This window comes from Bacillus sp. A01H (assembly GCF_045277205.1).
Taxonomy (GTDB): Bacteria; Bacillota; Bacilli; order Bacillales; family Bacillaceae_G; genus Bacillus_A; species Bacillus_A paranthracis.
Window position 1 is genome coordinate 4,573,836 of sequence record NZ_CP117702.1, and the last position, 230,686, is coordinate 4,804,521.

At 37.0% G+C, this 230,686-nt stretch carries 240 protein-coding genes, 5 pseudogenes and 7 other annotated features (1 of these 252 running past the window's edge); of the genes and pseudogenes, 65 read left to right on the forward strand and 180 right to left on the reverse strand.

The features are described from left to right. The first annotated feature begins 152 nt into the window (after positions 1-152). On the forward strand, positions 153-980 hold the full coding sequence (locus PSR14_RS24260; RefSeq protein ID WP_000782776.1) for a 5'-nucleotidase, lipoprotein e(P4) family: 828 nt from the start codon (positions 153-155) through the stop codon (positions 978-980). A 26-nt stretch (positions 981-1,006) separates the two neighbouring features. Here the strand turns inward: PSR14_RS24260 and motB are convergent, their stop codons facing one another. Together motB and motA are read right to left on the reverse strand one after the other, a co-directional pair. Beyond that, positions 1,007-1,792 carry a flagellar motor protein MotB gene (motB, locus tag PSR14_RS24265; RefSeq protein ID WP_001256753.1) on the reverse strand — a complete coding sequence of 262 codons (786 nt, stop codon included), beginning with the start codon at positions 1,790-1,792 and terminating at the stop codon, positions 1,007-1,009. Next, positions 1,782-2,576 carry a flagellar motor stator protein MotA gene (gene motA, locus PSR14_RS24270; RefSeq protein WP_000344867.1) on the reverse strand — a complete coding sequence of 265 codons (795 nt, stop codon included), beginning with the start codon at positions 2,574-2,576 and terminating at the stop codon, positions 1,782-1,784. Before motA ends, motB begins: the two co-directional genes overlap by 11 nt. Before the next feature lie 265 nt (positions 2,577-2,841). On the opposite strand from motA, the gene PSR14_RS24275 reads away from it, so the two are divergent. Further along, the gene (locus tag PSR14_RS24275; protein WP_000720579.1) at positions 2,842-3,621 is read left to right on the forward strand and encodes a D-alanyl-D-alanine carboxypeptidase family protein; all 780 of its coding nucleotides are present in this window, start codon (positions 2,842-2,844) and stop codon (positions 3,619-3,621) included. A 36-nt stretch (positions 3,622-3,657) separates the two neighbouring features. Here PSR14_RS24275 and PSR14_RS24280 read toward each other — a convergent pair whose 3' ends face one another. From PSR14_RS24280 to sdhC, 4 genes are all read right to left on the reverse strand, one after another. Beyond that, the gene (locus PSR14_RS24280) at positions 3,658-4,104 is read right to left on the reverse strand and encodes a thioesterase family protein (RefSeq protein WP_000822740.1); all 447 of its coding nucleotides are present in this window, start codon (positions 4,102-4,104) and stop codon (positions 3,658-3,660) included. A 92-nt stretch (positions 4,105-4,196) separates the two neighbouring features. After that, the gene (gene sdhB, locus PSR14_RS24285; RefSeq protein ID WP_001291826.1) at positions 4,197-4,958 is read right to left on the reverse strand and encodes a succinate dehydrogenase iron-sulfur subunit; all 762 of its coding nucleotides are present in this window, start codon (positions 4,956-4,958) and stop codon (positions 4,197-4,199) included. After that, on the reverse strand, positions 4,951-6,744 hold the full coding sequence (gene sdhA, locus PSR14_RS24290; protein ID WP_000676735.1) for a succinate dehydrogenase flavoprotein subunit: 1,794 nt from the start codon (positions 6,742-6,744) through the stop codon (positions 4,951-4,953). The genes sdhB and sdhA overlap by 8 nt, the downstream gene beginning before the upstream one ends. A gap of 13 nt (positions 6,745-6,757) precedes the next feature. Next, positions 6,758-7,384, reverse strand: coding sequence for a succinate dehydrogenase cytochrome B558 (gene sdhC / locus PSR14_RS24295; RefSeq protein WP_000678352.1), 627 nt, complete (start codon positions 7,382-7,384; stop codon positions 6,758-6,760). Between the two features lie 300 nt (positions 7,385-7,684). Between sdhC and PSR14_RS24300 the strand changes: the two genes are divergently transcribed. Next, positions 7,685-8,134 carry a YslB family protein gene (locus tag PSR14_RS24300; RefSeq protein ID WP_000042220.1) on the forward strand — a complete coding sequence of 150 codons (450 nt, stop codon included), beginning with the start codon at positions 7,685-7,687 and terminating at the stop codon, positions 8,132-8,134. Positions 8,135-8,247: 113 nt separating this feature from the next. On the opposite strand, the gene uvrC is transcribed toward PSR14_RS24300, so the two are convergent. From uvrC to PSR14_RS24340, 8 genes are all read right to left on the reverse strand, one after another. Continuing rightward, on the reverse strand, positions 8,248-10,032 hold the full coding sequence (uvrC, locus tag PSR14_RS24305; protein WP_046198128.1) for an excinuclease ABC subunit C: 1,785 nt from the start codon (positions 10,030-10,032) through the stop codon (positions 8,248-8,250). Between the two features lie 148 nt (positions 10,033-10,180). Beyond that, positions 10,181-10,495 carry a thioredoxin gene (gene trxA, locus PSR14_RS24310; RefSeq protein WP_001018943.1) on the reverse strand — a complete coding sequence of 105 codons (315 nt, stop codon included), beginning with the start codon at positions 10,493-10,495 and terminating at the stop codon, positions 10,181-10,183. A 211-nt stretch (positions 10,496-10,706) separates the two neighbouring features. Further along, entirely contained in the window at positions 10,707-11,684 is a 978-nt protein-coding gene (etfA, locus tag PSR14_RS24315) for an electron transfer flavoprotein subunit alpha (RefSeq protein WP_000101965.1), read from the reverse strand. A 36-nt stretch (positions 11,685-11,720) separates the two neighbouring features. Continuing rightward, positions 11,721-12,494, reverse strand: coding sequence for an electron transfer flavoprotein subunit beta (etfB, locus tag PSR14_RS24320; RefSeq protein WP_001029030.1), 774 nt, complete (start codon positions 12,492-12,494; stop codon positions 11,721-11,723). A 78-nt stretch (positions 12,495-12,572) separates the two neighbouring features. Then, positions 12,573-13,349, reverse strand: coding sequence for an enoyl-CoA hydratase (locus tag PSR14_RS24325; protein ID WP_000911295.1), 777 nt, complete (start codon positions 13,347-13,349; stop codon positions 12,573-12,575). Between the two features lie 11 nt (positions 13,350-13,360). Further along, the gene (locus PSR14_RS24330; protein ID WP_001998355.1) at positions 13,361-13,993 is read right to left on the reverse strand and encodes a TetR/AcrR family transcriptional regulator; all 633 of its coding nucleotides are present in this window, start codon (positions 13,991-13,993) and stop codon (positions 13,361-13,363) included. 61 nt (positions 13,994-14,054) lie between these two features. Then, complete coding sequence (locus PSR14_RS24335) at positions 14,055-15,740, reverse strand: long-chain-fatty-acid--CoA ligase (RefSeq protein WP_000414715.1); 1,686 nt, start codon at positions 15,738-15,740, stop codon at positions 14,055-14,057. A 188-nt stretch (positions 15,741-15,928) separates the two neighbouring features. Beyond that, positions 15,929-17,056, reverse strand: a complete 1,128-nt coding sequence (locus PSR14_RS24340; RefSeq protein ID WP_406644072.1) for a BclA C-terminal domain-containing protein — start codon at positions 17,054-17,056, stop codon at positions 15,929-15,931. Positions 17,057-17,269: 213 nt separating this feature from the next. Here PSR14_RS24340 and PSR14_RS24345 point away from each other — a divergent pair. Further along, positions 17,270-17,374, forward strand: a pseudogene (locus tag PSR14_RS24345) (iron ABC transporter permease); the annotation flags it as partial. A gap of 136 nt (positions 17,375-17,510) precedes the next feature. Here PSR14_RS24345 and PSR14_RS24350 read toward each other — a convergent pair. Beyond that, positions 17,511-17,765: pseudogene (locus tag PSR14_RS24350) on the reverse strand (septation ring formation regulator EzrA); the annotation flags it as partial. Positions 17,766-17,933: 168 nt separating this feature from the next. Between PSR14_RS24350 and PSR14_RS24355 the strand changes: the two are divergent. Beyond that, a complete protein-coding gene (locus PSR14_RS24355; RefSeq protein WP_000284962.1) occupies positions 17,934-18,437 on the forward strand; it encodes a DinB family protein in 504 nt (167 codons plus the stop codon). 80 nt (positions 18,438-18,517) lie between these two features. Here PSR14_RS24355 and PSR14_RS24360 read toward each other — a convergent pair whose 3' ends face one another. From PSR14_RS24360 to PSR14_RS24390, 7 genes are all read right to left on the reverse strand, one after another. Further along, positions 18,518-19,213, reverse strand: coding sequence for an ABC transporter permease (locus PSR14_RS24360; RefSeq protein ID WP_000902919.1), 696 nt, complete (start codon positions 19,211-19,213; stop codon positions 18,518-18,520). 24 nt (positions 19,214-19,237) lie between these two features. After that, positions 19,238-20,107, reverse strand: coding sequence for a DUF4097 family beta strand repeat-containing protein (locus tag PSR14_RS24365; RefSeq protein WP_048557705.1), 870 nt, complete (start codon positions 20,105-20,107; stop codon positions 19,238-19,240). A gap of 37 nt (positions 20,108-20,144) precedes the next feature. Then, entirely contained in the window at positions 20,145-20,849 is a 705-nt protein-coding gene (locus tag PSR14_RS24370; RefSeq protein ID WP_000945218.1) for an ABC transporter permease, read from the reverse strand. A gap of 35 nt (positions 20,850-20,884) precedes the next feature. Then, positions 20,885-21,046: a hypothetical protein gene (locus tag PSR14_RS24375; protein ID WP_000931773.1), complete on the reverse strand. Its 162-nt coding sequence runs from the start codon at positions 21,044-21,046 to the stop codon at positions 20,885-20,887. Next, positions 21,039-21,962 carry an ABC transporter ATP-binding protein gene (locus tag PSR14_RS24380; protein ID WP_000221094.1) on the reverse strand — a complete coding sequence of 308 codons (924 nt, stop codon included), beginning with the start codon at positions 21,960-21,962 and terminating at the stop codon, positions 21,039-21,041. Before PSR14_RS24380 ends, PSR14_RS24375 begins: the two co-directional genes overlap by 8 nt. A gap of 125 nt (positions 21,963-22,087) precedes the next feature. After that, the gene (locus PSR14_RS24385; protein ID WP_000247662.1) at positions 22,088-23,023 is read right to left on the reverse strand and encodes a HAMP domain-containing histidine kinase; all 936 of its coding nucleotides are present in this window, start codon (positions 23,021-23,023) and stop codon (positions 22,088-22,090) included. 1 nt (position 23,024) lies between these two features. Then, positions 23,025-23,717, reverse strand: coding sequence for a response regulator transcription factor (locus PSR14_RS24390; protein ID WP_000018056.1), 693 nt, complete (start codon positions 23,715-23,717; stop codon positions 23,025-23,027). Between the two features lie 168 nt (positions 23,718-23,885). Here PSR14_RS24390 and PSR14_RS24395 point away from each other — a divergent pair, with 168 nt between their 5' ends. Continuing rightward, a complete protein-coding gene (locus PSR14_RS24395) occupies positions 23,886-24,059 on the forward strand; it encodes a hypothetical protein (RefSeq protein WP_001293578.1) in 174 nt (57 codons plus the stop codon). Further along, entirely contained in the window at positions 24,060-24,254 is a 195-nt protein-coding gene (locus tag PSR14_RS24400) for a YwbE family protein (protein WP_001014310.1), read from the forward strand. A 39-nt stretch (positions 24,255-24,293) separates the two neighbouring features. Here PSR14_RS24400 and PSR14_RS24405 read toward each other — a convergent pair whose 3' ends face one another. Together PSR14_RS24405 and PSR14_RS24410 are read right to left on the reverse strand one after the other, a co-directional pair. Beyond that, a complete protein-coding gene (locus tag PSR14_RS24405) occupies positions 24,294-25,493 on the reverse strand; it encodes a class I SAM-dependent rRNA methyltransferase (protein WP_001255958.1) in 1,200 nt (399 codons plus the stop codon). Between the two features lie 89 nt (positions 25,494-25,582). After that, positions 25,583-27,373 (reverse strand): sodium:proton antiporter, encoded by a 1,791-nt coding sequence (locus PSR14_RS24410; protein WP_000230340.1) that lies wholly within the window; start codon positions 27,371-27,373, stop codon positions 25,583-25,585. A 343-nt stretch (positions 27,374-27,716) separates the two neighbouring features. Between PSR14_RS24410 and isdG the strand changes: the two genes are divergently transcribed. Continuing rightward, positions 27,717-28,040: a heme oxygenase gene (gene isdG, locus PSR14_RS24415; protein ID WP_000587815.1), complete on the forward strand. Its 324-nt coding sequence runs from the start codon at positions 27,717-27,719 to the stop codon at positions 28,038-28,040. A 66-nt stretch (positions 28,041-28,106) separates the two neighbouring features. Here the strand turns inward: isdG and srtB are convergent, their stop codons facing one another. The 12 genes from srtB to zapA form a co-directional block, all read right to left on the reverse strand. After that, positions 28,107-28,871, reverse strand: coding sequence for a class B sortase (gene srtB / locus PSR14_RS24420; protein WP_001086113.1), 765 nt, complete (start codon positions 28,869-28,871; stop codon positions 28,107-28,109). A gap of 32 nt (positions 28,872-28,903) precedes the next feature. After that, positions 28,904-29,674 (reverse strand): ABC transporter ATP-binding protein, encoded by a 771-nt coding sequence (locus PSR14_RS24425; protein WP_000403755.1) that lies wholly within the window; start codon positions 29,672-29,674, stop codon positions 28,904-28,906. Next, entirely contained in the window at positions 29,664-30,647 is a 984-nt protein-coding gene (locus PSR14_RS24430; RefSeq protein WP_001036821.1) for an iron ABC transporter permease, read from the reverse strand. The genes PSR14_RS24425 and PSR14_RS24430 overlap by 11 nt, the downstream gene beginning before the upstream one ends. Before the next feature lie 27 nt (positions 30,648-30,674). Then, a complete protein-coding gene (gene isdE / locus PSR14_RS24435) occupies positions 30,675-31,556 on the reverse strand; it encodes a heme ABC transporter substrate-binding protein IsdE (RefSeq protein ID WP_002163510.1) in 882 nt (293 codons plus the stop codon). Positions 31,557-31,625: 69 nt separating this feature from the next. Further along, positions 31,626-34,733, reverse strand: a complete 3,108-nt coding sequence (locus PSR14_RS24440; RefSeq protein ID WP_406644241.1) for an NEAT domain-containing protein — start codon at positions 34,731-34,733, stop codon at positions 31,626-31,628. 51 nt (positions 34,734-34,784) lie between these two features. Continuing rightward, on the reverse strand, positions 34,785-35,510 hold the full coding sequence (isdC, locus tag PSR14_RS24445; RefSeq protein ID WP_001226889.1) for a heme uptake protein IsdC: 726 nt from the start codon (positions 35,508-35,510) through the stop codon (positions 34,785-34,787). A gap of 501 nt (positions 35,511-36,011) precedes the next feature. Further along, complete coding sequence (gene brnQ6 / locus PSR14_RS24450; RefSeq protein WP_061132074.1) at positions 36,012-37,337, reverse strand: branched-chain amino acid transport system II carrier protein BrnQ6; 1,326 nt, start codon at positions 37,335-37,337, stop codon at positions 36,012-36,014. A 117-nt stretch (positions 37,338-37,454) separates the two neighbouring features. After that, positions 37,455-37,710 (reverse strand) — a binding site (T-box leader). Positions 37,711-37,818: 108 nt separating this feature from the next. Continuing rightward, on the reverse strand, positions 37,819-38,508 hold the full coding sequence (locus PSR14_RS24455; protein ID WP_098487444.1) for a 23S rRNA pseudouridine(2604) synthase RluF: 690 nt from the start codon (positions 38,506-38,508) through the stop codon (positions 37,819-37,821). 195 nt (positions 38,509-38,703) lie between these two features. Further along, positions 38,704-41,064: an endonuclease MutS2 gene (locus PSR14_RS24460; RefSeq protein WP_098487445.1), complete on the reverse strand. Its 2,361-nt coding sequence runs from the start codon at positions 41,062-41,064 to the stop codon at positions 38,704-38,706. A gap of 19 nt (positions 41,065-41,083) precedes the next feature. Next, complete coding sequence (gene polX, locus PSR14_RS24465; protein ID WP_000867555.1) at positions 41,084-42,802, reverse strand: DNA polymerase/3'-5' exonuclease PolX; 1,719 nt, start codon at positions 42,800-42,802, stop codon at positions 41,084-41,086. A gap of 55 nt (positions 42,803-42,857) precedes the next feature. Then, positions 42,858-43,397, reverse strand: coding sequence for a CvpA family protein (locus PSR14_RS24470; RefSeq protein ID WP_000565413.1), 540 nt, complete (start codon positions 43,395-43,397; stop codon positions 42,858-42,860). A 1-nt stretch (position 43,398) separates the two neighbouring features. After that, positions 43,399-43,668, reverse strand: coding sequence for a cell division protein ZapA (gene zapA / locus PSR14_RS24475; RefSeq protein WP_000082701.1), 270 nt, complete (start codon positions 43,666-43,668; stop codon positions 43,399-43,401). Between the two features lie 124 nt (positions 43,669-43,792). Here zapA and rnhC point away from each other — a divergent pair, with 124 nt between their 5' ends. The 3 genes from rnhC to PSR14_RS24490 all read left to right on the forward strand — a co-directional run bounded on the left by rnhC (position 43,793) and on the right by PSR14_RS24490 (position 45,362). Next, a complete protein-coding gene (gene rnhC / locus PSR14_RS24480) occupies positions 43,793-44,728 on the forward strand; it encodes a ribonuclease HIII (RefSeq protein ID WP_098487446.1) in 936 nt (311 codons plus the stop codon). Between the two features lie 116 nt (positions 44,729-44,844). After that, a complete protein-coding gene (locus tag PSR14_RS24485; protein ID WP_098487447.1) occupies positions 44,845-45,114 on the forward strand; it encodes a hypothetical protein in 270 nt (89 codons plus the stop codon). After that, the gene (locus PSR14_RS24490; protein ID WP_000994756.1) at positions 45,111-45,362 is read left to right on the forward strand and encodes a hypothetical protein; all 252 of its coding nucleotides are present in this window, start codon (positions 45,111-45,113) and stop codon (positions 45,360-45,362) included. Before PSR14_RS24485 ends, PSR14_RS24490 begins: the two co-directional genes overlap by 4 nt. Before the next feature lie 39 nt (positions 45,363-45,401). On the opposite strand, the gene PSR14_RS24495 is transcribed toward PSR14_RS24490, so the two are convergent. From PSR14_RS24495 to PSR14_RS24515, 5 genes are all read right to left on the reverse strand, one after another. After that, positions 45,402-45,536, reverse strand: coding sequence for a YuzL family protein (locus tag PSR14_RS24495; protein ID WP_000039589.1), 135 nt, complete (start codon positions 45,534-45,536; stop codon positions 45,402-45,404). A gap of 92 nt (positions 45,537-45,628) precedes the next feature. Further along, positions 45,629-47,020, reverse strand: a complete 1,392-nt coding sequence (gene asnS / locus PSR14_RS24500; RefSeq protein ID WP_000432166.1) for an asparagine--tRNA ligase — start codon at positions 47,018-47,020, stop codon at positions 45,629-45,631. Between the two features lie 52 nt (positions 47,021-47,072). Then, positions 47,073-47,324: a binding site (T-box leader), on the reverse strand. A 153-nt stretch (positions 47,325-47,477) separates the two neighbouring features. After that, on the reverse strand, positions 47,478-49,898 hold the full coding sequence (gene pheT / locus PSR14_RS24505; protein ID WP_000498166.1) for a phenylalanine--tRNA ligase subunit beta: 2,421 nt from the start codon (positions 49,896-49,898) through the stop codon (positions 47,478-47,480). A gap of 18 nt (positions 49,899-49,916) precedes the next feature. Then, positions 49,917-50,951, reverse strand: a complete 1,035-nt coding sequence (gene pheS / locus PSR14_RS24510) for a phenylalanine--tRNA ligase subunit alpha (protein ID WP_000388219.1) — start codon at positions 50,949-50,951, stop codon at positions 49,917-49,919. A gap of 43 nt (positions 50,952-50,994) precedes the next feature. Then, positions 50,995-51,223: a binding site (T-box leader), on the reverse strand. A 48-nt stretch (positions 51,224-51,271) separates the two neighbouring features. Further along, complete coding sequence (locus PSR14_RS24515) at positions 51,272-52,069, reverse strand: RNA methyltransferase (RefSeq protein ID WP_001993769.1); 798 nt, start codon at positions 52,067-52,069, stop codon at positions 51,272-51,274. 82 nt (positions 52,070-52,151) lie between these two features. Between PSR14_RS24515 and sspI the strand changes: the two genes are divergently transcribed. The 4 genes from sspI to PSR14_RS24535 all read left to right on the forward strand — a co-directional run bounded on the left by sspI (position 52,152) and on the right by PSR14_RS24535 (position 55,026). Next, entirely contained in the window at positions 52,152-52,361 is a 210-nt protein-coding gene (gene sspI / locus PSR14_RS24520) for a small acid-soluble spore protein SspI (RefSeq protein ID WP_000009513.1), read from the forward strand. A 313-nt stretch (positions 52,362-52,674) separates the two neighbouring features. Beyond that, a complete protein-coding gene (locus PSR14_RS24525; protein ID WP_000554792.1) occupies positions 52,675-53,232 on the forward strand; it encodes an HD domain-containing protein in 558 nt (185 codons plus the stop codon). A 139-nt stretch (positions 53,233-53,371) separates the two neighbouring features. Then, positions 53,372-54,085, forward strand: a complete 714-nt coding sequence (locus PSR14_RS24530; RefSeq protein ID WP_001182128.1) for a CPBP family intramembrane glutamic endopeptidase — start codon at positions 53,372-53,374, stop codon at positions 54,083-54,085. Between the two features lie 266 nt (positions 54,086-54,351). After that, entirely contained in the window at positions 54,352-55,026 is a 675-nt protein-coding gene (locus tag PSR14_RS24535; RefSeq protein WP_000059260.1) for a CPBP family intramembrane glutamic endopeptidase, read from the forward strand. Between the two features lie 27 nt (positions 55,027-55,053). Here PSR14_RS24535 and PSR14_RS24540 read toward each other — a convergent pair whose 3' ends face one another. Further along, on the reverse strand, positions 55,054-56,079 hold the full coding sequence (locus tag PSR14_RS24540) for a DUF4179 domain-containing protein (protein WP_000654751.1): 1,026 nt from the start codon (positions 56,077-56,079) through the stop codon (positions 55,054-55,056). 21 nt (positions 56,080-56,100) lie between these two features. After that, complete coding sequence (locus PSR14_RS24545) at positions 56,101-56,643, reverse strand: sigma-70 family RNA polymerase sigma factor (RefSeq protein WP_000704585.1); 543 nt, start codon at positions 56,641-56,643, stop codon at positions 56,101-56,103. 145 nt (positions 56,644-56,788) lie between these two features. Between PSR14_RS24545 and PSR14_RS24550 the strand changes: the two genes are divergently transcribed. Further along, positions 56,789-57,160 (forward strand): hypothetical protein, encoded by a 372-nt coding sequence (locus PSR14_RS24550; protein ID WP_000950045.1) that lies wholly within the window; start codon positions 56,789-56,791, stop codon positions 57,158-57,160. A 37-nt stretch (positions 57,161-57,197) separates the two neighbouring features. Continuing rightward, on the forward strand, positions 57,198-57,554 hold the full coding sequence (locus PSR14_RS24555; protein WP_000467061.1) for a hypothetical protein: 357 nt from the start codon (positions 57,198-57,200) through the stop codon (positions 57,552-57,554). Between the two features lie 22 nt (positions 57,555-57,576). On the opposite strand, the gene PSR14_RS24560 is transcribed toward PSR14_RS24555, so the two are convergent. Both PSR14_RS24560 and PSR14_RS24565 read right to left on the reverse strand, forming a co-directional pair. Beyond that, on the reverse strand, positions 57,577-59,376 hold the full coding sequence (locus PSR14_RS24560; protein ID WP_098487448.1) for a DHA2 family efflux MFS transporter permease subunit: 1,800 nt from the start codon (positions 59,374-59,376) through the stop codon (positions 57,577-57,579). Between the two features lie 12 nt (positions 59,377-59,388). Continuing rightward, entirely contained in the window at positions 59,389-60,042 is a 654-nt protein-coding gene (locus PSR14_RS24565; protein WP_098487449.1) for an HlyD family secretion protein, read from the reverse strand. Positions 60,043-60,338: 296 nt separating this feature from the next. Between PSR14_RS24565 and PSR14_RS24570 the strand changes: the two genes are divergently transcribed. After that, entirely contained in the window at positions 60,339-60,956 is a 618-nt protein-coding gene (locus tag PSR14_RS24570; protein WP_000023670.1) for a TetR/AcrR family transcriptional regulator, read from the forward strand. Positions 60,957-60,996: 40 nt separating this feature from the next. On the opposite strand, the gene PSR14_RS24575 is transcribed toward PSR14_RS24570, so the two are convergent. The 19 genes and pseudogenes from PSR14_RS24575 to PSR14_RS24665 form a co-directional block, all read right to left on the reverse strand. Continuing rightward, positions 60,997-62,082, reverse strand: a complete 1,086-nt coding sequence (locus PSR14_RS24575) for a M42 family metallopeptidase (RefSeq protein WP_000163568.1) — start codon at positions 62,080-62,082, stop codon at positions 60,997-60,999. A gap of 69 nt (positions 62,083-62,151) precedes the next feature. Further along, positions 62,152-62,643, reverse strand: coding sequence for a dUTP diphosphatase (locus tag PSR14_RS24580; protein WP_000365050.1), 492 nt, complete (start codon positions 62,641-62,643; stop codon positions 62,152-62,154). A 472-nt stretch (positions 62,644-63,115) separates the two neighbouring features. Continuing rightward, positions 63,116-63,472, reverse strand: coding sequence for a 50S ribosomal protein L20 (gene rplT / locus PSR14_RS24585; RefSeq protein ID WP_001138362.1), 357 nt, complete (start codon positions 63,470-63,472; stop codon positions 63,116-63,118). A gap of 37 nt (positions 63,473-63,509) precedes the next feature. After that, positions 63,510-63,710 (reverse strand): 50S ribosomal protein L35, encoded by a 201-nt coding sequence (gene rpmI, locus PSR14_RS24590; protein WP_001125945.1) that lies wholly within the window; start codon positions 63,708-63,710, stop codon positions 63,510-63,512. A gap of 21 nt (positions 63,711-63,731) precedes the next feature. Further along, positions 63,732-64,235, reverse strand: coding sequence for a translation initiation factor IF-3 (gene infC, locus PSR14_RS24595; RefSeq protein WP_000973214.1), 504 nt, complete (start codon positions 64,233-64,235; stop codon positions 63,732-63,734). 62 nt (positions 64,236-64,297) lie between these two features. Then, positions 64,298-64,418: a sequence feature (ribosomal protein L20 leader region), on the reverse strand. A 210-nt stretch (positions 64,419-64,628) separates the two neighbouring features. Continuing rightward, the gene (gene thrS / locus PSR14_RS24600) at positions 64,629-66,566 is read right to left on the reverse strand and encodes a threonine--tRNA ligase (protein WP_000786083.1); all 1,938 of its coding nucleotides are present in this window, start codon (positions 66,564-66,566) and stop codon (positions 64,629-64,631) included. A 47-nt stretch (positions 66,567-66,613) separates the two neighbouring features. Then, positions 66,614-66,842: a binding site (T-box leader), on the reverse strand. A gap of 31 nt (positions 66,843-66,873) precedes the next feature. After that, positions 66,874-67,755: a putative sporulation protein YtxC gene (gene ytxC / locus PSR14_RS24605; RefSeq protein WP_000569618.1), complete on the reverse strand. Its 882-nt coding sequence runs from the start codon at positions 67,753-67,755 to the stop codon at positions 66,874-66,876. Positions 67,756-68,034: 279 nt separating this feature from the next. Then, positions 68,035-68,973: a primosomal protein DnaI gene (dnaI, locus tag PSR14_RS24610; RefSeq protein ID WP_000400101.1), complete on the reverse strand. Its 939-nt coding sequence runs from the start codon at positions 68,971-68,973 to the stop codon at positions 68,035-68,037. A 33-nt stretch (positions 68,974-69,006) separates the two neighbouring features. Beyond that, complete coding sequence (locus PSR14_RS24615; protein WP_000415041.1) at positions 69,007-70,413, reverse strand: replication initiation and membrane attachment family protein; 1,407 nt, start codon at positions 70,411-70,413, stop codon at positions 69,007-69,009. Positions 70,414-70,539: 126 nt separating this feature from the next. Then, positions 70,540-71,001, reverse strand: coding sequence for a transcriptional regulator NrdR (gene nrdR / locus PSR14_RS24620; RefSeq protein WP_001203687.1), 462 nt, complete (start codon positions 70,999-71,001; stop codon positions 70,540-70,542). 280 nt (positions 71,002-71,281) lie between these two features. Next, positions 71,282-71,665: an adenosylmethionine decarboxylase gene (gene speD, locus PSR14_RS24625; RefSeq protein WP_002003660.1), complete on the reverse strand. Its 384-nt coding sequence runs from the start codon at positions 71,663-71,665 to the stop codon at positions 71,282-71,284. A 389-nt stretch (positions 71,666-72,054) separates the two neighbouring features. Beyond that, positions 72,055-73,083, reverse strand: a complete 1,029-nt coding sequence (locus PSR14_RS24630) for a glyceraldehyde-3-phosphate dehydrogenase (protein WP_000198972.1) — start codon at positions 73,081-73,083, stop codon at positions 72,055-72,057. 109 nt (positions 73,084-73,192) lie between these two features. Beyond that, positions 73,193-73,795, reverse strand: coding sequence for a dephospho-CoA kinase (coaE, locus tag PSR14_RS24635; protein ID WP_000219295.1), 603 nt, complete (start codon positions 73,793-73,795; stop codon positions 73,193-73,195). Between the two features lie 53 nt (positions 73,796-73,848). Beyond that, a complete protein-coding gene (gene ytaF, locus PSR14_RS24640; RefSeq protein WP_000281751.1) occupies positions 73,849-74,481 on the reverse strand; it encodes a sporulation membrane protein YtaF in 633 nt (210 codons plus the stop codon). A gap of 72 nt (positions 74,482-74,553) precedes the next feature. Continuing rightward, entirely contained in the window at positions 74,554-75,384 is an 831-nt protein-coding gene (mutM, locus tag PSR14_RS24645; protein WP_001114483.1) for a DNA-formamidopyrimidine glycosylase, read from the reverse strand. Positions 75,385-75,396: 12 nt separating this feature from the next. Then, positions 75,397-78,030 carry a DNA polymerase I gene (gene polA, locus PSR14_RS24650; protein WP_048557714.1) on the reverse strand — a complete coding sequence of 878 codons (2,634 nt, stop codon included), beginning with the start codon at positions 78,028-78,030 and terminating at the stop codon, positions 75,397-75,399. A 285-nt stretch (positions 78,031-78,315) separates the two neighbouring features. Beyond that, positions 78,316-80,079 (reverse strand): sensory box histidine kinase PhoR, encoded by a 1,764-nt coding sequence (phoR, locus tag PSR14_RS24655; RefSeq protein WP_001032115.1) that lies wholly within the window; start codon positions 80,077-80,079, stop codon positions 78,316-78,318. After that, on the reverse strand, positions 80,072-80,791 hold the full coding sequence (gene phoP / locus PSR14_RS24660) for a two-component system response regulator PhoP (RefSeq protein WP_001065225.1): 720 nt from the start codon (positions 80,789-80,791) through the stop codon (positions 80,072-80,074). The genes phoR and phoP overlap by 8 nt, the downstream gene beginning before the upstream one ends. A 125-nt stretch (positions 80,792-80,916) precedes the next feature. Next, a pseudogene (locus PSR14_RS24665) lies at positions 80,917-81,152 on the reverse strand (hypothetical protein). 86 nt (positions 81,153-81,238) lie between these two features. Here PSR14_RS24665 and PSR14_RS24670 point away from each other — a divergent pair. Then, positions 81,239-81,370 (forward strand): hypothetical protein, encoded by a 132-nt coding sequence (locus tag PSR14_RS24670; protein ID WP_002022497.1) that lies wholly within the window; start codon positions 81,239-81,241, stop codon positions 81,368-81,370. A 56-nt stretch (positions 81,371-81,426) separates the two neighbouring features. Here PSR14_RS24670 and PSR14_RS24675 read toward each other — a convergent pair whose 3' ends face one another. The 5 genes from PSR14_RS24675 to PSR14_RS24695 all read right to left on the reverse strand — a co-directional run bounded on the left by PSR14_RS24675 (position 81,427) and on the right by PSR14_RS24695 (position 86,525). Then, the gene (locus PSR14_RS24675) at positions 81,427-81,900 is read right to left on the reverse strand and encodes a MaoC/PaaZ C-terminal domain-containing protein (RefSeq protein WP_000914178.1); all 474 of its coding nucleotides are present in this window, start codon (positions 81,898-81,900) and stop codon (positions 81,427-81,429) included. A gap of 216 nt (positions 81,901-82,116) precedes the next feature. Continuing rightward, positions 82,117-83,055, reverse strand: a complete 939-nt coding sequence (gene mdh, locus PSR14_RS24680; RefSeq protein ID WP_000153232.1) for a malate dehydrogenase — start codon at positions 83,053-83,055, stop codon at positions 82,117-82,119. A 19-nt stretch (positions 83,056-83,074) separates the two neighbouring features. After that, on the reverse strand, positions 83,075-84,367 hold the full coding sequence (gene icd / locus PSR14_RS24685; RefSeq protein WP_000206898.1) for an NADP-dependent isocitrate dehydrogenase: 1,293 nt from the start codon (positions 84,365-84,367) through the stop codon (positions 83,075-83,077). A gap of 160 nt (positions 84,368-84,527) precedes the next feature. Beyond that, a complete protein-coding gene (gene citZ / locus PSR14_RS24690) occupies positions 84,528-85,676 on the reverse strand; it encodes a citrate synthase (protein WP_000503660.1) in 1,149 nt (382 codons plus the stop codon). Positions 85,677-86,063: 387 nt separating this feature from the next. Then, entirely contained in the window at positions 86,064-86,525 is a 462-nt protein-coding gene (locus tag PSR14_RS24695; RefSeq protein WP_000625507.1) for a DUF441 domain-containing protein, read from the reverse strand. Positions 86,526-86,944: 419 nt separating this feature from the next. On the opposite strand from PSR14_RS24695, the gene ytvI reads away from it, so the two are divergent. Beyond that, entirely contained in the window at positions 86,945-88,063 is a 1,119-nt protein-coding gene (gene ytvI / locus PSR14_RS24700; RefSeq protein ID WP_001081397.1) for a sporulation integral membrane protein YtvI, read from the forward strand. Between the two features lie 574 nt (positions 88,064-88,637). Here ytvI and PSR14_RS24705 read toward each other — a convergent pair. The 8 genes from PSR14_RS24705 to dnaE form a co-directional block, all read right to left on the reverse strand. Beyond that, positions 88,638-89,027, reverse strand: coding sequence for an FxsA family protein (locus PSR14_RS24705; RefSeq protein ID WP_061535701.1), 390 nt, complete (start codon positions 89,025-89,027; stop codon positions 88,638-88,640). A 199-nt stretch (positions 89,028-89,226) separates the two neighbouring features. Beyond that, on the reverse strand, positions 89,227-90,984 hold the full coding sequence (gene pyk / locus PSR14_RS24710; RefSeq protein ID WP_001232661.1) for a pyruvate kinase: 1,758 nt from the start codon (positions 90,982-90,984) through the stop codon (positions 89,227-89,229). Positions 90,985-91,037: 53 nt separating this feature from the next. Beyond that, positions 91,038-91,997, reverse strand: a complete 960-nt coding sequence (pfkA, locus tag PSR14_RS24715; RefSeq protein ID WP_000821160.1) for a 6-phosphofructokinase — start codon at positions 91,995-91,997, stop codon at positions 91,038-91,040. 128 nt (positions 91,998-92,125) lie between these two features. Then, positions 92,126-93,100: an acetyl-CoA carboxylase carboxyl transferase subunit alpha gene (accA, locus tag PSR14_RS24720; RefSeq protein ID WP_000818794.1), complete on the reverse strand. Its 975-nt coding sequence runs from the start codon at positions 93,098-93,100 to the stop codon at positions 92,126-92,128. Next, a complete protein-coding gene (accD, locus tag PSR14_RS24725; protein WP_000942861.1) occupies positions 93,088-93,957 on the reverse strand; it encodes an acetyl-CoA carboxylase, carboxyltransferase subunit beta in 870 nt (289 codons plus the stop codon). The genes accA and accD overlap by 13 nt, the downstream gene beginning before the upstream one ends. A gap of 185 nt (positions 93,958-94,142) precedes the next feature. Further along, on the reverse strand, positions 94,143-94,787 hold the full coding sequence (locus PSR14_RS24730; RefSeq protein ID WP_000204431.1) for a FadR/GntR family transcriptional regulator: 645 nt from the start codon (positions 94,785-94,787) through the stop codon (positions 94,143-94,145). Positions 94,788-94,801: 14 nt separating this feature from the next. Then, entirely contained in the window at positions 94,802-96,010 is a 1,209-nt protein-coding gene (locus tag PSR14_RS24735; RefSeq protein ID WP_001970845.1) for an NADP-dependent malic enzyme, read from the reverse strand. Positions 96,011-96,143: 133 nt separating this feature from the next. Beyond that, entirely contained in the window at positions 96,144-99,470 is a 3,327-nt protein-coding gene (gene dnaE, locus PSR14_RS24740; protein ID WP_000673750.1) for a DNA polymerase III subunit alpha, read from the reverse strand. A 42-nt stretch (positions 99,471-99,512) separates the two neighbouring features. Here dnaE and PSR14_RS24745 point away from each other — a divergent pair, with 42 nt between their 5' ends. After that, entirely contained in the window at positions 99,513-99,926 is a 414-nt protein-coding gene (locus PSR14_RS24745) for a YtrH family sporulation protein (RefSeq protein WP_001998397.1), read from the forward strand. Continuing rightward, positions 99,923-100,426, forward strand: a complete 504-nt coding sequence (ytrI, locus tag PSR14_RS24750; RefSeq protein ID WP_001265735.1) for a sporulation membrane protein YtrI — start codon at positions 99,923-99,925, stop codon at positions 100,424-100,426. The genes PSR14_RS24745 and ytrI overlap by 4 nt, the downstream gene beginning before the upstream one ends. Positions 100,427-100,477: 51 nt before the next feature. Here the strand turns inward: ytrI and PSR14_RS24755 are convergent, their stop codons facing one another. Next, the gene (locus PSR14_RS24755; protein ID WP_098487450.1) at positions 100,478-101,410 is read right to left on the reverse strand and encodes a bifunctional oligoribonuclease/PAP phosphatase NrnA; all 933 of its coding nucleotides are present in this window, start codon (positions 101,408-101,410) and stop codon (positions 100,478-100,480) included. 236 nt (positions 101,411-101,646) lie between these two features. Here PSR14_RS24755 and PSR14_RS24760 point away from each other — a divergent pair, with 236 nt between their 5' ends. Then, positions 101,647-101,952 carry a YtpI family protein gene (locus PSR14_RS24760; protein ID WP_001144765.1) on the forward strand — a complete coding sequence of 102 codons (306 nt, stop codon included), beginning with the start codon at positions 101,647-101,649 and terminating at the stop codon, positions 101,950-101,952. Between the two features lie 7 nt (positions 101,953-101,959). On the opposite strand, the gene PSR14_RS24765 is transcribed toward PSR14_RS24760, so the two are convergent. The 4 genes from PSR14_RS24765 to PSR14_RS24780 form a co-directional block, all read right to left on the reverse strand. Further along, on the reverse strand, positions 101,960-102,223 hold the full coding sequence (locus tag PSR14_RS24765) for a DUF3949 domain-containing protein (protein WP_000099739.1): 264 nt from the start codon (positions 102,221-102,223) through the stop codon (positions 101,960-101,962). A gap of 89 nt (positions 102,224-102,312) precedes the next feature. Continuing rightward, positions 102,313-103,254 (reverse strand): phosphotransferase enzyme family protein, encoded by a 942-nt coding sequence (locus PSR14_RS24770; protein ID WP_000345500.1) that lies wholly within the window; start codon positions 103,252-103,254, stop codon positions 102,313-102,315. Between the two features lie 129 nt (positions 103,255-103,383). Beyond that, positions 103,384-103,707 carry a hypothetical protein gene (locus PSR14_RS24775; protein WP_000538208.1) on the reverse strand — a complete coding sequence of 108 codons (324 nt, stop codon included), beginning with the start codon at positions 103,705-103,707 and terminating at the stop codon, positions 103,384-103,386. A gap of 198 nt (positions 103,708-103,905) precedes the next feature. Beyond that, positions 103,906-105,219 (reverse strand): CBS domain-containing protein, encoded by a 1,314-nt coding sequence (locus tag PSR14_RS24780; RefSeq protein WP_000201583.1) that lies wholly within the window; start codon positions 105,217-105,219, stop codon positions 103,906-103,908. A 244-nt stretch (positions 105,220-105,463) separates the two neighbouring features. Between PSR14_RS24780 and PSR14_RS24785 the strand changes: the two genes are divergently transcribed. Continuing rightward, entirely contained in the window at positions 105,464-105,625 is a 162-nt protein-coding gene (locus tag PSR14_RS24785) for a hypothetical protein (RefSeq protein ID WP_000976310.1), read from the forward strand. A gap of 40 nt (positions 105,626-105,665) precedes the next feature. Here the strand turns inward: PSR14_RS24785 and PSR14_RS24790 are convergent, their stop codons facing one another. Continuing rightward, positions 105,666-106,349, reverse strand: a complete 684-nt coding sequence (locus tag PSR14_RS24790; RefSeq protein ID WP_000868938.1) for a metal-dependent hydrolase — start codon at positions 106,347-106,349, stop codon at positions 105,666-105,668. A 149-nt stretch (positions 106,350-106,498) separates the two neighbouring features. On the opposite strand from PSR14_RS24790, the gene pepQ reads away from it, so the two are divergent. Next, positions 106,499-107,596, forward strand: a complete 1,098-nt coding sequence (gene pepQ, locus PSR14_RS24795) for a Xaa-Pro dipeptidase (RefSeq protein WP_000994042.1) — start codon at positions 106,499-106,501, stop codon at positions 107,594-107,596. 30 nt (positions 107,597-107,626) lie between these two features. Here the strand turns inward: pepQ and PSR14_RS24800 are convergent, their stop codons facing one another. The 8 genes and pseudogenes from PSR14_RS24800 to PSR14_RS24835 form a co-directional block, all read right to left on the reverse strand. Then, positions 107,627-107,992, reverse strand: coding sequence for a hypothetical protein (locus PSR14_RS24800; protein WP_073536128.1), 366 nt, complete (start codon positions 107,990-107,992; stop codon positions 107,627-107,629). Then, complete coding sequence (locus PSR14_RS24805) at positions 107,993-108,199, reverse strand: hypothetical protein (protein WP_001248905.1); 207 nt, start codon at positions 108,197-108,199, stop codon at positions 107,993-107,995. A 63-nt stretch (positions 108,200-108,262) separates the two neighbouring features. After that, positions 108,263-108,455 (reverse strand): annotated as a pseudogene (locus PSR14_RS24810) (hypothetical protein); the annotation flags it as partial. 138 nt (positions 108,456-108,593) lie between these two features. After that, positions 108,594-109,049 carry a GNAT family N-acetyltransferase gene (locus PSR14_RS24815; RefSeq protein ID WP_001222927.1) on the reverse strand — a complete coding sequence of 152 codons (456 nt, stop codon included), beginning with the start codon at positions 109,047-109,049 and terminating at the stop codon, positions 108,594-108,596. A 71-nt stretch (positions 109,050-109,120) separates the two neighbouring features. After that, positions 109,121-109,465, reverse strand: a complete 345-nt coding sequence (locus tag PSR14_RS24820) for a DUF6176 family protein (protein ID WP_001100205.1) — start codon at positions 109,463-109,465, stop codon at positions 109,121-109,123. A 2-nt stretch (positions 109,466-109,467) separates the two neighbouring features. After that, positions 109,468-110,256: a GNAT family N-acetyltransferase gene (locus PSR14_RS24825; RefSeq protein ID WP_073536127.1), complete on the reverse strand. Its 789-nt coding sequence runs from the start codon at positions 110,254-110,256 to the stop codon at positions 109,468-109,470. Next, on the reverse strand, positions 110,253-110,585 hold the full coding sequence (locus tag PSR14_RS24830) for a cupin domain-containing protein (RefSeq protein ID WP_000450943.1): 333 nt from the start codon (positions 110,583-110,585) through the stop codon (positions 110,253-110,255). The genes PSR14_RS24825 and PSR14_RS24830 overlap by 4 nt, the downstream gene beginning before the upstream one ends. A 44-nt stretch (positions 110,586-110,629) precedes the next feature. Next, the gene (locus tag PSR14_RS24835) at positions 110,630-111,064 is read right to left on the reverse strand and encodes a hypothetical protein (RefSeq protein ID WP_073536126.1); all 435 of its coding nucleotides are present in this window, start codon (positions 111,062-111,064) and stop codon (positions 110,630-110,632) included. Between the two features lie 179 nt (positions 111,065-111,243). Here PSR14_RS24835 and PSR14_RS24840 point away from each other — a divergent pair, with 179 nt between their 5' ends. Further along, entirely contained in the window at positions 111,244-111,459 is a 216-nt protein-coding gene (locus PSR14_RS24840; RefSeq protein WP_000594782.1) for a helix-turn-helix transcriptional regulator, read from the forward strand. After that, positions 111,456-111,881 carry a hypothetical protein gene (locus PSR14_RS24845; RefSeq protein WP_000799452.1) on the forward strand — a complete coding sequence of 142 codons (426 nt, stop codon included), beginning with the start codon at positions 111,456-111,458 and terminating at the stop codon, positions 111,879-111,881. The genes PSR14_RS24840 and PSR14_RS24845 overlap by 4 nt, the downstream gene beginning before the upstream one ends. Before the next feature lie 51 nt (positions 111,882-111,932). On the opposite strand, the gene ald is transcribed toward PSR14_RS24845, so the two are convergent. After that, the gene (ald, locus tag PSR14_RS24850) at positions 111,933-113,066 is read right to left on the reverse strand and encodes an alanine dehydrogenase (RefSeq protein ID WP_001219405.1); all 1,134 of its coding nucleotides are present in this window, start codon (positions 113,064-113,066) and stop codon (positions 111,933-111,935) included. Between the two features lie 213 nt (positions 113,067-113,279). Next, positions 113,280-114,071, reverse strand: coding sequence for an SDR family oxidoreductase (locus PSR14_RS24855; RefSeq protein WP_002163505.1), 792 nt, complete (start codon positions 114,069-114,071; stop codon positions 113,280-113,282). A gap of 147 nt (positions 114,072-114,218) precedes the next feature. Between PSR14_RS24855 and PSR14_RS24860 the strand changes: the two genes are divergently transcribed. Further along, the gene (locus PSR14_RS24860) at positions 114,219-114,677 is read left to right on the forward strand and encodes a universal stress protein (RefSeq protein WP_001066673.1); all 459 of its coding nucleotides are present in this window, start codon (positions 114,219-114,221) and stop codon (positions 114,675-114,677) included. A gap of 55 nt (positions 114,678-114,732) precedes the next feature. Here PSR14_RS24860 and PSR14_RS24865 read toward each other — a convergent pair whose 3' ends face one another. Beyond that, positions 114,733-115,404: a hypothetical protein gene (locus tag PSR14_RS24865; RefSeq protein WP_000052602.1), complete on the reverse strand. Its 672-nt coding sequence runs from the start codon at positions 115,402-115,404 to the stop codon at positions 114,733-114,735. Between the two features lie 77 nt (positions 115,405-115,481). Continuing rightward, positions 115,482-116,177 carry a hypothetical protein gene (locus PSR14_RS24870; protein WP_098487452.1) on the reverse strand — a complete coding sequence of 232 codons (696 nt, stop codon included), beginning with the start codon at positions 116,175-116,177 and terminating at the stop codon, positions 115,482-115,484. A gap of 95 nt (positions 116,178-116,272) precedes the next feature. Here PSR14_RS24870 and PSR14_RS24875 point away from each other — a divergent pair, with 95 nt between their 5' ends. Then, complete coding sequence (locus PSR14_RS24875) at positions 116,273-116,452, forward strand: hypothetical protein (protein WP_000342760.1); 180 nt, start codon at positions 116,273-116,275, stop codon at positions 116,450-116,452. Between the two features lie 44 nt (positions 116,453-116,496). Here the strand turns inward: PSR14_RS24875 and PSR14_RS24880 are convergent, their stop codons facing one another. The 3 genes from PSR14_RS24880 to PSR14_RS24890 all read right to left on the reverse strand — a co-directional run bounded on the left by PSR14_RS24880 (position 116,497) and on the right by PSR14_RS24890 (position 119,539). After that, complete coding sequence (locus PSR14_RS24880) at positions 116,497-116,850, reverse strand: DUF3139 domain-containing protein (protein ID WP_000720046.1); 354 nt, start codon at positions 116,848-116,850, stop codon at positions 116,497-116,499. Between the two features lie 98 nt (positions 116,851-116,948). After that, positions 116,949-118,337 (reverse strand): argininosuccinate lyase, encoded by a 1,389-nt coding sequence (argH, locus tag PSR14_RS24885; RefSeq protein ID WP_061132056.1) that lies wholly within the window; start codon positions 118,335-118,337, stop codon positions 116,949-116,951. Further along, positions 118,334-119,539 (reverse strand): argininosuccinate synthase, encoded by a 1,206-nt coding sequence (locus tag PSR14_RS24890; protein WP_000412314.1) that lies wholly within the window; start codon positions 119,537-119,539, stop codon positions 118,334-118,336. The genes argH and PSR14_RS24890 overlap by 4 nt, the downstream gene beginning before the upstream one ends. A gap of 166 nt (positions 119,540-119,705) precedes the next feature. Here PSR14_RS24890 and PSR14_RS24895 point away from each other — a divergent pair, with 166 nt between their 5' ends. Continuing rightward, the gene (locus PSR14_RS24895; protein ID WP_000417212.1) at positions 119,706-120,023 is read left to right on the forward strand and encodes a hypothetical protein; all 318 of its coding nucleotides are present in this window, start codon (positions 119,706-119,708) and stop codon (positions 120,021-120,023) included. 28 nt (positions 120,024-120,051) lie between these two features. Here PSR14_RS24895 and PSR14_RS24900 read toward each other — a convergent pair whose 3' ends face one another. Continuing rightward, positions 120,052-120,246, reverse strand: coding sequence for a hypothetical protein (locus tag PSR14_RS24900; RefSeq protein WP_000910278.1), 195 nt, complete (start codon positions 120,244-120,246; stop codon positions 120,052-120,054). 843 nt (positions 120,247-121,089) lie between these two features. On the opposite strand from PSR14_RS24900, the gene PSR14_RS24905 reads away from it, so the two are divergent. Beyond that, positions 121,090-121,752, forward strand: coding sequence for a YitT family protein (locus tag PSR14_RS24905; protein WP_001244531.1), 663 nt, complete (start codon positions 121,090-121,092; stop codon positions 121,750-121,752). A 31-nt stretch (positions 121,753-121,783) separates the two neighbouring features. Here the strand turns inward: PSR14_RS24905 and PSR14_RS24910 are convergent, their stop codons facing one another. Then, on the reverse strand, positions 121,784-122,617 hold the full coding sequence (locus PSR14_RS24910; RefSeq protein WP_001256869.1) for an EcsC family protein: 834 nt from the start codon (positions 122,615-122,617) through the stop codon (positions 121,784-121,786). Positions 122,618-122,753: 136 nt separating this feature from the next. Here PSR14_RS24910 and PSR14_RS24915 point away from each other — a divergent pair, with 136 nt between their 5' ends. Beyond that, positions 122,754-123,389, forward strand: coding sequence for a DUF1796 family putative cysteine peptidase (locus PSR14_RS24915; RefSeq protein WP_001053723.1), 636 nt, complete (start codon positions 122,754-122,756; stop codon positions 123,387-123,389). Between the two features lie 190 nt (positions 123,390-123,579). Beyond that, positions 123,580-124,014 carry an NUDIX hydrolase gene (locus tag PSR14_RS24920; protein WP_000283491.1) on the forward strand — a complete coding sequence of 145 codons (435 nt, stop codon included), beginning with the start codon at positions 123,580-123,582 and terminating at the stop codon, positions 124,012-124,014. A 23-nt stretch (positions 124,015-124,037) separates the two neighbouring features. Here the strand turns inward: PSR14_RS24920 and ackA are convergent, their stop codons facing one another. The 5 genes from ackA to PSR14_RS24945 form a co-directional block, all read right to left on the reverse strand. Then, complete coding sequence (gene ackA, locus PSR14_RS24925) at positions 124,038-125,231, reverse strand: acetate kinase (protein WP_000034576.1); 1,194 nt, start codon at positions 125,229-125,231, stop codon at positions 124,038-124,040. A 299-nt stretch (positions 125,232-125,530) separates the two neighbouring features. Beyond that, positions 125,531-126,517 carry a class I SAM-dependent methyltransferase gene (locus tag PSR14_RS24930; RefSeq protein ID WP_000084357.1) on the reverse strand — a complete coding sequence of 329 codons (987 nt, stop codon included), beginning with the start codon at positions 126,515-126,517 and terminating at the stop codon, positions 125,531-125,533. Positions 126,518-126,714: 197 nt separating this feature from the next. Beyond that, the gene (gene tpx / locus PSR14_RS24935) at positions 126,715-127,215 is read right to left on the reverse strand and encodes a thiol peroxidase (protein WP_000024528.1); all 501 of its coding nucleotides are present in this window, start codon (positions 127,213-127,215) and stop codon (positions 126,715-126,717) included. A 134-nt stretch (positions 127,216-127,349) separates the two neighbouring features. Beyond that, a complete protein-coding gene (gene ytfJ / locus PSR14_RS24940; RefSeq protein WP_000350002.1) occupies positions 127,350-127,745 on the reverse strand; it encodes a GerW family sporulation protein in 396 nt (131 codons plus the stop codon). Between the two features lie 12 nt (positions 127,746-127,757). Continuing rightward, positions 127,758-128,396 carry a DUF2953 domain-containing protein gene (locus PSR14_RS24945; protein ID WP_000620650.1) on the reverse strand — a complete coding sequence of 213 codons (639 nt, stop codon included), beginning with the start codon at positions 128,394-128,396 and terminating at the stop codon, positions 127,758-127,760. A 205-nt stretch (positions 128,397-128,601) separates the two neighbouring features. Here PSR14_RS24945 and PSR14_RS24950 point away from each other — a divergent pair, with 205 nt between their 5' ends. Continuing rightward, positions 128,602-129,405 carry an NAD kinase gene (locus PSR14_RS24950; RefSeq protein ID WP_000785168.1) on the forward strand — a complete coding sequence of 268 codons (804 nt, stop codon included), beginning with the start codon at positions 128,602-128,604 and terminating at the stop codon, positions 129,403-129,405. Positions 129,406-129,639: 234 nt separating this feature from the next. Here PSR14_RS24950 and PSR14_RS24955 read toward each other — a convergent pair whose 3' ends face one another. The 8 genes from PSR14_RS24955 to PSR14_RS24990 all read right to left on the reverse strand — a co-directional run bounded on the left by PSR14_RS24955 (position 129,640) and on the right by PSR14_RS24990 (position 139,194). Continuing rightward, positions 129,640-131,208 (reverse strand): amidohydrolase, encoded by a 1,569-nt coding sequence (locus tag PSR14_RS24955; protein WP_098487453.1) that lies wholly within the window; start codon positions 131,206-131,208, stop codon positions 129,640-129,642. A 71-nt stretch (positions 131,209-131,279) separates the two neighbouring features. Further along, positions 131,280-131,711, reverse strand: coding sequence for a VOC family protein (locus PSR14_RS24960; RefSeq protein WP_000600363.1), 432 nt, complete (start codon positions 131,709-131,711; stop codon positions 131,280-131,282). Positions 131,712-131,813: 102 nt separating this feature from the next. Next, positions 131,814-133,400, reverse strand: coding sequence for an acyl-CoA synthetase MbcS (mbcS, locus tag PSR14_RS24965; RefSeq protein WP_000817751.1), 1,587 nt, complete (start codon positions 133,398-133,400; stop codon positions 131,814-131,816). Between the two features lie 222 nt (positions 133,401-133,622). Next, positions 133,623-133,820 (reverse strand): alpha/beta-type small acid-soluble spore protein, encoded by a 198-nt coding sequence (locus tag PSR14_RS24970; RefSeq protein WP_000091640.1) that lies wholly within the window; start codon positions 133,818-133,820, stop codon positions 133,623-133,625. Positions 133,821-133,900: 80 nt separating this feature from the next. Beyond that, positions 133,901-135,115 carry a tRNA uracil 4-sulfurtransferase ThiI gene (gene thiI / locus PSR14_RS24975; RefSeq protein WP_000989282.1) on the reverse strand — a complete coding sequence of 405 codons (1,215 nt, stop codon included), beginning with the start codon at positions 135,113-135,115 and terminating at the stop codon, positions 133,901-133,903. Between the two features lie 6 nt (positions 135,116-135,121). Next, positions 135,122-136,264 carry a cysteine desulfurase family protein gene (locus tag PSR14_RS24980; protein WP_098487454.1) on the reverse strand — a complete coding sequence of 381 codons (1,143 nt, stop codon included), beginning with the start codon at positions 136,262-136,264 and terminating at the stop codon, positions 135,122-135,124. Positions 136,265-136,432: 168 nt separating this feature from the next. Continuing rightward, positions 136,433-138,145: a septation ring formation regulator EzrA gene (gene ezrA / locus PSR14_RS24985; RefSeq protein ID WP_000377297.1), complete on the reverse strand. Its 1,713-nt coding sequence runs from the start codon at positions 138,143-138,145 to the stop codon at positions 136,433-136,435. A gap of 206 nt (positions 138,146-138,351) precedes the next feature. Beyond that, positions 138,352-139,194 (reverse strand): LysR family transcriptional regulator, encoded by an 843-nt coding sequence (locus PSR14_RS24990; protein WP_061185376.1) that lies wholly within the window; start codon positions 139,192-139,194, stop codon positions 138,352-138,354. Between the two features lie 124 nt (positions 139,195-139,318). Between PSR14_RS24990 and PSR14_RS24995 the strand changes: the two genes are divergently transcribed. Further along, positions 139,319-140,263, forward strand: coding sequence for a DMT family transporter (locus PSR14_RS24995; RefSeq protein ID WP_048557722.1), 945 nt, complete (start codon positions 139,319-139,321; stop codon positions 140,261-140,263). A gap of 11 nt (positions 140,264-140,274) precedes the next feature. Here the strand turns inward: PSR14_RS24995 and refZ are convergent, their stop codons facing one another. Beyond that, a complete protein-coding gene (gene refZ, locus PSR14_RS25000) occupies positions 140,275-140,913 on the reverse strand; it encodes a forespore capture DNA-binding protein RefZ (RefSeq protein ID WP_048557723.1) in 639 nt (212 codons plus the stop codon). Positions 140,914-141,060: 147 nt separating this feature from the next. Here refZ and PSR14_RS25005 point away from each other — a divergent pair, with 147 nt between their 5' ends. Further along, entirely contained in the window at positions 141,061-141,540 is a 480-nt protein-coding gene (locus tag PSR14_RS25005; RefSeq protein WP_000494346.1) for a GAF domain-containing protein, read from the forward strand. A gap of 61 nt (positions 141,541-141,601) precedes the next feature. Here the strand turns inward: PSR14_RS25005 and megL are convergent, their stop codons facing one another. Continuing rightward, the gene (gene megL, locus PSR14_RS25010) at positions 141,602-142,780 is read right to left on the reverse strand and encodes a methionine gamma-lyase (RefSeq protein ID WP_000726578.1); all 1,179 of its coding nucleotides are present in this window, start codon (positions 142,778-142,780) and stop codon (positions 141,602-141,604) included. Between the two features lie 397 nt (positions 142,781-143,177). Between megL and rpsD the strand changes: the two genes are divergently transcribed. Then, complete coding sequence (rpsD, locus tag PSR14_RS25015; protein WP_000135319.1) at positions 143,178-143,780, forward strand: 30S ribosomal protein S4; 603 nt, start codon at positions 143,178-143,180, stop codon at positions 143,778-143,780. A 54-nt stretch (positions 143,781-143,834) separates the two neighbouring features. On the opposite strand, the gene PSR14_RS25020 is transcribed toward rpsD, so the two are convergent. Beyond that, a complete protein-coding gene (locus tag PSR14_RS25020) occupies positions 143,835-143,963 on the reverse strand; it encodes a hypothetical protein (protein ID WP_000050944.1) in 129 nt (42 codons plus the stop codon). A gap of 150 nt (positions 143,964-144,113) precedes the next feature. On the opposite strand from PSR14_RS25020, the gene PSR14_RS25025 reads away from it, so the two are divergent. Continuing rightward, positions 144,114-144,416 carry a YjdJ family protein gene (locus PSR14_RS25025; protein ID WP_000154634.1) on the forward strand — a complete coding sequence of 101 codons (303 nt, stop codon included), beginning with the start codon at positions 144,114-144,116 and terminating at the stop codon, positions 144,414-144,416. A 77-nt stretch (positions 144,417-144,493) separates the two neighbouring features. Here the strand turns inward: PSR14_RS25025 and tyrS are convergent, their stop codons facing one another. From tyrS to acsA, 6 genes are all read right to left on the reverse strand, one after another. Further along, positions 144,494-145,750 carry a tyrosine--tRNA ligase gene (tyrS, locus tag PSR14_RS25030; protein WP_000512078.1) on the reverse strand — a complete coding sequence of 419 codons (1,257 nt, stop codon included), beginning with the start codon at positions 145,748-145,750 and terminating at the stop codon, positions 144,494-144,496. Positions 145,751-145,820: 70 nt separating this feature from the next. Beyond that, positions 145,821-146,049 (reverse strand) — a binding site (T-box leader). A gap of 76 nt (positions 146,050-146,125) precedes the next feature. Then, complete coding sequence (locus PSR14_RS25035; RefSeq protein ID WP_001293796.1) at positions 146,126-146,371, reverse strand: hypothetical protein; 246 nt, start codon at positions 146,369-146,371, stop codon at positions 146,126-146,128. Continuing rightward, positions 146,352-146,897, reverse strand: coding sequence for an RNA polymerase sigma factor (locus PSR14_RS25040; protein WP_048557724.1), 546 nt, complete (start codon positions 146,895-146,897; stop codon positions 146,352-146,354). Before PSR14_RS25040 ends, PSR14_RS25035 begins: the two co-directional genes overlap by 20 nt. Then, positions 146,878-147,333: a hypothetical protein gene (locus tag PSR14_RS25045; RefSeq protein WP_000066453.1), complete on the reverse strand. Its 456-nt coding sequence runs from the start codon at positions 147,331-147,333 to the stop codon at positions 146,878-146,880. The genes PSR14_RS25040 and PSR14_RS25045 overlap by 20 nt, the downstream gene beginning before the upstream one ends. A 93-nt stretch (positions 147,334-147,426) precedes the next feature. Next, positions 147,427-147,975 carry a GNAT family N-acetyltransferase gene (locus PSR14_RS25050; RefSeq protein ID WP_000701361.1) on the reverse strand — a complete coding sequence of 183 codons (549 nt, stop codon included), beginning with the start codon at positions 147,973-147,975 and terminating at the stop codon, positions 147,427-147,429. A 67-nt stretch (positions 147,976-148,042) separates the two neighbouring features. After that, positions 148,043-149,761, reverse strand: a complete 1,719-nt coding sequence (acsA, locus tag PSR14_RS25055; RefSeq protein WP_000862042.1) for an acetate--CoA ligase — start codon at positions 149,759-149,761, stop codon at positions 148,043-148,045. 176 nt (positions 149,762-149,937) lie between these two features. Between acsA and acuA the strand changes: the two genes are divergently transcribed. The 4 genes from acuA to PSR14_RS25075 all read left to right on the forward strand — a co-directional run bounded on the left by acuA (position 149,938) and on the right by PSR14_RS25075 (position 153,443). Beyond that, positions 149,938-150,570, forward strand: a complete 633-nt coding sequence (acuA, locus tag PSR14_RS25060; protein WP_000581400.1) for an acetoin utilization protein acetyltransferase AcuA — start codon at positions 149,938-149,940, stop codon at positions 150,568-150,570. A gap of 17 nt (positions 150,571-150,587) precedes the next feature. Further along, positions 150,588-151,232 carry an acetoin utilization AcuB family protein gene (locus PSR14_RS25065; RefSeq protein WP_000634568.1) on the forward strand — a complete coding sequence of 215 codons (645 nt, stop codon included), beginning with the start codon at positions 150,588-150,590 and terminating at the stop codon, positions 151,230-151,232. Next, positions 151,229-152,395: an acetoin utilization protein AcuC gene (gene acuC, locus PSR14_RS25070; protein WP_000092806.1), complete on the forward strand. Its 1,167-nt coding sequence runs from the start codon at positions 151,229-151,231 to the stop codon at positions 152,393-152,395. Before PSR14_RS25065 ends, acuC begins: the two co-directional genes overlap by 4 nt. A gap of 172 nt (positions 152,396-152,567) precedes the next feature. After that, a complete protein-coding gene (locus tag PSR14_RS25075) occupies positions 152,568-153,443 on the forward strand; it encodes an alpha/beta fold hydrolase (protein WP_001998432.1) in 876 nt (291 codons plus the stop codon). A gap of 51 nt (positions 153,444-153,494) precedes the next feature. Here PSR14_RS25075 and PSR14_RS25080 read toward each other — a convergent pair whose 3' ends face one another. From PSR14_RS25080 to PSR14_RS25090, 3 genes are all read right to left on the reverse strand, one after another. Then, positions 153,495-153,767, reverse strand: coding sequence for a hypothetical protein (locus PSR14_RS25080; RefSeq protein WP_000502330.1), 273 nt, complete (start codon positions 153,765-153,767; stop codon positions 153,495-153,497). Positions 153,768-153,885: 118 nt separating this feature from the next. Next, positions 153,886-154,575, reverse strand: coding sequence for a response regulator transcription factor (locus PSR14_RS25085; RefSeq protein WP_001993852.1), 690 nt, complete (start codon positions 154,573-154,575; stop codon positions 153,886-153,888). Position 154,576: 1 nt separating this feature from the next. After that, positions 154,577-156,031 carry a HAMP domain-containing sensor histidine kinase gene (locus PSR14_RS25090; RefSeq protein ID WP_098487455.1) on the reverse strand — a complete coding sequence of 485 codons (1,455 nt, stop codon included), beginning with the start codon at positions 156,029-156,031 and terminating at the stop codon, positions 154,577-154,579. 149 nt (positions 156,032-156,180) lie between these two features. On the opposite strand from PSR14_RS25090, the gene PSR14_RS25095 reads away from it, so the two are divergent. From PSR14_RS25095 to mscL, 4 genes are all read left to right on the forward strand, one after another. Beyond that, positions 156,181-156,861 carry an ankyrin repeat domain-containing protein gene (locus PSR14_RS25095; RefSeq protein WP_048557726.1) on the forward strand — a complete coding sequence of 227 codons (681 nt, stop codon included), beginning with the start codon at positions 156,181-156,183 and terminating at the stop codon, positions 156,859-156,861. Between the two features lie 709 nt (positions 156,862-157,570). After that, positions 157,571-158,701, forward strand: coding sequence for an RNA-guided endonuclease TnpB family protein (locus tag PSR14_RS25100; RefSeq protein WP_061185372.1), 1,131 nt, complete (start codon positions 157,571-157,573; stop codon positions 158,699-158,701). A gap of 154 nt (positions 158,702-158,855) precedes the next feature. Further along, entirely contained in the window at positions 158,856-159,782 is a 927-nt protein-coding gene (locus tag PSR14_RS25105; protein WP_000743066.1) for a Gfo/Idh/MocA family protein, read from the forward strand. 128 nt (positions 159,783-159,910) lie between these two features. Then, positions 159,911-160,315, forward strand: a complete 405-nt coding sequence (gene mscL / locus PSR14_RS25110) for a large-conductance mechanosensitive channel protein MscL (RefSeq protein ID WP_000267019.1) — start codon at positions 159,911-159,913, stop codon at positions 160,313-160,315. 49 nt (positions 160,316-160,364) lie between these two features. On the opposite strand, the gene PSR14_RS25115 is transcribed toward mscL, so the two are convergent. Further along, positions 160,365-160,637: a DUF3917 domain-containing protein gene (locus tag PSR14_RS25115; RefSeq protein WP_000636594.1), complete on the reverse strand. Its 273-nt coding sequence runs from the start codon at positions 160,635-160,637 to the stop codon at positions 160,365-160,367. A gap of 150 nt (positions 160,638-160,787) precedes the next feature. Here PSR14_RS25115 and PSR14_RS25120 point away from each other — a divergent pair, with 150 nt between their 5' ends. The 3 genes from PSR14_RS25120 to PSR14_RS25130 all read left to right on the forward strand — a co-directional run bounded on the left by PSR14_RS25120 (position 160,788) and on the right by PSR14_RS25130 (position 161,766). Beyond that, the gene (locus PSR14_RS25120; RefSeq protein WP_000389135.1) at positions 160,788-161,084 is read left to right on the forward strand and encodes a hypothetical protein; all 297 of its coding nucleotides are present in this window, start codon (positions 160,788-160,790) and stop codon (positions 161,082-161,084) included. Between the two features lie 81 nt (positions 161,085-161,165). Continuing rightward, the gene (locus PSR14_RS25125) at positions 161,166-161,402 is read left to right on the forward strand and encodes a DUF3949 domain-containing protein (RefSeq protein ID WP_000637881.1); all 237 of its coding nucleotides are present in this window, start codon (positions 161,166-161,168) and stop codon (positions 161,400-161,402) included. 1 nt (position 161,403) lies between these two features. Next, positions 161,404-161,766: a DUF4288 domain-containing protein gene (locus PSR14_RS25130; RefSeq protein ID WP_025991609.1), complete on the forward strand. Its 363-nt coding sequence runs from the start codon at positions 161,404-161,406 to the stop codon at positions 161,764-161,766. Between the two features lie 34 nt (positions 161,767-161,800). On the opposite strand, the gene ccpA is transcribed toward PSR14_RS25130, so the two are convergent. The 4 genes from ccpA to PSR14_RS25150 all read right to left on the reverse strand — a co-directional run bounded on the left by ccpA (position 161,801) and on the right by PSR14_RS25150 (position 165,324). Then, positions 161,801-162,799 carry a catabolite control protein A gene (gene ccpA, locus PSR14_RS25135; RefSeq protein WP_001103296.1) on the reverse strand — a complete coding sequence of 333 codons (999 nt, stop codon included), beginning with the start codon at positions 162,797-162,799 and terminating at the stop codon, positions 161,801-161,803. A gap of 552 nt (positions 162,800-163,351) precedes the next feature. Then, positions 163,352-164,368 carry a CamS family sex pheromone protein gene (locus PSR14_RS25140; RefSeq protein WP_000738019.1) on the reverse strand — a complete coding sequence of 339 codons (1,017 nt, stop codon included), beginning with the start codon at positions 164,366-164,368 and terminating at the stop codon, positions 163,352-163,354. A 117-nt stretch (positions 164,369-164,485) separates the two neighbouring features. Beyond that, on the reverse strand, positions 164,486-164,812 hold the full coding sequence (gene ytxJ / locus PSR14_RS25145; protein ID WP_001057466.1) for a bacillithiol system redox-active protein YtxJ: 327 nt from the start codon (positions 164,810-164,812) through the stop codon (positions 164,486-164,488). Continuing rightward, positions 164,812-165,324, reverse strand: a complete 513-nt coding sequence (locus PSR14_RS25150; protein WP_098487456.1) for a DUF948 domain-containing protein — start codon at positions 165,322-165,324, stop codon at positions 164,812-164,814. Before PSR14_RS25150 ends, ytxJ begins: the two co-directional genes overlap by 1 nt. A gap of 187 nt (positions 165,325-165,511) precedes the next feature. Here PSR14_RS25150 and PSR14_RS25155 point away from each other — a divergent pair, with 187 nt between their 5' ends. Continuing rightward, the gene (locus PSR14_RS25155; RefSeq protein ID WP_098487457.1) at positions 165,512-166,627 is read left to right on the forward strand and encodes an aminopeptidase; all 1,116 of its coding nucleotides are present in this window, start codon (positions 165,512-165,514) and stop codon (positions 166,625-166,627) included. A gap of 34 nt (positions 166,628-166,661) precedes the next feature. Here the strand turns inward: PSR14_RS25155 and PSR14_RS25160 are convergent, their stop codons facing one another. The 14 genes from PSR14_RS25160 to PSR14_RS25225 all read right to left on the reverse strand — a co-directional run bounded on the left by PSR14_RS25160 (position 166,662) and on the right by PSR14_RS25225 (position 180,215). Continuing rightward, on the reverse strand, positions 166,662-167,096 hold the full coding sequence (locus tag PSR14_RS25160) for a hypothetical protein (protein WP_098487458.1): 435 nt from the start codon (positions 167,094-167,096) through the stop codon (positions 166,662-166,664). 15 nt (positions 167,097-167,111) lie between these two features. After that, a complete protein-coding gene (locus tag PSR14_RS25165) occupies positions 167,112-167,294 on the reverse strand; it encodes a hypothetical protein (protein WP_098487459.1) in 183 nt (60 codons plus the stop codon). Beyond that, on the reverse strand, positions 167,291-167,695 hold the full coding sequence (locus PSR14_RS25170) for a PH domain-containing protein (RefSeq protein WP_098487460.1): 405 nt from the start codon (positions 167,693-167,695) through the stop codon (positions 167,291-167,293). The genes PSR14_RS25165 and PSR14_RS25170 overlap by 4 nt, the downstream gene beginning before the upstream one ends. 77 nt (positions 167,696-167,772) lie before the next feature. After that, entirely contained in the window at positions 167,773-168,264 is a 492-nt protein-coding gene (locus PSR14_RS25175) for a GNAT family N-acetyltransferase (RefSeq protein WP_001003093.1), read from the reverse strand. Further along, entirely contained in the window at positions 168,261-168,809 is a 549-nt protein-coding gene (locus PSR14_RS25180) for a GNAT family N-acetyltransferase (protein WP_000494675.1), read from the reverse strand. Before PSR14_RS25180 ends, PSR14_RS25175 begins: the two co-directional genes overlap by 4 nt. Before the next feature lie 198 nt (positions 168,810-169,007). Further along, complete coding sequence (gene murC / locus PSR14_RS25185) at positions 169,008-170,318, reverse strand: UDP-N-acetylmuramate--L-alanine ligase (RefSeq protein WP_000219470.1); 1,311 nt, start codon at positions 170,316-170,318, stop codon at positions 169,008-169,010. A 252-nt stretch (positions 170,319-170,570) separates the two neighbouring features. Continuing rightward, entirely contained in the window at positions 170,571-171,689 is a 1,119-nt protein-coding gene (locus PSR14_RS25190; protein ID WP_000658369.1) for a nicotinate phosphoribosyltransferase, read from the reverse strand. Between the two features lie 61 nt (positions 171,690-171,750). Next, the gene (locus PSR14_RS25195) at positions 171,751-175,671 is read right to left on the reverse strand and encodes a DNA translocase FtsK (protein WP_262726818.1); all 3,921 of its coding nucleotides are present in this window, start codon (positions 175,669-175,671) and stop codon (positions 171,751-171,753) included. Positions 175,672-175,892: 221 nt separating this feature from the next. Next, the gene (locus tag PSR14_RS25200; RefSeq protein ID WP_000813335.1) at positions 175,893-176,237 is read right to left on the reverse strand and encodes a hypothetical protein; all 345 of its coding nucleotides are present in this window, start codon (positions 176,235-176,237) and stop codon (positions 175,893-175,895) included. Positions 176,238-176,461: 224 nt separating this feature from the next. Then, entirely contained in the window at positions 176,462-177,076 is a 615-nt protein-coding gene (gene ytpR, locus PSR14_RS25205; protein ID WP_001006759.1) for a YtpR family tRNA-binding protein, read from the reverse strand. Continuing rightward, complete coding sequence (locus PSR14_RS25210) at positions 177,073-177,885, reverse strand: DUF1444 domain-containing protein (RefSeq protein ID WP_000784603.1); 813 nt, start codon at positions 177,883-177,885, stop codon at positions 177,073-177,075. Before PSR14_RS25210 ends, ytpR begins: the two co-directional genes overlap by 4 nt. Before the next feature lie 78 nt (positions 177,886-177,963). Continuing rightward, entirely contained in the window at positions 177,964-178,278 is a 315-nt protein-coding gene (locus PSR14_RS25215) for a thioredoxin family protein (RefSeq protein WP_000838188.1), read from the reverse strand. 83 nt (positions 178,279-178,361) lie between these two features. Continuing rightward, a complete protein-coding gene (locus tag PSR14_RS25220; protein WP_000869929.1) occupies positions 178,362-178,871 on the reverse strand; it encodes a DUF84 family protein in 510 nt (169 codons plus the stop codon). A gap of 270 nt (positions 178,872-179,141) precedes the next feature. Next, positions 179,142-180,215, reverse strand: a complete 1,074-nt coding sequence (locus PSR14_RS25225; protein WP_001031510.1) for a M42 family metallopeptidase — start codon at positions 180,213-180,215, stop codon at positions 179,142-179,144. Between the two features lie 148 nt (positions 180,216-180,363). Here PSR14_RS25225 and PSR14_RS25230 point away from each other — a divergent pair, with 148 nt between their 5' ends. After that, entirely contained in the window at positions 180,364-180,675 is a 312-nt protein-coding gene (locus PSR14_RS25230) for a PepSY domain-containing protein (RefSeq protein ID WP_000118540.1), read from the forward strand. 236 nt (positions 180,676-180,911) lie between these two features. Here PSR14_RS25230 and PSR14_RS25235 read toward each other — a convergent pair whose 3' ends face one another. Then, positions 180,912-181,766 carry an MBL fold metallo-hydrolase gene (locus PSR14_RS25235; protein WP_098487686.1) on the reverse strand — a complete coding sequence of 285 codons (855 nt, stop codon included), beginning with the start codon at positions 181,764-181,766 and terminating at the stop codon, positions 180,912-180,914. Between the two features lie 70 nt (positions 181,767-181,836). Continuing rightward, positions 181,837-182,490: a tRNA (guanosine(46)-N7)-methyltransferase TrmB gene (trmB, locus tag PSR14_RS25240; protein ID WP_001239380.1), complete on the reverse strand. Its 654-nt coding sequence runs from the start codon at positions 182,488-182,490 to the stop codon at positions 181,837-181,839. Positions 182,491-182,723: 233 nt separating this feature from the next. Here trmB and PSR14_RS25245 point away from each other — a divergent pair, with 233 nt between their 5' ends. Next, positions 182,724-183,002, forward strand: a complete 279-nt coding sequence (locus PSR14_RS25245; protein WP_001122234.1) for a YtzH-like family protein — start codon at positions 182,724-182,726, stop codon at positions 183,000-183,002. Between the two features lie 3 nt (positions 183,003-183,005). On the opposite strand, the gene PSR14_RS25250 is transcribed toward PSR14_RS25245, so the two are convergent. The 4 genes from PSR14_RS25250 to pepV form a co-directional block, all read right to left on the reverse strand. Beyond that, positions 183,006-183,803 (reverse strand): phosphotransferase family protein, encoded by a 798-nt coding sequence (locus tag PSR14_RS25250; protein WP_098487687.1) that lies wholly within the window; start codon positions 183,801-183,803, stop codon positions 183,006-183,008. Between the two features lie 229 nt (positions 183,804-184,032). Beyond that, positions 184,033-186,174 (reverse strand): type I pullulanase, encoded by a 2,142-nt coding sequence (pulA, locus tag PSR14_RS25255; protein WP_098487688.1) that lies wholly within the window; start codon positions 186,172-186,174, stop codon positions 184,033-184,035. Between the two features lie 138 nt (positions 186,175-186,312). Next, positions 186,313-186,858 carry an RNA 2',3'-cyclic phosphodiesterase gene (thpR, locus tag PSR14_RS25260; protein WP_000418993.1) on the reverse strand — a complete coding sequence of 182 codons (546 nt, stop codon included), beginning with the start codon at positions 186,856-186,858 and terminating at the stop codon, positions 186,313-186,315. A 219-nt stretch (positions 186,859-187,077) separates the two neighbouring features. After that, positions 187,078-188,484 (reverse strand): dipeptidase PepV, encoded by a 1,407-nt coding sequence (gene pepV, locus PSR14_RS25265; RefSeq protein ID WP_076856609.1) that lies wholly within the window; start codon positions 188,482-188,484, stop codon positions 187,078-187,080. 357 nt (positions 188,485-188,841) lie between these two features. Between pepV and PSR14_RS25270 the strand changes: the two genes are divergently transcribed. After that, positions 188,842-189,063 carry a DeoR family transcriptional regulator gene (locus tag PSR14_RS25270; RefSeq protein ID WP_000805512.1) on the forward strand — a complete coding sequence of 74 codons (222 nt, stop codon included), beginning with the start codon at positions 188,842-188,844 and terminating at the stop codon, positions 189,061-189,063. A gap of 81 nt (positions 189,064-189,144) precedes the next feature. On the opposite strand, the gene PSR14_RS25275 is transcribed toward PSR14_RS25270, so the two are convergent. Continuing rightward, positions 189,145-189,873 (reverse strand): pseudouridine synthase, encoded by a 729-nt coding sequence (locus tag PSR14_RS25275; RefSeq protein ID WP_001234931.1) that lies wholly within the window; start codon positions 189,871-189,873, stop codon positions 189,145-189,147. Between the two features lie 41 nt (positions 189,874-189,914). Continuing rightward, the gene (locus tag PSR14_RS25280) at positions 189,915-191,567 is read right to left on the reverse strand and encodes a polysaccharide biosynthesis protein (protein ID WP_001284047.1); all 1,653 of its coding nucleotides are present in this window, start codon (positions 191,565-191,567) and stop codon (positions 189,915-189,917) included. 254 nt (positions 191,568-191,821) lie between these two features. Between PSR14_RS25280 and PSR14_RS25285 the strand changes: the two genes are divergently transcribed. After that, on the forward strand, positions 191,822-193,093 hold the full coding sequence (locus PSR14_RS25285; RefSeq protein ID WP_000558878.1) for an NAD(P)/FAD-dependent oxidoreductase: 1,272 nt from the start codon (positions 191,822-191,824) through the stop codon (positions 193,091-193,093). A gap of 284 nt (positions 193,094-193,377) precedes the next feature. Then, complete coding sequence (locus tag PSR14_RS25290) at positions 193,378-194,814, forward strand: MDR family MFS transporter (protein WP_095843191.1); 1,437 nt, start codon at positions 193,378-193,380, stop codon at positions 194,812-194,814. A 31-nt stretch (positions 194,815-194,845) separates the two neighbouring features. Here PSR14_RS25290 and PSR14_RS25295 read toward each other — a convergent pair whose 3' ends face one another. Then, entirely contained in the window at positions 194,846-195,169 is a 324-nt protein-coding gene (locus tag PSR14_RS25295; RefSeq protein WP_000098837.1) for a helix-turn-helix transcriptional regulator, read from the reverse strand. After that, positions 195,170-195,601: an SRPBCC domain-containing protein gene (locus PSR14_RS25300; RefSeq protein WP_000437669.1), complete on the reverse strand. Its 432-nt coding sequence runs from the start codon at positions 195,599-195,601 to the stop codon at positions 195,170-195,172. A 424-nt stretch (positions 195,602-196,025) separates the two neighbouring features. Here PSR14_RS25300 and PSR14_RS25305 point away from each other — a divergent pair, with 424 nt between their 5' ends. Beyond that, positions 196,026-196,253, forward strand: a complete 228-nt coding sequence (locus PSR14_RS25305) for a DUF3973 domain-containing protein (protein ID WP_000498984.1) — start codon at positions 196,026-196,028, stop codon at positions 196,251-196,253. Between the two features lie 34 nt (positions 196,254-196,287). Here PSR14_RS25305 and PSR14_RS25310 read toward each other — a convergent pair whose 3' ends face one another. Both PSR14_RS25310 and PSR14_RS25315 read right to left on the reverse strand, forming a co-directional pair. Further along, positions 196,288-196,470 (reverse strand): sporulation protein Cse60, encoded by a 183-nt coding sequence (locus tag PSR14_RS25310; RefSeq protein WP_000621751.1) that lies wholly within the window; start codon positions 196,468-196,470, stop codon positions 196,288-196,290. Position 196,471: 1 nt separating this feature from the next. After that, positions 196,472-196,708 carry a DUF2553 family protein gene (locus PSR14_RS25315; protein ID WP_000533800.1) on the reverse strand — a complete coding sequence of 79 codons (237 nt, stop codon included), beginning with the start codon at positions 196,706-196,708 and terminating at the stop codon, positions 196,472-196,474. A 255-nt stretch (positions 196,709-196,963) separates the two neighbouring features. Between PSR14_RS25315 and PSR14_RS25320 the strand changes: the two genes are divergently transcribed. After that, positions 196,964-197,458: a CarD family transcriptional regulator gene (locus PSR14_RS25320; protein ID WP_001998466.1), complete on the forward strand. Its 495-nt coding sequence runs from the start codon at positions 196,964-196,966 to the stop codon at positions 197,456-197,458. Positions 197,459-197,530: 72 nt separating this feature from the next. Here the strand turns inward: PSR14_RS25320 and PSR14_RS25325 are convergent. From PSR14_RS25325 to moeA, 7 genes and pseudogenes are all read right to left on the reverse strand, one after another. Continuing rightward, positions 197,531-198,312 (reverse strand): annotated as a pseudogene (locus tag PSR14_RS25325) (glucose 1-dehydrogenase). A gap of 13 nt (positions 198,313-198,325) precedes the next feature. Continuing rightward, on the reverse strand, positions 198,326-199,183 hold the full coding sequence (glcU, locus tag PSR14_RS25330; protein ID WP_000350871.1) for a glucose uptake protein GlcU: 858 nt from the start codon (positions 199,181-199,183) through the stop codon (positions 198,326-198,328). Positions 199,184-199,219: 36 nt separating this feature from the next. Then, on the reverse strand, positions 199,220-199,639 hold the full coding sequence (locus PSR14_RS25335) for a DUF3888 domain-containing protein (protein WP_000717661.1): 420 nt from the start codon (positions 199,637-199,639) through the stop codon (positions 199,220-199,222). A 94-nt stretch (positions 199,640-199,733) separates the two neighbouring features. Then, positions 199,734-199,967 (reverse strand): molybdopterin converting factor subunit 1, encoded by a 234-nt coding sequence (gene moaD / locus PSR14_RS25340; RefSeq protein ID WP_000621789.1) that lies wholly within the window; start codon positions 199,965-199,967, stop codon positions 199,734-199,736. Positions 199,968-199,969: 2 nt separating this feature from the next. Further along, positions 199,970-200,434, reverse strand: coding sequence for a molybdopterin synthase catalytic subunit MoaE (moaE, locus tag PSR14_RS25345; RefSeq protein ID WP_048557780.1), 465 nt, complete (start codon positions 200,432-200,434; stop codon positions 199,970-199,972). Then, complete coding sequence (mobB, locus tag PSR14_RS25350) at positions 200,431-200,946, reverse strand: molybdopterin-guanine dinucleotide biosynthesis protein B (RefSeq protein ID WP_048557779.1); 516 nt, start codon at positions 200,944-200,946, stop codon at positions 200,431-200,433. The genes moaE and mobB overlap by 4 nt, the downstream gene beginning before the upstream one ends. Continuing rightward, positions 200,916-202,205, reverse strand: coding sequence for a molybdopterin molybdotransferase MoeA (gene moeA, locus PSR14_RS25355; RefSeq protein ID WP_000229678.1), 1,290 nt, complete (start codon positions 202,203-202,205; stop codon positions 200,916-200,918). The genes mobB and moeA overlap by 31 nt, the downstream gene beginning before the upstream one ends. Positions 202,206-202,288: 83 nt before the next feature. Here moeA and moaC point away from each other — a divergent pair, with 83 nt between their 5' ends. After that, positions 202,289-202,774, forward strand: a complete 486-nt coding sequence (gene moaC, locus PSR14_RS25360) for a cyclic pyranopterin monophosphate synthase MoaC (RefSeq protein ID WP_000094141.1) — start codon at positions 202,289-202,291, stop codon at positions 202,772-202,774. A 38-nt stretch (positions 202,775-202,812) separates the two neighbouring features. Here the strand turns inward: moaC and PSR14_RS25365 are convergent, their stop codons facing one another. The 3 genes from PSR14_RS25365 to PSR14_RS25375 all read right to left on the reverse strand — a co-directional run bounded on the left by PSR14_RS25365 (position 202,813) and on the right by PSR14_RS25375 (position 208,482). After that, positions 202,813-203,826, reverse strand: a complete 1,014-nt coding sequence (locus PSR14_RS25365; protein ID WP_046198214.1) for a molybdopterin-synthase adenylyltransferase MoeB — start codon at positions 203,824-203,826, stop codon at positions 202,813-202,815. Between the two features lie 16 nt (positions 203,827-203,842). Then, a complete protein-coding gene (moaA, locus tag PSR14_RS25370) occupies positions 203,843-204,856 on the reverse strand; it encodes a GTP 3',8-cyclase MoaA (protein ID WP_098487690.1) in 1,014 nt (337 codons plus the stop codon). 173 nt (positions 204,857-205,029) lie between these two features. Beyond that, positions 205,030-208,482, reverse strand: coding sequence for a beta strand repeat-containing protein (locus tag PSR14_RS25375; protein WP_406644079.1), 3,453 nt, complete (start codon positions 208,480-208,482; stop codon positions 205,030-205,032). 370 nt (positions 208,483-208,852) lie between these two features. Between PSR14_RS25375 and PSR14_RS25380 the strand changes: the two genes are divergently transcribed. Continuing rightward, positions 208,853-210,082: an IS110 family transposase gene (locus PSR14_RS25380; protein WP_098487274.1), complete on the forward strand. Its 1,230-nt coding sequence runs from the start codon at positions 208,853-208,855 to the stop codon at positions 210,080-210,082. A gap of 426 nt (positions 210,083-210,508) precedes the next feature. On the opposite strand, the gene PSR14_RS25385 is transcribed toward PSR14_RS25380, so the two are convergent. The 3 genes from PSR14_RS25385 to PSR14_RS25395 form a co-directional block, all read right to left on the reverse strand. Further along, entirely contained in the window at positions 210,509-210,832 is a 324-nt protein-coding gene (locus PSR14_RS25385; RefSeq protein ID WP_001110853.1) for a hypothetical protein, read from the reverse strand. Positions 210,833-210,852: 20 nt separating this feature from the next. Next, positions 210,853-211,077, reverse strand: coding sequence for a spore germination protein (locus tag PSR14_RS25390; RefSeq protein ID WP_000512463.1), 225 nt, complete (start codon positions 211,075-211,077; stop codon positions 210,853-210,855). Between the two features lie 77 nt (positions 211,078-211,154). Then, complete coding sequence (locus tag PSR14_RS25395; RefSeq protein WP_000141219.1) at positions 211,155-211,460, reverse strand: rhodanese-like domain-containing protein; 306 nt, start codon at positions 211,458-211,460, stop codon at positions 211,155-211,157. A gap of 199 nt (positions 211,461-211,659) precedes the next feature. On the opposite strand from PSR14_RS25395, the gene PSR14_RS25400 reads away from it, so the two are divergent. Then, the gene (locus PSR14_RS25400; protein WP_000171883.1) at positions 211,660-211,842 is read left to right on the forward strand and encodes a hypothetical protein; all 183 of its coding nucleotides are present in this window, start codon (positions 211,660-211,662) and stop codon (positions 211,840-211,842) included. A 49-nt stretch (positions 211,843-211,891) separates the two neighbouring features. Here PSR14_RS25400 and PSR14_RS25405 read toward each other — a convergent pair whose 3' ends face one another. After that, positions 211,892-213,016 carry a homoserine O-acetyltransferase gene (locus tag PSR14_RS25405; RefSeq protein ID WP_098487767.1) on the reverse strand — a complete coding sequence of 375 codons (1,125 nt, stop codon included), beginning with the start codon at positions 213,014-213,016 and terminating at the stop codon, positions 211,892-211,894. A 152-nt stretch (positions 213,017-213,168) separates the two neighbouring features. On the opposite strand from PSR14_RS25405, the gene PSR14_RS25410 reads away from it, so the two are divergent. The 5 genes from PSR14_RS25410 (at position 213,169) to PSR14_RS25430 (ending at position 218,289) form a co-directional block, all read left to right on the forward strand. Continuing rightward, on the forward strand, positions 213,169-215,319 hold the full coding sequence (locus tag PSR14_RS25410; RefSeq protein WP_277713210.1) for a spore germination protein: 2,151 nt from the start codon (positions 213,169-213,171) through the stop codon (positions 215,317-215,319). A gap of 17 nt (positions 215,320-215,336) precedes the next feature. After that, positions 215,337-216,437, forward strand: a complete 1,101-nt coding sequence (locus PSR14_RS25415) for a spore germination protein (RefSeq protein ID WP_113732856.1) — start codon at positions 215,337-215,339, stop codon at positions 216,435-216,437. Then, a complete protein-coding gene (locus PSR14_RS25420; RefSeq protein ID WP_000411397.1) occupies positions 216,407-217,492 on the forward strand; it encodes a Ger(x)C family spore germination protein in 1,086 nt (361 codons plus the stop codon). The genes PSR14_RS25415 and PSR14_RS25420 overlap by 31 nt, the downstream gene beginning before the upstream one ends. A 90-nt stretch (positions 217,493-217,582) precedes the next feature. Next, the gene (locus PSR14_RS25425; RefSeq protein WP_000038783.1) at positions 217,583-217,768 is read left to right on the forward strand and encodes a hypothetical protein; all 186 of its coding nucleotides are present in this window, start codon (positions 217,583-217,585) and stop codon (positions 217,766-217,768) included. 98 nt (positions 217,769-217,866) lie between these two features. Further along, positions 217,867-218,289 (forward strand): hypothetical protein, encoded by a 423-nt coding sequence (locus tag PSR14_RS25430; protein WP_000180554.1) that lies wholly within the window; start codon positions 217,867-217,869, stop codon positions 218,287-218,289. Positions 218,290-218,333: 44 nt separating this feature from the next. On the opposite strand, the gene PSR14_RS25435 is transcribed toward PSR14_RS25430, so the two are convergent. From PSR14_RS25435 to PSR14_RS25480, 10 genes are all read right to left on the reverse strand, one after another. Continuing rightward, positions 218,334-219,176, reverse strand: coding sequence for a hypothetical protein (locus tag PSR14_RS25435; protein ID WP_406644080.1), 843 nt, complete (start codon positions 219,174-219,176; stop codon positions 218,334-218,336). Positions 219,177-219,379: 203 nt separating this feature from the next. Continuing rightward, on the reverse strand, positions 219,380-221,788 hold the full coding sequence (gene leuS / locus PSR14_RS25440; protein WP_000009457.1) for a leucine--tRNA ligase: 2,409 nt from the start codon (positions 221,786-221,788) through the stop codon (positions 219,380-219,382). A 65-nt stretch (positions 221,789-221,853) separates the two neighbouring features. Beyond that, positions 221,854-222,073: a binding site (T-box leader), on the reverse strand. Positions 222,074-222,261: 188 nt separating this feature from the next. Continuing rightward, the gene (locus PSR14_RS25445; RefSeq protein WP_001137564.1) at positions 222,262-223,455 is read right to left on the reverse strand and encodes an MFS transporter; all 1,194 of its coding nucleotides are present in this window, start codon (positions 223,453-223,455) and stop codon (positions 222,262-222,264) included. Positions 223,456-223,760: 305 nt separating this feature from the next. Continuing rightward, the gene (locus tag PSR14_RS25450; RefSeq protein ID WP_098487231.1) at positions 223,761-224,984 is read right to left on the reverse strand and encodes a cation:proton antiporter; all 1,224 of its coding nucleotides are present in this window, start codon (positions 224,982-224,984) and stop codon (positions 223,761-223,763) included. A gap of 3 nt (positions 224,985-224,987) precedes the next feature. After that, entirely contained in the window at positions 224,988-225,485 is a 498-nt protein-coding gene (locus tag PSR14_RS25455) for a cation:proton antiporter regulatory subunit (RefSeq protein WP_001026042.1), read from the reverse strand. A 33-nt stretch (positions 225,486-225,518) separates the two neighbouring features. Continuing rightward, entirely contained in the window at positions 225,519-226,085 is a 567-nt protein-coding gene (locus tag PSR14_RS25460) for a tyrosine-type recombinase/integrase (protein WP_000454218.1), read from the reverse strand. A 329-nt stretch (positions 226,086-226,414) separates the two neighbouring features. Then, positions 226,415-228,274: an FtsX-like permease family protein gene (locus PSR14_RS25465; protein ID WP_000897792.1), complete on the reverse strand. Its 1,860-nt coding sequence runs from the start codon at positions 228,272-228,274 to the stop codon at positions 226,415-226,417. 18 nt (positions 228,275-228,292) lie between these two features. After that, positions 228,293-229,054 (reverse strand): ABC transporter ATP-binding protein, encoded by a 762-nt coding sequence (locus tag PSR14_RS25470; protein ID WP_000165846.1) that lies wholly within the window; start codon positions 229,052-229,054, stop codon positions 228,293-228,295. A gap of 337 nt (positions 229,055-229,391) precedes the next feature. Continuing rightward, positions 229,392-230,414: a DUF418 domain-containing protein gene (locus PSR14_RS25475; RefSeq protein ID WP_074531927.1), complete on the reverse strand. Its 1,023-nt coding sequence runs from the start codon at positions 230,412-230,414 to the stop codon at positions 229,392-229,394. A gap of 136 nt (positions 230,415-230,550) precedes the next feature. After that, positions 230,551-230,686: the 3' portion of a hypothetical protein gene (locus tag PSR14_RS25480; protein ID WP_001129345.1), read on the reverse strand. 14 nt of this gene lie beyond the right edge of the window; only the last 136 of its 150 coding nucleotides appear in the window; its start codon lies off the right edge, out of view — the gene reads right to left on this strand; the stop codon is at positions 230,551-230,553.

Sequence of the window (230,686 nt, forward strand, 5' to 3'; positions counted from 1 at the left end):
CTTGTCAAAATAATTCCCATCATTTTTTCTCATCTTTCTAATATAGGACATACTACTATATATACAAAAGACAATATGCAAATGTTCATACAAAAAATATTATTTTTCGATATATAATATTAACTGGTTTTCTAACATCAAGGAGGGTACATATGAAGATGAAAAGGGGCATTACCACTTTATTATCTGTAGCGGTTCTATCTACATCACTTGTAGCATGTTCAGGAACACAAGAGAAAACAGTGGCGAAAGAAGAGAAAGTAAAATTAACAGACCAGCAATTAATGGCTGATTTATGGTATCAAACAGCCGGTGAAACGAAAGCACTGTACTACCAAGGATACAATATCGGTCAATTGAAACTTGATGCAGCTCTTGCAAAAGGAACCGAGAAAAAACCCGCTATCGTACTTGATTTAGATGAAACTGTTTTAGATAACAGTCCTCATCAAGCAATGAGCGTAAAAACAGGAAAAGGCTATCCATATAAATGGGATGACTGGATTAATAAGGCTGAAGCCGAAGCCCTTCCAGGTGCAATTGATTTCTTAAAATATACAGAGTCTAAAGGTGTAGATATTTACTACATCTCAAATCGTAAAACGAACCAACTAGATGCAACAATTAAAAATCTTGAGCGTGTAGGCGCTCCTCAAGCAACGAAAGAACATATATTACTACAAGACCCGAAAGAAAAAGGAAAAGAAAAACGACGTGAACTCGTTTCTCAAACACATGATATCGTCTTATTCTTCGGTGATAACTTATCTGACTTCACTGGTTTTGATGGAAAGTCTGTAAAGGACCGAAACCAAGCAGTAGCAGATTCAAAAGCACAATTTGGTGAGAAATTTATTATTTTCCCTAATCCGATGTATGGTGATTGGGAAGGCGCTTTATATGATTATGATTTCAAAAAATCAGATGCAGAAAAAGATAAAATCCGCCATGACAACTTAAAATCATTTGATGCAAAATAAAAGAGGATGGCATGTGCCCTCCTCTTTTATTGCATATTTCTCGTTAAAGGTAAAATAAACACTTCTACACGTCTATTTTTCGCTTTTCCTTCTTGCGTATCATTTGGAGCAATTGACCGATATTCTCCGTAACCAACTGCACTAAATTTTCCTGGTTGTAATTCTTTATTTTGCAGTAATACTTGCATAAAATTAACTGCCCGCTGCGTACTTAATTCCCAGTTCGATGCAAATTGCGCATTTGCAATAGGAACATTATCTGTATGTCCAGATACTGTGATTTCACGAGGTGATGCTGAAACCAGTAAATTAGACATTTCTTTCGCAATACTTAACGATTCTAATTTTACGTCCGCTTTCCCAGAATCAAATAGTACATTTTCTAATATCGTTACCTTCAATCCCTTTTCTGTTAAATCAGTTTTAAAAGAAGAAGATAATCGATTTTCCTCAATATACTTATCAATACCTTTTTGTACCGCTTTTAATTCGTTCATTTCTTGTTGCTTTACTTCAGCTTCAGCATTCTTTTTAATCTTCTCAGACTCTAAACTACTTGCTGATAATTCCTTTTCATCATTTGGCTTCTGATCACTTAAAAATTCTTTGTTACCTGTTCCACCAGCTAATTCACTTCGAAAAGCAACAGCCATCTGTTTAAACTTAGCAGCATCTATACTGCTCATTGCGAATAAAACGATGAACAATGCAAACAACAACGTTAACATATCAGAATAAGGGATTAGCCAAGTTTCATCGATATGTTCTTCGTGTTTTTTCTTTTTACTTCTTCTATTTTTTTTACTCCGCATTTTTTTCTGCCCCTTTTTCAAGCTTTTTGCGCTCAGTTGCAGAAAGTGCACCTAAAATGCGGTTCTTCATAATAAACGGATATGTACCTTCTTGTAACATTAATAAACAATCAATAATTAAACGTTTTTTCTCTAATTCAGCTGCAGATTTTTGCTTTAATTTATTTGCAAATGGATGCCATAGTATATAACCTGAGAAAATACCAAAAATCGTTGCAATAAATGCACCCGAAATAGCGTGACCTAACTTTTCAATATCAGTTAAATTACCAAGTGCAGCTACAAGACCAATAACAGCACCTAAAACCCCTAATGTTGGTGCATATGTACCAGCTTGAGAAAAAATTGCTGCCCCCTTTGCATGCCTTTCTTCAATTGCTTCTAATTCAGCTTCTAAAATCTGTTCTAAATCTTCTGCAGATACGCCATCAATCACAAACTTCATACCACGCAAAAGAAATTCATCTTGAATTTTGTCTAATTGCTGCTCTAAAGACAAAATACCGTATTTTCTACTTTCAGATGTCCAATGAACAAACAATTCTAGCAACTGTTCATAACTTAAATCTTTTTTATTAGAACCAAAAAGAACTTTAAATAATTTTGGAATCTTTTTTAATTGATCCATCGGAAATGCGATACATACTGCAGCAAATGTACCAACAAAAATAATTAATGCTGCGGCAGGATTAACTAAGGCCATTACGTCAGCGCCCTTGACGACCATCCCTACAACTACCGCCACTACTCCTAAGATGATTCCAATAAGTGTTGCAAAATCCATTCCCATTCACTCCTAGTCTATACAAGAAGTTCTTTATTCTCGATAATCGCTACATCTTCTTATGTATATATATTACATAAAAAATGAATTTCATGAAAGATAAGAAATGAATTATATAAAAAAATACTACAATTCCACACATTTTCTGACATTTTCTTTGCATTTCTATTACGTTACGACTCTTATATTTCTTTTTCAGTAAACTAGACTTATAATAAAAAACGATACATATTTTATTAAGAAAGGATTGTGATTACAAGGCATCATGAAAAAAATAATCCTTATTTCTGCCGCTACTATTGTAATCGGTATCACTTCTTTCGCTTACTTTGATTCTAAATCGCCACTACAAAATGAGGCGAAAGCTGTCGAAAGTCAACAGCATAATAATCACCAAAAAGAAGAGATTCCTGCTTTTCCAAAAGCTGATCATAACGCCAAGAAGCTAGACAATGATTTTTCCGTTGTAACAAATCCAGATTCTAACCTTGTATTAGTTAATAAACATCGAAAACTACCAGACGGATATACACCTGAAGACTTAACAAGACCAAATGTACCATTTACTAGTCCAAAAGATAAAGAAAAAACATTGCTACGCAAAGATGCTGCAGATGCGCTTGAAAATATGTTTGCAGCAGCAAAAAAAGAAGGACTTGAACTTACAGCTGTATCTGGTTATCGTTCATACAAACGCCAAAAATCATTACATGATACATACGTTAGACGTCAAGGAAAAGCTGAGGCAGATTCAGTAAGCGCCATTCCTGGTACGAGTGAACATCAAACTGGTTTAGCAATGGATATTAGTTCAAAATCTGCTAAATTCCAATTAGAGCCTATTTTTGGAGAGACAGCCGAAGGTAAATGGGTTGCAAAACATGCTCATGAATTTGGCTTTGTCATTCGTTATTTAGAAGATAAAACAGAAACAACAGAATACTCATATGAACCATGGCATTTGCGCTACGTTGGAAATCCATACGCTACATACATATATAAACATCATTTAACATTAGAAGAAGCGATGGAAGACAAAAAATAAGAGAGCATGTTGCTCTCTTATTTTTCTTTCACTCTATTATTGTAGTAATTTTTTCTTCCACTCTTCAGGCCACGGTTCGCCTCTTCCTGTTTTTTTCGACGCTTGGACCATCATTCCACGACCAACTAAACAAACCTCTCCTTCTGCATTCTTCACCATATAATGCAAATCTAATGAAGAATTTCCAACTGATCCCGCTTTTACATACACCTTCAACTGTTCATCAAAATATATTTGTTTAATAAAATTACATTGTAAATCCGCAACAACAATCATCGTTTCTGAAGATTCATGCGTCCATTCTTGCATAAATCCAAGTTCTTTAAACAATGCGATACGCGCTTCTTCAAAATAGGTGAAGGCAACGACATTATTTACATGTCCAAACATATCTACTTCACCAAAACGAACCTTTACAGGATTGTAAAACGAAAAACCACTTTCCCATTGCTCAAAGTCTTCAATATAAGAAATCCTCTTCATTGTTCCCTCTCCTTTTCGCTTTAAAATAAACAGAATAAACAGAAAAATATAGTTATAAATATTGCCCCTTCGAAATGAAGAGGCAATATTTTTTAATAGTTATTGTCGCTACCAAAGAAATCTTTGAACGATTGAATTGTTGTATCACGGTTTAACGCCGCAATTGAAGTTGTTAATGGAATACCCTTTGGACATGATTGCACACAGTTTTGAGAGTTACCACAGTTTGCAAGTCCTCCATCACCCATAATTGCACGTAAGCGATCTGCTTTATGCATTTCACCCGTTGGATGTGAGTTAAATAAACGAGCTTGTGATAACGGTGCTGGTCCAATAAAGTCCGATTTACTATTTACGTTTGGACATGATTCTAAGCAAACACCACATGTCATACATTTTGAAAGCTCATAAGCCCATTGACGTTTCTTCTCTGGCATCCTTGGTCCTGGTCCTAAGTCATACGTACCATCAATTGGAATCCAAGCTTTAACACGTTTTAGAGCATTAAACATGCGACTACGGTCAACTTGTAAGTCACGAACAACCGGGAATGTCTTCATCGGTTTTAAGCGAATTGGTTGTTCTAATTGATCGATAAGCGCTGTACATGATTGACGTGGTTTTCCGTTAATCACCATCGAACATGCACCACATACTTCCTCTAAACAGTTCATATCCCATGCAATCGGAGTTGTTTTGTTTCCTTTTGAATCAACAGGATTACGACGAATTTCCATAAGCGCCGAAATAATATTCATATTCGGACGATACGGAATTTCAAACTCTTGGTCAAACGCTTGCGCATCTGGTCCGTCTTGTCTCGTAATGATGAGGCGGATTGTTTTCTCAGACATGTTGTTTATCCCCCTTCTCTTCACTCTTAGCAGCTACATCGTGTTTTGAAGAATAATCACGTTTACGTGGTTTAATTAATGAAATATCCACGTCTTCGTAATGGAATGCCGGTGCATTTCCTTCTCCTTCAAATTTCGCCATCGTAGTTTTTAAGAAGTTTGCATCATCACGATTTGGGAATTCAGGTTTGTAATGCGCCCCACGGCTCTCATTACGGTTATATGCACCAATTGTAATAACACGTGCTAATTCAAACATATTTGCAAGTTGGCGTGTAAATGAAGCACCTTGGTTGCTCCATCTCGCTGTATCGTTAATGTTAATACGTTTGTAGCGAGCCATTAACTCTTCAATTTTTGCATCTGTTTCTAATAATTTTTTATTTTCACGAACTACTGTAACGTTATCTGTCATCCATTCTCCAAGCTCTTTATGAAGAACATACGCATTTTCGTTACCATCGAGCGTTAAAATATTGTTAAATTTCTCTGTTTCGATTAATTCATTTTGTTCATACACAGTAGATGAAACAGCATCTGATGATTTAGAAAGACCTTTCATATATTCAATTGCATTTGGTCCTGCTACCATACCACCGTAAATTGCTGATAATAGTGAGTTCGCTCCAAGACGGTTACCACCGTGCATAGAATAATCACACTCACCTGCTGCAAATAAACCTGGAATGCTTGTCATCTGCTTATAATCAACCCATAGCCCGCCCATTGAATAGTGAACAGCTGGGAAGATTTTCATTGGTAGTTTACGAGGATCATCACCTGTAAATTTCTCATAGATTTCAATAATTCCACCAAGTTTAATATCTAGTTCTTTCGGATCTTTATGAGAAAGATCTAAGTACACCATGTTTTCACCGTTAATACCTAGTTTTTGCTCTACGCAAACATCAAAGATTTCACGCGTTGCGATATCACGAGGTACAAGGTTTCCGTAAGCCGGATATTTTTCTTCTAAGAAATACCATGGTTTACCATCTTTATATGTCCAAACACGTCCACCTTCACCACGTGCAGATTCACTCATCAGACGTAATTTATCGTCTCCAGGAATTGCCGTTGGGTGAATTTGAATGAACTCACCGTTTGCATAATATGCGCCTTGTTGATATACAGCAGAAGCTGCTGTACCTGTATTGATAATGGAGTTTGTTGATTTTCCGAAGATGATACCAGGGCCCCCTGTTGCCATAATCACGGCATCAGCTCGGAAACTTCTAATCTCCATAGTTTGTAAGTCTTGTGCAACGATTCCTCGGCACACACCTTCATCATCAATAACAGCTCGTAAGAAATCCCAACCTTCATATTTCGTTACAAGTCCTGCTACTTCGTGACGACGTACTTGCTCATCTAATGCGTATAGTAATTGCTGTCCAGTTGTTGCACCAGCAAATGCTGTACGGTGATGTTGCGTTCCACCAAAACGACGGAAATCAAGAAGTCCTTCTTCCGTACGGTTGAACATAACACCCATACGGTCCATTAAATGAATGATACCAGGTGCTGCTTCACACATTGCTTTAACTGGTGGTTGGTTCGCTAAGAAGTCCCCACCATAAATTGTATCGTCAAAGTGGATCCATGGAGAATCCCCTTCACCTTTCGTATTTACGGCACCGTTAATTCCACCTTGGGCACATACAGAATGCGAACGTTTTACTGGTACTAAAGAGAACAGTTCAACATTTACTCCTGCTTCCGCCGCTTTAATCGTTGCCATTAAGCCAGCCAAGCCACCGCCGACTACTATAAGTTTCCCTTTCATGCTCTCCCACTCCTTACTGGTTTGCTAGCTGTGGATCGATGAACGCTAATAATGCACTCACACCTACATAAGATAGACCTAAGAAAATAGCTAATGTTACATAAGTAGAGATTCTTTGTGAACGTGGAGATACTGTAATTCCCCAGCTGATGCAGAATGTCCATAGTCCATTTGCAAAGTGGAAAATTGTTGAAACAACACCAACTAAGTAGAATGCAAACATAGCTGGATTGTTTAAAATATCTGCCATCATGTCATAGTTTACCTCTTTACCTAACGCTGCTTGAATACGAGTTTCCCAGACGTGCCAAGAAATGAAAATCAGTGTAACGATACCTGAAATTCTTTGGAAGACGAACATCCAGTTACGGAAATAACCGTAAGAAACCGCATTGTTCTTAGCTGTAAATGCAATATATAAGCCATATATAGCATGGTACAGTATTGGTAAAAAGATAATGAAAATTTCTAGCGCATACCGGAATGGAAGGAGCTCCATAAAGCCTGCAGCTTTGTTAAAAGCCTCTGCTCCTCGTGTTGCAAAGTTGTTTACAATTAAATGTTGCGTCAAAAAGACACCAACCGGGATGACCCCCATTAATGAGTGCCACTTACGAAACGTATACTCGCGGCCTTTCATGTCCCCATTACCCCCCTTGAATGATTGACTGCTGTTTTCAGATTAGTTTATGGCAATAATGTTTTTTCACTATTGGCATAAGAAAAACTGAAAAAATTATTCGAAATATTTCAGCATAATTTGATACCAAGTTCATTTTACTCCTATTTTTGTCGAAGCGTCAAGAAAACGTATACATAATTTGCATATAATTTGCCAATTCTTTTTTTCTTCTTATATATTCAGATTTTCCCAAAGAAAAATCTGTTTTTATAAATGAGAAATGTTATATAATAATCCCTATAGAAAGAGGGGAATATTGTGAGTAAAAATACAATCGATACAACATCTTTAGAAGATGTTTCATTGAACGCCTTCGCTTACGAATTGCTACGTGAAGAATTACTACCTGATTTAATCGGTAACGATCTAGATGGTATTTTATACTGGTCCGGTAGAAACCTTGCAAGAAAATATCCACTAGACACAATTGAAGAAGTCATTCAGTTCTTTGAAAAAGCTGGCTGGGGCACTTTAAGCATTATTGAACATAAGCGTCGTGAAATGCAGTTCCAACTTAAAGGCACACTCATCGCTGAACGTCAAAAACAAAAAAGACATTCTTCTTATCAATTAGAAGCTGGGTTCATCGCTGAACAAATTCAAAAGCAACGAAACGTCGTTGCAGAGTCCTACGAAGAAAAGAAAAAACGTTCAGACTCTATTACATTTCTCGTAAAATGGGATATAAAAGATCTCATTGAAGTGTAGCATTACCCACAGTCAACTAGACATATCAGTTTAGTTGACTTTTTGCATTTTCATTCATTTGAATTTATTTTAAATCTTCAGAAATTATACCAAAAAATAGAAGACGTTGTAAACTACAACGTCTTCTTATCCGCTAAATAACTATAAATCGTCTCTGCGACATTTTTCGGCATACCCGCTTCGACAAATTCTGTTACAGAAGCCTCTTTCATCTTTTTTAACGATCCGAAATGTTTTAACAATATCTTTTTTCGTTTATCTCCAATTCCAGGAATATCATCGAGTGCCGATTGAATGACAGATTTCCCGTGTAATTGACGATGGAATGTAATCGCAAATCGATGCACTTCATCTTGAACACGCTGCAATAAATAAAATTCTTGGCTATTTCTCTCAAGCATCACAGGTTCAGGTGGATCTCCAATAATTAAATGAGATGTTTTATGTTTGTCATCTTTTACAAGACCTGCCATCGGAATATATAAACCGAGCTCATTTTCTAAAACATCACTTGCAGCCGCCAGATGACCTTTTCCGCCATCAATAATGATTAAATCTGGTAAAGGTAACCCCTCTTTCAGCGCCCTTGTATAACGGCGTCTCACAACTTCTCTCATAGACTCATAATCATCTGGTCCTTGAACTGTTTTAATTTTATATTTCCTGTATTCTTTCTTAGCTGGTTTCCCATCAATAAAAGCAATCATTGCCGAAACAGGATTTGTCCCTTGAATATTTGAGTTATCAAACGCTTCAATACGATAAGGCGTTTCAATTCCGAGCTGCTTCCCTAAATTCTCTACCGCTTTAATCGTTCGCTCTTCATCACGTTCAATTAAATAGAATTTCTCTTCCAAGGCAATCTTCGCATTTTTATTTGCCAGTTCTACAAGATCTTTTTTCTTACCGCGTTTCGGCTGTGTCGCTTCCACTTCTAAAAAGCGTTCTACTAATTCTGAGTCTATACTTCCTGGAACGACAATTTCCTTCGGCTTAAAATGACTGCTGTTTTCATAAAATTGACCGATAAACGTTAAGAACCCCTCTTCTGGTTCATCGTAGATTGGAAACATAGAAACATCACGTTCGATTAGCTTTCCTTTTCGAACGAAGAAAACTTGAACACACATCCACCCTTTATCAACTGCATAGCCAAACACATCACGGTCCACTAAATCACTCATAATCATCTTTTGTTTTTCCATAATCGCATCGATATGAGCGATTTGATCACGTAACTCTTTTGCACGTTCAAACTCTAGTTTCTCTGAAGCTTCATACATTTTTGTTTCTAATTCCGAACGAACTTCTTTATGTCCACCATTTAAAAACTTAATAATTTCATCTACAATTTCTTTATTTTGTTCTTCCGTAACTTCTTTCACACAAGGTGCTAAACATTGACCCATATGATAATATAAACAAACTTTATCGGGCATATTTGAGCACTTACGAAGCGGGTACATACGATCTAGCAGTTTTTTCGTTTCATGAGCTGATTGTGCATTCGGATAAGGACCAAAATACTTTCCCTTATCTTTTTTTACATTTCGCGTAATAAGTAATCGCGGTTGTTTCTCAGCTGTAATTTTAATAAAAGGATATGTTTTATCATCTTTTAATTGAATATTATATTTTGGGTCATGTTTTTTTATTAAGTTTAACTCCAAAATGAGCGCCTCTAGATTTGAGGAGGTTACAATATATTCAAAATCTACAATTTCTCCTACTAGCCGAAGTGTTTTTCCATCATGCGAACCAGTAAAGTACGAGCGCACACGATTTTTAAGCACTTTTGCCTTTCCGACATATATAACCGTTCCTTGCTTATCTTTCATTAAATAACAACCAGGTTGATCTGGTAAAATAGCCAACTTCTCTTTTAAATGTTCGTGCACTCGTTACCCTCCATTTCTACATGCTTAGCATTTTTATTTTCACATGAAAACATACTATGCCAAAATACCCAACATACGTTCTTTCATTGTAACGGAAAGGTGTAAAAAAGGAAAATAAAAAAGGCTACCAAATGGTAGCCTTTTTATTTTAGAAGTGTTTAGAAACTAATTCTACTAACGCTTCTTTCGGTTTGTAACCTAACGCTTGATCAACTACTTTACCGTCTTTTAATACGAAAAGAGCTGGAATGCTCATTACTTCGAATTGACGAGCAGTTTCTTGGTTTTCATCCACGTCTACTTTTACTACTTTTACTTTTTCGCCTAGTTCTGCATCAATTTCCTCTAATACAGGAGCGATCATTTTACAAGGTCCACACCAAGGTGCCCAGAAATCTAATAATACAACACCTTCGCTAGTTTCTGCTGCGAAGCTTTGGTCATTTGCGTTTACAATTGCCATTTTATTTCCTCCTTCAAGTATATTCTACCAAGAGTATATCATTAACTTATATACGTGGCGAATAATATGTATCGTTATGTATTGTAACAAAAAAGTGTTCCTTTATACTATATAAAAATACGGATTAAATACTAAAAAGATGAGAGACAGGGGATCTCTCACCTTTTTCTATATATAGGGGTACTTCACTTGGAACTCAAGGGTACTCAAATCATGAATGTACTTTTAACTTTTTAAACTCTTCTGTTAAAAGAGGTACGACTTCAAATAGATCGCCAACAATACCGTAGTCAGCTACTTTGAATATACTTGCTTCTGGGTCTTTATTAATCGCAACGATTATTTTTGAGTTAGACATACCAGCTAAATGCTGAATCGCTCCAGAAATACCGCATGCAATGTATAGGTCTGGCGTAACAACTTTACCAGTTTGACCAATTTGTAATGAGTAATCGCAATACTCAGCGTCACAAGCACCACGAGATGCTCCAACAGCGCCGCCTAATACGTCAGCTAACTCTTTTAATGGTTTGAACCCTTCTTCGCTCTTCACACCGCGTCCGCCAGCGATAATCACTTTTGCTTCAGAAAGATCAACGCCTTCTGCCGTCTTACGGACGACATCTTGAATGATTGTACGTAAGTCTTTCACATCTACTGTAATAGAAGACACGTCACCACTGCGAGACTCATCTTTTTCAAGCGTTGCGATGTTATTTGGACGCACTGTCGCAAATAAGATGCCGTCTGTTACAATCTTCTTCTCAAACGCTTTACCAGAGTAAATTGGACGAGTAAAGATAACATTTCCACCTTCAACTTCTAAAGCAGTTACGTCAGAAACTAGACCAGCTTCAAGCTTCGCTGCTAATTTTGGTGATAAATCTTTCCCAAGTGCTGTATGTCCAAATACAATACCTTCTGGATTTTCTTCAGCATATACAGCTAAAAATGCTTGTGCATAGCCATCAGATGTATATGATTTTAATTTATCATTTTCAACTGTCACAACGCGATCTGCACCGTAATGAATCAATTCATTTGCAAAAGAAGCAACGCTGTCTCCAACTAGAAGACCTACTACTTCACCGCCTTCTGCAATTGTTTTTGCTGCTGCTACCGCTTCAAACGAAACGTTACGTAGCGATCCATCACGAACTTCACCCATTACTAATACTTTACGAGCCATAGATTTTCCCTCCTGCATATATAATTTCGTATTTTATTAGATTACTTTCGCTTCTGTATGGAGCAACGATACAAGTTCTTTTACTTGATCTTGCAGCTCGCCTTGTAACACTTTTCCTGCATCTTTCTTAGGAGGCAAATAGATTTCAATTGTTTTTGTCTTTGCTTCCACATCATCTTCTTCTAAATCTAAATCATCTAATTCTAATTCTTCTAGTGGCTTTTTCTTCGCTTTCATAATACCTGGAAGCGATGGATAACGAGGTTCATTTAAACCTTGCTGTGCTGTTACTAAAACTGGTAATGAAGTTTCAATCACTTCTGTATCACCTTCAACATCGCGCTCAATCTTCACGTTTGTACCGTCAATTTCAAGTTTTGTAATTGTCGTTACGTACGGAATATTTAACGCTTCAGCTACACGCGGACCAACTTGTCCAGATGCACCATCAATTGCAACGTTTCCGCCTAAAATTAAATCTGCATCTTTATCTTTTAAATATTCAGCAAGCACTTTTGCTGTCGTGAACTGGTCACCATTTTCTACATCATCTTCAATATTAATTAATACCGCTTTATCGCAGCCCATCGCTAACGCCGTACGAAGTTCTTTCTCACTATCTTCGCCACCAACTGTTACGACAGTAACTTCTCCACCTTGTGCGTCTCTTACTTGAATTGCTTCTTCAATTGCATATTCATCGTAAGGGTTGATGATGAATTCCGCTTCGCCATCGTAAATTGCACCGTTTTTAATTACGATTTTTTCTTCTGTATCAAATGTTCGTTTCATGAGTACGTAGATGTTCATTCCATTTACCCCCTTGTTTTTCAGAAAGATTCTATCAATTTTAATTTTCTGTTAATTTATATTAAAAAAATAATTGAACTACCTGCCGCTAAATGAAGGCTTACGTTTTTCTAAAAACGCCGCTACACCTTCTCTTCCATCTTCACTCGTAAATACTTCACCAAAGATTTGAGCTTCGCGTTGTACACCTTCATAATAATGAGACGATTTCGTCGTTTGCAATAACTCTAGTACAGCACGAGTCGTCGCTGGGCTTTTTCCAGCAATCTGTTTTGCAACTTTAAGCGTATCATCTAAAAATGTTTCTTCAGCAAAAACTCCGTTAACTAGTCCCCATTTTAATGCTTCTGCACCAGTAATCGGTGTACTTGTTAACATCATTTCACAAGCTTTCGCTTTCCCAACATAACGTGGTAATCGCTGTGTACCTGCAAATCCAGGAATTAATCCAAGTGTTAATTCAGGTAAACCAAGTTTTGCACTTTCAGTTGCAAAGCGCATGTGGCAAGACATAGCAAACTCAAGGCCGCCGCCAAGTGCCGCTCCATGAATTGCCGCGATAACTGGTTTTGAACATTTTTCAACGCGCTCAAACGTAACTTGTCCAAGCTGCGCTAATTCAGTCGCTTGCTTCGCTTCAGTAACAGATGTAAATTCTTTAATATCTGCTCCCGCCGAGAAGAAGCGCCCTTCACCGTGAATAACAACAACACGAATGTTATCATCCTTCTCCACTTGATCAATTAATTCAGTAACGTCATGCATAACTTGTGAAGACATCGCGTTAGCTGGCGCATGATTTAACGTAGCCACCGCGATATGATCTTCAACTCTTACAGATAGGAATTTCAACATGATCCCTCCCATTATTGACGATAACCACAAGCTGCAATAAGTAGCCCATGTACCGTTTTTGAAAGTGCGACCAGATCATACTTATGATCGCTCATTACCCAATTGGTCACAACTTCATCTACTGTTCCAAAGATCATTTGTCTTGCCACGCGAACATTTAAATCCGCTTGGAATTCACCTTGCTTTATACCAGTCTCTAAAATCTCATCAATAACTTGTAAGTAGCCTTTTAATACTTCATTTATTTTCAGGCGTAAGTCTTGATTGGACTGTCTTAGCTCTAATTGCGTAACGATAGCAAGAGGATCATTTTGCGACAACAGCAAGAAGTGCGTTTCTACCAACATGAATAACTTCGATACAGCGCTTTCAATTCCTGCTGTTTTTTGACGAATTGTTTCGACAAATTCTCCCATCTTCTCTTGGAATAAGGATATTAATATATCTTCTTTATTTTTAAAATATAAATAAATCGTGCCATCAGCTACCCCAGCTTGCTTTGCTATTTTAGAAACTTGCGCTTGGTGGTACCCATTCTCCGCAATCACAATGACTGCCGCATCAATAATTTGATTGTATTTCGGTCTATTTTTCTTCACTTTACTGTCCCCTTCAAGAAGATGACTGAATGAATAGTCATTCATATTCTTATAATACTGACTATTTAGAAAAGTGTCAATCCCATTTTTTCAAAAAGAAAGGGCCTTAGCCCGTTTGCTCATCCTCATTCTTTCTTTTCTCTTCCTCAATTAGGACACGGCGCAAAATTTTCCCAACTGTCGTTTTCGGCAGTTCATCTCTAAACTCATATACTTTCGGAACTTTATAGGCCGCTAAATATTTACGAGCAAACTGATTTAATTCTTCCTCAGAACACTCTGTACCTTCTTTTAACACAACAAACGCTTTAACTGTCTCTCCCCTATACGGATCGGGAACTCCAATCGTCACTACTTCTTGCACTTTTTCATGCTCATATAATACTTCTTCTACTTCACGAGGATACACATTAAATCCACTCGCAACAATCATATCTTTCTTACGATCTTTCACATAGAAAAAGCCATCTTCATCCATGTAGCCAACGTCCCCTGTATGGAGCCATCCATCTTGCAGTACAGCTGCTGTTTCTTCTGGCTTATTCCAATATCCTTTCATAATTTGAGGACCTTTTACTACAATTTCACCGATTTCTCCCGGTGGTAATGCCTCACCAGTTTCAAGCGACATAATCATTGCTTCTGTATCTGGCCACGGAACTCCAATGCTACCTGGCACTCGCTTTTCCCATAAAAAATTACTATGTGTAACTGGAGATGATTCTGTTAAACCATATCCCTCTACGAGTTTACCCCCTGTAACTGTTTCGAACTTTTCCTGTACTTCTACTGGTAGTGGTGCTGATCCACTAATACAAGCACGAATAGACGAAATATCGTATTCTTTTAAAAGCGGGCTATTTAAAAGAGCGATATAAATAGTTGGTGCTCCTGGAAACAATGTCACTTTATGCTTCTTAATCGCTTCAAAAACCATTTTCATATCAAATTTTGGAATAAGAACCATTTTGTATCCTTGCATAATACTTAAATTCATGACAGCCGTCATGCCATACACGTGGAAAAATGGAAGAACCCCAAGAACGACTTCTTCTCCTTCTTTGCAATTATATAACCATTGAACTCCCATCAAAGTGTTAGAAACGAGGTTTTTATGCGTTAACATAACGCCTTTCGGAAATCCAGTTGTTCCTCCTGTGTACTGTAAAAGAGCTAAATCATTTTCAGGATCACAAGGCACCTCAACATCCGTATTCACTTCTTTTTCTACTGAGTTCCAAAGGTGAATCGTTTCACTCTCTGATACTTTCACAACTAAATTTGACTGTTTTTTCTGCACAAATGGATACAATAGATTTTTAGGGAAGGGCAAAAAGTCCGCAATACGAGTTACGATAATATGCTCAATTTTTGTAGCAGATTGAACATTCGTTACTCTTGGGAACACTAAATCGAGGCAAAGAATGACTTTTGCTCCCGAGTCATGAAGTTGATATTCTAATTCTCTTTCTGTATATAATGGATTTGTTTGGACTACGATACCTCCCGCAAGTAATGTACCGTAATAACCGATTACAGCTTGCGGACAATTCGGCAACATAATGGCAACTCGATCACCCTTTTCCACACCGAGCTTTTGAAGATAATTTGCAAATCTCTTCACCTTATCATGAAAGTCTGAAAATGTAATATCCTTCCCTAAAAAGTGAAGCGCTTTCTTTTCTGGGTAGCGAGAAGCCATCTGTTCTACATATTTATGAAGCGGCTGAATATCATAAGAAATTGTACTTGGAATTTCCTCTGGATAATTTTTCAACCATGGTTTTTCCACCTTCATTCCCCCTTCAAATACATAAAAATAAATGAATGTTCATTCATGAGGTTGTTTTCATTATATTATAGTCACCATAACGTTACAATCATAATATTCTGACTTTTATATAACTATGCTTCACTCCATTAACTTCTTATTATATGTACAAACTCTCCTAATCTATAAAAAAATAAGAGAGTTATTATTTAGCTTAATCTTATTATCGTTAACACAGCTCCTGGTGTAGTTGTTGATAATGTTGCAACAGCTAACAAACCAAATAGTTGCAAACTAATAGCATCTCCTGCTGCAAGAGTTGTAATAATTGTTGCGCTAAATGATGTAGTTGCTAACGCAGGAGAATTGATCGTCCCAGCAAGTGGTGCTCCATTAATTGTAATCCGTAAACTGACTAATAACGAAGCCGTTATATTAATTGTATATGAAATATAATAATTCCCAGCATTTGCAACCGTAAATACTGTATTTCCACCAGAAACAGTAATTCCTGGACCGATGTTTTGATTATTCGGAAGCGGGACATTCGTTCCACCAAGAAGTACCGATATCGCTGTTCCCGACGTATTATTTGCAAATGCATACGTCGCCGTGATACTTGTACCTGTAGCTCCGGTTGCCCCCGTTGAGCCTGTTGGACCTGTTGCTCCCGTTATTCCTGTCACTCCGGTTGGGCCCGTTGCTCCTGTCGCTCCCGTTATTCCTGTCGCTCCCGTTGCTCCTGTTATTCCTGTTGCTCCCGTTGCTCCCGTTGCTCCCGTTGCTCCCGTTGCTCCCGTTGCTCCCGTTATTCCTGTCGCTCCCGTTGCTCCTGTTATTCCTGTTGCTCCTGTTATTCCTGTCGCTCCCGTTGCTCCCGTTGCTCCTGTTATTCCTGTTGCTCCTGTTATTCCTGTCGCTCCCGTTGCTCCCGTTGCTCCTGTTATTCCTGTTGCTCCTGTTATTCCTGTCGCTCCTGTTGCTCCCGTTGCTCCTGTTATTCCTGTTGCTCCTGTTATTCCTGTTGCTCCTGTTATTCCTGTCGCTCCCGTTGCTCCTGTTATTCCTGTCGCTCCCGTTGCTCCTGTTATTCCTGTCGCTCCCGTTGCTCCTGTTGCTCCTGTTATTCCTGTTGCTCCTGTTATTCCTGTTGCTCCTGTTATTCCTGTCGCTCCCGTTGCTCCCGTTGCTCCCGTTGGACCTGTTGCTCCCGTCGGACCGGTTGGGCCTAGCTTAGGCACTGTCCCATCGCAACTAAAACAACACGAATCAACATGTACACCATTTTGATTATTACAACTACAATATCCATTTATATTATTTCTCCATGAAGACATGTTGATCACTTCCTTTACTTCGATCTTTTAAGTAAAATCATCTAGTTAAAAAACACCTATCTAACTAACAAAGAAATAATTTACTTAATAGGATAAACACAGATACATTCCATAGATTCTAGTAATTATTACATGCAATTTGCTCTCCTTTTGCTTGTACTTTCGCCTCATCTCCACAGATTATTAACTATACACATTTCACTTTGTATTGGGACGATTGCATATCCGAAAGAAATCCCTTCCAGCCTTGTCGTTGCTGTAATTGGAGCACCTTATTTCTCATGTTTGATGAGGAAGAGTGAAAAGAAGGTTAATTAAAAACCAGCTTCATATATGAAGCTGGTTTTTCTATTATGGCATAGAGTGAAACTATAATTAGACTTTTACAGGCAACCTGACTTCCATCTAAATTCTTCAATCTAGCCGAGTTTTGAGACGGGAGTTTTACTGCCCGTTAATGCGGGATAAAATTAATATAAGCTTTGTACATAAAATATATAACAAGTGAATACATGATTATATTGAACACACTTCGTTTTAAAGTTAACTTTCTCTTTAATTCCTTATCTTGTAATTTTAGTTCTATTCCGTTCGCTACTTTCAATCCACCTATTATTTGAAATAGCCCTCTGTAATCATCAGCATTCCCTAACAATACGTATTCCTTATCATTTTTATACTTTATATACAGAAATTCACTTCCATTTCTCTATTCATTACATATACGAATAAAAAGATCGTTTTTCTGACACTTTTATAAATATTTTCTAATTATTTTTATAATGTAGCAATATTTAACGAAAGCTTTTCTATTAAAAGGGAATGCATCACTTCTCTCGAATTTAATGTATGAACATAAATAGGGGGGATAACAATAATGTACCAAACAATTGAAGGCTTCTTGCAATCATGGACATACGAGGCTGCGTCTACTCAGAAAATGCTTGATTCATTAACCGATGCATCTTTATCACAAGAAATTGCACCTGAGCATTGGACGTTAGGCAGAGTTGCTTGGCATATCGTGACGGCAATTCCTGTTATACTATCTGGTACTGGGCTTAAGTTTGAAGGAGAAACGAAAGATTATCCTGTTCCAACTTCAGCAAAAACAATTGCAGATGGATATCGTAAAGTGAATACAGCTTTTGTTGAAGCACTTCAAAGTAAATGGGCTGATAAAGATTTAGCAACTATTAATGACTTCTTTGGTCGTCCTATGCCAAATTCTATATTTTTAATGACACTTATTAATCATCAAAATCACCACCGCGGACAAATGACGGTATTAATGAGGCAAGCTGGCTTAACAGTCCCTGGCGTATATGGCCCTGCAAAAGAAGAATGGGCTGCCGCTGGAATGGAAGCTCCTAAAATGTAACAGCAGAAAAAGACAAGGTGTTTACACATCTTGTCTTTTTCTGTAACTTGTTTCATGTGAAACTATTTTACGTATTCTTATCATACAGTTATATCTTCCTTCTCTATATTTTTAATTCCGTAATATGCAATGGCAACTCCAATTGCTGCCAATGCTAGTTGAAGGGGAAGAAAAGTTGCTGTGGGAAACTCTGGGTTGCTATTCATTGCAATTGAGACAACGATAAGAGATGAAACAATTGTAGTTGGCACTGAACGTTTACGCATTCCGAAATATAGAGGGATTAAACTCATTCCCGCAGTTGCAATGGCTAAAGGAACCAGTTTTATTCCTTCTTGCACCAATTGATCTACTGTGAATGAATTAGGAAGAATTGAAAAATAGCTATCTATCCCAAAGAAAATTCCTACTACTAAAATGTTAGATACAATAACTGTTATAAATGTGACTATCGCTGTAATAGCCAACTTACTAGCCATCATTTTCTTTCGGTTAATAGGATAAGAAAACATAAGTAGTATTGTTTTATTTTTATATTCGCCAATTATTAACCTTGCGATTAAGACACTACCAAAAATAATAAATGTTGCTCTTACTATTGTGCTAGCCATTAACAATATCGTCTCTGGATTCCTTATTTCTGCATCCCCTTCTACTTGAGCGATGATGCTCACAAAGATCATTAATGCCAGTATAACAATATTTGCAATAATTGCCCTCTTCACGTACCAACCAAGCTTAAACTTTTTCAATTCTAGCTTCATTAAATGTAGCATGATAGTCCTCCTTCCTCCTAAGACTTAATCAATATAAATGACTCCTGTTTCACTTAAAATCTTCGCTTCATTTTTCGCATCACCAATCGTTCCTACTTTTATTTTTTCTGTATTTTTATCTTTCTTAAGTCCTTTTAAATCCACTATTACGTCAGCCGAATTACTTTTGGCCATAAGCTTCAATGATGCCGGGACACCTTTATACCGTACGCCAATATCCCCTGATTTTGTTTCTATAAATAATGATTTTCCTTCTGTCATATCTTTCAGTAATACTTCCCCAGATGTTGAAGTGATGTTCATATTTTCGTTTTTTACATTTTTCACATAATTATCGCCAGTAGTGGAAGTTATATTTACATCTTGTAATAAACTATCTTTTAACATTAAATCTCCACTTTCGGATGTGAATTCACCCTTCTCTGCCGATAGTCCTGTAATCATTCCATCTCCAGATTTGCCTTTTGTCACGATGCTTTTTACTACTATATCGTTTATTTTCACATCACCCGATTTATTATTTAATATAATTTTATCTATTTCTTTCTTCGGAATAGCTATAGATATACTATTTTTCTTCCTAAACGTAAAACCATAAAAAAATCTGGTCGCCTTTTGTTTTTGCTTAATCACAATTTTATTTTCATCATTTTCTATTTTGACGGGATCTATCTCTTTATCTGTTTGTTGACCTTGAGCGGAAATTACTATTTTATTAGCGTCTGTACTTTTAAATTCAATATTCCAATTTTCATTGTCTACTTCTATTTCTTTTATATTATTTATATCAAAAGACTTTTCTTTCTTAAAATCTTTCCCCTGAAATACCTTAAAACCAAAAACCACACTAGCAATTGTAATGAATAATATTGCAATTACTATTATTTTTTTCATTATTCATACCCCAGTTCGTTTTTGTTTTAAGCTTACTTCACGCCACATCGATCTTGTCGATTTTACGAAATGATAGATAACTAATGAAAATTCCTAATAAACAGAGCACGATTGGGATAGCTATAAAATCAAACATACTTACTTGACCGTTTCCAGCACCAACGTTACCACTAATCAGCATACCAATTATTACTGCCGAAGTAATCGTTGTCGGTGTCGATTTCTTTCTCATTCCAAAAAATAAAGGAATTAAACTTATACCAGATATCATAAATGCACTTATAATAGTACCTGGAACGATAGCTATTATTTCGCCTATCGTAGCAGGTGTTTCAATCAGTCCCATCATTGGACTCACAAAATATACGAGCAAGCTAATAATGAAAGTCGCGATAATCGTGCTCACAAAACAAAAACAGAAAACAATTGTTAGTTTCGCACTCATTAGCATTTTCCTTTGCAGCGGATACATAAATGATAGTTGTATCGTTTTGTTCTTATACTCATCAATTACTAAACGTGATAAAATGACCGAACTAAAAATAATGAATGTTACCCTAATAAAAATATTTATTAAAGCCATGTTCTGTGTGAAGTCAGAGAAGAGCACGTCTTCCTCGGCTTTCATTCCCACTGCCATAAGGCTTACTACAGCGAAAATTGCTATAATACAAATTGCTACACTTTTAAAGTAACTAGATAATTGATGTTTCTTCCATTCGAGCTTCATTAATCTAAGCATACAAAACCAATCCTCCATTCTTTATATAACTGTCTTTATGCTGCTAACATTCTAATTCCAGCAGTAACTACGCTTAACATTCCTATCATTAGTAGAATTAACAACCATTTCCGCTCTGGTTTCCTATAATATAAAATCCCGCTTATGAACATTACGACCAATCCACTTACTAGATTCACTAACAATCCATTAAGCATGAATGCCCTCTCCATCCATTACATTTAAGAAATATTCCTCTAAGGAACTATGTTTCTTATTAATACTTTCAATTTCCACATCGTTCATAATAAGCGCTTTTGAAATGGCTTGCTGAGACACTTCTGTATCATACACACGAATCATATTTCCACTCATTATTTTATAATTTTTTATGCCAAGTTTATCTTCTAAAATATAAGCTGCACGCTTCACATCAGGAACAGTGATTTCAATGTACTCTGTTTGTTTTCCGTTAATACTCTTCATTGAAACTTCTTTTATTAGTTTTCCATTTTGAATTACACCAATTGTATCCGCCATTAGCTCCATCTCACCTAAAATATGACTAGAGACTAATAATGTAATACCATATTCTTTGCAAAGCATTTTAAATAAGTCTCGTAACTCTTTAATACCAATTGGATCTAAACCGTTAATGGGTTCATCTAAAATGAGTAATTCTGGCTTTGTTACGATTGCCCTTGCAATACCGAGTCGTTGTTTCATTCCTAATGAAAAATCTTTTACTTTTTTATTATCTATACCTTGCAGCTTCACTAAATGTAAAGCATGGTCAATTTCATTTTTATCGTAATAGCCCATATATTCACAATGTAATTCTAAGTTTTCTTTCGCCGTTAATTTATCATAAAAGATTGGATATTCAATAATCGTCCCCATTCTCTTTAATACTTCATAAGATGTATCTGTTAACTTCTCACCGAAAATTTCAATCTCACCGCTCGTCGGTTTTATTAAATTTGTAATCATTTTCATAATCGTTGTTTTACCAGCACCATTCGGTCCTAAGAAACCGTATATCTCTCCTTTTTTCACATGCATGTTAACGCTAGAAATAACTTCTTTTCCTTTAAACACTTTCGTTAACTGATTCGTTTTTAATATATAGGTCATATCACTTTCCCCTTTCGCACTACTTTATATTTCTATAATAGACAACGGAAATCTCTTTTTTCTTACCCGTTTCTTACAAATTCCTTACGCTGCAAAAAAGCTTGTAGAATCTACTTCTCTACAAGCTAAAACTGCATCTTCTTTAATGCAACTGTAAAAATTGTTTTTTCATACGGCTTACTAGAAAGATGAATTTTTCCATCCATCGCTTCCACAAGCCTTTTCGTAATCGTTAACCCTAAACCGCTACCTTGGTACAATCTATTTCTTGAATCTTCAAGTGTGTACATACGCTCAAACACTTTATCAATATGCGATTCATCAATTCCTTTTCCTGTATCCCATACGTCTATATACACATTCGTTTCATCATCTCTTAACGTCATACCAAGTGTCTTTCCATCGTCTCCATATGTAATCGCATTTGATATAAAATTGTTCAATACCCTACCTAATACTTCTACATTTCCAAGTGCATATATATTTCTTTCTGGTATATCAATATGAACATGAAAACCTTTCGACGTCACTAAATCATAAAAAGATAAAATCTTCTCACGACAAACTTCATTCATATTCACTTTTGTCATCTCGATTGCTTTGTCACCAGATTCTAATTTTGCTAAATCAAAAAACTTATGAATTAGTTCCATCACTTCTAGTGTTTTCGTATGCACTTTCTCAAGTAATATTTGTTGTTCTTCTTCATTTATCGTTTTATCCTTATTTAACATTTCTGTATATCCAAGAATAACTGTTAGTGGCGTCTTCAAATCATGTGAAATATTTGAAAGCATTTTTCTCATCGAAATTTCTACTTTCGCATGATCTGCATTTGTTTTCTGTTTTGCATCTAACAATTGATTAATTGCCACTAACAATTTTTGCAATTCTAGATCATCTGTCATAACAAGTAACTTCTCACCTGTTTTTTCATTAACAATACTTTCTAACTTTTCATATGTGTATCGCAAATTTTTGCTACTATTTTTCCTCATTTTATATTGTATATAAATGACACATAACAATATAAAAATAATACCTATTAACAAATTGACCATATTACATCACTTCCAACTTATAACCGATACCCCATAACGTTTTAATGTATTCTGGATTAGATGGATCACTTTCGATTTTCTCACGCAATCTTCTCATATGAACATTAATAACGTTATCGTCACCGTAATACTCTTCGTTCCAAATTAGCGTATATATTTGTGCTTTCGTAAATACACGATTTTGATTCTTTACAAACAGTTTTAAAATCTCAAATTCTTTTAAAGTAAGTTTGAGAGGCTTCCCGTTTTTTTCCACAGTAAAATTAATTGGATCAATCGTTAAATCACCAATTTGAATCATCTTTTCTGTTGTTTCTGTAGCTGAATATTTCGTAGATCTCCGAATTCCTGCTTTTACACGCGCGGCTAATTCAATCATAGAAAATGGCTTACAAATGTAATCATCTGCTCCAAGTCCTAATCCGACAGCTTTATCAACATCTGTATCTTTTGCCGACATCATTAAAATCGGAACGGCACTTTTTTCTCGAATGATGCGTACAACCTCTAAGCCATCTAACTTTGGCATCATAATGTCTAGGATAATCAAATCAAATGAACCTTTTAAATATGTGTTCACGCCCTCTTCTCCATCAGACGCGATTGTAACTTGAAAGCCCTCTTTTATTAAATACTTTTCCACCATCTCTTGAATTGAGAGATCATCTTCAACTAATAATATATGATGTGACATATGTCTATCCCCTTTTTACAAACGTTAACAATTCAATTGTATCGTAACTACTACAGACTTGAAACAAATATATGAATTTTCAAACCAACTTCCCTTCCTTCCTTAACAATGATATGATGAAATTCACTACGATTGTTCATAATTAACTTTATATAAAGGAGACTTATCATGTCAGAAAACAAAAAAGTAAGCTTAGCTGATTTAATGCGCGAACAACTTGCAAAGAAAAAGCAAGGTAACGGTAATGGTCAAAATGCCAAAAACCAAAGCCAAGAAACAAAAAAGTTACAAAACCAACAAACGAAAAAGACAAACAACCAACGTAGACGTACAGGTGTATAAATGAACGGACAAAAACGTTCTAATATCGCACCCGGCCTTGAAGTTGATATTGTATTAAAACAAGATCAACGAACTGGCAAATTAACACGTGGCATTGTAAAAGATATTTTAACGAACTCCCCTTCTCATCCGCATGGCATTAAAGTGCGATTGCAGGACGGGCAAGTCGGTAGAGTACAAAATATCGTTCAATAAGAAAAGGAGCTCAAGTAAACTCGAGCTCCTTTTTCTTTATTATCCTTTAATTTTCTCGATGAAAACTACTTTTAAATAGTCTCCTTCTTTAAATTGATCGATTGTACGGAAATCTTCTGGTAAAGAATGTTCTTCTAATATTTTATATTTACCATTCATTTCTTTAAAGGCTGTATCGATAAAGCCTTTAAACTTTTTCATATCGAATGCGCTACAATTTGTTGAAGCAACGATAATCCCGTTATTTTCTGTAATGGCAATTGTTTCTTTTAATAAGTTTTTATAATCTTTCGCTGCACTAAATGTATATTTTTTTGAACGCGCAAAGCTTGGAGGGTCAAGTACGACCATATCAAATTTCATTTTTTTCTTCGCTGCATATTTGAAGTAAAGAAATACATCTTCTACAATGATATCTTGCGCTTCATAATCAACTTCATTTACACTAAACTGCTCAATCGTTTTACTTAAACTACGATTTGCAAGGTCGACACTCGTCGTTTTGCTTGCTCCGCCAAGCGCTGCAAATACAGAGAAGGCACCTGTATAAGAGAACATATTTAACACTGTTCTTCCCTTCGCATATTTATCACGAATTTGTTTTCGCACGTTACGCTGATCTAAAAATACACCAACCATCGCTCCGTCATTTAAATAAACAGCGAAATTCACACCATTCTCTTTTACGATAAGCGGGAACTCACCGCGCTCTCCTGCTACGAAATCATCGCCTTCAATGTATTTCCCTTTCGTATCAAAACGCTTCTTCTCATAAATGCCTTTAAAGTTTGCTACTTTTTGAAGAGCTGCTATAATCTCATCTCTGAAAGTATAAATCCCTTCGCTATACCAACTTACTACATAATAGCCGTCATAATAATCGATGATTAAGCCTCCAAGCCCATCACCTTCACCGTTTAGAGCGCGGAATGCTGTCGTATCACTTGATTTATAAAATTGCTTTCGTTTATGTAAGGCAGATTTAATTTTACTTTCAAAGAAAGATTGATTAATTTGTTCACTCTCTTTTCTCGTTAAAATCCAGCCGTATCCTTTATTTTGTTTTCCATAATAACCTTTTCCGACAAAATGGTTCTTCTCATCTACCACTTTAATGATTGTTCCTTCTTCCTGAACATCATTTAAATTTTGAATCGCATCTTTTAAAATAAGCGGATATCCACTTTTAATTTCTTTTATAAATTTCGGTTTTATTTTTACAGTTACTTCTGATCGCATATAAAAACTTCCTTTCCATTTGCATGCTTTCTCTATAGGAAGCACTTAAAAAACGAGACTGAAAAACAGCCTCGTTTCACTATACCATATTATTGCTTTGCTAGTACAACTAGCTCATCCCCTGGCATAACAGCTATATATTTATACAATGTTGAAAAAGTAAGACTACCATCTCTATGGCGAATAAATAGTATTAAATCCTCTGAATCGATTTCTTCTTTATTAATCTTTTGTTCTTCTGCAACTTGTATCGTTTTAAACGTATAACCATCTTCAATTTTTCTATTTAATTCTTCATAAATTTCATTTTGACCAAACAGTAAATGAGCTTTTTTCGAAAGGGAAATGCGTTCTTGTTCAATCTTTTCCACATCATGGATTGGAAGTAAAAATGTATTATGATGTCCAAACTGCGGTACGTATGTATTTGCGACTAATACATTATAAGAATCCGTATCTGTAACTGCAATTAAGTATTCGTACTGATTCATATCAACTTCAAATTGTAATTGTTCAGAAAGTACTTGGCCATTATATGTATTAAGCCCTTTCCCCTTTGCACATTGCAAATGCTCTTCTGATACATCTACAATTAAGCTCGGAATACCCATCTCTTTACAGTGCAATGCAAAAGCAGATGAGAATGTACTCGCACCTGAAATTAAAATTCCCGGTGGCTCCGTATTCGCCAATCCCAATCTTTTCGCTAAAAATCCAATTGAAAATCCATGAGCACAAACGGTCGTAATAACGAGTGCAAATGTAAGTGCCGTTAATATAGAAGCATCTTTATAACCTTCTTGTAATAACTCCGTCGCAAAGTAACTTGAAACCGTTAATGCAACAATACCTCGCGGCGCAATCCAGCCAACTAGCGCCCGTTCTGCTTTTGTTAACTCTGTGCCGATTGTCGATATCCAAATCGATAAAGGGCGTACAACAAATAGCATCATAAGTACGAAGCTTATAATAGGCCAGCTGAAAATCTCCATAATCGTTGTTCTTGGAAGGGATGCTGTTAATATGATAAAAACAGTCGACGTTAGTAGCACAGAAATATTTTCGTTAAAATGACGAATATCACCGATAGAAGAAATATATTTTTTCATCCGCGCAAGCGTAATCCCCATTACTGTCACAGCTAGCATACCTGTTTCATGCATCACTTCATCCGCAATGCCAAAACATAACAGTACCGTAACTAGCAAAATTGGGGCTTTTAAATATTCTGGTACTTTTCCCTTTAAAATCATATAGCTCATAAAAATACTAAATACATAACCGAGTACCATTGCAAATAATGAACCTGCAAAGAAGTACAGCAACGTATGTAATTGTACATTTTCTTTCGTTAAGAAATTTACAATTTGAAAGGCGAATACAGCAAGCAAAGCGCCAAATGGATCAACGATAATCCCTTCCCATTTTAAAATTGCAGCTGTTCTTGGTTTTAATCGCGCTTGGCGTAACAACGGAATAATTACCGTTGGACCTGTCACAATAAAAAGTCCTCCAATAATAAATGCAACCGCCCAATCTAATCCAGCGACGTAATGAGCTGCAAGCGAGCCAGCAATCCACGCGATAAACGCACCAAACGTAACGATACGAAATACTGGTTTTGATAGCCCCCTCAGTTCACGTATATCTAAACTTAAACTACCCTCAAACAATATAATCGCAACAGAGAGTGATACGAGTGGACTAAAAACATCTCCAAGCACCTCTTTTGGATTAATAATACCGAAAACCGGACCAATTAATAATCCAGCAACTGCCATAACAACAATCGCAGGAAGCTGAAAGCGCCATGCAGTCCATTGTGAAGCAATACCTAATGTAATAATAATAACGATACTAAGTAAAAGTGATTCAACCATAATGCCCTCCTTGTTCATAGTATTGCGACAGCAAAGTATAAACCATACTTTACTTCTATATATTTTCGATTGATTCTATTTGCATAATATATAACTAAGTTAAATATATAGTCAACAGGAGGATATTATACTACATAAAGTGAAACTTTAATCAGCCCGCCCTCCACCTAACTTCTTCGCTTTCGCTAAATTTTGAGGTGGGGGGCTTACTGCCCAACAAATAGCGGGATTAAAAATATTATCATAATTTAAGATTACCATTGACGATGATAATGATTTTCATTATCATTTAATGTATATGAATTCTCGAAAATAAAGGCTACAACTTATAGGAGGAATAAACATGATTATTGTTACAAATACAGCTAAAATTACAAAGGGAAATGGACATAAATTAATTGATCGTTTTAATAAAGTAGGTCAAGTCGAAACAATGCCAGGATTTTTAGGATTAGAAGTTCTTCTAACGCAAAATACAGTTGATTATGACGAGGTAACAATTAGCACGCGCTGGAATGCAAAAGAAGATTTCCAAGGTTGGACAAAGAGCCCAGCATTTAAAGCTGCTCACTCCCATCAAGGCGGAATGCCAGATTATATTCTTGATAATAAAATCTCTTACTATGATGTAAAAGTTGTACGTATGCCAATGGCTGCAGCACAGTAAAAACTGTTTTTTTAAAGTATAGAATATGAGAAGCGTTACCACTTCTCATATTCTATACTTTTTTATTTACTGTCTTTTTACTAGTTTCGCATGTACGACTAATCTTCCTGCTTCTGGATCAAGTGCATAGTCACATGTAGAAAGTGTTATAATTTCATCATTAGCCGTCAATTTCGTATCCGTTTTGTAAAGGGATTTATCTTGAATTTGCTTTAAGAATGCTGTATACGCTGCATCGCTTTCAAAATCCGTTTCAATGTAATAAAAGTCCGTCGTTGTCGTATATACTGAAAAAACTTCAACGTCGTATCCTTCAAATAATGTATCGTAATACAATTTACGATGGGACATGAAGAAATCTTCATCCAACATCTTTTTTAAACTTCCAAACATAGAACCGTCCTTCATACGATGACCATATAAAATAGTATTTCGGTTTTGAGATTTCACATCATTACGATAATCCATAAAAATACTTCCCGCTCTCATATCCTCGCCTTTATAATTACGAAATAAATAGTAATCATTATCCTTCGCTTGAACGATTGGATAATTGATTTGTGTATCATCCATCGTAATCCATCCCACTATTTCTGGATTAATTTTTTGGAGAGCTTGAAACTGTTTACGTACTTCCCCATCTTCTGATTTTTCTTCCATTGGACTTCTCTTATAAATATGTTGCGCTTCAGCCATTACTTTACGATTTTCATAATAATCCATGAAAATCCCACCCAATTCATACATTGAATAGAAAAAGATTCCTAAAAATACAATTGTAAGTATTCGTTGAAAAAAAGAATTCTTTTTCCGTTCTTTCTTACTATTCAAATTATCACCTCAAAACGGATTATGCCCAGCCTTTAAATTCCCATTGGTACCATGTATAACCCTGTATCTTCGTCTTGTTTTACAACGACATCTACACCATATATTGCTTTAACCATTTCTTCTGTTATTACCTCATTAGGATTACCTTTCGTAACAATTTCCCCATCTTTCATAACGATAATATGATCACTATAACGAATGGCTTGATTAATATCATGTAGTACCATCACAATCGTTAATCCATACACTTCATTTAACTCTTTCACTAACTCTAATATTTCTAGCTGATAATAAATATCTAAATATGTTGTCGGTTCATCTAAGAAAAGCATTGGTGTACTTTGAGCTAATGTCATCGCGATCCAAACTCGCTGTCTCTCTCCGCCCGATAAAGCATGAATTGGCTTTTCACGCTTACTTTGCAAATTTGTACATGTTAGTGCACGCTCAATTGCTTCTCTATCTTCATCAGTTTGCGAAGAAAAAACATTTTTATATGGCATACGCCCAAAGCTTATTAGTTTTTCCACTGTAATATCTGCTGGCGCCTCATTTTGTTGATGGACAACAGCTAACTTTCTAGCAAACTCTTTCGGTTTATACTCACTAATCGTTTTTCCATCAAGTATTACTTCCCCACTATTAGGAGCATGATTTCTAGACATAACACCAAGTAATGTTGATTTTCCGCAACCATTCGGACCAATGATTGTTGTAATTTTCCCAATCTCTATTTCACTACTAACAGACTTTAAACGATTTGTTACATTATCGTATGAAAAGGTTACATTTTTAATTTCCATGAACTTTATCACTCTTTCTAAGCAAGAATATTAAGAACGGGCCACCAATAACTGCCATAATCGTCGCCGCCGGAATTTCGTTAGGTGGTACAATTAACCTTCCAATCGTATCCGCCGTCAAAATTAATAACGCTCCTGCAAGAGCAGAAAATGGAATTAATACTTTATGATCTGAACCGACTAATTGCCTTGAAATGTGCGGAACGAGTAATCCTACAAAAGCAATAACACCTGCAATCGCTGTTGATACTGCAGCTAAGAGTACTGCAATAGCAGAAATAATAAGACGAACTCTCGTCACGTGCAAACCTAAGTTTTTCGCAGTCTTATCTTGTAGCGATAATAAATTACACCAAGCTCCTACAAACAGTGCAAGAACCAAACCAATTGTTCCATACGTAACCATTATTTCTACATCGCCCCACGTCTTCATCGTTATATTAGAAGTCGTCGTTTGCTTAATACTCTTAATGAAATATCCACAAATCGTAATGAAAGATTCATTTAATCCAGTAAACATCGCATTAATAGCTATACCAACTAAAATAATACGAAGTGGACTTAACCCTGACTTCCATGAAAAGGCATAAACGAGATAACACGCAAACGCACCACCTAAAAAGGCGAATACTGGTGTCCAGAAAAAGAATTGCGGGAATAACGTAATAATAACAAGTGTCATAAAACTTGCTCCTGAAGATATACCGATTACCCCAGCATCGGCAAGTGGATTTTTCATTACAGCTTGAAAAAGAACACCAGAAACAGCAAGAGCCGCCCCAGTGAACAGTGCAATAATAATGCGCGGGAAACGTAAATCTTTAATGACCTCAACATCTTCATTTGCCCCTGTAAATATCCCTTGTACAAGGTCAACGATACCAACCTCTAAACTCCCTTTCATCGCTGACAATGACGTCATAACAATAAGCAATACAGTAACAATGAAGAAACTCCAAGTTTTTTTATTCATTTCACTCTTCCTTTATATGAAAATGCATCACGGATACATCATTTTCTTCAATTCATCTAAAGCTTCGATTGCTGCTAAATTTCCTGTCGTTCCAAATAAACGCTCTTCTAAATCGTAAACACGATTATTTTTAACTGCAGCGAAGTGTTTCCAAATATCATTTGTTTTAAATTCTTTATCAAACATTTTTACAACTTCATCAGGCATACCATGAGCTGCTCGTAAAATAATATCCGGATCAGCTTTCTTTAAATACTCTGTATTAGAAGCTAAATATTCTACTTGTTCACCTTGTACAATATTTTTACCACCTAGTTGTTTCACTAAATCACCAATATAGGAATGCTCAGTTGCTACTAAATAGCTCCCCGGTACACCTAATAAAATAAGCACTGTCGGTTCTTTCTTTCCTTTTACTTCTTTTTGAATGCTAGCAACCTTTTTATCTAACTTCGTTACAACTGCTTCAGCCTGCTTTTCGCGTCCATATTGCTTACCTAAATTACTAATGGAATTTTGCATATTTTTTAAACTAGTTAAGTCCACAAAATTTGCTTTCATACCTACACCGTCAAACACTGGCTTTAATTCATATTCAAGTGTTGTCACGGATAATACTTCTGACGGCTTTAACGACTTTACTTTTTCCATATCAGGACTCATCGGATTCCCGACTTCAGGTAAACCTTTATATCGCTTCGGTAAGGTTTTAGAACTAGTTGGAACACCAACTAAATCTACTTCTAACACATCCATAATTTCAGTAACAGCGACTGTCGTTGCAACAATTCGCTCTTTACTTTCACTCTTTACTTGCTTCGCAGTTTCTTTTTTAGGTGATGAGCACCCAGCTATACTCACTAATAAAATGATAGCCATTAGTACACTTGCAATTTTCCTCACTCTCAATCACCACTCCTTTCCAAACAATATGAAACAAGTCTTGATGCACGCGAACATGCATCAAGACTCCAAAAATTACAATCTACCTGCTCTATATTTACGAACTAGTAAAGCAAGTGAACCTAGCAGTAACATCATGTATAAACCAAGTTGTGCTGTATCTGCAGTTTTTGAGTTTTTCTCTTTTTTCGAATCATTATTTGTAGCTTCGTTTTTCTTTTTACCATCTGCATTTCGGTTAAAATCAGGAGTTCCTACTGTTTTTACATTATCTACTTTTGGTGTAGTTACTGGGTTTTTCGGTTCATTCTTTGGCTCTTCTTTTACCGTTCCTACAGCGCCAATCTTCGTCGTATCAAATTGAATTTGTACGTCGTAGAAATGATGGTAATTCATTGAATCGATATCTACTTTTACTTTTGCATTTAATTTTGCAAATAAATCATTAGCTTCAAATTCTACGACTCTTGTATTGGCAGCCTTATCTTCACTTACTATTTTTGCATCTGCAAATCCACCATTATTTTCTGTTTGGAATTTCGTAATCCAGTCACTATTTTTCAGTGTCATTGCAACATACTTCTTGCCATCTTTCACTGTTAATCTTGCTGGACTTACAACATATTGATTCATCATTGAAATTTCTTCTGTCTTATCTTTTAACACTTTAAAAGCAATATCGTACTGACCATCTTTTAAATTTTTCGGATCAACTGTTGGGTTTTCATTTAGATTATTCGTTCCATCTTGGTTGTCGTTTCCACCTTGGTTGTCGCTTCCGATTTGATTACCATTACCATCTTGGTTAGTATCTCCACCTTGGTTACCTAAAGCTTTAATACTTCCTTTATCGAATGCAAATTGAATATCATAGAAATGATGATAATTCATTGCATCGATATCTACCTTCACTTTTGCATTTAACTTTTTCGATAAATCATCTACTTCCACTTCTACTACTCTTGTATCTTTCTCTTTATTTGTACCTAATACTTGCGCATCGACGAACGCACCATTCTTTTCAAACTCAAACTTCGTAATCCATGAGCTATTTGTTAATGTGAAGGATACATATTTCTTTCCATCTTTCACTTTTAATACACCTGGATTCTTCGTATATGTGTTCATCATTGAAATTTCTTCTGTTTTATCTTTTAACACTTTAAAACCGATACTGTATTCACCGTCTTTAAGAGCGTTTGGATCAATTGCTGTGTTATCGTCTTGGTTGTTGTTTCCACCTTGGTTGTTATTTCCGCCTTGGTTGTCATTTTCGCCTTGATTGTTATTTCCACCTTGGTTGTTGTTTCCACCTTGGTTGTCATTTTCGCCTTGGTTGTTGTTTCCACCTTGGTTGTTGTTTCCACCTTGGTTGTCATTTTCGCCTTGGTTATCGTTTCCATCTTGGTCGTTACTTCCGCCTTGATTGTTGTTTCCACCTTGGTTGTCTAACGGTTGAATACTATCGTTATCAAATGCAAATTGAATATCATAGAAATGGTGATAATTCATTGAATCAATATCTACTTTCACTTTTGCATTTAGTTTCTTAGATAAATCAGCTACTTCCACTTCTACTACACGTGTATCAGCTTTCTTATCTTCACTTAATACACTTGCATCAACAAATGAATTATTCTTTTCAAATTCGAACTTTGTAATCCATGAGCTATTCGTTAATGTGAAGGATACATATTTCTTTCCATCTTTCACTTTTAATACCCCTGGACTCTTCGTGTACGTATTCATCATTGAAATTTCTTCTGTTTTATCTTTCAATACTTTAAAACCAATACTGTATTCACCATCTTTAATGGTATCTACGTTTGATTGTTTATCTCCGTCTGGTTGTTTGTCTCCGTCTGGTTGTTTACCTCCGTCTGGTTGTTTGTCTCCGTCTGGTTGTTTACCTCCGTCTGGTTGTTTGTCTCCGTCTGGTTGTTTGTCTCCGTCTGGTTGTTTATCTCCGTCTGGTTGTTTGTCTCCGTCTGGTTGTTTATCTCCGTCTGGTTGTTTGTCTCCGTCTGGTTGTTTATCTCCGTCTGGTTGTTTGTCTCCGTCTGGTTGTTTCTCTCCGTCTGGTTGTTTGTCTCCGTCTGGTTGTTTCTCTCCGTCTGGTTGTTTGTCTCCGTCTAGTTGTTTACCTCCGTCTGGTTGTTTGTCTCCGTCTGGTTGTTTACCTCCGTCTGGTTGTTTGTCTCCGTCTGGTTGTTTCTCTCCGTCTGGTTGTTTGTCTCCGTCTGGTTGTTTATCTTCACTTTTAATAGCTTCCAATTTGTCTTGTTCAAATACAAGTTGTACGTCATGCGTTTGTTTATAATTTCTTGATGCCATCTCAATAAATACTTTTGTATTAAGTTTTTTCGATAAATCAGCTACTTCAAACTCTACTACTCTTGTATCTTTTTCTTTATCTTCACTCACTACTTTTGCATCAACAAATGCACCATCTTTTTCCGTTTGGAAATTTTTAATTAATGAGCTACTTTTTAACGTTACAACCGCTTTTTTCTTACCATTTTCTACTTTCAATACTCCTGGATTTTCCATGTAACTATTCATTTTAGATTCTTCATCTGTTTGATCTTTTAACACTTTGAAAGGAATGCTGTACGCACCATCTTCAATTGTGTTAGAATTTGGTTGTTGATCTGGGTCAGGCTTTTGGTCGGGCTTCTGACCTGGATCCGTAGTTTCATTTGGATCTGGCTTATTAGCTGGGTCCTCTTTTTCATCTGGTTTTTCTACATGAATTGGTGTAATGCTATTTTGATCAAATGCAATACGAACATCATATTCATGATGATAGTTCAGAAAATCAATATCTACTTTTACTTTCGCATTTAATATCTTCTCTACATCTTCCACATCGAATTCTACTACTCTTGTATCTTTTTCTTTATCTTCACTAATTACATTTGTCTCAACAAGTTGACCTGCTTTGTCTGTTTCAAATTTCGTAATCCATGAACTATTTTTTAATGTAAAGGACACTTTCTTTTTCCCATCCTTCACTTTTAAAGTTCCTGGACTTACAGAGTATTCATTCATCATGGATACTTCATCCGATGCGTCTTTAAGAACTTTAAAACCGATTGAGTATTCACCGTCAGCTAATTGAGTAGCTGCTTGAACTGCAAGTGGTTGTAGTGTTGATACGAATGTAAATATCATTAAAAACATAGCAACAACAATCTTAAGATACCTGTTCAATGAAATAACGCTCCTTTTTATTTATTTACTAAACTTCACGTTACGAATTAAGAAAACACCTGAAATAAGAATTAACACCGCAAATAATCCGATACGTGCTTCATCGCCTGTTTTAGGATTATCTGTTTTTTCAGCTTTACCATTTTCATTTTTTGTATCTTTATTTGTTTCTTTGTTCGCTTCTTTTGTTGTTTCTTTATTCTCCACTTTTGTTTTCTCTTCTTTAACTTGTGTACCTGTTTTCGTTTGATCATTGTTTTTTGTTGTAGTAGCCGCGCCGTTATCTCCACCTACAGCTTTTACATTTGCATCAAAAGCAAAACGAATTGTGTAGTGGTGGTCATAGTTTGCACTTGGTACGACAACATGAATTTTTACTCCTAATGGTTTTGATAAATCATCAATTTTAAATTCAACCGTTCTTTTATCAGCAGCCTCGTCCTTGCTAACTACTTTTGCATCAACAAAATTCCCGTTTTCAGGTGCTTTAAATTCTGTAATCCAAGCACTATGATTCATCGGGATTTGCACTCTCATCTCACCATTTTTCACAATTAGCTTAGCTGGTTTTTCAAAATAATCATTTGCCATTGAAGCTGAATCATTTTCCGCTTTTTGAATGACATAGTTAATATCATACGTACCGTCAGCTAGTTGTGCTGAAACTTTCCCATATGGCATGATAAGAAAAGCTAGCATACATACGAACGTTATAATAAAAGCGGGTAATACAGAAATCTTTCTCATTTGGTTTACTTCCTCCTTGTTTATCTTTCATCCATACTTTTTTGAAAATGATAATTATTCTCATTATATTAGAAAAAAATAATAATCTTCTATCCTTATTTAATTGTAATTTGTTTATGTAATACAGATATAATTGATTATCATTCTCAATTCATGTTAAAAATAATATCCCTCTCTATTCTTTATAAAGAGCGATTCTTATTTTAACATAAGTCTCTATTTATTTTGTTGATTATCATTCTCAATGAATCTCAAAAAAAATAAAACTATCCATCTTCCTACTTGATCACCTCTATCTACAAAAATAATATTGTTATAGAAAACCTTATACCTTTCACTCCTCACTTTCCTTCCAATATTTCCACAACTAAGTCAATCTTAGCCTACTCATAATTTTTTTGTCAACTATATTACGTATAAAACTTTAAATATCTGAATTTCCTTATATGTGGCTTTTTCTACAAAAAAAAGAGGCTTTCTTTCATAGAAAGCCTCTTTTCTCTATTTTTCTACAGCAACTTCTTGCTTTTGAAACAATGAAATGACATATCCAATTACAATACCTACTAGAGCAGGAACGAACCAACCAATCCCAACACTATATAATGGAATTTTATTTAAAATTGGTGTTAATGCTGCAATCTCAAGATTTGCATTGTGTAATCCATCAAAGAAGCTAATCATGAATGCTCCTACAATACCACCTACATACATGACTAAAGGAAGACGAATATAGTTTTCAACCAGTGATAATATAATTAGCACGATACCAATTGGGTAAATTGCGATTAAGATTGGTAATGCTAATGCATTTAACTGAGTTAAACCAAGATTCGCTACCATAAATGCTAATACACAGAAAATGAAAACAACTTTTTGATAAGAAAGCTTCGGTAATAAAGAAGAGAAATATTCTCCGCAAGCTGCGACAATCCCTACTGAAGTTGTTAAACATGCTGCTGAAATTGCGATTCCTAATAATAAAGTTCCGTAACTACCGAATAAATGATTTACAACGTTTGTTAAAATAATTCCGCCGTTTGCTCCCATTCCAAGAGAGACACTAGAAGCTCCGAGATAAGCAAGCGCTAAGTAAACGAGTAGTAAACCAAGTGCTGCAATAAATCCTGCAAAAATTGTTACTTTTGCAATGCTATTTTTATTTGTAATACCTTTTTCTTTTAACGCATGAATTACAACATTTCCGAATACAAGTGCTGCAAGTCCATCTAAAGTTAAATATCCGTCAATAAAACCTTTAAATAGCGGAGCACTATATGCTTCTGTCGGTGCACCAAATTCACCCATTGGTGTAATAAGTGCTTTACCTACAATAATTGCAATAACAGCTAATAAAATCGGAGTTAATACTTTACCGATGCGGCCCACTAATTTTGATGGGTTTAAAGCTAAATAGAAAGTGAGAGCAAAGAAAATAAATGTAAAGATAACAAGTGGATACGATTGACCAGCTATTTCACTTGGTAAAAATGGTGCAACACTCATTTCATAAGCAACCGTTCCTGTACGCGGCACACTTACGAATACGCCTAAACATAAATAAATTGCAGTAATAAAAACTAGTGCGAATATAGGGTGTACACGCCCTGCTAGCTCATTAATATCTCCCTTTAAAGCTATAACGATAACTCCTAATAAAGGCAATCCAACGCCTGTTACGACAAAACCAAATAGCGCGATCCATACATCTGTTCCAGCGCCTTGTCCTAATGCTGGTGGAAAAATCATATTACCCGCACCGAAAAATAGTGCAAATAACATTAAACTTATTGCAAACATCTCAGAAAACTTTAAAGATGATTTCATTTCTACTAACCTCCTACATAATTATAAATTAACAAAATATTCTGAATTAAAATCCGTCATATATCCTCTTTCAAGCATACTTCCCCGTAAAAGAACGCAAAAAACACCCGTCCCTAACAAAGGGACGAGTGTTGAAATCGTGGTTCCACCCTTATTCTAATAAAATGAATTTATAGCAAAATAAGCTCATTTTATAGCTCGTGTAAATTGATAACGGTTTTATCCGCCAAGAATTACAATGCATCATGTATGCAGTTCACTCTTGAAGTTTAGAGGTGGTAAGCTTGTCTTTTCGTATTAGGAAGCTCACAGCCTAAGGCTTCCCTCTCTGAGAATCGTAAAAAACAACTCATGTCCTCATCATTACTTTTATAAAATATCTTGTCGAAACTTGTTGTTTTTTATTATATGGGCTATTTTTTAAAAAATCAATAGTTTTATTTTTTCTGACAAAAAAATATAGGGAGAAAATTTCCCCTCCCTATAACTGCCCTATTAAAATTTCTAACTCTTCAGCTGTAACGCTCCGCCACTTTCCAACTTCAAGCTCATTTAGCTCTATATTCATAATGCGTACTCGCTTTAACTTTGTTACAGTAAACCCGAAAGCTCGACTCATTCTACGAATTTGTCTGTTCATTCCTTGCGTTAAAACGATGCGAAATGTAGACTGATCCACTCTCGTCACTTTACATGGCTTCGTCATTCCATCTTTAATCTTTACACCGCTGGACATCTCATCAATAAACCAGTCCGTAAAAGGTTTATCGACTGTGACAACATATTCCTTCTCGTGCTCATGATCACCATGTAAAATTTGATTTGCAATCGCACCGTCATTCGTTAATAAAATAAGGCCTTCTGACGCTTTATCTAATCGTCCAACAGGAAAGATACGCTCAGGGTAATTAATATAATCAATAATATTATCCTCAATATGATCAGCTGCTGTACAAGTAATACCAACTGGCTTATGAAAGGCTATATACACCTTTTCTTTCTCTTCTTTTGCAAGAACCTGTCCATTAATCGTTACTACATCATCATCACTTACAATTGCACCGTGCGTACATATTTCGCCGTTAATCGCCACGCGTCCAGCTTTAATAAGGCAATCTGTTTCACGTCTTGAGCAGGATTTTGCTTCGCTTATGTATTGGTTGATTTTCATAGCTTATTCCTTTTCATATATATTAAAAGCGTCAATCTATGGCAATATCATTATGCCACGATTGACGCTCGTTTACTTCGCAAAAACAACTAAATAAATAACCCCAATCACCAAAAATATTCCGCAACAAGCTAACAATACTTTTGCAAGTTTGTCCATAAACATATAATGGTTTCCCCTTTGTTTCGTTGTTTTCTATTTTAATTCGACAACTGTTACGCCTAGGCCTCCCTCGCCCATGTCACCGTAACGGAATGTTTTCACACCACGATGCTTCTTCAAGTAATCTTGAACACCTTGGCGAAGTGCTCCTGTTCCTTTACCGTGAATGATTGATACGCGAGGATAGCTTGCAAGCTGGGCATCGTCTAAATATTTCTCAACGCGCGCCATTGCATTTTCAAATCGTTCACCACGAAGGTCAAGTTCTAATGAAACGTGATAATCTCTACCTTTTACTGTTGCAACTGCTTTTTTCTCTGTTTGTTTCGGTGTATTAATGTATTCCATATTAGATTCTTTTACTTTCATCTTCAGAATACCAATTTGTACGCTCCACTCTGTATCGCTTACTTTTTCAAGCAATTGACCTTTTTGACCGAACGTTAATACTTTTACTTCATCACCTGCGCGCAACTGTTGTTTCGGCGCAGTATTTTTCACATTTACTTTTTGTTTCTTCACAAGCTCTGGTGCTGCGCCTTCTAGACGGCTCTTCGCTTCAATTAACTCGTGATCTTTCACGTTTGCAAGCTGTGCTTTACGCAACTGACGAAGTTCTTGAATAATGCCTTCTGCCTCTTTCTTTGCAGCTTCAACTTTTTCTTCCCCTTCTTTTTGCGCTTTTAATAATCGTTCATCACGCTCTTCGTTAAATTCAATAATTTGACGTTGTAATTCACGATGCAGTTTTTCAGATTGCTTACGAAATGCTTCTGCTTCGTTCCATTCACGCTCTGCATTCTTTTGACTTTCTTCTAACTTCGCAATCATATTTTCAATTTTGTTTGTATCTGTACTAATGTGATTGCGTGCTTGCTCAATGACACGATCAGATAATCCAAGGCGTTTCGAAATTTCAAAGGCATTACTACGTCCTGGTACACCGATTAATAATTTATACGTTGGACTTAATGTATTTACATCAAACTCAACGCTCGCATTGATAACTTGCTCACGATTATATCCGTATGCTTTTAATTCTGGGTAATGCGTCGTAGCAACAACGCGAGCACCGCGATTACATACTTCATCTAAAATTGAAATGGCAAGTGCAGCCCCTTCTTGCGGGTCTGTTCCAGCACCTAATTCATCGAATAAAACTAAGCTTTCAAAATCAGCTTTTTCTAAAATATCAACAATGTTCACCATATGTGAGGAGAACGTACTTAAACTTTGTTCAATCGATTGCTCATCACCGATATCAGCAAATATATTTTTAAATACACAAATCTCTGACTCATCCATTACTGGAATGTGAAGACCAGATTGCGCCATTAATACACAAATACCAACTGTTTTCAGCGTAACTGTTTTACCACCTGTATTCGGTCCTGTAATAACAATTGTCGTAAAGTCTTTCCCTAACATAATGTTATTTGGCACAATAATTTCTGGATCGATAAGCGGATGACGTGCTTGTTTTAAATCCATGTAACGCTCGTTATTTACGATTGGTTTTGTTGCTTTAATTCGCTTCGCATAAAAAGCTTTCGCAAAAATGAAGTCAAGATTTGCAACTACTTCTACGTTTGATAAAACGATATCGGCTTCTACTGCCACTTCTTCTGTTAACATTAATAAGATGCGTTCGATTTCTTGTTTTTCTTTCACACGTGCTTCTTGGAGCGCGTTATTTAACTCTACAATGACTTGCGGTTCAATAAATAACGTTTGTCCCGAAGCTGATTGATCATGAACAATACCGCCATATACGCCGCGGTATTCTTGTTTTACTGGGATTACGTAACGTTCGTTACGGATCGTTACAATTGAGTCAGACAGCATCTTTTGCGCGTTTGAAGAACGCGTCATATTTTCTAACTTTTCACGAATGCGGCTTTCCGCAGTACGAATTTGAGTACGAATACCACGCAGTTTATCACTTGCGCTATCGACTACTTCACCGCCATCACCGATGCAATTTGTAATTTTCTTTTCTAAATCATATAAAGATACAATTTGAGCGACATGAGTTTCTAAAATCGGAAGCTCGACACCATTATCAACCATATCTTCAATGAAACGTTTCATATTGCGACTACCATACATCGTATTTGCAATATCAAATAATTCATTTGGACTTAACATACTTCCAATTTTTGCACGCTTCACATTGGAGCGAATATCCGTAATACCACCTAATGGTGCACTACCTTTTAAACGAATGACTTTCGCTGCTTCATCCGTTGTATCTTGCATCTCTACAATTTCTTCAAAATCAGTGCTCGGCACTAAGTTCTTCACTTTGTCACGACCAAGTGAAGATGCTGTATGTTCAAGTAATTGTTCTTTTACTTTATTATATTCTAATACACGCAACGTTCTTTCTAACATGTTGCAGGTCCCCCTTGTGTTACTTATTACGTTTAATATAGTCTAATAAACGTTCAATATCCCACGTGTTAATCACGTTATCTTTTTGAATCCAACCTTTACGTGCTGCCGCTACACCTGTTTCCATATCTTCTAACATTTCAAGTGTATGAGCATCCGTGTTAATCGCTACTTTTACACCGGCATCTTGTGCTTGTTTTAATAATTTTGCGCTTAAATCTAGACGGTTTGGATTCGCATTTAATTCTAAAACTGTATTTGTTTCTTTTGCGAGTTCGATTAATAAGTCTGTATCTACATCATAACCTTCACGGCGTCCAAGGAGACGTCCTGTCGGATGAGCAATCATTGTGACATGCTTATTCTCTAGTGCAGCACGAAGACGTTTCATAATCGTTTCACGGTCTTGTGAGAAGCTAGAGTGAATTGCTCCAATGACATAATCTAGTTCTGCTAATACTTCATCATCAAAATCAAGCGAGGCATCCGGTAAAATGTCCATTTCAATTCCGCGTAAAATTGTAATGTCTGGATACTTTTCATTCATACGTTCAATTTCTTTCGCTTGTTCACGAAGGCGCTCTTTCGTTAAACCGTTCGCTACTTTCAAGTATTGTGAGTGATCCGTAATTGCCATAAACTTATATCCACGAGCACGGCACGCTTGTACCATCTCTTCAATAGAAAAAGCACCGTCACTCCATGTTGTATGCATATGTAAATCACCTTGTATGTCAGAGAACTGAATTAAGTTTGGATACTCTTTAATTAATTCAATTTCTTTTCCATCTTCACGAACTTCTGGCGGGATAAATGGAAGACCGAAATGAGCAAAGAATTCTTCTTCCGTCTCAAATGTTTTCACTTCCCCTGTTTCCAAGTTCTCTACACCGTACTCACTAATTTTCTCGCCTTTATCTTTTGCGATTTGACGCATTTTTACGTTATGGTCTTTGGATCCTGTGAAATGGTGAAGAGTTGTAATAAACTCTTCTGGTTTTACTAAGCGAAAATCAATTGAAATATCATATTCATATTGAAGACGAACAGAAACTTTCGTATCCCCGCTCGCGATTACTTCAATCATATTATCAAATTGTAGTAAATGCTCACGTACTGCAGCTGGTTCTGTCGTTGCAATAATAAAGTCTAAATCTTTTACTGTTTCACGAACACGGCGCAAACTACCAGCGCGAGAGAAACGAATTACCTCAGCAATATTCGACAATTTCTCCTCTATTTCCCCGGCAATAGGCAATACCATCGCGATTGGTAAACGCTCTGGACGAGATCCTACTTGATCGATTGCTTCTAATATTTTCTCTTCTGTTTTTTTGCCGAAACCAGCTAAAGCTTGTACTTTATTTTCCTCACAAACCGCTTTTAGCGATTCCATATCAACAACACCAAGTTCTTTATATAACTTAGCTACCTTTTTACCACCTAGGCCTGGCAATTTTAATAACGGTAATAAGCTACTTGGCACTTCTTGTTCAAGCTCTTGTAATACTTCAGATGTTCCCGACTCTATATATTCTTGAATAACTGCTGCTGTTCCTTTTCCAATGCCCGGAATCTTCGTGAAATCTTCAATCTCAGAAAGACTACGATCATCACTTTCTAATGCTGCTGCCGCTTTACGAAATGCAGATATTTTAAATGGATTCGCGCCCTTTAGTTCCATAAAAAGCCCGATTGTCTCTAATAATTTGATAACTTGTTTTTTATTTACTTTCATCATTACCCCGCCTTTCTTTCATAGAAAAAAACTTCTCTTTCCGAAAAAAGAGAAGTTATACTCTGCTACCTGTCTGCCATAGTTCCTTCACCTTTTCAGAGAGAATCGGTGTATCGTCTACAATTATTTTGCTAATTGATGATTGTTGTAATGGTGTTTGTAATTGTTCAATCGGAAGAATGTTTCCAATGATAATTAAGACAAACAAAATAATATATACTTCTAAAAATCCGAGGAGTGCCCCCGCAAACGCATTTACTTGCTTTAAAACCGGTATTTCTGCAAACATATTTAACAAATTACCAAGTAATGAAAGTGCAATTTTTGTGATAATAAACAATATGATAAACGCAAGCGCTTGATAAAATACTGTCTCAATATTATTTGCATCAATCCATTCTGGAACAGATACGTTTTTATCAAATGGATACGGAATAAATTTCGCAAGTGCTGGCGCTAAATCTTTACAGTACCAGTATGCAACAAGGTATGCGATAATAAAGCTTGTTAACTTTACAAGTTGCAGAATAAACCCTCTGCGTAAGCCGAGGAAAAATCCCATAACAAGCAGTAAAATGATAATAATATCAATCATGTTATTCCATTCCTTTTTTTGTCATACTTTCTTTCAATTTCTCATGTTCTTCTTTTAATTTTATGTAATCGTGTATGACGTTTACCGCCGTCAATACCGCTAGTCTACTCGTGTCAAGCGAAGGATTCTTGGCATTGAGTTCGCGCATTTTATCATCCACAATCGCTGCTACCATGCGGATATGACTTGTACTTTCATCGCCAACAACTGAATATTGCTGACCATAGATTTCTACATTAATTCGACTTTTCTTTCCCTTTTGTTGTGACAACTCACCGGCCTCCAATCACGTACAGAATCCTAAAGTTTATCATACCATGAACCTTCATAATATGGAAACAGAAAGAACAATCCGATATGATAAAAATAACAATATAAAAAAAGGGGTGACCATTATGTCAAATTCTATCGTAATTCAAACAAATTCTACAGTAATTGAAGACATGAAACAACAATATAAACATTCGCTTAGCCCGAAAACTCCACAAGGCGGAATCTTCATGGCAAAAGTGCCATCTTGCACAATCACAGCGTATAAATCTGGAAAAGTAATGTTCCAAGGTGGACGTGCTGAAGCAGAAGCTTCTCGTTGGCAAACTGGCTCTCAAACACCGAAAACAGCTGTAAAAAGATCTGTTGATTCACACCGTTATGCACCGCCTGCTTCCATCGGTACAATGTCGATCGTAGGGTCAGATGAAGTGGGGACTGGTGATTTCTTCGGACCGATGACAGTCGTTGCTGTATATGTGGATGCGAAGCAAATTCCACTACTAAAAGAACTTGGTGTAAAAGACTCTAAAAACTTAAATGACGAACAAATTACTGCCATTGCAAAACAACTTCTACACGTTGTTCCTTACAGCTCTCTCGTTCTTCATAACGAAAAATATAACGAGCTATTTGATAAAGGAAACAACCAAGGTAAACTAAAAGCTTTGCTACATAATAAAGCTATTACAAACTTATTAGCTAAAATGGCACCTATAAAACCTGAAGGCGTCTTAATCGACCAATTCACACAGCCTGATACATACTACAAATATTTAGCAAAACAAAAACAGGTACAACGTGAAAATGTTTACTTCGCAACGAAAGGCGAAAGCGTCCATTTAGCAGTAGCCGCCGCCTCCATTTTAGCTCGTTACTCATTCGTAAAACAATTTAACGAACTAAGCAAAAAAGCTGGTATGCCCCTTCCAAAAGGTGCAGGTAAACAAGTTGATATCGCCGCCGCTAAATTAATTCAAAAGCTTGGTAAAGAACGATTACCTGAGTTTGTGAAACTGCATTTTGCTAATACGGAAAAGGCGTTTCGCTTACTAAAATAGTATCGACAAAAACAGGAGCCTACAAACTCCTGTTTTTTGTTTCATCCTACTATTATCCTTATAGTTTTGTTATAATTATAATATACAGATTATTCTAACATAGGAGGGGATCCCTATTGCTACTTCTACAAATGATTCTAAATATTTTACTAGGTAATCCACACGAAAGACAGTTCGAAATTAGGGAAAACATTCATCTACTAAGCGAACAACGAGAGTTCAACGATTTAATAGAGCGCTATGGCCGATCTTTCTTATTAAACTTTCGGATCCGCAGGTTTATCGGGAAACACGATGCTCGCTCGTTAATACATAATCCAGCAAAACTACAACACTTCTGTGAGGAACTTGAATGTATGATTAGAAAAAGGAGGTTTTTCATATGAACGCTGTAAAAGTTAAAAAGGTATTATATGCTTTCGTACACATCGTAGGTCCTCTATCTTACCTCACTATTTCTACCATTTGGGGCGCTTTTTTCACTACTAAATCTACATTTGAAAATATATCTGATAATCTTGGCGTGATGGCCATCTATTACGTGTTCATGAGTTTACTGTGGTTTTTCTATTTCGATCGATTAGACAAAGATGTAGATAACATTACAAAAGAGATTCATGATAAAAAGATGTAACACATAAAAAGGAGAGTCGCCAAGACTCTCCTTTTTATGTTAGCTTTGTTTCTGCTTCTTATTAGATGAAGATACTTTATGAGAACCTGTTTCATGCGTCGTCGTTCCTTGTCCTTCTACTTCTGGAGAACCGAGGCCCGATCTTGAATGATCTTTTTTCACTTTTTTACTCATTTATATTCACCCCTTCGCGTTACTTTTTGCTACGAGGCAGTAAACTATACAAAATAAAAAGCGAGAGGAAATCCTCTCGCTTTTTTCATATTTTAGAATTCAGAAGAACCTGGAGTTCTTGGGAATGGAATTACGTCACGGATGTTAGCCATGCCAGTGATGTACATTAGGAAGCGCTCGAAACCTAGACCGAATCCAGCGTGTTTTGTACCGCCGTATTTTCTAAGTTCTAAGTACCACCAGTAGTCCTCTTCTTTCATGCCTAATTCTTTAATTCTATCTACTAAAACGTCCATTCTTTCTTCACGTTGACTTCCGCCGATTAATTCGCCGATGCCAGGAACTAGAAGGTCAGTAGCAGCTACTGTTTTACCGTCATCATTTAAGCGCATGTAGAATGCTTTAATGTCTTTCGGATAGTCAGTTACGAATACAGGGCGTTTGAAGATTTCTTCTGATAAGTATCTTTCATGCTCTGTTTGTAAGTCAATACCCCATTCTACTGGGTATTTGAAGTCAGCACCTGATTCTTGAAGTACTTTAATTGCTTCTGTATAAGTGATGCGACCGAAGTCAGAGTTAATTACGTTGTTCATACGCTCTAGAACTGTTTTATCAACGAAGCTGTTGAAGAATTCCATTTCTTCTGGTGCATGCTCTAATACGTATTTCATTGCATATTTCAGCATATCTTCTGTAAGGTTCATTACGTCACCTAGTTCAGCGAATGCAATCTCAGGCTCAACCATCCAGAACTCAGCAGCGTGGCGAGTTGTGTTTGAGTTTTCTGCACGGAATGTAGGTCCGAATGTGTATACATCACGGAATGCTAATGCATAAGCTTCAGCGTTCAGCTGTCCACTTACTGTTAAGTTTGTTTCTTTGCCGAAGAAGTCTTTTGATTCATCAACTTGTCCGTCTTCGCCTTTTGGTACGTTGTTTAAATCTTGCGTTGTTACGCGGAACATTTCGCCCGCACCTTCTGTATCACTACCAGTAATGATTGGTGTGTGAACATGTACGAATCCACGCTCTTGGAAGAATTGGTGAATCGCAAATGCTGCGATAGAACGTACGCGGAACGTTGCAGAGAATGCATTTGTTCTTGGACGTAAGTGAGCAATTGTACGTAAGTATTCAAACGTATGACGTTTCTTTTGAAGTGGGTAATCAGAATCTGATAAGCCCTCAATATCAATTTTTTCTGCTTTAATTTCAAATGGTTGTTTCGCTCCAGGCGTTACAATTACTTTACCTTCTACTTTAACTGAAGAGCTAAGTGGAAGCTTTGCAATTTCTTTGAAGTTATCTAATTCTGTATCGAAAACGATTTGAACGCTTTTGAAAAAGCTACCGTCGTTTAATTCGATGAAACCAAATGCTTTTGAATCACGTAAGTTACGAATCCACCCTGATACTTGTACTGTTTGACCTGCGTATTTATCTGTATCTCTATACAGACTTTTTACTAATGTGTTTTCCATAGTGAAATTCTCCTTTGCTGATATATTTAAATACAAAAAAACCTTTCATCCATAAAGGGACGAAAGGTTAAACTTCGCGGTACCACCCAATTTGTCATAAAGACCAACTTTAACTCGTATGTAATACATACTTCCCGGTTTGTAACAGGCCGGATTCCCGTCTAAGTCTACTCTTGAATACAAGATTCAATTTCGGTTAGCAACTCCAAGGTGTTCTTCACATATACCGCCTCATCAGGCTCTCACCGTCCCTGACTCGCTTTGGATTATAGTATATACTACTTTTCCTTATCATCGTCTTTCATTTTGTTAAACTAAAATTAATGTACTACATTCGAGAGAAAGATGCAAGATGTCGGAAAATATATCAGCGATTTTTGTAATATATCGACTTACCGACATTTTCCGACAACCAATCCACTAAAAAAATTGCCGGAATAAATCCGGCAATTTCTTATTACTTACGTAACTCCGCACCAAATTTCTCTTCTACCGCTGTTAACACGCGGTTATGTGCTTCTGTTACTTCTTCGTCTGTTAACGTACGCTCTGCATCGAAGTAGTTCATAGAGAATGCAAGTGATTTCTTGCCTTCTTCCATTTTTTCACCTTCGTATAAGTCAAATAGCGTTACGTCTTTCAGAAGTTCTCCACCAGCTTCAGCAATAACTTGCTTCATTTCGCCAGCTTTTGTTTCTTTCGTTACGACAACAGCCATGTCACGTGTCATAGATGGGAAACGTGGAATTGCTGAGTAGTAAGTTTCTTCAGCGTCTGCACCGAATACTTTTACAAGAGATAGTTCGAATACGAATGTATTTTTCACATCTAATTGTTTTTCTGCTTCTGGGTGCAATTGACCGATGAAACCAATTACTTCGCCTTCTAATACGATGTCAGCTGTACGACCTGGGTGCATACCTTCACGTTTTGCTGGTGCATATGTGATTTGGTTTGAAACGCCAAGTACGTCAAATAGACCTTCTAGTACACCTTTCACAACGAAGAAGTCTACTACTTTTTTCTCACCTTGCCATGCATGGTGAAGAGCAAGCCCTGTCATAACACCTGCAAGATGTTGTTCTTCTTTCGGAAGTTCTCCTTCTTCTGTCGGTAAGAAGATAGAACCTACTTCGTATAAAGCAACGCTATCGTTTTTACGAGCGACATTGTATGAAACTGCTTCTAACAATTGTGGCACTAAGCTTAAACGAAGTTGGCTACGTTCTTCACTCATTGGAAGTGCAAGAGCTACAGGCGCTTTTTCGTTTGGCTCCACCATATATTGTTTCGCTTTGTCAGCGCTTGTTAATGAATACGTAATTGCTTCATATAAACCAGCACCTTCTAAGAAGCGACGTACTTTACGACGTTTCGTTTGCGCTGCTGTTAATTTACCACGAGTCATTGTTCCAGAAGGTAATGTAACTGGAATGTGGTCATAACCGTATAGACGGCCCACTTCTTCTACTAAGTCTTCTGAAATTGTAATATCAGGACGACGTGCTGGTACATTCACGTGGAATGTTCCTTCTACTTCTGTGAATGGGAATTTCAAGTTTGTGAATATTGTACCCATTTCACTCGCAGAAATATTTGTGCCTAATACTCGGTTTACTTTTTCAGCAGTAACAGATACTGTACGCTCCTGTACTTGTAAGTTGTCAGCTTCTACTACTCCTTCAAGTGCTTCACCGCCAGCGTATTTTGCCATTAAAGCAGCTGCATGTTGAATTGCTTCAAATGTACGTGTTGGGTCGATTCCTTTTTCGAAACGTGCACTTGATTCACTGCGAAGACCTAAGTCTTTTGATGTACGGCGCACTGTTTGACCTGCAAAGTATGCAGACTCAATTAGAACGTTTACTGTTTCATTTGTAACTTCTGAATCCGCTCCGCCCATTACACCAGCAACTGCTAACGCTTTTGTGCCGTTTGTAATAACAAGGTGGTGGCTTTGTAACGTACGTTCTTGATCATCTAACGTTTCAATTTTTTCGCCTTCTTTTGCAAGACGAACAACGATTTCTTTTGAACCTAATTTATCGTAATCGAATGCATGTAACGGTTGACCGTATTCCATTAGAATGTAGTTTGTAATATCAACTACGTTGCTAATCGGACGAATGCCAGCTGCCATAAGGCGAGTTTGCATCCACATTGGTGATGGACCAATTTTTACGTTCTTCACCATTTTTGCAATGTATAATGGATTTTCTTCTTTCGCTTCTACACTTACAGAAATGTAATCGGCAGTTTTTTCTGCTGTTTCTTGTAAGTCGATAGCTGGAAGTTTTACTTCACGGCCGTAAATAGCAGCTACTTCATATGCAACACCTAACATGTTTAAGCAATCTGCACGGTTTGGTGTTAAACCAAGCTCAAGTACTTCATCATGTAAGTTTAAAATTTCAAGTGCATCTGCACCAACTTCAGCGTCACTTGGGAAGATGAAGATACCATCTGCGTATTCTTTTGAAACTAACTTTCCATCAATGCCAAGCTCTTGAAGAGCACAAACCATACCGTGAGAAGCTTCACCACGTAGTTTTGCTTTTTTAATTTTGAAATTACCAGGAAGTACAGCGCCAACTTTTGCAACTGGTACTTTTAAACCTTTTGCAATGTTAGCAGCACCACAAATAATTTGAACTGGTTCTTCTTCGCCGATGTCAATTAAGCATTTGCTTAACTTATCAGCTTCTGGGTGTTTTTCACATTCTAATACGTGACCAACTACAACACCTTTTACACCTTTATTTAATACTTCAACACCTTCTACTTCAATACCACTTTTCGTGATTTTGTCTGCTAGTTCTTGTGCCGTTACATCTTTAATATCTACATACTCTTGTAACCAACGATATGATACGAACATACTTATCCTCTCCTTCCCTTACGCTCGTTTGAATTGTTGTAAGAAACGTACATCATTTGTATAGAAATGACGAATGTCATCTACGCCGTATTTCAACATTGCGATACGCTCTGCGCCCATACCGAATGCGAAACCTTGATATTCTTTTGAATCATAACCAGCCATTTCAAGTACGTTCGGGTGAACCATACCTGCGCCTAAAATTTCAATCCAACCAGTTCCTTTACAAGTGCCGCAACCTTTGCCATGACACATCATACAAGAAATGTCCATCTCTACAGATGGCTCTGTGAATGGGAAGAAACTTGGACGAAGACGGATTTCACGATCTTCACCGAACATCTTTTTCACGAATACTTGCAGTGTACCTTTTAAGTCACTCATACGAATATTTTTATCAATTACAAGACCTTCAATTTGCATGAACTGGTGTGAATGCGTCGCATCATCGTCATCACGGCGATACACTTTACCAGGACAAATAATTTTAATTGGGCCTTTTTCTTTATTATTTTCCATCGTACGTGCTTGCACAGAAGATGTATGTGTACGTAGTAACGTTTCTTCTGTAATGTAGAATGTATCTTGCATATCACGCGCTGGGTGATCTTTCGGTAAGTTTAATGCTTCGAAGTTGTAGTAGTCTTTTTCTACTTCTGTTCCTTCCGCTACTTCATAACCCATACCGATGAATACATCTTCAATTTGTTCAACAACAGCTGTTAACGGATGGTGACAACCTGTTTCAACAGGACGACCTGGCAATGTAACATCAATTGTTTCAGTTGCTAATTTCGCTTCAATTACTGCTTTTTCTAAGTTGCTGATTTTGTCGTCTAGACGCGTTTGAATCGCTTCACGTACTTCATTTACTAATGCTCCCATACGTGGACGCTCTTCTGCTGATAATTTTCCCATGCCGCGTAATACTTCTGTAATTGGACCTTTTTTTCCTAAATACGCTACGCGTACGTCGTTTAAGCCTTTTAGCTCTTTCGCTTCTTCAATAAGCTCTAACGCTTTTTGCTTTAGTTCTTTTAAACGTGCTTCCATTTGGAACCCTCCTAATTTTAAAAATAAAAAAACCTCGCTCCCAAAAAGGGACGAGGTAAATTCGCGGTACCACCCTAAATTGACAGAACATGTCTGCCCACTCATTAGTTATAACGATCAATTCTGACCGGAACGCCTTTACATATACATGGTCCTGGCGTCAACTCCAGAGGTGAATTCACTTCCGTCTACCATAAGAATGCTTTCAGTCTACGGCATTCTCTCCCTATATGGCGATTTTGTAAGCTACTCTTCTCTATCAACGTTTTTCGTTATTTAACTTTTAATATAATGTACTTCAACTTATTATAAGAAGTTTTTTATTTGTTCGCAACCGGGCTTTGCAAATAATACGTTAAAATCCCTGCTGCAACTGCAACATTTAATGATTCTGCCCCGCCGTAAATCGGAATATACAAGTTTCGATCCGTTTTTGCAAGAATTTCTTGGCGTACGCCGTTTCCTTCATTTCCTACAATTAATGCAAAGCTACCAGCTGGTGTTACTTCCCCGTACGGAACTCCATTTTCAAGAGCTGTTCCATATACAGGAACGTTATTTTCTTTTAGCTTGTCTACCCATTCTTCTAAGTTCCCTTTTACAATTGGTAAGTGAAAAATAGAACCTTGTGTAGAGCGGAGTACTTTACTATTATAAACATCAACACAACCTTCTCCAAGCACAACGGCATGAATACCAGCTGCATCAGCCGTACGAATAATTGTCCCTAAGTTACCTGGGTCTTGCAGGCCATCTAATAAAAGAAACTTCCCATCAGCAAGAGCTACTTCCTTCTCATGCTTTTCACAAACAGCGAATACACCTTGTGTCGTTTCTGTTTCACGAAGTACTTTTACGATTGCTTCCGGTACGATATACATTTCCACATCATTAACTGTCCAATCTTTCGGAAGGTCTGTCTGATCTGAAACGATAAGTTCTGTTACAACTCCTGCTTTTAAAGCTTCCTCCACTAAATGGAATCCTTCTACAAAAAATAAACCTTTTTTATCGCGCTCTTTCTTCGTTTGCAGCTTTTTCCACTGCTTCACACGCGGATTTTGTACTGAATCAATGTTTTTCATAATATGTATTTCCCTCTCTTCTTGTCTTATCATTATAGCCTATTTTTCATACATATTTACATAAAAAAGAACAAAAACTAACGTCAGTTTCAATTCTGAAGAAGAGGTGAAAACAATGAGTTTTAATTTACGCGGTGCTGTATTAGCAAATGTATCTGGTAATACACAAGATCAATTACAAGAAACAATTGTCGATGCAATTCAAAGCGGTGAAGAGAAAATGCTCCCAGGTCTTGGTGTCTTATTCGAAGTCATTTGGAAAAACGCTGATGAAAATGAAAAGCATGAAATGTTAGAAACACTAGAGCAAGGATTAAAAAAATAAGCAATTTAAAAATCACCTTTGCATAAGCTAAGGTGATTTTTTTCTTCTCCTAAACATTTCTACTTTACTAACGCTACTCGATGGAGTACAATGTTCAAAATACATTTAAACCGATCGATTTTTCTTCATATACACCATAAGATAAAGTGAAACTTTAATTAGTGGGGAGGGGTGTTCATCCCCACTAATTATTAGTTGAACCAATCGGGCTTTTACGGGCAGTTGATTCCTCACCTAACTTCCTCGTATTCGCTGAATTTTGAATTAGGAATCTTACTGCCCGTTAAAGCGGGATAAAAGGAGTGAATGTTTTATGCACCGTATTACGCTTGAACAAATTTTTAAACACCACATTACACAAAAATACGTAAATCGTTCTGGGATGGTCCACGCGATCGCTGTCGCTTACCATGCGTTTCACTTAGCTAAAAAGCATCACGCCTCAGTCGATGCTGCGACAAAAGCCGGTTTCCTTCATGATATCGGACATCATACGTGGTACACAGGCGGCGAATGGGACTATGATTTATATAAAAAGAATGATATACACGCAATTAAAGGAGCAGAAAGAGCTCATAAATTGCTTATTAGATTAGGAGAACACCCTAAACTAGCAAAAGAAATTTCTATCGCAATTCTTCTTCATACAGATTCTTTCTTAGTACAGCAAGAAATCGAAAGAACATCTCTGCAAAACATTATTAAATGGGCAGACGAAGCAGATGAAGAACCAGGCGGAGCGCATCATTATCGAACAATTTCTTATGAAAAAGCACTAAAAGCAATTCAACAGTTAGACCGATTGGTAGAGCGTGAATTACAAATAGAGCAATCGAAATCAAACAACAAAACAGAACATAGTTATCAATGAGAAAGAGGCATCACTATAGGGTGATACCTCTTTTATTATTTTATGGAAAATACACCTTTATATGTAATATTTAAATGTTACCCCCGATAACAAGACAGTTTATAATTAAATATATAAATATAAAGGGGGGGTTTTACAAATGCAACCCGCTACACAACTTTCTAATGAACAGAAATACTCTATGTCATGGTTACAATTTCTTGGAGTTTTATTCATTCTCTTTCCATGTCTCTCATTAATAAATATAATTCTTACATTTTTACCTATTGAGTTATACGGATACATTAACCCAAATACAAATAAATTTTTGCTTGATTCTATAAAAAATGTAAGTTATGAATTAGTTGCCTTACTTTTACTAATCGCATTTATTAAGAAATATAAACCACTGAAAGAACTAGTATTACCTATATTCGATTTTCGAGTTTTAAAATCTTTTCGGATGTACATCTATGTTCTCATTTATTATGTAATCACCTTGTTTGTAGATATGTTTGTACTAGATAAATTATTCCCTTCATCCGTACAAGAACAGTCTGATGCATTACAACTTTCAACACTAGAGCACTATCCACTTCTCTTACTTCTAGCTAGTGGGATTTTTGCCCCTATTTTTGAAGAGCTTGTATGCAGAGGGATTCTTCTTCGTTTTTTCGAAGAGAAGTTTACCTTTTGGATAGCTGTAATCCTCTCAAGTTTAATTTTCGGTATTGCTCATGCCTACTCTGTGGGAGTTATGTTTAGTGCATTTGTTACTGGAATTTTCGCTTGTTTATTGTACAAACAAACTAAATCTATTATTCCAGCTATCCTATTACACATTTTAACCAACATAATCGCTTTTTTACATTAAGAGAGAGGTATCACAATACCTCTCTTTACTCTTTTATCACAATTATAAACTCTTCTGTTAACACTTTTAGACAAACCATTTGTACAGAACATCTATATAAAATTATTAATGTCTGTAAATAGTAGCTTTAACATATCTTTTTTACTACAATGATGACTTTTTTGTATAAATATCCTATAATCTTTATATATAATTATTTAATATAAAAGGATAGGTGATTCACTATTATACAAGCCACGCAACTAACTTACCCACAAAAGCATCCTATGTCACTCTCGCAATTTCTATTTTCGCTCGTTTTCGCGATTTGGGGAACAGGATTTCTAGCTGACCTCTTTATAGGTCTTCCTACCGTTATTTATACAGACGGTTTAACCGATCCAAAACAAATTGCTTTAGCAAAATCACTTACTACTTTTGGAAGGCATTTATTTGTATTGTGCATTTTATTAATTTTAATTTATGCATATAAACCGTTAAGAAATTTAATTGTCCCAACACTAAACTTTACAGCATTAAAAAAAGTAAGCACATACATCTATATAATCCTTTTTTATGGACTACATATCGTTAATGATATATTTATAATTAATAATATTTTTCCTGATGCGGTAAAAGAACAGTCATCCGCTTTAGATCTAGAAATGTTAAAACAATACAAACTGTTATTGCTAATAGGCGGTGCTATACTTGTACCTATTTTTGAAGAACTTATATTCCGCGGTATTATTCTTCACTTCCTACAACAGCGCTTCCCCTTTTGGATTGCAGCACTTGGGTCTAGTTTCCTCTTCGGAATAGGTCATATATACTCAACTGGTGTGATGTTTAGTATGTTCATCATGGGTCTATTTATGGCAATTTTATGTAAAAAAACAAAATCCATTATTCCAGCTATATTACTTCATATTATAAATAATATGTTAGCCTTTTTAGGATAGAGAGAGGTATCATCACGATACCTCTCTTTACTCTTTTATAACAACTTCAAACTCTTCTTCCGTTAACACTTTTCGATAATTCGTTTTCTTTTCTCCCTCTTCACCAGAAGTTAGGACGGGCGTCAGTATAATTTTCGTTACACTATTTTCTAGTTTTTCAAAACGCCAATAACTATTTTTCGATAAGGTAAGACCTGAATGTGGTATTAACTCTTTACCATCTTGATCCTTCCCGATAAATGTTACATCTACCTTTGTTCCATTCAACATCTTATAGTTCAACTTTGTAGATATAGGAGACACTTTTAAATTTTCCAATTCTATTTTTTGACCATTTTCTAATTTAAAATGCTTATGAATTGGAATTGTTTTCGTTTCAGCTTTTAATTTGTCTCCAGATGCTTTAAAGGAAAAACCCCATTCTCCTTTCCATATTGAATTCCCCTCTTTTAAAGAGATATCCCTATACACAACTTGTATATCACATTCTCCACGAATTTCTAGAGGATTCATTTCATCGTCTTTTAAATCTACATTTGAGAAAAATGTATATGTATATTCATTTATTTTTTTGTCTCCGCCACTACCGCTGCCATTTAACAGTTTTCCATTTATATAAATATCAGGGCTAGGATAAGAGTCCTCTAAATTGACCTGACTAGACTTAAACGTACTATTAACAATAATCTGTCCCTCATCTATCATCACTTCGTCTAATCGTACTTCTACACCATTATCATAAACTGTTTGTCCTATTGTCGTTTTATATTCTTTTAAAGGTTCTCCTCTACTGTTCACGTAGTCTTCCATTTTACTTCCGATTAACGGTATATCTGCAATCATCCTTCTCATATCTACAGTCATCATCATAATAAATAATGCCGCGGCCGTTGTTACAATAGCTATATTCCGTTTCGTATGGGCTTTGTTCTTGTTTATTTTTTTGTGAATTCGCTTTTTTATTTTCTTTTTCTCTATGTGCGTTAAGTTAATCTCTTCATATTCATTCTCATCCATTTTTATATCATTTAACATTTCATATGGATCTTTCATTTCCTTCACCTCTTTTCTTATTTATTTCATCCGGTTATGTAAAAATAATGCCCTTAACTTCTTTCGACCTCTTGATAGACGATTGTATATAAAAGAAGTTTTCACCCCCATTTTCTCCGCAATATCTTCTACACTATCCTCTTCCACGTAATGCTTCATAAAAATTTCTTTATCGTTCTTCTTTAAATGATTTAATATATGTTCCATATCATTACTAATCTCTTTTTTAGTAGTATCGGTATGTACCGCTATTTCATCTATTTGATCTATTCCCTTTTCATTTACTGTCTTCGTATATTTTCTCGCATAATCGATAGATTTATATTTTGTAATAGCTGCAATCCAATTTTTTAGCGTATTTTTCTCTTCATCATACTTTTCAATATGATTCCAAATTGCCAATAACACATCATCCATACATTCCTCTTGCACATCTTCAAACGAAGCTAAATGCTTCTGAATAATACTTTTTATTAGTCCGCTGTACTGGTCAATAATAAAATCTAATGCTTTTTCGTTCCTTTTCCTTAGCTGATTCACCACATTTTCTTCTGTAATTTTCATATGTCTCCTCCTCTCTCTCATGCTCTACATCTATTAATTCGTATCGTTATTACTCATTTCTATCAATTTATACATATTTATTAATAATATCCAAAATAAACCTCATGTAGTAAAATATAACTGATTACACAGAAGGAGATTACATATGTTGAGCTTACTTTGGGTTATTTATATGCCACTTCTTGTTTTATGCGGATTTTTTGGTGGTATTTTTTTAATTGTTACTAGCGTGAAACACCGTAAATTATTTGTCGGTTTAATGGGGCTACTTAGCTTTTCCTTTGTCACACTACCTTTTGTTTTTTGGGGCATGGGAATGGAGGGCAATACAATCCTTCCTATTTCAACTACTTTATATTGGATACTGTTTTCTTTAACTGGATTATTAGCTGGAGTAAGTGGATTACAAGCAAAAATTAAAAGTATCCGTAATATGGGATTCATTATTTTTATCGCTGGTATATTAGGGGTTATCTTCTGGTTACTCATGACTGTGGGTGATTCATACTATATATAATATTTTTTGAAACTCACAAATCGGAGGTAGTACAGAAGTGTTCGGAATATTAACTTGGATGATTTTAGCTCTTACTTTGATGTTATGCCAATTCATCGTCGGTATTTTTTTAATTATTGGTGGCATGAAACATCGGAAATCACTTACCACTATAGCTGGTTTCATTAGCATATTCCTTATCGTTGTTCCTATCATTTGTATAGGTTCTGGAATAGATTTAGAGGGGATGGTTCCAATTTCGGGAACTTTATATTGGTGCTTCTTCTCTTTAGCTGGACTATTAGCTATTATAAGCGGAAGACAAATATCGAGTATTCGTTCTATGGGGACGATTTTGTTTATAGCAGGGCTTTGCTCCGTAACCGGTTATCATCTTTTATATGTAACTGCATAAAAAGCACAAAAAAGCAGGGAAATTAATTCCCTGCTTTTCTATTTGGTTTATTGCCTGATGGTAAGAAGAACGATAACACCCAAGCAATCCCTGCAAGTATCGTTGCAATTAAGAAGGCATCGTTAATACCGTTAATTGCAGATAACTTTGAAATTTGTCCGAATAATAGTTGCGTGCTCATCGCATCTCCTGCTTGTGCTGAGCCGGCTAAGGCCGCTAAGCTTTGCCCCATGCCGTGTACTTTATCAACTAAAATTGGGTTTGACGTTGTTAACATATTTCCATAATTTGCTACGTGAGCAGTTGTTTGTTGCGTCATAAGTGTAATTAAAATCGCTGTTCCGATTGAACCCGCTACTTGTCTTGACGTATTTTGCGTTGCTGTACCGTGAGAAATTAATTTCATCGGTAGCGCGTTCATACCAGCTGTCATAATTGGCATCATAATGAATGACATACCAATTGAGCGTATAATATAATCCGTCATAATAACGCTATACGGTGTATCCATCGATAATTTTGTAAATTCATATGTCGCATACGTCGTAATTGCCAATCCAATTATCGCTAATGGACGAATGCCATATTTATCGAATAATTTACCCGCTACTGGTCCCATGATCCCCATAATTAATGATCCTGGAAGAAGTAGTAAACCAGATTCAATTGGCGTAAAGCCACGAATGTTTTGCAGATATACAGGAAGTAATAACATACCTCCGAATAATGCCATCGTAACGATTGCGTTAATTACTAAAGTAAAAGTAAATACCGGGTATTTAAATACTTGTAAATCAAGCATTTTATTATCCGTTGTTAACTCTCTCCAAATAAATAACGCTAAACCAATTACACCGATAATAAGTGAAATAACAACTTCGGCACTAGTCCAACTATTGTTTCCAGCTTCACTAAATCCGTACAATAAGCTTCCTAGTCCAATACTTGAACTAACAACACCAAATATATCTAATTTTGTTTTAGACACTGGCTGCGCTAGTGTAAAGAATTTTAAAGATAGGAACGTAATAATTAAACCGATAATAAACATCGCATAGAACATTAAGTTCCAGCTGTAATTTTCAATTACCCAACCTGTTACAGTTGGTCCGATAGCTGGTGCTAAAATCATTGCTACACCTAGTAATCCCATTGCAGCTCCGCGCTTATGAGGCGGGAATAATGTCATGAAGATATTCATACCAACCGGCATTAAAATACCCGCACCAACCGCTTGAATAACGCGGCCCGTCATCATCATTGTAAAGTTTCCTGAAGTAGCACAAATGATAGATCCTACCGTAAAGAATAACATTGCTGCTACGAATAATTTACGATACGTAAATCGTGAAACTAAAAAGGCACTAATCGGTACTAAAATACCATTTACAAGCATGAAGCCTGTAATTAACCATTGTGCTGTTGAAGTTGATACGTTAAATTCATTCATTAACGGAGGCAATGCAACGTTAATGATTGTTTGGTTTAAAATAGAAACGAACATGCCGAGAATTAATACAGCTACCACTGCTTTTACGTTCACATTCTCTACAGGCATAGACATTTGTTTTTTCGGCACTTCTTTTTCTTGTTTTACTTCTTCTTGCTTTCCTGTTTCCAACTCAACTACATTAGAAATTTCCGGTTCTTGCTTTCGTTCAATGTCTTTCTCTTCTGTTTCAACTTTACTTACTTCTATTTTACTTACGGCTGGGACTTGTTCTTCTCCCATTTTCGTTTTTTTCTTTCGTAAAAGACGATTTACAAGGAAGAAGACGATTATACAAAATAGTGCATATCCTGCAATTACAATTGAGGACATCTCATCTCCCCCTTACTTATGAATACGAACTGTCACATTCATGCCAGGAACAATATTTACTGATTTGCTATGATCTAAAGAAATTTTAACTGGTACTACTTGTGTTACTTTCGTATAGTTCGCTGTTGCGTTGCTTGATGGTAACATAGAGAATGTGTTCGCTGTTGTTAAGCCAACTTGTTCTACTTTTCCTGTTAACGTTGTATCTGGGTATGCATCTACATACACATCTACATCTTGACCTTTTTGAACATCATCAACATCTGTTTCTTCAATATTTGCTGTTACCCATAAATTGTTCATATCAAATGCATAAGCGATTGGGCTACCTGCTCCAACGAAAGCATTTGTTGTTGCGTTTGATTGTACAACTGTTGCATTTTGTGGAATTGTTACATCTACTGTTTGTTCTCCATTCGCTGCCGCTACAGTGACAGCACCTAATTTATCATTCTCGCTGTAGTTCTTACCTACTTCAGCTTTCCAGTCAGTTAATTTCCCTGCTACTGGTGATGCAATCGGAATTACCTTTCCATCAATTTTTGCATTGTCTGTTTTTAAGTAATTTTCCGCTTGATTGTAATAGTAATAACCGCCAATACCGCCACCAACTAGTACAATTAATGTGATAATGTTGATAATCACCATTCTTCGAAACTGATTCATTGCATTCCTCTCCTTATATCGCATATAATTTTTTCTAGACTATTTACGTCCTTATTGTTTAGATTGTTTAATTGTTAATTATATTAACTTTTAAACAAAAAAATCACACCATCTGCGGTGTAAATCGAAATTTATCTACCTGCAAGCGGTGCTGATTTCTGAAGGACTATCGTTTATAATTATAAATAATTATTTCAAATCTACAACCGACAATTTACGTATGAAATGTCGCTTAAACAACAATATAATACCAATATGTTGTTTAAATACAGAAAATTAAACGAGGGGAAATAAAAATGTCTATTAAAAATACAAATGATCCACGTGTAAAACGGACGAGACAACTCATACAGGATGCTTTTGTCGCTTTAGTAGGCGAAAAAGGGTTTGAAAATGTAACTGTTCAACATATTGCAGAACGTGCTCCTGTAAATCGCGCTACGTTTTATAGCCATTACCACGATAAATATGACTTACTAGACAAAAGCATTGAAGAAATGTTAGAGAAGCTAACAGAAGTTATTAAACCGAAAAATAGAAATAAAGAAGATTTTCAACTTACATTTGATTCACCACATCCAAATTTCTTGTCTTTATTTGAACATATCGCAGAAAATGCGAACTTCTATAACGTCATGCTTGGTGATAAAGCTGCCGGAAACTTTACGTATAAAATGATGAAAGCCATTCAAACACATTTAACATTAAGCCTCTCTATTGCACAGCCTAACGATGAAAAACTAATGGTTCCACGTGACATTCTCCTTAGTTATGTTACTGGTGCCCATCTCGGCATGATTATGTCATGGCTAAAAAAAGGGATGATATATACCCCGCATTTTATGGCCATGCAATTAACTCGTTTAATCATTTTAGGGGCTCATACTGCCGCAGGATTAGAACGACCTTTTTAAAACACAAAAAAGCGAAGGAGAGGCTCCTTCGCTTTTTCTATTAATTAAATGTAATGTTATGTACAGCCTCTTTATCAAGACGTTTAATAACTTCTACAATTAACTTCACTGCATTTTCATAATCATCACGGTGTAACATTGCCGCATGAGAATGAATGTAACGGGTTGCAATCGTAATTGCCATAGACGGAATACCATTTACAGCAATATGAATTGCACCTGCATCCGTTCCACCGCCCGCTACTGAATCATATTGGTATGGAATTTGTAATTCATCAGCAACATCAACTACAAAGTCACGTAAACCTGTATGGCCAATAACAGAAGCATCATATAAAATGATCTGTGGTCCATCACCCATTTTACTTTGCGCTTCTTTTGACGTTACACCCGGTGTGTCACCAGCAATACCAACATCTACCGCGAACGCGATATCTGGTTTAATATAGTTTGCAGATGTTTTTGCACCACGAAGACCGACTTCTTCTTGTACAGTCCCTACGCCATATACAACGTTTGGATGCTTTTCATCTTTTAATTGTTTTAATACGTCAATTGCAATTGCACAACCAATTCGGTTATCCCATGCTTTTGCAAGTAACATTTTTTCGTTCTTCATCACTTGGAATTCAAAGTAAGGTACAACTTGATCTCCTGGTCGTACGCCCCACTCCATTGCTTCTTCTTGGCTAGAAGCACCAATATCGATGAACATGTCTTTAATTTCAACTGGCTTTTTACGCGCTTCTGGAGGTAAGATATGCGGTGGTTTTGAACCGATAACACCTGTTACATCTCCTTTACGCGTTACAATTGTTACGCGCTGTGCAAGCATAACTTGTGACCACCAGCCACCAACTGTTTGGAAACGAAGGAAACCTTTGTCATCAATTTGCGTAATCATAAAGCCAACTTCATCTAAATGACCTGCAACCATAATTTTCGGGCCGTTTTCTTCCCCTACTTTTTTCGCAACTAAACTTCCTAAATTATCAGTAGAAAGTTCGTCCGCAAACGGCTCAATATATTTCTTCATTACTTCGCGTGGTTCACGCTCGTTACCCGCAATACCACGTGCATCTGTTAATTCTTTTAGCATTGTCAATGTCTCGTCTAATTTTGTCATTGCCAACACCCTCCTTTTTCTTCAGTCACTTCATTATACAAAAGGAAATTGAAATATTCAAAAATTAACTTAGTATCCTTGTGTTTGACGCTGATGATTTACTTCGTTTTTATCTAAATATGCCTTTTCAATCTCTTCTTGTTCAAACTCAAGTGCTTGTCCAAGTCGAAGGTAGCTTGTAAATAATTCAATATAGTTCGTAATAGATGGTTGATCTGTAAAACGAATCACCTTCGCATACGTGTCTAAGAAAATTTCTACTTGTGTTTTATTCGTCTGTGCACACTTATAGAATAAGAAGTTTTTATCAATACCTAAATCAATTCCGATTGATAAAATAAAATGTAAGCCATCTACGTATTCTTCTAGTATGACTTCACGTTCTGATGCTGGTTTGTTGCTCCAATATTTAAAACAACGTGTTTCATTTGCAAGTTCTCCAATTTCTACAAGAAGAGCTAACATTTTCTCTTTTAACAATTTTTTCGGTTGTAAGTCATGTTCTTTCGCAATACGGTCATCTAATTCTTTTTGTAATTTAAATAGTTGTAGTAAGTCCACTCTATTGTCCTCCTCCAACATCGCATTTTACGCAACAATGTTGTTTCATCTCAAAGTTCATTATTATTTTTCGTTTCTTATTAATAAGTCAGCCATTTACCTCTTTACACAAAATAGCTTGTCCTTAATTTACAAATACGTTTCAATCATCACGATTAGATTGTTCACTCCGATTGGTGATAGTTAATAATTATCCAGGAATTGCCCACTATTAAAAATATTATTTTATCTGATGAAAGTTCCATATCATCTTTCCATTATAGCAGTGTCGTTTCAGGTAGGAAAGATACTCTTCTTTCCAGAGGATGATAATTAAAAGAAGCCAGGAGGATTCTCCTGACTTCATATGCATATTCTTCTATATTGCTATAACTTTTATATTGATTTTGTCATATCGATAACGACACACTTCTCTTTGCATACAAATAAAAAAACCTTAGAAGAAAAATCTTCTAAGGTTTCAACTAATTAATTAGTTAATGTTGTTTTTTGCAACTGTTGCTAATTCAGCGAAAGCTTTTTCGTCATGAACAGCTAAGTCAGCAAGCATCTTGCGGTTAACTTCGATGCCAGCATTTTTAAGACCGTGCATTAAGCGGCTGTAAGAAAGACCATTCATACGAGCTGCTGCGTTGATACGTGTAATCCATAATTTACGGAAGTCACGTTTCTTTTGACGGCGGTCACGGAATGCATACATTAGAGATTTCATAACCTGTTGGTTAGCAACCTTGAATAATGTATTTTTTGAACCGTAGTAACCTTTTGCTAATTTAATTACTTTTTTACGACGTTGACGAGTAACTGTACCACCTTTTACTCTTGGCATAATATTACCTCCTAATTGTTCTATATATCAGCCGAACTTATTTTAAGTTGTCAAGCATTTGACGAATGCGTTTGAAGTCACCAGCGCTTACTACACCAGCTTTACGTAGTTTACGTTTAGCTTTTGTAGATTTGTTAGCGAATAAATGGCTTGTGTAAGCGTGAGAACGTTTCAGTTTACCTGATCCAGTCTTTTTGAAACGCTTTGCAGCGCCGCGATGAGTTTTTTGTTTAGGCATAGGTATTTCCTCCTCTATCTATTACTTATCGTTTTTCGGTGCTAAAACTAAGAACATACTGCGTCCTTCCATTTTAGGCTTAGATTCGATTGTACTAACTTCAGCACAAGCTTCTGAGAAGCGATCTAAAACACGTTGACCGATTTCTTTATGAGTAATGGCACGTCCTTTAAAGCGAATTGACGCTTTAACCTTGTCGCCTTTCTCTAAAAACTTGATAGCATTACGAAGTTTTGTGTTAAAGTCGTGTTCATCAATTGTTGGACTTAAACGAACTTCTTTCATGCTAATTACTTTTTGATTTTTGCGCTGTTCTTTTTCTTTTTTCTGTTGCTCAAAGCGGAATTTACCGTAGTCCATAATGCGGCATACTGGCGGTTTCGCATTTGGAGCAACTAATACTAAATCAAGATTAAGATTTGCAGCTAAGTCTAAAGCGTCATTACGAGACTTGATTCCAAGTTGATCGCCATTTGCACCAACTAAACGTACTTCGCGTGCACGAATTTGCTCGTTAATCATCATATCCTTGCTAATAGTAAGCCACCTCCAAGGTTTTCTCAGAACATAGTTTGTAGTCATAGAACCCGACAAAAAAAGTGCGGGCATACGACACCCACACTTGTAAAATCTTAAGTAAGAAATACATTTACCTGTAAACTGCGAATGCGTCCATCAGGTGAGAAGCGGGTGCTTCTACTTGTTCCACAAAACAATATTCTATTATCCTTGATGAGTTTATCATAGGACATGACGTCTGTCAAGACGACGCAATGTGTTTTACTAACAACAAGAAATATTGTAACAAACAACTAACATACTTGCAATACTTTTTTACGATAAGTGTTACATGGTTTTTTTTTCTAATTTCCCTTACTCATATTACATAGAAAAGCCGCGGTATACCGCGGCTTTTTCTTATCGTTTTCCTTCTACTTTAATCATATCAACAAAAGCATCTAATGCGATTGTTTCTGATTTTTGTTCACCGTATTTACGTACGTTTACGCCGTTTTCAGTTACTTCATTGTCACCTACTACAAGCATGTACGGAATTTTTTGCATTTGTGCTTCACGGATTTTGTAACCAATTTTCTCTTCACGAGTATCTAATTCAACACGGATACCAGCACGGCGTAATTCGTCTTGTACTTTCTTCGCATAGTCTAAATGTACTTGCGGAGAAACTGGAATTACTTGTACTTGAACTGGAGCTAACCAAGTTGGGAATGCACCTTTGTATTCTTCAATTAAGAAGGCTACGAAACGTTCCATAGTAGATACAACACCACGGTGAATTACAACTGGACGGTGTTGTTTACCGTCTTCACCAACGTAAGATAGTTCAAAGCGTTCTGGAAGTAAGAAGTCTAATTGTACAGTTGAAAGTGTTTCGTCTTTTCCAAGAGCAGTACGAACTTGAACGTCAAGTTTTGGACCGTAGAATGCCGCTTCACCTTCAGCTTCATAGTAATCAAGACCCATTTCATCCATAGCTTCTTTTAACATACCTTGTGCTTTTTCCCACATCTCATCATCAGCATAGTACTTTTTAGTATCTGCTGGGTCGCGATAAGATAGACGGAATGAGTAGTTCTCTAAACCGAAATCTTTGTACACTTCTAGAGTTAAGTTTACAACACGTTTTAATTCTTCTTTAATTTGATCTGGGCGTACGAAAATGTGAGCATCGTTTAAAGTCATTCCGCGTACACGTTGTAATCCAGATAACGCACCTGACATTTCGTAGCGGTGCATTGTTCCAAGTTCCGCAATACGGATTGGTAATTCACGGTAGCTGTGAATATCGTTTTTATAAACCATCATGTGGTGAGGGCAGTTCATCGGACGAAGAACTAACTCTTCATTATCCATTTCCATTGATGGGAACATACCATCACGGTAGTGGTTCCAGTGACCCGAAGTTTCATAAAGCTCTCTGCTTCCTAGTACTGGAGTGTATACGTGATCATAGCCTAAGCTTGCTTCTTTATCAACGATGTAACGCTCGATAATGCGGCGGATTGTTGCACCCTTTGGTAACCAAAGTGGTAAACCTTGTCCTACTTTTTGGCTATTAGTAAATAGTTTTAATTCTTTACCTAATTTACGGTGATCGCGCTCTTTCGCTTCTTCAAGCATACGTAAATGCTCATCTAATTCTGCTTTCTTAACGAATGCAGTACCGTAAATACGTTGTAACATTTTATTATTGCTATCGCCGCGCCAGTAAGCACCCGCAACGCTTAATAATTTAAATACTTTAATTTTCCCTGTAGATGGAAGGTGGACACCACGGCAAAGGTCGAAGAATTCGCCTTGCTCATAGATTGAAATAACTGCATCTTCTGGAAGATCGTTAATTAAATCTAATTTTAACTCATCGCCGATTTCTTCAAAACGACGAATTGCTTCTGCACGTGGTACTTCATGACGAACGATTTCTAAGTTCTCGTTCACAATTTTTTGCATTTCTTTTTCGATTTTCTTGAAGTCTTCAACTGTAATTGCTTCTTCCATATCAATATCGTAGTAGAAGCCATTTTCAATTACTGGACCAATGCCAAGCTCAACCTTAACATCTTTATATAAACGTTTTAACGCTTGCGCTAAAAGGTGAGCTGTTGAGTGGCGTAAAATATATAAGCCATCTTCAGAATCTAATGTAATGATAGAAACTGCACCATCTTCTTCGATTGGTGTAACAAGATCAATCATCTCATCATTTAATTTTCCAGCCACAGCTTTTTTCTTTAAGCCTGGGCTAATAGAAGCTGCGATTTCTTCAGTTGTTACGCCTTTTGGAAACTCCTTCACAGCTCCATCAGGGAAAGTAATTTTAACTACATCTGCCATCACTGGTCACTCCTCTTTTTCTCAAAATAAAAAACACTCATCCCGTAAAAAGGGACGAGTGTTGAATTCGTGGTTCCACCCTTGTTCCAATTAACATAATTGTTAATTGCTCAAGTTCAACATAACGGTGTTGTCCGTTAGCAATTACTAGAAAAACCGTTCACTGCTAAAGTTTAGAGGTGGTAAGTAATAATCCCGTACTAGGAAGCTCACACCCTAAGGCTTCCCTCTCTGAAAATCGTAGAAAACTACTCATGTCCTCATCATGACATTTCAATATATTTCATTTATGTAGGTAATTATATGCTCAAAAACTTAGAAAATCAAGGGCGTTACCTTTATTTTTTAAATTTTTCACATTGCGCTCAAACTCATGTAATCCATGTAATTGTACCCGTTCTTGAAATACATTTCGCAAAGTAATAATCATATTATGGTCTTGTTCTTTCGTATACAAATAAATTTTTTTCGGCGAAATAGAAAGAAGTGGTGCAATTACTTTCGTATCAATATATACATCCTTTTGTTTTAATAAGTCTTCATCTATATATTGAACCAATTTCTCTTGTTTTAAACGTCTACCTTTATCATCATAGAAAATAAAACTTTCATCAAAAATAAGATGTACACATGACAAACGTGATTTCCGGCTACGGACTTGTTGCCGGAGCGTCTCAATAAACATTTGATATTCTTGTTCTAACTTATACTCATCAATTGCCACTTCAGCAAGCTTAGCTACCATTTCCCTATATGTACGAAGACGAAAACGAACATATGATGAAAACGAGAATGAAAGCGGATCACAAAGCCAGTTATTTAAAGAGGATTTAATATATGATTCAAATGTGTGACGTGTTAATTCACGAGCAATTCCTTTTCTTCTTCCTTTTAAAATCTCTTGTGCCATATGCAATATTTGATGGCACTCTTCCTCTTCTTCATAAAAAAACTTCTCTTTTAAGATTGTATATATCCACTCATTTTGTTTCACATTCACAATGAAATATACCATTACTGGCAATAAAATCTTTTCAATATAATTTGATTCACATACTGGTATGTGAATCACCACTTTTTGTTCCTGTAAATACACACTCGTTTCCTTATATAACAGTTCCGCTCTTTTCAATAGTTGTCTATATACGTGCATAGCATCATTTTTTTCTTCGAAGCAAATTTCAATCACTTTTGTCCCCCCTTTTATCCCTGCTCTAAAGGACTGTATCTATACGTTACAAATCCTATAAGAGTCCGTCCCGCGTGAAAGTTCACTCTTAGTAGAATTACATTTCTTATCGTTAGAAAATCCACTCGATATGGCTTGCTAATTTTATATATATTAAGGGAGGGAGAAAAAAATGATACAAGCTACTAGGAATTTTCAATAAGAACTTTTCATTTTATCATTCGGCTACTTTAAAAAGCGTTTAACTACAAAAGAAGAGCAAGCTTCTCAGCTTGCTCTTTACTTATGACGACGGTTTTTCCCGCCAATCGGTATTGGTTTCGCCAAATATTTAATTCGCTCCATAATACGAGCTGCTTTCATTTCTTCCGCTTCACCACGCTGCGTATATGTTAAATGATGTTCTAGTTGTTTAAAATCAAAGTTAGACGTAAAGAACGTCGGTAAGTTTTCTAACATACGGAATTGCAAAATTGCACCGAGTACATCATCACGCACAAAGCTTGACATCGCTTCTGCTCCAATATCATCTAACATTAAAACTTGTACGCGTTTCACCGCATCAATCTTTTCCCCAATCGAATTATCTTGAATTGAACTTTTAATTTCACGTAAAAATTCAGGGAAATATACGAGCATTGAACTTATTTTCTTTCGAGCAAGCTCATTCGCAATTGCTCCTAATAAATACGTTTTCCCTACACCAAATTTACCGTACAAATATAAACCTTGTACTTTTTTACCAGGTTCATATGTACTTAAAAATTCATTAGCTGCACCAATTGCATCAATACGCGCATCTAAATCTGAAGGGTCTAAGTTTTCCATCGTTGCTTGTAAAATATCAGTTGGCATATATACACTTTGAACGAGCTTTTCATATTTCTTCCTCTCGTCATATGCTACTTTTCTAACGCAACGATCATATTGAATATCAATCATCTTCCCTTGGATAACGAGCTTTGGCTCATATCCTTGCAGCATGTTTTTACACGAACCTAGATCCGGACAATCCGCGCAACCTACACTTTGTCCAATATATTCGTATAATTTCACAAGACTGCGTTCAATCATAGACGTTGTTACTTCCCCTTTATGTTCGTCTATAAATTCTTTCACACGCGGATGTGCCATTACTTCCGCCTTTAATACTTCATATCTATTTTTAAAATTTTCATTTTCCATTAACTTTGCAAATGAATTTTGAATATGCTCCATTTTCTCACCTCAAAGAGCGTTCATTCTCTTCTATTAATCACGCTTATATTTTTTTAACACTTCTTCTAATCGTTTTCGTTCGTCCTCTAACGTACTTGCACCTTTTTCAGCACTTACATCTTTTTTCACAGTTTCTTTCTCTTGTTCTTTCGGCTCTTCTTTCAGCCAATCTGGTACCATTTCTTTTCGTACCGTTTTCTTCGACGTACGGCCTTTCTTCTTCGTCTCAGCCCATTCTTGATATTGACGGTTTTCTTCTTTCGCTAACGCCATTGCTTCAGCTACTGTGCCGACCTTTTTACGTGCCCAATGTCCAGCAATCTTCTCCACATACGTTTTCGCAAGTTTCATATCTGAGCGTAGCATAACGTAATAAATAAGTACATTCACAACACCTGGCGTTAATTTTTGATTGATCATTACATCTTCAACGATTTGCAAGTCAGCCTTCGTTGCCTCTGCACCGCCAGAGATTTCTTTCAATAGTTGTTTTGGTGAGATTTCCTCTAACTGTTTGATTAACATCTCTTCTTGCGTAGAAGGCTCTTTTTCTTTCATCATACGTGCAGCGTGAGGCTGTACTCTTTCACTTAATACAGGTAACGCTTGTCCGTTTTCGAACTGATACCAATCACGCGCTCCTTTTCTAAGCCTTTCGATATCAATTGTCTGCAGCTCTGTCACCGCACCAAGAACGATATTTTGCATCGATAACACATCTACATCATACACGTAAGCAAGTGTAATGACACATTCTCGCACTTGATCTGTAATCGCCTTTTTAGGAACAAGAGCGGACAAGCCATCTACAAATAAGGAGAAATCAAAGAAATCATTCCAAACTTTTGGAGCGTCTCCCTTTTCATTACTTGGCATAGCTGTCGTTTTTGGAATACGAAGGTCTTCTTGCGCATGCTCAAGCTGCCCTGGATTAAACGAACCAAACACATCATTAAAAGAACGCGTAACATTTTCATAAGATGCAAAATCAAATTCTTCTTCTAAGAAATAATGCTTTACTTGATTATATTTTGTCCGACTCAATCGATTGTATAAAAAGATACTTAAAACAATATCATCAAAAAACTGCTTCGGAGATAAAGGTGGTTGCAGCTCATATATAAACATTCGAATATCTTTTTCTTTCTTAATATATACTTTCAAAAGTCCAATTGCCTCTAACTTTACTCGTTCCTCATATACTTCGGGAAGTTGCATTTGCATGGTCACCATAAGGGAATGATGCGTATTCTCTTTTCCAAATACACGATCTTGTTCTAACTCTCCCCATAGCGTCATGTACAAGCTAAAAGCTCTACTACCTATTAACGGCTGATATAACATCGTTAACACTTTTCGGTCGTAATTATGCAATAATCCTTTCGCACTTACTTTATAACGATCAATCGGCAATAGCTCCATCCATGACTGTTTTTCCATTCTTGCTTTCCTTTCTCTCATCCAATCTTCACTATATAATTTATTAGCGAAAAAGAGCTATTAGCTTTCGCTTCTAGCTCTCTTATCTCATTACTTACGGTATGTAAAGAGAATACGATACAGATTCTACTCTCTTTCTTTTTGCAGTATATCTTTTAATTCTTCAATAAATACATTTAAATCTTTAAATTGGCGATATACAGAAGCAAAACGCACGTAAGCAACATCATCGATATCACGTAGTTCTTCCATAACAATTTCACCAATCATATCACTTTTCACTTCTGATATACCTAAATTACGAAGTTCACGTTCCACACTTTGAGTTACTTCTTCTAATTGTCTTAAAGATACTGGTCTTTTTTCACACGCTTTAATTAAGCCACGTAAAATCTTTTCTTTATTAAACTCTTCTCGTGTTCCTTCTTTTTTTACAACGATAAGAGGTGACTCTTCCACTCTTTCAAATGTCGTAAAGCGGCTTAAACAGCTTTCACACTCTCTCCTTCTTCGAATAGAGCGCCCCTCGTCTACCGGACGCGAATCTAACACTCTTGTACCATTATGAGAACAGGATGGACAACGCAATATATTCACTCCTTTACACTATACTCTTTATTTTTTCTCTACTTACTTCATCTGACAATATATATACATTATTATATAACTCATTTTAACTCTCTTACCACTTTAAGTTTAAGCGCATTATTATCTCGTTTAAAAAAATACGATGATAGATGCGTTGTTAACTTATTCGTAAGAGCTCCATTTATTCAACTAACGAGTACATTATATTTTCCCTTTTTTATAAACTAAAAAAGAGGTGCATTATACACCTCTTTACATTTTAAATCAATTATGTTCTTTTTTAAAGAGCTTTTGTTTCTCTCTGCTTAATTTCGAAGCTACCAGTGCCTCGAGGAAGCTCGATGCTCTCACGCGTTTTCGCGTTTAAACCTTCTGCAATATATTCTGCAGCAACATTTGGATCAATACGATCCCCACAAGTATAAACATCAATACTTGCGTAACCGTGCTCCGGAAAGCTATGAATTGTTAAATGTGATTCCGAGATAATTACTACTCCACTTACACCTTGTGGTGCAAATTTATGGAAAGCAACCTCACGCACTTCAGCACCAGCTCTTAGTGCTGCATCCACAAATAATTGTTCAATATACGGCATGTCATTAAGCTTGTCGAAATCGCAATCCCAAAGTTCAGCGATCACGTGACGACCCATCGTATCCATAGTATCCATTCTACAGTTCCCCCTTGTAAATTTATTCTAACTGTTCGAATTGAAAACTAATTTGCAATTTGGCTTGCTCCACTACCACGGGGGAAAGTTAGTCCAGAGAGGTCCTAACCCTTTAAGTAGTGACTACGTACCTCAGCTCTTAAGTTTACGAGTGTTAGTATACTTTGTTTATTTTCATTTTGCAACAACAGTTTTTTCGATTTTCTGTCATATTTTCCTCTTTACTTTTCCCTAAAAAAAATAAATGATTCACAAATACAGTAACCCCAACGTTTCGTGGTATGTCCACTTTCAAAAATATACTCCTATAATTTTTTTCCTTTTCAGAAAAAAATAAAAAAAAGAGGGCAAATATTCCACTTGCCCTCTCCCTTATTCACTTAAATATGTTGCACATTTTCTTGCTTCGCTAATTCGTCAACAACTAACGTTACAAGATCTACAACACGACGAGAGTAGCCCCACTCGTTATCATACCAAGCCAGTACTTTCACTTTACGATCACCCATTACCATTGTAGATAAACCATCAATGATAGCTGAGTGTGTATTTGTATTAAAGTCAATAGATACTAAAGGCTCTTCGCTGAATTCTACAATGCCTTTTAACGCACCGTTTGCAACAGTTTTGAATGCATCGTTAATAGCTTCCACTGTCACATCACGTTTTACATCTACTACTAAGTCAACAAGAGACACGTTTGGCGTTGGTACACGAAGTGCCATACCATGAAGTTTCCCATTTAAATGTGGAAGAACTTTTGCTAGCGCTTTCGCAGCACCTGTCGTTGTCGGAATAATTGATTGTCCGCAAGCACGTGCTCTTCTTAAATCTTTATGTGGATTATCAATATTTTTTTGGTCATTTGTATAAGCGTGAACTGTCGTCATTAAACCGTTTTCAATTCCAAACTGCTCATCTAACACCTTCACAACAGGCGCTAAACAGTTTGTTGTACAAGATGCATTTGAAATAACAGTATGTTTTGTAATATCTAATTGGTCTTCGTTCACACCTACTACAATTGTTACATCTTCATTTTTACCAGGCGCTGTTAAAATAACTTTTTTCGCTCCAGCTTCAACGTGAAGAATTGCTTTTTCTTTTGAATTAAATTTACCAGTTGCTTCAATTACAACTTCAACACCTAAATCTGTCCAAGGCAATTCCTTTGGATCGCGGTTGTTTAAAAGGCGAATCATTTTCCCATCAACTAATAAGTGATCTTCAAATGCTTCTACTGTTCCGTCAAACTTGCCGTGAACTGTATCATATTTAATTAAATGTGCTAACGTTTCAGATGGATAGCTTGCATTGATTGCTACAATTTCGAATGCGCTTTCTTTTATTGCCTGACGAAATACCATTCTCCCAATACGTCCAAATCCATTAATTGCCACACGAGTCATAATATGTTATCCCCCTTGAATGCGTTATACTATTTATCTCCAATCCCAATAATAGTATAACACAAAAAGGGGATATGTCACTAAGCATTTTCATTAATTTCACAATTTTTTAGTCAATAATGTTCCATTTCTTTAAAATCCCCTGTAATTGTGTTTTCGTTCCCATAATTGTGCCATCATTATTTATCACTTCATCTGCATGTTTCACTTTTTCTTCTAACGGCATTTGAGATTGAATACGAGCTGTTGCTTCTTCTTCTGAAAAATTATTTCGCTTCATTAAACGTTCTAATTGCGTATGTGGCTTAACTGCTACAACTAAAACGCGGTCAACGAGACTTGTTAATTTACTTTCAAATAAGAGAGGAATATCTAACACAACCGCTTGCATACCTTCTTTTATGTACATTTCCTTTTGCCTATTCATTTCCTCACGCACTGCAGGATGAACAATTTTGTTTAACTGCAATCGTTTCTCTTCATTATAGAAAACGACACTTCCTAGTTTTGGACGATCTAGTTCTCCATCTTCTTGTAATACTTCTGTTCCAAATACTTCTACAATTTTGTTATATGCTGGCTTTCCTCGTTCTACAACTTCTCGCGCAATAATATCTGCATCAATAACTGGTATATTTAGCTCGCGAAACATTTGAGATACTGTACTTTTTCCACTTGCAATACCTCCCGTTAATCCAATTACTACTGTCATCATATAATCCTCCTCATAATAAAAGGCGCGAAACTAATGTTCCACGCCCGTACTTACATTTTCCAAATTCCAATAATAATGAGTAATACCCCAGGCAGGAATGTAAATTTTTGCAACCATTTCATATTTGATAAAACCGTTCCAAGTTTCATTCCAATAAATAAAAACAAAGAACTCATCACTGCAACTAATATCGCCATCATAGCAGGTGCATACCCTAATAAAGATGCACCAATTCCAGCACCAAATGAATCTACAGAAAGAGCGATACCAAGAAGTAACGCTTCTCCTGCAGAAATGGTGCCTGATTTATCGAAATCTGCTACAGTCGGTTTCCGTAAAATTTGAATGACTAACCCAAGCGAGGCAATCTCTAATTTCCATACCTTCTCCTCTTGCTTCGGTTCTTCTTTTTTCTCACTTCGAAAAAATTGGTATAATACCCAAATCCCTATTCCAATAAGAACAAGCCCACCGATACGCGTTGCGATAACAGGTGAAAATACTTTCGCGATCATATGTCCAATTCCCATTGAAACAAGCATAACAGCCGCTGAACACATCCCGATAATTACAATTGATCTTAGTGGAATTCTTACGCTTCTTAAACCATATGTTAGCCCTACACTACAGCTATCTAAGCTTAATGTAAAAGCTAATAAAATAAGAGATAAATAAAGGTACATCGGTAAGCTCCTCCCTTATACATAGCTCTGCTGTATGTATATGACAAATGCCTATCCGATGTTATCTCTTTTCTATATTCTCGGCTGACAAATCGGGCAATAATGCGTTCCTCTTCCGCCAACAACTGTTTTTTCTAATATCGTACCGCAAGTCACACACGGTTCTCCTTTTTTTCCATATACATTTAGCAGTTCTTGGAACGAACCAATTTGCCCTTGTGAGTTGATATACGTTCGAATTGTACTTCCGCCACGCTTCACTGCTTCACCTAACGTTGTAACAGTCGCCTCATAAATTCGCTCAATTTCTTCTACTGTTAAAGACGACGCTTCTCGTTCTGGATGAATTTGAGAACGGAATAAAACTTCATCTACATATATATTTCCAAGTCCTACCAAAAGACGCTGGTCTAATAATACAACTTTTATTTTACGATTTGTCTTTTGCAATCTCTCTTGTAAATACTGTGGTGTCAATTCAGCATCAAATGGCTCCGGACCTAAGTCAGCAAGAGGCATTTGATTCATTTCCTCACCTTTTTTAAAGAGATGCATCGTACCAAACTTTCTCACATCTTTATAATGTAATTCAGTTCCATCTGTAAATAAGAAACGGACGTGCGTATGCTTATCAATTGGCTCATCCTCTTGATGCAGTAAAAACTTACCTTCCATACGCAAATGTGAAACAATGACATAATTTGTTACATATAAAAGCAAAAACTTTCCTCTTCGCTTTATATTTTCAATCGTCTCGCCTTTTAGCATTTCTTTAAAGATTTCTGCATCATCCGGTCGTTTTACGATTTTCGGATAAGTAACAATAACATCTTCAATCGTTTTTCCTGTTACAAGATTTTCAAGTGTCCGTCTGACGTTTTCAACCTCTGGTAATTCAGGCATTTCATCACTTCCTTATTTTGCGTCGTACCAAGTTGGACCGTAAGAATAATCAACTTTCAACGGAACTGTAAGTTCAATTGCATGCTCCATTACTTCTGGTACAAGCTTCTCTAATTTTTCAATTTCTTCTTTTGGTGCTTCAAATATTAATTCATCGTGTACTTGCAATAGAAGACGCGCTTGTAATCCTTCTTCTTCTAAACGATCTGCCATAATAATCATCGCTTTTTTAATAATATCTGCTGCAGTACCTTGAATTGGTGTATTCATAGCTGTACGCTCAGCAAAGCTACGCAAGTTAAAATTACGACTCGTAATTTCCGGAATGTAACGGCGGCGATTTAATAATGTAGCTACATATCCTTTTTGTTTCGCATCTTTTACGATGTCATCCATGTATTCTTGTACACCAGGGAAACTTTCTAAATACTTTTCAATAAATTCCGCTGCTGCTTTTCTTGTAATTCCTAAGTTTTGTGAAAGACCATAATCACTAATACCATACACAATTCCGAAGTTAACAGCTTTCGCTTGTCGTCTCATATTTGAAGTTACTTCATCTTTTTCAACGCCAAATACATCCATAGCTGTTTTCGTATGAATATCCATGTCATGTTGGAACGCGTCGACTAGCCCTTTATCATTTGCAATATGAGCTAATACACGAAGTTCAATTTGTGAATAATCCGCTGCGTACATAATCCATCCTTCTTCTGATGGAACGAATGCCTGACGAATCTTTCTTCCTTCTTCTAATCGAATCGGGATATTTTGTAAGTTTGGATCCGTTGAACTTAATCGGCCCGTTTGCGTTAATACTTGATTGAAACGAGTATGGATTTTAGATGAATCTTCATGTACAACTTTTAATAAACCTTCAATATAAGTTGAATTTAGTTTCCCTAATTGACGGTAATGTAAAATGTTTGGAATAATTTCATGGTGATCCATCAGCTTGTCTAGTACATCAGCTGACGTAGAATAACCTGTTTTCGTCTTCTTAATAACCGGTAAGTTTAAATTCTCAAACAGAATAACACCAAGCTGCTTCGGTGAATTAATATTAAATTCTGTTCCTGCCAGCTTATAAATTTCCTGTTCCATTTCCTTTAATCTACCTGCAAGTTCTTCTCCCATATTACGAAGACGTTCTGTATCAACTTTTACACCTTTTACTTCCATATCAGCTAATACACGTGCAAGTGGTAATTCTAACTCTGTAAACAGTTCATATTGCTCATTCTTTTCTAACTCTTCAACGAATGTTTGCTTCACATCATATAATACATGCACTTTACGAGCTACATGCTCCGCTACTATCTCTAGCTCTGGAACAGCACGCTTCGCACCTTTTCCGTAAACTTCTTCATCAGATTTCACAGCATGTGTTTCTTTCATTTTCGCTACAGTACGGAAATCTTTATCTGTATCAGCCGGGTCAAGTAAGTAAGCAGCAATTAATAGATCAAAGTCAATCCCTTGCACATCTATACCGTTCCATTTCAGTGCAACGATCGCACGCTTCGCATCAAATGTATACTTTCTCATTTCTCCATCTGCAAGCCACTCTTTAAAAGCATCTGATTTAAGTGCAATGTCTGTCTGAATAAAGTAACATCCGTTTTCATTTTGAATACCGAAACCTTGAATATCTGCTTTATGATAATTATCTTCTTGTACTTCAACGATAAGCGCACTATCTTGCTGAAGCATTTCTTCTGTAACTTCTTCCACAATATCAAATGTAATATCATCTAATTCAGCTGGAGCCGTTTCTTCTGGAGTAACACCTAATTTATTTAAAAGAGATGTGAATCCTAAATTCTCGAACATTGGAATGACATCACTTGGCTCATATCCTTTATACTCCATATCATCCACATGCACAGTAATCGGTGCGTCTGTAATAATGGTTGCAAGATCTTTACTCATAAGAGCTTGGTCTTTATTTGCTTCCAGCTTTTCTTTTAATTTCTTCCCGCTTACTTGATCTATATTTTCATACACTTCTTCAACCGTTCCAAACTGTGTTAACAATTTAATCGCAGTTTTTTCACCAACTCCTGGTACACCTGGAATATTATCTGATTGGTCTCCCATTAAACCTTTCATATCGATAATTTGCTTCGGTGATAAGCTGTATTTCTCAAATAAAGCTTCTTTCGTATATTCATCTACTTCCGTAATCCCTTTTCGAGGAATACATACAAGCGTGTTATCAGAAACAAGTTGAAGTAAATCTTTATCTCCTGAAATAACTTTTACACTAGCTCCTTGTTCACTCGCTTCTTTCGCTAGCGTTCCCATAATGTCATCCGCTTCATAATTTTCTAATTCATAACGCGGTACATTGAATGCATCAAGCATCTCACGAATAAATGGGAATTGCTCTGATAACTCAGGCGGAGTCTTTTGACGTCCTCCTTTATACTCACTATACGTTTTGTGACGGAACGTTGTTTTACCCGCATCAAATGCAACTAACATATGCGTCGGTTTTTCTTCCTCTAATATTCTCATTAACATCATTGTAAAACCGTAAATTGCGTTCGTATGTATACCTTTGTCGTTATTTAAAAGCGGTAGTGCAAAGAAAGCACGATACGCGATATTATTACCATCTACTAATACGACCTTTTTTTCCAAATCAGAAACCTCCCCATACAAATTTGAAATGATTTTTTTCACAGAAAAAAACCGTTTCTTTCCTCTCTCTATATTAACATGACTAATAGAGAGAAGAAAAATAACGGTTATTTTCTTTCATATATAAAACAGACTTATATTGGCATAAAGGGAAGTGACGAGAATAGCTTAACTATTCTCGTCCAAAATTACTCCTTGGATGAAGGGGTTTTCATGTATTATATTAACAGAGCTTTATTAATATTTAATTAAGCCATTGTTAATATATTGTAAACATCCTTCATCCTATTTTTCAGTTGCTGATTTTGGTAAAACAACTGTAAAGGTTGTCCCTTCTCCTACTTCACTATCCACTGTAATCGTACCGTGATGGGCCTCGACTAAATGCTTTACGATTGATAACCCAAGACCTGTACCACCAGTATTTCTACTCCTCGCTTTATCCACTCGGTAAAAGCGTTCAAAAATACGTGGAATTTCATCTTTACTAATACCAATTCCAGTATCCGACACTTTTATATAAGCATTATATTTATCTTCTGCTAATTCTACAGAAACAACGCCTCCAGCCGGTGTATATACGATTGCGTTATTCATTAAATTAATAAAGATTTGCTGCAAACGACTTGGATCTCCAATGACAGAGACACGTTTTAATGCATTTACTTGTAAAGAGATTTCTTTTTCTCCCGCTTTATTATCAAGCACCATATGAATATCTTCAAGAAGTCCCTTCATATCAACGGTACCCATATTCAATTTAAATCCTTGTTGCTCAATCTTTGATAAATCTAATAAATCTTCAATTAATCCTTGCATACGTTCACTTTCTTTTAAAATAATATGCAAGAAATGCTCGCAGAATTTTTTATTATCCATAGCACCGTCTAAAAGTGTTTCTGAAAAACCTTTAATAGAAGTAATCGGCGTTTTTAGTTCATGAGAAACATTCGCTAAAAAGTCTTTTCTCATTTGTTCTAACTTTTTCAGCTCAGTAATGTCATGGAATACAAGGACAATCCCTTTCCATTCATGGTTCGTCCCGATAATCGGTGCTCCATATACCTCGAAATGCTTTCGCTCAATTCCAAGTGGCAATAACATTTGTTTGCGCACTTTCACTTCTGTCATAAAGATTTCTTCCACAAGCTCTATAATTTCCGGATGATGAAACGACTCATAATATAAACGATCTAAATATTCTTCATCTGTGACGTGGAAAGTTTCCTTATACGAACGGTTTACAAGGTTGATATAACCGCGGCTATCAATTAAAATCATTCCGCTTCCCATATTTTCAATTAACGTATGCAGACGATCTTGTTGCATTTCTTGCTCAAGTGTCATCTCTTGTAAATTACGAGCTAAAATATTAATCGCTTTACTTAACATTCCCGTTTCATCCGAATGACTTTCATAAGCGCGTGCTTTATAATTACCCTTCGCTAATTCGATGGCAACTTTCGTAACGGACTCAATCGGCCTAATATATTGCCCTGTAATTTTCATACCTAAAAATACGACTACAAGACACGCAATAACAAATCCGATAATTAATAATCCCCACGTTTTTTGATGAACGTCTTTCAAAGGCTCAATTGTGCTCTTCACAAAAATGTATCCTTGTTTCCCTGCTACATCTTGCACGAACACCGCATGGTAAAATTCATTATTTTGATCTGTTTCTTTCGTAATGACTTTATTTCTTTGTTTCGTTGTTTCAGAGGAAAGTTCTTTTATTATCCCTTGGCTAAAAGCAGACGGTTCTCCCCCGCTATATTGAACTTTCTTTTTCTCATCTACAAAGGCAATAGAAGCCTGAATTTTTTCTTCTAGCTTTTTAAATATATATGGATTTTTTAAAACATCATCAAAACCTTGTTCTTCTGCTAATACCGCAACATACTCTGTCTCTTTTACCATTCTCTCTTTCGCATGATCTATATAATAGTTTTCAAACACGGTTTCCAGCAATAAACCGAGTCCGACTAAAATAAAAACAATAAGAGAAACAAATGTAAAAAGAAGCCTGGAACGAAATTTATTCATCCCCTTTTGGCTCCTCTAATTTATATCCTAAACCACGTATCGTTTTAATGTACGTCGGTTTTTTCGTATTTTGTTCAATTTTATCGCGCAAATGGCTAATATGAACGTCAACAATTCGTGTATCACCAGCGAAATCATAATTCCATACAGCACTTAATAATTGATCACGCGTTAATACGCGACTTTTATTTTTCGCAAGATAAACAAGTAGTTCAAATTCTTTTGGTGTTAATTCAAGCTTTCTTCCTTGGAAATAAGCCTCATAAAACTCCGGTAAAATTTTAAGTTCAGCAATTGTAATGCTCTCTTCATCTGACGATTCTGTAACTTGCTCTTCTTGTTGTAATTTCGTGCGGCGTAAAATTGCCTTCACACGCGCAACAACTTCCCTTGGGCTAAATGGCTTCGTCATATAATCATCCGCCCCAAGTTCAAGACCTAGCACCTTATCAAACTCATCATCTTTTGCTGTCAACATTAAAATCGGCGTCATAACGCGCTGCAATCGTAATTCTTTACATACTTCCATACCATCCATTTTTGGAAGCATTAAATCTAATATAATTAAATCTGGACGTTCTGTTGTCGCTTTTTGAAGCGCCATTTCTCCATCCATCGCTGTTATCACTTCAAAACCAGCTTGTTGTAAATTAAATTCGATTAAAGTTAAGATAAACTCCTCATCATCAACTACTAAAATACGATTGTTCATTCTTTTCCTCCAAGTTATAGACTTGAAACCTTCTTCATCCTAGTATTTTCCCCGTTATTCTCATCATACTAGAAAACAAGGTCCCTCTCAATATAATTGTCTATTCATGGATTCGGATTGCGCAATTAACTTGTAGTGATCCATACTTTATACACTTCTATATCTTTATTAAATTCAATACTCGTATGGATATGATATTCTCGACTTTGCGCTAAGAAAAAGATACAGCGTACGCTATTTTATAATCTAGCGTTTCATATCCATCAAATAGTCTTCCATACATTTCATTCGCAACCCCGTCCGCCCATACTTCAGCTTCTCTTATCGTTTCAAAGATAACGTCTTCTCTCTTCCACTTCATCTTAAAAAAACCCTTTAATTGACTTTAATTACCAATTGATATATTATTAATTTTAATATATTAATAAATGCAATAAAGGAGCTATTATGCGAATATTACTATCTATTTTAACTTTATTAGTAACATGTTTCCTTACTTTTAACGTACCGAGCTGGGATACGATTAAAACGGGGTGTTCAGATTTTGCTGAAGGGTTCAAAGAGGGATTCTTCAACTAAAAATAGCGCTAGCCCCCTTATGAAAGGCATGCTAGCGCTATTCACATTTTCATGTTTTAAAAATTATCTAATGCTTTTTCCATAATAGAGACTGATTTGTAAGGTGGTGTTACTGTTAATGAGCCTTTCACAACAGTATCCCCTTTTTCATCATGAGCAGATACAAGCATATCAATTGTATGTTCCTCCTCAGAAACAGCCACAACTTCAAAGTGGATTTGTAACGTTTCATAATGGTGAACATGCTTCACGAACGTAAGGTCCTTTCTCGTAATATGACTACCTGGACCTGGTAAATATTTCGTAACTGCCGTTGTAATCATTCCAGTTAGCATAATGCTTGGTACAATCGGCTTTTCATACGGAGTTTGGGATGCGTAATCATGCTGAATATATAATGGATTGGCATCATTCGTTAACCCTAAGTACAATAACAAATCTTTATCCTCAATTTTTTCAGTGATAGATAATTTCTCTCCTACTGTAATTTCATCCATTTTACGACCAATTTGAACTTTTTTCTTTAACATGTTACAACCCCCTCCGATTTTTTCACCTTATTATCCTACTAAAAGCGATACTTGATCCGACATTTACTATGATGAGGGCAATGTATAGTATAAATCTACAGTTTCATTATAGGATATTACAAATGATAGCGTTTTCATGTTATTTCAAAAAAACATTTGTATAAATAGTAGAAAAAGATTCGGGGCCCCGAATCTTTTTCTACTTATATTTAATGATTAAACAAGAACCTTCATAACATTACGTACAGATTCTACAGAGCGATCTAACGCTTCTTTTTCATCTGCAAGAAGTTCTAATTCAATAATTTTTTCAATTCCGTTACCACCTAGAATTACTGGTACCCCTAAGTAAAGGTCACTATAACCGTATTCACCTTCAAGGTACGCAATAGCCGGTAATACACGGCGTTGATCTTTTAAGATTGCTTCTGTCATTTCAACTAAAGAAGCAGCTGGTGCGTAATATGCACTACCGTTTCCTAATAAGCCTACAATCTCGCCGCCACCTTTACGGGTACGTTCTACGATTGCTTCTAAACGCTCTTTCGGAATTAACGTTTCTAACGGAATGCCACCTGCATAAGAATAACGTACAAGAGGTACCATATCGTCACCGTGTCCACCAAGAACAAATCCTGTAATGTCTTTCACAGAAAGATTTAATTCTTGTGCGATGAATGTACGGAAACGAGCTGTATCTAATACGCCCGATTGACCGATAACACGCTCTTTCGGGAATCCAGCTTCTTTAAATACAGAATATGTCATTGCATCAACTGGATTTGTTAACACAACAATAATTGCATTTGGTGAATGTTTTGCAATGTCGCGCGTAATACTTTTCATAATTTTGGAGTTTGTTGCTACTAAATCATCACGGCTCATACCAGGCTTACGCGCAATACCTGCTGTAATCACAACAACGTCAGAATCAGCAGTATCTGCGTAATCAGATGTTCCAATAATGTTAGCATCAAAACCTTGTACTGGGCTCGCTTCTAACATATCTAACGCTTTCCCTTTTGTTGGATTTTCCAGCTGTGGAATGTCCACTAATACAACATCTGCAAGTTCTTTTTGTGCTAATAAGAATGCTGTTGTTGCTCCTGTAAATCCTGCACCGATGACTGAAACTTTCTTGCGTTTGATTGTCATAATTTACCCCCCACTTTAATTATGCGTTTTTGATTATCGCTACATCCATGTTTTTAATAAGTTCATTAGCGAACTCAGAACATTTCACTTCTGTTGCACCTTCCATTAAGCGTGCGAAATCATAAGTTACTACTTTTGAAGCAATTGTTTTCTCAACTGAAGCAGTTACTAATTTCGCAGCTTCGTTCCATCCTAAGTGTTCTAATAATAATACACCAGAAAGAAGAACTGAAGATGGGTTTACTTTATCTAAACCTGCATATTTTGGAGCTGTACCGTGCGTAGCTTCAAAGATAGCATGTCCAGTTACATAGTTAATGTTTGCACCAGGTGCAATACCAATTCCACCTACTTGTGCAGCAAGTGCATCAGAGATGTAGTCACCGTTTAAGTTCATTGTTGCAACAACATCGAACTCACGTGGACGAGTTAAAATTTGTTGTAAGAAGATGTCTGCAATAGAATCTTTTACGATGATTTTTCCAGCCACTTCAGCGTCTGCCATCGCTTTATTCGCTGCATCTTTGCCATCTTTCTCAACGATACGATCATATTCAGCCCAAGTAAATACTTTGTCGCCGAATTCTTGTTCCGCTACTTCGTAACCCCAGTTTTTGAAAGCACCTTCTGTAAATTTCATAATGTTTCCTTTATGAACTAATGTAACAGAAGAGCGTTTTTCGTTAATTGCATATTGAATTGCAGCACGAACAAGACGCTTTGTCCCTTCTTCTGAGATTGGTTTAATACCAATACCAGATGTTTCTGGGAAGCGGATTTTATTAACACCCATTGCTTCTTTTAAGAAAGCAAGAACTTTTTCTGCTTCTGGAGATCCTTGCGCATATTCAATTCCAGCATAAATGTCTTCTGTATTTTCACGGAAAATAACCATATCAGTATCTTCCGGACGTTTTACAGGTGAAGGAACACCTTCAAAATAACGAACTGGACGTAGACATACATATAAATCTAATTCTTGACGAAGTGCTACGTTTAGAGAACGAATACCACCGCCAACTGGAGTTGTAAGTGGACCTTTAATCGCGATTAAATATTCACGAATTAAATTTAAAGTTTCTTCTGGTAACCACTCGCCTGTTTGGTTGAATGCTTTTTCCCCTGCAAGCACTTCTTTCCAAACGATTTTCTTCTCACCATCATAAGCTTTTTCAACTGCTGCTTCTAGTACACGAGATGCAGCTGCCCAAATATCAGGACCAATTCCATCTCCTTCGATAAATGGAATAATCGGATTGTTTGGTACATTCATAACACCATTAGTTACAGTAATTTTTTCACCTGTCGTCAATGTGATAACCCCCATGTTTGAAATTTCATATGTATGAAACTGAGGGAATAACCCCTCAGTTCAAACCGTTAGTCAAATTAAAATATTCTAATCATTACATCTTTCCGAAAAAATCAGACTTTTGAAAGCGTATTTTCACTATCGAAATAGTGTTATTCGCTTATCGTTGTGCAATTGGAACATACACTTGATGTGTTGGTCCATTATAATCAGCACGCGGACGGATTAAACGGTTATTTTCATATTGTTCTAGAATATGAGCTAACCAGCCTGACATACGGCTAATTGCAAAAATAGGTGTAAATAAGTCATGGTCAATTCCTAAACAATGGTATACAGAAGCTGAATAGAAATCAACATTTGGTGGAAGACCTTTTTCTTTTGTTACAATGTCTTCAATTTTGATAGACATATTATACCATTTCTCTTCTCCTAAAAGCACGCATAATCTCTTAGACATTTCGCGTAAATGTTTTGCACGCGGATCACCCTGCTCATATACACGGTGGCCAAAGCCCATGATTTTCACTTTATTTTGAAGAGCATTATGAATATATGATTCTACATTTTCTTCTTCGCCAATTTCAGTTAACATCTTCATTACATTTTCATTTGCCCCACCGTGAAGAGGACCTTTTAACGCACCGATTGCTGCTGTAATGCCAGAATATACATCTGAAAGTGTAGCTACACAAACGCGTGCAGTAAATGTAGAAGCGTTTAACTCATGATCTGCGTGAAGTACAAGCGCCTTATCAAAAGCTTCAATTTCAACTTCATTTGGCTCGCGATCATTTAACATGTACAAGAAGTTTGCAGCTAATGATAAATCATTTCTAGGCTCAACAACATCTAAACCTTTACGGATTCTTGCGTAAGCAGCAACTAAAGTACCCACTTGAGCCTGTAATTTAACCGCTTTCAAATAATTGGACTTTTCATCCATAATTTCAGCGCTCTCATCGTATAATGATAGCATGGAAATTGCAGTTCGTAAAACAGACATCGGATGTGCGATTTTTAAATCTACTTGTTTCAAATATGCTAAAATCTCACCTGGAACTTTATAGTATTCCGATACAATCTCATTAAATTTCGCTAGTTCTTGCTCGTTAGGAAGCTTGCGATGCCATAATAAGTACACTACTTCTTCAAATGTAGCATTCTCAGCTAAATCATCAATATTATACCCAACATAAGTTAATGTATCATCAATAATAGAGCTCACAGATGATGTTGTTGCTACTACCCCTTCTAAACCTCGAATAACAGTCATGACATTCTCTCCTTTTCCTGAAAATTCTCCCAACCTTGCTTCTTATATCTATTTGCTCCCCTTTTGAATTATGAACGCCCGTTCACTCTTTAGGCAAGCAAAATGCACGATCATGCAAATTTGTTGCGATGTTCCCCTCTTATTGTCCATTGTCTACATGGAAAGCATGAGCGTGAATGTCTCCCCGAATCCTCACGCTCAAAACAACAAGTTAGTGAGGAAAATGAATTCCGAAGAGTTTTATGATAAAAACAACATAAAACAATATCATTATAAAATTGTTTTATGTTGTTTTTATTTTATCTGGTGTAAAGTCTCTGCTGTTATGTAACTTTTCAAAGTTTCTAATCCTATTATAAACAATTATCTGACTTTTGTGAACAGAAAGAATTCAAAAATTTTATATTACTATAAAATTCCTTATTTAAACATCTGTATAATACTCATTACTGCATAGGCAATTCCAGCCCCAATTAATGGACCTACAGCGACCCCATTAAATAAAGCAACTGCTATAATTGTCCCGAAAACGAGCGCAGTTGTAATATGAGGATCTGTCGTTAATAATTGTACGCCACCTTTTGCTAACAGAGCAACTGCTACCCCTGAAGCTAAAGCAATCCATGCATAATACGATTTCGCTGCTTCTCCAAGTTGCTTAAATCCTATTTCCCCCGTCGCAATCGGTACGAGTACTGCTATTGTAATAACCGTAACACCGAGGTTAATCCCTTTCGTTTGTAGATAAGGAAAGACTTTATCCCCTAGAAATGTAAATTTTAATAGAAATAACACACCAATAGCTACAGTAAGCGATTGGTTTTTCGCAATAAGTCCTATAATAAGTAGTATGAATAAAAATAACGTTGACTGACTAATCATGTTTGCACTTCCTTTCTGAAAATAATGAACTCATTTCCAAACAAAAATACCTTTAAACCTATCGTTATACATGCTATATCGATGCCTATTCAACATGAATCACTTCATTTTTTTACGCATTTTAAAATGACAAACTGAGACTTTCACCATCCAAATGTAAGCATGTATACATTTTAAAAAACGGGCGTCTCTCCTTTCTTTTCTAATTAGAAACAGGTAAAATAAAAAGAAGAGAAAATGAAGTTTTTACCATATAGTAGAAGCATCAACACCAAGCTTTCACAGTCACTCACATACTGAAAAAGCAGGAAAATCCATCATTCCACTATAACATAAAGTGAAACTTTAATCAGTGGGGCACACTCGTTATAAGTTGAACGAATTAGGATAATCCAAATTGGAATGGGAGGTATACATCTTTGAATCGAAACTTACTATATATGATATTGCGACTCGTATTTGTCATTGTAGCGACGGTAGCCGGGTTCTATGCATTACTATATATGTCAGGACTTATCTATCCTTTTATTATCGCTTTCGCATTTGCTTATTTAATTAATCCTGTCGTCAATTTCCTGAATCAAAAACTACAATTTCCTCGCGCACTCGCAGTACTCGTTAGCTTAATTCTCGTATTTGGAGCTATCGTCGGACTCGTTACATATCTTGTAACAGAAGCAATATCTGCCACAACATACTTACTACAACTTGTTACAGTAAAATTTCCGGATATCGTTGCATTCGCTCAGCAGTTTGCACTTAATCATATTATGCCTCTCTACGATGATTTAATCTCTAAATTTAATCATCTTGGGGAACCGCAGCGCTATACGATTACACAAAACATTCAAAACTTAGGAACCGAAGCAACGACGCAAATGAAAGAACTTTTAACCGCTATTATAAGCGGGTTAACAAATTTCATTAGTGCACTACCAACTACTTTAACTGTACTTGTATTCGTTTTATTAGCCACTTTCTTCATTAGTTACGATTGGCATCGTCTTGCTCAGAAAGTAAGAAAGTTTTTGCCCAACCGTGTTCATGGCTATGGAAAAACTATTTTTGTGGATTTAAGAAAAGCTTTATTCGGTTTTGTTAAAGCGCAACTTACACTCGTATCTATGACAACTGTTATTGTACTAATCGGACTTTTAATATTACGCGTACCATACGCCATTACTATCGCGATTATTACAGGGGTTGTAGATTTACTCCCGTATTTAGGAACAGGAGCTGTCTTCGTTCCTTGGGTTATATACGTATTTTTCACTGGCGACACTGCTTTTGCCATCGGTCTTCTCATTTTATACATCGTCGTGATTGTCCAAAGACAAATTATGGAGCCAAAGGTACTTTCATCTAATATCGGCCTTGATCCATTAGCAACACTGATTGCTCTATTTGTCGGCTTTAAGCTCTTTGGCTTCTTAGGATTAATCATCGGTCCAGTCACCTTAGTACTACTTAATACATTGCACAAAGCTCGTGTATTCCATGATTTGTGGAAATATATTAAAGGCTCACCTTCAAAATAATAGTTTCTAATTCATACACAACAAAAAACTTACATGTAATCAGTGGGAAATTCCCACTGATTATTCCTTGTACTTATTTTTCATACTCATTACATAAAACAAGAGAATTGCACTCAAAAAAGATAATTCTCTTGTTTTTTTGCATAAAAAACGCATATTTTGTGGTGTTTTTACATATTTATTCTATTAATTTTATAATTATTACTTACATTTATTACTTTTTATGTAAATGAATAAATATACAAAATAGCACAGAATAAGACTTAAACTGACCATTTCCCTGCTCTTATTTAACTTTTTTCGTTCCAATTCATTCTTTTACATACAAAAACAATCTTAAGTTCAGATTCCCACTTTAAACACACTGATTAAGAGCTAATAACTCCTCAAATCGAAAAAATACACAACAAATACAACAAAGTAAAACTTTAATCTACAAGGATCCTATCCCCATCGATTATTAACCGTCACATTCGCCGCATATTAAAACACATCTTTCATTAACTGAACTTTAACCACTCTCTCATCCTTTTACAGACAAAAAAATAGTGCTTAGATTGCTATAATCTAAGCACTATTTCTGCACAATAATAGTTGAGTTTTTTCTAAACTTCCATTCCATCCACTTCATAACAAACGGCTTCATTAAAGCCCTCGTCATAGGGATAACAAAGATGAAACCTATTATATCCGTTACATATCCAGGAAGCACTAAAAGAATACCCCCTACAAAGATAAAAATACCATCTAAAACCGCTGCTCCTGGCATTTCTCCTCTATTCAACTTAGATTGAATCTCTCCAAGTACTTTAAACCCTTGTCTTTTCGCCAAATACACACCTACAACGCCTGTAAATACGATCATAGCGAACGTAGACCACAAACCTATTACATGACTCGATCCAATTAAGACTGTAATCTCAATAGCCGGTATTAATATAAACAAGAATAGTAACCACTTCATAGTTCTACACTCCTTTCATATCCTATCACTTTAAACACCCTCACAACGTCCATATACACCATATAAAAGCTAAACGCACTTTCCCATCAAACTTCATAACAAACAGCTTTTAAAAGCAATTTCAGACGTTTAAAGCTAGTTTCACCTCATTTTTGTGTAAAAAAAAAGAGAAGGACTCCGATCCTTCTCTCCGTATTACTTATAGCACTTCCGCATGTCCATTATAAACAATTCCGCGTGCTGCATCAACTGTTACTTCTTGGCCATTTTTTAAAGTTGCTGTTACGCCGTTTACACCAACGATAACAGGAATACCGATTGATACACCTACAACAGCCGCATGGCTTGTTAGGCCGCCTTCTTCTACAACTAGAGCAGCAGCTTTTTCAATTGCAGGAATCATATCTTTATCAGTGCTTGTTGTAACAAGGATATCACCTTCGTTTACGTTTGCTACAGCTTCAGCAGCTGTTTTCGCTACAACTACTTTACCTTTTGCAGCTTTACGACCGATTCCTTGTCCTTTAGCAACTTCTTCACCAACAACGTGGATTTTCATTAAGTTTGTTGTACCAGTTTCAGCAACTGGAACACCAGCAGTGATTACTACAGTGTCTCCAAGTCCGATTAGACCTGCATCCATACCTGTTTGAATCGCTGTATCTAACATTTCGTCAGTAGAAGCTGCACGCTTCTCAGCCATAAATGCTTGTACACCCCAAACAAGTGCAAGACGACGTCCTACTTGCTCGTCAGATGTTACAGCTACGATTGGAGATTTTGGACGGTATTTAGAGATCATTTTCGCAGTATATCCACTTTCTGTTGGAGCTACGATTGCAGCTACATCAAGAGCAAGTGCTGTATGCGCAACAGATTGGCTAATTGCATCTGTAATTGTTGGAGTGAACTCTTTAATACGTTTTTTGAACATATCTTCATATTGTAATGATTTTTCAACACGTACTGCAATGTTAGCCATCATTGTTACTGCTTCTACTGGGTATTGTCCAGCAGCTGTTTCACCTGAAAGCATGATTGCGTCTGTACCATCGAAGATTGCGTTAGCTACGTCACTTGCTTCCGCACGAGTTGGACGTGGGTTACGTTGCATAGAATCTAACATTTGTGTTGCAGTAATAACTGGTTTACCTAACACGTTACATTTTTTGATTAGACGTTTTTGTACTAATGGTACTTCTTCTGGTGGAATTTCTACACCCATATCACCACGAGCTACCATTAAACCGTCAGAAACCTCTAAGATTGAATCGATGTTGTCGATACCCTCTTGGTTTTCGATTTTTGGTACGATTTGGATGTATTGAGCGTTATGCTCTTCTAGTAATTCACGGATTTCTAATACGTCAGCTGCTTTACGTACGAATGAAGCTGCGATGAAATCAACTTTTTGCTCGATACCGAAGATGATATCTTTTACGTCTTTTTCAGTGATACCAGGAAGCTTAATGCTTACGTTTGGTACGTTAACACCTTTTTTATTTTTTACAGTTCCGCTGTTAAGAACTTTTGTACGGATGTTTCCGTCAGCTTTTTCGATTACTTCTAGCTCGATAAGACCGTCATCGATTAGAATACGAGAACCTGGGTTTACATCGTCATAAAGACCAGCATAAGATACAGAGAACTTCTCTGCAGTACCTAATACTTGCTCAGTAGAAATAACTACTTCTGCACCTGTCACAAGCTCAGCTTGTCCGTCTACGAAGTCGTGAGTACGGATTTCTGGACCTTTTGTATCAAGTAAGATACCAACTGTTTTACCAGTTTTCTTTGAAGCTTCACGAATGTTTTTAATACGAGCGCCGTGTTCTTCATGGCTACCATGAGAGAAGTTTAAACGAGCAACGTTCATACCTGCTTCGATTAATTGCTCTAATTTTTCAATACTTTCACTAGCAGGACCTATAGTACATACAATTTTAGTTTTACGCATATTGCACCTCCGAAAATTATGAAACCGTTCCCAAATATCCGACATTACGCCGATTAGATGGATAATTCTTTAGATAATTGACACATATCTTTATCGATTGTATGTTTTTGAGCTAACGCTTCGATAATGTCATGATCAACAAGTTTATTATTTTGAATACCTACACAACGTCCACCTTTACCAGCAATTAACAATTCAACTGCTCTTGCACCAAGACGACTTGCTAATACACGGTCTTGTGCACTTGGTGATCCACCACGTTGTACGTGACCTAATACAGTTACACGAGTATCAAAGTTTGTTGCTTCTTCAATGTGCTTACCGAAGTCAATTGCACTTCCAACACCTTCAGCTACAACGATAATACTGTGTTTTTTACCACGTTCACTACCGCGTTTCAGACGAGCGATAACCTCATCCATGTCATACTCTTCTTCTGGAATTAAGATTGTCTCCGCACCATCAGCTAAACCAGCCCATAATGCGATATCACCAGCGTGACGTCCCATTACTTCGATAACATATGTACGTTCATGAGATGTAGCTGTGTCACGAATTTTATCAATTGCATCAATAACAGTATTTAAAGCTGTATCGAAACCAATTGTAAAGTCTGTTCCAGGGATATCATTGTCGATTGTACCTGGTACACCAACACATGGGAATCCTTGTTCAGTTAATTTTTTAGCGCCTTGGTAAGAACCATCTCCACCAATAACAACAAGTCCTTCGATACCGTGTTTCTTTAATTGCTCGATACCTTTTAGTCGTACTTCTGGGTCTTTAAACTCAGGACATCTTGCTGTATATAATTTCGTACCACCGCGGTGGATAATATCGCCAACAGAACCTAGTTCTAATTTTTCAATGTGACCAGAAATTAATCCAGCGTATCCATGGTAAATACCATATACTTCAATATCATGGAAAATCGCTTTACGAACAACTGCACGAATGGCAGCATTCATACCAGGTGAATCTCCACCACTTGTTAATACACCAATACGTTTCATTTGTACTCACCTCATAAAGATTATTTGCCTTATAATAAAATAACACGAAAAAATATAAAAATACAATGGAGAAGATGTGTCTTTTCATAATAAAAACGTGCATTCGCGAAGTGGAACGCACGCTTTTCTTATTTTATCCAAATGGAAGCGTTTGAAAACGAAACTTGCCCAATTTTCATATATTTTTCATAACGTTTTTCGATTAATTCATCTTTCGAAATTCCGTTTAATTGTTCAAAAGTTTTTCTAAGCATTAAATCTATATTTTCTGACTGTTTCAAAACATTACGGTGTGCTCCACCTTTTGCCTCTGGAATAATTTCGTCAATTACACCTAATTCTTTCAAATCTGCTGCTGTAATTCTCATCGCCTCTGCAGCTTCCTTTGCTTTTCCTGCATCTTTCCAAAGAATTGCCGCTGCACCCTCTGGCGTAATAACAGAATAAGTGGAATTTTCTAGCATATGAATGTAATCTCCTACTCCAAGACCTAGTGCACCACCACTACCACCTTCGCCGATAACGATACAAATAACAGGCACCGTTAAGCCTGCCATTTCAAATAAATTGCGGGCGATCGCTTCACTTTGACCACGTTCTTCAGCAGCTTTACCAGGATAAGCTCCTTTCGTATCAATAAAACAAATAATTGGACGATTGAACTTTTCCGCCTGCTTCATTAAACGCAATGCTTTTCGATATCCTTCTGGGTGAGGCATCCCAAAATTACGGCGAATATTTTCTTTCGTATCTTTTCCGCGTTGATGCCCGATTACAGTTACAGGCATCCCTTTATACTTCGCAATGCCGCCGACAATCGCTGCATCATCGCCAAATAGACGATCTCCATGACATTCAAAAAAATCAGTAAATAAGTGCTCAATATAATCGAGCGTTGTCGGTCGTTCTGCATGACGAGCAATTTGAACACGGTCCCATACTTTCATATTGCCGTATATATCTTCCTCTAAATTTTCTAGCTTGTCTTCCAAAATACGAATCTCCTCACTGAAGTCCATCTGGCTGTTTTTCGTATAGTCTTTCAGTTCACGAATCTTATTTCTTAGCTCAACAACTGGTTTCTCAAATTCTAGCTCTGCCATACAGCCATTTCCCCTCCTTGATGAACTTCTAAAATCTTACGAAGCGATTCTCTCATATCATCACGATGTACCACCGCATCTAATTGACCATGTTCTAGTAAGAATTCTGCCGTTTGGAAATCTTCCGGTAGTTTCTCACGCACCGTTTGTTCAATTACACGTCTACCAGCAAATCCGATCAGCGCCCCTGGTTCTGCAAGATTATAATCACCAAGTGAAGCGAAACTCGCTGAAACCCCGCCCGTCGTTGGGTGAGTCATAACAGAAATAAATAATCCTCCTGCATTACTATGCTTTTTCAAAGCTACGCTTGTTTTTGCCATTTGCATTAAACTTAATATCCCTTCTTGCATACGGGCACCACCCGAAGCAGTAAAGATAATAAATGGAACTTGTAAGTCGTATGCCTTTTCAACCGCACGGGCAATTTTTTCTCCTACAACAGAGCCCATGCTCCCCATTCGAAAACGAGAATCCATTACTGCAACAACAACAAGCATGTCATCAATTGTTCCTTCACCAGTTACAACCGCTTCGTTCAAGTCAGTCTTCTTACGATCGCTCTCTAGTTTCTCTTCATAATCTGGAAACTCGAGTGGATTTAATGAAACCATTTCTTTGTCATACTCACGGAATGACCCTTCGTCCAATATACTATCAAGACGTTCCCATGCATTCATAGGATGATGATATCCACAATTCACACATACTTTTAAATTTTTTAGAAGCTCTTTCGTATACATGATTTTTTTACATTTCGGACATTTTGTCATAACGCCGTCTGGTACATCTTTTCGTACTTGTTCTGAAGGTATTGCAGCGTACTTTTTCTTTTTCACGAATAAATCTCTTAGCACAATTTGACCCCCTTCGTTGAGAGCTAAGGTTAGCGTAAGAAGAAAATTTGGCTAACACCAAAGTTTGATGTTAGCCTTATCTTCTCAATCTGTCTAATAACCTCACTCTTTACGTTTAACTTTAACCGCTACGCGATAGAATGTTTGTCATAACGTGTCATGGTCATTTCGACAAATTTTATACATTACGAGTGAAACTGTATATTCTCTACTAATTCATCGTAAATTTTTAGTGCATCATTTTCTTGTTTTTCTTCCAAAATAGCGTAAAGCTTTCTATACATATCGATAGAATCTCCTGAAACTTTACAAGAAAGCGTTGATACGTAATCATTTACGATCATCCAAATGCGATATAGTAAATAATTATCGACTTGTTCAATAAGTGTTTTAAAGAACGTTTGGTGAAGCATTGGAACTGAGTTTTCATTTCCTTCAAGCACTTGATGTAATTTACTTAGCACTTTAGAAAACATTTCTTTCGGTAAATTACATACAATTCGAATCATATCTTTCTCAAGCAATCGTTTTGTTTGTAATAAATCACGAATTGTTTTCTCATCTTGCAGCAAGAACGGAGCAATCAATTGTACAAGACCGTTATCGTAAAAGTTTCGAATAAACGTCCCTTCACCACGTCTCGTTTCAATTAATCCTACAAGTTCTAAAGCACGCAACGCTTCTCTTACAGAGGAACGTCCTACGTTTAAACGTGAACTTAACTCACGCTCAGACGGCAAACGATCCCCTGCTACCAATCCATCCTCTTCCATAATGGAACGGATTTTTTTTACAATTTCGAGATATACTTTTGTATTTGATGATGTCAATGGAAATTCCTCGCTTATTCTTTACCAATCAGCGCTAATTGTTTTGTTTTCTCAGCAACTTCATTTGGATCTACTTGACGGCGAGCTACTCCTGTCTCCATTGCAGCTTTTGCAACGTAAGCTGCTACTTGAGGCGCTACACGCGCGTCAAACGGTGCTGGAATGATATAGTCTGCATTTAACTCATCTTCTGCTACAAGCTCAGCAATAGCTTGTACAGCTGCCATCTTCATTTCTTCGTTAATTTGTGTCGCATGTACGTCAAGTGCACCGCGGAAAATACCAGGGAACGCTAGTACATTATTTACTTGGTTTGCGAAGTCAGAACGACCCGTTCCAACAACAGCTGCGCCCGCTGCTTTTGCCAATTCTGGCATAATTTCTGGAACTGGATTCGCCATTGCAAAAATAATTGCATCGTCATTCATTGTACGAACCATCTCTTCTGTTAATGCACCTTCTGCAGATACACCAATGAATACGTCCGCACCTTGTACAACATCAGCTAAAGAACCTTCGATACGATTCTTATTTGTATATTTTGCCACTTCATCCTTCACCGGATTCATACCTGTAGGACGACCATCATAGATTGCCCCTTTACGGTCACACATAATAATGTCGCGTACGCCATAGCGATATAAAAGTTTAATAATTGCAATACCTGCTGCACCTGCGCCATTTGCGACAACTTTAATGTCAGACATTTTCTTTCCAACTAGTTTTAGCGCGTTCACAAGACCCGCTACTGTTACGATAGCTGTTCCGTGTTGATCATCATGGAAGATAGGAATATTTGTTTCTTTTTTCAAACGTTCTTCAATAATGAAGCAGTTTGGTGCTGCGATATCCTCTAAGTTAACGCCGCCAAAAGTTGGCTCCATTAATTTTACAGTTTCAACAATTTTATCTACATCGTTTGTATTTAAGGCAATTGGGAATGCATCTACACCAGCAAAGCTCTTGAATAATACAGCTTTACCTTCCATTACTGGAAGAGATGCTTCAGGTCCGATGTTACCAAGACCAAGTACAGCCGTTCCATCTGTCACAACTGCTACCATATTTCCCTTCATTGTATATTCATATACCTTACTTTTATCGTCATAAATTTCTTTACAAGGTTCTGCAACCCCTGGAGAATATGCAAGACTTAAATCTTTTGCATTTTCTACTTTTACTTTTGATACAGTTTCTAATTTTCCTTGATGCACTTTATGCATGTGAAGTGCTTCTTCACGAAGTGTTGACAAACTATCCACTCTCCTCAAATTATTCTTGCTGATATCAATTTCTCCAAGTGGTCTGACCACGAACACTACTACTATAATAATCGAAGTGTAGGGAAATTGTCCATTATATTTTCACAACCACATTTTCTTCCCCGACAATTTCACGAAGTGCTCCTAAACATTCTTCACTTGGATGAATCGATAAACTTCGTGATAATTGTACCATTTTATGTTCCTTTTCATAATAAATTAGTACTTTCGCAAAACCCGAATAGTCAAACAATATTTTAGTAACCTGATTTAAAAGCTTTTTCTCATATTGAGATGGCAATTTCACGTAAACAGACGCATCTTTCTTTTCTTCATACACATCCATTTCTTCTAACGGATATAGTCCATTTACAATCCATTGCAGCTTATGATTTCTAAGCTCAATCATGCCGTCAACTAAAACAATTGCTCCTTCTTGTAACTTATCTGAGAAATGTATATACGTTTCGGGGAAAAGAACTGCTTCCATTTCATCATTTTGATCACAAAATGTAATAAATGCCATCTTTTGCAACTTTTTCGTACGAATCACTCTCACGCTTGTTATGTACACGATAGCTCTTTGTACTTTTTTCTTATGTCGCATCGCCTGAGCGAGAGTTGGAATTTCTAATTCTTTCGCTAACTTCACATACTGCGCTGTCGGATAGCTTGATAAATAAAAACCTAGTACTTCCTTCTCTTTATTTAACTGTTCAATAAAAGAGAGCTCTTCTCCTTGTACGTATTTTGATTTCGGAACAGCATCTCCTAAATCACGTGCAAGATTGGCATACTCTAACGCTCCTTTAAGACTTTTCCATAAATTCGTTCTCGAAACACCGAAATCGTCAAAACACCCAGACCAGACGAACGCCTCTAAATTTCGCTCTGTTACAAACTTTGATGGCATGCGCAGACAAAATTCAAATAAATCTTCAAACATTTTTTTCTCTCGTTCTTCGATTAATGCTGTCACTGTAGCCATTCCGATGTTTCGAATGGAAAGTAAGCTGTAACGTATTGCATTTCCTTCTATTTGGAAATTGTAACCACTTCTCTGAAGAGACGGCGGCAAAACATGAAAACCTTTTCGCTTCGTTTCGCGTATATACTGCACAATCTTATCTTCATTTCCAATTGCACTCGATAATAGTGCCGTCATAAATTCCAGCGTATAATTCGCTTTTAAGTAAGCAAGCTGATATCCAATCATACTGTAGGCTACAGCGTGACTTCGGTTAAAGCCGTAATTTGCAAATCTTACAATTAAATCATAAATTTTCTCTGCAGATGTCTCGTCATAACCATTTTGTAAACACCCTTGCACAAAATGCTTACGTTCCTGATCTAAAATATCACGATTTTTTTTACTCACTGCACGGCGTAATAAATCGGCTTCTCCGAGCGAGAAGCCCGCCAACTTCGACGCGATTTGCATAATTTGTTCTTGGTATACAATTACACCGTATGTTCTTTCTAAAATCGGCTTTAAGTCCGGATGTAAATATTCAATTTGTCTTTTTCCGTGTTTTGATTCAATAAAGGTTGGAATTTGTTCCATCGGTCCTGGTCTATATAACGAGTTAACAGCAACAATATCTTCAAATTCATTCGGCTTTAACCCGCGAAGCACATTTCGCATACCACCTGATTCAAGCTGGAATACACCTGTTGTATCCCCTCTACCTAACAATTGGAATGTCTTTTCATCTTGAAGTGGTAAATTTCTTATATCGATTTCTTTTCCTGTTTTTTGCACGATAAACTTTATAATATTTTCAAGTAACGTTAAATTACGTAATCCTAAAAAGTCCATCTTGAGCAACCCAAGTTCTTCTAATGCATCAGCTGGGTATTGCGTAACATACACATCGTTATGCCCTTCTTGAATTGCAACACTTCCGGTTAATGGCTCTTGGCTCATAATAACGCCAGCTGCATGAATAGACGTATGACGCGGTAAGCCTTCTACACGTTTTGCAATTTCAAACACACGTTCATGCAGAAGATTCCCTTGTATAAATTCACGGAGTGATTGCGATTCCTCATATGCATCTTTTAACGTTATACCAAGCTTTGATGGGATAAGTTTTGAGAATATGTCGATATCTCGCGGCGGAAGACCCATTACACGCGCAATATCTCTAATTGCCGCTTTCGCTGCAAGCGTCCCAAACGTTACAATTTGCGCAACACGAAGCTGACCATATTTATCCTTCACATATCGAATCATCTCATCACGTCTTATATCCGGAAAATCAATATCAATATCTGGAAGTGTCACACGCTCTGGGTTTAAAAACCTTTCAAATAATAGATCGTATTCAATTGGATCAATATCTGTAATTTCTAATACGTAAGAAACGAGTGAGCCAGCCGCTGATCCACGACCTGGTCCTGTTAAAATATGATTTTCATGCGCGTACTTCATAAAATCCCAGACAATGAGGAAATAATCACTAAACCCCATGCTAGAAATCACGTTTAATTCATGATTCAAACGCTTTATATGTACTTCTTTCGGCGTACCATAACGTTTTTGTAATCCTTCTTCACAAACGCGGCGCAAATACATATCATTCGTCTCGTTAGATGGAACAGGGAATTTCGGTAATTGATTTACATGAAACGGTATTTCTACTCTACAACGTTCTGCAATTTCTACTGTGTTATAAATCGCTTCTTCTACGTGAGAAAATAGGGCTTCCATTTCATCTGATGATTTTAAATAATATTGATCTGTTTTCAGCCTCGGCCTATCAGGATCCGTCATTTTCGTTCCACTTTCAACAGATAATAAACATTCATGAACAAGTGCGTCACTTTGATTGATGTAGCGTACATCGTTCGTCGCTACAACCGGAATATTTATCCTATTCATAAATGCAGGTAATTTTTCTTGCAGAAGCAGTTCATCTTGAATCGCATGATGCTGTAAACTCATATAAAAACTGCCGAACATATTTTGATACATACGAGCTACTTCTTCAGCTTGACTCTCTTTGTCTTCTAATAATAATTGTTCGATTTCCCCATCTTTACCTGGTGAAATAGCAATTAATCCTTTCGCATAATGTGCAAGCCATTTCTTAGGAATACCTTCTTTTGACTTCGTCATAATGCTACTAGAAATCTTTAATAAATTTTGATAACCTATTTCATTTTCAGCAAGTAAGACAAGCGGATAAGACTTTTCTTCTTCTTCACTAAAAATAGAAGCTGTTAAGCCGATAATAGGATGTATACCATGTTTCTTACATGCTTTATAAAACGGAATAACGCCATACATAACATTTTCATCCGTAATAGCTAGCGATGAATAACCGAGCTCTTTCGCCCTAACTACAAGTTCATCAATTTTACAAGCACTTTTTAATAAACTAAAAACGGTTTGACATTGTAAATGCACAAACTTCACTGTTGTACCCTCTCTTTACCTATTTGACTACTTTTATTATAGGTGAAGAGGAAAGAGGAAATCAAAACATACTTCTTATACTTTGTCCATATATATGAAGAAGAAAGGGGAATGACGATGGATGTAAGAGAACACACTTTTTTCTCTCTGCTTATTATTAGTTACTTTATTGCCTTTGGGGTTATACTTGGTGGTTCATTAATTGGTGGATTTGGTGCATTTCTTATCGGAAAACCAACTCTCACTTACATTAATCAATTCGCCCAAAATTTAAGAATTTGGGCACTCGTTGCAGCGATCGGCGGAACATTTGATACTTTTTATAGTTTTGAAAGAAGTTTCTTTGGCGGGGATATGAAAGATATCGTAAAACAAATTCTCCTTATTTTTTTCGCAACAGGTGGTATGCAAACTGGTCTTATTATTATTAAATGGCTAACGCAGGAGCATGTATGAGAGTACCAAGTGCCAATACAGCAAAAAGATGGTATTTAGTTTTAGCTGGTGCTGCTGTTGGGGGCGTGTTGAGCTGGTTTATTTTTTTGTACATATACGGTGTTTTTCAAGAAGAACAAGCTAGTAAAATAGCAGAACAAAGAGAAATTATAGAAAAACAAGAAGCAAAACTCCACGTCCTTCTCGAAGATCAAGAAAAATTAAATACTGAAAATAAACGGCTCTTAACCATTCAAGAGATTAAAATAAAACTTATAAATCGAGAAAAATACGATTTAGACAACCTTACAATTGAAAACATGACTACTTCTATCCATAATGACCTCCAGCATCTTTTAACGAAAAACATACAAAGTATCGCAAAAAATAAAGACCTACTCAAAAAGGTAATCGAAAACAAGACGTACAAACATTACGATCGGCTATACCGTTTTAAAGTCGATACAATATCTTTCGATACCGTGCTTGAAATTAGCATTACGATAGAGAAAGAAAAATAAAGAAGGAGGGGTTTAGCGCCACTCCTTCTTTTCGTTCTAACATATAATTTCTTATTTACAAATCTCACGTAAATCAGCAAATAGACGATCCGCTTCCTCCCAAGAAGATGCTTTTGCACCAGAAGCCATCGGATGTCCTCCGCCGTTATATTGCATTGCTAATTTATTTATAACTGGTCCTTTTGAACGAAGGCGAACACGAATCACATCGTCTTCCTCTAAAAATAGAACCCATGCCTTTAATCCATCAATATTACCAAGTGCTCCAACAACGCCGGATGCCTCAGAAGGAAGTACATCAAATTCTTCTAATACTTCTTTCGTTAATTTAATGTAAGCTGCTCCTTCTTCTACCATCGTAAAGTTTTGTAAAATATAACCGTTTAAACGAGCGATTTTTTCTTTTGTCTTATACATTTCATTGTATAAGTCTGTGAATTTCACACCCATGTCAACAAGCTCACTTACGTAACGAAGTGTTTTTGCTGTTGTATTCGGGAATAAGAAACGACCTGTATCCCCAACAATACCCGCTAAAATAAGACGAGCTGCTTCTTTTGTTATTTTTAATCCTTTATCTTTTCCATAATTATAAAACTCATAAATCATTTCACTTGTAGAACTTGCTGTCGTATCTACCCACGTAATGTCTCCGTATGGATCTTCATTTGGATGATGATCAATTTTGATTAACATCTTCCCTTTTGTATAGCGTTGATCGTCAACACGTTCTTGGTTTGCTGTATCACAAACGATAACGAGCGCATTTTCGTATACACTATCTTCAATATCATCCATTACTCGTAAATATGCTAATGACGGTTCATTGTACCCAACCGTATAAATATTTTTCTCTGGAAACGATTCTTGTAGAACTGTACTAAGACCGCCCTGTGAACCTAACGCATCTGGATCCGGACGCACATGACGATGAATAATAATTGTATCAAACTCTTTAATTGCTCCTAAAATTTGCTCATGCATATGTATAATCTCCTTTTTATTCAACTTCTTCACTTTAACGTGCAGTAAAAGCCCAATGAATGTGGGCTAATCATTAGCACGGACACATCCCCACACTAATGAAAGTCTCACTTTATCCTCCATTATAACGGAAAGTATTTCATACATGCGAACAATTGCTTTATAATAAAAATTAGAAAGTTTAGATATTTCTTTTTTCTATACTATTTTTTCATAAAGCGATGGGAGTGTGCATGATGCCAGTATTAGTCTTCTGTATTATCGTCTCATTTATGTTGTACCTCTTCTACAAAACAAAATACTTTCGTACAAACCGCCCAATGGAGAAAGGTTGGCTCTCAGGAAAATCCGCAATGGCACTCGGTTCATTCGTCTTATTCTTCGGGATAAACCAATTCTTTTTAGAACTTTCAACCGCTCGTATTATCGTTGGTATCTTATTCGTTCTATTTGGCAGTGCAAGTGTATTTAATGGATTTCGCCAATACAAACATTTCTTACCATTAGCAGTTGAAGAAGCCGAAGTCTATGAAGCAACGTAAAAAAGCATCAACATTGTGATGCTTTTTTACGTCCTCTAACTTTCAAAATCATATATGCGACAAACGCAGAAGGAATATTGAATGGATTGCCTTGCACATGGAGATGTAACTGTTCTTCCCCAAAAGACATTTTTTCATATAGCTCTCGCTGAGATAATCCTGTTTTTTTCTTTTTTTCATGTAAACCTTGTAAGTATAAATATTGAATCGGTATCATCACAAGGAAGTAAAATAGTGCGATACTACCAAAAAAGAGTACTGTCGATGACATCATGCATACCACCTTTCAGAAATCCATTTTCTTACAATCAAATTATAACATAGTCTAGAATCCAAATGAATTAATATTCTGTTTTTTTATCAGACAATTGTCTTACTGTATAACTCCTCTTCCGCATACTGAATATATCGGCGAATGAAATAATCAGGATTCTTTTTAATAGGTTCAATATCAAGTCTTAATGGTATTTTCCCTGCCATATAAAAGATTCTTAAAGCAGTTCCAAGTCGAATGGCTGCTTCCGAAATATTTCCCCCATATCCCATCATGAAGTTCCCCCATGCCTCTTCTAACTGTCCAGAAGCAATTAAATGCAATCTAGGAACACCAATATCAAACTCTTTATACCCAAATCCACATTCATCAAAATCGAGTAAATACCAATCCTCTTTGTCTACAAGAATATTTCCAAAATGCATATCTCCGTGAACAAATTGTTTTTCTCCCAATTGAATTGAGTTTGTAAGTTCTTGTATTCTTTCTGCAATTCTCAAGCATTTATTTTTATCCTCATAAGATAAAAAAGAAGCATGTAATAAACATTGTAAAGGCTCATGAATCATCTTTTTCTCGCTATATATAGGTCTTTCATAACCCCTCCAAGTTTGCGGCACACTTTTAAGTACTCCATTTGCTTTTTCATGAAACATTCGCATGAGTGATCCAAGTTTTTCATAATCTTTATCCTTTGGTTCTATAATTTCACTTCCATTTATAAACCTAAAGACAACAAAATACTGGATACTTCCCTCATCTTTCATAACAGGTGTGATCCAGTCACCATCTTTATTTACAACTACTTCTGGTACTAACATTTGTTTTTGTATCGCTATTAACCAATGTATTTCAGCTTCTATTTGCTCGGCTGTATAACGTCCTTCTCTATACTGCCTAACTACAAATTTATTTTTGTCCGATTCGAACATATATGTTTGATTTTCTCCCCCATGCAACAATGAAACTTTCATAAGACTATTTAAATTATATTGCTTACATAACTGCTCTTTAATGTGAAAATCCATTCTTCTCCCCCCTAGTACATATAGTGCAGCATAGTTTCCCTTTAATAATTAGTAGTGTAAGCTTTTCTATCGACTAACAACCAATTCTCTAACCTGATATAGATTAGCTAAAGTCTCCAACATATACTGCTATTTTTGCACTTCACTACCCAAACTCTTACGCAGCTTAAATAACAGCTTCAAAATCCAATAAAACAAAATAAAGTTAAAGAAAAAGCCTAATGGATTAAAAGATATTTCCCATCCACCATAATAAACAAATGTTTCAGCTGGTACACCAAAGTATAGAAAATCGCCCTTATTTTCTCCAGCTGTAGAGATAAAGGAACAAACAATAGCGAAAATCAAACTTACTACATACAATTTCTTTTTCTTTATATCCATTCTTCGATGTGTTAACACATGAAAAGTTATTGCAAATACTACCCCTAAAAAGAGAATTATTACTCCCATTCGACACCTCCACAATTATTGTTCAAGCATCTTCAAATGATTGCACGCTTCTATTTATAAATATGAAACAGAACGTAATTTACCTTTTTCTTTTGCAATTCAAAACATAATAGATTCAGTTGATAACTAAATTTTAAAAAGCTCTACTATACCTTCTTAAAAAAAATGGAACAAACCAAAGCGGCTTGCTCCATCTTTTTATTTATCGATCAATTGCACCATAAGTAATGCTTTCCCAACAACATTACCTTCATGATGTACTTCTACATCAACCTTACCAAATTTACGTCCTATTTCTAATACTTTCGGATGAACCGATACAACATTGTCAATTTGAACTGGTTTTACGAAATAAATTGTTAAGTTCTCAACAATTAAATCGCTCTTCTTTTGCGCACGAATAACGCGATTCGTTGCTTCTGTCACAATCGTTGCGAATACACCGTAAGATAGCGTTCCGATTGAATTCGTCATTTGCGGTGTCACTGAAAATTGATATAGATGCTCATTTTTCGCTTCTTTCGGCGTCATAAATTGATTCGTTACAATATCATCGATTGTTTCACCGACTTGCGGTTGACGCTGAATCATTTGCAACGCCTGAAGTACATCTTGACGGCTAATAATACCTTGCAACTTATTTCCTTCATCAACAACTGGAAGTAACTCAATACCTTCCCACACCATCATACGCGCCGCAGCTGCGACAGACATTTTTCCATTTACCGTAATCGGATGCTTTGTCATCACTTTATCAATTGGTGTTTCTTTCGCTACACCGATCATATCTTTTGAAGTTACAATACCTAACACCTTTTTATTTTCATCAACAATCGGATATCTTCCGTGCATCGTCTCTTCGTTATACGCATGCCATTGCTGCACTGTATCATCTGGCTTTAAATATAACGTTTCTTCAATTGGCGTTAAAATATCTTCAACGAGTACAATTTCTTTCTTAATAAGCTGATCGTAAATCGCACGGTTAATTAACGTTGCAACTGTAAATGTATCGTAACTACTTGAAATAATCGGCAGTTTTAATTCATCTGCTAATTTCTTCACATGATCTTCCGTATCAAATCCGCCCGTAATTAACACCGCAGCTCCGGTTTCTAACGCTAATTGATGTGCGTTCGTACGATTACCGACAATAAGTAAGTTTCCAGCTTCTGTATAGCGCATCATCGCTTCTAATTTCATTGCTCCGATTACGAATTTATTTAACGTTTTATGTAGTCCTTCTCTGCCTCCAAGTACTTGACCATCGACAATGTTAACGACTTCTGCATATGTCAGCTTTTCAATATTTTCTTTCTTCTTTTGTTCAATTCGAATTGTTCCGACACGTTCAATCGTACTAACATACCCTTTATTTTCTGCATCTTTAATTGCACGATAAGCTGTACCTTCACTTACACTCAAATCTTTTGCAATTTGCCTTACAGAAATTTTATGCCCTACTGGCAGGCTATTAATATGTTCTAAAATTTGGTTATGCTTGGTAGCCAAATGGTTTCACCATACTTTCTTTTCCCTAAATTCTTCATGTGTTGTATTTTCAGTATACTATATTTTCAAAACTGTTACACTCTCTCTTTGTATATCTGTACTATTTTTTTTACAACAAAATACACCTTACATTACACCACTTCTTCTATTACAACAATGTAATGGTATTGTCATCTCGTTCGATAGTTTGTCCAGCCACTTCCATATACAATGAAGACAAGAAATGAAACAAAGGAGCGGATACATGATGAAAAAATTATTAGAAGTTGTAGGTGCTGTATTGTTAGCTTTCGTAGACGGGAAAAAAGTTGCAATGGAATTGAATGAAACACCTGAACAGCCACTTCCAAAAAGAAAAGAATCATCAAAACAAGTACAACCTTTACAAGCTGTCCTACACACGTAAAAAACCCTTCACTTGTCTTTTCAAATGAAGGGTTTCTTTTCTATAGTGTAATACTTTCTCCAGCTTCTAATACTTTCCCTGTACAATTTTGTAGCTTTTCTACAAATTGATATGGATCTTGTTCAATAACCGGGAACGTATTGTAATGCATCGGTACAACAGTTTTCGCCTGAACCCATTTTGCTGCTAAAACAGCATCTTCTGGTCCCATTGTGAAATTATCACCAATTGGTAAAAATGCTACATCAATGTTATTTAATTCCCCAATTAATTTCATATCAGAGAATAGAGCAGTATCCCCTGCATGGTACAAAGTCTTCTCTTCTGCTGTAAATAAAATACCCGCTGGCATACCTGTATATGTAATCGTCTTATTTTCTTCATCAATATAACTAGAGCCGTGGAATGCTTGTGTAAACTTCACTTTTCCGAAGTCAAATTCATGTGAACCACCAATATGCATCGGATGTGTTTTTACACCTTGCCAACTTAAAAATGTCGCTAGTTCAAATGGTGCCACTACAACTGCATTATTTTTCTTCGCAAGTTCTACTGTATCTCCAACATGATCACCATGACCGTGTGATAAAAGAATCGCATCTACTTTTACATCTTCAGCCTTTAAATCTGTTTTGGGATTTCCTGTTAAAAACGGATCAATTAAAATTACTTTTCCATTCGTTTCAATCTTTACAACTGAATGCCCGTGATAAGATACTTTCATTATTACATTCCTCCCCTTATTACATTCTCACTTTTTATTCTACATGATTTTTCAATTCCCTGTCTTTTCTAACATCGATTTACTTGTCATAACGCTTTCTTCCGAGTTAAAGTTATATTTGTAATTAAATATCTCGGGGGTGCCAATCGATGAATGCTAGATTAGAAAATTTAATGCAATGGCTAAAAGAAAAAAACGTTGAAGCTGCGTTCTTAACTTCTACACCGAACGTCTTCTACATGACAAACTTCCACTGTGAACCACACGAAAGACTTCTTGGTATGTTTGTATTCCAAGAAAAAGAACCTATTTTAATTTGCCCTAAAATGGAAGAAGGCCAAGCACGTAACGCTGGCTGGGCACATGAAATTATCGGATTTACTGATACTGACAGACCATGGGATATGATTGCAAAAGCAATTAAAGACCGCGGTATCAATGCAAATGCAGTTGCAATTGAAAAAGAACATTTAAACGTAGAGCGCTACGAAGAATTAACAAAATTATTCCCAAATGCAGCTTTCACGTCAGCTGAGGAAAAAGTTCGTGAACTTCGTTTAATTAAAGACGAAAAAGAACTTTCTATTTTACGCGAAGCAGCTAAAATGGCAGACTATGCTGTTGAGGTTGGTGTAAATGCAATTAAAGAAGATCGTAGCGAACTAGAAGTATTAGCAATTATTGAACACGAATTAAAAACAAAAGGCATACATAAAATGTCATTTGATACGATGGTATTAGCAGGTGCAAACTCTGCTCTTCCACACGGTATTCCAGGTGCAAACAAAATGAAACGCGGCGATTTCGTACTATTTGATTTAGGCGTAATCATTGACGGCTATTGCTCTGACATTACACGTACAGTGGCATTTGGCGACATTTCTGAAGAACAAACTCGTATTTACAACACTGTACTTGCTGGACAACTACAAGCAGTTGAAGCATGTAAACCAGGTGTTACACTTGGTGCAATCGACAACGCTGCTCGTTCTGTTATCGCAGATGCAGGTTACGGCGACTTCTTCCCGCACCGCCTTGGTCACGGACTAGGAATTAGCGTACACGAATATCCAGATGTAAAAGCTGGTAACGAATCTCCATTAAAAGAAGGTATGGTCTTCACAATCGAGCCAGGTATTTACGTACCAAACGTAGGTGGCGTTCGTATTGAAGATGATATTTATATCACAAAAGACGGATCAGAAATTTTAACGAAATTCCCGAAAGAATTACAATTTGTAAAATAATAAAAAAGGCAGCGTGAGTGCTGCCTTTTTCTATTTCCGCTTTAACACCATCTTCTCTTCATACTTATCATCCCATTTAATCACAATCTCTATCGGTTCATCTTTAGATAGAGGCGCACAACTTACACAAGAAGACTTCATTTCAATCTTTGCTCCTTTATGATTTTTTGACGTTTGTGTCATTGTGCTAAAGGCTCCATTAATAGCAATCTCTAAATTTTTAAATTCTGTATTTCCATCTCCGCCCTTATACTGAAATGTAAACATTCCATCTTCACTGTCATCCTTAATATGGCCTTTATATTGTCCCGTCCAACTTTTGCTCTCGCTAGAAAAAGTAACATACCAAATCGAGCAGCTTCCTAAAAAGAAAATACTAATGAAAAAGAAGGCCACTTAAAAAGTGCCTTCTTCTATTTCACTAATATTTAATTGAAATTTCACGATCCAAACTGAGAAAAGGTGGACAAGAAGCGCAAACGCCATACATGCTCCGCTTAAAAAAGTTAGTATAGGATGCGAATACACGTGCCCTAATCCATAAGATATCGCCACGAAAAACATTGTTATGTAAATATAAATTGCTCCATGTATTTGCCTCATATAAACCTCCTTTTCATATAGTATAACATAAATTTTCTGATTATTCACATTAATAGACTGTAATTAATATTTCTCAACTGTTACACCTCTAACAGCCGCTTTAATATATGGCGCTCCTTGTAAACTTTGTAAATCCTCTGTTTTACCTGTTACAACTACACCTTATATTGGTAGGTCTTTTGGTTTTCTGTTTTTTATTTCTTTATAGTCTGTCCTAAAAGATTCTTAATATCCCACTTTTATTTTCACTTAAAGATATCCAAATACAGCTTTTCTACATTTTTATCATAATAAAAAGCACATCTATTTTGATGCGCCCTTCACATATATTTTATTAACATATAAATCACTTTTTTGAAATAAAGACTCTCACTCATCTCTCTCCATACTATCGTTATGACTTAGTTTCCATAATAATTGAACGAGGATAAAACCCCAGCTTTTCATAAAACGATACAGCTTCATTTCCGTACACTACTGTTAATTCAATTTCATCTATCTTCTTCGCTTTAAACCATTCCACTGCACTATTCATTAATTTCAAACCAAATCCGTTTCCTCGGTGTTTTTCATCAACGAATAAAACTTCAATCTTTCCGTTTACACTTTTGCTATATGCTATACAACATCCTAATATATTATCTGTTTCCGTCTCAACTAATAATTCAATTCTATACTCTCCGTACTTTGAATTTTGTTTATAATTTTCAATACGTTCCTCAAATGACATTCTTGGATAGTCACCAGAAAAATGTTTTGATGTATTATTATGATATTCATGCAATTTATTTAAAGGTTCTCTTATTACTTCTATTTCATCGAGAGTGATATATTTATTACTAATTCTCATCCTACAGCATCTCCAATAATGTATATTCAACCAAAAAGATGACCATTTTACGGTTACAAAATACCAATCTATTATTTCATCGCATCCTTCACAACATCTTGAATCATAACGACTTCTGTTTTCATATCAACAGAGGGTGCTTCTTCATCAATACATTCATACCAAAATTCCAAATGCTTTTTATCAATTTCATGATGAGAATTTTCGACAAGAGCCCCGCCTTCTCCTTGCACAGAATACCAATATAAGTACTCTTCTCCATCTCTTATTTCCCGGAAAATTGTCTCAACGTACATCTTTTCGTCGTTTAATGTCAAAAGCACTTCTTTCATATTGTCATTCAGAAGCTGCATCCATTCATCTACACGATGACTTTTACCAGGCTTCACTTTAAATCTCGTTAATTCCACATTCATTTTTATTCCCCCGTTTTCTTCCGTACAAATAATCTATATTCTATTGGATTATGAAAACTTAATTTGCTAGCTAATTTTCGCGAAGAAGTATTGTCTACATAACAATCCCAGCACGGTGTAATATCATTTTGCATACAATGTTCAATAAACCGTGTTGCGACAGCTTGGGCTAATCCTTTCCCTTGATATGCTTTATGCGTCGCAATATCAATTTCCACAAATCCATTCCCATTAAATATTGAAACACATTCCGCTACAATCATCCCATCTTGTTCTATATAAAATCCAAAACCACCGTTCAAAAACGTTTCTTTTGATCCCCAATATTCTTTGTAGTACTCTTCTGTAAATTCACTGCTTCGTTCTATATATCTTCTATCAATACGCTTCACTTCATATGTATTTTTGTTACAATTTCGTTTTCTCTCTTCAAAGATTACGCTTTGAAACTTCATTCGCGGGATGTTTCGAAGTACATGACTAAAACGTTCTTCTATCATCATTTCCCACTCGTCACTCGAAGAGAACAATGTAAATCTCTTCTCTGTTTTTTCAATAGCCTTTTTTATAAAAGAAAATAAATCTTCGTTGTAATTTTGATCATCAGTATGACCAAATAAATAATAAATGCCATTCGCTGTACGAATTAGTCCTGCTGTTAACTTCTCGTTTACAAAAACATCACCATCTATCACTTGATCACATACCGCATAAGCAAACGTCGTCGTTTTTGTATGGCTTTCTAAAATCGGAAGGATTTTTCTATACTCAGCTACAGATAATTTTTTCATAATTGCTCCACTTTAATCGTATCCGCCTCTATATGTTCAAAACAAAGATTTACCGTTCTCTTTAATGCTCTCGTTCTATGAATCGTACATGCTGGAATTAAAATAGAATCATTCGGCTTTAATACCGCTGTTTCTCCATCTTCAAAATCAATAAGTAATTCTCCCTCTAACACAATAAATAATTCATCTGAATTAGAATGATAGTGCCAATCATATTCACCAGTAAACACAGCGATTCGTAAGCAATGACTATTTACATTTGAAACGACGAAGTTTTTATGTTGCTCTTGAATGTCCTTTGTTAATTCTATTAAGTTCACAGTTTCCATCTTTCGTCTCATCCTTTCATTAGTCGCTCTTCTGAGAAATCAACTTAGTCTCCACCACCTCCGCAATCTCCTCCACCATCACTTGAGCTGCTACAATCATTGCTACTGTAATCACCGAATCCACTTGATGAGCTTGAAGCGTATGAAGATTTTTTGCTCATTTTTCTTTGCCTATCTTTCTTACCTTCATGACTAGGCCATACTGTATCAAATAATATAAAAAATAAAACTAATTCTATTGCAACAAGGAGAAATTCTAAAATACTCTCAATAATATTAGGAGTTATCTCAAAACTGTAAAACACTCCAAATGAATACATACACAAAATTACATACAGAACCATACAAATATACCGAAATGTTTTTTCTATCATAAGGACTACTTTTTTTGAAATAGGTATGTGTATGTTCTGTTCTTGTTTTTTCTTTATATACTTTTGTCTCTTAGCCTGCTTTTTCTTCCTCTTTTTACTCCCCACCCAATCCCCTCTTTTGACTTTCATTTTTCATTTAATTCCAAATTATCACAAAAAATAACATTATAACAAGCTATATTTCACGTAAAGTTTTGTTTACTTTTTGTAAAGCTTCATTTACTTATTACCAAAAAATGGATATAATAAATGTAACAAATTTATAAAAAGGAGACTTTGTATATTTGATTAAAAATAGGGTAAAACAATTCCGCGTCGTTAGAGACATCACCCAAGAACAATTAGCTTCCTCTGTTCAAATCACTAGACAATCCCTCATCGCTATCGAAAAAAACAAATACAACCCAAGTTTAGAATTAGCATTGAAATTATGTGAGTTTTTCAACTGTAAAGTAGAAGATTTATTTCAATTAGATAAAACTGGGGAGGAAAAAGAATGAAAAATACTTCTAATCAAAAGTTCATTTCACATCTTACTCTTTTATTGTTAGGATCATCATTACTTTATTTCAATAGTAACGACGAAGAAAAGATTAGTTCTGTCCTTCTATTCGTTGGTGTATACATACTCTTAGATTTAATACTATTAGTAGTGAAAAAAATATTCTTTAAGAAAAAAAAGAGCGTTTCTGAGAAATATCCATTACCTGAGATGGATGAAAGAATCGAGAAGATGAGTTTAAAGCTTATGGCACAAATTTTCGGTCTCTCTCATTTAGTCGGCTCTGTGATACTATTTATTTTATATATCACTGACAAAAACTCGATGATACGAGTTGAGTATGCCTTATATTACTTGTTCGGCATTCTTTTCTTTACAATGATGTTCGGATTGAAAATTGTAAAGAAACTAGATAATTAACTCAAATAAAAAGCCCCTCCTTACGAAAGGAGGGGCTTACATGTATTTCTATTATGATAAAGCAGGAGCTTTTTCAAGAAGCTCTTTCGCATCAGCGTATTGTAAACCGTGAGCTTCTGCAACTGCTTCGAATGTTACGTATCCATCTAATGTGTTAATACCTTTTAGTAATGCAGTGTTGCCTAAGCAAGCATCTTTGTAGCCTTTGTTCGCAATTTGTACTGCATATGGTACTGTTACATTTGTTAATGCAAGAGTTGATGTACGTGGAACCGCACCTGGCATATTAGCAACTGCATAATGAACAACGCCATGTTTTTCGTAAGTTGGGTTGTCATGAGTTGTAATACGGTCAGTTGTTTCGAAAATACCACCTTGGTCAATCGCGATATCTACAACGACAGAACCTGGTTCCATTGATTGAATCATTTCTTCTGTTACAAGTTTTGGCGCTTTTGCACCTGGAATTAATACTGCACCAATAACAAGATCAGATTCTTTTACAGCTTCTGCGATGTTGTATGGATTAGACATTAACGTTTTTACTTGGTTACCGAAAATGTCATCTAGTTGACGAAGACGTTCTGCACTTAAGTCGATGATTGTTACATCTGCACCTAAACCTACTGCAATCTTCGCTGCGTTTGTACCAGCTTGACCACCGCCGATAATTGTTACTTTGCCGCGTTTTACCCCTGGAACGCCTGCAAGTAAAATACCTTTACCACCCTTGTTTTTCTCAAGGAATTGTGCACCGATTTGTGCAGACATACGACCTGCTACTTCACTCATAGGTGCAAGCAATGGTAATGAACGATTGTCTAATTGTACTGTTTCGTATGCAATTGATACAACTTTGTTATCAATTAATGCTTTTGTTAATTCTGGTTCTGGAGCTAAGTGTAAGTATGTGAATAAAATTAAACCTTCACGGAAATAACCGTATTCACTTGCTACTGGCTCTTTTACCTTCATAACCATATCTTGATTCCATGCTTCTTCAGCAGTTTCAACAAGTTTCGCACCAGCTTGTACGTATTCTTCATCCGTAAAGCCAGATCCTAAACCTGCTCCTTTTTGAACAAAAACTTCATGACCATTTTGTACTAAATGTACTGCTCCCGCTGGCGTCATTGCCACGCGGTTTTCATTGTTTTTAATTTCTGTTGGAATACCGATACGCATTATTAGTTCCCCCTTGAGTTATGAAATGACCCCTGAATCATTTTTTAAAGCGCTTTCTACGCTCTTATATTTTAACATAATATCTCAATATTTGACAAAAAATAATACAAGTTTTCCGATAGATTTAATTTTATATTAAAGGACAGTATTATCCGCACCTCTTTGCATAAAGGATAAACTGTCCAATTATTCGAAACTTCTCTTTATTTTTCTCTATCGATGTCTATGAATAACATCAACTGCACCAGTCACTTCAATAATTGTACCGGTAATCATATCGGAATCGTCCTCACATAAAAACGCAATCGTTCTTGCAATATCTTCACCTGTTCCAGATCTACCAACTGGTGTGTTACGTTCTTTCAACTGACGTGCTTCTTGAATCGTCGCTTCTTTCATTTCACCAATAATATCACCAGGACATACCATGTTTGCAGTAATACCATATTCAGCTTCTTCGTAAGCCACTGTTTTCGTTAATGAAACAAGTCCTACTTTCGCTGCGGCAAAAGCTGAACGATAAATCCATCCCGGTGCGCTATCCGCCCCTTGAAATCCGTAATTAATAATACGGCCAAAGTTCTGTTTTCTCATAATCGGAACGACAAGTTTCAACAAATGAAACACCGCTGTTAAATTACCCTGAATCATTTCATTCCATTCATCTTCTTCATAATCGACTAACTTTTTTCGTTCAAATACATATGGACCAGCATTATTAATTAAGAAATCGATTTTGCCAAAACGGCTTATCGCTTCTTCTACTATTTTATGTAAATCTTCCTTTTTCGTGACATCCGCTTGCACGAATTGTAGACGCTCTTCCATATTTTTATATGTTTCTTTCATCTTTTCCATAGCCGTGATATCGCTATGATATGTTACTGTTACTGAATAGCCTTTAGCCAATAATTTTTCTGTTACTTGCTTTCCTAAACCTTTCGTACCGGCTGTAATGAGCGCGTGTCTCACAAAACGGCCCCCTTTTAAATTGCTATAGTTCATATGTAACAAGTTCTCGCACCAATTACAACTAAAATGAATCAAAACAGAGTTTTCGAAATTCTGTAACGTTTCTGGCAAGCACATTACCAAAATTTGTTTTATAATAAAGTTGTAAACGGTAATAAAAATGATTGGGAGGAATTTACTATGAATAATACATATACAAATATTTTAATCGCGGTGGATGGTTCTAAAGAAGCAGAAAAAGCCTTTAAAAAAGCAATTCAAGTCGCAAAACGCAACAATGCAACATTAACTATTGCTCATATCGTTGATGTAAAAGCATACTCAGCAGTAGAAGCTTATAGCCGTGCAATTGCTGAACGTGCAAATCTATTTGCAGAAGACTTATTAGAAGACTACAAAAAAACTGCGCTTGAAGCTGGCCTTGAAAAAATTGAAACTGTATTAGAATTTGGTAATCCTAAATCAAAAATTTCAAAAGAAATCGCTCCAAATCATAAAGTAGATTTAATTATGTGTGGTGCAACTGGTTTAAATGCTGTTGAGCGTTTCCTAATTGGTAGCGTCTCTGAACATATTATTCGCTATGCGAAATGCGATGTCCTTGTTGTTCGTGGTGATGAGGAGCAAGGTGAGCTTTAATTTATAAAAATAAATAGGGTAAATAAGAGGCTTCTCTTATTTACCCTATTTTCATTTATACTTTTGGAATTCTGTAATCTGGATTATGCTGTTCCCAGCCACCTTGTGTATGTACACTCGTATCGCCATCACCATCTACCCATATTGTTCTCCCGTCAGGTAAAACTCTTTCATGGGGTGTTACATGATGCGTATTCGGGTTTTCCTCCGCTGTATATTCTGCATCCATTACTTCTGGAGCTGATGCTTGTGCTACACTATCACCTTCTACTCCGTCGGCGATTCCATCCACACCATCAACTATATCAATAACTCCAACTGAGAAGACGCCTACAGCTGCAACTTTAGCTAATTCTTTCCCTGCTTCTATTGCTTTATCAGTATCTCCTTCTCTTATTGCTTGTACAGTTTCAACTCCCTTTTCCGAAACATGTACAATCCCTTTTCCAATTGTCGTTGCTGTATCTTGAACTGTTCCAAGTATTTCTTCGTATCCTCGCTTCGCTTGCTGTTTATCATCTGTAATAAGACCACCTATAGCATCATACGTCCCATCAGCAAGATTCCCAACGATTTCCCCAGTTTTCACAGTAGCTTTATTAACACCTTTTCCAACATCCTTTATGAAATTACTGTTCGTAACTTCTCCTACTGCTTCTATCGCACCGCCCACTACTTCTGCTGTAACTTTAGCGGCTGCTTTAGTTACTAATTTAATTAAACTCATACCGCATCTCCTTTTAATATCATTATATAAAACTATTGCGATTATAATTATATAGCTGTAGTCTATATAACTACAACTTATTTCACATACTTTACTATAAAGACAAAACAAACCACAACAACAATAACGATCGCCAACACATAAGGCGGAAGAAACTTCAAAGACCATAATGCCATCATAATCGTAGCTACTGTTAAATAAGATTGCCTTGCATCTTCTGTCATTTTTTTACGAAGGCAGAATACATACAAATAACCGATTGGCGGCGTAATAAAGCAAAGAACATATATAATTTTAGATTTCAAATACCATTTTTGTTCCCCAAGTTTCTGTATATCTTCTTCTATTCTCTTATGCTCTTGTTCTCTCGCTTCTTCTACAAGCGGATCTTCCTCTTCTCCTCGCTTTTCTTTCATATAAGGAAGAAAATGCATGAAAAAATAGTATGCAAATACGAACGCTCCAAATCCAATATTTAATCTTTCTATTGGAATATACTCACTAAAAAAGACAGCAGTAAGCACTAAAGACAAACAGTACGTCATCATCCAAAATGAACGTTTTCTCTTTTTTCGTTCCATTTCTTTTTTATCTTGTACATGTTTTCTTTTCGAAAGCCATATCGAAATACAGCAGTCTACTACAAATAGAATAAAGATAAATATCCCGATATGTACTGTTTCTACATCCTCAAATGAAAAGATATTTGGGAATGCAACGTGCAATACAATTAGCGTATACAAAATTAACCCTATAAAATAAATACGTCTCATTTTCCATCCCTTTCTTATTTCCTAACATTACATTAACATACATTTTTTAGAAATAAACGGACAAAATATATATGTTTAGAAAAGGAGGGTGCTACATGGATGATTCTGAACGTATTATTTTAGATGTGAATGGGAAAGAAATCGAAATGTTAGATACGATTCGTACTCATTTTAAAGAGAAACATGGAGTTGAACTAAGTAACGGTGCATTGCTTAGAGATTTGATGGATATTGAGTATATTCGAATTACGGAAGATCGGCATAAGTATGATTAAAAGAAAACGACTGCAGGCGAATGCCATCAGTCGTTTTTCTTTCTTTATTTAAGCTCTTGATGCTTCCCGCCCATACCACCTGGCTCATTGCTATCTTGGTGTACAGTTACTTTATTGGTTTTCGCATCTTTCAAAACTCTATATGTATATGATTCGTTTGGTTCATCTTTAAACTGTACATTCATACCATAAGAATCCATTTTGCTATAAAAGGCCGGTTTTATATATAAAATATCACTTTCTTTATATCCTTTTTCTTGCAAGTGCCACATCGTTGCAAGAATCGCTTCCTCTCGCTTTACTTGTTCACCAACAAAGATATATTTGTCTAGGAGAAACACTTTAACATTTGCACTTAAGCTAATTAACAGTAAAACGATAAATATTATTTTTTTCATAGACTTCCCCTAAATTATTCTTTTTTACTATATCATAACTTAAATACTAGTAAAAAAGAAAGTACGCCAGACTTTAACAGACTGGCGTACTTTTTAACTCAATTCTTGATAACTTCTTTCGTTAATCCCTTCGCCTTCTCCAAAGCCTTTTCAATCTGTTCAAATCCTGTTCCACCAGCACTGTTACGACGCTTTACAGCTGCATATGGTGACAGCACTTCATACAAATCTTCTTCAAATAACGAGCTCATTTCTTTATACGTTTCAAGTGGTACATCTACTAAATAAATTCCTTTTTGTGTACAGTGCAGCACTAGCTTTCCAACAATTTCATGAGCTTGACGGAATGGTAGTCCTTTGTTTGCTAAGTAGTCAGCAATTTCTGTTGCGTTAGAGAAATCTTGCGTTACAGCTTGCCCCATTTTTTCTTTGTTGACAGTCATCGTCTCTAGCATGCCTGCCATAATATGAAGGCATCCTTCTACTGTTTTTACTGTATCAAACATTCCTTCTTTATCTTCTTGCAAGTCTTTATTGTAAGCGAGCGGCAATCCTTTCATTACTGTAAGTAAGCTAAATAAATTACCGTACACTCTGCCTGTTTTACCACGAATAAGTTCCGCCATATCTGGATTTTTCTTTTGCGGCATAATGCTGCTTCCCGTTGCGTATTGATCGCTCATTTCAATAAATTGAAACTCTTGGCTACTCCATAAAATAAGTTCTTCGCAAAAGCGTGATAAGTGCATCATAAGCATAGATGAGTTACTGAGGAACTCCAATATGAAATCGCGATCGCTTACTGCATCTAAACTATTTTCATAGATTCCATTAAATCCAAGAAGCCCCGCACTATATTCTCGGTCAATCGGGAATGTTGTCCCAGCTAACGCTCCTGCTCCTAATGGTGAAATGTTAATACGCTTTAACGAATCTTCATAACGATTCACATCGCGCTCTAACATCCAAAAATAAGCGAGAATATGATGCGCAAATGAAATTGGCTGGGCACGCTGTAAGTGCGTATAGCCAGGCATAATCGTTTCAATATTATTTTCTGCTTGATGAACAAGAACAGTTTGCAATTGTTTTGTAGCTTTTATAATATGCTCTACTTTTTCATTTAAATATAAGTGCATATCTGTCGCTACTTGATCGTTACGACTTCGGCCAGTATGAAGTTTCCCGCCTACTTCACCGATTTTTTCAATTAACATCTTTTCGATATTTAAATGAATGTCTTCCGCTTCAACGGAAAAATGCAATTTATTTTGTTTCGCTTCTTCTAATAAATATTGAAGACCTATCTTTATTTTCTCTGCTTCTTCTTTCGTAACGATGCCTTGCTTTGCTAGCATCGTTACGTGCGCAATACTCCCGTTTATATCTTGATTTACTAATTGTTGATCGAAGGAGATGGATGCTCCGAACTCTTCAACCCACGCTTCCGCTTCTTCTGTAAAACGTCCGCCCCAAAGTTTGCTCACGCTTCCACCTTCTTTTGATTCACTTGGCTGTATACTTTCGTCGGTAAACCGAATAATGAAATGAATCCAACTGCTGCATCATGATTAAATTCATCCTGAGCAGTATACGTTGCTAATTTTTCATCGTATAAAGAGTACTCAGATTTACGTCCTTCTACAATTGCATGACCTTTAAATAATTTCACACGCACCATGCCTGTTACATTCTTTTGCGTTTCTTGTAAGAAAGCATTCAGCGCTTGTTTTAAAGGCGAGAACCATAAACCGTTATAAATAAGTTCTGTTATTTTTTGCTCAATCATCGGTTTAAAATGTGCTACTTCTTTTACGAGTGTTAAATCTTCAAGTTCTTTATGCGCCGTAATTAATGTCATTGCTGCTGGGCATTCGTATACTTCACGCGATTTAATACCGACAAGACGATTTTCTACGTGATCGATACGTCCAACGCCATGTTTTCCAGCAAGTGCATTTAACGTTTTAATAAGTTCTGAAAGTGGGTATGCAGTACCATTTAAAGTCGTCGGTACGCCTGCTTCAAAGCCGATTTCTACAAACTCTGGTTTATTCGGTGTATCTTCTAATGCTAATGTCATCTCATATGCATCTTCTGGCGGTGCTGCCCATGGATCTTCTAAAATGCCACATTCATTACTGCGTCCCCATAAGTTTTGATCGATTGAAAATGGGCTGTCTAAATTAATCGGAATTGGTACATCGTTTTCTTTTGCATAGGCAATTTCTTCTTCACGTGACCATTTCCATTCACGTACAGGCGCAATCACTTCTAAGTAAGGATTTAACGCTTGAATAGAAACTTCAAAACGAACTTGATCATTCCCTTTCCCTGTACATCCGTGTGCCACTGCAGTCGCTCCTTCTTGTTCTGCAATCTCTACTAATTTCTTTGCGATAAGTGGACGAGATAACGCTGAAACGAGAGGGTATTTCCCTTCATATAACGTGTGCGCTTGCATCGCCATCAATGCATATTCGTTTGCAAATTCTTCTTGAACATCAATCATATATGATTTAATTGCACCTACTGAAAGTGCCTTTTCTTTTACAAATGCTAAGTCTTTACCTTCCCCTAAGTCTAAACAAAGCGCGATAATATCATAATTCTTCTCTTGTAACCATTTAATTGCAACGGAAGTATCAAGGCCTCCAGAATATGCTAATACAACTTTTTTCTTCTCCATTTTGCATCCCCCTAAAGAATAAATATTCATTTTCTTTTATAATAATTCACACTTTAACACCTTTTACAAAATGTATCAAGAGTCATTTTCAAATTTTTTCAAACAATTTCGTCGAACTTCTTTCTGTTTTTTTGTACAATATAAGCAGGAAAACGGGGGTGAACTTATGGAAAAGTATTTCTTATACGATGAACATCTCGGAATTGAAATTCCGCATTTACAAGAAGACTGGGAAGATATCCCCGAAAAAATGCAACATGCGATTTTATTAAAATGGGAACAAGTTCGCGGAAAGATTCCTGATCGTATAAAAGAACTCGAACATTATATTAATGCAAAACAGCATCATTTAAATAACGAAGAAGACTTCGAAATTTCTTGCAAACTGAATTCAGAAATTGCCGATCTCGCTTCCATCATTAATGACCTTTGGCTTTGGTATCGACTCACTCAAAATGTATCTGAGGGGAAAGCACACCAATAAAAAAAGCATGCCCCTCAATTACTTTGGGTCATGCTTTTTTGTCGTAACACGATTTACAATATATTTCTTGTGCTGTTTTTGCCAAACACACATCAAATGGACCAACTAATATACTTCTTTCTTTCGGCAACTTTACAAAAGCAACAAGCTCTTCTTCATATTGAATCTTTTTCTGACATGAAACGCATATTAACTCTTTTCTTTTAAACATGTCTTTTAGCATATTCTCACTCTCCTCTTCATCTATCTATATTAATATACTCTCATAATAGTTAAAACTTGTAAAAAAATGACACATTATAAAGTAAATGATTCATATACTATATACAAAAGGAGGCCTTACACTTATGCGCGCTTTCGTTATTATCGCTTTAACTTTTTTAAGTGTGATTAGCTGGGATGCGTTTTTTAAAGATAAAAATACAACTGAATAGAAACTCTTCTTTTCTTACTTATTGGACAAACTAAAAAAAACGGTCCAATTCTCCAAAATAACTTAGGCTTTTCTACAAAAATATTTAAACATAACAATTTTTGTAGATTTCCTCCGTTTATTGTCGGTTTCCATCCGCATACATTTTTTGAAAGTATGATATAATAATATAAATCTTGAAGGAAGGGATTTTGATATCATGATCGCTCGAAGGAGCATGTGGCATCGTATTGACGAATCATACACGTAGCGTATTTTCCAGCTCAGATACTTTAGTCTAGCGAAAAAAATACGAGAGTGGGGAAATTATGATTGCCCGAAGGATAATTTGGCAAAAAAAAGACTCTTCTTACACATAGCGTTTTGTTTAGGGCTTAATTGTTACTAGCTAAACAAAACAAAGAAGAGCAGGATTGCTAAATGAAGAATCCTACTCCACGTTTTGTTTAGTCGTTTTAAGACTTAAACTAAAACGAAAGTAGGGAGAATTGATGGACGAGAGGATTATTCGTTATTTCTTCAGCGACATATAGCGTAGTTAGTTTTTTCGTAAACTAACTGAAGCTACATGTGAGCTCGTAGTTAGTTTACAACACAAAAAAGGACTACTAACTACGGAAAGAAGGAATAACGATGAGGAACATCCAAAGTCGACAAATTATTAAAGAAGTTTTTATGGTTTTAATCGGTTCATTTATTTTAGCAGCAGCGCTATATCACATTCACTTCCAAAACCACTTAACAGAAGGTGGCTTTGTAGGTATCGCACTATTCATCCAAAATTTTTATGATATTTCACCATCTATTTCAACTGTAATGATGGATATCCCAATTATTCTACTATGCGCTTCATTGTTAGGTAGAAAAATGGTTGGCTATTCATTCTTAGGTTCAATTTCATTCGGAGTATTTTATTCTCTTATGGAAAATTATTCTCCATTTACGGTCGATTTATCAAACAATTTATTTATAGCTGCAGTAGTTGGCGGTGCGTTAGCTGGTATTGGACTCGGTTTTATATTGCGATTTGGCGGTGCAACCGGTGGAGACGATATTTTAACAATTGTATTAAGTAAAAAAACACGTTTTACAATTGGGCAAATTTTCTTCGTCTTTGACGCGATTGTTCTTGCGCTTTCATTATATTATTTAAATTGGACAGAAATTGCTTTTACTATTCTTTCGATTGCCGTACAGGCAAAAACATTGGATTTAATTTATTATCCAAAAACAGAAAAAGCAGAAGAAAAGCAGCCAGTATCTATTCCAATGTCCAAAAAGCATGCAACAAATTAAAAAAGCGAAAGGCTTCGGCCTCTCGCTTTTTTTATGCTCTTTTTTCCTTCTCGACTATGTGGCGCACTTGATAAAATCTATTTGCAAATTCAGTAACGTTTCTTGTTAAACGATAATTCACTGTAGACCCGATTGCCATTCCAATTACCGGAATACCTTGGAATAATTTACGACGAAGAGCATAAATCGAAAATGTTTTCAAAATTTGTTTTAAAATAATTTCAGTCGAAGCTGGTTGTAACACCGCTTCATCTCCTTCGTAGAAGAAGGAATCTTCTTGTTCTAGCTCTTGCAGTAAATTGTACCATGCGTATTGCTGAAGTCTTCCTGGTAGTAATGACGCATGAAATACCTTTAACGCAAGCATCATTTCATAAGGCTTGTTCACATCATGCCCAAATGACGTTGCAATAAGTTGGACAGCCTTCACATTTAACGCAATCATAACCGGAAAATCAGCTGTTAATAATAATAAACCTCCAGCACCCGTTGCTCCGCCTTGTACGAATGAATATAGGCGATGGCGTGCTGTTTGCTGCTCTGCTATGTATGTTAATTGATCGATAGATAATGCTTTTAAATCCTCTAGTTGCTCAATCGATTCATCAAATAATCTCGATGTTCCTAAAATACGATTACGCGCCTCTAACTGTGATTGTGAACTTTGAATCAATGCATGCAAATGAAAGAGCCATCCATCTGCTTTCGTAAAGAAATCTTTTCGTTTTTTCTCAGGTAGTTTCGCAATTGTATTATGTACCCATTTATCAAACAGTTTTTGAAAATCAGTCGCTTCTTGCTCAACTAATTGCGATTCCCATTCTTTTATATTGTCTAAAATGGCTTGTTCTCGCTTCGATCGCATCGTAACAACCACCTCGTTCGATTTTTTTCTATTGTAACATATTTCTGCTTATTCTTTGCAAATATGCTTGTCTATCTTTATTCACATACCACTTTTAGTGACATAAAATATTAACAAAAAGGATGAGATAAATCACATGAATCTATCCGATATAAAAAAAGAATATCATGCAGTATTCAGTTTAGGACAAAACTGCTGGCCTGCTTGGGCGTTATATCAATTCAAATTATCACCATTTTTTGGCGTTATTGATTTTATGCTAAGCCCATCATTAGAAAAGGTGAATATATTATTACAAAATCGATTTGACCGTTTTTTACAGTTAGAAAACTTATCCTTCATCTCATTTTGGGATGATGATGCGAAATTAAGACTACGGGACAATCTATACGAAATCGACTCCTGCCACGACTTTAAAACAGATGTAAACACACCAACTTCTTGGCCTTCTTATACAGAAATTAAGTTAAATTATGAGCACCGAATTAATCGTTTTCTAACAACAATTGACACAGCACAATCCATATTATTTATTCGAACTGGAGGAACATACGAAGAAGCACGTTCCTTGGAACACATTTTATCTCAAATCGTTACACATACATTCTCTGTCCTATTACTCATTCCTGAAGATGTACCAACTGTTACGGAAGAAGATTGGGGATTGCAAAATATTTGCGTTATAAAATGTCCTATTATGGATGTATTTCAGTACAATGAAGCATTTTGGAATGACTTATTTAATGGCATCGTAATTCGACCACATTCTTAAATACACGACACTTTTATTACGCAATACATTATAATCATCCTTATACAAAATAAAGTGAAACTTTAATCAGCCCTCACCAATCGGACTTTTACGGACAGCCCGACCCCCACCTAACTTCTTTGCTTCCGCTGAATTTTGAGGTGGGGGTCTTACTGCCCGTTAAAGCGGGATAAATAAGGAGTGATTGTATATGTATCCACGTGCAAAAGCTTTCGGTCTTGCTTTACATCACGAGCGGCTTCTCGTACAAGAATATCATACAGGCGATGAAACATATTACCGGCCTCTTGGCGGTTCAATTGAACTTGGTGAAAAATCAGCACATACCGTTATTCGTGAATTTCAAGAAGAGCTTCATACAGAAGTGGAGATCACTGCTTATTTAGGTTGCTTAGAAAACATCTTTCATCTTGATGGAGAAATTGCTCATGAAATCATTCAGTTATATTCTTTACGCTTATTAGACACGTCACTATATGGAATGGAAGTACTGAATATACAAGATGAACAAACAGTATCGTATGCGAAGTGGATTCCCATTACAGCATTCATTCAGGAGAAAAAAGCACTATATCCAGATGGAATTTTAAACTATATCCAAAAGAAAAAAGACGAAATCCTATAGGATCTCGTCTTTCTTTTCATATATTAACCGATGTTTCCAAGACGTAGTACGTCACGAGCGATCATAACTTCTTCGTCAGTTGGAATTACAATAATTTTTACTGGAGAATGTGGGAAGTTGATGAATGCTTCCTCACCGAATACGTTATTGCGTTTTGCATCGAAGTATACGCCCATGTATTCAAGGCCTTCTAATACGCGTTCACGAATAATCGCACTGTTTTCACCTACACCAGCTGTGAAGATGATTGCGTCTACACCTTTCATACGAGCAGTGTAAGAACCGATGTATTTGTGGATACGGCTTACGAATACATCAAGTGCTACTTTCGCACGGTGATCGCCTTCTTCTTCTTTCGCAATGATGTCACGTAGGTCACTAGAGTAACCAGTAAGACCTAACATACCACTCTTCTTGTTTAATACGTTAACTACTTCTTCTACTGTTTGGCCTGTTTTTTCCATGATGTATGGAATTAACGCAGGGTCAATGTTACCAGAACGTGTACCCATTGTTACACCAGCAAGTGGAGTGAAGCCCATAGAAGTATCGATAGATTTACCGCCTTCTACTGCTGCGATACTTGCACCGTTACCTAAGTGACAAGAAAGTAAGCTTAAGCTCTCAAGTGGACGACCTAATAGTTCAGCCGCACGCTCAGTTACATATTTATGAGAAGTTCCGTGGAAACCGTATTTACGGATACCGAACTTTTCGTAGTACTCATACGGTAAGCTGTATAGGAATGCAGATTCCGGCATTGTTTGGTGGAATGCTGTATCGAATACTGCTACTGCTGGTACGTTTGGTAATACTTCTTGGAATGCTTTAATACCAACAACGTTTGCTGGGTTGTGAAGTGGTGCTAAATCGCTTAATTCTTCGATATCAGCTAATACTTCATCAGTAATTAGAACAGAGTCAGCAAATTTTTCGCCGCCGTGAACAACACGGTGACCGATACCGCCAATCTCATCTAGAGATTTAACGATTCCGTTTTCAGTTAATTTTTTAAGAAGCATATTAACTGCTACTGCGTGATCTGGAATGTTTGTAATTTCTTTTTGTTTTTCGCCATCTACAGTAATAGTGAAGATACTATCTTCTAAACCGATACGTTCTACTAAACCTTTTGTTAATACTGTTTCACTTGGCATTTCAAATAATTGGAATTTTAAGGAAGAGCTTCCTGCGTTAATCGCGATGATTTTTGACATCTAGTCTTTCGCCCCTTTTTCTCTTGGTAGTTGTGTGGATGTTTCCACAAACCGCTCGATTTTATCTGATCAAATTTACTAAATACGAAAACGTTTCATCATTAGTAAATTTTATACTCACGATTTTAATTTAAACATCGTACGACATATATTTCAAGTGAAAAAATTGTAACACCAAGAAAAAAAATATATTACAGATTTCAAAAAAATTCAGTTAAATCTTGTATATATTTAAAAATATGACATATCATATAAAACTGTACTACATGAATTACTAACCCTGTTACATATACCTAGCCTTATTTATGCGTTGCAAACCAAGTATTTAATTGGTCCATAATGTCCTCCATCGCCTTCATGTTGGAGAATTTAGGTAACTCCACTAATAACGCCTGTTTTGGCATCGTTACACTAGGACCTTTCTTTTGGAGAACAAATATACTTTTTGCATTTTTCTCGTTTTTAAACATGGAAACAGGTAGCTGTAATAACCCCTGAATAAAGCATGTTTCTTTAATAAATGCATGTAATTTCGGTGCTTGATCACTTTCAAAAATGAAGTTCGGTACTAGGAAGAATAAGTATCCGCCTTCTTTCGTATGCTTCACACTTTGTTCAATAAATAGGTGGTGGGCATATGACATTCCTTCATCTGCTTTTAACTTATATTCACTTGCACCGATTTCATTTGGATAGTAACCAACCGGTAAGTCTGAAACGACTGCATCAACTGGATCGATATAAAGCGGTGCTAGTCCATCTTGATGGAAGAATTCGATTGCATGCTTTTGTAAATTCGCATTTACTAAAGCAAGTTTAATTAGCACTTCGTCCACTTCTACACCAAATCCACTCATCGTAACGTTTTCTTGAGCACTATTGAAAACTGTCGTCATCAAGTTACCTGTTCCAATTGCAGGGTCTAACACAGTAATTTCATTTTGACCCTTCATAAATTTATGGAATAAGTAACTCATGAACATACCAACTGCATCAGGCGTCATTTCGTGATTCGCTTGTACGCCTTCCTTCATTCCTTTTAAGATGGCTAACTGAAATGCTTTACGAATTTCTTCACCTTTATATGTTTCTTCATTAAACGTACTATATTCACGATTCAGCCTTTCAATTGCTGATTCTGATAATTCCTCTTGTAAAATCGCTCCTTCAAACAAGTTATCCCCTGTTTCTACAAGCGCCTCTAAATATGTTACATCTAATTCTTTACGTAAAACTACCGCAGAAGAATCAAAAATAGAAAATAAAGTTTCTACTGTCTGACTCACGTACATTCCTCCTTCTCTCTTTTACACATAACTTATATCATACCATAATCTGATTTTTTCCCAAAAGAAAAAGCGACCTCTTTTTAAGAGCTCCCTTTTTAGTGATGTATGATGTAACGTCTTCTCTCGTATATCGATTCCATATAGCAATATATGAGAGAAGACGACCTCTTACAAAGAGGTCATCTTCGTTCACATTATTTTGCAGCTTTTGCTGCTTCTAATGCTGCTTCATAGTTTGGATGGCTTGTACCTTCGCTTACGTATTCTACGTAAACTACTTTGTCATTGCTATCTACTACGAATACTGCACGAGCAAGTAAACGAAGCTCTTTCATTACTAAGCCGTAAGCTTCACCGAATGAAAGGTCACGGTGGTCAGAAAGTGTAACAACATTTTCTAAACCGTTTGCTGCACACCAACGTTTTTGAGCGAATGGTAAGTCAGCGCTAATCGTTAATACTTTCGCGTTTTCAATACCTGCTGCATCTTGGTTAAAACGACGTGTTTGTGCATCACATACACCTGTGTCGATAGAAGGTACAACACTAATTAATTTCACTTCACCTTTGTATGTTTCTAAACTTACTGGAGATAAGTCATTTGCTAACACTTGGAAGTTTGGCGCTTGATCGCCAACTTTAACTTCTGTTCCAACTAAAGTCATTGGGTTACCTTTAAAAGTTACGTTTGCCACTTGAAAATCCTCCCTTATTTAAACAAAATATGTACAATGTAAATGATAGTTTGTCCCTATCGATAATGCAAATAAAATCGCTTTATTTACAAAAAAATTAAAGAAGCTAATCTATTGATCAGCTTCTTTATTCGTTAAATTTGAAATTCAGGATCGTCTTCTTTTCGTTTATCCATCATTTCTTTCACTTTATCAACAGCTTGTGGCGCTAATTCAATTATTTTATCGATGACGTGTGTTTGCTTATCTAAGTGCAACACTTTTACGCCTTCTCCATTTATAACAAGAAAAGCAACAGGATTAATAGAAACTCCTCCACCGCTTCCCCCGCCAAATGGATGGCGGCCTGAATGTTCTATTTTACCAAATTCACTTCCACCAGCCGCAAATCCGAAGCTAACTTTTGAAACGGTAAGAATTACACTTCCATCAGCAGCTTTAATTGGATCGCCGACAATTGTATTTACATCAGTCATTTGTTTTAAATGCTGCATTGCAGTTGTCATTAAACCTTGAATTGGATGGTCCATTCTATATCCCCCCTATGCTTGAACAGATTTTTCTGTCGTACCAGATCTTTGTCTTCTCATAAACACGAGTAATTTCACCGCTGTTTTTATAGTACGGAATATACGAAAAGATGCTGTTAACTCACATCTTGATGCAAATCCTTTCCCTTGAAAAACAGGAGTAATTTCAAATTCTGGTACGTCGACAATATGCATATATTGTCCTACAACTCCAGCAGCCATTCCTTTTGTCCCCCATGCATATCCTGTGACAATTCCAGTACTAGCTGCGTCGCCTGCTCCAATTTGTGTATGCCATTTCCAACCATTGATTTTCACTCGTTTGAGAAAATCTTTAACAATAGTATGAACTTCTTGCAGCTTTTTTATCAGTTCCCCCATACTATCAAGTTGTGCCATAATTTTATTGTCTAGTCCGCCGTCCTCTTCAGCTTTTTCGATTTTTTGTCCTGTTTTCTTCTGCTGTTTCTCAATTCTTTCCAACACATCAAATGTATATCGGATCATCCATATTTTCACTTGAAGCAAACATTGCTTTTCCATTTCTGAATATAAAAATGTCACTTTAAGCTTTATTTTCGACAATAGTATAAACAAAATAAAAAGGAGAAGAATTATTATTCCAATTACGAGCCACTTCATACGTATCATCCTTTCACTCCGTACCCATTATCGACAACTTTATTCATCATTAAACAGCGTTTCATAAGATTGAATATAAAAATTTTTCTAAAAACAAAAAGGTATTTTGACAATTTATATCGAAATATATTATTTGAACATATCATCAGGGAACGGACTCTAATGATATGTAGCACGAAGCATAGAAAATTTAACTGCAGTGGAGGGATACATAATGGCAGATCGTCGCAATTTATTTTTCTTTTATGGTGATGACAAAGCAAAGCTCGTTGAAAAAATGAAACCAATCTATCGTATTTTAGAAGAGAATGGATTTACCATATTAGATCATCCAAAAAATGCAAACGCTATCGTCAGTGTTGGAGATGATGCAACTTTCTTACAAGCCGTTCGTAAAACTGGTTTTAGGGAAGATTGTTTATACGCAGGGATTTCTACGAAAGATGAAATTTCATTCTACTGCGATTTCCATATTGATCACGTTGATACAGCCCTTCAAGAAATTACAAAAAATGAAATTGAAGTGCGAAAATATCCAACAATTGAGGTAGATGTAGATGGTAGCACATCTTTCCATTGTTTAAATGAGTTCTCATTACGTTCTAGCATTATTAAAACGTTCGTTGTAGATGTTCACGTTGATGATTTATATTTCGAAACTTTTAGAGGTGACGGTTTAGTTGTTTCTACCCCAACAGGAAGTACAGCTTACAATAAATCGTTACGTGGTGCAGTTGTTGATCCGCTTATCCCTTGCTTCCAAGTAAGTGAATTAGCATCTTTAAATAACAACACATATCGTACACTTGGTTCACCGTTCATTTTAAATCACGAACGTACATTAACTTTAAAACTAAGACCAGACGGTAACGATTATCCTGTTATCGGCATGGATAACGAAGCGCTTAGCATTAAACAAGTGGAAAAAGCTGTTGTACGCTTAAGCGATAAACAAATTAAAACAGTTAAATTAAAAAACAACTCTTTCTGGGAAAAAGTACAGAGAACGTTTTTATAGTATTAAAATAACCGTAGAATTATGGTGGCCCATAATTCTACGGTTATTTATTTACCCCGATTGGTGCGAGCAACAACCTCTCGCTATCCGGCCGATATTCTTGTCAGTTTTTGTCGGTAAGTCGATATATTCTAATAATCGCTCATATATTTGGAGTTACGGTCGATATATTTCAATAATCGCTGATATAATTCAGGTTACGGTCGATATATTCCGATAATCGCTCATATATTTTTACGCACCTTTTCTATAGACGACTTTGCCATCTATTACGGTCATCTCTGCTTGTACTTCTTTTATTTCCTCTGCCTCTATTTCAAAAATATCGCGGTCTAATATTGTAAAGTCTGCCTCATATCCTTTTGTAATTTGCCCTCGCTTCGCTTCTTTTCCGATTGCATAGGCACTTCCTGTTGTAAATAAAGAAACAGCCTCATATACCGTTAATCTTTCCTCTGGCATATAGCATACACCGTCAATAAAACTTCTACGTGTGACAGCACTATATATGCCTAGAAACGGATTTACTTGCTCGATTGGAGCATCAGATCCCCCGTTACAGTGTAATCCCGCTTCCAGTAACGTCTTCCAAGCATACGCATAACGAAGACGTTGCTCGCCTAGTTTTTCAATGACTGATGGAAAATCCGATGAAACAAAGACTGGTTGTATATCAATAATGGCTTGTAAGTTTTTCATTCTTTCAATCAACTCTTCACGAGCTAGCTGACAATGAATAATACGGTCACGTAATCCTTCTGCTGGCGGATACAATTCAAGTGCATCAATGACATATTCAAGCGATAAGTCACCGATAGTATGAATCGCAACTGGCATATGTAAATCTCGTGCTTTCTTCACTAATTCCGCAAGTTCTTCACGTGAGAAAATGGCAACTCCATTCGTTTCCTTCGCATCTTCATACGGTTCACTTAATAATGCGGTTCTTCCGCCAAAAGAACCGTCAGAAAAAATTTTCATTGCCCCAAATTCAATATAATGCTCACTTTCATATTCCTTTCGTTCATGTGCTACTTCATGGTGAACGAGTAAATGTGCTTTAAATGGCATTTCCTTTATGACATGAGAAAACGCATTATGCGTCTTTCTAAAACCACCGTAATAATTTAAATCTTCCGTATGTCCACCAACGAGTCCGTATTGCCAACAATCTTTAATCGCTGTTTGCAAAGCGCTTTGTAAATAAGCTTCATCAATTTCAGGCTGCACATGTTTAATTAACTCTTGTCCTTGTTCATATAAAAGCCCTGTTAACATATTTGATGAATCACGGCCAATTTTCCCGCCTTTTGGATCTTCTGCCTTTTCTGTTATATTCGCTTCTTGCAGTATGTATGAATTCACCCATGTAACGTGACGACAAACTCTCTTTAATAAAATGGGATGTTCTTTCGAAATTTCATCTAAATCACGCGTGTGAACATCTTTCGTATCCTTAAAATTATTTTCGTTCCAGCCCTCTCCGATAATCCAAGAACCTTTCGGCGCTTCTTCTACTCGCTTCCGAACGAGAGTCAGCACTTCTCTATAAGATGTGCAGTTTGATAAATCTAAACGAAGTAACCTCTCCCCGTGACCAATAAGATGCATATGGCTATCAACGAGACCTGGAATCATCGTTTTGCCTTTTAAATCGCGCAATTTAGCCACAGCATATCGGTTTTCTAACTCTTCTTTACTTCCATTATCAATGATCCTGCCATTTTCAACATAAATAGCTTCTACTTTTTCATTTTCTTCCCTCATCGTGTAAATGTTGCCGCCATACCAAATTTCCCCCATATATTTCATCTCCTTTATTTTTTATTGTATAAAAAAAAGCACCATTTCAAAACATGGTGCTTTTCTAAACATTACTTTTGTTCAGTAGTAGACGTTGTAACTTGCCATTCAATATTAAATTTATCTTTTACTTGTCCGTATGCTGGGCTCCAGAACGTTTCTTGAAGGGGCATAATAACTTCGCCACCTTCTTGTAACTTATCGAATACTTCTTTCGCTTTTTCTGCGTTACTAATTTGAATTGCGATTGTTACTTGAGATCCAATTGCATGCCCTTGACCTGGGAATGTATCAGAAATCATAAGATCCGTATTACCAACTTTTAAAGTAGCGTGTAAAACGCGTTCTTTCGCTTCAGCTGGAACCGGGTATTCTGGATTTTCAGGCATATCACCAAAAGTTTGCATGACTTCCACTTTTGCATCTAACGCCTCTTTATAAAACTGTACAGCTTCTTGCCCACTACCATCTAAAACTAAGTACGGATTAATACCTAAAATCATACGGACACCTCTTTTTTCAATTTATAAAATCGAACTTGTGTTCGTTTTTATATTATCATTGTTTGCCATTTCATTCAACTATTTCCTTCACTGTTTTCAAATTTATTTTGACGGAATCTCCATCTCTTGTTTTCTAAGCTCAATACGGCGGATTTTTCCAGAAATCGTTTTTGGTAGTTCATCTACAAATTCAATTTTGCGAGGGTATTTATATGGTGCAGTAAGTTCTTTGACGTGTTGTTGGAGTATTGGAATTAATGTTTCTTCGTTCTTTTCTATATTCTCTCTTAATACGATAAATGCCTTCACGACACTTCCGCGAATTTCATCAGGACTTGCGACAACCGCACATTCTCTCACGTAAGGGTGCTTTACGAGCGCATCTTCTACTTCAAACGGCCCGATTGTATAACCAGAGCTAATAATAATATCATCACCGCGCCCTTCAAACCAGAAATAGCCGTCTTCATCTTTTTTCGCTTTATCACCTGTAATATAATAATCACCGCGGAATTGCATCGCTGTACGCTCATCGTCTTTGTAATATTGTTTAAAGAGGGCCGGCGTTTCAATGTGAACTGCAATATCACCAACTTCGCCTACTTTCACTGGAATACCTTCCTCATTTACAATATCAACGTGGTTACCCGGCGTCGGTTTCCCCATTGATCCTGGTCTAATATCCATCCCTTTCATTACACCAACAAGCAATGTATTTTCCGTTTGCCCATAGCCGTCTCTTACTGTAATATGAAAGTGCTTTTGGAACGTTTCAATGACTTCTCTATTTAACGGCTCACCTGCGGATACAGCGCTATGTAACGCTTCTAAATTGTACTCGCTTAAATTTTCTACCTTTGCCATTAATCTATACTCAGTTGGCGTACAACAAAGCACATTCACCTTATTATCGTCTAATAAATTTAAATACGTTTTTGGTTCAAACTTACCGTGGTATACAAATCCTGTTGCCCCCGAGCCTAGAGTTGCTAAAAACGGACTCCAAATCCACTTCTGCCAGCCTGGACTAGCTGTTGCCCACACAACATCATTCTCTTCAATTCCGAGCCAATTTGGAGCGCTCGTACGTAAATGAGCGTATGCCCACGCATGTGTATGAACAACACCTTTTGGATTTCCCGTCGTTCCTGACGTGTAAGATAAAAAGACCATATCTTCTTTATCTGTCTTCGCCATTTCTAACATGTCACTTTCTGTTTCTAACGCTGTTTTTAAATTCATCCATCCATCTACTGACTGCTCGCTCAGAACGAATTTTTGAAGAGATTCCATCGCTTCTATATCATCAAACTGTCCAATGTAAGGCTCATAACTTACGATTGCTTTTACTTCCCCATGTCCAATGCGGTATTCGATATCCTTTTTGCGTAACATTTCCGAACTCGGAATTACGACAAATCCTGCTTTAATCGCAGCGATATACGTCATGTATGCTTCAATTAAACGCGGCATCATAATGAGGAGCTTGTCCCCTTTTTGCAGACCACTCTTTATAAAAGCGTTTCCAATTTTATTTGCACCTTTCATTAACTCCGCGTATGTAACTTCTCGGCGATTCCCTTTATCATCTTGCCAAATTAAAGCAAGCTTCTCTTTATCACCTGTATATTTCTCTATTTCAGAAACTAAATTATAAGACGGTGGTGCCAACAATTCCTCTCTCTTCATAAACATCCTCCTTTTTCTTTATGCCTCCCTTATATAATAAAGAATTTTCTGTCAATTTTGAACCCTCATCTTTTGACAAATTTTTTAGTTCTGTCGAATATATCGAACACAACTTAGAATATATTAACAAAAAATTAAATATATCAATTTACCGACAAATGGCGCCACAACATAAAAAAGAAAGAGCAGGAGAACCCGCTCTTTCTAAGCCATCATATGGGATTATTTTTGGTAACCGCCTAATTGTTGCTCAGCTAGTGAAACTAGACGTTTAGTGATTTCACCACCAACAGAACCGTTAGCGCGAGCTGTTGCATCAGCTCCAAGTTGAACACCAAACTCTTGAGCGATTTCGTATTTCATTTGGTCTAATGCTGATTCAGCACCAGGAACCGCTAATTTATTTGTGCTACGTGACATGTTATATCACCTCCTTGTGAGTATAGAGTGTGATAAATAACATGACTTCATACACGGTTTACATATGGTAATTTATGGTTTTAGAAAAGTTCTTCGAATTTTTCTTCTTCCGCTACTACTTCTACCGTTTGTAATACCATTGTTTCTTTGTTCGCTACAGCTTCATCGATTAATGGTGTGAAATCGTATTTCGCTTCAAAACGATTCGCTTTTTCACGCTTCGGCTTCGTCGCTGGGCTTGCTGGTGTGAATACTGTACAGCAATCTTCGTACGGACGAATTGAAATATCATATGTGCCGATTTCTTCAGCGATTTTAATAATCTCTAATTTATCCATCGTAATAAGCGGACGAATAATTGGATAGTTTGTTACTTCGTTAATCGTATGCATACTATCTAACGTTTGACTTGCTACTTGTCCAAGACTTTCACCAGTCGTGATTGCTAGTGCGTTACGCTCCTCTGCGATACGCTCTGTAATACGCATCATCATACGGCGCATAACTGTCATTGAATAGCTAGATGGGATTTCTTTATTAATCGTTTTTTGCACTTCTGTAAATGGAACAAGGTGAAGTGTTACACGTTTACAGTATTTCGTTAACTCTTGTGCTAAATCGATTACTTTTTGTTTTGCGCGCTCACTTGTGAAAGGTGGGCTATGGAAGTGAACTGCCTCCACAGATACGCCGCGTTTCATCGTTAAGTACGCTGCTACTGGGCTATCAATACCGCCAGACAGAAGTACCATTACTTTTCCGCCAACGCCAACTGGTAAACCACCAGCTCCCATACGCTCATCACACATAATGTAGCTATAACCGCTGCGAATTTCTACGCGTACATTTACATCTGGATTATGAACATCTACAGTAATATCTTCTGTATTTTCTAGAATATGTCCACCAATCTCAGGTAATAATTCCATCGTTCTCATTGGGAAATGCTTATAAGAACGGTGTACAGTAATTTTAAATGTTTTCACATCGCCTTTTACTTGTAAGAAAGCTGCTAATGCACCTTTTTTAATGTCTTCTAATTCTGATGGTACTTTCATCGCTAAGTTAAACTTATGAATACCAAACACATCTTTTAATCTTTCAGATACCGCTTCATGATCTTCGCCATTTAATTGGATGTACATACGGTCATGTGTTGCATCGATTTTAATATTTGGGAATTTTTTCAATTTGAACTTCACGTTATCTTTTAATGTGCTTACAAATTTAGAACGGTTCTTACCTTTAGTCGTCATCTCTCCATAACGAACTAAAATATATTCATATGTCATCATATTCCTTTACCTCATCACTTCATATAATTTTGGCATCGTCTCTTTCACAATACCTTCAAATTGCTTTACTTCTTCCATCGTGTTTTCTGGTGCTAAACTAATGCGAATAGCACTTGCAGCAGCGGCATGTGGTACTCCCATTGACACTAACACTCTGCTCACTTCATTTGCTTTTGAAGAACAAGCAGATTTCGTTGATACATATACACCGTGCTCTTCTAAAGCATGAACGACCACTTCTGGTTTTAAACCTACAAATGATACATTTAAAATGTGCGGTGCTGCATATGCAAGCGGCGTATTAATCGTTACATCTTCCATCTCTTTAAAGAAACGAACAAGCTCTGCTTGTAAACTTTGCAAATGAGCTACCTTTTCTTTCACTTGCTCCATTGTCATGCGAAGTGCTTTCACCATCGCTACAATGCCAGGTAAGTTCTCTGTACCAGAGCGATACTTCAGCTCTTGTTGACCACCTGATAAAATTGGATCTAACCTTACGCCATCACGTACATAAAGAAGACCCGTTCCTTTTACACTATGGAATTTATGTCCAGATATTGAGCAAAGATCAATATGAGAAGCGTATAAATTAAGCGGTACTTTTCCTATCCCTTGTACATGGTCCACATGGAATCTTATTTTCGGATAATTCGATAATAACGTTCCAATTTCAGCAACAGGCTGAATTGCTCCAGTCTCGTTGTTCACGTGAATAATTGACACAAGAATCGTATCTTCACGAAGCGCTCGTTTTACATCCTCTACCGATACAACACCATGCTCATTAACCGGTAAATATGTTACATCAAAACCGAGATCTTCTAATTGTTTATATGCTTCAAACACAGACGCGTGTTCAATATTTGTTGTAATGATATGTTTACCGCGCGAACGATTCCTCATCGCTATTCCTTTAATCGCAAGGTTATTCCCTTCCGTTCCACCTGATGTGAAAATAATTTCAGAAGGCTTAACGTGAAGAAGCTGCGCTGCAATTGTTCTTGATTGTGTTAATAGACGCTCTGCCTCTCCTCCAAGCGAATGAATAGAAGAAGGATTCCCAAAATATTTCCCCGCAACCGTTACGTACGATTGAAGAGCTTCTGGATATGGCTTTGTCGTCGCACTATTATCAAAATAGATCATCGTTCTTCCCCTTTCAGCGCTGTCACATCATATAATCATATCACAAATACGTGTCATTACGCTAAGACTACTCAAAGGTTCCGTTATATTTTAAAACGAATAACCTTACTGTATTCCGCTATTCATTATAGCAACATCGCCTGCAAAATTACACAAAAAAACAAACCCTTATGAAAGGGTTTGTTCATTGTCTACATATTCAGCTATTTTTTGAACAACGCCAGGCTCAAGTTGCTCTAGTACAGAAGCCGCTTGTTCTAAAGCTGCATCGTATTGATATTCACGGAATAATTTCTCCGCATAATTTAAGCTCTCTGCAAGGTTTTCATCATGACTGCGGTAACGATTACCGTATTGAATTAATTTTTCAACTAAATACGCTTGTCCAATTAACTCTTCTGTCATTTCAGCAACACCATTAACAGTTGTGTAAGCTTCTTCTAAACTGCTATTTACAGCATTCATATTTAACGGCTTCACTTCTAATTGCTCATATACAGCTTGCATTGCCATTTGTCCTCTTTTTAAATCTTCCATAATGCTCTCTGGAAGACCTGGCAAATTCGACTTTTGCATAAAGCGTTTCGTTTCGAAAATAGTATTTCGCATTTCTTGTAACTTCTCACGCGCTTCAAATTCTTCTTTGCGCATCGTTTGCAGCATTTCTTTATATTCTGCATGAAGTACTTTTAATGTTTCACATTGCTCATAAATCTCTTCTAGTTCCTCACGAATAATAGAGAAGGCAATATCTTGTTCCGCAACCCGTAATTGCAACATTTCAAAACGTTTCATTAAAATGTGCATTTGCTTTTCAATTACTTTTTGAGACTCAATGTCCTTATCTTGTAACTGATAGCTTTGTTTCACGAGCTGTGTTTCTGCTTTTGTTTCAATCGTTTCAATGCGAATTTCTTCTAAGTCTTCATAAACAGAAAGTGTTTTTTGCTCCACATAATGTCTCGCATGTACTTCTTGTTCTAGTTGATCATAGAAGCTATCTAAACTTGTTTTTAAGTTCTCTACTTTTTCAGCCGCTTCTGTTATGTGAAGCTCCTGTATATCCATTAAACATATTTGTAGTTGTTTCTTCATATCGCGAACTTCTTTAGGAATTTCCAAATACTCTAATACATAACCTTGTCTTACCATATCATTATGTCCGTGTAATAAATCTTCCAACTGAACCGGTAACGTCGCTTGACACTCTACCAATAAATCTGGAATTTGGTGAATAATGATTTCTAAATCTGCTAAACCTTCTTCCAAACTAATAACAATTTCTCTCGCTTTTAAATAGTCGCCATTGTTTGTTGCTTCTTCAAAGGTTTTAAATTTCTCAGATTCAGCGTCTAGCATCTCTTCGATTTTCTGCTCTGCTGCTCCATACATATGTCTATGAGCAAGAACACTCTTCTTCATACTACGATATGTATCACGTAACCCTTCGATTTCCGAGCTATTTTTTTCATGGCTTTCTAACAATTGCTGTAATTCATTTAAAATGTCTGTAATACGATTATCAGCGTCATCTAAACCACTTATGGATTCATTCATCGCATGCTTTGCTTTTCGGAAGGAGAATTGCGAGGCGAATTTTCGCGCTTGCGCTAAATCTTTTTCAGCTTTCGGAATGGTTGTTGATACAATTTCATCCCATTCTTCACGCCATTTACCAAACAGTTCTTCTGTTTGACCCGTCATATTTAAATCTTTCACCCGTTTTAGCTCATCTGCCACAGGTTTATCTTTTATCTCTTGTTTCCACTGCTCAAGTGCTTCAATATCTTTATATGAACGATTTCTTATCACAAGCTCTATCATGAGCAGCACTAGAATAGAGCTTACTACAATGATAACGATCGTCAGGATAGAATCCATGCAAAAAAGCCTCCTAGTTATATCTCTTTTTTTGTCCGTTCCGTTTATGAAATGGAAGGCATTATGTATAAAAAGGGAATTCCCCTATATTTAACAACTAACAATGTACTAATCATACCATGTAATGGTTTGTTTTTGACCTAGTTTTTTTAAAATTTCATGTTTCTTTCAATGCAATTGTAATCTTTCTCAATATTCCGTTTGGATTACCTCTCATCAGCAAATGAATGCAATACAAGGCCTTCTTCCATATGAGATGCAAAATAAATTTTGCGCAAAAGTGGCGGTTCAATAGAAATCGCATGCACATTTCCTTGCCTTACCGCTTGCTCTACTGCTATTTCTGGAAGTAACGTAATGCCAAGTCCAGCACTGACCATCGCAAGCATCGGTTCTGCATAAGAAGTTTCAAATGCAATAATCGGTTTCGCACCTATCCCTTGAAACAGATTCGTAATCATTTTTCTTACATCGCAGATTTCTGGGTATACGATTAACTTTTCATTTTGCAAATCTTCCATTCGGATTACTGTTTTCTCTTTATAAAGATGATCATTTGAAACGACACACACAATTTTTTCTTCTCGTATTTCTTTTATACACGTAGCACCTTCTACTACTGAATCGACGAACATCGCTTCAATCTTCCGTTCTTTAAAGAGTCCCATCAGTACTTTCGTATGCTCAATTTTCCATTCTACTTCGAACCCGTCACCTAATACATCTTTACATTTTGATATATAATGTGCTGCTAAACTTGGCAATATGCCTATAGAAATGTTTCGCTTCTCTTGAAATTTCTTCATCTCGGCTTTCACTTCATGTATGTGTTCCAAAATCGGTAACATTCTTGTTATAAATAGCTCTCCAGCACTTGTTAATTCCACTCCTTGCGCGGAACGCTTCAGTAAAGTAACTTCTAAATCGGCCTCTAACCTTTGAATTTGTTTACTAAGCGCTGGCTGCGAAATATGTAAAATCTTACTCGCCTTTGATAAACTTCGCGTATTCTTCACTTCAATAAACGATCGTACTGCCTCCAAATCCATCGTACACACCTCTAACAAAAAGTTATAACTGTCATAAAAAATCGATATTTCCTTCTATAAACAATTACTCTTTATACTTATTTCATCAACTTACTATAACGAAATGTAAAGGGGAAAGATACTCTTGAACAAAAAACAAATGCTACTCGGATCCCTCCTATGCTTACTTGCCGTAACGGCTTGGGGATTTATGTTTCCTGTCATGGCAAACGCCTTACAGTTTATCGATCCATTCTTCTTCACAACGATTCGCTATGGATCAGCAGCTATTATTTTTCTTATTCTGTTATTAATGACCGAAGGGACAAAGTCACTCCGCTTAGAAAAGAAAACACTTTCGTTACTCTTTTACGGAACAGTCGGTTTCGCAGGATATGGTTTTCTTGTTTTCTACGGACAGCAACTTGCCGGACCGTCTGGAGCCATCCATGCCGCGATGATTCAGTCTCTTATGCCACTCATCGCTTTATTATTGCAGTGGCTAACAAAAAATAAACGCCCACAAAACTATACATTCCTTTGCATGTTCGTTGCACTTATCGGTGTTATGCTTGTCATTTCAAAAGGAAATATTCACTTATTATTTGGAGCTGCCAGTCACCTTTCAACAAATATACTTATGCTATGCGGCGTTACTTGCTGGGTCATTTATACAAACGGTGGTGCTAGTTTTCAATCTTGGTCACCACTTAGGTATACGACGTTAACTTGTTTATTTGGCTCAATTTCACTCATCACTATCGTCACTTTTTTAACTTATACAAACGTCGTTACTGTACCTTCACTATCGACAATTATGAACGTTCGTTTTGAACTCTTATATATGTCTATTATTGCAGGCGTTATCGCAGTATTTTGCTGGAACGCAGGAAATCGCTATATTTCATCCATTAATGGCATATTATTTATGAATTTAGTTCCTGTACTTGCACTTATCGGTTCCATCTTTCGAGGTTATACAGTCGACAAAATTGAAGTTGCTGGAGCCTCATTAACAATTATCGCGCTATTATGCAACAATTTATGGCAAAGAAAAGAAAGCACAAAAATCCCCACCTCAGTTCGTTAGGTGGGGATTTCTCACATATGAACAGCTCTTGGCCATTCATAATACATATTCGTTATACATAATGTTTGTTCTATCCATTGTTCAATTTCTTTCGTGTACATTTCTAAGAAAAAGGTCTCAGATGGAAAAGAATGCAACACTTCTGATATATATTGCGGATATAAAAACGGCATATTTATCATGCCTTTTAATTGCGTCATAAACATTGTAAAAGATACCTTCTTAAACTCTTGTTTCATTTGTCCTTGTCTAATCATTTGCTCTATATAATATCTTTCTTTAGAAAAATAAACGGTCATCACTTCGCGAATTAATGTCGTATCAAGCGAAAGCTCTCGGTAAAAGAAACGTGTCAGCTCCCTATTATCAAATTGATATCGTAAAATCCCGCGCACCATTTGCACCATCACATCTTTAGCCGACAAATATTCTCTCTGTTCAAAGGACGTTTCAATCACATGAATATACCCTTCTAAAAAATTAGTAATAAGCTGCTCTAATAGGCCTTGCTTTCCAGCAAAATAATATGAAATATTCGCTACATTCACATCCGCTCGCTTTGCAATGTCTCGCACCGACGTTCCATCATAACCTTTCGTGTTAAACAACGATATTGCCGCATCAATTACTTTTTGTTTCGTCTGTTTCATGCGCTCACTTCCTCTCACTGAACAGCTATAGTGTAAATTTCTTGACTTTTAAGACAAATTCCTTTAATTTTCTATCGACAAAGTCATGTGAAACACATCGTATTTTGCTAATATTTTACACATCTCGATAAAAAAGGAGCTGTTTCCATGTTTACTAAAGAAAGTTATACAGGATCTCGCGTGCAGCAATATGAGACAGTAATAAAACAACTGGATGCATTATTAACTGGCGAATCAAACGTAGTCGCAAACTTATCAAATGCGTCCGCATTATTAAACCAATTTTTGGATCGTGTTAATTGGGTTGGCTTTTACGTAACAGAAGGAAATCAGCTTGTTCTTGGACCATTCCAAGGAATGCCTGCTTGCGTGCGCATTCCATTTGGACGAGGCGTTTGCGGCGTTGCAGCTGAAACGAAAACAACGCAGCTTGTAGCAGACGTTCATCAATTCCCAGGACACATCGCTTGCGACAGTGCTTCAAATTCAGAAATCGTCGTACCGATTATTAAGGATGGGAATGTCATTGGTGTACTTGATATTGATAGCCCTGAAAAAAACCGTTTCGACGAAGTAGATCAGCGCTATTTAGAAAAGTTTGTGGAAACACTCCTAAAACATATGTAACAAAAAAGAGCTAGTTATCGATTAAGTACATGACGTACAAAACCGATAGCTAGCTCTTTTTTTATTGATTACTAACAGTAGATATTTTCTTTAACGCTTGCTCTAAATCAGAAACAATATCCTCCCACGATTCTAAACCGACAGATAAACGTATTAAATTATCATAAATGCCCATTTCTTGTCTTAACGCAGCTGGAATCGCGGCGTGCGTCATCGTTGCTGGGTGCTGAATTAACGTTTCTGTATCTCCTAAACTTACCGCAATTGTAATAAAGTGAAGGTCATTAATAAACGCCTGCGTCTCTTCTTTCCCGCCTTTAATTGAAAAAGATATAACACCGCCCCCACGTTTCATTTGGCGAGATGCTAACTCTCCTTCTGGATACCAAACACCTTCTACCGCATCATGATTTTTTAGGAACGATACAATTTTTTCTGCATTATCACAATGACGATCCATTCTTACTGCTAGTGTCTTTAATCCGCGTAACAATAACCATGCGTCAAACGGTGCCATAATACCGCCGATATCTTTTCGCATCGGGCGGATTTTTTCAGCTAACGCTTTCGTTTTACAAATTGTTACACCCGCCACAACATCACCGTGACCACCAATATATTTTGTCGCACTATGAACAACCGCGTCACAGCCAAGTTCAAGCGGTCTTTGTAAATAAGGTGAACAAAACGTATTATCAACAATAACAAGTAACCCATTTCGCTTCGCAACCCGAATCACTTGTTTTAAATCAATTAATTTCATTGTCGGATTAATCGGTGTTTCAACGAAAATAAGCTTTGTATTCGGGCGAATTTTATTTTCCATATCAGCCTCTGTCTCCATATCACAAAACGAATGCGTAATCATAAATTTTTCTTCTAACACTTCTAAAAAACCGTATGTGCAGCCGTATAATCCATTTGAACAAATAATATGATCTCCAGCTTTTAGAAAACCAATTAACGTTGCGGAAATAGCTGCCATACCGGATCCGAAAGCAAGCGCTTCTTCTCCTCCTTCTAACACCGCCATACGTTCTTCGAATAATTTCACAGTCGGATTTCCAAGTCTTGAGTAAATATAAGATGGATCCACTCCCGCAAAACTCGCCTCTCCTTGCTGCGCAGTCTCAAATGTAAATGTAGACGTTTGAAATAAAGGCGGTGTTAAACTTCCTTTATGTGCCTCTGATGTATAACCGTGATGAATTAACGCTGTCTCCATATGCTTCTTTTTCATAAAAACATCCCCTTTTATGTTTTTATTGCCGCATATTCATCATTAAAACTTTGATGAACGTTTTACTTCATTTTATGTAAGCGTTTTATTTGTGTTTCTATCTCTTCTTTTATATCGTTTTAAATTCCTTCTTGTTCATTTCCAAAATTTATATGCATAAAACAAAAACGTACTCGCTTGACGAAACTCTCGGTAAAAGATATAATAGCGTTTGTGTAAAATAAAAAGGCAGCCTTGTAATGTGAGTTTATCGTTTGTATTTTGTTCCTCTACGGAGGTGTATCTCGTAACTCCCTGCTGCTGGAGCGAAGGTACATGAAAACAAAATGCCCGTAAATATCGATTACGTCTGTTTTTATTTTACGTAAATAAAAACATTTTAAAGGAGGAGTCAACTATGGCTCGTTATACAGGTCCAGCTTGGAAACTGTCTCGTCGTCTTGGAATCTCTCTAAGCGGCACAGGAAAAGAATTAGAAAAACGCCCTTACGCACCAGGTCCTCACGGTCCTAACCAACGTAAGAAACTTTCAGAATACGGTTTACAATTACAAGAGAAACAAAAACTTCGTCACATGTACGGCATGACTGAGCGTCAATTCCGTCGCACATTTGACCAAGCAGGTAAAATGCCTGGTAAGCACGGCGAAAACTTCATGATCCTTCTTGAAGCTCGTCTTGACAACTTAGTTTACCGTATGGGCTTAGCTCGCACTCGTCGTGCAGCTCGCCAATTAGTAAACCACGGTCACATCATGGTTGATGGCGCTCGCGTAGATATCCCATCTTACCGTGTAAAACCTGGTCAAACTATCAGCGTTCGCGAAAAATCTAGCAACCTTGTTGTTGTTAAAGAAGCGATCGAAGTTAACAACTTCGTACCAGAATACTTAACTTTCGATGCTGACAAATTAGAAGCTACTTACACTCGTCACGCTGAGCGTGCTGAGTTACCAGCTGAAATCAACGAAGCATTAATCGTAGAGTTCTACTCTCGTTAATGACAAAAAGCCAATCCTGTGGATTGGCTTTTTTCGTTTATATATAAAATAAAGTTATTTATTTTCCTCTTTCTGAACATATACATAAGCATCTTTCTGCTCTTTATGTACATCCACCTTCGAATTCTCTGCAAGCTGACCCGCATTTAGCAAAGAAAAAATAATGAGCGCTTCTAGTGACATTTTGTTTTACCACTCCTTTCTAGTTGTTATACATTTATCATACCGCTTACATGTGATTTCCGTATGAACTCGAAAAGGAGATTACAACAAAATGGTTACAAGTATATGAATGCACGCTATAATAACCATAAAATAGGAGGTTGATTCATTTTGACAATAAACCAAATGGTTCAGCTAGGCAGTGCATGTATGTTGTTTATTACTTCCGCGCTTATTAATTGGTATCAGGGAAGTAATTTAATAGATGATCCTGATGAATGGAAATATAGCGCTAAGTTTACGAATTACTTCAAAGGCACCGTTTCAAATTACGAAGATATTTATCAAATCGACTTCTTTATATATGCAGCAAAATTTTATCCAACAGCATTTATCGTTATGCTAGTGAGTTTACTTTATATGCTCATATTAATTCTTTATATTCTATTCAAAAGAAAAGATGCGGCGTTTTAAATCCATATATAAAAACCCCGAATCATAAACTTTTCAGCCTACAATTCGGGGTACTATTTGTTTATATTCGTTTCGGATTAGTAACGAATTAAGAAATATTTCTTTTTACCGCGGCGAATGATTGTGAATTTACCTTCGATGCGGTCTTTTTCTGTTACAACGTAGTCTAATGCTTGTGTACGCTCACCGTTTACGTAGATTGCGCCGTTCGTTACATCTTCACGTGCTTGACGTTTTGATGGAGAGATTTTGCTTTCTACAAGTAAGTCGATTAATACTGTATCTTCTGCAGTGCGTTCTACAGATGGTACGTCTTTGAATCCTTGCTCGATTTCGCTTGCAGTCAGTTCTGCTACAGAACCGCTGAATAATGCAGCTGAAATTTTAATCGCTTGCTCTAATGCTTCTTCGCCGTGAACAAGTTTTGTCATTTCTGCACCTAATGCTTTTTGTGCTGCACGTTTTTCTGGTGCTTCAGCTACTTGCTTTTCAAGCTCAAGAATTTCTTCATGAGATAAGAATGTAAAGTATTTTAAGTATTTAACAACATCACGGTCATCTGTGTTAATCCAGAATTGGTAGAACTCGTAAGGAGTTGTTTTCTCTGGGTCTAACCAAATTGCGCCGCCTTCTGTTTTACCAAACTTCGTACCGTCAGATTTAGTAACAAGTGGAATTGTTAAACCGAATGCTTTCGCATCTTCTTCTGATTTACGGATTAATTCAAGACCAGCTGTAATGTTACCCCATTGGTCACTACCACCGATTTGTAGGCGGCAATTATGGTGTTGGTATAAGTTTAAGAAGTCGTATGATTGTAAAATCATGTAACTAAACTCAGTAAATGAAATACCAGTCTCTAAACGAGATGCTACTGTATCTTTTGCTAGCATATAGTTTAAACCGAAGTTTTTACCGATATCGCGTAAGAATGAAATGACATCTAAGTTACCAAGCCAATCATAGTTGTTAGCCATTGTTGCTGGGTTGTCCACGTTTTCGAACTCTAAGAAGTTTGAAAGTTGGTTTTTAATGCTTTCTGTGTAGTAAGCAACTGTATCTTTCGTATTTAATGTACGCTCTGCTTTTTTACCACTTGGATCACCGATCATACCAGTACCACCGCCAACAAGTGCGATTGGTTGGTGACCAGCTAATTGGAAACGACGTAACATTAATACTGGTAACATATGACCGATGTGTAAGCTATCCGCTGTCGGGTCGAAACCACAGTATAATTTAACGCTTTCTTTTTCTAATAATTGCTCAAGGCCCTCAGCGTCTGTTTGCTGATTAATTAGACCGCGAAATTCAAGATCTTGTAAAATACCCATATCCTACATACTCTCCTTTAAGTTCATTACTGGCGTGAAGGTTAAAAACATAAAAAAATCGCCCCTTCAAATAAGGGACGATTTTGATTATCGCGTTACCACCCTAGTTGCAGACCAAAAAAGCCTACCACCTTATTTACATAACGGCTTAGCACCGTCTCTTCCCTTTTGAATACAATTCAATCGAAAAAAGATGCTCTAGGGGCGTAATTCGCGATCATCTATGTGCTGATTTTCACCGACCATCAGCTCTCTAAAACAGGGAAATGATCACTACTTCTCCCTTTCCACGCTCAATTATTCATATACTTTTCTTTATACCATCATTTATATAGGCGTGTCAAATAAGGTCGGGTTTCTCTTCTTGCCAATCCTTTACAACGTCATAAAGAGTATCGTAATAAGAGAAAGAATTGGAACCCCAACTAATAACGATACGTGAAACACAACTGATAAATCATTCCCAATTGTCGCTTCCACAGGATCTTTCGCCGGGGAACCAAGAAACCCGATTAATCGATCGAATCGACTTACCGTTTTTGGAAAGTCCGGTACTTCTACATGGTCACTATCTAAATGCTGTTTTAATTTATATTCACTCTTAAAGGGATTTTCGCTCAATTTCGTCCACCTCCAGCAATTGTTTCAATTTCTTTATCCCGTTATGAAGTCTCGACTTCACCGTTCCGACTGGAATATCTAATACCTCTGCAATTTCTTTTTGCTGCATATCATGATAATAAGAAAGGATTAGGACCGCTCTTTGCTCTTCTGGAACTTTCAAAATTGCTTCTCTTACTGTGAGCCGATCTTCGTGAGAGAATTCTTTTTCCGGAATCGGCGCTAAAAACGGCAAAAGTGTACGCCACTTTTTTCTCCTATTTAATTTATTAATCATAAGACGATAACCGATTTGAAATAAATACGTTTTTATTTTTCCTTTTTCAAGTTCATACATATGTTTCTTTCGTTCTAACGTCAAAAACGTATCTTGCACGAGATCGATACTTAATTGTTCATCTCGGTTAAATCGATATAAAAATGTGTATAGCGCTGGTTTGATTAAAACGTATAGTTTTTCCCCAGCCTGCTTATCTCCACTTTGATACGCAAGCATGAGCTCTTCCTCAATCCCAATCTGCGCCATGGTTTTTGATCTCCTTTATTCCTTTTAACGTTAATGAAATACGGGAAATTAAATAGCAGCTTGCGACAATAATCCATACTTGTGATTGATTCGTAAAAAATTGAACGTACGGGTTTTGAATTGTATGGCCAGTTGAAACTAAAATATTTAATGCTTGCACACATATGCATGCATACACTGCAAGACAAGCCGAAATCGTATCAAATACATTCCAGCGAAAATATACTTTTGTTTTCATAAAATCAATTTTATATCCATTTTTTCTTACTATATGTTTTCTATCAAATGGAATAATAATTGAAAACATAACAATCATCATAACGCCAGCTGTAATCATTGATACTTTAAATCCGATTGGCATCGGTAATAGCAAACCACAAGAAAATACGACTATAACTCCAATTAAAGCAAAAGTAAGAAGTAATTTATTAGACATAAAAAAGCCTCCCTCATCTATTCTTTCATAAATGTATACAGACGAGGAAGGCACTTCGTTCAAATATTATTTTATTTTTTCAGCCATAACCTTTTATCCAAACCAGTCCTCTCTAAATAGTACATAATGGTTTTCCAAAAATAGTTCATTGTATTTAGGGAATAAGCGTTTCACTTGATTCTCTAATTTAAAGCCTATTTGTTCCATAGACCTGCATGAATTGATATTATTATCCCAAGCCTGCGCACGGATCTCATCCACATCTAAAGTTAAAAATAAGTAATTATATATTAAATTCCTTGCTTCTCGATTGACACCTGTACGCCAAAACTTACGTGCAATCCGCTGAGCCTCTGCACTCACAATTAACTTTTTATTTTCATCCACCGTTGGCACAGAGATCCAATATGTCCCTACCATTTCCTTTGTGTGTTTCGTTATAATTGACCAAGCTATAATATCTTTTAAATTTTTATAAGTATGTAACAAGTCCTTAATTTCATTACTATCTTTTGGAGTCACATTCCCTGTCCAATGGTGCATATCTGGATCTTTCATTACCTCATACCACTGTCTGTAATCCTTTTCCGGTTCCACAGAACGTAAGCATACTATGTTTCCTTCTAAAACAGGTATCTTCATCTACATTCCCCCTTTATTATTTACAAAAAGAAAGGTCTGAACGTTGTTTCGTTCAGACCTTTCTCTCTTAATCTTCCATCGTTGATAAGTCACCTGTTGGTAAGTTTAACTCCCACGCTTTTAATACGCGGCGCATAATTTTACCGCTTCTCGTTTTCGGTAATTTATCTCTAAATTCAATTTGTCTTGGCGCTGCATGAGCTGCTAGACCTTTCTTTACAAATTGACGAATTTCTTCTTTTAATTCTTCAGATGGTTCGTACCCTGCACGAAGCGCGATAAATGCTTTAATAATTTCGCCGCGCACCGGATCAGGAATACCAATTACACCAGCTTCTGCAACAGCAGCATGCTCGATTAATTTGCTTTCTACTTCAAACGGACCAACGCGCTCACCTGACGTCATAATTACATCGTCAATACGTCCTTGGAACCAGAAGTATCCATCCTCGTCCATATAGGCAGAATCACCTGATACGTACCAATCGCCCGGCATAAAGTAAGATTCATACTTTTGCTTGTTATTCCAAATTCCACGCATCATAGCTGGCCAACCTTTACCAATTGCTAAGTTACCCATTGTGTATGGAGGCACTTCATTTCCTTCATTATCAACAATCGCTGCTTTCACACCTGGAATTGGTTTACCCATTGAACCTGGACGGATTTCCATGCAAGGGTAATTACAAATAACTTGTCCACCTGTTTCTGTCATCCACCACGTATCATGAATACGAAGTCCAAATGCGTTCATACCCCAGCGAATTACTTCTGGATTTAACGGTTCACCAACGCTTAATACGTGGCGCACTTGTGATAAATCGTATTTTTTAATTGCATCTTGTCCAGCACCCATTAACATGCGAAATGCTGTTGGTGCGCTATACCAAACTGTTACACCGTAATCTTGCAGCGCTTCATACCACGCTTCTGGACTAAAGCGTCCGCCTAAAATAACATTTGATGCTCCGACTAACCACGGCGCGAAAATACCGTAAGCAGTTCCCGTTACCCAGCCTGGGTCAGCTGTGCACCAATATACATCGTCTTCTTTTAAATCTAATACCCACTTCGCCGTTTGATAGTGCTGAACCATTGCGTTTTGCGCATGAAGCACACCTTTTGGCTTACCAGTAGAACCAGACGTGTAATGTAGAATCAAACCGTCTTCACGGCCTAACCATTCAATATGTAATTCTTTTGAAGCTTGTTCGAATAAAGGATTGAATGCTACCGTTTTACCGCCTTCTTCTACATGATCTCCAACAAGGAAGACTGTTTTTAAAGCAGGTAAATCATTTAATGGTACACGCTCTAACAATTCAGGTGTTGTAATTAACACTTTTGCTTCGCTATCTTCTAAACGATCGCGAACTGCGCCTTCCATAAATGCTTCAAATAGCGGACCAACAATTGCTCCCAACTTCACTGCACCAAGAAGTGCGAAATATAACTCTGGGGAACGCGGCATAAAAATAAAAACGCGATCGCCTTTTTCTACATCGCCATAATTTTTTAGGACATTTCCTGCTTTATTAGAAAAATCCTTCATTTCCTTAAATGTATACTTCTCTTTTCGAGATCCATCTTGATAATAAAGGGCTACTTTATTCTTCCGATCGGATTTCGCATGCTTATCAATTGCCTCATACGCCATATTCACTCGGCCTGTTTCATTCCAAGTAAAGTTTTTATTAACCTCTTCCCAGTTAAAATTCGCGTATGCTTCATCATAATTCGGCAAATTATTTTCTCCTTTAATGACAGGAAGCGTTTCTACTTTCATACTTTACATCCCCCTCCTATGTATTCTATTATCTATTATAATAACATTATTTAAAATTTTCAGTATATTTGTTGATTTTTAGACAAATTTTTAATGACAAATTTCGATTCACATCGCATATATTATAAAGTACGATATGAATAGATTCACAAACCCTCAAGGTGGTGAGCAATACATTGATCCATAAAAAAATATATAATGCTAGAAACTTAAAAACAGCGAAAGGCACTTTAATTATTGAAGGGCCTGTCTCTACACATAACTTAGAAATGTATGAATTTCATCCAGATTTAGTTGCGTTTCGTCCTGCCGAGCAGCAATATAAAGCAATTGTCGAAATTTCTAAATTGCCAGAAGCTCGTCTCATTATTGCTAGACATGACCAAACGATTGTTGGATATGTTACATACTTGTATCCTGATCCACTTGAACGATGGTCAGAAGGAAAAATGGAAAACTTAATTGAGCTTGGGGCAATTGAAGTGGTCCCAGCCTTCCGCGGGAGTTCTGTCGGAAAGAACTTACTAGAGGTTTCTATGATGGACGATTATATGGAAGATTACATTATATTGACGACTGAATATTATTGGCACTGGGATTTGAAACAAACAGGCTTAAATGTTTGGGAGTACCGAAAAGTAATGGAAAAGATGATGAATGCTGGCGGGTTACAATGGATGGCTACAGATGATCCTGAAATTTGTTCACATCCTGCTAACTGTTTAATGGTCCGCATCGGTAAACGCGTTGATACGGATTCTATTCAAGCATTTGATCGTCTACGTTTTCACAATCGTTTTATGTATTAATAAAGGGGGCAACTGGAATGATTGTAGAAGAAATTATGAATCAAGATGTGGTGACACTACATCCAAACGATACAATCGAAACAGCAATCCGAACGATACGCACGAAAGGCATTCGGCACATTCCAATTGTCGATCAAAATAATCATGTTGTAGGCATTATTTCTGATCGGGATGTAAGAGATGCAAGTCCGTCTATTTTAGATGAACAAGTTTCACTCGATATGCTGAAGCAACCGCTCGAACTGATTATGAAACATCCTGTTATGACTTGCCATCCTCTCGACTTTGTTGAGGAAATTGCTACTTTATTTTTTGAAAATAAAATTGGCTGTCTTCCTGTTACAAAGGCAGGAAAGTTAGTTGGAATTATTTCTGAATCTACTGTACTGCACACGTTAGTGAAATTAACAGGAGCACATCAACCGAGTTCACAAATTGAAATTCAAGTAAAAAATGAACCTGGCATTCTCGGAAAAGTCGTTGCTATTTTTAGTGAGTTACAAATAAATATCGTGAGCGTTCTCGTCTACCCAGCAAAAGATGAGAATGATAAAGTACTCGTTTTCCGCATTCAAACGATGAATCCGCTAAAAGTGATTGATGCACTTGAAGCAGAAGGCTACCGCGTATTATGGCCAAACATCATGGGGATGCAAGCATGAGTAGCGCGTTTATTTATTCGGATGACTTTCGGGGCTATTCATTTAGCCCTGATCATCCTTTTAACCAACTGCGCGTCACACTTACGTACGATTTATTACAAAAGGGTGGTTTCATCTCTCCTTCTCAAATCATCTCACCACGGATGGCTACAGATGAAGAGATTGCCTACATTCATACAGAGGAGTACATAAATGCGGTAAAACGTGCTGGAGAAGGAAAGTTAGAAAAATCAATTGCAATGACATATGGACTCGGAACAGAAGATACACCGATGTTTCCAAATATGCACGAAGCAAGCGCATTACTCGTTGGCGGTACATTAACAGCTGTTGACGCTGTTCTTTCTGGAAAAGTAAAGCACGCGCTTAATTTAGGTGGCGGCTTACATCACGGCTTCCGCGGCAAGGCATCTGGCTTTTGTATTTATAACGACAGTTCCATCGCAATGAAATATATTCAGAAGAAATACGGTTTACGCGTTTTATATATTGATACAGATGCTCATCACGGTGATGGTGTACAGTGGTCCTTTTATGACGATCCTAACGTATGCACCATTTCACTACATGAAACTGGTCGATATTTATTCCCTGGAACTGGCGCTGTAAACGAACGAGGACAAGGTAATGGCTATAGTTATTCTTTTAACGTTCCACTCGATGCTTTTACAGAAGACGAATCGTTTTTAGATTCCTATCGAACTGTCGTAAGAGAAGTGGCCGCATACTTTAAACCGGATATTATTTTAACGCAAAATGGTGCTGACGCACATTACTACGACCCACTTACACACCTTTGCGCAACGATGAGTATTTATCGTGAAATACCGAAGCTCGCTCGCGAAATCGCTAACGAATATTGCGAAGGTCGCTGGATTGCTGTAGGCGGCGGTGGCTATGACCACTGGCGCGTCGTCCCAAGAGCTTGGGCACTCATTTGGCTCGAAATGAACAACATCCAAAACATCTCAGGTTATCTCCCTCCAGAATGGATTGACGCTTGGAAAGGACAAGCAGAAACAGAACTTCCCCTCACATGGGAAGATCCAGACAACATGTATAAACCTATCCCCCGCAAACCAGAAATTGAAGAAAAGAACGCATTAACTGTAGCGAAATCCCTTGAAATTATTCGGAATAATATGAAAAAATCTTTGTACTAAACGAAAAGGAGGCTCGTTTTTGAATAGCCTCCTTTTATTTATTGTCGGTTTCTGTCGGTAAGTCGATATATTTTAATAATCGCTGATATATTCCTAGTTGCGCCGATATATTTTGATAATCGCTGATATATTTCGAGTTGCGCTGATATATTTTTATGTACTAACGGACTTTATGGGAAAAGGTCGTGATATTATGTGGAAACAACAAATGGTCAACACGAAACGTGGCACATTCGAGCTTTTTACTAAAGGCAGTGGCGAACCGCTTTGCATTACACATCACTATTCGCAATTTAATGAGACTGGTGATTACTTTGCGGATGTTTTCACTGCTACGCATCGTGTATTGCTCATTAATTTACGAGATGCTGGTAACTCAGCAAAAGCCCAGGTAGAAAACGAATTAAGTATGATTGAAACAATTCACGATTTAGAAGCGATACGAGAAGCATTACAACTTCCAATATGGCATTTCGCTGGCCACTCAACAGGTGGTATGCTTGGACTTCTATACGCAATCACGTATCCAAAATCCTTACAATCACTAGTCGTCGTTGGAGCCGCAGCAAGTAACTATACTGAAACACCATTTTGTATTTATCATCCGGAACATCCTCAGTTTCATTATATGCAACAGCTCATCGAAAATTTAAAAAGCCCTCACCTTACAAATGAGGAACGGAAAGAACTATCTACTGAGAGAACAAAATTATCATTGTTTAAACCAGAAAACTACAACTCTTATTTTTGTAAACCAATCAACAAAACAATGTCCATTAGCCGGATGAATGCTTTCGCCAATGAATATCCTTCATTTGATTTAAGAGAGTATTTACCTTCCATCCAAACAAAGACACTTATTATATGCGGAAGATATGATGTGCAGTGTCCTATTCAATATTCCATCGAGATACATGAGGATATATGCGATTCTACTTTTGTGACATTTGAGGAGAGCAACCATTATCCTTTTTTAGAAGAAACTACTCTGTTTACTTCTACCACTCAAACATTTTATAAATCATTACGCCAGTACCGTTATTATTAAAAAAAGCTCACAGCCTCTATGAGACTATGAGCTTTTTTCAAAAGAAATATTTCAACTAGTAACAATTAAAAGAAGAACACACAAAACCACTAAACCTAAATCAATAAATACTGCCTTTTTATCTCCTTCTTTTAAACTTATTAGAAAACTAGAAACTATTTTAATTGCAAAAAAGACCATCATAAACAACCCACCGAAATGATCATTCGTAGAATCTTCATCATAAAACATTTGTATTGCGCCTATTAGTAATAAAACAAGTATGATATTAGTTCCAATCTTTAAAATCTTGTTTGATTTATTATCTTTTAATATATCCCCCAAAATGTAGCACGCCCTCTCACACTCTCCTATGTTTTATCTCTTTTTATATTTTAACATAAATTACCTATCCTTCCCTTTTGATCACATAAAAAAACCTGCCAAAGCTTTGACAGGTTCCCTACACGTTAAAACGATAACCAGCTCCCCATACCGTTTCAATATATTGCGGGTGAGCTGGATCTCTTTCAATTTTTTCACGTAGCTTTCTAATATGAACAACAACAGTTGCTAAGTCACCAGCGGAGTCTAATCCCCAAATACGTTCAAATAGCTGTTCTTTATTTAATACTTGATTTGGGTTTGTGACAAAGAATGTTAATAAATCAAATTCCTTCGTTGTAAACGCAACTTCTTCATTGTTTATAAAAACTTTCCTCGCCCTTTGATCAATAGAGATTCCGTGAATATATAGCGTATCGCGTTGCTTACTTACATTTCCTAATAATCTTTCATAACGAGAAATATGTGCTTTTACCCTTGCGACTAATTCACTCGGGCTAAACGGTTTCGTTATATAATCATCCGCTCCTAAACCGAGCCCGCGAATTTTATCTATATCTTCTTTTTTTGCTGAAACAAGTAAAATCGGAATATCTTTTATAGCTCGAATTTGCTTACAAATTTCAAATCCATTCATTTTCGGAAGCATAATATCTAAAATAATTAAATCGTAGTCTTCTTGCAGGGCCATTTGTAAACCTGTTTCTCCTGAATGTTCGACATCAACTTGAAAATCATTAATTTCTAAATAATCTCGCTGTAATTCTGCAATGCTTACTTCATCTTCTATTAGTAAAATTCTTTTCAATTTACTCACCACATTTCTCTACTTTTTCCAATGAGAAGAAAATGCTTGTGCCTTCCCCAAGCTCGCTTTCCGCCCAAATTTCCCCGCCATGTTCTTCAATAATTTGCTTCGCTATCGCTAAGCCAAGTCCACTTCCACCTGTACTAGAATTTCTCGATTGCTCTGCACGATAGAAACGTTCAAAAATATAAGGAAGTGTATCAGATTCTATACCTGATCCGTTGTCCATTACTTTCACAATCACTTTATTGTTATCACTCGATACTGTTACAGTAATTTTCTTTTCTTCTTTATCCATGTATTTCACACTATTATGAATTAAATTTGATATCACTCTATTTATCTTTTCGCAATCAGCCTTTACATAAAGTGGTGATGCATGTAATTGTAAGTTAACTTCTATACCTTCTTTACTTAAATCCATCTGCATCTCTTCTATTAATTCTTGCATAAACATATTTAATTCAACCGTTTCAAACTGAAAGGGAACTCGATTCAAATCGAGCTTTGAGAATAAAAATAATTCATCAATGAGTGTATCCATATGTCTTGCTTTCGTATGGATAGTTGTCAAATACTTATCCATTTTTTCTGGCGTATTTGCTACTCCGTCTTTTATTCCTTCTACATATCCAATAATAGATGTAATCGGTGTTTTTAAATCGTGAGAGATGTTTGAAATGAGCTCTTTTCGATTTTCTTCATACTGCGTTTGCATCTCTATCGATTCTTTTAATTTCTTCCTCATTTCCTCAAATCCTTGATTCAATTGCCCAATTTCATCGTGCGATGTAACTGGTATTTGAAAATCTAAATTTCCTTCTTTAATTTTTTCAGTCGCATCTTTCAATACAAAGATTGGTTTTATAACACTTCTTGAGACGAGGTAACTTAATAATCCAATAAGTAAAATAGCTAACAGTAAAAGTGATACGAACAAAATCGGAAATAACTTTTGTGTAAGATCTACAAATGAACTTTGCTTCTTTAATACAACTATACTCCCCTCTTCTTCCTGAGGAAAATAAAAATCAAACTTTACATATCGATAAAATGTATCGCCTAATTCCGTTGTACCACGACTATTAATATTTGCTGATTCAAATTTCGGAAGAGCTTCCTTTAAAGCCCCACTTTCAAGTACTTTTGTAGCATAAGAAATGGTTTCTCCCTTTCTTACAACGATTTTCACCCCTTCTTTTTCAAGTGATGAAACGAATGATTCATCTAATAGTTGCGATTGATGTTTCTTTGCTGCCGTCTTTAACTCAATATACACATTCTCTTCTTCTGACGTAAGCGGCTTTTGAATATAGGAGCTTTTATAGAAATTTTTCACTGCTTCCAAATCACCTGTTATCGAAAAAACGATTAAAAATCCCGCGATTAATATAAGCGTAATGGAAACGAGAATGACAGCGATATAAGAAAATAAAAACCTTGTTTTAATAGACATATGTTACATCCTCACTTTATCAAACCTTATTACTCATAAGCATAAAAATATATGTTCAAATACTCAAGCGATTTTATAGTAATTTTAGCGTCAGTTTATAAAAATTTAATGTTCTTCTTTTACAGTTGAAATGAGGAGGTTGAAATTCCATGTTCAAAAAAACAGTAAGCATGATATGTTGCGTAATTTTTTTGCAAGGTTGCTCGCAAGAACAAGAAGTTAAAAAGGAGATGATAAACATGGAGACAGCGCTACTAACAGCTACTGAGAAACAAGAAACGAATACTGTTATATCGTTACTCAAAAAAGGGGCTGACATAAATATAACAGACAATAAAGGACGCACCCCTCTTATGATTGCTACATACAAAAATGATGTAAAAACCGCAAAAGCGCTTATCGAAGCTGGTGCTGACGTAAATATCCAAGATGATATGAAAAACAATCCCTTTCTATACGCCGGGGCAGAAGGTTACTTGGATATTTTAAAACTAACGATTGATGCCGGCGCAGATCCAACACTTACGAATCGTTACGGCGGAACGGCCCTTATCCCTGCCTCAGAACATGGTTATATTGATGTTATAAAAGAACTCCTCATGCGAACAAATATCGATGTAAACCATGTCAATAATCTCGGGTGGACAGCTTTAATGGAAGCCATCGTACTAAGCAACGGAGATGAAACACAACAACAAGTTATCCGCCTTCTTATTGAGCACGGTGCAGATGTAAACATTCCAGATAATGATGGTGTTACTCTGCTAGAGCATGCTCGTGCTCATCACTTTAAAGAGATAGAGAAGATTTTGTTAGAAGAACATAAGTAAAACGCTAATTTTTGCTTTCCTTCCCCGCCCTATGCTACATTTAAGCCGTTATATTAATATTAATAGGGTAACTAACTGTTACGATTTATTTAACCAATTATAACGAAAGTTAATTAAATATATCAGTAAGCCCTGCTAGTCAAGTGATTGGCTAGTAGTGAGGGTTAACTGCGGGCAATCCCTAAAGCTGATTGAACTACAACGTGGCTAGAAATAGCGAGCGTGAATGTCGCGAAAGCAGAAAAAATCAATCAGATTGTGCAAGGTTAAATCCTAAACACTAGAACAATGGGTCTTCCGCCTCGAATCATCTAAGTCAAAATGGATAAGATGAACGTTCAACGACTATCTCGTATAACTGGCGAGAGTACATCACAAGCCTATGGTGATGGAAAAATCCTCTATCTCTAAGTAGATAAACATATAGTCTGCGCTCATGTGAAAACATGAGAAGTTCATAAGAGAACTGGCTAAGGAATTGCGCCCTTAGTTGAACGAGATACATTTAATTAAATCTATCAAACCGCATTGAATTTATCGAACGTATGTGCTATTGTGAATTTAATGAGGTAAGAATGATAATGAAATTTTTACGAGTTAGTCAAGTATCAGAATTAACAGGTTTGCATCCGAGTAGTCTCAGGAGAATGCTGGTGGAACACGCTACGATTCAGAAGAACAAATCTTTCATTAAAGGAGTTACATTCTGATGATATTGGCGAAGAAAGTTAGACTGATTCCAACGCCTGAACAAGAAAAGTTGCTTAGAAACCATGCTGGCGCTGCAAGATTTGCTTATAACTATTGTAAAAGAATGAGTGATAGATACTATAAGCTATTTGGAAAATCTGTTTCACAGTTAGCTTTACAGAAACGATTTACAAAGATCAAGAAGCGAAAGAGATATGAGTGGTTAAAAGAAATTAATGCACAAGTTCCCAAACAGGCTTCAAAAGATTTTGATACGGCGAGAAAACATTCGTTCAAAAAGTACAAAAATGGTTATCACACTTCTTATAAATCCAAAAAAGATGTAATCCAAGGATTTTATGCCAATTATGAAAGACTGGTTATAGGAAAGAAAGTCGTTCATATTCAGTCTATTGGAGAAGTGAAAACAAGCCAACAACTACCAAGAAATAAAAAACCATCCAATCCAAGAGTTACCTTTGATGGTCGTCACTGGTGGATTAGTGTAGGGTTCCAAGAAGACTTTGAATCACAAGAACTAACGAATGAGTCGATTGGTGTGGATGTTGGTTTAAAAGAACTTTTTGTAGCTTCTAATGGTATGAAAGAACGAAATATAAACAAAGATGCTAAGGTTAAAAAACTTTTGAAAAGGAAAAAGTCAGCGCAAAGAGATATGTCTAGGAGATTTAAAAAAGGTGTGAAAATTCAGTCTGCCGGATATGAAAAAGCGAAAGCTGAGCACCTGCGGTTATCTAGGAAAATTATGAATATCCGAAATAACCATATCCATCAAGCAACAGCTAAATTGGTGAAAACCAAACCAATGAGGATTGTTGTGGAAGACTTATCTATTTCGAACCTGTTAAAAAACAAAAAACTATCGAAGGCACTTTCCTTTCAAAAATTAAACTTCTTCTTTCAATGTTTATCATACAAGTGCGAGAAGTACGGCATTGCGTATGAAAAAGCTGATAAATGGTTCGCCTCAAGCAAGATTTGCTCATGTTGCGGCGTAAAATACGACCATTCGGTTCAACCAGAAGGACAGTGGAGTTTAAAGATTCGTGAATGGCGTTGTGCTTCATGCAATAGCTATCACGATAGGGATGTAAATGCTGCGATAAATTTATCAAGATGGGTAAAATAAATGCTTGATAATAGGAGGTAACGATACTGCCTCGTGTGGAGTGTTATACCCCTCGTCCCTTTGGGGCTGCGAGAACACGATGAAGCACTAACTTGTATAAATTTGATTAAATTGTATAGATTTAGTTAAGTTTATCGTATCGGTGGGAATACACATGAAAAAACCTAAAATTGGGATGATTGGACTTGGAAGTATTGCACAAAAAGCTTATCTTCCAACACTTACAAAAGAAACAGATTGGAATTTTGTAGGGGCGTTTACACCTAACGCAGAGAAAAGGAAACAAATTTGTCAGCAATACCGCATTCAAGAATTCCATTCTATTGAAACGTTAGCTTCAGAATGTGATGCAATCTTCGTTCATAGTTCAACTGCTACTCATTATGAAATCGTTTCTGAACTTCTGAAAAAAGGAATCGATGTTTACGTAGATAAGCCGCTAGCTGCTACAGTGGAACAGGCTGAAAAACTAGTCGAGTTGAGCGAAAAATATAACCGAAAGTTAATGGTCGGATTTAATCGCCGCTTCGTTCCTATGTATGTTGCGGCAAAAGAGCAAGCTCATCATATTTCATGGATTCGAATTGAAAAGCATCGTACAAATAAAGTCGGGCCCTATACGTACGACTTTACGATGTTAGATGATTACTTACATATTGTAGATACTGCTCGCTGGTTAGCTAACGATGAGCTTAACGTCGTTCATAATATGATGCAAATCAATGAAAAGAATGAACTTCTTTACGGACATCATACATATACAACGCCAAGTGGACTGTTACTTTCTACCGCAATGCATCGCCATGCCGGTACAAATTTAGAACAAATTGAACTTGTCACAACAGGAAAAATCATTCGCGTAAAAAACATGAACACATTTGAAGTTGAGCAAGAAAATGCAGTTTCTCAAATTGGTTCCCCATCATGGGATACGACGTTAAAACAACGTGGTTTTGAAGATGCTGTTCATCATTTCATTGAATGTGTGCAAGGAGATACAAAGCCTGTTGTAGATGGATTAGAAGGATTAAAAACGCAGCAGCTTTTGCAATCTCTGCTGAATAATGTAAACAAAAATTAAAACGGATACATTTTTCAGAATTTACTTTCATTCCCATTCCCTCTTTATTTCTCTCGAAAATTTCTATAGAATATGTTGATAGGAATTATAAATTTCATAATGAATCGTGGAAAGGATGGGATTAACACATGTGGAACGAGTTTAAGAAATTCGCGTTCAAAGGGAATGTCGTTGATTTAGCTGTCGGGGTTGTAATCGGTGCTGCATTCGGTAAAATCGTTAGTTCTTTAGTAAAAGATGTTATTACACCATTACTTGGTATGGTATTAGGTGGCGTTGACTTTACAGATTTAAAACTTACATTCGGTAAGTCATCTATTATGTACGGTAACTTCATCCAAACAATTTTTGATTTCTTAATTATTGCAGCGGCTATCTTTATGTTCGTTAAAGTGTTCAACAAACTAACATCTAGAAAAGAAGAAGAAGAAGAAAAAGAGGAAGAAATTCCAGAACCAACAAAAGAAGAAGTTCTTCTTGGCGAAATTCGCGACTTGCTAAAACAGCAAAACTCTTCTAAAGATAGAGCATAATTGAACGGATAAAAAGGCATGTCCCAAGGGGGCATGCCTTTTCTATATGCTATAACGTTTCCGAATTCATATGAATAAATAAAATAATACCAGCAACCATAAGTACCATAATACTACTTGAAAATAGTGTAATCCCCATAAACATTAAACTTGTGCTCATATCCACTGATACACTTTCAATAAAAATAGAAATTACATACGTGATAAGGGCAATTCCTGCAAGAATACTTCCTGGAACAAATCGCTTTAAACCATTTTGTTTTAACGTCATATATGCAAAAATAGCAGTCATACAAAGCGTAATTATCCAAAGAACGATCATCTCTTCTCCCCCCTCACAAGCCTTTTCTTTCTATTATACATGACATTGCCCTATAATAGTTATTTTTACACTTATGTGACATATAACAAGGAATCATACAATCTATATAGAAGTCTTCCAGATAAGCTATAGTACTTGGGAGGGTTTCAATTGGAAGATGATATTGTAGGATACTTTAAACAAGTAGAGCGATATGATTATATTATAATTGACTTAGACAAAAAGTTTTTTTACATGGAAGTTGTACAACTAAAAACAAATATAACTTCGCTAAAAATATCACTTAACTTAGATAAAGATGAAACTATTATTGCTGGCAATGTGAAACAATATGATCCTTCTAGGTTAGAACAATTCATACAAAGCTTTAAACACACTGCACAAACATGTCTTGCACATAATTTACGAAGTCCTGAAGAACTTTTTGCATTTTGGAAAGGAAATTGACCACTAGAAACAAATGGATATTATTCGTATAATTTGATATAATTACCATATATAAATATTCTTTATAAGGGAGTGTTCATAATGATTTGGATTTCACTAATCGTATTAGCCTATTTCATCATTCTCGTCCCAATACAGTATAACTACATTAAAATACTCAAAGAAAAACAGAAGAAAATGAATATGTCACAAAACGAACTATATGACAACATGTCTTATGAAGAATCCCAAATACATTACCATTACCAAAGTAACGTATTTACAATACCTGCTTCACTTGTCGCAAGTATTATTTATAGAGTGAAACATGCAGCATAATATGTACGCTGTAAAATTATTGTTTGAATCTGTTCATTCTGGTGAGCCTGATCCTACGAAAATGGATGAGCATTATGAAGAAAATCACGATACACTTTTTGAAGAAAGTATTATTCTTGTTAAGGCACACAGTTTTGAAGAGGCCCATGCACTAGGTGAACAAATCGCTATACAGTCTGAGCATACGTACGATAATATGTACGGTGAGCAAGTAACGTGGACGTTTCGAAAACTATTACATGTGTTTGAATTAGACGATACACCATTTGAAACCGGAAAAGAATTATACGCAAGATTTTTACACGTTAAGAAAAATGAAACGGTGGATACTATAGTTCAAACATACTATCCTGAATATAAATAAAAGCTCACAGCAATCGCTGTGAGCTTTTCTATACTTACTTCGTTGAATCTCTAAATTGGATACGGTGAGGTAAGATAACAGTGTGATCTTCCACTTTTTCTTTGTTCATATACTTTGTTAATAGACGCATTGCTACTGCACCGATATCATACATCGGTTGTACAACTGTTGAAAGTTGTGGACGAACCATTAATGCAAGGCGTGTATTATCGAAACCAAGTACTTCTACATCAGTTGGTACATTTAATCCAGTGTCTTGTGCTGCGTGGATTACACCTAGTGCCATTTCGTCAGAAGATACGAAGATCGCTGTTGGCTTTTCATCAAGGCTCCAAAGCTTTTCGAATGCTTCGATACCTGAGTCATATGTGTAATCTCCATCGATTACAAGATTTTCATCATATGAAATACCTGCTTCTTCTAGAGCTTTTTTATAACCTTGTAATTTCTTCGCGCTTCCCGCTTTATCAATGAAAGGACCAGAGACGAAACCGATACGCTTATGTCCTTGTTCAATAAAGTGCTTCATTGCGTCGTAAGCTGCTTGTGTATAATCAATGTTTACTGATGGCGTTTCATTTTGCTCATCAAATGACGCTGCTAATACGATTGGTACTGGAGACTTTTTAAATTCTTCAATGTGAATGTCTGTAATATCTTCACCCATGAAAACAATTCCGTCCACTTGTTTTCCAAGCATCGTATTTAATAAATGGAACTCTTTCTCTTTGTTTTGGTCAGAGTTACTTAAAATGATGTTATATTTGTACATTGTTGCGATATCTTCAATTCCACGAGCAAGTTCTGCATAAAACGTATTTGAGATATCAGGAATAATAACACCTACTGTAGTTGTCTTCTTACTTGCTAATCCACGTGCTACCGCATTTGGGCGGTATCCTAAACGATCAATTGCTTCTAATACTTTCTTTCTTGTTGTAGGCTTTACATTTGGGTTACCGTTCACAACGCGTGACACGGTAGCCATTGAAACGTTCGCTTCGCGCGCTACATCATATATTGTTACGTTCATCTCATCGCACACTCCTTCTATTTTTGCTATCTATTTTTATGTATCGGTTACTTGAATGAAAAAAAGACATCAACTCTATTTGCAGATGCCACCAATCGTCCCGAGTTCTTCCTTTTACTAATGATACGATAAAAACGCAGGGTCATACAATATTTTCCCGCAAAAGTTTCGAAAAAATTCGCTTCTTTTCTCGTATTTTCGTATTTTTCATGAAAAAAAGGGTATTTTTTGTAAAAATATAGATGTTTCATAAGTAGAAATCTTCTTTTAAGCAGTACACTAGCTAGTAATTGAAATTTATATCAGCGATTTTTTGAATATATCGACTTACCAACAAAAATCGACAATGATAGGCATTTGATGCGCTGGATCTGGAAGTACTCTACAATTGGCAATAGAAGATCCCATCCCCCTGTAGAATGCGTTACATCGACAATGCAAGGGGTAAATTGAGATTAGTACAGCGGAAATATGGAGCGTATTACGTGACGCCCTGTCCCATCGTCCCCTTTCATTTACAGTAAAAAAAGACAGTTTAAACACTGTCTTTTTTTATAAGAAGGAAACAAACGGTTTATCGCTGTTTTTCTCTTTTATAACAATTGCCTCAATTTTATTCTCGGACTTTATCTGCAATTGTACTTTTGCATCTTTCGGTAATTGGTCTAACATACTTTGAGCGGCGAGTTGAGTAAGAGCCATTAATTCTGTTTTACCGTTATATTTAATAACAATATCCATATTTAATGTATCCATTTGATTTTTCTTATAAGAAACTTTAGCATTTACTGGGATAAAGTCTCCAGGAGAAAAACCTTTCATTGCCTCAGCAAATTTATTTATTTTTTCATTATCTTCTCCATGTGCTTGTGTAAATTCATCGGAAGGATATGAATACGCTTTTTCTTCAATTGCATTCCAATTTCCAAGGTTCGTATCATTCTTTTGAACGGTAGCACTAGCAATATACGTTCCATTTTTTAAAGAACTTGTACTTTCTTGCTTAAAGATAGCAAACGTAATTGGGGATTTATTATACTTGTCATTTTTATGAATAGCTTCAATAAGTTGCTTAGCAACTTCAGTCCCCTTAGACATTGCCTCTTCATTGGATACACTTGAAGACATAGCTAACCCAATTACAACGCCAGATAAACTTAATTCATTTGAATTCTGTTTCCCGAAATAGTCTTGTTCTATAATATTTGTCAAAACGGGTGCTTCTACTTTTGCGACTAGTTCATCAACTAACTTCTCAGGAATATACTGATTTAATTGAAGCACATGGTTTTCTGTATCAAATTGCTCTTTTGCAATATTCATTAAACCATTTTCATACTCTGCTAAATCTAATTTAGAATTTGTTTTTACATTAGCTGTATTTATAACCTTTTGTTCTTTTAAAGGAATTACAGTTCTATAATAATCTTTAGAAACAGCAGTTCTCGGAATCATGCTTTTTTCTTTCGTATCTTTCTGTATAACTTCATCCTTCTTACTAATCGTATCATTACTACAAGCTCCTAGTAATAAACTTACGACTGCGAAGGATAATGCCATTTTCTTCATTACTTAAAACCTACTTTCAACAATCTAGTTATTTAGTTTGAACTATTAACAGTTTACCATTAAATATATTTCAACAAAAACAAAAAAAAGAAGCAAGCACCTTTTGCTTGCTTCTTTTTACTTAATATTCTCTTCTAAAGCATCTTTTTTAATGTTCCAATGAGATGTATTCCATACTACCATCCCATCTTTTATGTATAACACTTGCGGAGATTCATGTTTAATGCTGTACTGTTCTGCAACACGATTCGAAACATCTCTCGCATCTTGTACGTATAAGTAATACGCTGGTACCGCTCTTTCTTCACTACAATAAGCTTGAAATTCTGTATAGGCACCATGACTAATCGGGCATGTCGTACTATGTTTAAAAAGAACATAAGGCTCGTTTTTTTCTACTAGTACTTCAAGCTCTTCAATTGTTTCAAGTTTTGTCATATTCATTACGATTCACCTCTCATACGAAGTCTAGAGCGCTTTTCTGTCTTTTCAGCTTTTTTCTCGAGTCTTTCTAATTTACGTTCTTCTTTTTCAACCTTTTTCTCTTGTCTTGTCGCACGATAATGATTGTATACTTCAATTGCTGCGCTACTCCACTGTACAACTTGCGCTACTTTATCTGCATTATTTTCAATTTCGTCCGTAACAGACTCTGATACATTACGAAGTTTCGTATTTAAAGAATGGATTGTCGTTCCAATTCCATCTACACCCGATACTACTTTATTTAATGATTGTGACTTCTGTTGAATGTCATCAGCTAACGCATTTGTTTTATGTAATAATTGCTCCGTCTCTACGCTAATCCCTTGCATTTGCTTTTCTAAACCTTCTAACGTGCTTGCAACGTTTTCTAACGTCTTCTGAACCGATAACAACGTTCTGCATACATACACTACTAATACAGCGAAAGCAACCGCGATAATAGCTGCACTTACATATAAAAGAACTTGCATTTCATCACTTCCTTTATCTTTTTCATACTTTCCCCTATTATACAATCATTTTCCGTTTCGTTCTAATCCCTATCTTTCCATTAGAATTTTCATACTTATTCGTTAACTTTAACATAAATGATTCAACAAATTCCACTAAGTAGGTTACAATAGGAGAGGATACATAATTAGTAGGGAGGCTTTACATATGAAAGATCCACGCATTGAAAAGTTAGCATACAATTTAATTAACTACTCTATTCGCTTACAAAAAGGCGAAAAAGTATTAATTGAAAACTTTGGCTTACAAAAAGAACTTGTAACTGCACTTGTTAAAGAAGCATATGCAGCTGGTGGTTTCCCATTCGTTTCTTTAAAAGATCATCAAGTAGATCGCTCTTTATTAATGGGTGCTACTGAAGAACATTTTGAACAAATCGCAGCCTATGAAGCAAACGTAATGAAAGATATGGACGCTTATATCGGTCTTCGCTCTGGCGATAACATTAACGAACAAGCTGACGTGCCAAGTGAAAGAATGCAAATTCACGGTCAAACAGTTGGTAAGAAAGTTCATAGAGACATTCGCGTTCCAAAAACACGCTGGGTTGTTCTTCGCTACCCAAATGCTTCTATGGCACAGCTTGCGAAAATGAGCACAGAAGCTTTCGAAGACTTCTACTTCGAAGTATGTAACTTAGACTACGGTAAAATGGATAAGGCGATGGATAGCCTTGTTACATTAATGAATAAAACAGATAAAGTGCGCCTAACTGGACCTGGAACTGACTTAACATTCTCTATTAAAGACATTCCAGCAATTAAATGCTCAGGTCATTTAAACATTCCAGACGGTGAAGTATACTCTGCACCAATTCGTGATTCTGTTAACGGTACAGTTTCTTACAACACGCCATCTCCTTACAACGGTTATACATTTGAAAATGTACAACTTAAGTTCGAGAACGGCCAAATCGTTGAAGCAACTGCAAACGATTCAGAACGCATTAACAAAATCTTCGATACAGACGAAGGCGCACGCTACGTTGGTGAGTTCGCAATTGGCGTAAACCCATACATCTTACATCCAATGGGAGACATCCTATTCGATGAAAAAATCGATGGCAGCTTCCACTTCACTCCTGGACAAGCTTACGACGATGCATGGAACGGTAACAACTCGAACATTCACTGGGATTTAGTATGCATCCAACGCCCTGAATACGGCGGCGGCGAAATTTACTTCGACGACGTACTAATCCGTAAAGACGGACGCTTCGTTGTACCTGAATTAGATGCTTTAAACCCAGAGAACTTAAAATAATGAAAAACGCTCGGGATTTTTTCCGAGCGTTTTTTTAATATTTTAATAAGTCTTTCGCCACATCTTCTGGCACTTTAAAACTCATTTTCTTATTTTTCATTTCAACTTCAACATAAAGGACATCTTTATATACTGTCATCGTACCAATTTCATGTAACTCCTTTTTATCTTTACTCGACTCCGATAATTTTGTTGTATCCTCTTGGTACATTTTAAATGTTTTCCCTTGCGGAGTATCTAAAGGAGCCGACTGCATTTCCCACTTATCCATTTTCATGACTTCAAACAACTTTTCAATTTCTTTCTTATCGGTAATTACTTTCTTCTCACTGGAATCAGTAAGTGATTCAATTTCAACTTTTTGCGCCTTTTCTAAGTTCATATCTACTTTTTCCTTCTTCATACTACATCCTAGTAAAAGAACGGATGCGGTTAGCAGAAGTACAAATAACATAAGGACTTTTTTCATTACTAATCCTCCTAACTACATAGACCTACTTTTCTCGCTTTTTGTTTGCTGAAAGTGAAAATAATACAAAAGCGCCACTGCAATAGTACCAATCAATATAGGAACATATAAAGGCAGATCCCATTTCATATATACTCTAGTGCAACCAACAAGTACAAATAATATTTCCAAGCAAAACAAAGGTTTTACATATTTCATTTCTTCCCTACCATTTCTATTTTCACATGTAGATTCTCTTTCTCAATAAGTGCCAAAAATTCAGTCATATGTTGCGGCATCGCAACCATATGTACTTTGTATGCATTCGTCGTAATTTCAAGGTAGTTTCCAACTTGACGAACAACTCTTATATCTTTTAATACAACATCATCATTTAAAATACCGTACTTTAATACACCATCTTCTACTTTATGCTTTTTAATAAATACTTCCCAAACGAGTGGTACATTAACAAGGAAGCATAAACTCATCCCAATTAACGCTGTCATCCACTGCTCTTTATTTGCGACAATCATGACGAGTGGATACACAAACATAAAAGCTAACGTGAGACAAACGAAAATGACTACTGACTTACTTCTTTGAATCGGAAAGTTCATACACGCACCCCCTAACCTAAATTATACCACTTTTTCCATTTTAGTTCATAAAAAAAGGCCATTTCTACATGACCTTCTTAAACAATATATCTATAAAATTTCTTATCCACCTGCAGCACTGGAAAACTTTTTGGCAACTCATCTATACTCACACTTTCAAAACCATTCTTTTCATAAAAGCGATGCGCCGCTAAAAATTTCACTGTCGTTCCTAAGTAAATATCCTTCAGCTTTTTATTCTCAGCCCACGAAATTGCTGTTTGGAGCAACTTATGTGATGCACCCCACTCTTTTCCCCGAAATTCTTTTTTTACGAACATTTTTCTTAACGCTACTTGATGATTCCCAATATCTAATAAAGCTACTGTTCCAACTACTTTACCATCATAAATTGCTACCCAAAAGTTGCCATGATTCCTTTGATAAAATGTTTCTATTTCAAGCAGGTCCGGCTGCTCTTCTTTCATAATGGGGACATTGTACTCTTTTTGCTGAATATGAACGATAAGATTTACTACTTCCTCTTGAAATGTACTTTCATACGGAACAATATGAATCTTCTCGTTCATCGAATCTCCTTCCACTCTGAAGCTAATAAACTATATACAGCGATATCGTGGAAGTGATCGTATAGCCATTCTTCATCTCTTAAAATACCATCTAACTTAAATCCTAAACGCTCTGGGATTGCGCGGCTTTTCACATTTTCAACACCGCATCTAATTTCCATTTTATTTAATTTTAAATTCTCAAATGCATAGTGAAGTACAGCCTTCACGCTACGCGTCATAATACCTTTCCCGCCAGCATCTTCTGCAAGATAGTAACCGAGACTTGCCGCTTTCTTCCCCCAGCTCACTGGATGAATACCTACCATCCCAACGAGCTTTCCTTTATAACGTATGCCACTTTCAAAACCGTCTCCCTCTGCAAACTTCTTTAACCACATCGGACAAATCTCATTATAAACATCAGCAGATTTCGTCCCATCTACCCAAGGAAGCCATCTTCTCAAATGATTACGGTTTTGATTTATTAATTGATATAGTTCCTCTTTATGATGCTTCTCTAATAATTGTAATTCGATTTCGTCGTCTACCCGGAGTGTGAACATGTTTTTTAGCTCCCCTCTTTATTTTTCTTATTATTCTAACATTTATAAATAGAAAATGCCCATCTAATATATCAACGATTTTTAAAATATATCGACGATTCGACAAGGGATATCGACTTACCGACTAAATTCGACAACATTACTACACCCTACAATACAACAAAAAAAGACGCACAGCTAAGCTATGCGTCTTTTCTATTACTTCTCTGCAACTTGAACTTCTTTTACGTAAGCTGCTTCGAATTTTTGGATGTCTCCTGCGCCCATGAAAATGAGAACGCCGTTTTTATGTTTCTTTAATACATCCGTTGTTGTATCTGTAATTAATTCTGCACCGTCAATACGCTTTTGCAGATCTTCGATTGTTAATTCACCTTTGTTTTCGCGCGCTGATCCGAAAATATCACATAAGTATACTTGATCAGCTTTGCTTAGGCTTTCAGCGAACTCATCTAAGAACTTTTCTGTACGTGAGAATGTGTGCGGCTGGAATACAGCGACAATTTCACGCTCTGGATGTTTTTGACGAGCGGCTTCAATCGTTGCATTAATTTCTGTCGGATGGTGTGCGTAGTCATCAATAATAACTTGCTCTCCCATCGGCTTCTCATTAAAGCGACGTTTTACGCCTTCAAAAGTTGTTAACTGATGCTTAACTGCTTCTACATCAACATTTTCATAATGGCAAAGCGCGATTACTGCTAATGCATTTAATACGCTGTGATTGCCGTATCCTGTAATTTTGAACGTGTCATAGTACGTATTACGAACGAATACATCGAAAATAGTACCATCTGTTCTCTTTTGAATGTTACGTGCTTGGAAATCATTATCTTCTCCAAATCCATAGAAAATAACAGGTACTTTCGCTTGAATTTTTTGAAGTTCTTCATCATCTCCACATGCAATAATGCCTTTTTTTACTTGCAATGCCATCTCTTGGAATGCACTGAATACATCATTGATATCTGTGAAATAATCTGGATGATCAAAATCAATGTTTGTCATAATCGCATAGTCTGGATTATAAGACAAGAAATGACGACGATACTCACAAGCTTCAAATACAAAATACTTACTATTTTCTACCCCATGCCCTGTTCCATCTCCAATAAGGTAAGATGTAGGGTGTGCACCTTGCATTACATGGGCTAACAAACCAGTTGTTGATGTTTTTCCATGTGCACCAGTTACAGCAACACTTGTGTATTGGTTCATAAGGTCACCTAAGAAGTGATGGTAACGATGTACTGGGATGTTTAATTCTTTTGCTGCTACGATTTCTTCATGCGTATCAGGAAATGCATTTCCTGCAATAATCACTTGTCCTTCTTTTACATTACTTTTATCAAAAGGAAGAATCGAGATACTACGCTTTTCCAACGCTGTTTGTGTAAAGAAACGCTTTTCATAATCAGACCCTTGAACAGTATGCTTCATGTCATGAAGAATTTGCGCTAATGAACTCATTCCTGTTCCTTTAATTCCTACAAAATGGTAAACTGTCATCTTAAAGAACCTCCAACATTTCGAACTAATACAACGGCCTATCTATAAGACAGTATATGAATCTTTTCTTATTTTGGTAATCATCATACATTTTTGATGTAGTGAAGTTATTCTTCCCTTCACTTATCAGGATAAACTCGTACGTACTTCTTTTTTATGTCCATAACAAATCCATTATAGCAAAAAAGAAGCCGCTATACTATGATAACAGAAAAACTGATAGGGTCAATCACCTATCAGTTTTTCTCTCTCTTACATATCTTCTCTTTTTTCTAATTGAACACGTTCTAGACGTGGGTTTGGACGATATTTACGACCAGCTTTCGCCTCTGGTTTTCCATTTAATTCTACGTTATCACCAGTAAAGCCAATATTCATTTTTAATAAGCTACTTCCTACTCCGTATATATCAACAGGTACGTTTTGAGCTTCAAATTCACGAATACGTTTCTCATCAAATCCACCAGTTACAACGATGTCTACATGCTGGAATCCTTCTTCATCAAGTGCTTTACGAAGTGCGAATACAAGCGATGGGTTTACACCACGTGGATCGAATGTTCCAAGTACTTCTGGGTGGCGAATGAAGTATTGATCAATCATCGTGCGAGACGTATCTACACGTACACCTTTTAATGTTGATCCAAATTCACGTGCTACGCGAAGTGCATCTGTAATGACATCATTGTTGTAATCAATTAATACAACTAATTCATCTTCTGGGAATTTTTTATGATATGCTTTTGCCGCTTCCACAACATCACCATTAAACATTTGAATTAATGCGTGAGGCATTGTCCCCATACCACTTTTGCCCCACCATTCATTCATCGCATGCGTCGCTTGTGCGCTCATACCACCGATGTATGCTGCATAACCGTCACCAGCTTGTTGTGTATAATGATCATCACGGTCTCCCATGAAAATAACTGGTTTTTCTTTATCTACGCTACGCGCAGCTTGGACAACGTTATATACGTTTGTCGCAACCGATGTACGACGAGCTAAAATCCCATCAATAACACCTTCTAAAAATCCGAAATTTTCATAAGGACCATGAATTGTTAACACTGTTTCAAATGGACTAATTTTATCGCCATCTTTTAAAGAGTTAATCTCAAGTTCCTCAGGATTTTTAGCGAATGTTTGTAGCAATGCAATAACTTCATCTGTTCCGCAAAGAACTGCATTTTCCTTTTGGAAAAATTGCATCGTTACAACACTTTTCGGGCGAAATTCTTCGATGATTTCTCTAGTCTTTAAAAAGTAAACGGCAGAGAACCAACCTTCTCCAACGCGTTCGTCAAATTTAAATGTTTTATTTGTTAGTCTATTTATTTCACCTTTTAATTTTAATTCAATTTCTTTCATGTCGCTTTACTCCCTACTTTACTATCCAACATTTTCTCTTAGTATACAGCAAAACCGTTTACTATACATTTGTTTCCTGCATAGCGGCAAATTCATCCTCAGAAATAAGGACATCTCTTGGCTTCGTTCCTCTTGCTTCAGAAATAATTCCTTGCGATTCCATCTCTTCAATGAGACGTGCCGCGCGATTATAACCGATGCGGAATTTTCGCTGTACAGAAGATGTGGACGCTCCCCCTTGTTCTACAACAAATTGACATGCATCAAGGAACAATTCGTCTTCCGACTCAGCCTGTTCTGTTTTCGCTAATAAATCCTCTTGCTTAAATAAGTAATTCGGCTTCATTTGCTTTTTCACATGATCAACTGTCTTTTCAATCTCATCATCCGATACATATACACCTTGTACACGAACTGGCTTAGATGTACCGTTCCCTAAGAATAACATATCACCACGGCCAAGTAATTTCTCCGCGCCCCCAATATCAATAATCGTACGCGAATCAACTTGAGACGATACTGTAAACGCAATACGCGTTGGAATGTTTGACTTAATTAAACCTGTAATAACATCTACAGATGGACGCTGCGTCGCTACTAATAAATGAATACCACAAGCACGTGCTTTTTGCGCAATACGACAAATCGCTTCCTCAACATCACCAGGTGCTACCATCATTAAATCGGCTAGCTCGTCAATGACAATAACGATATAAGGTAATGTCTCTCCCGGAATTTCTCGCTCACTTACAATCGTATTGTAACGAGTTAAATCACGAGCTCCTGCGTGCGCAAATAATTCATAACGGCGCTCCATTTCTTCAACTGCCCATTTTAATGCAGCTGTCGCTGCTTTTACATCCGTAATAACAGGTGCTACAAGATGTGGAACAGAATTGTATGGTGCAAGCTCAACCATCTTCGGATCGATTAACATTAACTTCACTTCATGTGGTTTCGCTTTATATAAAATGCTCGTTAAAATGGCGTTAATACACACACTTTTACCTGAACCTGTTGCACCTGCAATAAGTCCGTGTGGCATTTTTCGAATATCCGTTACAATTGGATCACCTGAAATATCAAGTCCAAGCGCAACCGTAAGCGGTGATTCACTCTTTGTAAACACAGGACTTCTTAAAATTTCACGAAGAAATACTGGCTTACTTTCTTTATTGGGAACTTCGATTCCAATCGCACTCTTCCCTGGAATCGGCGCTTCAATACGAATATCTTTCGCAGCTAAACTTAGCTTAATATCATCACTTAAGTTTGTAATTTTATTTACTTTTACACCTGGGTCTGGCTGTACTTCAAAACGAGTTACTGCTGGACCTTGCGATACATTAATAACATGTGCGCCAACGTGGAAATTATTAAACGTTGTATCTAATAATTCTTTCTGTTCTTCCAACCATTCCGTATTATCTAACGCTGCTTGCTGCGGAATCGATAGTAATGTTAATGATGGAATCGTATACGTCGGTGGCGTTTGCAATACATTGCGCACATCATTCTCTCTTTGATTTACAACATATGCTTTCTCTTCTACTTCCGTACTTGAAATTGGCTTTTGTACTTGCTCTGCCGCTACTTGTTGTACTGGCTGCACTTGTGGCTCCACTACTTGCTGCATTGGCTTTTCTTCCACTTGTGGTTCCACTACTACTTGTTGCATTGGTCTTTCTTCCACTTGTGGTTCTACCACTACTTGCTGCATTGGTTTTTCTTCCACTTGTGGTTCTACCACTACTTGCTGCATTGGTTTTTCTTCCACTTGTGGTTCTACCACTACTTGTTGCATTGGTTTTTCTTCCACTTGTGGTTCCACTACTACTTGTTGCATTGGTTTTTCTTCCACTTGTGGCTGTTCTTCTACTTGATGTACAGGCTTATTCTCTACTCGTTCACTCATAGAAGGTTGCATTGCATTCGTTCTAGACGCATGTCTTTCCATTAATCGCGCTCTATCTTGTTTCAACATAACAACATTAAATGGTACGTGACGCTTTTTCTCACGTTTTGGTTCTTCTTTTTGTACAACTGGTTGTTCTTCTACAATCGGTGTTTCTTCTGCAGCTGGTTGTTCTTCTACGACCGATGTTTCTTCTGCAACTGGTTGTTTTTCTACGACCGGTGCTTCTTCTGCAACTGGTTGTTCTTCTACGACCGGTGCTTCTTCTGCAACTGGTTGTTCTTCTACAATCGGTGCTTCTTCTGCAACTGGTTGTTCTTCTGCAACTGGTTGTTCTTCTACGACCGGTGCTTCTTCTGCAACTGGCTGTTCTTCTACGACCGGTGCTTCCTCTGCAACTGGCTGTTCTTCTGCAATCGGTGCTTCCTCTGCAGCTGGTTGTTCTTCTGCAACTGGCTGTTCTTCTGCAATTAAAATATCCGCAAAGCTTTGAACATCTTTTTTCGTTTGTTCATCAGCCTCAGCAACATGTATGAATTCATTCTTTTGTTCAATTGCTTCATTTAACACCATTTCTTGTTGCATTTCTTCAAGTGCTACAGGTTCTACTTCTTCTGGTGCTTCTGTTTCTGCAATTACTTCTACTTCTTTTCGCTCTTCCGCTTCCGCAATTGCTTCTACTTCTTCTTGCTCTTCTGTTTCCGCAATTACTTCCACTTCTTCTGGTGCTTCTGTTTCCGCAATTACTTCCACTTCTTCTGGTGCTTCTGTTTCCGCAATTACTTCCACTTCTTTTTGCTCTTCTGTTTCCGCAATTACTTCTACTTCTTCTGACTCTTCAGCTTCCGCAATTACTTCTACTTTTTCTGACTCTTCTGTTTCTGCAATTACTTCTACTTCTTCTGACTCTTCTGTTTCTGCAATTACTTCCACTTCTTCTGACTCTTTTGTTTCTGCAATTACTTCTACTTCTTCTGACTCTTCTGTTTCCGCAATTACTTCCACTTCTTCTGGTATTTCTACAACAATTGTTTCTTCAAGTTTTTCTTCTGCTTTGACAATCACTGATTCTTCTGGTGCTTGTTTTTCTACTTCAATAGTAGGTTGTTCTATTTCTGTACTACGTTTAATTTCTTCTGATAATATTGTATCCTCGTGCTCTACTTTAGAATCTACTAATTCCTCTTGTAGAATGTTTTTGTCCACTACATCACTTTCTTGCTTCGCATCTTCCATGCGCTCAGCAATTGTTTCATGAAGTAATTCAGCCGCTGGAACTTCCTGCGGTGCACTCATTTCTTGAACCACTTCTTTTTCTTCCACTATAGGCTCTTGGCGTTCGATTTCATAACCGTTTTTCTCTAGCCATTGATCAACAACTGACTTTTCTTCCTTTTTACTCTCTTCATATTGTTGCTCTCCTTGCTCGTTAGCAGCTCTATGACTAGAAGAAGTCGGTGCTTGTCCTTCTGAGAAATCAGATAGTGTATATCCTTTTTTCTCTAACCATGCATCAACGACTGATTTGCCCTCTACAGATATTTCAAGGTCTTCTCTTTCCTTTACTTCCTCCTGCTTTTCTTCCTTTTTCTCTACTGAAGGACGGTTATATCCGTAAATTGGCGAAATCATTTCTGTTGGACGAAATGGTCTACGGTTACTTTCTTGCGCTGGTGTAGATGCTTTCTTTACGACAGGCTCTCGCTCCGGTTCATATTGTATTTCCGGCTCTTCATATGTAGAAACTACCTTCTCCACATACTGTCGTCTGCTTCTTTCCACTTTGATTCCTCTTTGAATAGGCTGATTCTCATATGTTACAGCTTGAACAGGTGGTTTTTCAAAATGCCCTGTTTCTATAACATCCTCTTCATCGAACCCATTATCCGGTACTAATGGAAAACGGCATTTACCTGCATTCCTACTTGCCATTTGTGCTTCTCTTGCTTCAGTGTAGTGGTTTACACGAGGAATTTTCGGCTGACTTTCAACTTGCTTTGGTACTTCTTTATTCATCGCTGTTTGTTCTTCCTCTTTGTTAAACAGCTTTTTCATCCAATCTAACATGCTTACCACTCTTTCTACTAAATAGTAACATCCTTTATTGTATCAGCATTCGGCAAAAAGTGCAGGTAAAATTAAGCATGTCATATTTATCCATAATATTCTAATTTACGAGTGTTTTCATATAGAAAAACGCATTCTTACATGTAAGAATGCGTTCAAGCTTTACTCTTCCGATACTCATCTACACTATCCGTTACACTTTGCACCGGTCTCAAAGTTTTTTATAATTGTTTTATAATCTCATCTATATTTCCAATATGAACGGGTTGCCACAATTCTGTACCACGCTCTGCCGTATACACTGGATACGCATCATCATCGATATTCACGAAAACTGGGTCTCCCATATCTGTTTCATATCCAATAACAATCCATTCATCTTTCCATTTTCCGTGTTCTTTACTTAGTAATGAATTTTTATGTTTATCATATCGATAACCAATTTGTCCTTTTTCTAATTCATTTTCACTAAACAAATATATCTCATAAGTACCTAACTCGATATCTTGCTGTTTTGAAGTTTCAATTCGTTTCAGAAGTTCTGCGATTTTTGGTTGTTGTTTCATACGTCTATCCCCTTCTATTTTTCTAAATTTTAACTAGATTATTTATAAAATACAATATAGATTTTGTGAAAAAAGGTGACATCCTTATAATATGAGTGATTTTTTGAATATATCTGTCAAAACTCGCAATATATCAACGATTCAACACAGGATATCGATTTACTGACAAAAAAAAACGAAAAGAGAGGTCATCCAAAAGGACAACCTCTCTTTTCTTATATCAATTAAAATTTAAACTCTTGTCCAACTTCAAAGCTATCTTCTAATACAAGAATACCTTTTTCTTGTGGAGCATCTGGAAGCTCTAATTCACGTGCTGAACAAATCATTCCAGCAGAAGGAACTCCGCGAAGCTCAGCTGGCTTGATTAACATACCGCTTGGCATTACAGCGCCGATTTTTGCAACGACAACTTTTTGTCCTGCATCAACGTTTGGTGCGCCACATACGATTTGTAATGTTTCTGTACCGATTTCTACTTTACAGATGTTTAGCTTATCGGCATTTGGGTGTTTCTCTTTTTCAGCTACATAGCCTACAACAAATTTCGGAGAAAGATCTGCTTCTACTGTTTCTTCAAAGCCGTTCTTCGCTAAAATTTCGTTAATTTTTTCTACAAGTTCTTTCGTTAATGTAAGGTTACCTGTTTCTTTTACTTCTAAGTAAGAAGATGCATTAAAGATGTTGAATCCTGCTGTTTCGTTACTTTCACGGTCATATACGCGTGCAACATCTCCTTTGCGATCAAAAGTACGGTTCTCTAAAGTAATATCTTGTAAGGCAACAATTAGAGTGTCACCAATTCCTTCAAGGTTGTAAAAAACGTTCACTTCGTTCATCCTTTCTCTTTTCCATCTGTCTTCTTCCGATTCTTCGCTAAAATAAAGATTGGTTCAAAGTCCCCATCTTCATATACGAATGAAAGTGATGTAATCGGAACATGCCCTTCGGCAAAAAATTTCATTGTCATTTGTGCAATAATATCATAACCGATTTCGTTGACGATATCAGCAATAATTAATACATCTTGGTGAGGAACAGCAACAACCATGTCACCAGAAATCTTTTCACGCATCGATTGTAGTAATGATTCGTTTAAAATACGAGTCGCATCATACCCATCATTTGTGTTTAAAAAGTAGAATGTATTACCTGCCACTGTGTCTTGTTTAAATTCATAACCTAATGAGCGAGCGTTGAATAATGCCATTTCACGCACTTGTTGCTCTGTAAGCCCTAATTTTTGTAATAAACGCTCGTCAATGAGACGATATGTTTTATTCGAATCTAGCGCATAGTAAATACGTGTTTCCGCCGTATGATCCGTCATAATAAACGGATTTCCTTCTTCTGCTTGTTTCGGGAAAGAAGTAGAGCGAATAACAGGTAAAATTTTCGCCGCGCTATTTTCTTCCTTATGCATCGCAATTAACGCTTCTTGTACGTAGTAGGCAACCTCTTCAATCGCCTTTTCTTTATTCACTTCCCATTTTGCTACAACTCCTGGAAGCGATACGTTAATACCTTTTTTTGAGTCTTTCTGTTCTATACGTAGAACTTCTTTCTCACTATCATACTGAAAGTCCCATTCCGGGCGAGATAATTTCTTCATTAACTCGTCTTTCATCTTTTTACTTGTCATCTTCATCTCTTTTTCCTCCCTTCCAAAAAAATAACCTCCCCCGCGAAGGTAGAGGTTGTTTTACAATTCAATTGGCAAATTGCCTTATTTTAAACCTTCAATGAACTCTTCGATTTGTTCTTGTGTTTTACGATCTTTGTTTACATAGCGACCTGTTTCTTCACCTTTATTGTACGCTACAAAGCTCGGAATGCCAAATACGTCTAATTTTACGCATAAATCAATAAACTCATCACGATCTACATAGTAAAATGAGAAATCACTATATTTCTCTTCTACTTCTGGCATAAATGGATCTACGAAGCGGCAGTCTGGACACCATTCTGCTGAGAACATAAAGATTACATTCTCTTCATTTTTTAACTCTTGGAATTGCTCCATGCTTTCTAATGATTTCATCTATATTTCCTCCTCTAACGAGTGCATTTTTTCATGTTATAATCTTTCCTTTATACTACCATACATCGCGCACGGTGCAAGGTTTATGCTTGCTTTTCATCATACTTATATTGCCCAACAAGTAACTTAACAACGTGTACAAATAATTCCGTACGGTCCACATAATCATCCGTAAAAATACCGATAGCACCTTCATGACTACGAATATCTTTTCTCTGTACAAACTCTTCCATCACTTCACTTAACTCCTTGCCCTCTTCAAGAGGTGCTAAAAAATCATCCGGTAACGTAATACGCGCCCCGCCGGCAACGAATGTTTTACCATCACTTGTTGCTAGTGCGCCCCAATTACACATAAATAAACCGTACTCCGTTTTCATCACGCCGCCCTCTAGTCCAATGCCAATTTGAGCTTCCCCTTCCTCTAGCGCTCGCTTCGCTCTATTGATCGCTCCTTGCATCGTCTCTTCATCTGAAAACGGTTGTGCTGCTACTCCTGAAGGAACAGAAAGAGATGTAATTTCGGCATCTTTCCAAACCTTCTCCACAGCTCCAACCTTCGTTTTATTCTTCGATCCAACTACTACTTTCATTTCATTCACCTCTATAAAAATTTATCATTTTGTTCTACTTAAATTAAACATCAATCACTACCATACATCACTGGGCCATCTATTCAACCTAAAAAAAGAAGGTGGATTTCCTCACCATTACCGTCTTCGAACACAAAAACAGCCTTCCTCTCTTTTCCTACTCAGGGTCTTAATACACCATTCGAACACCAATTAGGCACTGACCGCTCCCACACATGGATGGGTCATCTATTCAATCCAAAAAAAGAAAGGCTCTTCAGCCCTTCTTCTCTACGCGTTATTTTTAATTGTCTCTAACGTCGTTTTATCCGTTGCTCTTACAAGCTTCGTAATTAACTCTTTTGCTGCCGCATAGTCATCAACATGTAAAATAGAAGCATGTGTATGAATGTAACGTGCGCAAACACCAATCACTGCTGATGGGATACCTGAGTTACTTGTATGTACACGACCCGCATCTGTACCACCTTGTGAAATAAAGTATTGGTACGGAATGTTATGTGTTTCTGCTGTATCTAAAATGAATTCGCGCATTCCTCTATGCGTTACCATCGTACGGTCATAAATACGAAGAAGAGCACCTTTTCCTAATTGACCGAACTGTGTTTTGTCACCAGATGCATCGTTAGCTGGACTTGCATCAAGCGCATAGAAAATATCTGGTTGAATCATATTTGCAGCAGTTTGAGCACCGCGAAGACCAACTTCTTCTTGTACAGTCGCACCAGAGTACAATGTGTTTGGTAATGTTTCGTCTTTTAATTCTTTTAGTAATTCGATTGCAAGGCCACATCCATAACGGTTGTCCCAAGCTTTCGCCATAATTTTCTTTTCGTTTGCCATCGGCGTAAACGGGCAGATTGGCACGATTTGTTGTCCTGGTTTTACACCAATTTCAATCGCATCTTCATAGCTATCTGCGCCTATATCAATTAACATGTTTTTTATATCCATCGGTTTTGCACGTTGCGCGTCACTTAATAAATGAGGAGGGATAGAACCAACAACCCCAATAACAGGGCCATTCTTCGTCATAACTTGAACGCGCTGAGCTAATAGTACTTGGCTCCACCAGCCGCCTAAAGGTTGAAAACGAAGCATTCCGTTTTTCGTAATTTGCGTAACCATAAAACCTACTTCATCCATATGACCTGCTACAAGAACACGCGGGCCAGTTTCGTCCCCTTTTTTCAGACCAAATACGCTACCTAAACCGTCTTGTACAATTTCATCTGCATATTTGCTTAATTCTTGCTTCATAAAACGGCGTACATCATGTTCGAAACCTGATGCACCTTGTAATTCTGTTAACGTGCGAAATAATTGTAATGTCTCTTTATTCACGAAGTCCCCTTCTTTCAAACCTTAGTAGAATACCTCTTTTATTGTAACGAAATTTTCGAAATGTTTCTAGTTTCTTCTTTTTTAGCTGTATTTGCTTTATAATTATTATCGGTACACTATTTTTATTTTATAGAATTGAGGTGAATATATGAGCTGGAAAGGTTTAGTAGCAGGTCTTGGCGTTGGGTTCGCAGCTGGTTATTTCGTTGCAAACAAAGTACAAGAACAATCCCATATTTCTTCAGAAAAAGCATTGAAAATGGTAAAACAAGCATTAAGTCATAAAGGTGAAATTACTGGCTCTTGGGTACATATGGTTCCAGAGACATTTGAAAAATATGATGTCGCGTATGAAGTGTATCGCGGCGGTCTTACAACGATGTTAAATGATATACAAGAACGATTTGAATTTTTAGTTGATGCTAAAACAGGTACTGTTTTAGAGGTTATAGCAGCATAAACAGGAGGGTTCCCATTAGGTGAACCTCTTATTTTTTAATTGCAGATAGTGATTGAAATTATATCGGCGTTTTTTCGAATATATCGGCTGCAACTCCAAATATATCAGCGATTTTTGAAATATATCGACCGTAACTCAAATTATATCGGCGTTTTTTGAAATATATCGACTTACCGACAAAAAACGACAACAAAAAGGAGACTGCTCCAACAGACTGCTGGAACACCCTCCCATTTTTATGCTTCTATACCCGTTTTCCGTTCTATTTTTTCTACGATATGACCTTCCTCATTCCACTTTACTGCGCGATAATACGCGTCATGATAAAAAGTGAACCAAGCATCGTTTTCAGCACCATACTTCATCCACTTTTGCTTATTTTCAATCGATGTCATCGGATAATCATCATAAGCCATGACCCATAATACATTTTGATGGGCGTGCGTCGGCAATAGGTCTGCTAAATGCAGCATCGTTTCCCCTTTGCTTTCTAAAGCGATCACTGCGTGTCCGTCACTATGGCCGCCCGTATGCGCCATTTTTATTTCATCCGTAATTTCTATTTCTTGCTGAAACGTAACAACTTGGTCTACAATTGGCTTCCAATTTTCCTTCCAATATGTATTACGGGATCTAATATTTGGATTTCTCATTTCATTCCACTCTGTTTCACTTACGTAAACTTTTGCATTTGGAAAAGTTGGTACAAGTTGATCACCTTCCCATTTCGTTAAACCAGATGCATGATCAAAGTGAAGGTGCGTCATTAAAACGTAATGAATATCTTCAGGCTTTAGTCCCATCTTTTCTAAAGAATTCTCAACTGACGACTCTTCCGTTACACCTTGATTCCGCTTCATCTTTTCATTCAATTTACCATTTCCTATACCAGAATCAATGAGCATGTTGCCATCTTTCGTTTGTAAAAGTAACGGATCTGTTCGTAAATAAATATGATTTGTATCATTATGTTTATATTTACGTGACCAAAGTACTTTCGGCACAACGCCAAACATTGCTCCTCCGTCTAAATGTGTGTTCCCACCTTTTAGCCACGTCACTTTTATATCTCCAACTTGTAACTGTTCCATTTTTCATCCCCCTTTTCTTTTAATACTAACATAAAATTCTGATTATTTTAGACACAAAAAAACCTATGCATTACTGCATAGGCTCTGTACGATATTTTGCTTCTACTCGGTAAATGCGATGACCTTTACTAGAGAATTTCTCTTCGTACTCAGTCATAATGTTACCTTCAAAGTCGCTGTTATGAAGATCTAAGCTTAAGTAAGTTAGTAACATACCATACTCCGCCATACTCATAAGAGAATATTCAAATAAACCTTGGTTATCTGTTTTGAAATGAATTTCTCCGCCTTCTACTAACACTTCTTCATAATTGCGTAAAAACGTTTTGTACGTTAAACGACGCTTCGTATGACGTTTCTTTGGCCATGGATCTGAGAAGTTTAAATACACGCGATCAATCTCACCTTTTGCAAAGAAAACTGTTAAATCTTCAGCATCTTTATTAATTAACTTTAAGTTCGGTAATTCTTCTTCAATTAATTTATCCAGTGCATCTACAACAACACTTGTGAATTTTTCAATTCCAATATAATTAATATGTGGATTGGCTTTTGCCATATCATACATAAAGCGGCCACGACCTGTACCTACTTCGATGTGAATGGGTTGCTCATTTCCAAATACTTCTTTCCAGTTACCAGCGCGCTCCTCTGGGTTTCCGATTACGATATGTGAATACTCATTAATTCGATCCATTGCATATGGTTTATGTCTTAAACGCATAGATGTTTCCCTCTCTTTACATAGCTATTTTAAAGGAATAATTCCTTCTTTCTGTTTTTAATCAATCTACCAAACAAAAAACCAAGTACGTACGAGCACTCGGTCCGTTTCTTTCAAGTATAAGATGTACCATTTTGATAAAAACTACATACAGCATTAAACATTCCATGACGAAACAGCTTTTTCTCTTACTTTTCTAAGAAGAGAAAAACAATCGAAAGGATGATCCGTTCATGCCAATTAATCAACAACATCAATTAGAAGTGCTGAAAGATATTTTAGTCAATCACCAAAGTGATTGTTGCGGGACAGTTTCTGAATGCGAGCAATTAGAGCGTCTCATTCAATCGTTACTCGCAAACGATAATATAAGTAGTGACGCTAAAGCAATGCTAAACGATGTATATTCTTATAGTCAATCGGGTAAATCTTCCTCTAATTTGGACAACCACATTTCCAATAATCAAGAACAACTTACTCAGTGGATTGCTGGAATGGACAATTTTTCTTAAGTATTACTCTGAAGCAAGTAGTTGCTGTAAATATTGATGCCAATATTCAGCTTCTGCTTGCTGTTTTTTTGTTGTATGCCATTGAATAGACAAAATCGTTTGTGCTATCACATACCATCTCATACGTTTAAGCAGCGATTCATCCATTTCAATATCATAGTAACCGAGCCACTCACTCCATTCTTGGCGCGGAATGTACCAATATAATAACATACCGAGGTCTAGAGCTGGGTCAGCAATTACAGCTCCATCCCAATCAATTAAAAACAACTCATCTTCATCCGACAATAGCCAATTGTTATGGTTTACATCACAATGGCATACAACGAATTCATTGTATTCAATATCTTTTAATGAATCCATTAAATATTGAAGACCTTGCTGAATTGTTTCCTCATCCCTTATATCTCCTCTTAAAACAAGTTGCAGTTGTTGTAATAACTCTTGTGCGTGAAGCGGCTGCTTCCCAAGTCTCTGAATCATCTGCACAAGTGCTTTAGAGGAGTGTATTTTCTTCAAAAGTTTCGCAACACGTTCTAGTTTCATATCCTCTGGCTCTAACTTCTGTCCCGGAAGCCATTTTTGAGCAGAAATTACATCACCGTTCGTTATCCTTCTTGTCCAAAGTAATTTTGGAACAATTCCTTCTGCTGACAATACCGCTAAAAAGGGCGATGTATTCCGCTTTAAAAATAACTTCTGTTGTCCGTTTTGCGCAATATATGCATCGCCCGTTACTCCACCAGCCGGTACAAGACTCCACTCTTTTCCTAATAATTGTTCCAACCATTCCATATTCATTACCCGTTAACAAATCCTTATCTTTTATAGTTATGAAAAGAAAAACCGCAACATTTCTACACATGTTGTGGATTCATATATATTTTACTGTAAATGAAAAGAAAACTTGGCATAAGCCAAAAATTCTCTATTTTATTTTACAAAACCAGCCATAGAATGACAACTTATCAAAATCGTCACCTTTGTCAATTCTACATTTATTACATTCTCATCGTCAAGTAGCGATTTGTCACATTATCGTCAATATATACGTGCTAATCGGAGCGAGCCTAAGTTCCTTTCCTCTAAATGAAGAAATTGGCTCTATTTTCGCTTGCTTTTCGTTTACTAGCACATGCCACGTTTCTTCTTTCGGCAGTTGCACCGTTTTCGCTTCTAAACTGCTATTAAATAAAACGACAATTTCTTTCCACGGTCCAAACGACTCTATATTTTCTAAATGATATGCAAGTACTTCTGGAGATGTTTGCAAAAAATTCATATACTTTTTTATTAGGTCTGCATTTTGTAACCGGAATGCTCCGTGCTCTTTACGAATCGCAATTAAACCTTTTATATAGTTAACGGTCTCTATTTCTTTCTCTTTTCGATCCCAATCTAATTGATTAATTTCATCATTTGCATTATAACTATTTTCATTTCCTTGCTTCGTACGATAAAACTCTTGCCCAGCATGTAAGAAAGGGATGCCTTGCGACAGAATCACCATTGCAGTTGCTAGCACGTGACGTTTTTTCAAAATCTCTTCCGACTCTTCATTACTGCGCATTAGTTTATCCCACATCGTCATATTGTCATGACATTCTACATAGTTAATGCTTTGCACAGGCTCTAGAAACAAACCTGTTTCTTTCATACTCAAAAGGCTTCCTGATGCAATATACTGCAAATGATTACAGTCTACATACCCACCAAATGCAAAACCACGTTTATTTATATGAAAGGTACTCCCTTTTATCCCATCACGAAATTGATCATTAAATTGCGCAATATGCGGCATTTTCTTTGCGTTATTTAACGTTGCTTTTTCCTCTAGAGGAAGTGGTGTTTGTAGATCCCATCCTTCTCCTAATAGCAGTGCATCTCGCTTTATGTTTCGCACTTCTTTTTCTATTATATTTATTGTATCAACATCTAAAATTCCCATTAAGTCGAACCGAAATCCATCAACATTGTACTCTGTAAGCCAATATAAAATAGACTCTACAATGAATTTCCTCATCATTTTCCGTTCAGATGCTATATCATTTCCGACTCCCGTCCCATTAGAAGGCATACCATTTTCACCATGACGAAAATAATATCCTGGAACAAGCTTTTCAAATGACGATAGCTCTCTTTCATACACATGATTATATACAACATCTATAATCACCCTAATGCCATGCTCATGAAATGTTTCAATCAGCTGTTTACACTCTACGATCCTGTTATACGGGTCAGAAGGATTTGTAGCATAAAATCCCGTTGGTGCGTTGTAATATAATGGATTGTAACCCCAATTATACGCAGAGGAAGGGTTTGCCTCATCTACACCACCGAAACAATATAAAGGTAATAGTTCAACATGTGTAACACCTAAATCTTTTATATGAGACAAACCTGTTAACGTCCCATTTTGTCCTGTTGTTCCTTCTTCCATTAGCCCTTTATATGTTCCTTTTTTACTCACTCCACTATTCGGATGAATAGTAGCATCACGAATATGCAGTTCATACAATATGGCATCTGTCATTGCTTGTAAAGGTGGTAATTGCCCTCGCTTTGTTACATTCGTCTTTTCCAAATCAATAACAACGCCGTACTTCCCATTTACAGTCACTGATTTTGCATAAGGATCCACAGCTTCGTTCCATATTAAATTTATACAAACAAGAAATGTATACTTTTCTCCGGCTAAATCGCCTTGTAATGTATGAGCCCATACCCCATTTTCTTCTCTGTGCATTTCGTGATCGGTATATTCTTTATCACTTTTATAAATTCTTACTTTCGCAAGCCTCGCAGTTGGAGCCCATACTTTAAATGTAGTTGCTTCCTTTTGGTGTACTGCCCCTAAATCTGTACCTTCGTAATAATACTTTTCATCGAAAATCGCTGTTCTTATGACAGCACCTATTTGTAAATCTGTTTCTTCATTCCGTTCATCTCGTACTGTATAATACTTCCCCACATCTAGCGGCTCTTCTATAAAGCACTCATACTTCGTTGCATCCGGAAGCGCAATTGTATGAGCAATCGGTAAATCTTTCACGTTACTTCCTTCTTGCAAACGAAATGTCCGACTTGTTCCATACGCATGTGGGAGCAAAATTGTAATTTTATTCATTTCATCTAAATAGGCATCAAATGGACGTTTTACTTTCAACATAAAAAAATCACCATCATTCTTAAAGTTAAAATGAAACGAGCTGCAAATGATAAGGCTTTTCTTATCAGCGAAGCCCTATACAGTAACACATTATTCTTTATAGTATATTCACCTGTATAAAAAACGTTTTCATACATTCTATTTTTGTAATTTTATTTCAGCAATTGCTTTATATTTCGGTGTCTCCTTTACGTGAGATTCGTATAAAGTAATCGTATCCGCTTGAAATGATATTTCAGGCACTTCCTTTATATGTTCTAAATTAAACTTTTCTTCTCCTACCCATTTACGTGCAACAGTAATATGCGGATGATATGGGCGCGTTTCTAAAGAAAATCCATTCTCTTCACACATAACATGTACTCGCTTTTGCAATTGAAACAAATCTTGATTTCCTCTTACCTTTGCCCAAAAAATACGCGGCCTGTCTTCCATACCAAACGTTGAAAATCCTTGTAATGTGAACGATAGTTCTTTCATTTGTATAAGTGTTTGTAATCCATTCTTTATTCCTTCTAATTGTTCCTCTGTCGCACTACCTAAAAACGAAAGGGTAACATGATAGTCTTCTTTATGTACCCATGAACGAAATGGTAATTCCTCTTGCATTTCCTCTTTATAGTTAGACAGCATTTCTTTTATATGATTTGGTAACGTAATCGCGACAAAATAATGCAGTTCCATGTACATCTTCTCCTTCTTTCTATTGTTGCTTTTCTTTCTTATCTCATTCCATTAAAAAGAATCCAACTTCCCTACAAGTCTAACCAAGTTCAGGTCGCGTTAATAGATGAAATGATATCGACATTTCGACAAGGAACATCTGCTTACCAACAAACGACACGTAATAGAAAACCGTCCCAAAGAATGTATCGGGACGGTCTTTTATTATTTATATATCCATTACTTCGCTAATTCATAAATTGCTTGCGCGTAAATTGCTGTTGCTTTTAATAAGTCTTCAATTTCAATATACTCATCTTTTTGATGCGCAAGTTCTTCTTTTCCAGGGAACAATGGGCCAAATGCAACACCAGCTTTTAACGAACGAGCGTAAGTACCACCGCCAATTGCTAATAGTTCTGCTTTTTCACCTGTTTGTTCTTCATATACGCGCTGCAACGTACGAATTAATACGTGGTCTTTATCAACGTGATGCGGACGAGAGTTTGAATAATCAGCTACTTCAAATCCATGAGTACCCACATATTCTTTTAACTTTGCAATCATTTCTTCAAAGTTAGTCGTAACTGGATAACGTACGTTTAATCCTAAATTGCCACCATTCTCTTTCGTATAAGAAAGGCGACCAACATTCACTGTTAACGGACCACTAACCTCATCTTTATAAGCGATAGTAGCCTTTTCACCATAAATATCACCAATAAATGTTGCTGCTACAAATGTCGCAAACGATTCCCCTTTTCCATCAAGAGCAACTTTCGTTAAGAAGTTTGCCAGTAATAAACCTGCATTTTCTCCTTTTTCAGGAGTAGATCCGTGAGCTGAAACCCCTTTAATTTGCAACGTTACTGTATTACCTTCTACAATTGCTTCACCTATTTTTTTAGCAGTTTGTAAATACTCTTCATATGCTAATGTAAGTGCACTTACATCCTCTCCTGTAACAACCGCTTCTGCAAAATCAGGAACCATATTTAAACGGCGACCTGACTCAAATGAAACAAGTTCATATGTACCTTTATTCTCTTCACTACCATTTTGCACAACTTGTATATCAGAAATTCCTTTTTCTGCATTAATAATTGGAAAGTCCGCGTCTGGCGCAAAACCGATTGTTGGCATTTCTTCGTTTTTAAAGTAGTGATCTACACATTTCCAATTGCTTTCCTCATCTGTTCCTAAAATCATGCGAACACGTTTTGAAAGAGGTAATCCTAATTCTTTCACAATTTTCATCGCATAATAAGCTGCCATCGTTGGGCCTTTATCGTCAATTGCACCACGTGCAAAAATCTTTCCATCACGAATATCTGCACTATATGCAGGAGTCGTCCAGCCATCGCCTTCTGGTACAACGTCAACGTGACAAAGAATACCTACTAATTCTTCTCCTTGTCCCATTTCAAGATGACCTGCATACCCTTCTAAATTTTTAGAAGTAAAGCCTTCCGTTTCTCCTTTATGTAACATGAAAGATAAAGCTTTTTCTACACCTTCACCGAATGGTGCGCCCCCTTTCGCCGATTCTTCTTCCCATACACTTTTAATTTGTAAAAATTGTTGTGTATCACGAATTAAATCATCTTTTCGTTTTGCAACTTCTTCTGTCCAATTAATTGCTGACATCACGCATCCATCCTTCACTATATTGTTTCTTTCATCATAACAAACCGAAATCTCTTATGCCATATACGAAAACCAAATACCGAACAATTGTAATATTTCAGATATTTCTTATTAGTTTTTCTTTTATTTTTTCAAAAAAATTTGCAGGAATTTGGCGTTTTACGTAGAATTTTATGTGTTAGTTGACTGACCATATATACAATGTCAACTACCAATATTTTTCTATATGAATATTTGTTAAATTTCTGTAAAATTTAAGTAGATTAAAGCATGAATTTTATCATGTAGAGTACAATGGTAGTAACGACCTTCTTTCCTGAATGGGGTCAAAAAAACTAGTAGAGGAGTGGTTTTCTCTTGAAACCTACAACTACTCGTATGCTAACACGCATTAAATCAATTTATATGTACATCAATGAAAACGGAACGGTAACGACGAAAGACCTTGTAGATGAGTTCGGGATCACACCGCGAACGATACAACGTGATCTAAATGTGTTGCAGTTTAATGAACTCGTGTATAGCCCTTGCCGCGGTAAGTGGACAACAACAGGAAAGAAAGTGAGAATGACCTCATAACGAAAAATAATTGTATGTAAATAAATACATACCCCTTTCTAACTCATTAGAAAGGGGTCTTTTCTGCGCCTAAAAATAGCACTATTTCTCAGTATCTACTTGATATGTTTTTAACATCTCTACTTCTTCATCTGTTAGCTCTCGGTATTGTCCAAGTTCTAGCTCTTCATCTAACACTAACGGCCCCATCTCTGTTCTCTTTAAGTAGACTACTTTTTTCCCTACCGCTTCAAACATACGCTTCACTTGATGGAACTTTCCTTCTGTAATGACAAGCTCGATTTCAGAAATATCATCGCTTTTTAATATTGTAAGTGCACCTGGCTTTGTTTCATAGCCATCATCTAAAATAACACCTTTAGCAAACTCTTTTACATCCTCTTCCGTTACTACTCCTGCAACGTGTGCATAATATTTTTTCGGCACATGCTTTTTCGGAGATAACAATTGATGTGATAACTTCCCGTCATTTGTTATTAATAAGAAACCTTCTGTATCAATATCAAGTCTTCCCACTGGGAACGGATTAAAAATCGCATCTTCTAACTCTAATAAATCTATTACTGTTTCATGATTATCATCTTCTGTAGCTGAAATAACGCCTTGTGGTTTATGCATCATTAAGTAGACAAACTCTTTATATTCCACGACTTCACCGTGAATCATAACTTCTTGTTCTTCTACATTTACATGAACCTTTGCATCTTTCACCGGTATTCCATCAATTTTCACAACGCCGTCTTTCAATAATTTCTTTACTTCTTTTCTACTTCCATATCCCATATTTGCTAATAATTTATCTAATCTCACGTTTTTCACCTTCTTTATTTATCATAGAAAAGGGGACGTAATTACGCCCCTTTTGATTTCAACTTTATTTTAAATCTATTGCCAAGTTTACGCTGGATTTTCTCTAACGCTTCTCCGCCGAATACTCTTTCAAGTACTCCTGTGCGAATTGCTAACAATCCGTAAACGAGACCGCCAAGACCTGCACAAATGGCAACTGTAATAAGAGCGCCAACTCGGCCATCCGGCGAAATCATGAAGGATAGAATCCATTGTGATAGTTTTACGACCACAACCATTACAAATGTTAATACTGCAATTTGGAACGTTCTCTTATATACAACACCGAATGAATAGTGTGCGTATTTTTTAATTTGTTGATTTGTGTACCAAACAGAAGCTAAGAAACCAACAGCTGTTGCTAGAATCGCCCCTACTGTACCGAAATAACGAATAAAGATTACGTTACATACAAATTTCAAAATAACACCCATTATAAGTGCGATAATCGCATGCTTTTGTTGGTTAATACCTTGCAGAATTGCCGCTGTTACTGTAAATAAAGCAAATAACAACGCAACCGGTGCATACCACATTAATACTTGTCCACCTAATGGATCTGAATCGTAAAATGCAGTATAAATCGGATAGGCAAGTGATGAAATACCGACAACTGCTGGCAATGTTAAGAACATATTTGCCTGGAATGTTTGTGTAATTTGTAACTTTAAATAACGGTATTGCTTTTCAGTAAATGATTTTGTAATCGCTGGTACGAGCGTTAAACTAAACGCTGTCGCAAGTGATACAGGAATCATAATTAATTTATGCGTCCACATTGTGAAAATACCGAGCGCTCGCTCTGCAATATCACCTTGGCCAATCGCTTGCATAATTGAGTTAAATGTCAATGTATCAATTTGTTGATATAAAGGAATTGTTAACCCAATTACAACGTAAGGAATCGCATATGCAAATAATTCTTTAAATAATTGAACAGTACTCACTGTCGATTCTGGTACAGTTTGTTCAATTAAATATTGATCCAAATGTTTTTTACGTTTTAGCCAGTACCAAATGAGTACACCGAGCGCTCCAACTGCTGAAACGAATGCAGCAAATGTCGCTACCCCAACTGCTGTTGCAACTGTACCACCAAGTACTTTAATAACGATAAAACTACCCGCTAATAAAAAGACGATACGAATAATTTGTTCAATAATTTGCGAAACAGTAGTTGGTCCCATCGATTGGTGACCTTGGAAATAACCACGAATTAAACTCGCTGCCGGCACAACAATAAGCGCAAAACTTACAAGACGAATAATCGTCGTAACTTCTCCTATATTACTGTGTACACTTTGTTTACCAAGCATTGCTTCTGCAAACAACGGCGCCGTCATGTACAGTACTAGGAATGAAAGAACTCCTGTTACTATCATCATAACCATTCCCGAGCGGAACATTCTCCGGCTCGTTTTATAATCGCCAAGCGCATTATATTTGGAAACGAATTTTGAAACAGCAAGCGGCACCCCTGCCGTTGCAATACTTAAAAAGATCGTATATGGAATGTATCCATATGTATAGAGCGTTCCGCCTTCTGTCCCTACTAATGCATGAAACGGAAAGACGTAAATCATGCCTAAGAACTTCACTAAAAATGTCCCTAACGTAACGATAAGCGTTCCGCGCAGAAATTTCGAATCGGACATACAAAAATCCTCCTACATCTACATAAAGTGAAACTATAATAAATTGAACTATTCGAGCATTCGAGAACTATTAGACTTCCCCTAACTCATAAGGTTTTAGTCCTATGGCCCACAAATAGCAGGATAGTGCTGAACTCTAACTTTTGTATTGTACCACAATTCTCTCCTTAAGCAGTACTTCACTCTATTTTTCTTTTAAGGGAAAACATGCTATTCTTTTAGGCAGGAAATGTAGAAAATGAGGTCGATATATTATGCATTATGATGTTATTGTCATCGGCGGCGGGCCTTCTGGGCTAATGGCTGCAATCGGTGCTGCAGAAGAAGGCGCAAGCGTCTTGCTTCTTGATAAAGGAAATAAACTAGGGCGTAAACTTGCGATTTCTGGTGGCGGCCGCTGTAACGTAACGAACCGTCTACCACTTGATGAGATCGTTAAACATATACCAGGAAATGGCCGCTTCTTATACAGCGCTTTTTCTATTTTTAATAATGAAGATATTATTACATTCTTCGAAAATCTCGGTGTAAAACTGAAAGAAGAGGATCATGGCCGCATGTTCCCTGTTTCAAATAAAGCCCAATCGGTAGTAGACGCACTTTTAACACGATTAAAAGATTTAGGTGTAAAGATCCGCACGAATACACCTGTTGAAACGATTGAATATGAAAATGGTCAAACGAAAGCAGTCGTACTAAAGACTGGCGAAGTGCTAGAAACAAATCACGTCGTTATCGCTGTTGGCGGAAAATCAGTTCCTCAAACCGGTTCTACTGGAGACGGATATGCTTGGGCAGAAAAAGCTGGTCATACAATTACAGAATTATTCCCAACAGAAGTACCAATCCTTTCAAACGAACCATTTATTCGAGACCGTTCACTACAAGGCCTCGCTTTACGAGACGTAAACTTAAGTGTATTAAACCCGAAAGGAAAAGCTATCATTTCTCACAAAATGGACATGCTCTTCACTCACTTCGGTTTATCTGGTCCTGCTGCTCTTCGCTGTAGTCAATTCGTTGTAAAAGCACTGAAAAAGTTCAAAACGAATACAGTGCAAATGAGCATCGATGCATTGCCAGAAGAAAATAGTGAACAACTATTCCAGCGCATGCTGAAACAAATGAAAGAAGATCCGAAAAAAGGAATTAAAAACGTGTTAAAAGGTTATGTTCCTGAACGTTACTTCCTATTCTTATTAGAAAAAAATGAAATTGATGGCAGCGAGCAAGCTGGACAAGTTTCTCACGAGAAGATTCGTGCACTTGTGAAAGACTTTAAAGAATTTACTGTAAATGTAAATGGTACGCAGTCAATTGAAAAAGCATTCGTTACTGGCGGCGGTGTATCCGTTAAAGAAATTAACCCGAAAGAAATGTCTTCTAAATTCACGAACGGCTTATATTTCTGCGGGGAAGTTCTTGATATTCACGGTTATACTGGTGGCTATAACATTACATCTGCTCTCGTTACTGGTAGAATTGCCGGAACGACAGCTGGAGAAAACGCGAAAATGCAATATTAAACTGAGAAACAGGGATTCCTGTTTCTTTTTTTATAGGTACATGAAATTATATCGGCGATTCTGTAAATATATCAGCGATTCTGCTACTTATATCGGCGATTTTCCAAATATATCAGCGATTCTGCTACTTATATCGGCGATTTTTCAAATATATCGACTTACCGACAAAAAACGACAAATATCCCCTCCCCTTAACTTTCCATTGCTTTTTTGTTGCTTTATTTACCTTAGTACCTTTATATTTTATATTGTTGAATATTTGAAAAAGGGTAAGGGGAAAACATATGAGAAAAAAAGTCATGATGTCTTTAATGCTAATGACGTTTCTTTCTGCTGTAGAAGGAACGATTGTTAGTACAGCGATCCCTCGTATAACGAGTGATTTATCCGGCGTTGAACTTGTTAGCTGGGTTTACGCAATTTACATGCTTGCCACAGCGGTTTCAACTCCAATATACGGAAAGCTAGCTGATTTATTTGGCCGTAAAAAAGTTTTACTTATTGGAGCTACAATCTTTTTAGTCGGTTCTGCACTTTGCGGTGTCGTTACATCGATGGAACAACTTATCGTCTTTCGTGCCCTTCAAGGTTTAGGTGCTGGTGCTGTCATGCCAATTACTATGACAATCATTGGTGACTTATATGACGAAGCGAAAGACCGCGCAAAAGCACAAGGATGGATAAGTGCTGTTTGGGGTGTCTCAGGTGTTATCGGACCATTAGTCGGCGGATTTTTAGTTGATTCTCTTTCTTGGCGTTATATTTTCTTCTTAAACGTTCCATTTGGAATTATCGCTTGCTTAATGATTGCCATTTACTACAAAGAATCTATTAAGCCTGCTAAGCACCATATCGACTATCTTGGTGCAACAGTATTCTCACTAAGTACGATTGCTCTACTATACGCATTATTAACAGGTAGCAGTAAGCAAAACTGGGGAGATATAACAATTATCGGCCTATTAATCTTCGCCGTCGTTTCATTCATTATTTTCTTATTCATCGAGAAAAAATCTCCGGAACCATTAATTCCGCTAGCACTTTTCTCTAACCGTACATTATCTACGATTAATATATTAACGCTTATCGCTGGCGCAATGATTATTAGTATTACAATGTACCTTCCAATTTGGAGCCAAGGTGTATTAGGAAAAAATGCAACAGAAGCCGGACTTATTTTAATGCCAATCCCTGTTATGTGGACATTTGGAGCTATTTTCTCTGGTAACTTAGTAGGAAAATTAAAAACGAAACAAATCATTTTACTTGGGGCTAGCATTTTATCAGTCGCTACGTTCTTATTATTTACATTATCAACACATTCACCATCGTTCCTTATTTATGTGGCAGTCGGATTATTCGGCTTAGGAATGGGACTTGTAACACCTATTTATATGGTAACAATTCAAGCTGCCGTACCAGCTCAAACACGCGGGACAGCAGTAGGTTTAAACACATTTATCAATACATTTAGCCAAACATTAGGTGCGGCAGTATTTGGCACAATCTTCAATACGATGATTCACGCACGTGGTATTAAAAACCTTGATCTTGTATCTGGCGGACATGGAGGTACTACAACAAACGTAGTAACCGAATCGCAATCCGCATTAGCATCAAGTGTACACGTCATTTATATGAGTACTTTTGTATTGGCAGTATGTACATTAATTATCGCTTGGCTTTTATTAAAGCCCGCTACACAAACGAGTGAGCAATAAGAAAGAGGATGACCAAAATGGTCATCCTCTTTTACTCTTCATTCTCCACAATATGTTTCAGCATGGACAATTTATTATCCCAAAAACGTTCATAATACGAGAGCCACTGTTGTAATTCCTCTAATGGTTCTGGATGCAAGCGATATATTTTCTCTCTTCCGCTTTTTCTTCCACTTACTAAATTCGCTTCTGAAAGAATATGAAGGTGCTTTACAACCGCAGTACGACTCATCGGAAAATGATCCGTTATTTTGGAAATCGGTAACTCTTTATCACTTAATAACCGTATTACTTCTCGGCGGGTTGGATCAGCAATTGCTTGAAACACATCATATTTCGCTGCTGATGAGGACACTTAGCCTTCGACAACCTTTTTCAGTTTTTCATTTACAATCGCTACCCAGCCTCCGCTCATTCTGTCGCGAATAATAGAGCTCTTCGCATTCGCTTTCGGAAGAATTTCATCAGGGTGTTTCCAGCCGCCGTGAATTAACGTAAATTCTGTTTTATTATCTCCTAGGTCTTTCAGATGAAATGAAACAACCCAGCCATCTGTATCCCATGAAAAAGATAGATGATTTGGCTCATCGATTTCTAATACTTTACATGGTGATGGTCCAAATGGTGATTGTACATGAAATTCATGTCCTACCTCTAATACGAAATCATTTGGCATAAACCATGAGGCAATCCCTTCTGCAGTTGATACTACATTCCACACCTTTTGAATAGACGCGTTAAAAACGATCGTTTGTTTAATGTCAGTTAATGTATGTTGTTGTTCCATTTCCATTCTCCTTTATTCGGCATTCAAATATAACACCTTTTGGTTACACTTCGATAATATAACACCTTTTAGTTTCATGTCAACGCTAACTCTTTTTTACTGTTGAGAAATTCTCAACATTTTTTCAACAGGACAAACACCCTCCGAACATTTCCTCATAATATACTCACAAAGGCAACAAAAAATAAAAACTTCTCTCAACATGAAACTCCATCATTCATCTTGGAAGAAGCGCCTTACGTATATCATGCGTATTTCGTCTCTCCTCCTTCCCTCAGGGACACTACGCGAGATATGAAAAATCAGAAGGAATATGCCCACCATTTGAGTAGGTAGTTATTTCTCTTCTCCTCAACATTTCCTTAGGAGCGAAATGACTACCGACTCACTTTTTTCAAACAAAAATAAAAAGGGGTTGAACGCTATGTTCTATTGCATTAACTGCTCTGATATTCACCATGAAAAACATCCGAATGATAAAGTATTCAAAAACGGTTTTTATATTGATCCATTTTTAGGTGATCGTTATCACCTTGGTATGTGTAAAGATGCCCAAAATCATGAGACAGGGGAGCCTCTTTTAACGACAAAGAAATTAGGCGCAACCCAATCTATTATGAACGTATTACCGACACATGTTGTCCCAACATAAAGCATAAAAAAGAGCTGGCTCATCCAGCTCTTTTTTATGCTTTATAAACGATCATTGCTGAAAAACAATAAATTTGGTTTTCGTCATCGTTAATAGAAACACCGACTTGGTACTTAATGTCTACAAAGTTACTATCATCAATCTTTTTCAAAAAAACATTTACAGCGTCTTCTAAGTCTTTTTCGTGACTTTCATCAAACACTTTTACACGAATCATGTTAACACCATCCTAGATCGCAGCCCTCCGCCGCTTGATTATTGCCACGGTGCGTATCTATGATGCGATAAAACTTTCCGTCTTCATATATATATCCGTCTTCTAACACATATTGTTTACCTTCAGTATAGACATAAAACTTACCTATCATAAATTTACTCGTATACAATTCCAAATAATCTGGTCTAAATTTAGCTACCACTTTATTTGTAATATCAATTTTTATTGTGCGCCCCACCTTCTCTCCCTCCTTTGCAAAGAACGGATTTAGGTATATTGTATTAGCGATTTTACATTTTATGCTTAAAAATAAGTGGATATGCCTCCTTTCTCCGCCTGTACTATTTTTCTAAAAAAATCATCCATAAATAAAAGCAAAAAAAATATATATAAAAAGAGCTTTTACTTATTGACTCAAATATAATTATTATGGTATTATATAAAATTTGACATTTCCATTCACTTATGCTATCATTAAAGATGGTTACCACATATGGAGGTGGATGATTTGTTTCAAATTGGTGATAAAATCGTTTATCCAATGAACGGCGCAGGAGTCATCGAAGCCATTGAAGAGAAAGAAATATTAGGAACAATACGTCAATATTGTGTAATACGTATCATTAGTAAGGATATGCAAGTAATGCTTCCGATGGATCAATTACAAAAATCAGGTATTCGTTATATCGTAGATAAAGGTACGTTAGATGATATACTTCTTGAATTTCAAAACGGGGAATCAGATACATCACTTTCCTGGAAACAAAGATATACAATGAATATGGAAAAAATGAAAAACGGCAATCTGCAAGATAGTGCAGAAGTTGTTCGGGATTTACTTCGCCGCAATAAAGAGAGAGCTTTAAATGCGAGCGAAAAACAAATGCTAGATAACGCCCGAAAAATGATGATTAGTGAAGTTGCACTCGTGCAAAATGTTTCTGAACATCAAGCAACAGAATATCTTCAAGATACAATTAATCACTAAATTTAAAATAGCTGGCCGCTATTTTTTTTTGTAAAAAAAGGACGAAGAGTTTTATCTCTTCGTCCTTTTCTATTACCCACGCCCAGCTTGAAACGATGGATATAACGTCATTCCACCATCTGCAAATAGCGTAATGCCCGTTACATAACTCGCCTCTGAAGAAGCGAGCCAAGTTGCTACTGCTGCAATTTCTTCTGGTTTTCCGATGTAGCCCATCGGTATCATACTTTCTACGTCAGCACGTTTTTTAGGATCAGCAAACTTTTCTGCATTGATCGGCGTATTAATTGCACCTGGCCCTATATTATTTACTCGAATACCTTTTGGTGCATATTCTAACGCTAACGTTTCTGTCATCAGTTTAATACCACCCTTACTTGCTGCATAGTGCACAAATAATGGCCACGGAATTTTCTCATGAACACTCGACATATTAATGACAGATCCTTTAATATCATGTTCTACAAAATATTTAATCGCTTCACGGCTTCCTAAAAAAGCACCTGTTAAATTTGTGTTAATTACCCTATTCCTTCAAGCGGCATTTCATGCGATGGTACCGCATTTTCTATCCCTGCATTGTTAATCATAACGTCAAGCGTACCAAACTCTTTCACAGCAGATTGAATGAGATTCGCCACATCTGATTCGACCGTCACATCACCTTTTACAGCAATCGCTTCTCCGCCTACCTTTTTAATTTCTTCTAACACATCATTCGCTTCTGACTCCCGTGAGCGATAATTAATCACTACCTTTGCTTTCTCCTCAGCAAACCTTACCCCCATTGCTCTTCCAAGACCACTTGCTGATCCTGTAATAACGACAACCTTTCCTGCTAAATCACTATACATTTCCATACCTCCTTTAACTTTTTGCTATACCTAGCATAATTCCGGCTGCGATAATAAAAACGATACCGACAACAATACCCGTTAATTGGCGTTTCGTTTTTCTTTCACCTAATATAAGAATCCCGCCAAGTGTCGAAATAATAATTCCCATTTGCGATAACGAGAAACTTGTTGCCACTCCAACACGCGGCTGTGAAATGAATAAAAACATATTTCCAGCTGCCCAAATTAATCCTGGAATAATATTTCGTATTGCATATTTATTAAATGGATGATGTTTAAAAGTAAGCAAAATCCCTCCTAACACCATACCAACTGCTTGTGGTAACAAAGCTGACCAACCATCTACGTTAAACAGTCTAATCACTACTACGTAAACTAAATAACCGACTGTTGAAATTAATAAAATGATAATACCCCTTTTAAAATTCCCCGCTTGCTCTGCATTCTTTTCTTCTTCACTTTGAAGAGATGTTAAAATAACACCAATAATAATACAAACGAGAGCTAATACACCAAGGACGACTGATATTGTTGTGGACCACTCATGAAATACGATGACTCCAAATAAAGTTGTCGCAACTAATTGAAGTCCTGTTGAAATGGGCATCGTCCTTGAAACGCCCATTAAATCAATACTTTTTAATTGATTCGCCTGACCAAGCGCCCAAAATAAACCTGACACAATACCAACTCCGATAACAGTAGGAGTCAATACTGGTTTCATAAAAATATAAACAACAATCGAGAAAATAAGCGCGCCAAGCGTTGTTCCGAGCGTTTGACTATACGGTCCCCCGCCCAGTTTTACGTTAAATAGCACAATACTTCCCCAAAATATAGCTGGTAAAATCGCTAAAAATATATCCATTGCTCATTACCTTTCTTTACTAAATGTCATAGGTTATCACTCTGAATCAGTAGAGTGAGCTTTTATTTTTTCTTTTTCCCTTTCACAAATTTTTTCTGCAATAGCACCAGAAACATTCTTTTCTCGCTCCACTTTCTTTATCCTTACGTGATCTAAATAATCTTCCAAAGTAAGCGTAACTTTATCATTTGGCGGATTATGTGCTCCTTGAAATGTAAGAAATTGTAGCGTCACTTCATATCTAGGAACGAACTCACCATTCTTGCCGAGACGCTTTATATTGATAACTGAAGCACATTCATATTGATCTTCTGTCACTTGTCTTATCACAGAATAATATCGATTTAATAATGCACTTTCTAAAAGTTGTTCATTCGATTCTTTTGCCAAAGAATAACTTGGCAAAAAGGAAAAGATAGAACATATCATTGTTAGCATTACACATATTTTTTTCATAACGCCCTCCTTGTTCTATACGTTAGTGTTCTCAAAAACGCCATAAAAAAAACGACTTTCCCTATATAGGAAAGTCGTTTTAATGAATCCAATATTAACCACCGCTCACTGGTGGGATTAGTGCAACAACATCACCAGATTGAATTGTATCATCTTCATTTGCATATTCTTCATTAATCGCAACCATAATTGGTTCTGTGACTGGTACATTATATTCTTTTGCAATAACATCTTTTAACTCTGCAACCGTAATACTTTCTTTCTCTATTTGTAATTCACTTCTTCCTGCTTCTTCTTGCAAGTTCGCAAATAACAATACTCGAATCATACTTATAGCTCCTTCCCAGGCTCTCCCGCCGGATATGGCGTTTTTTCTAATTGATCGCCAATCCAAGAGTCTCCATCTTCCCAAAACTCTTTTTTCCAAATCGGAACAATTTGTTTTATGCGTTCCATAATATATTCATTTGCTTCATAAGCCGCTTTACGATGCGGCGTTGAAACAGCCACAACAACCGCAATATCAGAAATTTGCAGTGTACCGATGCGATGTGTAATCGCAACGTGTGTACCTGGCCATTTCTCTTTCACTTCTGATCCGATTTTCTCTAGCATCCTTTCTGCCATCGTTTTATAAGCGACATATTCTAAGTATAATGTACGACGCCCTTTCGTAAACTCTCTAACCGTTCCAATAAATGTTGTAACAGCACCACATTCGCGGCGAATAACCTTATTCGCTACTTCTTCAATTGAAATTTCTGTATCAATTACTTCATAATACGTATTTTTCATTTCGCACTCCTTACCGTTTGTAAAAACCAGTCTATGTACAATTTTTCTTCTGTTATATGAAATACTTTATATTCTTCTCGTAAGTTTGCAGGAGCATCATACCACGTAATAACTGCTACTATATTTTCTACTTTATGTAAAAGTTCAACGTCTTCCTCAGAACGAAGTAACACCACTTTCGGATAGCTCTCTTTTTTATAGCCCTCAATTAAAATTGTATCCACTTCAAAAAACTCGTATAAACGGATAATTTCTTGCAAGGACCATTCCTCTCTTAATGACGACAATGAAAGTAATCCAGCGCCTTCTACACTACTTACGACAGCACCGGCCTTTCTATGCCTTTCACTATCTTTTTGCGCTACTTCTGGAAACCCTCCATGCCCGTGATGTTTAATCGTAGCAACTTTTATTTTCCGTACAGCTAATGCATGTACAATTTTCTCTACAAGTGTTGTTTTCCCGCTATTTTGATACCCTACTATTTGTAAGATTGAAGGGGCTTTGCCCATGGCCAATCACATCCCTCAGCGTGCTCTAACAATAATACAGACACTTTCATCCCTGCCTCAAAGCCTCTCGTTCCTCCAGGCAACACAATAAAAGCATTCGCATCTGCAAGTGAAGATACCGCACTCGATTTATCTAAACCGACCGGCATCGCTTGTAATGCCCCGTCCACAATTGTCACCTTTGCTCTTACAAAACGAGTAAACGGATTCGGCTTTGGAAAATCTTTTTGTAAAATAGCATCTGCTCTATATATGTGAGGTTCTTTCGCATTCAAATATGTTTTTATAACTGGATGCACAAATAGCTCAAATCCTACGTAACAAGCTGACGGATTCCCTGATAAACCGAAAAGTAACTTTCCATCCACTTCAGCTACAGTCGTTACACTTCCTGGTCTCATCGCTATTTTATTGAAGAGTACATTCGCTTGTAATCTTTCATAAATAGCTGGCAAGTAGTCATAATCTCCTACCGACACACCGCCTGTCGTAATTAAAATATCAACTTCATCCATCGCTGCTTGAACAGCTGTAAAACATGCATCTAACTCGTCAGCAAGTTGGCCATAATATCGGACTTTACCTCCGGCTTTCATAATTTGAGCAGCAATCATATAAGAGTTACTATTTCTAATTTTCCCCGGCTGTAACGACTCATGTACTTCTAACAATTCACTTCCTGTCGTCACAATACCAACAACAGGCTGTTTTACAACTTTCACAGTACTATATCCAAACGTCGCTAATAAGGCCGCAACACCTGGATTAATTGCAACACCTTTCTGAACGAGAACTTGATTTTGTTTTATATCTTCCCCTTTAAATGACACATTGTCGCCACTATGAAAAGGACGCTTTAACTTCATATATGTTTTTCCGTTCTTCTCAAAGCCTTCCGTCAGTTCTAGCATTACAACTGCATTACAATCCGCTGGAATAGCTGCTCCTGTCATAATACGAACCGCCTGAAAAGATCCTACTGTATCTAGAAAAACAGACCCCGCTCCGATTTCTCCTATTACTTCAAACTCAATTGCATTCTCTTGATTTGCTTCTTTCGTATCTTCCGCTCGAATTGCGAAACCATCGTAAGGAGAACGATCAAAATGAGGAACGTCATGATCAGAGACAACATCCTCCCCAAGAATTCTCCCGTAACTTTCCGTAATAGAAACTTCTTCTACTTCACCAATTTTCGCATATTCCATTACTCTCTCTACTGCCTCAGCAACTTGAATCGGAATTCGTTTTTCTACCATCGTTTCTCACCCCATATTTGCAATTTTTTTTATCTCGATTAAACTTTATATATTAAATAGAAATTACTTCAAGGAGGAATTCCATGTCTTCATTCACACACTTTAATGACCAAGGACGCGCGAAAATGGTTGATATAAGCGACAAAAAAGCAACCGTTCGAACAGCAATTGCGTGCTCTAGCATTGTCGTTACAAAAGAAATTTACGATAAAATCTCTCATAATGAAATCGGGAAAGGTGACGTATTAGCAGTTGCACAAATCGCTGGTATTATGGCTGCGAAACGCACTTCTGATATTATCCCAATGTGTCATCCTTTATTATTAAAAGGTGTTGACGTTTCTTTCGATTGGAAACAATCTGATGAACAATATCGATTACTGATTGAAGTAAAAGTTAAAACAGAAGGTAGCACCGGTGTTGAAATGGAAGCTTTAACAGCTGCTTCCGCTACTGCCCTTACTGTGTATGATATGTGTAAAGCTGTTGATAAAGGTATGATTATTGGCGAAACGTACTTACTTGAAAAAACAGGTGGAAAAAGTGGAGATTATACGAGAAAGTCTTAACCTTCTCCCTGTTGAACCTAAAGGACTTCCCTTTAGGTTCAACCTATATATCTTGCATATAAACGTTTTGCTACATTTATATCATTCGTCCCATGAATAAAAGCTCTGCCATCTGTAAATAAAACAAAACGAAATTCCTCTACCAGAAACGATACTAAATACGGAGTAGCCTTTACATCCACACTTCTTTGTAAGCGCTTTTTAATTTCTTCTAAATTAAATTCATTCCGCACACCTGGACGGATTTGTACTGTATTTCGTCCACATAACACTTCTGTTTTCGTTTGTGCTTCAAATGTTAAACTCGGATATGTACGTAATCTTCCGCAAGATAAACACGTTTCTTTTTTCTGTCTATTCACTTTAAATGCCATCTGTTGATTATTCCAAAGATCAAACGATAACATCGTTTCGCGAAGCGCCCCATAGTCTTCTACTAATATTTTCAACGCTTCTGTTATTTGATGCGCAACTACTAATTGCACCGCCGGCTGTATAATACCAGCCGTATCACATGTTGCTCCGCTTGCTGGATGCTCCATTAAACAGCGGAAACACGGTGTTTTTCCTGGTACAATTGTATACGTTACTCCGTAGCTTCCGACACAACCACCATATATCCATGGAATATTATACTTTTGTGAAATATCATTAATAAGAAGACGCGTTTCAAAATTATCTGTCGCATCTAATATTAAATCTACACCCTTCACTAACTCTTCCATTTCCTGCACTGTTACATCCGTCACAACCGGATTTATTTCCACCTCAGAATTAATCGCTTTTAAATGCTCTGCCGCTGCTACCGCCTTCGGTTTATACTGCTTTGCATCTTCTTCTGTATATAATTGTTGCCTTTGTAAATTACTCCACTCTACATAATCACGATCCGCAATTGTTACTTTTCCAACACCTGCTCTAACAATCGCTTCTGCATTTGCTGCACCAAGAGCTCCAGCACCAATAATAAGCACATGCTTCTCTCTAATTTTTCTCTGTCCTTCTTCTCCAACACCAGAAAATAATATTTGCCTTGAATATCGCTCCTGCATACGATAGCCTCCCTTCTTATCCCCCTATATAAGACATTTCAATTTTCGGACGATTTTTCGCACTTTCTTCTGTCCGTTCATCCGAATACCTATCTTTTCTATTCATCCATACATCTTGTATAACGCTTACTAACTCCTCATCCGAAAGATTTCCTCTAAGAAGTTCCCTTAGGTCGAGTCCCTCTGTCGCAAATAAGCAAGTATAAAACTTTCCATCTGCTGAAATTCTCGCTCTCGTACAAGAGGAACAAAAGGACTCAGAAACAGAAGTAATAAAACCGACTTCAACATTTGTTCCAACGTAACGATATCGCTTCGCAACTTCACCAAAATAATGCGCTTCAGCTGGCTCAAGCGGATACACGCGATGAATCATCTCAATTAACTCTCGCTTCGTAACAACTTGATCAAAATTCCATCCATTTGTACTACCAACATCCATAAACTCAATGAACCTAAGCGGGATTCCTTGCTCTTTAAAATACGCAGCCATCGGAAGTACTTGATGATCATTCATCCCTTTTTTCACAACCATGTTTACCTTTACATCAAGCCCAGCCTCTTTTGCAGCCATAATTCCCTTTATAACAGGTTTCGTATTAATATTCCGGCCATTAATAGCCTTAAATACATCATCATCTATTGCATCCAAACTAACATTTACTCTATGTAATCCAGCTTCTTTTAATACTTTTGCTTGCTTTGTTAAATGAATTGCATTGGTCGTTAACCCTATATCTAATAGCCCGTCAATTTTCACGAGACGTGCAATAAGTTTTGCTAAATCTTTACGAAGTAGTGGCTCGCCACCAGTAAGTCTAATTTTTCGTACACCGATGCTCACAAATAGTTTTGCTAAACGCTCAATTTCATCAAACATCAGTAAAAACTCATCTTTCAAAAAAGCATAATCTGGCCCAAACACTTCCGCTGGCATACAATATGTACATCTAAAATTGCAACGATCAATGACAGATATGCGCAAATCTTGAAGTGGGCGTCCAAAAAAATCTGTAACCATCTCCTGCATCGCCACCCTCCCTTTCTGCCAAATTTCTTTCTTTTCATTCTATTATAATATATTTTCGAACTGCGATGTTTTTACTCATGTGAATAAAGTAAAACTTTCCTAATCAATGAGACTACATACAAATAAGGAGATAAAAAACCTTGAAGCATAAAAGCCCCAAGGTTTTCTCCTTATTAACTTAATCTAATAATCGTTAAAGTAGCTCCTGGCGTTGCCGTCGATAATGTAGCCAACGCAACTACTCCAAATAATTGTAAGCTAACGGCAGCTCCAGCAGGCAAGTTAGCAATGATTGTTGCACTAAATGAACCGGTAGCTACTGTCGGAGCATTTATCGTTCCCGCAAGTGGGCTACTATTTACAGTTATACGGGAACTCACAAGTAAACCTGCTGTTAAATTAATTGTATAGGCTATATAATAATTCCCTGCATTTGCAACTGTAAATACAGTATTCCCACCACTAACAGTTATTCCCGGTCCAATATTTTGATTGTTTGGTAACGGAATATTCGTGCCACCTAACAAAACAGAAATAACACTTCCTGATGTATTATTCGCAAACGCGTACGTTGCAGTTGTACTAACTCCAGTCGCCCCGGTCGCTCCCGTGTCTCCTGTTGGACCGGTATTTCCGGTCGGGCCAGTACTTCCCGTTGCTCCGGTGCTTCCTGTTGGACCCGTGTTTCCTGTCGCTCCGGTGCTTCCGGTTGGGCCGGTACTCCCCGTTAGACCCGTGTTTCCTGTCGCTCCCGTACTTCCTGTTGCTCCGGTATTTCCGGTCGGGCCAGTACTTCCCGTTGTTCCGGTGCTTCCTGTTGGACCCGTATCTCCCGTTGCTCCGGTGCTTCCTGTTGGACCTGTGCTTCCCGTTGATCCTGTATCTCCTGTTGCTCCTGTACTTCCCGTTGCTCCGGTTACTCCCGTATTTCCGGTTGGGCCGGTGCTTCCTGTTGATCCTGTGCTTCCTGTCGGGCCGGTGCTTCCCGTTGCTCCGGTATTTCCTGTTGCTCCTGTACTTCCCGTTGCTCCGGTATCTCCTGTTGCTCCTGTACTTCCCGTTGCTCCGGTTACTCCCGTATTTCCGGTTGGACCTGTGCTTCCTGTTGGGCCGGTGCTTCCTGTTGATCCCGTGCTTCCTGTCGGGCCGGTACTCCCCGTTGGACCGGTGTTTCCTGTTACTCCGGTACTTCCTGTTGGACCCGTTTCTCCTGTTGCTCCGGTGCTTCCTGTTGGGCCGGTACTCCCTGTTGCTCCTGCACTTCCCGTTGCTCCTGTACTTCCTGTCGGGCCGGTGCTTCCCGTTGATCCGGTATTTCCTGTTGCTCCTGTACTTCCCGTTGCTCCTGTACTCCCTGTTGGTCCCGTACTTCCCGTGGCTCCCGTTACTCCCGTATTTCCGGTTGATCCGGTACTTCCCGTTGGACCCGTATCTCCCGTTGAACCCGTGCTTCCGGTTGGGCCGGTGCTTCCTGTTGATCCCGTACTTCCCGTTGATCCCGTTGATCCCGTACTTCCTGTCGCTCCTGTACTTCCTGTCGCTCCTGTACTTCCCGTTGGTCCTGTTACTCCCGTTGAACCTGTGCTTCCTGTTGGGCCTGTGCTTCCTGTTGATCCCGTACTTCCGGTCGGGCCGGTGCTTCCTGTTGATCCCGTATCTCCTGTCACTCCTGTATTTCCTGTCACTCCTGTATTTCCGGTTGGGCCGGTGCTTCCCGTGGCTCCCGTGGCTCCCGTACTTCCTGTTGGGCCCGTATCTCCCGTTGCCCCTGTATTTCCTGTCGCTCCCGTACTTCCCGTTACTCCTGTATTTCCGGTTGGGCCTGTTACTCCCGTACTTCCCGTTGATCCCGTACTTCCGGTCGGACCCGTATCTCCCGTTGCCCCGGTATTTCCTATCGCTCCCGTACTTCCCGTTACTCCTGTATTTCCGGTTGGGCCTGTTACTCCCGTTGCTCCCGTACTTCCTGTTGGGCCCGTACTTCCTATTGCTCCCGTACTTCCTGTTGCTCCTGTACTTCCTGTTGCTCCTGTACTTCCTGTTGCTCCTGTACTTCCCGTTGCTCCCGTATTTCCGGTTGGGCCGGTGCTTCCCGTTGATCCTGTATTTCCTGTTGCTCCTGCACTTCCCGTGGCTCCTGTACTTCCTGTCGGGCCGGTGCTTCCCGTTGATCCTGTATTTCCTGTTGCTCCTGTACTTCCCGTTGCTCCGGTTACTCCCGTATTTCCGGTTGGGCCTGTTACTCCCGTTGCTCCCGTACTTCCGGTCGGGCCGGTGCTTCCTGTTGATCCCGTGCTTCCTGTTGATCCCGTACTTCCCGTTGCTCCCGTTACTCCCGTATTTCCGGTTGGGCCGGTTACTCCCGTGGCTCCTGTACTTCCGGTCGGGCCCGTATCTCCCGTTGCCCCTGTATTTCCTATCGCTCCCGTACTTCCCGTTATTCCTGTATTTCCGGTTGGGCCGGTTACTCCCGTTGAACCCATGCTTCCTGTTGGGCCGGTGCTTCCCGTTGGACCAGTGTTCCCCGTCGCTCCGGTATTTCCAGTTGATCCGGTACTTCCCGTTGGACCCGTATCTCCCGTTGAACCCGTGCTTCCGGTTGGGCCGGTGCTTCCTGTTGATCCCGTACTTCCCGTGGCTCCCGTACTTCCCGTCGCTCCCGTACTTCCCGTGGCTCCCGTACTTCCCGTTGGGCCTGTTACTCCCGTGGCTCCTGTACTTCCGGTCGGACCCGTATCTCCCGTTGCCCCTGTATTTCCTATCGCTCCCGTACTTCCCGTTATTCCTGTATTTCCGGTTGGGCCTGTTACTCCCGTTGATCCCGTACTTCCGGTCGGACCCGTATCTCCCGTTGCCCCTGTATTTCCTGTCGCTCCCGTACTTCCCGTTACTCCTGTATTTCCGGTTGGGCCGGTTACTCCCGTGGCTCCTGTACTTCCGGTCGGGCCCGTATCTCCTGTTGCCCCGGTATTTCCTATCGCTCCCGTACTTCCGGTCGGGCCTGTTACTCCCGTGGCTCCTGTACTTCCTATCGCTCCCGTACTTCCCGTTACTCCTGTATTTCCGGTTGGGCCTGTTACTCCCGTGGCTCCCGCGCTTCCCGTCGCTCCCGTACTTCCGGTCGGACCCGTATCTCCCGTTGCCCCTGTATTTCCTGTCGCTCCCGTACTTCCCGTTACTCCTGTACTTCCGGTTGGGCCTGTTACTCCCGTTGAACCCGTGCTTCCTGTTGATCCCGTATCTCCTGTCACTCCTGTATTTCCTGTCACTCCTGTATTTCCGGTTGGGCCTGTGCTTCCCGTGGCTCCCGTACTTCCGGTCGGACCCGTATCTCCCGTTGCCCCTGTATTTCCTGTCGCTCCCGTACTTCCCGTTACTCCTGTATTTCCGGTTGGGCCTGTTACTCCCGTGGCTCCCGTGCTTCCCGTCGCTCCCGTACTTCCGGTTGGACCTGTTACTCCCATTGATCCCGTACTTCCGGTTGCTCCGGTACTCCCCGTCGGCCCTGTCGTCCCTGTCATTCCAGTTGGCACTGGAGGAAAAGTAGGACCAACAAGATCTGGTGATAACTTAAAATTAGAATGTATCGACCTTTTTATTTTTAAATTTTCATCATTTCCTTCCACTACTCCCACCACCTCGTATATTAATATTTAAGCCCTATTACAGGCTTAGATTTTCTTCTTAATAAGAGCCCTATAAATAAAAATACTTGGACGTCCCAAGATATTTCTAGATAATGATTTTAGGATCATTTGGGACAATTCTTTCACCTCCTGTGGATTTACCACATTTGAAGAGTGTTTCTCAGTGAACGTGCGGGACTCCCTACTCGCAGGCTGAGCAGCCTGACCCTCGAACCTAGATGATAGTAGCTCTAGGGCGGCTTTCGATTCAGGACTAGCTCTCATACACGAGGTTGTTGGTCGGCGTACACACTAGAGATATCTCGAGACGTCCAAGAAATGATTCTAATATAGAAGGGAGGTCTCTTACATGAGATTATTTGTTGGTTTAGATGTAAGTTCGTTTGATATGAAAGTTTGCTTTTTAAATGGTGATGGAGAAAAACTGGATTCTTTTTCGGTCAGTAATGACCTACCGGGAGCTACTACACTCAAAGAAAAATTATTACAGTGTGTTGCAGGTAAAGAGGTCGACATCCTTAAGATTGGTCTAGAATCCACCTCTGTTTACAGCTTTCATCCTTCTATGTTTCTTCACCATGATATAGATTTACAGCGTTTTGGAGCAAAAGTATTTCTCCTAAACCCAAAGCAAGTCGCAAATTTTAAGAAAAGTTATTCTGACATGAATAAAACCGATGAGATTGATGCCTTTGTCATTGCTGATTACTTACGATTTGGCCGTAATCAAATGTCTATCGTAAAAGAAAGCCAGTACGTGGCACTGCAGCAATTAACTCGATCACGATACCAACTTGTCAAAATGTTAACGAAAGAAAAACAACACTTTCTTCAACACCTAAGTTTTAAATGTAATACATTTTCACAAGAGGTGGATACTTCCGTATTCGGTAGCGCCATGACAGAACTATTTCTTGAAAAATTCAGCTTAGAGGAACTCGCTAATATGCCTTTAGAAGAACTCGCTGAGTTCCTACAGAAAAAAAGTCGAAACCGTTTTGGTGATCCAAAATGCGTAGCAGCATCCATTCACAAAGCTGTGAAAGTTTCTTATCGCTTGGATAAGGTTGTAGAAGATTCAATAGATGTCATCTTAGGTACATCCATCGCAGTCATTCGTACGTTTCAACAGCAAATCAAGGAATTAGAAAAGTCTATTAAAAAAATCATGGCTGGTTTGACCCAAACACTTGAATCTATTCCTGGAGTAGGCCCTGTTTTCGCTGCCGGTATCATTGCTGAAATTGGCCAAATCGAAAGATTTGACGATGAAACAAAAATAGCCAAATACGCTGGATTATACTGGCGAAAGCACCAATCCGGTCGTTTTACAGCCGAAGATACTTCATTATCCCGTACAGGTAATCATTACTTGCGTTATTACTTAGTTGAAGCCGCCAATTCAGTAAGAAAGCATGTATCAGATTATCAAGAGTATTACGTGAAAAAATATAATGAAGTACCAAAACATCAACACAAACGTGCACTCGTTCTAACCGCAAGAAAATTTGTGCGATTGGTGGATGCGCTACTACGTAGCCACCAACTTTTTACGCCTGGAAGGTGTGTGAAAGAATGACATAAAATTTTGTCATCGCTACCTTTCATTATTTTCCAGTAAATTACATTCGTTACTGGTTTAGTTTTGTGATGCCTTTTTTAAACAAATTGACCTTTGACAACTTTAAACTTTGTTATTTCTAAGTTGACATACTACCGCAGGTCTTCAACAGCAAAATACAATTACAAAATATGCTTCACATAAAGTGAAACTTTAATCAGCCCTCGCCAATCGGACTTTTATAGGCAGCCCGACCCCCACCTACCTTCTTTGCTTTCGCTAAATTTTGAGGGGGAATCTTACTGCCCATTAAAGTGGGATAAAAAATCACCTTCTATTTGAATTGTATTTTCCAAAGAGGTTTCCAATACTATTTTTCAAACAATTACCCCACTTTTCACGCTACATAAGCTCTTCTTACAAATAAAAAACTCCCCTATGATTTTAGGGGAGTCCAGCAACTGAATCCATATTATCTGTATTAGGGACAGCTTGTGCTATACCCGATGCATTTACACTTTGCCCCATATTTGTTCCTGTTACAGTACCAGCAGGAGTGCCTCTTGTATATGTTGTCGTCACCGAATCACCCGGCTGTAAACAAAGCTTCGTCTCCGTCCCTATTACTGTAACAACATCAATCCAAGTGCATCCCATTGAACCACTGTACGATTTCGAAGCAGTAAATGAAGTATCACTCAAATTATCACCTGTAAATATATTCCCAGTATTATTCACAATAACAAACTCTTTTATATGAGCAGGCATAATTACACTCTACCTTTCCTCTATGAACCTAATGTACGTGTACTCGTTGCTAATGGCGGAAGAAACACTGATGTTCGAATTACCGCTTCCGGCTGTCTTTTCCCATTTAAAAAAATAGCCGCACTCGATCCTCCAGCACCTGCATACACTTTCGCTACAGCTAAAGGTGAGATATCATAACAATCGCCGACATTAACAGCCCCTGTATTATTTATAATTTTTACTTTCCGTAAGTTAATCCCCATTTACCTATCCCCCTTTTGTACACTGTATGCAAAAGAAAAAAACTTGAAACAGACTCGTTTCAAGTTTTTTAAACTACTTATTTGATTTCGCCTTCATATTGAAGCATACCGCCAACCATGTTCACTGTTTTAAAGCCTTGCTCATTTAAATAATGGCATACATTTTCACTGCGCATTCCCGAGCGACAAATAAAGATATATTCATTCTCTTTATCAAAGAAATCTACTTTATTTGGGATATCCCCCATTTTAATATGTACAGCTTCTGGAATTTTCCCTGTTGCTACTTCTTCATCTTCTCTTACGTCTACTAAAAATAACGTTTCTCCGTTTTCTAAACGCTCTTGTACTTCTTCTGTAGTAATTGTTTTCACTTCTGTCATATTTCGTTCCTCCTTATATACAATAAAACCTTTAATCTCTTCTTTAAACAATCATTTCTCATCAATTTTAGCACGCGAAAGAAAGAACGCAAAGAATAGGGAATTTATTTCTCAATTTTCTCGTAAAACTTATCCTTTACAAACATAACTCTTGCATTGTATCCTCAATATACTTGTTTTATGAAAGGAGCCAATGAAAATGACACTTTTTCTTTTCATTATGGGCATCATTTTCTTAATCGCTGCAATTATTGCTCTTAGTATGAAAAATAATAGAAAGATAAAATCACCACAAGAAATGTCATTCTTGTTTCTATTGCTTAGTATCGCCTTCTTCGGTATAGCAATTGCCACATATATTTTCCGCCTACAAATCATGTAAAAAAAGGTGCCTACTACATACATTGCACCTTTTTCACATCATTTATTTTCTACACAAAACTAGATACTTTCCGATTTAAAAACTCATACACTTTCTTTTCAAATAAATGAATATCAAATACTCCCGCCATATGCCCATTTATACTTTCTATCTCATATACTTCTGCATACTTCCCTTGTTTTTGCAATAGGTCTACCATTTTATAATTATAACGTGACGGCTGAAGCAAATCTTGTTTACACGGAATCATAAGTACATTTGCTTCTATATTAGACAGTGCGTCTTCTAAAGACGAAAATCCATGTGCAATATCATGTAATAAAACTGCTTTCGCAGTGTACATCCACGAATTTGCATCTACTAACTCTATACTTCTATATGTCAATTTATTTATCTCTTTCTCAAATGATGTTAATGAAGAAACCTTTTCATACGGTTCTACTTCTATACTATTACGAGGGAAGGTTGTTTCATAAAAATGCTCATCAAACGCGTTCATAAACATCATTCTATTTGCTAACTGAAGCCCCTTCATTGGCTGCTCTTCACCATATTTTCCGCCCTTCCAACTTGGATCCAGCCGGATAGCCTCAATTGCATTTTGCGCTACATTTACCGACGTAATAATTGGATTTTGCGGGTTCGTAATAACACCAATCATCCGCTCTACCATATGAGGATAATGAACAGCCCATTGCTGCGCAATCATCCCGCCAGCTGATGGGCCCATTACAGCGTGTAACCTTGGGATTCCCATATCTTTTATTAACTCGTATTGCATACGAGCTACATGAAGAAATGTAAAAACTGGAAAGTCCATCGCATATTCATCTCCAGTTTTCGGATTAATCGATTTCGGTCCCGTTGTAATTACATGAGGGTTCTTCACCTGCACATTACAAAGATTATCAGTGCATATAACAAAGTATTGATTTGTATCAATTGCTTTTCCCGGTCCAATTAAACCATCCCACCAGCCAGACTCCTCATCATGCGCTGTATATTTTCCTGCTGCGTGACTAGTTGCACTAAAATAATGACAAACCAAAATCGTATTTGACCTTTCTCTATTTAAAGTACCATAAGTCTCATACCCCATTTGAACAGGAATTGTCCTACCATTTTCAAATGTAAACTCCTTTAAAATAAATTTCTCCTTTTTTACAATTTGCACAGACTCGCCCTCTTCTCGTCATAGTATGTACTGCTTACTAAAGGATTTTTTCTATGCAAACCAATCTCCTCCTTCTTTTCATAAATAAATGAATAATATACAAAATTAGCCACAAAATAGCACTATATTACACAATCAAAGAGGGCATACATATGATTTGGAATTGGCTACGTAAGAAAAAAAAATCAAATACAACAGAGAAAAACGAAACAGATAATTCGGAGCAAAAACCTAACAATCAAGAGGATGACAACAAAGAACAGACTAGAAGTACGAAACATAATAAAGGTAACAATAGCGAGCAAAAAAAAGAGGAACACAAGGAATCTTCTCAAGATAAGCAGCAAAATCAATCGAATCAAAATCAGCAACAAAGTGCTAAACAAGATGAATCTTCTCAAGAGCAACAGAATCATTCTAAGCAGAACAACTCCGATCAGGGTCAACAGCAACACTCTAAGCAAGACGACTCCAATCAAGGGCAACAGAAGCATTCTAAGCAGAACGACTCCGATCAGGGTCAACAGCAACACTCTAAGCAAGACGACTCCAATCAAGAGCAACAGAAGCATTCTAAGCAGAACGACTCCGATCAGGGTCAACAGCAACACTCTAAGCAAAACGACTCGAATCAAGGGCAACAGAAGCATTCTAAGCAGAACGACTCCGATCAGGGTCAACAGCAACACTCTAAGCAAAACGACTCCAATCAAGGGCAACAGAAGCATTCTAAGCAGAACGACTCCGATCAGGGTCAACAGCAACACTCTAAACAAGACAACTCAAATCAGGATAAGCAACAAAATTCTAAAGGTAATAGTATTTATGATTTTTCGAAACCAGAAAAAGATCGTATTCATTCTTTACAAGATTTAATAGAGAAGCTGAAAAAGTCTAGTGATTTTGTGAATTATCATACATCCGACGACGAAACGATGCCTTATTGGATTTCTTACTATCGTCCTTCGCTTGATGGAGAGAAATTACAAAAATATTTAATGCCCACTCTTTTAGAACGACCTAACGCATCACTAGAAGAGCTGAAGGAACATATTCCGATGAGCGGCATTACAATTACGAACGATTTACAAAAAATTGAGGACATGGTTTTAAAGGGGCATGCGATTGTTCAAGTAAATCAACAAGATCAAAAATGTATGCTCGCAAATATTGCAATTGATAATTATCGTGCACCAACTCCTCCTTTAAATGAATCGACTGTTATTGGTCCGCAAGAAGGTTTTGTAGAAGATATTGATACAAACATAAATTTAGTACGAAAACGTCTTCCTGTTTTAGATTTACAAACAAAAGAGATGATTATCGGTGAGTTTTCCAAAACAAAAGTTGTCATGATGTATTTAGACAACCTTGCTGAAAAAGATAATGTTGATTTTCTAGAGGAGTCTTTACGTGCTCTTGAATATGATCAAATTAATGATAGTGCTTATTTACAAGAATTGATGGGAGAAAAGTCGATTTTCCCTCTCTATATCAATACAGAACGCACTGATAGAGTTACAAAAGCACTAATCGATGGGAAAATCGCTATTTTTGTGGACGGTTCTCCAAGTGTTTTACTAACACCTGTATCCTATTTCGATTTTTTCATTTCACCAGAAGACTACAACGTCTCTTGGCTATACGCTACATTCTCAAGGGTTTTACGTCTTATTTCCGTTTTATTCTCTATATGTGCTACACCGTTATACGTTGCAGTTTTAAATTATCATTATGAACTCATTCCGAGTGATTTACTTGAAACTTTAATTTTATCAAGGGCGCAAGTACCATTCCCGCCTTTAATTGAAGCACTCTTTTTAGAACTCGCAATCGATTTACTGAGAGAAGCTGGGGCAAGGTTACCGATGAAAGTTGGTCAAACGCTCGGTATTGTAGGCGGTATCGTAATCGGGCAAGCATCTGTACAAGCTGGTTTAACGAGTAATATTTTATTAATTATCGTTGCCTTATCAGCACTCGCTTCCTTTATTACACCTATTTATAAAATGGGTAATGCGGTTCGATTACTACGTTTCCCGTTTCTCATATTTGCAGAAATAGGAGGACTTTTCGGGATTTCACTTGGATTTATCTTCTTATTTACGCACCTATTTAGACTTACTTCTTTACGCAAGCCGTACGCTTTGTTCTACCCAACAAGACAACAATCTGTTAAAGATTCTTGGATCCGTTTCCCTTTAACAATGATTGATACACGGGATGTACAAGCAAGGCCACAACATGTAAAAAAAGCAGCGAAAGGAATTTCAACAAAACATAGATCAGACTTTGATGATTAAGAAATGAGGTGCATTCGATGAGTAAAGTTCAAGAAAAATATCAAATATCTCCTATCTTCGTTTTCTTCTTAATTCACGGTGCACAGTTCGGTGCTGGCGTTCTCGGCTTCGCTCGAATCATCGCAAAGGCCGCTGGATATGACGGATGGATGGGCGTTGTAATCACAGGACTCTGTATCCATCTCCTTATATGGATGATGTATTTTTTATTAAAAGAAACAAATGGAAATTTAATTGATTTACAAAGGCAAACGTTTGGAAAATGGATAGGAAATATCTTTAATATCACCTTTGCAGCTTATTTTTTAATCGTCAGTATTTCGGTTATTCGAACGTATGTTGAAATTATTCAAGTATGGATGTTTCCTACCGCTTCCACCTTTATGTTAACACTCTTTTTGTGCTTAGTTAGCTATTACATTATCTCTTCTGGATTTCGTGTAATTACCGGTATTTGCGTCATCTCTATTGGTGGTACATTAGGATATTTATTTCTAAGTTTATTCGTTTTGAAATACTCACATTGGGATAATTTACTACCCATATTTACACATTCTTTTTCAGACATTTTAAAATCCGCTCAACTGTCAATCTACAGTATGACCGGTTTTGAGATTTACCTCATGGTGTATCCATTTGTGAAAAAGCCTATGCAATCTCATAAATACGCTCAGCTCGGAGCACTATTTTCAAATCTTCTATATCTATTTAGCACCCTTTTAGCCTTTTCTTTTTTTAGTGAAAAACAATTGTTAAAAACGATATGGGCCCAACTTTCTATGACCCAAGTCATTCAATTACCATTTATAGAAAGACTCGAATATATTGCAATTTCAGGCTATGCACTTGTTATTATTTCAAGTTTTATCCTCCCTTTATGGGCGTCAATGAGAGCAACTCACGAAATATTTCGTGTAAAACAACGAGGTATTTTAATTGCTTTTTTCTTTATCACGCTTATTGTTTCACAACTTTTAACAAACAGGCACGATATTAACAATTTTATTAGTAATGCAGCAAAAGTTAGTTTTTGGCTCATTTATGTATACATCCCAATCCTATTTATCATTGTGTGGGTGAAAAGAAAATGGAAAAAATCAAAAGCACAAGCAAATTAATACTTATTTCTTGTATAACATTCTTCAGTCTAACGGGATGTTTACAAAAAAACATTATCGATGATGTACAACTTATTCAAGGAACCGTATTTGACGTTGCAAAAGATAATAAAGTAAAAGTGACATTCGTTTGCCCCATTCAGAAAAAGGGAAATAAAGTTCAAGTTTTTGAAGGAACTGCAAATGCGGTAAAACAAGTAAAAGCAGATACATCGTTAGAATCTTCTCAACCTTTTGCTAGCGGACAAATGCGTGTCGCTCTATATACGATAAGACTTGCTAAAACAGGAATGGCTACTTCATTCGATACATTACTTCGAGATGTGAATATAGGGAACGCTTTATATGCTGCTTTATTAGAGGGGAATGGTACTGAACTTTTAAAAGGCAAATATTCGACTTCATACAACGTTGCAATTTATATAAAAAAATTGCTAGAACATAATATGGAGACCGGTCCTTTACCAACGGATAACCTACATGTAGGAGCATTCCGTTATTATCAAGAAGGACAAGACTACTATATTCCCATTTTAAAGAAGCATGGTGATAAAATAAAAATTACCGGAATTGGTCTTTTTAAAAAGGATAAATATATCGGTAAAATTGCGGAAAAAGATATGTTCATCTTTAAAGAACTATTAGAGAAACATAAATTAGATTCACATGAATTTAAAACGGATTCTGCGTACGTAGTGGTTAACAATATTCGTTCCATTCCACATTACGATATAAAGATTAAAAACGGGAAGCCTTCTTTTTTCATTCACGTTCATCTTGATGCACGTATTCAAGAACTATCAAAACAAATTAACTTAGAAAATAATAAAAACACAAAAAACATTGAAAAAGATGTTCAAAAGCAATTAGATAAACAAGCTGCTAAGTTAATTAAGCAGTTTAAATCTTTAAATGTCGATCCCCTCGGGCTAGGAGCAAAATATAAACACCATTATCGTCCATTCAAATTAGAAGAGTGGAGAAAAATGTACAAAGATGTTCCAATTCATATAAAATACACTGTAAATATTACAAATTCTGGTGTAATTGAATGAGAAATGATTGAACTCCTCTTCCCGGCATGATACAACGGAAAGAGGAGTTTTTATTTTAGATAGAGAGAGAAGATATTTATGGGGGAGCTTATGTCTAAAAAATTAGTAAAGCCTATTTTAAATGGTATTTTATTTCTCGGCGTCTTTTTATTTGCTCATACATACTTAAAAAATGTTTCCTTCACACGTTATTTACTTGTCGTTATACCAATGTTGCTCGTTGGTATGTTTGGCATCGATCTTATTTTATCCATTTTAATTAAGAAAGAAGAATAACAGGCGAGCATCTTATTTTCTATAAGATGTTCTTTTCATTTCATAATCACCTTATGTTACAATGAGATTCGGCACTAAGCGAGAAAGGATGAAACAACATGACAAACGAAAAAGGTTTAGATAAAGGGTACGAACTTGTTGCAAAAATGCATGAAGTATTCGGACATCCTGTGACAAATACTCCAACAAAATTAACAGAAGAACGTGCAAAAATCCGTGCGAGTTTTATGCAAGAAGAGCTAGAAGAATTTCTAGAAGCAACGACTGTTGAAGATCAATATGATGCACTGATTGACCTTATTTACTTTGCATTCGGCACGTTTGCCGAAATGGGCGTACGTCCTGATAAAGGATTCGAAATTGTAAATAACGCAAACATGGCAAAACTATTCCCTGACGGGAAACCTCGATTCCGCGAAGGTGACGGTAAAATTCTAAAACCTGAAGGCTGGCAAGCACCAGAACCACAACTTCGTGCTGAAATCGAACGTCAACGCCAAGAAGCTGAAAAAAACTGCTAGGATTTCCTAGCAGTTTTTTATTATGTCTTTTTTTCTGGCAATCATTAATGACCCACGTGTCCCGCATGTCCTGCTGCTCCACTAATGCTAGCCGCTCCTGCTGCTGCCCCCGCTCCTCCTGCTCCAATTCCACCTGTCCAAGGAGAAGATTGTTGTTGATACTGTTGGTATTGTTGGTGTTGTTGGTGTTGTTGGTGTTGTTGGCCTTGGTAACCTTGATGACCATGTTGACCTTGGTGGCCATGATGGCCTTGATGGCCATGTTGACCTTGGTGGCCGTGGTGACCTTGATGGCCATGTTGACCTTGGTGACCTTGGTGACCTTGATGACCATGTTGACCTTGGTGGCCGTGGTGGCCATGGTGACCATGGTGATCTTGATGAATTTGATAAAAAACAGCCTGCGGATGTATATGATGGTGTCCGTGGTGATGTACTTGTTGTTGATGATGTCCATGATGACCGTGGTGACCTTGGTGGTGATGGTGTCCATGATGGCCATGGTGACCTTGGTGGTGATGTCCATGATGGCCATGGTGACCTTGATGATGGTGTCCATGATGGCCATGGTGACCTTGATGATGGTGTCCATGATGGCCATGGTGACCTTGATGATGGTGTCCATGATGACCGTCGTGGTGGCCATGGTGACCGTAAAAACCTTGTGGATAACCACCTACTCCGCCTGCCACAACACCTACTCCCGGTACCGGAAATCCTGTTTGTGCTCCAGCTACTGATGTGGAAAATCCTCCAGGTGTTCCACCCATCCAGCTCGGAATTCCGCCATACCCTTGTTGTCCGCCTCCCATTAACATCATTTGTTCATAACTATCCGATCCACCTCCGAAAAAGCCATGTGGTGCATTATTGTCCATCCCTTTCATTCCTTTCACCTCTTCTACTCAATTTAGCCTACCTTTTTTATCATATTTCCTATAGAAAAATAGGTGTTTGTCTGTATTGGAATTCCGCTCTTTTATTTGTACGTAGTGAAATAATTGAAAACTTAGACTAAGGTGATCCAGAGATTATTTTCTACACAAAAAAGCTCAGAGCATAAATACTCTGAGCTTTTATTTAGAATACATTAGTTTGCAACAACGTTAACAAGTTTTCCAGGAACTACAATTACTTTACGAACTGTTTTCCCTTCAATTTGGTCCTTAATTGCTTCAAGTGCAAGTTGTTCCATTTCTTCTTTTGATGCGTCTTTACTCATTGTTAGTTTTGCGCGAACTTTACCCATAACTTGAACAACGATTTCAACTTCATCTTCTACAAGTTTAGACTCATCAAATGTTGGCCAGCTTGCATATGTGATTGTTTCATTGTATCCAAGTTTGCTCCATAGCTCTTCCCCGATGTGAGGTGCAACTGGTGCAATCATTTTTACGAAACCTTCTACATATTCTTTCGGAAGCGTTTCAGCTTTGTATGCATCGTTGATGAATACCATCATTTGAGAAATCGCTGTGTTGAAGCGAAGCTCTGCATAGTCTTCTGTTACTTTCTTCACTGTTTGGTGGTAAGCTTTTTCAAGCTCTTTATTTGGTGCATCAGTAATTTTCTCACTTAATTCACCGTTATCTTGAACGAATAGGCGCCATACGCGGTCTAGGAAACGACGAGCTCCGTCAAGACCATTTTCAGACCAAGCGATTGAAGCATCTAATGGTCCCATGAACATTTCGTATAGACGAAGTGTATCTGCACCGTGGCTTGCTACGATATCATCAGGGTTTACAACGTTACCTTTTGATTTACTCATTTTCTCGTTGTTTTCACCTAGAATCATACCTTGGTTGAATAATTGTTGGAACGGCTCTTTCGTTGGAACTACACCGATATCGTATAATACTTTATGCCAGAAACGAGCATATAGTAAGTGAAGTACAGCGTGCTCTGCTCCGCCGATATAAATATCAACTGGAAGCCATTGTTTTACTTTTTCAGGATCTACAAGTGCTTCGCTATTGTTTGGATCGATGTAACGTAAGTAATACCAGCAGCTACCAGCCCATTGTGGCATTGTGTTCGTTTCACGACGACCTTTTTTACCAGTCTCAGGATCAACAACATTTACCCACTCGTCAATGTTAGCAAGTGGTGATTCACCTGTACCTGAAGGACGGATGTTGTCTGTTTTCGGAAGAACTAATGGTAATTCTTCTTCTTTTACAGCTGTCATTGTGCCATCTTCCCAGTGAATAACTGGAATTGGCTCACCCCAGTAACGTTGACGGCTGAATAACCAGTCACGTAGACGGTATGTTACTTTTTGATTTCCTGCGCTCGTTACTTCAAGCCATTCAATCATTTTTGCGATTGCTTCTTCTTTATTTAAACCATCAAGGAATGCTGAGTTTACGTGTTCACCATCACCTGTGTATGCTTCTTTCGTAATGTCTCCGCCTTTTACAACTTCCTTCATTGGAAGATTGAACGTTGATGCAAATTCATAGTCACGCTCATCATGAGCTGGAACTGCCATTACAGCACCTGTTCCGTAAGTTGCAAGAACGTAATCAGCGATCCAGATTGGTAATTTCTCACCATTTACTGGGTTAACTGCGTAAGCACCAGTGAATACACCAGTTTTCTCTTTCGCAAGTTCTGTACGCTCTAAATCACTCTTCATTTTTACAGAATTAATGTAAGCTTCTACAGCTTCTTTTTGTTCAGCAGTTGTAATATCAGCAACAAGTGCATGTTCCGGAGCAAGTACACAGTAGCTTGCACCGAATAATGTATCAGGACGCGTTGTGAAAACTGTGAACTTCTCGTCTGTGCCATCGATATTGAAGTGTACTTCGGCACCTTCAGAACGACCGATCCAGTTACGTTGCATATCTTTTAAGCTTTCTGGCCAATCAAGCTCATCTAGATCTTCTAATAGACGATCTCCGTAAGCTGTAATTTTTAACATCCACTGTCTCATCGGACGACGCTCAACTGGATGTCCACCGCGCTCACTCTTACCGTCAATGATTTCTTCGTTTGCAAGTACTGTACCAAGTGCTGGGCACCAGTTTACAGGTACTTCATCAACGTAAGCTAAGCCTTTTTCAAATAGTTTTAGGAAGATCCATTGTGTCCACTTATAGTAGTTTGGATCTGTTGTATTTACTTCACGGTCCCAATCGTAAGAGAAACCTAATGATTTAATTTGGTTACGGAATGTATTAATATTATGCTCTGTAAATTCAGCTGGGCTGTTTCCAGTATCAAGTGCATATTGCTCTGCTGGAAGACCGAATGCATCCCATCCCATTGGATGAAGAACGTTATATCCTTGCATACGCTTCATACGAGATAAAATATCTGTTGCTGTATAACCTTCTGGATGTCCTACGTGTAAGCCTGCACCTGATGGATATGGGAACATATCTAGTGCATAAAATTTTGGTTTTTCTGTCTCATCTGGCGTACGGAATGTTTTATTCTCTTCCCAGTACCCTTGCCACTTCTTCTCAATTTCTTGATGATTAAAGCTCATGAGATACCCTCCTTGAAATTCTATTTATTTTCACCGCCCAAAATACAAAAAACCTCTCATCCCTAGAAAGGGACGAGAGGTTATAGATTCCCGCGGTACCACCCTAAATTAATGTACAAATATACATTCGCTTAGATCCGTAACGTGGATTAACGGCAATTGCTACTATTAGTTTCACAACTGCAACTCAAAGGCGAGTTCATAACGAAACGTGGATTGACTTGCACCGACCGTCAACTCTCTAAACCAGCTTCTATTACTACTACTCCTTCTCACTGTTATTACACATATGAGTTAATTTGAACTACCCTCCACTTCGTATCTCTAAAGAGCTTACTTAAAGCGGGGCTTCTCGGTTAATCGTTACTTTTAATAACTAACGAATTCGTCTTAAGACAGCCGAGCTATCTCCCTTGTTCTAAAGGTTGTTTTATTTAAATATATTCTAAAACATGTGAACATGTTCCGTCAAACTAAACTGCAATTTTTTCTTCAACTGTTTCTTCTACTTTTACTCGTTTATCATAAATACTCGTTGCGATAAGCGCTACTACAAGCATTACCATGATTGCTATAAACAATACTTCCATATTGTATAAATCCACAATTGCTCCGCCAACGACCGGCCCGAACATTTTCCCTACAGTCGCCGCACTATTTACAACACCTTGATAAAACCCTAACTTATCTTTTGGTGCAAGTATATTTGCAATCGTTGGAACTGCTGGCCATACGAATAACTCACCAATTGTTAATGTTACCATCGCAACGAGGAACATCGTAAATTGCTGCGCTTGACTTAATACAATGAATGACACTGCAAAAATAAGAATCCCAATCATAATTTGTTGTTTTAACGAACGCTTCATCCAGCGAATTAACATACTAACTAGTGGCTGTGCACAAACGATCATCGCTCCGTTTATCGTCCATAATAAACTATAGTGACGAAGACTAATATTTAACTCTTGCATATGTGTTGCAATTGCTCCTTGCCATTGTACGTATGTAACCCAGCATAAAGCATATGCTACACATACGATAAGAAGTGCTTTGAATCCAGGTGTAAGCGACCAACCTTTTTTCGTTTCCACTTCTTTTTGTACTCCTGGCTCTTTTTTGTCTTCCATACCACGGAATCCAATAAAAGCAATTAAGAAGAAAACAAAGTATAAAATAAAGTTTGCTAAGAAAATATAATCAAAACGATACGATGCAACTAATCCACCACACGCTGTTCCGATCGCAATACCAACGTTTTGTCCAACATACATCGCATTAAATGCTCGTCTTCCGCCCTCTGGCCAAACTGTACCAACCATCGCATACATCGATGGGAAGACCATTCCAGAACCAAAACCGATTAACGCTAGCCATACAACGTATAAAGGCCAACCGTGGAAGAACACAAGACCTAAAATCGATACGAGTGTAATGACAATCCCTACTAAAGTTGATTTATAACCGCCCCATTTATCAAATAAAACACCGCCGAGCAAGTTTCCGATTACACCAGTAAGCGAATTGATCATTAATACCATTCCGGCCACAGATAAAGATTTTCCTAGGTGATCATGCAAATAAATTGTATTAAAAGGCCATAAAAAAGAAGCACCCGTGACATTAATAATCATCCCAGCTACTAATAGCCATACTTTCCTTGGCATAGTCTCCCCTCCTATTCTATTTTTTCGTTCATCTATAACAGTAAAATTGTAGTCGTTTTTAAATAGGAAGGCAACTGATTAATAGTTGATGAAATTCAGATAATGGTTTGTCGGTAAATGAAATTATATTGATTGCTGTTTGAAAATATATCGGCGATTTTGGAAATATATCGACGATTATTAAGATATATCGACGATTCTCGAAATATATCAGCGATTATTAAAATATATCGACTTACCGACAAAAAACGACAACAGCAACACTATATAAAGAGGCTGCATGAAGTTCATGCAGCCTCTTTATACTATCCGACTTCCTTTTCTCGCTTTGCACGTTCTTTCGCACTCCATTTAAATACCTTATCTAGTAGAGAGTATATTCTCCCAGACTCTTTCGTTAATAACGGTCCTAACGATGCCAATATTAAAACATATAAAGCAGAGAACGGTTTAATCGCTGCCATTAAGCCACCCGCAATGCCGATATTAGCAACAATAATGGAGAACTCTCCACGCGATACAAGTGTTAAACCGATATTCGTAGAAGCCTTATGCGATAACCCGGCTTTACGTCCCGCCATCATTCCAGCTGTAAAATTACCGATGAGTGTAATGAGCACTGCTCCTAATGCCAACCACACTGCTCCTTCAAGGGAAAACGGATCTATGCTTAAACCGAAGCTGAAAAAGAATATGGCTCCAAAGAAATCACGGAATGGGACAACGAGTTTCTCAATTCGATCACTATGCTCTGTTTCAGAAAAGACGAGTCCTAACAATAACGCTCCAATTGCCTCAGCGACATGAATCGTTTCTGAAAATCCTGCTACGAAGAATAAAATAGCGAATATTACGATAATAAAAATTTCATTTGAGGAAATATCTAATATTTTATTTAAAAACGGCGTAGCTTTTCTAGCGATTACAAAGAATAGTAGCATATACCCTACTGCGATTAACACCGATGTAAGTGCACCTACAAATGATGTTGCCCCACCGAGCACTAATCCTGAAACGACTGATAAATATACCGCTAAAAAGATATCATCAAACATAATGATTCCTAAAATCAGCTCCGTCTCTTTATTACCAGATCTTCTTAAATCAACAATGACTTTTGCAACAATTGCACTTGATGAAATTGTAATGATTCCAGCAATAATTAACGTCTCTAATAAGGGGAATCCCACCACATATCCATAAAGCAAACCTAATAAGAAATTAAGTGATATGTGAACAGTCCCCCCGAAAGCAATTGATTTTCCTGATTTAATTAATTTTTTAATTGAGAATTCTAAACCTAAGTAGAATAGGAGGAATATGACGCCAACGCGGCCGAGGAAGGAAATAACTTCTCCGCTTTCAATAAACCTTAAATCGATAAGTCCTAAATCGGGGGCATGAGGCCCCACTAACATACCGAGTATAATGAGAAACGGAATAATCGAGAACTTTAACTTCGCAGCGAGGATAGCTGCAAAAGCTACTAATACTAACGCAGTTCCAACTTCAAAGATTAAAGTATCCATCGATTATGAATCACCTCCTGATGAAAGCAATTCATTAATAATTCTTTTCACTTCATGTCTCGCGCCCGATAACACGAGCATATCGCCAGCTTCAATAATAGAGTCTGGACCTGGATTAAAGAATTTCTTCATATTCTTTTTTAAAATAGCAATAATCGTTACGTTATATGTTTTTCTGACATGTAAGCTACCAATTGTTTTTTGTACGACTGGTGCGTTATTTTCCACCTTAAACCATTCAATTGATAGTCCTTCAAAAGCCATCTCAATTGTGTCTAAAGCTTGCGGTCTATATACCATTCCGCCTAATATAGCCGCAATTTGTCTCGCTTCAGAATCACGAAGAGAAATACTTGAAATACTTTCATCATGATCTGCATCAAAATGATACATTTCTCTTCGGCCATCATCGTGAATAACAATAACCAGCTTTTCATTACCTTTTGTAATTACTTCAAACTTACATCCAATGCCCGGTAATTCACTCTCTCGAATATTCATATTCCCGCCTCCTAAAGTTTTTAGTTACGGCTTTTACAAATCAACATCAATCTCGGTTTTAAATTCTTCATCTTTTGAGATTCCTAAATACTTGAGCGTCTCTGAAGGTGTCGCGTGATGGAAATGCTTTTGCAATAGTGCAATCGCTATCCCTCTTTTGTATGCATGAAATCCAAACGTTTTTCTCATTGAGTTTGTTCCGATTTTACCAACAATCCCAACCGCTTCAGCAGCATTATGAATGACACGATACGCTTGTTGACGTGTAATTGAATTTTTCGTTTTATTAGATTGAAATACGTAGTTTTCTCTTTTCACATCAATAGATTGTACGTACTCTAAAAGTGCTTCTTTTACTTTTGTATTTAAATAAATATCTTGTTTAAACTTTTCATCTTTCACAGGAAGAGAATAAAACTCTTTAACAGTTCCATCTTCATTTAATACCTCTTCAAATTTCATACTAAGTAGCTCAGTAATCTTTAATCCTGTGTTAATTCCAATAACAAATAAAAGATAATCTCGCTGTGAGTGCTCTTTTAAATACTTTTTCATCGCCTCAATTTGGCTTATATCTTTTAATGCCTCTACAACTTCCATACATGTATTCTCCTCATCTTATGAACGGTAATTTTCTCATCATGTTGTCCATTTTACCTTATCACGCTATGAGATTTCCATGTATTATCCATTATTTTTACAATATACTTTTAAGCTCGGAAATTTATAATTGTGCAAATACAGTAGGGGTAGGAATAATAGGGGATACAAGTTCAGCCTCTTTCTACAGATCGGATTCCTCCTTTCCTTATCCAGTTGCTTCTACTTTTATATTATGTTACTTATTTACATTATATTATATATTTCAGTAACATTAAAGTATTTTTTTCTGAAAATAATAAAAACCGAGCAATTTCGCTCGGTTTTTATTAATCTTCTTTCGGAAGAACAATTCCTTTATACAATTGAACTGTAATGAAGTAATAAATCGTGTAAATAACTACGAAAATTATGATTGGTACCCAAATACGGAAGTACGGATCGATTAAAATAAATCCGAAAATATTCATACCAACTAATACGTGAGCAATACCTACAATTGCTGGGAATAAGAAGACTAAGAATAACTCTTTATAAATGGATTTCGTTAATAATTCACGGCGCACCCCGATTTTACGAAGCATTTGATAACGCGTAATATCTTTTGATGCACCAGAAAGAATTTTGAACATTAAACAACTTGCCATCATTGCTAAGAAAGCAATTCCAAGGAAGAATCCCATAAACACTGTTCCGCTCGCAACGCCATAGAACATGTCGTAAGCTTGATATTTACTATCTAATCTTTCAGCTTTTACATTTTTATATTTATCTAGCTGCAACTCGTCAAGTTTTTTCCATTCTTTTTTATGCGCTTCAAAATCATCTGTTTTTCCAGTAAATACAATTCCTTCTTTACCATTTACAGTATCGTACATTTTTTGATCTACAATTTTAATTGCATGATCTTCATGCACGTAAAATGGCTGGATTGTTCTGAAAGCCTCGTCCCATTCTTGTGGAAGTTCTTTAGCACTCGCATCTTTTTCATTCATTTCTCTAGCAACTGCACCCACTGGTAGTTCCTCTGAAACTTTTTTCGTTTTTACTAAATCCTTCATCGACTTCATATTTGTCATATCTTTTACTAAAGGACGATTTTTCTCTAAATCTTCTTTTACATAGTAAACGTATTTATCATCGACTTTGTAACGATATTCGCTTTTCTCTTTAAATGTAATATCGTCTAAAATTTTCTTTTCTTCAGCAGTTGGATTATGAACTACTGAATCATATATTACGAAACCATCAACCATTTTTATAACGTTATTTTTAAACGCCATACCACCTGAAATGGCACCGGCTCCAAGCGCAACTAACATCGCTACTGTTGCAAGTACCTTTGTTAAGCTATTAATACGGAAGTTTAATTGTGCAAATGTAAAAGCGTTAAGCCCTTTTTCACTACGCTTTTTATTACTTTTTAACTTTTTAATAATAACAGGAAGAAGTGATCCAAATAACATGTAAGTACCAGCTGTTGTTGTCACTAATGCAATAAGGATTCCCATTTCTCTTAGTTTTTCCATGTAAATCATCGATGCATAGCCAATGCCTAATAAAATAACCGCTAGGAATGCAACTACACCTGTCATTTTTCCTTTTACCGCAACACGTTCTGTTTGTGCATCTGCATGTACAAGTTGCAGTACAGAAATACGTGATAACTTAATACTATTCATAATTGCTGATAATACAAATAGTGCTAAGAAGAAAATGCAAGTAACGGTCATTGATGGAAGGTAAAATGCTTTATAGCCTTCACCAGCAAACTCTAATTGTTTCATTAATAACTGTCCGATACCTTCTGCAAGTCCTACACCAACTGTAATACCGATCGCAAGAGACGCAGCGCCTAATACGATTGTTTCGATAAACATAAGTAATGTAACTTTATGCTTTTTTGCTCCTAACATCATATACATACCAAACTCTTTTTGACGAAGAGATAATAAGAAAGAGTTCGCATATAAAATATAGAAGAACGTTATAATAGCAAGTAAAAATGAACCTGCTTGGAATACAAATCCAATTGATTGAATAACTGAGTTAGATTCAATAAACGCCTTATTTAGTGCTAACGTTTGGAACATATAAAAAATTGAAATCGACATGACAAGACCAACAAGTAAGACGATATAATCTTTCAGCTTACTTTTTAGTCCTGACATGGAAAGTTTGAATAACATGCCTTAGAACCTCCTTTCTTACGCTTTTTGTGTGCCTAAGTCTGCTAGCACATCTAAAATCTCTTTATAAAACTCTTCACGTGTACCGCCTCGGTGAATTTCTTTATATAGCTCACCATCTTGAATGAATAAAATACGCTGACAGTAACTTGCACTGTAAGGATCATGTGTAACCATCATAATAGATACGCCTTGATCTTTATTTAAGTTTGTCATCGCATCAAGTAAACTCGTTGCATTTTTAGAATCAAGCGCTCCTGTTGGCTCGTCCCCTAAAATAATTGCAGGCTCATGCACTAACGCACGTGCCGCTGCTGAACGTTGCTTTTGTCCACCAGATACTTCAGATGGATACTTTTGAAGAATAGCTGAAATGCCTAACATATCTGCTACTTTTTCTACTTTTGGCCCAATATTTCGCGACGAGACACCTTGAAGAGAAAGTGGAAGTGCAATGTTTTCGTAAATAGATAAATTCTCTAATAAGTTAAAGTCTTGGAAGATGAATCCTAACTTTTGTGAACGGAAATCTGAAAGCTCACCTTGCTTCATTTTTGTAATATCCGTTCCCGCAATTTCAACAACACCGCCCGTTGCTTTATCTAGCGTTGAAATTACATTTAATAATGTCGTTTTACCAGAACCAGATGGTCCCATAATGCCAACAAACTCACCCTCTTGAATTGAGAATGATACACCTTTTAATGCATGTGATTGGTTCTCACCTTTTTTACCGTACACTTTTTGAACGTTTTTCACGTCTACAACTGGTTTCGTCATATATATCCTCCTACGCTTGTTTTTCCATTACCTATTTTGCGCCTTTTGGAGATGAACTGCTATTTGTTAACATTACAATTACCTTACACTTTTGTAAGATAAAAAAGGTGTGTTTGTAAGCTTGGCTTTTACTACTAGTGACATAGTGAATCGGTAACTGAAATTATATCGGCGATTTTTCAAATATATCGACGATTCTCCTACTTTTATCAGCGATTTTTTTAATATATCGGCGATTCTCCCACTTTTATCAGCGATTTTCAAAATATATCGACTTATCGACAAAAGCTGACAATAAAATAAGCTGCTCCACAAAAGGAACAGCCCACTTCTCTCTTTATTTCTTTAAAGGTGTTACCGTCCAATACGTAATAACACGCCAAATCCATTCTAATGGACCCATTTTAAAGATTTTCATCCAAATCACACTAAACACAATTTGAATTGCATAAATTGCAATACACACATATAACGTCTGCATGTAAGTTAAATTTCCCGCAAAGTTACATACACTTCCTGCGATTAAAATCATTGCAGTTTGTCCAATATAATTCGTTAAAGCCATACGACCATAATATTTCAGTGGCGCTAACAATGTTTGAACTAGTTTTAATTGGAGTAGTAAAATTAATGCTCCAACATAGAAAGCTGAAATAATTGGGCCAACTGTAACACCAATTTTTAAAAATTGGCTTGCAGCATCCATTGTTCCGTCCTCATTCATTAGTATCATATTTACAAATGGATCAGCAGGCACGTGCCCGTATTGATACCATACAGCTACGACACTTAAAACAAACATAACACCTGTAAAAATAGCGACTTTCTTTATATTTTGCGCAAGATTTTCAAATGCACGATATTGCCCTGCAGCAAGCCCTAATAAAATTAAGCCAAGTGGCAATAGTTCCTTAGCACCCATTACGCTAAAGGCAATTGTTAAAATAAGACCAATAACTAAGTTCACTTGTTTTTTCACTTTATAAAATGGTAAAGCGATCAACCCGCAAATTGCATATAACGTTAATGCTTCTCCAGATTGAAACATTTGATGAATCAAACCGAAAATAAATAGTGCAACTAAGCGGCGTAAAAATAAAACATATCCATTTTTCCCCTTTGCAATTGCTCTAGAGATAAAGATATAGAATCCCACTCCAAATAAGAATGAGAAGATTGAGAAGAAACGACCTTCTACAAATAAGTATAGAAACCTTTGATAGCTGGCATCTACTGTATTAGGATCTGGAATTTTAATGTTAAGTAGTGCAAGAATATTTACTAAAATAATTCCCAGTAGTGCGAAGCCACGAATGTAATCTAACTCATCAATTCGTTTGTTTGTCATATTGTTCCCCATAAAGCAACTCCTTGTATAAAATTTAACCCTTCCTTACTCTACTGGAGAAAACGGCTCGCAACTATCGACAAACCTTACAGAAATCTTACATTATTGTCATATAACAAAATAAAACCAGGTCATATTGCGACCTGGTCTACTCTGATTGTTTCGATCTTTGAGGTTGTCCTTTTTTACTGTTACGCTGTTTCACTTGAACAACTGGATCAAGCTCATTCGAAAACTCAGCGTTATGTCCATTTTGCGTTTTTTGCTCTGGGTTATTTTGATCT

Bases quoted from the DNA above. Each gene is read 5' to 3' on its own strand.
- ytrI (WP_001265735.1), top strand. From the start codon at position 99,923: ATGAGAGTACCAAGTGCCAATACAGCAAAAAGATGGTATTTAGTTTTA.
- PSR14_RS25115 (WP_000636594.1), bottom strand. From the start codon at position 160,637: ATGATCGTTCTTTGGATAATTACGCTTTGTATGACTGCTATTTTTGCA.
- PSR14_RS24430 (WP_001036821.1), bottom strand. From the start codon at position 30,647: ATGAATAAAAAAACTTGGAGTTTCTTCATTGTTACTGTATTGCTTATT.
- motB (WP_001256753.1), bottom strand. From the start codon at position 1,792: ATGCGGAGTAAAAAAAATAGAAGAAGTAAAAAGAAAAAACACGAAGAA.
- PSR14_RS24790 (WP_000868938.1), bottom strand. From the start codon at position 106,349: ATGAAAGTATCTTATCACGGGCATTCAGTTGTAAAGATTGAAACGAAT.
- PSR14_RS25365 (WP_046198214.1), bottom strand. From the start codon at position 203,826: ATGCAGGAGCGATATTCAAGGCAAATATTATTTTCTGGTGTTGGAGAA.
- PSR14_RS25310 (WP_000621751.1), bottom strand. From the start codon at position 196,470: ATGATTCGTGTAAAAGTGTTTGATGAAAGTCACGAAAAAGACTTAGAA.
- PSR14_RS25105 (WP_000743066.1), top strand. From the start codon at position 158,856: ATGAAAAAACCTAAAATTGGGATGATTGGACTTGGAAGTATTGCACAA.
- pyk (WP_001232661.1), bottom strand. From the start codon at position 90,984: ATGCGTAAAACTAAAATTGTATGTACTATAGGTCCTGCTAGTGAAAGT.
- rpmI (WP_001125945.1), bottom strand. From the start codon at position 63,710: ATGCCTAAACAAAAAACTCATCGCGGCGCTGCAAAGCGTTTCAAAAAG.
- PSR14_RS25470 (WP_000165846.1), bottom strand. From the start codon at position 229,054: ATGACGAAACCAGTTGTAGACGTGAAAAACGTTCAAAAAGTGTACGGT.
- PSR14_RS25425 (WP_000038783.1), top strand. From the start codon at position 217,583: ATGTCTAAAAAATTAGTAAAGCCTATTTTAAATGGTATTTTATTTCTC.
- PSR14_RS24490 (WP_000994756.1), top strand. From the start codon at position 45,111: ATGAACGCTGTAAAAGTTAAAAAGGTATTATATGCTTTCGTACACATC.
- PSR14_RS24275 (WP_000720579.1), top strand. From the start codon at position 2,842: ATGAAAAAAATAATCCTTATTTCTGCCGCTACTATTGTAATCGGTATC.
- PSR14_RS24770 (WP_000345500.1), bottom strand. From the start codon at position 103,254: ATGGATTTTCACATTAAAGAGCAGTTATGTAAGCAATATAATTTAAAT.
- PSR14_RS25090 (WP_098487455.1), bottom strand. From the start codon at position 156,031: ATGTCTATTAAAACAAGGTTTTTATTTTCTTATATCGCTGTCATTCTC.
- sdhC (WP_000678352.1), bottom strand. From the start codon at position 7,384: ATGAAAGGCCGCGAGTATACGTTTCGTAAGTGGCACTCATTAATGGGG.
- PSR14_RS24855 (WP_002163505.1), bottom strand. From the start codon at position 114,071: ATGAACTATAGCAATTTAAAAGGGGGCCGTTTTGTGAGACACGCGCTC.
- PSR14_RS25305 (WP_000498984.1), top strand. From the start codon at position 196,026: ATGTTCTATTGCATTAACTGCTCTGATATTCACCATGAAAAACATCCG.
- PSR14_RS24905 (WP_001244531.1), top strand. From the start codon at position 121,090: ATGAGGAACATCCAAAGTCGACAAATTATTAAAGAAGTTTTTATGGTT.
- phoR (WP_001032115.1), bottom strand. From the start codon at position 80,079: ATGAATAAATTTCGTTCCAGGCTTCTTTTTACATTTGTTTCTCTTATT.
- PSR14_RS25400 (WP_000171883.1), top strand. From the start codon at position 211,660: ATGACACTTTTTCTTTTCATTATGGGCATCATTTTCTTAATCGCTGCA.
- pheS (WP_000388219.1), bottom strand. From the start codon at position 50,951: ATGGAAGCACGTTTAAAAGAACTAAAGCAAAAAGCGTTAGAGCTTATT.
- PSR14_RS24330 (WP_001998355.1), bottom strand. From the start codon at position 13,993: ATGAATGACTATTCATTCAGTCATCTTCTTGAAGGGGACAGTAAAGTG.
- PSR14_RS24280 (WP_000822740.1), bottom strand. From the start codon at position 4,104: ATGAAGAGGATTTCTTATATTGAAGACTTTGAGCAATGGGAAAGTGGT.
- PSR14_RS24865 (WP_000052602.1), bottom strand. From the start codon at position 115,404: ATGAGTTTAATTAAATTAGTAACTAAAGCAGCCGCTAAAGTTACAGCA.
- mdh (WP_000153232.1), bottom strand. From the start codon at position 83,055: ATGACAATCAAACGCAAGAAAGTTTCAGTCATCGGTGCAGGATTTACA.
- megL (WP_000726578.1), bottom strand. From the start codon at position 142,780: ATGAAAAAGAAGCATATGGAGACAGCGTTAATTCATCACGGTTATACA.
- PSR14_RS24695 (WP_000625507.1), bottom strand. From the start codon at position 86,525: ATGATTAGTCAGTCAACGTTATTTTTATTCATACTACTTATTATAGGA.
- PSR14_RS24860 (WP_001066673.1), top strand. From the start codon at position 114,219: ATGAATAATACATATACAAATATTTTAATCGCGGTGGATGGTTCTAAA.
- PSR14_RS24670 (WP_002022497.1), top strand. From the start codon at position 81,239: ATGCGAATATTACTATCTATTTTAACTTTATTAGTAACATGTTTCCTT.
- asnS (WP_000432166.1), bottom strand. From the start codon at position 47,020: ATGGAAAACACATTAGTAAAAAGTCTGTATAGAGATACAGATAAATAC.
- PSR14_RS25455 (WP_001026042.1), bottom strand. From the start codon at position 225,485: ATGAATATTCGAGAGAGTGAATTACCGGGCATTGGATGTAAGTTTGAA.
- PSR14_RS25245 (WP_001122234.1), top strand. From the start codon at position 182,724: ATGCCAATTAATCAACAACATCAATTAGAAGTGCTGAAAGATATTTTA.
- PSR14_RS25465 (WP_000897792.1), bottom strand. From the start codon at position 228,274: ATGTTATTCAAACTTTCCATGTCAGGACTAAAAAGTAAGCTGAAAGAT.
- PSR14_RS25230 (WP_000118540.1), top strand. From the start codon at position 180,364: ATGAGCTGGAAAGGTTTAGTAGCAGGTCTTGGCGTTGGGTTCGCAGCT.
- PSR14_RS24615 (WP_000415041.1), bottom strand. From the start codon at position 70,413: ATGGAAAAACAGTCATGGATGGAGCTATTGCCGATTGATCGTTATAAA.
- PSR14_RS24540 (WP_000654751.1), bottom strand. From the start codon at position 56,079: ATGAAAGATCCATATGAAATGTTAAATGATATAAAAATGGATGAGAAT.
- PSR14_RS25005 (WP_000494346.1), top strand. From the start codon at position 141,061: ATGTTTACTAAAGAAAGTTATACAGGATCTCGCGTGCAGCAATATGAG.
- PSR14_RS24775 (WP_000538208.1), bottom strand. From the start codon at position 103,707: ATGGGAGTAATAATTCTCTTTTTAGGGGTAGTATTTGCAATAACTTTT.
- PSR14_RS25050 (WP_000701361.1), bottom strand. From the start codon at position 147,975: ATGAAGATACCTGTTTTAGAAGGAAACATAGTATGCTTACGTTCTGTG.
- PSR14_RS25125 (WP_000637881.1), top strand. From the start codon at position 161,166: ATGATTTGGATTTCACTAATCGTATTAGCCTATTTCATCATTCTCGTC.
- PSR14_RS25420 (WP_000411397.1), top strand. From the start codon at position 216,407: ATGGAAAAAATCAAAAGCACAAGCAAATTAATACTTATTTCTTGTATA.
- pepV (WP_076856609.1), bottom strand. From the start codon at position 188,484: ATGTCAGCAATTAATTGGACAGAAGAAGTTGCAAAACGAAAAGATGAT.
- sdhA (WP_000676735.1), bottom strand. From the start codon at position 6,744: ATGAAAGGGAAACTTATAGTAGTCGGCGGTGGCTTGGCTGGCTTAATG.
- brnQ6 (WP_061132074.1), bottom strand. From the start codon at position 37,337: ATGAAATCATCTTTAAAGTTTTCTGAGATGTTTGCAATAAGTTTAATG.
- PSR14_RS25220 (WP_000869929.1), bottom strand. From the start codon at position 178,871: ATGAAAGTAGTAGTTGGATCGAAGAATAAAACGAAGGTTGGAGCTGTG.
- PSR14_RS24895 (WP_000417212.1), top strand. From the start codon at position 119,706: ATGGAAAAGTATTTCTTATACGATGAACATCTCGGAATTGAAATTCCG.
- mbcS (WP_000817751.1), bottom strand. From the start codon at position 133,400: ATGAAGAGAGAGGAATTGTTGGCACCACCGTCTTATAATTTAGTTTCT.
- PSR14_RS24945 (WP_000620650.1), bottom strand. From the start codon at position 128,396: ATGATACGTATGAAGTGGCTCGTAATTGGAATAATAATTCTTCTCCTT.
- PSR14_RS24630 (WP_000198972.1), bottom strand. From the start codon at position 73,083: ATGACTCGTGTGGCAATTAATGGATTTGGACGTATTGGGAGAATGGTA.
- etfB (WP_001029030.1), bottom strand. From the start codon at position 12,494: ATGAACATCTACGTACTCATGAAACGAACATTTGATACAGAAGAAAAA.
- PSR14_RS24955 (WP_098487453.1), bottom strand. From the start codon at position 131,208: ATGGGGGAAATTTGGTATGGCGGCAACATTTACACGATGAGGGAAGAA.
- trxA (WP_001018943.1), bottom strand. From the start codon at position 10,495: ATGGCAATTGTAAACGCAAATGACCAAAGCTTCGCAGCAGAAACTAGC.
- PSR14_RS24960 (WP_000600363.1), bottom strand. From the start codon at position 131,711: ATGATTTTAGGTATTAATCCGTACTTAGTTTTAGATGGTAGTGGGCAA.
- PSR14_RS24525 (WP_000554792.1), top strand. From the start codon at position 52,675: ATGCACCGTATTACGCTTGAACAAATTTTTAAACACCACATTACACAA.
- PSR14_RS24470 (WP_000565413.1), bottom strand. From the start codon at position 43,397: ATGATTGATATTATTATCATTTTACTGCTTGTTATGGGATTTTTCCTC.
- PSR14_RS25335 (WP_000717661.1), bottom strand. From the start codon at position 199,639: ATGAAAAAAATATGTGTAATGCTAACAATGATATGTTCTATCTTTTCC.
- sdhB (WP_001291826.1), bottom strand. From the start codon at position 4,958: ATGTCTGAGAAAACAATCCGCCTCATCATTACGAGACAAGACGGACCA.
- isdC (WP_001226889.1), bottom strand. From the start codon at position 35,510: ATGAGAAAGATTTCTGTATTACCCGCTTTTATTATAACGTTCGTATGT.
- PSR14_RS24530 (WP_001182128.1), top strand. From the start codon at position 53,372: ATGCAACCCGCTACACAACTTTCTAATGAACAGAAATACTCTATGTCA.
- rnhC (WP_098487446.1), top strand. From the start codon at position 43,793: ATGTCAAATTCTATCGTAATTCAAACAAATTCTACAGTAATTGAAGAC.
- PSR14_RS24440 (WP_406644241.1), bottom strand. From the start codon at position 34,733: ATGTTTTTAATGATATTTACATTCGTATCAACACTACAACCACTTGCA.
- leuS (WP_000009457.1), bottom strand. From the start codon at position 221,788: ATGAGCTTTAATCATCAAGAAATTGAGAAGAAGTGGCAAGGGTACTGG.
- refZ (WP_048557723.1), bottom strand. From the start codon at position 140,913: ATGAAACAGACGAAACAAAAAGTAATTGATGCGGCAATATCGTTGTTT.
- thiI (WP_000989282.1), bottom strand. From the start codon at position 135,115: ATGATGACATATGAATATATTTTAGTTCGTTATGGAGAGATGACGACT.
- murC (WP_000219470.1), bottom strand. From the start codon at position 170,318: ATGACAGTTTACCATTTTGTAGGAATTAAAGGAACAGGAATGAGTTCA.
- PSR14_RS24830 (WP_000450943.1), bottom strand. From the start codon at position 110,585: ATGGAAACTGTGAACTTAATAGAATTAACAAAGGACATTCAAGAGCAA.
- PSR14_RS25160 (WP_098487458.1), bottom strand. From the start codon at position 167,096: ATGAAAAAAGTCCTTATGTTATTTGTACTTCTGCTAACCGCATCCGTT.
- PSR14_RS25460 (WP_000454218.1), bottom strand. From the start codon at position 226,085: ATGGAAGTTGTAGAGGCATTAAAAGATATAAGCCAAATTGAGGCGATG.
- PSR14_RS24325 (WP_000911295.1), bottom strand. From the start codon at position 13,349: ATGTTGAAATTCCTATCTGTAAGAGTTGAAGATCATATCGCGGTGGCT.
- PSR14_RS24900 (WP_000910278.1), bottom strand. From the start codon at position 120,246: ATGCTAAAAGACATGTTTAAAAGAAAAGAGTTAATATGCGTTTCATGT.
- PSR14_RS25100 (WP_061185372.1), top strand. From the start codon at position 157,571: ATGATATTGGCGAAGAAAGTTAGACTGATTCCAACGCCTGAACAAGAA.
- PSR14_RS24550 (WP_000950045.1), top strand. From the start codon at position 56,789: ATGTTGAGCTTACTTTGGGTTATTTATATGCCACTTCTTGTTTTATGC.
- rplT (WP_001138362.1), bottom strand. From the start codon at position 63,472: ATGCCAAGAGTAAAAGGTGGTACAGTTACTCGTCAACGTCGTAAAAAA.
- PSR14_RS25045 (WP_000066453.1), bottom strand. From the start codon at position 147,333: ATGTCTAATAAATTACTTCTTACTTTTGCTTTAATTGGAGTTATAGTC.
- PSR14_RS25180 (WP_000494675.1), bottom strand. From the start codon at position 168,809: ATGTTCACACTCCGGGTAGACGACGAAATCGAATTACAATTATTAGAG.
- PSR14_RS24380 (WP_000221094.1), bottom strand. From the start codon at position 21,962: ATGACCTATATATTAAAAACGAATCAGTTAACGAAAGTGTTTAAAGGA.
- PSR14_RS24355 (WP_000284962.1), top strand. From the start codon at position 17,934: ATGTACCAAACAATTGAAGGCTTCTTGCAATCATGGACATACGAGGCT.
- PSR14_RS24515 (WP_001993769.1), bottom strand. From the start codon at position 52,069: ATGATAAGACAAGAAGAGAGGGAAATACATATTATGAAAAACATTGAT.
- moaE (WP_048557780.1), bottom strand. From the start codon at position 200,434: ATGAAAAATACGTATTATGAAGTAATTGATACAGAAATTTCAATTGAA.
- PSR14_RS25200 (WP_000813335.1), bottom strand. From the start codon at position 176,237: ATGAAACAACAACCAAAAATCGCAGAACTTCTGAAACGAATTGAAACT.
- PSR14_RS25140 (WP_000738019.1), bottom strand. From the start codon at position 164,368: ATGAAGAAAATGGCATTATCCTTCGCAGTCGTAAGTTTATTACTAGGA.
- PSR14_RS25175 (WP_001003093.1), bottom strand. From the start codon at position 168,264: ATGAACGAGAAGATTCATATTGTTCCGTATGAAAGTACATTTCAAGAG.
- ald (WP_001219405.1), bottom strand. From the start codon at position 113,066: ATGCGTATCGGTATTCCAACAGAAATTAAAAACAATGAAAACCGCGTG.
- moaC (WP_000094141.1), top strand. From the start codon at position 202,289: ATGTCTTCATTCACACACTTTAATGACCAAGGACGCGCGAAAATGGTT.
- mscL (WP_000267019.1), top strand. From the start codon at position 159,911: ATGTGGAACGAGTTTAAGAAATTCGCGTTCAAAGGGAATGTCGTTGAT.
- PSR14_RS25165 (WP_098487459.1), bottom strand. From the start codon at position 167,294: ATGAAATATGTAAAACCTTTGTTTTGCTTGGAAATATTATTTGTACTT.
- PSR14_RS24765 (WP_000099739.1), bottom strand. From the start codon at position 102,223: ATGTCATCGACAGTACTCTTTTTTGGTAGTATCGCACTATTTTACTTC.
- tyrS (WP_000512078.1), bottom strand. From the start codon at position 145,750: ATGGGTATTTTACAAGATCTTGAATTTCGCGGTCTAATTAATCAGCAA.
- PSR14_RS24455 (WP_098487444.1), bottom strand. From the start codon at position 38,508: ATGAAAATCAACCAATACATAAGCGAAGCAAAATCCTGCTCAAGACGT.
- PSR14_RS24705 (WP_061535701.1), bottom strand. From the start codon at position 89,027: ATGAAGTGGTTACTATTCTTGTTTATATTAATACCGGCTATTGAGATT.
- PSR14_RS24910 (WP_001256869.1), bottom strand. From the start codon at position 122,617: ATGCGATCGAAGCGAGAACAAGCCATTTTAGACAATATAAAAGAATGG.
- polX (WP_000867555.1), bottom strand. From the start codon at position 42,802: ATGAAAGTAAATAAAAAACAAGTTATCAAATTATTAGAGACAATCGGG.
- PSR14_RS24920 (WP_000283491.1), top strand. From the start codon at position 123,580: ATGTATCCACGTGCAAAAGCTTTCGGTCTTGCTTTACATCACGAGCGG.
- moaA (WP_098487690.1), bottom strand. From the start codon at position 204,856: ATGCAGGAGATGGTTACAGATTTTTTTGGACGCCCACTTCAAGATTTG.
- PSR14_RS24545 (WP_000704585.1), bottom strand. From the start codon at position 56,643: ATGAAAATTACAGAAGAAAATGTGGTGAATCAGCTAAGGAAAAGGAAC.
- PSR14_RS24890 (WP_000412314.1), bottom strand. From the start codon at position 119,539: ATGGAGAAGAAAAAAGTTGTATTAGCATATTCTGGAGGCCTTGATACT.
- PSR14_RS25395 (WP_000141219.1), bottom strand. From the start codon at position 211,460: ATGACAGAAGTGAAAACAATTACTACAGAAGAAGTACAAGAGCGTTTA.
- motA (WP_000344867.1), bottom strand. From the start codon at position 2,576: ATGGATTTTGCAACACTTATTGGAATCATCTTAGGAGTAGTGGCGGTA.
- pulA (WP_098487688.1), bottom strand. From the start codon at position 186,174: ATGTTGAAAGTAAAACGTCCATTTGATGCCTATTTAGATGAAATGAAT.
- PSR14_RS24460 (WP_098487445.1), bottom strand. From the start codon at position 41,064: ATGTTAGAAAGAACGTTGCGTGTATTAGAATATAATAAAGTAAAAGAA.
- PSR14_RS24360 (WP_000902919.1), bottom strand. From the start codon at position 19,213: ATGCTACATTTAATGAAGCTAGAATTGAAAAAGTTTAAGCTTGGTTGG.
- PSR14_RS25285 (WP_000558878.1), top strand. From the start codon at position 191,822: ATGCATTATGATGTTATTGTCATCGGCGGCGGGCCTTCTGGGCTAATG.
- PSR14_RS25235 (WP_098487686.1), bottom strand. From the start codon at position 181,766: ATGGAACAGTTACAAGTTGGAGATATAAAAGTGACGTGGCTAAAAGGT.
- PSR14_RS25430 (WP_000180554.1), top strand. From the start codon at position 217,867: ATGACAAACGAAAAAGGTTTAGATAAAGGGTACGAACTTGTTGCAAAA.
- PSR14_RS24370 (WP_000945218.1), bottom strand. From the start codon at position 20,849: ATGCTTAGATTAATGAAGCTCGAATGGAAGAAACATCAATTATCTAGT.
- PSR14_RS25095 (WP_048557726.1), top strand. From the start codon at position 156,181: ATGTTCAAAAAAACAGTAAGCATGATATGTTGCGTAATTTTTTTGCAA.
- PSR14_RS25250 (WP_098487687.1), bottom strand. From the start codon at position 183,803: ATGAATATGGAATGGTTGGAACAATTATTAGGAAAAGAGTGGAGTCTT.
- ezrA (WP_000377297.1), bottom strand. From the start codon at position 138,145: ATGGATTCTATCCTGACGATCGTTATCATTGTAGTAAGCTCTATTCTA.
- PSR14_RS24340 (WP_406644072.1), bottom strand. From the start codon at position 17,056: ATGTCTTCATGGAGAAATAATATAAATGGATATTGTAGTTGTAATAAT.
- ccpA (WP_001103296.1), bottom strand. From the start codon at position 162,799: ATGAACGTAACAATATATGATGTAGCGCGCGAAGCGAACGTTTCAATG.
- PSR14_RS24980 (WP_098487454.1), bottom strand. From the start codon at position 136,264: ATGATCTATTTTGATAATAGTGCGACGACAAAGCCATATCCAGAAGCT.
- thpR (WP_000418993.1), bottom strand. From the start codon at position 186,858: ATGGAACTGCATTATTTTGTCGCGATTACGTTACCAAATCATATAAAA.
- PSR14_RS25075 (WP_001998432.1), top strand. From the start codon at position 152,568: ATGGGAAAAGGTCGTGATATTATGTGGAAACAACAAATGGTCAACACG.
- pfkA (WP_000821160.1), bottom strand. From the start codon at position 91,997: ATGAAACGTATTGGTGTATTAACAAGTGGTGGAGATTCACCTGGTATG.
- PSR14_RS24365 (WP_048557705.1), bottom strand. From the start codon at position 20,107: ATGAAAAAAATAATAGTAATTGCAATATTATTCATTACAATTGCTAGT.
- PSR14_RS24820 (WP_001100205.1), bottom strand. From the start codon at position 109,465: ATGAATGTGGAATTAACGAGATTTAAAGTGAAGCCTGGTAAAAGTCAT.
- dnaI (WP_000400101.1), bottom strand. From the start codon at position 68,973: ATGGAGCATATTCAAAATTCATTTGCAAAGTTAATGGAAAATGAAAAT.
- PSR14_RS25150 (WP_098487456.1), bottom strand. From the start codon at position 165,324: ATGCAAGTTCTTTTATATGTAAGTGCAGCTATTATCGCGGTTGCTTTC.
- PSR14_RS24915 (WP_001053723.1), top strand. From the start codon at position 122,754: ATGAATCTATCCGATATAAAAAAAGAATATCATGCAGTATTCAGTTTA.
- glcU (WP_000350871.1), bottom strand. From the start codon at position 199,183: ATGGATATATTTTTAGCGATTTTACCAGCTATATTTTGGGGAAGTATT.
- PSR14_RS24375 (WP_000931773.1), bottom strand. From the start codon at position 21,046: ATGCTTAATGGATTGTTAGTGAATCTAGTAAGTGGATTGGTCGTAATG.
- PSR14_RS24825 (WP_073536127.1), bottom strand. From the start codon at position 110,256: ATGAAAAAATTATCTGTAGCTGAGTATAGAAAAATCCTTCCGATTTTA.
- ytfJ (WP_000350002.1), bottom strand. From the start codon at position 127,745: ATGGACCATCCAATTCAAGGTTTAATGACAACTGCAATGCAGCATTTA.
- PSR14_RS25415 (WP_113732856.1), top strand. From the start codon at position 215,337: ATGAGTAAAGTTCAAGAAAAATATCAAATATCTCCTATCTTCGTTTTC.
- pepQ (WP_000994042.1), top strand. From the start codon at position 106,499: ATGAATGCTAGATTAGAAAATTTAATGCAATGGCTAAAAGAAAAAAAC.
- PSR14_RS25290 (WP_095843191.1), top strand. From the start codon at position 193,378: ATGAGAAAAAAAGTCATGATGTCTTTAATGCTAATGACGTTTCTTTCT.
- mobB (WP_048557779.1), bottom strand. From the start codon at position 200,946: ATGGGCAAAGCCCCTTCAATCTTACAAATAGTAGGGTATCAAAATAGC.
- PSR14_RS24675 (WP_000914178.1), bottom strand. From the start codon at position 81,900: ATGTTAAAGAAAAAAGTTCAAATTGGTCGTAAAATGGATGAAATTACA.
- PSR14_RS24785 (WP_000976310.1), top strand. From the start codon at position 105,464: ATGATGAAAAAATTATTAGAAGTTGTAGGTGCTGTATTGTTAGCTTTC.
- PSR14_RS25410 (WP_277713210.1), top strand. From the start codon at position 213,169: ATGATTTGGAATTGGCTACGTAAGAAAAAAAAATCAAATACAACAGAG.
- moaD (WP_000621789.1), bottom strand. From the start codon at position 199,967: ATGATTCGAGTATTGTTATTTGCGAACTTGCAAGAAGAAGCAGGAAGA.
- PSR14_RS24535 (WP_000059260.1), top strand. From the start codon at position 54,352: ATGTCACTCTCGCAATTTCTATTTTCGCTCGTTTTCGCGATTTGGGGA.
- acsA (WP_000862042.1), bottom strand. From the start codon at position 149,761: ATGAAAGTAGAAACGCTTCCTGTCATTAAAGGAGAAAATAATTTGCCG.
- sspI (WP_000009513.1), top strand. From the start codon at position 52,152: ATGAGTTTTAATTTACGCGGTGCTGTATTAGCAAATGTATCTGGTAAT.
- PSR14_RS25385 (WP_001110853.1), bottom strand. From the start codon at position 210,832: ATGCCTGCTCATATAAAAGAGTTTGTTATTGTGAATAATACTGGGAAT.
- PSR14_RS24425 (WP_000403755.1), bottom strand. From the start codon at position 29,674: ATGGAAATTAAAAATGTAACCTTTTCATACGATAATGTAACAAATCGT.
- PSR14_RS24805 (WP_001248905.1), bottom strand. From the start codon at position 108,199: ATGAGGCAAATACATGGAGCAATTTATATTTACATAACAATGTTTTTC.
- PSR14_RS25210 (WP_000784603.1), bottom strand. From the start codon at position 177,885: ATGAAGATGACAAGTAAAAAGATGAAAGACGAGTTAATGAAGAAATTA.
- PSR14_RS25450 (WP_098487231.1), bottom strand. From the start codon at position 224,984: ATGGATACTTTAATCTTTGAAGTTGGAACTGCGTTAGTATTAGTAGCT.
- PSR14_RS24400 (WP_001014310.1), top strand. From the start codon at position 24,060: ATGAACGGACAAAAACGTTCTAATATCGCACCCGGCCTTGAAGTTGAT.
- PSR14_RS24570 (WP_000023670.1), top strand. From the start codon at position 60,339: ATGTCTATTAAAAATACAAATGATCCACGTGTAAAACGGACGAGACAA.
- rpsD (WP_000135319.1), top strand. From the start codon at position 143,178: ATGGCTCGTTATACAGGTCCAGCTTGGAAACTGTCTCGTCGTCTTGGA.
- PSR14_RS25190 (WP_000658369.1), bottom strand. From the start codon at position 171,689: ATGAAAGAAATTGAATTAAAATTAAAAGGTGAAATAAATAGACTAACA.
- PSR14_RS24565 (WP_098487449.1), bottom strand. From the start codon at position 60,042: ATGAATCAGTTTCGAAGAATGGTGATTATCAACATTATCACATTAATT.
- PSR14_RS25300 (WP_000437669.1), bottom strand. From the start codon at position 195,601: ATGGAACAACAACATACATTAACTGACATTAAACAAACGATCGTTTTT.
- thrS (WP_000786083.1), bottom strand. From the start codon at position 66,566: ATGGCAGATGTAGTTAAAATTACTTTCCCTGATGGAGCTGTGAAGGAG.
- PSR14_RS25215 (WP_000838188.1), bottom strand. From the start codon at position 178,278: ATGAAATCATTAGAAAGCATGGAGCAATTCCAAGAGTTAAAAAATGAA.
- phoP (WP_001065225.1), bottom strand. From the start codon at position 80,791: ATGAACAATCGTATTTTAGTAGTTGATGATGAGGAGTTTATCTTAACT.
- trmB (WP_001239380.1), bottom strand. From the start codon at position 182,490: ATGCGTTTAAGACATAAACCATATGCAATGGATCGAATTAATGAGTAT.
- PSR14_RS24970 (WP_000091640.1), bottom strand. From the start codon at position 133,820: ATGTCACGTAGCACAAATAAATTAGCGGTTCCTGGTGCTGAATCAGCA.
- speD (WP_002003660.1), bottom strand. From the start codon at position 71,665: ATGGATACGATGGGTCGTCACGTGATCGCTGAACTTTGGGATTGCGAT.
- PSR14_RS25445 (WP_001137564.1), bottom strand. From the start codon at position 223,455: ATGCCAAGGAAAGTATGGCTATTAGTAGCTGGGATGATTATTAATGTC.
- PSR14_RS25280 (WP_001284047.1), bottom strand. From the start codon at position 191,567: ATGTCCGATTCGAAATTTCTGCGCGGAACGCTTATCGTTACGTTAGGG.
- PSR14_RS24875 (WP_000342760.1), top strand. From the start codon at position 116,273: ATGGATGATTCTGAACGTATTATTTTAGATGTGAATGGGAAAGAAATC.
- PSR14_RS24950 (WP_000785168.1), top strand. From the start codon at position 128,602: ATGGCAGATCGTCGCAATTTATTTTTCTTTTATGGTGATGACAAAGCA.
- ytxJ (WP_001057466.1), bottom strand. From the start codon at position 164,812: ATGAATATGACAAAACTTGAAACAATTGAAGAGCTTGAAGTACTAGTA.
- coaE (WP_000219295.1), bottom strand. From the start codon at position 73,795: ATGACAGTAGTAATTGGATTAACGGGAGGTATTGCAAGTGGAAAAAGT.
- ytpR (WP_001006759.1), bottom strand. From the start codon at position 177,076: ATGAACGAAGTGAACGTTTTTTACAACCTTGAAGGAATTGGTGACACT.
- moeA (WP_000229678.1), bottom strand. From the start codon at position 202,205: ATGGTAGAAAAACGAATTCCGATTCAAGTTGCTGAGGCAGTAGAGAGA.
- PSR14_RS25195 (WP_262726818.1), bottom strand. From the start codon at position 175,671: ATGTTAGATTGGATGAAAAAGCTGTTTAACAAAGAGGAAGAACAAACA.
- PSR14_RS24755 (WP_098487450.1), bottom strand. From the start codon at position 101,410: ATGCATGAGCAAATTTTAGGAGCAATTAAAGAGTTTGATACAATTATT.
- PSR14_RS25130 (WP_025991609.1), top strand. From the start codon at position 161,404: ATGTACGCTGTAAAATTATTGTTTGAATCTGTTCATTCTGGTGAGCCT.
- PSR14_RS24260 (WP_000782776.1), top strand. From the start codon at position 153: ATGAAGATGAAAAGGGGCATTACCACTTTATTATCTGTAGCGGTTCTA.
- isdG (WP_000587815.1), top strand. From the start codon at position 27,717: ATGATTATTGTTACAAATACAGCTAAAATTACAAAGGGAAATGGACAT.
- PSR14_RS24990 (WP_061185376.1), bottom strand. From the start codon at position 139,194: ATGGATTTGGAGGCAGTACGATCGTTTATTGAAGTGAAGAATACGCGA.
- PSR14_RS24815 (WP_001222927.1), bottom strand. From the start codon at position 109,049: ATGAGAATTAGTAATAAATATATCACTCTCGATGAAATAGAAGTAATA.
- PSR14_RS25040 (WP_048557724.1), bottom strand. From the start codon at position 146,897: ATGGCGCAGATTGGGATTGAGGAAGAGCTCATGCTTGCGTATCAAAGT.
- PSR14_RS24735 (WP_001970845.1), bottom strand. From the start codon at position 96,010: ATGCATAAAGTGCATCAAGGAAAATTAGAAACTGTATCAAAAGTAAAA.
- accA (WP_000818794.1), bottom strand. From the start codon at position 93,100: ATGGCAGAGCTAGAATTTGAGAAACCAGTTGTTGAGCTAAGAAATAAG.
- PSR14_RS24410 (WP_000230340.1), bottom strand. From the start codon at position 27,373: ATGGTTGAATCACTTTTACTTAGTATCGTTATTATTATTACATTAGGT.
- PSR14_RS25320 (WP_001998466.1), top strand. From the start codon at position 196,964: ATGGAGGTGGATGATTTGTTTCAAATTGGTGATAAAATCGTTTATCCA.
- PSR14_RS25390 (WP_000512463.1), bottom strand. From the start codon at position 211,077: ATGGGGATTAACTTACGGAAAGTAAAAATTATAAATAATACAGGGGCT.
- PSR14_RS24870 (WP_098487452.1), bottom strand. From the start codon at position 116,177: ATGAGACGTATTTATTTTATAGGGTTAATTTTGTATACGCTAATTGTA.
- etfA (WP_000101965.1), bottom strand. From the start codon at position 11,684: ATGGCTCGTAAAGTATTAGTAATGGGTGAAGTTCGTGATGGATCGCTA.
- PSR14_RS25020 (WP_000050944.1), bottom strand. From the start codon at position 143,963: ATGTCACTAGAAGCGCTCATTATTTTTTCTTTGCTAAATGCGGGTCAG.
- PSR14_RS24760 (WP_001144765.1), top strand. From the start codon at position 101,647: ATGCCAGTATTAGTCTTCTGTATTATCGTCTCATTTATGTTGTACCTC.
- PSR14_RS24395 (WP_001293578.1), top strand. From the start codon at position 23,886: ATGTCAGAAAACAAAAAAGTAAGCTTAGCTGATTTAATGCGCGAACAA.
- pheT (WP_000498166.1), bottom strand. From the start codon at position 49,898: ATGTTCGTATCATATCGTTGGTTACAAGAGTATGTAGATATTAAAGAT.
- PSR14_RS25065 (WP_000634568.1), top strand. From the start codon at position 150,588: ATGATTGTAGAAGAAATTATGAATCAAGATGTGGTGACACTACATCCA.
- PSR14_RS25380 (WP_098487274.1), top strand. From the start codon at position 208,853: ATGAGATTATTTGTTGGTTTAGATGTAAGTTCGTTTGATATGAAAGTT.
- PSR14_RS24390 (WP_000018056.1), bottom strand. From the start codon at position 23,717: ATGTCACATCATATATTATTAGTTGAAGATGATCTCTCAATTCAAGAG.
- mutM (WP_001114483.1), bottom strand. From the start codon at position 75,384: ATGCCTGAATTACCAGAGGTTGAAAACGTCAGACGGACACTTGAAAAT.
- PSR14_RS25170 (WP_098487460.1), bottom strand. From the start codon at position 167,695: ATGAACTTTCCGATTCAAAGAAGTAAGTCAGTAGTCATTTTCGTTTGT.
- ackA (WP_000034576.1), bottom strand. From the start codon at position 125,231: ATGTCAAAAATCATCGCGATTAACGCAGGAAGCTCTTCCTTAAAATTC.
- acuC (WP_000092806.1), top strand. From the start codon at position 151,229: ATGAGTAGCGCGTTTATTTATTCGGATGACTTTCGGGGCTATTCATTT.
- ytaF (WP_000281751.1), bottom strand. From the start codon at position 74,481: ATGTACCTTTATTTATCTCTTATTTTATTAGCTTTTACATTAAGCTTA.
- PSR14_RS24405 (WP_001255958.1), bottom strand. From the start codon at position 25,493: ATGCGATCAGAAGTAACTGTAAAAATAAAACCGAAATTTATAAAAGAA.
- PSR14_RS24560 (WP_098487448.1), bottom strand. From the start codon at position 59,376: ATGTCCTCAATTGTAATTGCAGGATATGCACTATTTTGTATAATCGTC.
- PSR14_RS24495 (WP_000039589.1), bottom strand. From the start codon at position 45,536: ATGAGTAAAAAAGTGAAAAAAGATCATTCAAGATCGGGCCTCGGTTCT.
- PSR14_RS24385 (WP_000247662.1), bottom strand. From the start codon at position 23,023: ATGGTCAATTTGTTAATAGGTATTATTTTTATATTGTTATGTGTCATT.
- PSR14_RS25475 (WP_074531927.1), bottom strand. From the start codon at position 230,414: ATGGGGAACAATATGACAAACAAACGAATTGATGAGTTAGATTACATT.
- PSR14_RS24575 (WP_000163568.1), bottom strand. From the start codon at position 62,082: ATGACAAAATTAGACGAGACATTGACAATGCTAAAAGAATTAACAGAT.
- infC (WP_000973214.1), bottom strand. From the start codon at position 64,235: ATGATGATTAACGAGCAAATTCGTGCACGCGAAGTACGTTTAGTTGGT.
- PSR14_RS24880 (WP_000720046.1), bottom strand. From the start codon at position 116,850: ATGAAAAAAATAATATTTATCGTTTTACTGTTAATTAGCTTAAGTGCA.
- PSR14_RS25435 (WP_406644080.1), bottom strand. From the start codon at position 219,176: ATGAAAGGGATGGACAATAATGCACCACATGGCTTTTTCGGAGGTGGA.
- PSR14_RS24845 (WP_000799452.1), top strand. From the start codon at position 111,456: ATGAAAAATACTTCTAATCAAAAGTTCATTTCACATCTTACTCTTTTA.
- PSR14_RS25155 (WP_098487457.1), top strand. From the start codon at position 165,512: ATGAAAGATCCACGCATTGAAAAGTTAGCATACAATTTAATTAACTAC.